Source organism: Tenacibaculum litopenaei (genome assembly GCF_964514025.1).
Taxonomy (GTDB): Bacteria; Bacteroidota; Bacteroidia; order Flavobacteriales; family Flavobacteriaceae; genus Polaribacter; species Polaribacter litopenaei.
Map to the genome: position 1 here is coordinate 343,571 of NZ_CAZEQT010000003.1, position 200,843 is coordinate 544,413.

The 200,843-nt window shown below is 39.1% G+C and carries 170 protein-coding genes (2 of these 170 running past the window's edge); 90 read left to right on the forward strand and 80 right to left on the reverse strand.

The features are described from left to right. Both ACKTS5_RS06065 and gyrB read right to left on the reverse strand, forming a co-directional pair. A protein-coding gene (locus ACKTS5_RS06065) for a DUF6588 family protein (RefSeq protein ID WP_408042954.1) crosses the window boundary here: on the reverse strand, positions 1-520 show its 5' portion. 518 nt of this gene lie to the left of the window's left edge; the window shows 520 of its 1,038 coding nt (coding positions 1-520); it begins with the start codon at positions 518-520; the stop codon falls past the left edge of the window. Between the two features lie 127 nt (positions 521-647). Then, positions 648-2,585 carry a DNA topoisomerase (ATP-hydrolyzing) subunit B gene (gene gyrB / locus ACKTS5_RS06070; RefSeq protein ID WP_408042955.1) on the reverse strand — a complete coding sequence of 646 codons (1,938 nt, stop codon included), beginning with the start codon at positions 2,583-2,585 and terminating at the stop codon, positions 648-650. A gap of 540 nt (positions 2,586-3,125) precedes the next feature. Between gyrB and ACKTS5_RS06075 the strand changes: the two genes are divergently transcribed. Both ACKTS5_RS06075 and ACKTS5_RS06080 read left to right on the forward strand, forming a co-directional pair. Further along, positions 3,126-4,298, forward strand: a complete 1,173-nt coding sequence (locus tag ACKTS5_RS06075; protein WP_408042956.1) for a DUF3103 family protein — start codon at positions 3,126-3,128, stop codon at positions 4,296-4,298. 96 nt (positions 4,299-4,394) lie between these two features. Continuing rightward, positions 4,395-5,186 carry a cation transporter gene (locus ACKTS5_RS06080; RefSeq protein ID WP_408042957.1) on the forward strand — a complete coding sequence of 264 codons (792 nt, stop codon included), beginning with the start codon at positions 4,395-4,397 and terminating at the stop codon, positions 5,184-5,186. A 67-nt stretch (positions 5,187-5,253) separates the two neighbouring features. On the opposite strand, the gene ACKTS5_RS06085 is transcribed toward ACKTS5_RS06080, so the two are convergent. Beyond that, a complete protein-coding gene (locus ACKTS5_RS06085; RefSeq protein ID WP_408042958.1) occupies positions 5,254-5,988 on the reverse strand; it encodes an LA_2272 family surface repeat-containing protein in 735 nt (244 codons plus the stop codon). Between the two features lie 105 nt (positions 5,989-6,093). Here ACKTS5_RS06085 and ACKTS5_RS06090 point away from each other — a divergent pair, with 105 nt between their 5' ends. After that, positions 6,094-7,056, forward strand: a complete 963-nt coding sequence (locus ACKTS5_RS06090; protein ID WP_408042959.1) for a hypothetical protein — start codon at positions 6,094-6,096, stop codon at positions 7,054-7,056. A gap of 56 nt (positions 7,057-7,112) precedes the next feature. On the opposite strand, the gene asnB is transcribed toward ACKTS5_RS06090, so the two are convergent. Further along, positions 7,113-8,774 (reverse strand): asparagine synthase B, encoded by a 1,662-nt coding sequence (asnB, locus tag ACKTS5_RS06095; protein ID WP_408042960.1) that lies wholly within the window; start codon positions 8,772-8,774, stop codon positions 7,113-7,115. 416 nt (positions 8,775-9,190) lie between these two features. On the opposite strand from asnB, the gene ACKTS5_RS06100 reads away from it, so the two are divergent. From ACKTS5_RS06100 to ACKTS5_RS06150, 11 genes are all read left to right on the forward strand, one after another. Beyond that, positions 9,191-10,582 carry an anthranilate synthase component I family protein gene (locus ACKTS5_RS06100; RefSeq protein ID WP_408042961.1) on the forward strand — a complete coding sequence of 464 codons (1,392 nt, stop codon included), beginning with the start codon at positions 9,191-9,193 and terminating at the stop codon, positions 10,580-10,582. Positions 10,583-10,595: 13 nt separating this feature from the next. Next, positions 10,596-11,192, forward strand: a complete 597-nt coding sequence (locus ACKTS5_RS06105) for an anthranilate synthase component II (RefSeq protein ID WP_408042962.1) — start codon at positions 10,596-10,598, stop codon at positions 11,190-11,192. A gap of 2 nt (positions 11,193-11,194) precedes the next feature. After that, on the forward strand, positions 11,195-12,184 hold the full coding sequence (gene trpD / locus ACKTS5_RS06110) for an anthranilate phosphoribosyltransferase (RefSeq protein WP_408042963.1): 990 nt from the start codon (positions 11,195-11,197) through the stop codon (positions 12,182-12,184). Between the two features lie 19 nt (positions 12,185-12,203). Next, positions 12,204-12,992 (forward strand): indole-3-glycerol phosphate synthase TrpC, encoded by a 789-nt coding sequence (gene trpC, locus ACKTS5_RS06115; protein WP_408042964.1) that lies wholly within the window; start codon positions 12,204-12,206, stop codon positions 12,990-12,992. A gap of 4 nt (positions 12,993-12,996) precedes the next feature. Further along, a complete protein-coding gene (locus tag ACKTS5_RS06120; protein WP_408042965.1) occupies positions 12,997-13,623 on the forward strand; it encodes a phosphoribosylanthranilate isomerase in 627 nt (208 codons plus the stop codon). Positions 13,624-13,657: 34 nt separating this feature from the next. After that, on the forward strand, positions 13,658-14,848 hold the full coding sequence (trpB, locus tag ACKTS5_RS06125) for a tryptophan synthase subunit beta (protein ID WP_408042966.1): 1,191 nt from the start codon (positions 13,658-13,660) through the stop codon (positions 14,846-14,848). Positions 14,849-14,866: 18 nt separating this feature from the next. Continuing rightward, positions 14,867-15,634 (forward strand): tryptophan synthase subunit alpha, encoded by a 768-nt coding sequence (gene trpA, locus ACKTS5_RS06130; protein WP_408042967.1) that lies wholly within the window; start codon positions 14,867-14,869, stop codon positions 15,632-15,634. 167 nt (positions 15,635-15,801) lie between these two features. Next, positions 15,802-18,975 carry a S41 family peptidase gene (locus ACKTS5_RS06135; protein WP_408042968.1) on the forward strand — a complete coding sequence of 1,058 codons (3,174 nt, stop codon included), beginning with the start codon at positions 15,802-15,804 and terminating at the stop codon, positions 18,973-18,975. A gap of 75 nt (positions 18,976-19,050) precedes the next feature. After that, the gene (gene recQ, locus ACKTS5_RS06140; protein WP_408042969.1) at positions 19,051-21,147 is read left to right on the forward strand and encodes a DNA helicase RecQ; all 2,097 of its coding nucleotides are present in this window, start codon (positions 19,051-19,053) and stop codon (positions 21,145-21,147) included. 64 nt (positions 21,148-21,211) lie between these two features. Next, positions 21,212-21,718, forward strand: a complete 507-nt coding sequence (locus tag ACKTS5_RS06145) for a GbsR/MarR family transcriptional regulator (protein ID WP_408042970.1) — start codon at positions 21,212-21,214, stop codon at positions 21,716-21,718. A gap of 48 nt (positions 21,719-21,766) precedes the next feature. After that, a complete protein-coding gene (locus ACKTS5_RS06150) occupies positions 21,767-22,663 on the forward strand; it encodes a fatty acid desaturase (protein ID WP_408042971.1) in 897 nt (298 codons plus the stop codon). A gap of 119 nt (positions 22,664-22,782) precedes the next feature. Here the strand turns inward: ACKTS5_RS06150 and ACKTS5_RS06155 are convergent, their stop codons facing one another. Together ACKTS5_RS06155 and ACKTS5_RS06160 are read right to left on the reverse strand one after the other, a co-directional pair. Further along, positions 22,783-23,406 (reverse strand): TonB-dependent receptor plug domain-containing protein, encoded by a 624-nt coding sequence (locus ACKTS5_RS06155; RefSeq protein ID WP_408042972.1) that lies wholly within the window; start codon positions 23,404-23,406, stop codon positions 22,783-22,785. Between the two features lie 89 nt (positions 23,407-23,495). Next, positions 23,496-24,653, reverse strand: coding sequence for an FAD-dependent monooxygenase (locus tag ACKTS5_RS06160; protein ID WP_408042973.1), 1,158 nt, complete (start codon positions 24,651-24,653; stop codon positions 23,496-23,498). 74 nt (positions 24,654-24,727) lie between these two features. On the opposite strand from ACKTS5_RS06160, the gene ACKTS5_RS06165 reads away from it, so the two are divergent. Continuing rightward, positions 24,728-25,345 carry a TetR/AcrR family transcriptional regulator gene (locus tag ACKTS5_RS06165; protein WP_408042974.1) on the forward strand — a complete coding sequence of 206 codons (618 nt, stop codon included), beginning with the start codon at positions 24,728-24,730 and terminating at the stop codon, positions 25,343-25,345. Between the two features lie 57 nt (positions 25,346-25,402). Here ACKTS5_RS06165 and ACKTS5_RS06170 read toward each other — a convergent pair whose 3' ends face one another. Then, the gene (locus ACKTS5_RS06170) at positions 25,403-28,828 is read right to left on the reverse strand and encodes a methylmalonyl-CoA mutase family protein (RefSeq protein ID WP_408042975.1); all 3,426 of its coding nucleotides are present in this window, start codon (positions 28,826-28,828) and stop codon (positions 25,403-25,405) included. Positions 28,829-29,072: 244 nt separating this feature from the next. On the opposite strand from ACKTS5_RS06170, the gene ACKTS5_RS06175 reads away from it, so the two are divergent. The 5 genes from ACKTS5_RS06175 (at position 29,073) to ACKTS5_RS06195 (ending at position 34,830) form a co-directional block, all read left to right on the forward strand. Beyond that, the gene (locus tag ACKTS5_RS06175) at positions 29,073-30,212 is read left to right on the forward strand and encodes a helix-turn-helix domain-containing protein (RefSeq protein WP_408042976.1); all 1,140 of its coding nucleotides are present in this window, start codon (positions 29,073-29,075) and stop codon (positions 30,210-30,212) included. 115 nt (positions 30,213-30,327) lie between these two features. After that, on the forward strand, positions 30,328-30,702 hold the full coding sequence (locus tag ACKTS5_RS06180) for a hypothetical protein (RefSeq protein ID WP_408042977.1): 375 nt from the start codon (positions 30,328-30,330) through the stop codon (positions 30,700-30,702). Positions 30,703-30,834: 132 nt separating this feature from the next. Next, on the forward strand, positions 30,835-31,686 hold the full coding sequence (locus ACKTS5_RS06185) for a sterol desaturase family protein (protein WP_408042978.1): 852 nt from the start codon (positions 30,835-30,837) through the stop codon (positions 31,684-31,686). Between the two features lie 10 nt (positions 31,687-31,696). Further along, entirely contained in the window at positions 31,697-34,204 is a 2,508-nt protein-coding gene (locus tag ACKTS5_RS06190) for a DUF5686 and carboxypeptidase-like regulatory domain-containing protein (RefSeq protein WP_408042979.1), read from the forward strand. A gap of 2 nt (positions 34,205-34,206) precedes the next feature. Then, positions 34,207-34,830, forward strand: a complete 624-nt coding sequence (locus ACKTS5_RS06195) for a DUF6134 family protein (RefSeq protein WP_408042980.1) — start codon at positions 34,207-34,209, stop codon at positions 34,828-34,830. Here ACKTS5_RS06195 and ACKTS5_RS06200 read toward each other — a convergent pair. Continuing rightward, on the reverse strand, positions 34,814-35,137 hold the full coding sequence (locus tag ACKTS5_RS06200) for a hypothetical protein (RefSeq protein WP_408042981.1): 324 nt from the start codon (positions 35,135-35,137) through the stop codon (positions 34,814-34,816). The two genes, ACKTS5_RS06195 and ACKTS5_RS06200, sit on opposite strands and share 17 nt — an antisense overlap. A 216-nt stretch (positions 35,138-35,353) precedes the next feature. Between ACKTS5_RS06200 and ACKTS5_RS06205 the strand changes: the two genes are divergently transcribed. From ACKTS5_RS06205 to ACKTS5_RS06225, 5 genes are all read left to right on the forward strand, one after another. Beyond that, positions 35,354-37,741, forward strand: coding sequence for a fibronectin type III domain-containing protein (locus ACKTS5_RS06205; RefSeq protein ID WP_408042982.1), 2,388 nt, complete (start codon positions 35,354-35,356; stop codon positions 37,739-37,741). An 11-nt stretch (positions 37,742-37,752) separates the two neighbouring features. Next, the gene (locus tag ACKTS5_RS06210) at positions 37,753-39,921 is read left to right on the forward strand and encodes an alkaline phosphatase D family protein (protein ID WP_408042983.1); all 2,169 of its coding nucleotides are present in this window, start codon (positions 37,753-37,755) and stop codon (positions 39,919-39,921) included. 247 nt (positions 39,922-40,168) lie between these two features. Then, positions 40,169-40,702 carry a DUF4136 domain-containing protein gene (locus ACKTS5_RS06215; protein ID WP_408042984.1) on the forward strand — a complete coding sequence of 178 codons (534 nt, stop codon included), beginning with the start codon at positions 40,169-40,171 and terminating at the stop codon, positions 40,700-40,702. Positions 40,703-41,670: 968 nt separating this feature from the next. After that, positions 41,671-42,558 carry an ABC transporter ATP-binding protein gene (locus tag ACKTS5_RS06220; protein ID WP_408042985.1) on the forward strand — a complete coding sequence of 296 codons (888 nt, stop codon included), beginning with the start codon at positions 41,671-41,673 and terminating at the stop codon, positions 42,556-42,558. 23 nt (positions 42,559-42,581) lie between these two features. Further along, positions 42,582-46,238: an ABC transporter permease/M1 family aminopeptidase gene (locus ACKTS5_RS06225; RefSeq protein ID WP_408042986.1), complete on the forward strand. Its 3,657-nt coding sequence runs from the start codon at positions 42,582-42,584 to the stop codon at positions 46,236-46,238. A gap of 72 nt (positions 46,239-46,310) precedes the next feature. On the opposite strand, the gene ACKTS5_RS06230 is transcribed toward ACKTS5_RS06225, so the two are convergent. The 10 genes from ACKTS5_RS06230 to trkA all read right to left on the reverse strand — a co-directional run bounded on the left by ACKTS5_RS06230 (position 46,311) and on the right by trkA (position 57,500). Then, entirely contained in the window at positions 46,311-46,529 is a 219-nt protein-coding gene (locus tag ACKTS5_RS06230; protein ID WP_408042987.1) for a hypothetical protein, read from the reverse strand. Between the two features lie 204 nt (positions 46,530-46,733). Further along, positions 46,734-46,901: a hypothetical protein gene (locus ACKTS5_RS06235; protein ID WP_408042988.1), complete on the reverse strand. Its 168-nt coding sequence runs from the start codon at positions 46,899-46,901 to the stop codon at positions 46,734-46,736. Between the two features lie 15 nt (positions 46,902-46,916). Continuing rightward, a complete protein-coding gene (locus ACKTS5_RS06240) occupies positions 46,917-49,913 on the reverse strand; it encodes a lamin tail domain-containing protein (RefSeq protein WP_408042989.1) in 2,997 nt (998 codons plus the stop codon). A gap of 135 nt (positions 49,914-50,048) precedes the next feature. Further along, positions 50,049-50,219, reverse strand: a complete 171-nt coding sequence (locus tag ACKTS5_RS06245; RefSeq protein ID WP_408042990.1) for a hypothetical protein — start codon at positions 50,217-50,219, stop codon at positions 50,049-50,051. 16 nt (positions 50,220-50,235) lie between these two features. Then, positions 50,236-52,452, reverse strand: coding sequence for a T9SS type A sorting domain-containing protein (locus tag ACKTS5_RS06250; RefSeq protein WP_408042991.1), 2,217 nt, complete (start codon positions 52,450-52,452; stop codon positions 50,236-50,238). Positions 52,453-52,538: 86 nt separating this feature from the next. Then, entirely contained in the window at positions 52,539-53,192 is a 654-nt protein-coding gene (locus tag ACKTS5_RS06255) for a phage tail protein (RefSeq protein WP_408042992.1), read from the reverse strand. 29 nt (positions 53,193-53,221) lie between these two features. After that, entirely contained in the window at positions 53,222-53,809 is a 588-nt protein-coding gene (locus ACKTS5_RS06260) for a phage tail protein (RefSeq protein WP_408042993.1), read from the reverse strand. 21 nt (positions 53,810-53,830) lie between these two features. Beyond that, entirely contained in the window at positions 53,831-54,427 is a 597-nt protein-coding gene (locus tag ACKTS5_RS06265) for a phage tail protein (protein ID WP_408042994.1), read from the reverse strand. A gap of 227 nt (positions 54,428-54,654) precedes the next feature. Next, positions 54,655-56,154 carry a TrkH family potassium uptake protein gene (locus ACKTS5_RS06270; protein WP_408042995.1) on the reverse strand — a complete coding sequence of 500 codons (1,500 nt, stop codon included), beginning with the start codon at positions 56,152-56,154 and terminating at the stop codon, positions 54,655-54,657. Further along, positions 56,154-57,500 (reverse strand): Trk system potassium transporter TrkA, encoded by a 1,347-nt coding sequence (trkA, locus tag ACKTS5_RS06275; RefSeq protein WP_408042996.1) that lies wholly within the window; start codon positions 57,498-57,500, stop codon positions 56,154-56,156. The genes ACKTS5_RS06270 and trkA overlap by 1 nt, the downstream gene beginning before the upstream one ends. Positions 57,501-57,595: 95 nt before the next feature. Here trkA and radC point away from each other — a divergent pair, with 95 nt between their 5' ends. From radC to ACKTS5_RS06290, 3 genes are read left to right on the forward strand one after another with little or no spacing between them, the layout of a single operon-like run. Continuing rightward, positions 57,596-58,282: a RadC family protein gene (gene radC / locus ACKTS5_RS06280; RefSeq protein ID WP_408042997.1), complete on the forward strand. Its 687-nt coding sequence runs from the start codon at positions 57,596-57,598 to the stop codon at positions 58,280-58,282. 24 nt (positions 58,283-58,306) lie between these two features. Continuing rightward, the gene (locus tag ACKTS5_RS06285; RefSeq protein WP_408042998.1) at positions 58,307-59,614 is read left to right on the forward strand and encodes a polysaccharide deacetylase family protein; all 1,308 of its coding nucleotides are present in this window, start codon (positions 58,307-58,309) and stop codon (positions 59,612-59,614) included. Beyond that, positions 59,611-60,516: a GNAT family N-acetyltransferase gene (locus ACKTS5_RS06290; RefSeq protein WP_408042999.1), complete on the forward strand. Its 906-nt coding sequence runs from the start codon at positions 59,611-59,613 to the stop codon at positions 60,514-60,516. The genes ACKTS5_RS06285 and ACKTS5_RS06290 overlap by 4 nt, the downstream gene beginning before the upstream one ends. Here the strand turns inward: ACKTS5_RS06290 and ACKTS5_RS06295 are convergent. The 5 genes from ACKTS5_RS06295 to ACKTS5_RS06315 all read right to left on the reverse strand — a co-directional run bounded on the left by ACKTS5_RS06295 (position 60,488) and on the right by ACKTS5_RS06315 (position 65,363). Beyond that, positions 60,488-61,753: an MATE family efflux transporter gene (locus ACKTS5_RS06295; RefSeq protein ID WP_408043000.1), complete on the reverse strand. Its 1,266-nt coding sequence runs from the start codon at positions 61,751-61,753 to the stop codon at positions 60,488-60,490. The two genes, ACKTS5_RS06290 and ACKTS5_RS06295, sit on opposite strands and share 29 nt — an antisense overlap. Then, positions 61,731-62,879 (reverse strand): glycosyltransferase, encoded by a 1,149-nt coding sequence (locus ACKTS5_RS06300; protein WP_408043001.1) that lies wholly within the window; start codon positions 62,877-62,879, stop codon positions 61,731-61,733. The genes ACKTS5_RS06295 and ACKTS5_RS06300 overlap by 23 nt, the downstream gene beginning before the upstream one ends. Before the next feature lie 105 nt (positions 62,880-62,984). Then, positions 62,985-63,752: a hypothetical protein gene (locus ACKTS5_RS06305; protein WP_408043002.1), complete on the reverse strand. Its 768-nt coding sequence runs from the start codon at positions 63,750-63,752 to the stop codon at positions 62,985-62,987. After that, positions 63,694-64,281, reverse strand: coding sequence for a hypothetical protein (locus ACKTS5_RS06310; RefSeq protein WP_408043003.1), 588 nt, complete (start codon positions 64,279-64,281; stop codon positions 63,694-63,696). The genes ACKTS5_RS06305 and ACKTS5_RS06310 overlap by 59 nt, the downstream gene beginning before the upstream one ends. A 62-nt stretch (positions 64,282-64,343) precedes the next feature. Continuing rightward, the gene (locus tag ACKTS5_RS06315; protein ID WP_408043004.1) at positions 64,344-65,363 is read right to left on the reverse strand and encodes a helix-turn-helix domain-containing protein; all 1,020 of its coding nucleotides are present in this window, start codon (positions 65,361-65,363) and stop codon (positions 64,344-64,346) included. A gap of 223 nt (positions 65,364-65,586) precedes the next feature. Here ACKTS5_RS06315 and ACKTS5_RS06320 point away from each other — a divergent pair, with 223 nt between their 5' ends. Genes ACKTS5_RS06320 through ACKTS5_RS06335 form a run of 4 tightly spaced genes read left to right on the forward strand, consistent with a single transcriptional unit; the run spans position 65,587 to position 68,985 of the window. Further along, positions 65,587-66,264 (forward strand): YjjG family noncanonical pyrimidine nucleotidase, encoded by a 678-nt coding sequence (locus ACKTS5_RS06320; protein ID WP_408043005.1) that lies wholly within the window; start codon positions 65,587-65,589, stop codon positions 66,262-66,264. 37 nt (positions 66,265-66,301) lie between these two features. Beyond that, positions 66,302-66,853 (forward strand): hypothetical protein, encoded by a 552-nt coding sequence (locus ACKTS5_RS06325; RefSeq protein WP_408043006.1) that lies wholly within the window; start codon positions 66,302-66,304, stop codon positions 66,851-66,853. Beyond that, entirely contained in the window at positions 66,853-68,229 is a 1,377-nt protein-coding gene (locus ACKTS5_RS06330) for a DUF5723 family protein (RefSeq protein WP_408043007.1), read from the forward strand. The genes ACKTS5_RS06325 and ACKTS5_RS06330 overlap by 1 nt, the downstream gene beginning before the upstream one ends. 3 nt (positions 68,230-68,232) lie before the next feature. After that, on the forward strand, positions 68,233-68,985 hold the full coding sequence (locus tag ACKTS5_RS06335; RefSeq protein WP_408043008.1) for a hypothetical protein: 753 nt from the start codon (positions 68,233-68,235) through the stop codon (positions 68,983-68,985). Between the two features lie 36 nt (positions 68,986-69,021). On the opposite strand, the gene ACKTS5_RS06340 is transcribed toward ACKTS5_RS06335, so the two are convergent. Beyond that, entirely contained in the window at positions 69,022-70,293 is a 1,272-nt protein-coding gene (locus tag ACKTS5_RS06340; protein ID WP_408043009.1) for a replication-associated recombination protein A, read from the reverse strand. Positions 70,294-70,413: 120 nt separating this feature from the next. On the opposite strand from ACKTS5_RS06340, the gene ACKTS5_RS06345 reads away from it, so the two are divergent. Then, on the forward strand, positions 70,414-71,193 hold the full coding sequence (locus ACKTS5_RS06345; RefSeq protein ID WP_408043010.1) for a rhomboid family intramembrane serine protease: 780 nt from the start codon (positions 70,414-70,416) through the stop codon (positions 71,191-71,193). Between the two features lie 20 nt (positions 71,194-71,213). On the opposite strand, the gene rlmB is transcribed toward ACKTS5_RS06345, so the two are convergent. From rlmB to ACKTS5_RS06370, 5 genes are all read right to left on the reverse strand, one after another. Continuing rightward, the gene (gene rlmB / locus ACKTS5_RS06350; RefSeq protein ID WP_408043011.1) at positions 71,214-71,951 is read right to left on the reverse strand and encodes a 23S rRNA (guanosine(2251)-2'-O)-methyltransferase RlmB; all 738 of its coding nucleotides are present in this window, start codon (positions 71,949-71,951) and stop codon (positions 71,214-71,216) included. A 77-nt stretch (positions 71,952-72,028) separates the two neighbouring features. Continuing rightward, on the reverse strand, positions 72,029-73,510 hold the full coding sequence (locus ACKTS5_RS06355; RefSeq protein ID WP_408043012.1) for a RagB/SusD family nutrient uptake outer membrane protein: 1,482 nt from the start codon (positions 73,508-73,510) through the stop codon (positions 72,029-72,031). A 16-nt stretch (positions 73,511-73,526) separates the two neighbouring features. Next, on the reverse strand, positions 73,527-76,736 hold the full coding sequence (locus tag ACKTS5_RS06360; RefSeq protein WP_408043013.1) for a SusC/RagA family TonB-linked outer membrane protein: 3,210 nt from the start codon (positions 76,734-76,736) through the stop codon (positions 73,527-73,529). A gap of 257 nt (positions 76,737-76,993) precedes the next feature. After that, positions 76,994-78,490, reverse strand: a complete 1,497-nt coding sequence (locus ACKTS5_RS06365) for a hypothetical protein (RefSeq protein ID WP_408043014.1) — start codon at positions 78,488-78,490, stop codon at positions 76,994-76,996. 57 nt (positions 78,491-78,547) lie between these two features. Beyond that, positions 78,548-79,591, reverse strand: coding sequence for a glutaminyl-peptide cyclotransferase (locus ACKTS5_RS06370; protein ID WP_408043015.1), 1,044 nt, complete (start codon positions 79,589-79,591; stop codon positions 78,548-78,550). A 187-nt stretch (positions 79,592-79,778) separates the two neighbouring features. On the opposite strand from ACKTS5_RS06370, the gene ACKTS5_RS06375 reads away from it, so the two are divergent. The 4 genes from ACKTS5_RS06375 to ACKTS5_RS06390 all read left to right on the forward strand — a co-directional run bounded on the left by ACKTS5_RS06375 (position 79,779) and on the right by ACKTS5_RS06390 (position 84,525). Continuing rightward, positions 79,779-80,030, forward strand: a complete 252-nt coding sequence (locus tag ACKTS5_RS06375; protein ID WP_100925256.1) for a type B 50S ribosomal protein L31 — start codon at positions 79,779-79,781, stop codon at positions 80,028-80,030. Positions 80,031-80,126: 96 nt separating this feature from the next. Beyond that, a complete protein-coding gene (locus ACKTS5_RS06380) occupies positions 80,127-81,638 on the forward strand; it encodes an FMN-binding glutamate synthase family protein (protein ID WP_408043016.1) in 1,512 nt (503 codons plus the stop codon). 11 nt (positions 81,639-81,649) lie between these two features. Then, complete coding sequence (locus tag ACKTS5_RS06385; RefSeq protein ID WP_408043017.1) at positions 81,650-83,422, forward strand: O-antigen ligase family protein; 1,773 nt, start codon at positions 81,650-81,652, stop codon at positions 83,420-83,422. A 5-nt stretch (positions 83,423-83,427) separates the two neighbouring features. Continuing rightward, positions 83,428-84,525, forward strand: coding sequence for a methyltransferase (locus ACKTS5_RS06390; protein ID WP_408043018.1), 1,098 nt, complete (start codon positions 83,428-83,430; stop codon positions 84,523-84,525). A gap of 52 nt (positions 84,526-84,577) precedes the next feature. On the opposite strand, the gene ACKTS5_RS06395 is transcribed toward ACKTS5_RS06390, so the two are convergent. The 5 genes from ACKTS5_RS06395 to gcvP all read right to left on the reverse strand — a co-directional run bounded on the left by ACKTS5_RS06395 (position 84,578) and on the right by gcvP (position 91,018). Then, positions 84,578-85,204 carry an outer membrane beta-barrel protein gene (locus ACKTS5_RS06395; RefSeq protein WP_408043019.1) on the reverse strand — a complete coding sequence of 209 codons (627 nt, stop codon included), beginning with the start codon at positions 85,202-85,204 and terminating at the stop codon, positions 84,578-84,580. Positions 85,205-85,392: 188 nt separating this feature from the next. Further along, entirely contained in the window at positions 85,393-86,022 is a 630-nt protein-coding gene (locus ACKTS5_RS06400; RefSeq protein ID WP_408043020.1) for an outer membrane beta-barrel protein, read from the reverse strand. A 102-nt stretch (positions 86,023-86,124) separates the two neighbouring features. Further along, positions 86,125-87,054 carry a sterol desaturase family protein gene (locus tag ACKTS5_RS06405; RefSeq protein ID WP_408043021.1) on the reverse strand — a complete coding sequence of 310 codons (930 nt, stop codon included), beginning with the start codon at positions 87,052-87,054 and terminating at the stop codon, positions 86,125-86,127. A 20-nt stretch (positions 87,055-87,074) separates the two neighbouring features. Beyond that, positions 87,075-87,989: a sterol desaturase family protein gene (locus ACKTS5_RS06410; RefSeq protein ID WP_408043022.1), complete on the reverse strand. Its 915-nt coding sequence runs from the start codon at positions 87,987-87,989 to the stop codon at positions 87,075-87,077. Positions 87,990-88,162: 173 nt separating this feature from the next. After that, entirely contained in the window at positions 88,163-91,018 is a 2,856-nt protein-coding gene (gene gcvP / locus ACKTS5_RS06415) for an aminomethyl-transferring glycine dehydrogenase (protein ID WP_408043023.1), read from the reverse strand. A 128-nt stretch (positions 91,019-91,146) separates the two neighbouring features. On the opposite strand from gcvP, the gene ACKTS5_RS06420 reads away from it, so the two are divergent. Together ACKTS5_RS06420 and serA are read left to right on the forward strand one after the other, a co-directional pair. Next, positions 91,147-91,971, forward strand: coding sequence for a UbiA prenyltransferase family protein (locus tag ACKTS5_RS06420; RefSeq protein WP_408043024.1), 825 nt, complete (start codon positions 91,147-91,149; stop codon positions 91,969-91,971). A 113-nt stretch (positions 91,972-92,084) separates the two neighbouring features. Beyond that, complete coding sequence (gene serA / locus ACKTS5_RS06425) at positions 92,085-93,986, forward strand: phosphoglycerate dehydrogenase (protein ID WP_408043025.1); 1,902 nt, start codon at positions 92,085-92,087, stop codon at positions 93,984-93,986. 41 nt (positions 93,987-94,027) lie between these two features. Here serA and ACKTS5_RS06430 read toward each other — a convergent pair whose 3' ends face one another. The 3 genes from ACKTS5_RS06430 to ACKTS5_RS06440 all read right to left on the reverse strand — a co-directional run bounded on the left by ACKTS5_RS06430 (position 94,028) and on the right by ACKTS5_RS06440 (position 97,457). Then, positions 94,028-95,029 (reverse strand): hypothetical protein, encoded by a 1,002-nt coding sequence (locus tag ACKTS5_RS06430; protein WP_408043026.1) that lies wholly within the window; start codon positions 95,027-95,029, stop codon positions 94,028-94,030. Between the two features lie 46 nt (positions 95,030-95,075). Further along, complete coding sequence (locus ACKTS5_RS06435; protein WP_408043027.1) at positions 95,076-96,512, reverse strand: hypothetical protein; 1,437 nt, start codon at positions 96,510-96,512, stop codon at positions 95,076-95,078. A 165-nt stretch (positions 96,513-96,677) separates the two neighbouring features. Then, positions 96,678-97,457, reverse strand: a complete 780-nt coding sequence (locus ACKTS5_RS06440; RefSeq protein WP_408043028.1) for an IclR family transcriptional regulator — start codon at positions 97,455-97,457, stop codon at positions 96,678-96,680. A 147-nt stretch (positions 97,458-97,604) separates the two neighbouring features. On the opposite strand from ACKTS5_RS06440, the gene kynU reads away from it, so the two are divergent. From kynU to ACKTS5_RS06505, 13 genes are all read left to right on the forward strand, one after another. After that, entirely contained in the window at positions 97,605-98,864 is a 1,260-nt protein-coding gene (kynU, locus tag ACKTS5_RS06445) for a kynureninase (protein WP_408043029.1), read from the forward strand. Positions 98,865-98,885: 21 nt separating this feature from the next. After that, positions 98,886-100,310: an FAD-dependent oxidoreductase gene (locus tag ACKTS5_RS06450; RefSeq protein WP_408043030.1), complete on the forward strand. Its 1,425-nt coding sequence runs from the start codon at positions 98,886-98,888 to the stop codon at positions 100,308-100,310. Next, on the forward strand, positions 100,310-100,837 hold the full coding sequence (locus ACKTS5_RS06455; RefSeq protein WP_408043031.1) for a DUF1697 domain-containing protein: 528 nt from the start codon (positions 100,310-100,312) through the stop codon (positions 100,835-100,837). The genes ACKTS5_RS06450 and ACKTS5_RS06455 overlap by 1 nt, the downstream gene beginning before the upstream one ends. A gap of 3 nt (positions 100,838-100,840) precedes the next feature. After that, a complete protein-coding gene (locus tag ACKTS5_RS06460; protein WP_408043032.1) occupies positions 100,841-101,251 on the forward strand; it encodes a RidA family protein in 411 nt (136 codons plus the stop codon). Positions 101,252-101,253: 2 nt separating this feature from the next. Then, positions 101,254-101,946: a phytanoyl-CoA dioxygenase family protein gene (locus ACKTS5_RS06465; protein WP_408043033.1), complete on the forward strand. Its 693-nt coding sequence runs from the start codon at positions 101,254-101,256 to the stop codon at positions 101,944-101,946. A gap of 21 nt (positions 101,947-101,967) precedes the next feature. Next, complete coding sequence (locus tag ACKTS5_RS06470) at positions 101,968-103,416, forward strand: aldehyde dehydrogenase (protein WP_408043034.1); 1,449 nt, start codon at positions 101,968-101,970, stop codon at positions 103,414-103,416. A gap of 25 nt (positions 103,417-103,441) precedes the next feature. Beyond that, entirely contained in the window at positions 103,442-104,218 is a 777-nt protein-coding gene (locus ACKTS5_RS06475; protein WP_408043035.1) for an SDR family oxidoreductase, read from the forward strand. Between the two features lie 29 nt (positions 104,219-104,247). Continuing rightward, on the forward strand, positions 104,248-104,775 hold the full coding sequence (locus tag ACKTS5_RS06480) for a 3-hydroxyanthranilate 3,4-dioxygenase (RefSeq protein ID WP_408043036.1): 528 nt from the start codon (positions 104,248-104,250) through the stop codon (positions 104,773-104,775). A gap of 7 nt (positions 104,776-104,782) precedes the next feature. Further along, on the forward strand, positions 104,783-105,184 hold the full coding sequence (locus ACKTS5_RS06485) for a PaaI family thioesterase (protein WP_408043037.1): 402 nt from the start codon (positions 104,783-104,785) through the stop codon (positions 105,182-105,184). A 34-nt stretch (positions 105,185-105,218) separates the two neighbouring features. Then, a complete protein-coding gene (locus ACKTS5_RS06490) occupies positions 105,219-106,307 on the forward strand; it encodes an amidohydrolase family protein (RefSeq protein WP_408043038.1) in 1,089 nt (362 codons plus the stop codon). A gap of 86 nt (positions 106,308-106,393) precedes the next feature. After that, positions 106,394-107,503 (forward strand): hypothetical protein, encoded by a 1,110-nt coding sequence (locus ACKTS5_RS06495; protein WP_408043039.1) that lies wholly within the window; start codon positions 106,394-106,396, stop codon positions 107,501-107,503. Positions 107,504-107,633: 130 nt separating this feature from the next. Beyond that, complete coding sequence (locus ACKTS5_RS06500; RefSeq protein ID WP_408043040.1) at positions 107,634-109,181, forward strand: peptide MFS transporter; 1,548 nt, start codon at positions 107,634-107,636, stop codon at positions 109,179-109,181. A gap of 65 nt (positions 109,182-109,246) precedes the next feature. Then, positions 109,247-110,053, forward strand: a complete 807-nt coding sequence (locus ACKTS5_RS06505; RefSeq protein WP_408043041.1) for a class I SAM-dependent methyltransferase — start codon at positions 109,247-109,249, stop codon at positions 110,051-110,053. 33 nt (positions 110,054-110,086) lie between these two features. Here ACKTS5_RS06505 and ACKTS5_RS06510 read toward each other — a convergent pair whose 3' ends face one another. From ACKTS5_RS06510 to rsfS, 6 genes are all read right to left on the reverse strand, one after another. Next, a complete protein-coding gene (locus tag ACKTS5_RS06510; protein ID WP_408043042.1) occupies positions 110,087-110,710 on the reverse strand; it encodes a YceI family protein in 624 nt (207 codons plus the stop codon). 98 nt (positions 110,711-110,808) lie between these two features. Next, positions 110,809-111,078: an acyl-CoA-binding protein gene (locus tag ACKTS5_RS06515; RefSeq protein ID WP_408043043.1), complete on the reverse strand. Its 270-nt coding sequence runs from the start codon at positions 111,076-111,078 to the stop codon at positions 110,809-110,811. A gap of 27 nt (positions 111,079-111,105) precedes the next feature. After that, the gene (locus ACKTS5_RS06520; RefSeq protein WP_408043044.1) at positions 111,106-111,900 is read right to left on the reverse strand and encodes a phosphatidate cytidylyltransferase; all 795 of its coding nucleotides are present in this window, start codon (positions 111,898-111,900) and stop codon (positions 111,106-111,108) included. A gap of 3 nt (positions 111,901-111,903) precedes the next feature. Next, positions 111,904-112,491: a hypothetical protein gene (locus tag ACKTS5_RS06525; RefSeq protein WP_408043045.1), complete on the reverse strand. Its 588-nt coding sequence runs from the start codon at positions 112,489-112,491 to the stop codon at positions 111,904-111,906. Between the two features lie 17 nt (positions 112,492-112,508). Continuing rightward, the gene (ftsH, locus tag ACKTS5_RS06530) at positions 112,509-114,443 is read right to left on the reverse strand and encodes an ATP-dependent zinc metalloprotease FtsH (RefSeq protein ID WP_408043046.1); all 1,935 of its coding nucleotides are present in this window, start codon (positions 114,441-114,443) and stop codon (positions 112,509-112,511) included. Between the two features lie 25 nt (positions 114,444-114,468). Next, entirely contained in the window at positions 114,469-114,837 is a 369-nt protein-coding gene (rsfS, locus tag ACKTS5_RS06535; protein WP_408043047.1) for a ribosome silencing factor, read from the reverse strand. 86 nt (positions 114,838-114,923) lie between these two features. Here rsfS and ACKTS5_RS06540 point away from each other — a divergent pair, with 86 nt between their 5' ends. Then, positions 114,924-115,655, forward strand: a complete 732-nt coding sequence (locus ACKTS5_RS06540) for a biotin--[acetyl-CoA-carboxylase] ligase (protein WP_408043048.1) — start codon at positions 114,924-114,926, stop codon at positions 115,653-115,655. Positions 115,656-115,665: 10 nt separating this feature from the next. Here ACKTS5_RS06540 and ACKTS5_RS06545 read toward each other — a convergent pair whose 3' ends face one another. Next, positions 115,666-116,055 carry an SRPBCC family protein gene (locus ACKTS5_RS06545; protein WP_408043049.1) on the reverse strand — a complete coding sequence of 130 codons (390 nt, stop codon included), beginning with the start codon at positions 116,053-116,055 and terminating at the stop codon, positions 115,666-115,668. A gap of 18 nt (positions 116,056-116,073) precedes the next feature. After that, positions 116,074-116,721 carry an orotate phosphoribosyltransferase gene (gene pyrE, locus ACKTS5_RS06550; RefSeq protein WP_408043050.1) on the reverse strand — a complete coding sequence of 216 codons (648 nt, stop codon included), beginning with the start codon at positions 116,719-116,721 and terminating at the stop codon, positions 116,074-116,076. Positions 116,722-116,728: 7 nt separating this feature from the next. Between pyrE and ACKTS5_RS06555 the strand changes: the two genes are divergently transcribed. From ACKTS5_RS06555 to ACKTS5_RS06585, 7 genes are all read left to right on the forward strand, one after another. Beyond that, the gene (locus ACKTS5_RS06555) at positions 116,729-117,337 is read left to right on the forward strand and encodes an NUDIX hydrolase (RefSeq protein ID WP_408043051.1); all 609 of its coding nucleotides are present in this window, start codon (positions 116,729-116,731) and stop codon (positions 117,335-117,337) included. A 129-nt stretch (positions 117,338-117,466) separates the two neighbouring features. Beyond that, entirely contained in the window at positions 117,467-119,371 is a 1,905-nt protein-coding gene (gene dnaK, locus ACKTS5_RS06560) for a molecular chaperone DnaK (RefSeq protein ID WP_408043052.1), read from the forward strand. 95 nt (positions 119,372-119,466) lie between these two features. Continuing rightward, positions 119,467-120,024 carry a hypothetical protein gene (locus tag ACKTS5_RS06565; RefSeq protein WP_408043053.1) on the forward strand — a complete coding sequence of 186 codons (558 nt, stop codon included), beginning with the start codon at positions 119,467-119,469 and terminating at the stop codon, positions 120,022-120,024. A gap of 99 nt (positions 120,025-120,123) precedes the next feature. Next, positions 120,124-123,042 carry a sensor histidine kinase gene (locus ACKTS5_RS06570; RefSeq protein ID WP_408043054.1) on the forward strand — a complete coding sequence of 973 codons (2,919 nt, stop codon included), beginning with the start codon at positions 120,124-120,126 and terminating at the stop codon, positions 123,040-123,042. Next, on the forward strand, positions 123,043-123,792 hold the full coding sequence (locus ACKTS5_RS06575) for a LytR/AlgR family response regulator transcription factor (RefSeq protein ID WP_408043055.1): 750 nt from the start codon (positions 123,043-123,045) through the stop codon (positions 123,790-123,792). Between the two features lie 266 nt (positions 123,793-124,058). Then, positions 124,059-125,435 carry a hypothetical protein gene (locus tag ACKTS5_RS06580; RefSeq protein ID WP_408043056.1) on the forward strand — a complete coding sequence of 459 codons (1,377 nt, stop codon included), beginning with the start codon at positions 124,059-124,061 and terminating at the stop codon, positions 125,433-125,435. Positions 125,436-125,451: 16 nt separating this feature from the next. Then, entirely contained in the window at positions 125,452-126,654 is a 1,203-nt protein-coding gene (locus ACKTS5_RS06585) for a hypothetical protein (RefSeq protein WP_408043057.1), read from the forward strand. Positions 126,655-126,710: 56 nt separating this feature from the next. Here the strand turns inward: ACKTS5_RS06585 and ACKTS5_RS06590 are convergent, their stop codons facing one another. The 3 genes from ACKTS5_RS06590 to ACKTS5_RS06600 form a co-directional block, all read right to left on the reverse strand. Further along, on the reverse strand, positions 126,711-128,024 hold the full coding sequence (locus ACKTS5_RS06590; protein ID WP_408043058.1) for an amidohydrolase family protein: 1,314 nt from the start codon (positions 128,022-128,024) through the stop codon (positions 126,711-126,713). Positions 128,025-128,028: 4 nt separating this feature from the next. Continuing rightward, a complete protein-coding gene (locus ACKTS5_RS06595; protein WP_408043059.1) occupies positions 128,029-130,974 on the reverse strand; it encodes an amidohydrolase family protein in 2,946 nt (981 codons plus the stop codon). Positions 130,975-131,104: 130 nt separating this feature from the next. Next, positions 131,105-132,151 carry a WD40/YVTN/BNR-like repeat-containing protein gene (locus tag ACKTS5_RS06600; protein ID WP_408043060.1) on the reverse strand — a complete coding sequence of 349 codons (1,047 nt, stop codon included), beginning with the start codon at positions 132,149-132,151 and terminating at the stop codon, positions 131,105-131,107. Between the two features lie 38 nt (positions 132,152-132,189). Between ACKTS5_RS06600 and ACKTS5_RS06605 the strand changes: the two genes are divergently transcribed. Both ACKTS5_RS06605 and ACKTS5_RS06610 read left to right on the forward strand, forming a co-directional pair. Further along, a complete protein-coding gene (locus ACKTS5_RS06605; protein WP_408043061.1) occupies positions 132,190-133,113 on the forward strand; it encodes a patatin-like phospholipase family protein in 924 nt (307 codons plus the stop codon). Further along, complete coding sequence (locus tag ACKTS5_RS06610) at positions 133,113-134,009, forward strand: DUF72 domain-containing protein (RefSeq protein WP_408043062.1); 897 nt, start codon at positions 133,113-133,115, stop codon at positions 134,007-134,009. The genes ACKTS5_RS06605 and ACKTS5_RS06610 overlap by 1 nt, the downstream gene beginning before the upstream one ends. A gap of 50 nt (positions 134,010-134,059) precedes the next feature. Here ACKTS5_RS06610 and ACKTS5_RS06615 read toward each other — a convergent pair whose 3' ends face one another. Beyond that, complete coding sequence (locus tag ACKTS5_RS06615) at positions 134,060-135,469, reverse strand: S41 family peptidase (protein ID WP_408043063.1); 1,410 nt, start codon at positions 135,467-135,469, stop codon at positions 134,060-134,062. 153 nt (positions 135,470-135,622) lie between these two features. Between ACKTS5_RS06615 and ACKTS5_RS06620 the strand changes: the two genes are divergently transcribed. The 6 genes from ACKTS5_RS06620 to ACKTS5_RS06645 all read left to right on the forward strand — a co-directional run bounded on the left by ACKTS5_RS06620 (position 135,623) and on the right by ACKTS5_RS06645 (position 141,661). Next, positions 135,623-136,132 carry an RNA polymerase sigma factor gene (locus tag ACKTS5_RS06620; protein WP_408043064.1) on the forward strand — a complete coding sequence of 170 codons (510 nt, stop codon included), beginning with the start codon at positions 135,623-135,625 and terminating at the stop codon, positions 136,130-136,132. Continuing rightward, complete coding sequence (locus ACKTS5_RS06625; protein ID WP_408043065.1) at positions 136,119-136,598, forward strand: hypothetical protein; 480 nt, start codon at positions 136,119-136,121, stop codon at positions 136,596-136,598. Before ACKTS5_RS06620 ends, ACKTS5_RS06625 begins: the two co-directional genes overlap by 14 nt. 51 nt (positions 136,599-136,649) lie before the next feature. After that, positions 136,650-137,144 carry a DUF4252 domain-containing protein gene (locus ACKTS5_RS06630; RefSeq protein WP_408043066.1) on the forward strand — a complete coding sequence of 165 codons (495 nt, stop codon included), beginning with the start codon at positions 136,650-136,652 and terminating at the stop codon, positions 137,142-137,144. Between the two features lie 50 nt (positions 137,145-137,194). Then, a complete protein-coding gene (locus tag ACKTS5_RS06635) occupies positions 137,195-137,731 on the forward strand; it encodes a DUF4252 domain-containing protein (protein WP_408043067.1) in 537 nt (178 codons plus the stop codon). A gap of 83 nt (positions 137,732-137,814) precedes the next feature. Continuing rightward, a complete protein-coding gene (locus tag ACKTS5_RS06640) occupies positions 137,815-138,237 on the forward strand; it encodes a secondary thiamine-phosphate synthase enzyme YjbQ (protein ID WP_408043068.1) in 423 nt (140 codons plus the stop codon). A 175-nt stretch (positions 138,238-138,412) separates the two neighbouring features. Next, on the forward strand, positions 138,413-141,661 hold the full coding sequence (locus ACKTS5_RS06645; protein ID WP_408043069.1) for a M36 family metallopeptidase: 3,249 nt from the start codon (positions 138,413-138,415) through the stop codon (positions 141,659-141,661). A gap of 35 nt (positions 141,662-141,696) precedes the next feature. On the opposite strand, the gene ACKTS5_RS06650 is transcribed toward ACKTS5_RS06645, so the two are convergent. The 8 genes from ACKTS5_RS06650 to ACKTS5_RS06685 form a co-directional block, all read right to left on the reverse strand. Beyond that, positions 141,697-142,653 carry an MBL fold metallo-hydrolase gene (locus ACKTS5_RS06650; RefSeq protein WP_408043070.1) on the reverse strand — a complete coding sequence of 319 codons (957 nt, stop codon included), beginning with the start codon at positions 142,651-142,653 and terminating at the stop codon, positions 141,697-141,699. After that, on the reverse strand, positions 142,650-143,162 hold the full coding sequence (locus tag ACKTS5_RS06655; RefSeq protein WP_408043071.1) for an endonuclease V: 513 nt from the start codon (positions 143,160-143,162) through the stop codon (positions 142,650-142,652). Before ACKTS5_RS06655 ends, ACKTS5_RS06650 begins: the two co-directional genes overlap by 4 nt. Before the next feature lie 40 nt (positions 143,163-143,202). Then, the gene (locus tag ACKTS5_RS06660) at positions 143,203-143,724 is read right to left on the reverse strand and encodes a TPM domain-containing protein (protein ID WP_408043072.1); all 522 of its coding nucleotides are present in this window, start codon (positions 143,722-143,724) and stop codon (positions 143,203-143,205) included. Beyond that, positions 143,721-148,577, reverse strand: a complete 4,857-nt coding sequence (locus ACKTS5_RS06665; protein ID WP_408043073.1) for a DNA repair ATPase — start codon at positions 148,575-148,577, stop codon at positions 143,721-143,723. Before ACKTS5_RS06665 ends, ACKTS5_RS06660 begins: the two co-directional genes overlap by 4 nt. Positions 148,578-148,706: 129 nt before the next feature. Continuing rightward, on the reverse strand, positions 148,707-150,845 hold the full coding sequence (locus ACKTS5_RS06670; RefSeq protein ID WP_408043126.1) for a flotillin family protein: 2,139 nt from the start codon (positions 150,843-150,845) through the stop codon (positions 148,707-148,709). Between the two features lie 28 nt (positions 150,846-150,873). Then, positions 150,874-151,596 (reverse strand): hypothetical protein, encoded by a 723-nt coding sequence (locus ACKTS5_RS06675; protein WP_408043074.1) that lies wholly within the window; start codon positions 151,594-151,596, stop codon positions 150,874-150,876. Between the two features lie 11 nt (positions 151,597-151,607). Next, positions 151,608-152,318, reverse strand: coding sequence for a PspA/IM30 family protein (locus tag ACKTS5_RS06680; protein ID WP_408043075.1), 711 nt, complete (start codon positions 152,316-152,318; stop codon positions 151,608-151,610). Between the two features lie 10 nt (positions 152,319-152,328). Then, entirely contained in the window at positions 152,329-152,724 is a 396-nt protein-coding gene (locus ACKTS5_RS06685; protein WP_408043076.1) for a type III secretion system chaperone family protein, read from the reverse strand. 227 nt (positions 152,725-152,951) lie between these two features. Here ACKTS5_RS06685 and ACKTS5_RS06690 point away from each other — a divergent pair, with 227 nt between their 5' ends. The 5 genes from ACKTS5_RS06690 to ACKTS5_RS06710 are packed head-to-tail and all read left to right on the forward strand — an operon-like array spanning position 152,952 to position 156,631. Further along, positions 152,952-153,713, forward strand: a complete 762-nt coding sequence (locus tag ACKTS5_RS06690) for a helix-turn-helix domain-containing protein (protein ID WP_408043077.1) — start codon at positions 152,952-152,954, stop codon at positions 153,711-153,713. 40 nt (positions 153,714-153,753) lie between these two features. After that, positions 153,754-155,058, forward strand: coding sequence for an NAD(P)/FAD-dependent oxidoreductase (locus ACKTS5_RS06695; RefSeq protein WP_408043078.1), 1,305 nt, complete (start codon positions 153,754-153,756; stop codon positions 155,056-155,058). Next, positions 155,051-155,362 carry a hypothetical protein gene (locus tag ACKTS5_RS06700; RefSeq protein ID WP_408043079.1) on the forward strand — a complete coding sequence of 104 codons (312 nt, stop codon included), beginning with the start codon at positions 155,051-155,053 and terminating at the stop codon, positions 155,360-155,362. The genes ACKTS5_RS06695 and ACKTS5_RS06700 overlap by 8 nt, the downstream gene beginning before the upstream one ends. A gap of 5 nt (positions 155,363-155,367) precedes the next feature. Continuing rightward, the gene (locus ACKTS5_RS06705) at positions 155,368-155,760 is read left to right on the forward strand and encodes a hypothetical protein (protein WP_408043080.1); all 393 of its coding nucleotides are present in this window, start codon (positions 155,368-155,370) and stop codon (positions 155,758-155,760) included. Beyond that, positions 155,720-156,631 carry an AraC family transcriptional regulator gene (locus ACKTS5_RS06710; protein WP_408043081.1) on the forward strand — a complete coding sequence of 304 codons (912 nt, stop codon included), beginning with the start codon at positions 155,720-155,722 and terminating at the stop codon, positions 156,629-156,631. The genes ACKTS5_RS06705 and ACKTS5_RS06710 overlap by 41 nt, the downstream gene beginning before the upstream one ends. 39 nt (positions 156,632-156,670) lie before the next feature. Here ACKTS5_RS06710 and ACKTS5_RS06715 read toward each other — a convergent pair whose 3' ends face one another. The 4 genes from ACKTS5_RS06715 to ACKTS5_RS06730 all read right to left on the reverse strand — a co-directional run bounded on the left by ACKTS5_RS06715 (position 156,671) and on the right by ACKTS5_RS06730 (position 158,895). Beyond that, complete coding sequence (locus tag ACKTS5_RS06715; RefSeq protein WP_408043082.1) at positions 156,671-157,138, reverse strand: DUF6428 family protein; 468 nt, start codon at positions 157,136-157,138, stop codon at positions 156,671-156,673. 3 nt (positions 157,139-157,141) lie between these two features. Beyond that, on the reverse strand, positions 157,142-157,744 hold the full coding sequence (locus ACKTS5_RS06720; protein ID WP_408043083.1) for a low molecular weight phosphatase family protein: 603 nt from the start codon (positions 157,742-157,744) through the stop codon (positions 157,142-157,144). Positions 157,745-157,793: 49 nt separating this feature from the next. Further along, positions 157,794-158,123 (reverse strand): ArsR/SmtB family transcription factor, encoded by a 330-nt coding sequence (locus ACKTS5_RS06725; protein WP_408043084.1) that lies wholly within the window; start codon positions 158,121-158,123, stop codon positions 157,794-157,796. A 262-nt stretch (positions 158,124-158,385) separates the two neighbouring features. Beyond that, positions 158,386-158,895: a flavodoxin family protein gene (locus ACKTS5_RS06730; RefSeq protein WP_408043085.1), complete on the reverse strand. Its 510-nt coding sequence runs from the start codon at positions 158,893-158,895 to the stop codon at positions 158,386-158,388. A gap of 146 nt (positions 158,896-159,041) precedes the next feature. Between ACKTS5_RS06730 and ACKTS5_RS06735 the strand changes: the two genes are divergently transcribed. From ACKTS5_RS06735 to ACKTS5_RS06750, 4 genes are read left to right on the forward strand one after another with little or no spacing between them, the layout of a single operon-like run. Continuing rightward, positions 159,042-159,896 (forward strand): PPK2 family polyphosphate kinase, encoded by an 855-nt coding sequence (locus ACKTS5_RS06735; RefSeq protein WP_408043086.1) that lies wholly within the window; start codon positions 159,042-159,044, stop codon positions 159,894-159,896. Between the two features lie 41 nt (positions 159,897-159,937). Continuing rightward, on the forward strand, positions 159,938-160,765 hold the full coding sequence (locus ACKTS5_RS06740) for an exonuclease domain-containing protein (RefSeq protein WP_408043087.1): 828 nt from the start codon (positions 159,938-159,940) through the stop codon (positions 160,763-160,765). A gap of 20 nt (positions 160,766-160,785) precedes the next feature. Continuing rightward, a complete protein-coding gene (locus tag ACKTS5_RS06745; protein WP_408043088.1) occupies positions 160,786-161,271 on the forward strand; it encodes an ABC transporter ATPase in 486 nt (161 codons plus the stop codon). Positions 161,272-161,290: 19 nt separating this feature from the next. Then, positions 161,291-164,233, forward strand: a complete 2,943-nt coding sequence (locus ACKTS5_RS06750) for a glycoside hydrolase family 3 N-terminal domain-containing protein (RefSeq protein WP_408043089.1) — start codon at positions 161,291-161,293, stop codon at positions 164,231-164,233. On the opposite strand, the gene ACKTS5_RS06755 is transcribed toward ACKTS5_RS06750, so the two are convergent. The 7 genes from ACKTS5_RS06755 to ACKTS5_RS06785 form a co-directional block, all read right to left on the reverse strand. Next, positions 164,202-165,245 carry a lysophospholipid acyltransferase family protein gene (locus tag ACKTS5_RS06755; protein WP_408043090.1) on the reverse strand — a complete coding sequence of 348 codons (1,044 nt, stop codon included), beginning with the start codon at positions 165,243-165,245 and terminating at the stop codon, positions 164,202-164,204. The two genes, ACKTS5_RS06750 and ACKTS5_RS06755, sit on opposite strands and share 32 nt — an antisense overlap. Positions 165,246-165,248: 3 nt before the next feature. Further along, complete coding sequence (locus ACKTS5_RS06760; RefSeq protein WP_408043091.1) at positions 165,249-166,151, reverse strand: bile acid:sodium symporter family protein; 903 nt, start codon at positions 166,149-166,151, stop codon at positions 165,249-165,251. Then, positions 166,135-166,776 (reverse strand): DUF4159 domain-containing protein, encoded by a 642-nt coding sequence (locus ACKTS5_RS06765; protein ID WP_408043092.1) that lies wholly within the window; start codon positions 166,774-166,776, stop codon positions 166,135-166,137. The genes ACKTS5_RS06760 and ACKTS5_RS06765 overlap by 17 nt, the downstream gene beginning before the upstream one ends. A gap of 483 nt (positions 166,777-167,259) precedes the next feature. After that, entirely contained in the window at positions 167,260-168,450 is a 1,191-nt protein-coding gene (locus ACKTS5_RS06770; protein WP_408043093.1) for a helix-turn-helix domain-containing protein, read from the reverse strand. Positions 168,451-168,493: 43 nt separating this feature from the next. Beyond that, complete coding sequence (locus tag ACKTS5_RS06775; protein WP_408043094.1) at positions 168,494-169,204, reverse strand: 16S rRNA (uracil(1498)-N(3))-methyltransferase; 711 nt, start codon at positions 169,202-169,204, stop codon at positions 168,494-168,496. After that, positions 169,204-170,322 (reverse strand): GTP cyclohydrolase, encoded by a 1,119-nt coding sequence (locus ACKTS5_RS06780; protein WP_408043095.1) that lies wholly within the window; start codon positions 170,320-170,322, stop codon positions 169,204-169,206. The genes ACKTS5_RS06775 and ACKTS5_RS06780 overlap by 1 nt, the downstream gene beginning before the upstream one ends. A 25-nt stretch (positions 170,323-170,347) precedes the next feature. Then, positions 170,348-171,736 carry a transporter gene (locus ACKTS5_RS06785; RefSeq protein ID WP_408043096.1) on the reverse strand — a complete coding sequence of 463 codons (1,389 nt, stop codon included), beginning with the start codon at positions 171,734-171,736 and terminating at the stop codon, positions 170,348-170,350. Positions 171,737-171,873: 137 nt separating this feature from the next. On the opposite strand from ACKTS5_RS06785, the gene ACKTS5_RS06790 reads away from it, so the two are divergent. After that, positions 171,874-172,155 carry a DUF4834 family protein gene (locus ACKTS5_RS06790; protein WP_408043097.1) on the forward strand — a complete coding sequence of 94 codons (282 nt, stop codon included), beginning with the start codon at positions 171,874-171,876 and terminating at the stop codon, positions 172,153-172,155. Positions 172,156-172,157: 2 nt separating this feature from the next. Next, positions 172,158-174,566 (forward strand): YfhO family protein, encoded by a 2,409-nt coding sequence (locus ACKTS5_RS06795; RefSeq protein WP_408043098.1) that lies wholly within the window; start codon positions 172,158-172,160, stop codon positions 174,564-174,566. A 293-nt stretch (positions 174,567-174,859) separates the two neighbouring features. Here the strand turns inward: ACKTS5_RS06795 and ACKTS5_RS06800 are convergent, their stop codons facing one another. Both ACKTS5_RS06800 and ACKTS5_RS06805 read right to left on the reverse strand, forming a co-directional pair. Beyond that, on the reverse strand, positions 174,860-176,596 hold the full coding sequence (locus ACKTS5_RS06800) for a helix-turn-helix domain-containing protein (RefSeq protein ID WP_408043099.1): 1,737 nt from the start codon (positions 176,594-176,596) through the stop codon (positions 174,860-174,862). 13 nt (positions 176,597-176,609) lie between these two features. Beyond that, positions 176,610-178,253 (reverse strand): helix-turn-helix domain-containing protein, encoded by a 1,644-nt coding sequence (locus ACKTS5_RS06805; protein WP_408043100.1) that lies wholly within the window; start codon positions 178,251-178,253, stop codon positions 176,610-176,612. 78 nt (positions 178,254-178,331) lie between these two features. On the opposite strand from ACKTS5_RS06805, the gene ACKTS5_RS06810 reads away from it, so the two are divergent. Genes ACKTS5_RS06810 through ACKTS5_RS06825 form a run of 4 tightly spaced genes read left to right on the forward strand, consistent with a single transcriptional unit; the run spans position 178,332 to position 182,822 of the window. Further along, the gene (locus ACKTS5_RS06810) at positions 178,332-178,853 is read left to right on the forward strand and encodes a class I SAM-dependent methyltransferase (protein ID WP_408043101.1); all 522 of its coding nucleotides are present in this window, start codon (positions 178,332-178,334) and stop codon (positions 178,851-178,853) included. Between the two features lie 3 nt (positions 178,854-178,856). Beyond that, the gene (locus ACKTS5_RS06815) at positions 178,857-180,038 is read left to right on the forward strand and encodes a glycosyltransferase family 4 protein (protein WP_408043102.1); all 1,182 of its coding nucleotides are present in this window, start codon (positions 178,857-178,859) and stop codon (positions 180,036-180,038) included. After that, on the forward strand, positions 180,035-181,321 hold the full coding sequence (locus ACKTS5_RS06820) for a glycosyltransferase family 4 protein (RefSeq protein ID WP_408043103.1): 1,287 nt from the start codon (positions 180,035-180,037) through the stop codon (positions 181,319-181,321). The genes ACKTS5_RS06815 and ACKTS5_RS06820 overlap by 4 nt, the downstream gene beginning before the upstream one ends. Before the next feature lie 10 nt (positions 181,322-181,331). Then, on the forward strand, positions 181,332-182,822 hold the full coding sequence (locus ACKTS5_RS06825; protein WP_408043104.1) for a lipopolysaccharide biosynthesis protein: 1,491 nt from the start codon (positions 181,332-181,334) through the stop codon (positions 182,820-182,822). 145 nt (positions 182,823-182,967) lie between these two features. Here the strand turns inward: ACKTS5_RS06825 and ACKTS5_RS06830 are convergent, their stop codons facing one another. The 7 genes from ACKTS5_RS06830 to ACKTS5_RS06860 all read right to left on the reverse strand — a co-directional run bounded on the left by ACKTS5_RS06830 (position 182,968) and on the right by ACKTS5_RS06860 (position 188,849). Further along, on the reverse strand, positions 182,968-183,549 hold the full coding sequence (locus ACKTS5_RS06830; RefSeq protein WP_408043105.1) for a Crp/Fnr family transcriptional regulator: 582 nt from the start codon (positions 183,547-183,549) through the stop codon (positions 182,968-182,970). Between the two features lie 105 nt (positions 183,550-183,654). Beyond that, positions 183,655-184,278: a WbqC family protein gene (locus tag ACKTS5_RS06835; protein WP_408043106.1), complete on the reverse strand. Its 624-nt coding sequence runs from the start codon at positions 184,276-184,278 to the stop codon at positions 183,655-183,657. 2 nt (positions 184,279-184,280) lie between these two features. Next, positions 184,281-185,849: a signal peptidase I gene (gene lepB / locus ACKTS5_RS06840; protein ID WP_408043107.1), complete on the reverse strand. Its 1,569-nt coding sequence runs from the start codon at positions 185,847-185,849 to the stop codon at positions 184,281-184,283. Between the two features lie 64 nt (positions 185,850-185,913). After that, positions 185,914-186,615, reverse strand: coding sequence for a 4-hydroxy-tetrahydrodipicolinate reductase (gene dapB / locus ACKTS5_RS06845; protein WP_408043108.1), 702 nt, complete (start codon positions 186,613-186,615; stop codon positions 185,914-185,916). Position 186,616: 1 nt separating this feature from the next. Further along, positions 186,617-187,189 carry a DUF5683 domain-containing protein gene (locus ACKTS5_RS06850; RefSeq protein ID WP_408043109.1) on the reverse strand — a complete coding sequence of 191 codons (573 nt, stop codon included), beginning with the start codon at positions 187,187-187,189 and terminating at the stop codon, positions 186,617-186,619. Continuing rightward, on the reverse strand, positions 187,190-188,077 hold the full coding sequence (locus ACKTS5_RS06855) for a ParB/RepB/Spo0J family partition protein (protein WP_408043110.1): 888 nt from the start codon (positions 188,075-188,077) through the stop codon (positions 187,190-187,192). It abuts the gene before it with no gap. Between the two features lie 7 nt (positions 188,078-188,084). After that, positions 188,085-188,849: a ParA family protein gene (locus ACKTS5_RS06860; RefSeq protein ID WP_408043111.1), complete on the reverse strand. Its 765-nt coding sequence runs from the start codon at positions 188,847-188,849 to the stop codon at positions 188,085-188,087. 363 nt (positions 188,850-189,212) lie between these two features. Between ACKTS5_RS06860 and ACKTS5_RS06865 the strand changes: the two genes are divergently transcribed. After that, positions 189,213-189,923 (forward strand): hypothetical protein, encoded by a 711-nt coding sequence (locus ACKTS5_RS06865; protein ID WP_408043112.1) that lies wholly within the window; start codon positions 189,213-189,215, stop codon positions 189,921-189,923. A gap of 7 nt (positions 189,924-189,930) precedes the next feature. Then, complete coding sequence (locus tag ACKTS5_RS06870; RefSeq protein WP_408043113.1) at positions 189,931-191,301, forward strand: S8 family serine peptidase; 1,371 nt, start codon at positions 189,931-189,933, stop codon at positions 191,299-191,301. A gap of 49 nt (positions 191,302-191,350) precedes the next feature. On the opposite strand, the gene dnaN is transcribed toward ACKTS5_RS06870, so the two are convergent. Both dnaN and ACKTS5_RS06880 read right to left on the reverse strand, forming a co-directional pair. Further along, complete coding sequence (gene dnaN, locus ACKTS5_RS06875) at positions 191,351-192,469, reverse strand: DNA polymerase III subunit beta (RefSeq protein WP_408043114.1); 1,119 nt, start codon at positions 192,467-192,469, stop codon at positions 191,351-191,353. Between the two features lie 69 nt (positions 192,470-192,538). Then, the gene (locus ACKTS5_RS06880) at positions 192,539-193,486 is read right to left on the reverse strand and encodes a lipid A deacylase LpxR family protein (protein ID WP_408043115.1); all 948 of its coding nucleotides are present in this window, start codon (positions 193,484-193,486) and stop codon (positions 192,539-192,541) included. Positions 193,487-193,552: 66 nt separating this feature from the next. Here ACKTS5_RS06880 and ppk2 (ACKTS5_RS06885) point away from each other — a divergent pair, with 66 nt between their 5' ends. Further along, positions 193,553-194,410 (forward strand): polyphosphate kinase 2, encoded by an 858-nt coding sequence (gene ppk2, locus ACKTS5_RS06885; RefSeq protein ID WP_408043116.1) that lies wholly within the window; start codon positions 193,553-193,555, stop codon positions 194,408-194,410. Between the two features lie 2 nt (positions 194,411-194,412). Then, positions 194,413-195,195: a polyphosphate kinase 2 gene (gene ppk2 / locus ACKTS5_RS06890; protein WP_408043117.1), complete on the forward strand. Its 783-nt coding sequence runs from the start codon at positions 194,413-194,415 to the stop codon at positions 195,193-195,195. On the opposite strand, the gene ACKTS5_RS06895 is transcribed toward ppk2 (ACKTS5_RS06890), so the two are convergent. Further along, on the reverse strand, positions 195,192-195,845 hold the full coding sequence (locus tag ACKTS5_RS06895; RefSeq protein ID WP_408043118.1) for a low molecular weight phosphatase family protein: 654 nt from the start codon (positions 195,843-195,845) through the stop codon (positions 195,192-195,194). The two genes, ppk2 (ACKTS5_RS06890) and ACKTS5_RS06895, sit on opposite strands and share 4 nt — an antisense overlap. 82 nt (positions 195,846-195,927) lie before the next feature. Between ACKTS5_RS06895 and ACKTS5_RS06900 the strand changes: the two genes are divergently transcribed. From ACKTS5_RS06900 to ACKTS5_RS06910, 3 genes are all read left to right on the forward strand, one after another. Continuing rightward, positions 195,928-196,473 carry a Smr/MutS family protein gene (locus ACKTS5_RS06900; protein WP_408043119.1) on the forward strand — a complete coding sequence of 182 codons (546 nt, stop codon included), beginning with the start codon at positions 195,928-195,930 and terminating at the stop codon, positions 196,471-196,473. A 14-nt stretch (positions 196,474-196,487) separates the two neighbouring features. Continuing rightward, positions 196,488-197,615, forward strand: a complete 1,128-nt coding sequence (locus tag ACKTS5_RS06905; protein WP_408043120.1) for a cysteine desulfurase family protein — start codon at positions 196,488-196,490, stop codon at positions 197,613-197,615. Positions 197,616-198,110: 495 nt separating this feature from the next. After that, positions 198,111-200,843 carry the 5' portion of a proprotein convertase P-domain-containing protein gene (locus ACKTS5_RS06910; protein WP_408043121.1) on the forward strand. Its footprint extends 108 nt past the window's final position, so only the first 2,733 of its 2,841 coding nucleotides appear in the window; the start codon lies at positions 198,111-198,113; the stop codon falls past the right edge of the window.

Consider the following 200,843-nt stretch of genomic DNA (forward strand, 5'->3'; position numbering starts at 1 on the left):
GCAGGTAGCGGACCATTACTTCGAACTTTGCAGGAAGGCCTAAACCTACTTGTATGGCAGGGGCAGGAACTGAGTTTAAAGGGAAGTCATCACGCGCTCCATTGGGTAAGGTAAAATCGGCTTGTACCGTTTGTCCTTGTACAGTTGAGGTATAGCGAACCTGAGCTGGAGTCACAGAATTATTGGCAATAATGGTAGGTGAGTTCGCTTGCCCGTTCAGTACCGAAGTGTTGCTCGACAAATTCAAGGCGGGAATATTAAACAACTCATCTTTACTCGGTACAAAAGCGGCATTTAAACCAATAGTAATATCAAAACCTAAAGTTTTGTGAACTTTGGCTGTGTGATACCAACCTACATTCGAAGTATAAATCAGCCCTTTGGTGACAGGACTCAAATAGGCCGAAGAAATTTTCGAGGCGTCAGCTCTTGCTAAAAGAATGGTTTCAAAATTTTGGGCTTGGCTATTGAGGACAGTCAATACCAAAGCTACTAAAAGTAGGGTAGATTTTATTTTCATATCTGGATAGTTATCAGTACTAGGGTACTACTCGTTAATAGATTAAAGATATGATTTTTTTAATAGATGCGTTGTGATGCGCTTATTCATAAAAAAAACCTTAACGATTTCGTTAAGGTTTTTGAAGTTATGCATCGATATTTGCGTATTTAGCATTTTTCTCGATAAAGTCTCTACGTGGCGGAACGTCGTCACCCATAAGCATGGAGAACACACGGTCGGCCTCTGTTAAGTTTTCGATAGTTACTTGGCGTAAGGTTCTGAATTCAGGATTCATGGTAGTGTCCCAAAGTTGTTCAGCGTTCATCTCTCCAAGACCCTTATAACGTTGGATAGTTGCTCCTCCACCCATTTTTTGAACAATCAAATCGCGTTGGTTATCATCCCAAGCGTATTCTCTTTTTTGTCCTTTCTTTACTAAGTATAAAGGTGGTGTAGCGATATAGATATATCCTTGTTCTACCATCTCACGCATATAACGGAAGAAGAAGGTAAGGATTAAGGTAGCAATGTGCGAACCATCGACATCGGCATCACACATGATCACTACTTTGTGATATCTCAATTTTGACAAGTTTAAGGCTCTTGGGTCTTCTTCAGTACCAACGGTGATCCCTAGTGCAGTAAACATGTTTTTGATTTCTTCGTTTTCAAACACTTTGTGCTGCATCGCTTTTTCCACGTTCAAAATCTTACCACGTAAAGGTAAAATAGCTTGGAAATTACGATCGCGTCCTTGTTTTGCAGTTCCACCTGCCGAATCTCCCTCGACTAAGAATATTTCACAAGCTGCCGGATCGGTTTCAGAACAGTCAGATAATTTTCCAGGTAAGCCACCGATGCTCATTACCGTTTTACGCTGTACCATTTCACGAGCCTTTCGAGCTGCATGTCTTGCCTGCGCTGCTAAAATTACCTTCTGAACGATAGATTTGGCATCGTTTGGATTTTCCTCTAAGTAATCACTTAACATTTCAGCCACTGCTTGTGATACAGCTGAAGTTACTTCACGGTTTCCTAACTTTGTTTTTGTCTGTCCTTCGAACTGAGGTTCTGCTACCTTAACAGAAACAATAGCAGTTAATCCTTCGCGGAAGTCATCTCCTGAGATTTCGAACTTTACGTTTTTTAACAGGCCTGATTCATCGGCGTATTTCTTTAAGGTATGCGTTAACCCTCTACGGAAACCAGAGAGGTGTGTTCCCCCTTCGTGCGTGTTAATATTATTTACGTAGGAGTGTAAGTTTTCAGCATAAGAGGTGTTGTAAACCATGGCTACCTCTACAGGAATTCCATTTTTTTCACCTTCCATTGAAATCACACCTGCAGTCAATTGCTCACGTGTACTGTCTAAGTACTTTACAAATTCAGAAAGCCCTTCTGTACTGTGGAATTTTTCACTGATAAAATTACCTTCGTCGTCTTTTTCTCTGAGGTCGGTTAAGGTAATGGTGATACCTTTGTTTAAGTATGCGAGCTCACGCATTCTCGTCGCCAAGGTATCGTAGTTGTATACCACTGTTTGTTGAAAGATACTCGTATCGGGTAAGAAGGTTACTTCTGTTCCCGTTTTATCAGTTTCTCCAATGGTTTTAACAGGGTATAAGGTTTTTCCGCGCTCGTATTCTTGTTGCCAAACTTTACCATCGCGGTGTACAGTTGCAATTAAATGATCTGATAGCGCATTTACACAGGATACACCAACCCCGTGAAGTCCTCCCGAAACCTTATAGGAATCCTTGTCGAATTTTCCTCCGGCTCCAATTTTAGTCATAACAACCTCTAGGGCTGAAACGCCTTCTTTCTTGTGCAGCCCAACAGGAATACCACGTCCGTTATCACGAACTGTGATCGAGTTGTTCTCATTAATTACAACGGTTATATCATCACAATGTCCCGCTAAAGCTTCATCAATAGAGTTGTCTACTACCTCGTATACTAAGTGGTGCAGACCTCTAACGCCTACATCTCCAATATACATCGATGGACGCATACGTACGTGCTCCATTCCTTCAAGTGCCTGAATACTATCGGCGGAATAATTGTGCTTTTTTTCTTCGCTCATAAATTTGAGTTTAGTTTCACTTTTATTTTACTACAGAGGGTATAAAAAAATATTTTTGGTCTTATTACTCAAAAGACGGTAAGATTTCACACCCCAAAAAAAGAATCGCTCAAGGCGATTCTAATTGTTCAAATTTACAATTTTTTAACTTTTAAATAAAGTTTTTAAAGGGGTTTGTTTCTGAAAACTGCAAAAAAAAGGCAACGGGAAAAAGTTGCTTAAATCGGCTAAAAACAAGGTTAAATCAAATTTAACAATTCTTATTAATTGAGTGAACGGTGCTATGTTGTAAACGTCGCTTAAAACGCTTCTCAGTACTTTGAGTTGTACGGCCGTTTCTATAAAAATCACCAAAATTCTTCTTGAATAGCTAGATTTCTGTTAATTTAATATTTGTTGTGTTTGTGTTAAAAAACGAAGAATAAATCTTCAAAAAATCGTTTTTAGATATTTTAATTTAAGTTTTTAACTTTTTTAACAAAAAATTATGATTTTTTTGTATGTTTGCCGTCAGTATTAATAATTTAAAACCTTTCACAAATGAGAATCCCCCAATTTCTATTGAAATCGCTTGCGGTTTCTTTAATTATGGTAGGATGCAACAACACAGATGAATTACAAACATCAGGAGTTGCACAGGACGCGTCAACCAACCAAGTAAACAAGAGCGAAGTAGCTCTGAAGTTGATTGACTTAATGAAGAACAACGAGTTTAAAAACTCTACGTTTCGTTTACTAGAAAAGCAAGCACCAAGTGTTAGTATGACTAAAATTTTGGATGCTGCTCCAACGAGTTTGGAACAAACTGCAAATTTTAAAGCGCTCGAAGCTCAGGCTACTGATTTAGAGCAAAAAGCAAATTTGGAAGAAGCTCCGGACAAAATTGAAATTTTAGAGGTTTGGATGCACAATCCTAAAGGAAACCAAGACTTTTCAAATTTATTATTCTCGTTTGCTCCAGAAGGAGATGAGAATAAGTGGTCGGCTGTTAAGGCGTACAACATGAAAAAAGAAGTGGTGTACTTAGACCCTAAAAAAGCACCGAGCCAACCGGTAATCGTTATCGAAACTAATGGTTTCGAAACCTTAAAAAAAGAGGTAGAGCACATGAACAAGTACTTGCGTGAAGAAGGAGTACAAAACATGCGTTTTGCGAACGGAAAGCCTAATTTAGATGCAAGAGCTGCAGAAAATGCTGGTTTAGAAACTACTAAGTTGGATAAGATTAGACTTAACAACGACGAAGAGCCATGGATTAGTGGTGCAGCTGAGGTATACGCAATTACTTCGGGAATTAAGGATGCTGGTAACAAGCCTGAAATTAAGGTAATTCCAATGTATTATTTAGATTACGATGGTACTGATTACTATCCAAATCAAATTTTATTGTTCTGGAATGATTATAAGTATCAAGCTGCCAACATTCAATTGTTTGAAAAAGATGATAACGTGAATTACAAAAGCTTAGTATCAACTATTGTAAGCGGTGTTTTCCAAATTATCGGAACTGTATCTACTCAACCTTGGGTAAATGTATTAGGTCAAGTAGCAGGAGCGATCATTCAGGCAATGCCAGACCAATGGTATACTAATAATGATGATTATGTGGATTCTTTTTATACTATCGAAAAGAACAAGCGCTACACAAATCATTACGGAGCTAGAGGGAATGCTAAAGTTAATTTATCGCCTTTCTTCGTAGCTGCAAATTAATAGTAATAGTTAGTTAAAATAAAAACCTCTCCTCGTGAGAGGTTTTTTTGTTGGTGAAAAGTATTGCCGTATCTTTAAGAGACTAAATGAGTAACGGTGATAAAATCAACTTTTTCTATTCCTTTGATGGATTGTCCTTCCGAGGAAAGTATGATTCGATTGAAATTACAAGGTAATCGACAAATTAACAGTCTCCAATTTGAACTTGCCGAAAGAAAGCTAGTCGTATTTCATACCGGAGAGGTGGCTCTGATAGAAGAGGAATTAAGGGGGCTAAAACTGGGAGCAACCCTCATCAATTCAGTAGAATCCGACGCACCAAAGAATACTGCATTTGATCAAAGGGGCTTGCTTTGGACCGTGTTAATTATCAATGCGCTCTTTTTTTTAGTGGAGTTTTGTTATGGTATACTCGCTAATTCAATGGGCTTAGTAGCGGATAGTTTTGACATGTTGGCGGATAGTTTCGTTTACGGGTTAAGCTTGTTGGCTGTTTCGAAATCGGAGCTACGACAAAAGGTAGTAGCGAAGTTGGCAGGGTATTTCCAAGTAGCGATTGCTGTATTGGGGTTTGCGGAAGTGCTGAGGAGGTTCTTTTTTTTATCGAGTATTCCCGAGTTCAAAACGATGATTGTAATTTCCATAATTGCCTTGCTAGCAAATGTTAGCTGTTTGCTGTTGTTACAACGATCTAAAGGGAAAGAACAAGCACATATGCGAGCGAGTATGATTTTTACTTCCAATGACATTCTCATTAATACAGGAGTAATCTTTTCAGGAATACTCGTGTATTTTACGAACTCAAAACTTCCTGATTTACTCATAGGTACACTCGTTTTTATACTTGTCCTCATCGGAGCTCGAAGAATTTTATTGTTAAGTCGCTAGAGATTTCTGTTCGGAGCATGACGGTTTTAGGTTGAACCATATCGAAATACAGATAGTCACTACAGGGTTAAAAATTCCAATTGATAAATGGTAACGAACGCTTGTTGTTTTTATTCCACAAGCCAATTTGAATGCCTTTCAAGTTGGCTGTTTTGTTAAGCAGGCCTAATTGAAGTCCTTGTAGGTGCGTAGCGTTAATTTTGAAATTGTTTAGAACGCCAACCTGCACTCCGTGCATATGCACAGATCCGTTAATGATTCCTACTTGTAAACCGTTGGCAACGGTGCTAAAATTGCCCAAAGCAGCAATTTGCATTCCGTTACAAACAAAACTCTCATTCCCTAAAATACTCATGGAAATGCCGTTTGTTTTTTCTGAAAGCGTTGCGAAGGTGGAGCAACTTAACCCGTGAGTTTTGAGATTGTATTGACCTATAATGGCGAGATTGAGTCCGTAAACTTCCACATTACCTACCGCTCCTGTGGAGAGGTTGAGCCCGTAAATGAACTCCGAAGGAGTAGCTCGAATTTTTTTGGAGTATGAATCCACCGTTTCGGAAACCATAGATTTAGGAACCAATGGGAGTAAAACGCCGAGCCCTGGCGCCTCTAAGCGCAGGCCAAAGGTTCGTGTAAGAGTGCTGTCTTTAAAAATCTCTTTGGGCAGTATTCCTACAGATATCCCTAAGATATCGGTGTTTTTGGAATGAAAGGACCATAGTGGTCCTCTCAAAATTCGTTGTTGTCCATAGCTAATGTTCCCAATTGCGATACTAATAATTAATAAACTTAGATGTTTCATGTTTTTTTGATAAAATTATTGTGTTTAATGCGATTTGAATGGTGGTTTTAACGAAGTTGTCGTTTGATTTTTGCGATTTTCACAAAAAAGAACTAAGTTTAACGGATGTATCAACAGGCGCTTTTGATCAAATTATCAGAGAAATTTCCTAGAGCTTCGCTTAATGAATTGTTAGCAGAAGCTTTGGAGATTAGCTATGATGCTGCGCACAGGCGAACGAGTTTAAAAAGTAAAATGAGTTTTGATGAAGCAGTCGCTGTAGCAGTGTATTACAAACTGTCGCTTGATGAACTGATCGGGAATGTTGCCGGTAATTTTGTGGCAGTGGAGAAGACCTCGGCAATAGTCAATGAAGCGGGGCTGTGCCAATACTTACAAACGTCCTATCAAATGCTCAGGCAGGTAGTCAAATCCAAAGAGTACAGTCTCTGGTATTCAGCCAAGGACATCCCTTTGTTTTACCTACTCCACAACAATTTACTGGGGCGGTTTAAGTTGTTTGTTTGGTTAAAGCTATTGGATACGAAGTATGCCCCCATCACCTTTTCAAAGTTCAGTCCGTTCTTGTCTACAGTTCAGGCAGGATTGCAATTGGCGGATTTTTACAGAGGCGTCCGAAGTTGTGAAATATGGAATACCACCACCATCAACAGTACTTTAAAACAGATTCACTTTTATTACGAGGCAGGCGATATCACAACGGAAACAGCTTTAGAACTCTGCGAAGAGCTGTCGAAATTTTTGAAGAAAATTGCCAGGCAAGTGCATCCAGAGAGTGAATTTACCTTGTACTACAACGAATTGTTGTTGATGAATAACAACGTATTAATATCAGACGGTCAGCAACAGTCACTGTTTGTACCCAAAAGTATGTTGTCGTATTTTAAAACCACTGATCGAGCAACCTGTAAGGAAGCAGTTGACTATTTTGCAAAACAGGTAAATCATTCCAAGTTGTTAAATACGGCAGGAGCTAAAGAGCGGCATAAGTTTTTTGCAAAAATGGAGCAGAAAGTAAATGCTTTGCGAGCGATGATCAATGCAGCTGATTTGTTAGATTTTGAATAAAGAACCCCGCTTTATAGCGGGGTTTACACAACTAAATATATAAGTAGAATGCCTTGTTAATAGGCGTCTGCATGTACAGCTTTGATAGCGCGTCCGCTAGGCTCGTTGACGTTTTGAAAACTCGCATCCCAAGCTAGTGCTGTAGGTGAACTACAGGCAATAGACGGTACTGACGGAACGGTTAATGCAGCAGTATCACTTGAAAAGTGTTCTTCGAAAATACTGCGATAGTAATATTCTTCTTTTGCTCTAGGGGTTTGTATAGGGAATCTGTGTTGAGCATTCGCCATCATTTCGTCTGTTACGGCTTGTTCAACTACTTCTTTTAGTGTGTCAATCCAGTTGTAGCCAACACCGTCAGAAAATTGTTCCTTTTGACGCCAAGCAACACTTTCAGGTAAATAGCTCTCAAAAGCTTTACGAAGTACCCATTTTTCCATGCGTTCCCCGTTAATCATCTTGTCTTCAGGGTTGATGCGCATAGCAACATCCATAAATTCCTTGTCGAGGAAAGGGACACGCCCTTCAATTCCCCATGCCATTAAACTCTTATTGGCTCTCAAACAGTCGTACTGGTATAGTTTGTCGAGTTTTCGTACGGTTTCTTTGTGGAACTCCTCAGCGGTAGGTGCTTTGTGGAAGTATAAATACCCTCCAAATATTTCATCAGCTCCTTCTCCCGAAAGGACCATTTTTATCCCCATAGATTTGATAACTCTTGCCATGAGGTACATCGGAGTAGAGGCTCTGATGGTGGTAATGTCGTAAGTTTCTAAGTTGTAGATTACGTCTTTAATAGCATCCAATCCTTCTTGAATAGTAAAGGTAATTTCGTGATGGATGGTCCCGATGTGTTCAGAAACCTTTTTGGCGGCTACCAAATCAGGAGATCCTTCCAGTCCTATAGAAAAAGAGTGTAACTGAGGGTACCAAGCTTCGTCTTTGTCATTTGATTCGATGCGCTTTGAAGCGTATTTTTTCGCTATTGCCGAGGTGATAGACGAATCCAATCCACCTGATAATAAGACACCGTAAGGTACGTCGCTCATCAGCTGTCTGTGTACGGCAGCTTCTAGTGCATCTCGAACTTCATCGATGCTCGTTTGGTTGTCACGTACGGCTTCGTATTCCATCCAATCGCGGTTGTACCAGCGTTGCAGACCGCCTTCTCGAGTGTAGTAATGTCCTGGAGGAAATACTTCAATTTTATTGCAGTATCCTTCTAGTGCCTTGAGTTCAGAAGCGACGTAAAAAGTTCCTTTTTTATCCCAGCCCATATACAACGGGATGATTCCCATATGATCTCTGGCTACTAGGTACTCGTCCGTTGCAGTATCGTAGACCGCAAATCCAAAAATACCGTTGAGGTCATCTAAAAAGTGCTCTCCTTTTTCTTTGTATAAAGCCAAGATAACTTCACAATCGGATTGCGTCAAGAACTCGTGTTCTTCTTTGAGCTCCTTGCGTATTTCTTTGTGGTTGTATATTTCTCCATTTGCTGCAAGTACAAACCTACGGTCTTTACTAAACAGGGGTTGTTGCCCTGAGGTTGGATCGACTATGGCGAGGCGTTCATGGGCTAGAATGGCTTTGTTATCGCTGTAAATTCCGCTCCAGTCCGGACCTCTGTGTCTTACTTTTTTTGCCATCTCTAATAGTTGAGGGCGCAGTTTTTCTGTTTTTTCTTTTAAATCAAAGGCACATACAATTCCACACATATCTTTATTATTTAAGTCTTTTATGCTATTTTAGTTGGTATTACTAAGTAAAAACCTAGTGTTTTGTTTTAAATACATTGCAAACAACCGAATAATGTTTTGATTATTAAATGTTATTAGTGTTTTTAGTTTTAATTTGTTTGTTATTTTGTGTTTTTTGTTTATTTGTGAAAGTGTTTGGTGGTTAGGATCCCGTTTTTGCTAACTATTCGAAGGCTTAGAAAAAAATAGTTCGTGAACAGTTTGATTTATAAAAAATGTGTTATACATTTGTGAACTCATGACAATGCAAAACAACATATGGTGGTGGAACTCTCTTAACTCAAATTAAGTGAGCAGATCCTCTATATATAACATATAAACGAAAAAAGGCTTATCTCACGATAAGCCTTTTTTGTTTTTAAGCCAGAATCAAAATGAAAACATTTACGTTTAAAACCAAATTTAAAAAGCGCCTCGCAGACACGGTAACACCGGTAGGTTTGTATTTGAGATTTAGAGATGTATATCCCAATACCTTATTGTTGGAAAGTTCTGATTATCACAGTAAAGAGGAAAGCTACTCTTTTGTTTGTGTACAACCCTTAGTGAGCATGATTGCTGATAAGGATCGCTTTGTGACCTTAGAGAATGGCAAGGAGTTAGCATCAGTACCCATTGGACGAAATTTTAATGAACTCTTTACGCAATTTACAGAGGCAATCAACTTGGATTGCGATCCAGCCATCAAGGCGTACAACGGTTTGTACGGATATACAACCTATGACAGTGTTCAGTATTTTGAGACTGTAAAACTCGAGGTTCCCGATGCGCCATCAGCTATTCCGATGATGCAGTATAGCTTTTATAAGTACATTATCGCAATTAATCATTTTAATGATGAAATGACGCTTATCGAAAATATTGCTGCTGGTGAAGACGGTGACTTGAGTGCTATAGAAGCCATTATAGATGCGCAGGTTTTTAACACTCAAGAATTTAGTTTGGTAGGCGACGAGCGTTCTAATTGTACCGATGAAGACTTTGTTAATTATGTGAAAAAAGCCAAGGAACACTGTAAGCGTGGTGACGTTTTTCAGTTGGTATTGTCAAGGCAGTTTCAGCAAAAGTTTTCTGGGGATGAGTTTAATGTATACCGTGCCTTACGCTCAATCAATCCGTCTCCTTATTTGTTTTATTTTGATTATGGTAGCTTTAAATTAATGGGGTCGTCACCGGAAGCTCAAATAAAAATTCAAGAGGGGAAAGCAATTATTAATCCGATTGCCGGAACCTTCAGAAGAACGGGAGATATGGCTCAGGATATCAAGTTGGGAAAACAACTTTCAGAAGATAAAAAAGAAACCGCAGAGCATGTAATGTTGGTTGATTTGGCCAGAAACGATTTGAGTAAACACGCTGAAGATGTAAAAGTAGAGGTGTTCAAGGAGGTGCAGTACTTTAGTCACGTAATCCACCTGGTTTCAACGGTGCAAGGAGAGATTAAAGATCAGTCTATAAAAATTGTGGGGGATACCTTTCCGGCAGGAACGCTAAGTGGAGCACCAAAGTACAAAGCGATGCAGTTGATTGATAGGTATGAAAATCAATCGAGAGGTTTTTACGGAGGAGCCGTGGGAATTATAGGATTGGATGGTTCCGTGAATTTGGCCATTGCAATTCGATCGTTTGTGAGTAAACAAAATGTATTGTATTACCAGGCTGGAGCAGGTATTGTTATCCATTCTGATGAAGCCAGTGAATTACAAGAAGTAAATAACAAATTAGCTGCCCTCAAAAAAGCATTATTGTTGGCAGATTCCATTTAAACCATAACTGATTATGAAGATATTAATTTTAGATAACTACGATTCATTTACCTATAATTTGGTGCATATGGTTGAGAAAATAACTGATGAGTATCCAGATGTATATCGCAATGATGAAATAAGTATAGAAGCCGTCGGGGAATACGATGTGTTAATTTTATCACCGGGTCCTGGGATTCCGGATGAGGCAGGCATCTTAAAAGAAGTAATTCGTACCTATGCCGGCAAACTTCCGATTTTTGGAGTCTGTTTAGGTTTACAGGCCATAACAGAAGTTTTTGGGGGTACCATAGAGAATATGAATGAAGTGTTTCACGGTGTTGCTACCGAGATGAGCGTTACAGTAAAGGATGCTGTTATCTTTAAGGACGTACCTCCTGTTTTTGAAGCAGCTCGCTACCACTCGTGGATAGCGTCAAAGGAGCATTTTCCGGCAGCATTAGAAATCACAGCGATTGATGAAACTGGAGGTATCATGGCATTGCGTCACAGAGAGCACTTTATCAGTGCCGTACAATTTCATCCAGAGAGCATTTTGACAGTCGTTGGAGAGCAATTGGTTCGTAACTTCTTGGAGCAGGCAGCGCAAACAGTAACCCAAAAATTATAAGGATGAGAGTTATTTTAGAAAAATTATTTCAACAATACCGCTTGTCTAAAGAGGAAGCAAAATCATTGTTATTAGACATTGCAAAAGATGCTTATAACGAAGCGCATTTAGCTTCTTTTTTAACGGTGTTTCGCATGCGACCTATTACGGTTGCCGAGTTGGCAGGATTTAGAGAAGCCTTGTTGGAGTTGGCGGTCAGAGTAGATTTATCAGGGTACAATGCCATTGATATTGTCGGAACCGGAGGAGATGGAAAAGATACGTTTAACATCTCAACCTTGACCTCGTTTGTCGTTGCAGGAACAGGACAAAAAGTGACCAAACACGGTAATTATTCAGTTTCTTCGAAGTCGGGGTCGTCAGACATGCTAGAGCGTATGGGCTACGAATTTACCAATGATGAAGGTATACTTCGCCGTCAGCTGGAGAAGGCTAATATTTGTTTTCTTCACGCTCCTAAATTTCACCCAGCAATGAAAGCTGTTGGGCCTGTTCGAAAAGCGCTGAAATTGAAGACCTTTTTCAATATGTTGGGGCCTTTGGTGAATCCGTCGAGTCCGAAAAACCAGTTATTGGGGACCTATAACTTGGAAGTAGCCCGTTTGTACTATTACATCTTACAAGAAGAAGGAAGTAATTTTGGGATCGTACACGCGCTCGATGGTTACGATGAAATTTCATTGACGGGAAGTTTTAAGTTGTTTACCAAACGAGGAGAACAGCTGATCAGTCCAGAACAATTACAGCAAGAACGCGTTGCCAAAGAGGATATTTTTGGTGGTAATTCTGTGGAAGAAGCCGCTCGAGTATTTAAAAGCATCCTGAATGGAGAAGGAACAAAAGCACAAAACAGCGTAGTGCTGACCAACGCAGCAATAGCATTAAAGATTGTAGATGAGCAGTTGGACTTTGAAACTGCCTATGACAAAGCAAAAGATTCCTTGTTTGGACTACAAGCAAAAAAATGTTTAAGTACTTTAGTGAATAGTTAGCATAAAGAATAATAGTAAGATGACCATATTAGAGAAGATAATAGCCTTTAAAAAGAAGGAAGTAGCAAAATTTAAGTCGGAAATTCCGGTAAAGAAATTGGTGGAGAGCCCTAGTTTTAAAAAGTCGTGCTTTTCGTTGAAAGAATCGTTAACGGCACCCTATTCAACAGGAATCATTGCCGAGTTTAAAAGGCAATCTCCATCAAAGGGAATTATCAACGACAAAGCGACCATTGAGGATGTTACCACTGGCTATTTGGATGCAAATGTAGCGGCGCAGTCTATCCTGACAGACACTTCTTTTTTCGGAGGTTCGTTGGCAGATTTGATGGAGGCTAGAACGATTAACCAACAAAAGCCAATTTTGAGAAAGGATTTTGTAGTTGACGGATTTCAAATTGTGGAGGCAAAGGCTATTGGAGCGGATGTTATTTTGTTGATCGCTGCGTGTTTGACAGCTCAAGAATTAAAGAATTACGGGCAGTTGGCAACCGATCTCGGTATGGAGGTACTGTACGAAGTGCATACTCAAGAAGACCTGGATAAAATCAATGATTTGGACAACAAAATTATTGGAGTTAACAACCGTAACCTTAAAACGTTTGAAGTTGATTTGGAGCATTCTATCGCCCTCGCAAATCAAATACCGTCATCTGCCGTCAAAGTTTCGGAAAGTGGAATTTCTGATCCTCGTATCATTACAGGATTAAAAGAGTACGGATTTCAAGGCTTTTTAATCGGTGAGAATTTTATGAAAGAAGCACATCCGGGACAAGCTTGTAAAGATTTTATCGGACAAATAAAGTAAGGCGATGATCGAATTGAAAGTTTGCGGCATGAAACAGGTGCCAAATATCAAAGAGGTGGCGGCGTTGCAACCTGATTACCTCGGGTTTATATTCTACGATAAATCTGAGCGAAATTTTGAGGGGATTATTCCTGAACTACCTAAAAAGATTAAAAAAGTCGGTGTTTTTGTAGATGAATACCTCGAAATCGTGGTGTCATTAGCAGAGGAATACAAGCTACAATACCTACAATTACACGGAAAGGAAAGTCCGGAATACTTAAAGCAGTTAAAAGAACACCTTCCGAAGGTACAATTGGTAAAAGCATTTTCAGTAGGTGCTAGCTTTGATTTTGACCTATTGAAGGCGTATGAACAGGTAGCAGATATGTTTTTGTTTGATACCAAAGGGAAGCACCCAGGAGGAAATGGAGTACAATTTGATTGGACCCTACTAGAAGGATATCCGAGTGAAAAGCCGTTTTTCTTAAGTGGCGGTATCGGTGTCAAAGACCTTGCTGCATTGAAAGAATTCTTAAAGAGTCCGGCAGCGCGTTACTGTCGGGCTTTGGATGTGAACAGCAAGTTTGAAAAAGAACCCGGTCTGAAACGAGTACCGGAATTACAAAAGTTTATAAAATTATTAAAATAACAGCGCGTTCACGACGTGCAGAACCATCACAACTATGAGCAAATTTCAACCCGATCAGCACGGATATTACGGTCAGTTTGGAGGAGCCTTTATTCCCGAATTATTGTATCCGAATGTAAAAGAATTGGAAGATAATTACGTGACGATTATTCAATCGGAAGCATTTCAGCAAGAGTATAAAAACTTGCTTCAACACTATGTAGGTCGTCCGAGTCCCTTGTATTTAGCCGAGCGGCTGTCAGAAAAATACGGGGCTACTATTTATTTAAAACGAGAGGATTTAAATCATACAGGAGCACATAAGGTAAACAATACTATTGGGCAAATATTAATAGCAAAACACCTAGGAAAAACTAAAATATTAGCCGAAACGGGAGCAGGGCAACACGGAGTGGCGACCGCTACGGTTTGTGCCTTGATGGGCTTAGAGTGTATTGTTTTTATGGGAGAGACGGACATTGAACGTCAAGCACCCAACGTAGCACGAATGAAGATGTTAGGAGCTAAGGTAGTTCCGGCGACCAGTGGAAGTAAAACCCTAAAAGACGCGACTAACGAGGCTATTCGTTACTGGATTCAGCATCCAGAAACCTATTATCTTATCGGTTCGGTGGTAGGGCCACACCCTTATCCGGATATGGTAGCACGATTGCAAGCGGTGATTTCTGAGGAAATGAAAATTCAGTTAAAAGAGCAAACAGGTAGTGAAAATCCCGATGCTATTATCGCCTGTGTTGGCGGAGGAAGTAATGCTGCTGGAGCTTTTTACCATTATATGGAGGATGAAGACGTAGCATTGATCGCGGTGGAAGCTGCTGGATTGGGAGTGCATTCCGGCGAGAGTGCTGCAACATCTCAATTGGGTGAGGTTGGAGTGATCCACGGCAGTAAAACCATCCTAATGCAAGATGACTACGGGCAGATTGTAGAGCCGTATTCGATATCTGCTGGATTGGATTATCCAGGGGTAGGACCGTTACACGCTTTTTTGTTTGATAGTAAAAGAGCAGCATTTATGAATGCTACTGATGAGGAAGCGCTGGAAGCTGCTTTTGAACTTACGAGGTTAGAAGGAATCATACCTGCCTTGGAAACAGCCCATGCTTTGGCTGTACTACCCAAGTTAAAAGGATATGAAGGGAAAACTTTGGTAATCAATTTGTCGGGGAGAGGAGATAAAGACTTGGCTACCTACAGCAAGCACATGAATAAAATTATAGAGTAATCACCTGAAAAGAAAAGTATGCAAACGTTAAAACAAGTATTTGAAAAAAAACAACGCGATGTTTTGTCGATATTTTTTACGGCAGGATTTCCTCAATTGACTAGTACGGCGGCTATCATTGACGAGTTGGCAAAAAGCGATGTCGATTTTATTGAGGTTGGACTTCCGTACTCTGACCCTCTAGCTGACGGACCTACGATACAACACAGCAGTGCGGTAGCCCTTAAGAATGGAATGAATTTGGACGTTGTTTTTGAACAGTTAAAAGACGTCCAAGCAACGAATACAGTCCCTTTAGTATTGATGGGCTACTTAAATCAAATTATCAAATACGGGGAACACGAATTTTGCAAGCAGGTAAAAGCTTGTGGTATTAGCACCATCATAATTCCCGATTTGCCAATGGTTGAATACGAAACTCATTACAGAGCCTTGTTCGCCAAGTATGGAATTCAAAATGTCTTTCTGATTACTCCTCATACTTCCGACGAGCGCATTCGTAAAATTGATGCCATGAGTGAAGATTTTATCTATGTAGTTGCTTCGGCGTCTATCACAGGAGCAAAAGGGGAAGTTACGGCAGGACAGATGGCTTATTTCGAGCGTATTAAAAATATGCAATTGAAAAATAAGTTGATTGTTGGATTCGGAATTTCGGATGCCAAAACCTTTAACAGTGCTTGTAATTATGCCAACGGAGCTATAATAGGTTCGGCTTTTATCAAGGCACTTGAAGCAAATGGTACCGAAGGTATTGCCGATTTTATTGCCGGAGTTAAGAGCTAAAGGTAAAACCGACTGGCCAGTCAAAGATTTCGAACTTGCTATTCTTTTAATAAAATGATAAAAAACACTACAGTTTTTGTGTAGATGTTAAGATTTGTTAAGAGAATGCTAAATTTTATTAAATATTTGACCTAAAGATATACCTTAGTATTATAAAATAACAATTCATGCTAACTAGAAAATTACTTGCAGTGGCCATGCTGTTTTGCTCAGGCCTCCTAACTGCACAAACAACTTTTATACGAAAGCCTAGTTTAAGCCCAGATGGTTCGAAACTAGCGTTTAGCTACCACGGTGATATTTGGGTATATACCTTGGCTACAAAAGACGCGAGAAGATTAACTATCCACGAAGCTTATGAGTCTGATCCTGTGTGGAATGACGATGGTTCAGAAATAGCTTTCTCTTCTAATAGAACAGGGAATACCAATGTGTTTACAGTAGCTGTAAACGGAGGTCGTCCTAAGCAATTAACATATTACCCAACTTCAAACGTGCCTTCTGATTGGTATAAAGACGAAGTGGTATTTACGACCAACAGAGTGTTGAAAGGGCCTGAATGGGATGCACAAATGTATCAAGTTGAGGAAAAAGGAGGAACTCCAACTCGCTTGTTAACAGCCTTAGGTTCGCAAGCAACCATATCGCCCGATGGGAAATTCATCGCTTATGTGAAAGGAGCATGTCGAATTGCACGTGAAGATTATACCGGGTCAGCGCAGCGCGATATTTGGATTTTTAATACCCAAACCAAGCAGTACCACCAAATTACTACAAGCGTAAAGAACGATCATACGCCGCGTTGGGATGCAGCTGGAAATTTGTATTATATCGGAGCGGAAAGTGGACGTTACAACATTTATAAACAAGCAATTTCTAGTCAAGGTACCAAAAGTGGTGTTGCGAAGCAGTTAACGAAGCAACGCGTAGACGGTGTTCGTACTTTTGGTATAGCCAATGATGGTAAAATTGTATACGCATCTGGAGCAACAACCTATTTGTTCACTCAAGGTTCTTCAAAGAAATTGCAGTTAAGCCTAGGGTCTGATGCACATTTTGACGAAGAAGATGCTCGTGTTACTTCAGGAGGAATTCGCAATTACAGCATCTCACCAGACGCTAAATTAGTAGCGATGGAGATCGAGGGAGATGTATTTGTAAAGCTGAACAATAAAGAAAAGAAGCGTTCCAATCCAATAGGCCAAGGACCTTCAAGAGATAAAAATCCTCAGTGGATTTCGAACAAAAAATTATTCTTTATTTCAGATAGAGATGGGCAGTTCGAAATTTACAGTGCAACGTCAAGTGACTCTTTGGTAGGGTTAAACCGCAGTTTGAAAGTTGCGATAGCGAAAGAAACAAAAAGCAAACAAGATGTAGAGCGCATGTATGTTTCTCCTGACCAAAAGAAGATTGCCTACCAGGTAGGAAGAGGAACTTTGTACATCGCAGATATCAAAGACGGCGCGATTAAGAACCCTAAAATTTATTCAGATACTTGGGCGGCACCAGAAGATCTTAGCTGGAGTCCGGATAGCAAGTATATCGCATATTCTCAGGAGGATTTAAACTTCGATAGTGAAATTTTTATCCAATCAGTAGCCGATCCTAAAGTAAAGATGAATGTGAGTATGCACCCTCGTAGTGATTCGTCACCAGTATGGAGTGCAGACGGAAAAAAATTAGCCTTCTTATCAAACCGCAGCGGGATCAATTACGATGTTTGGATGTTGTGGTTGCAGAAGGAAGATTGGGAGAAATCGAGAATTGACCACGAAGAAGGAGACTATTACGCTTCGAAAGAAGCGACGAGTAAGAAGTCAAAAAAAGCTAAGAAAGGAAAGAAAGGGAAGAAGAAAAAGACAGTGAAAGTAAAAATCGATGCAGATAAAATCTACGATCGTTTGGTACAAGTAACGCGTTTGCAAGACAATGAATACAGTGTGTTATTCAGTCCAGATAGCAAGTATATCTACTTTTCTGCTACGAATCCGGCAACGCAAAAAAGAAACCTCTACAAGGTAAAATGGGATGGAAGCAAGCCTAAGGCAGTTCGCGGTTCATCTCGTGTAGGAAACTTCTCGGTAGCTAAAGGTAAAATCTACCTCACAGCTTCAGGTAGGTTAAAGCAAATGAATCCGAAATCAGATAAATTAACCTCATTGCCACACAGTGCTCGCATTGTAAGAGATTTGAATGGAATGAGAGCGCAGGTATTTGACGAAGGTATTCGCGCACTTACTGACGGTTTCTACGACCCTGAATTCCATGGATATAACTGGAAGTCATTGGTGAAGAAATACCGACCTTGGGTATTGTCAACAAGTACACAACAAGATTTCTCATACGTGTTTAACTTGTTATTAGGACAGTTAAATGCGAGTCACATGGGCTACGCTTCAAGAAATCCAGAGAAGGTTGCGAGCAGCAATATCGGATTGATCGGATTAGAAGTAGTACCTGTAAAAGACGGAGTAAAAGTAACCTATGTATTGCCTAATTCTGCTGCTGATAAAACAAAGAGCAAATTAAAAGCTGGTGATGTTATTGTAGCAGTAAATGGTAAACCTATCAAGAAGCATAGTAATTTTTACAGCTACTTAAAAAACACGCGTAACAGCGAAGTATTGTTACAGCTAAAAGGCGGAAAAGACGTGGTATTGAGAACGTTGAGGTCTTTGAGAGGATTACAGTACGATGCTTGGGTAGAATCTCGTAAAGAGCTCGTAGCTAAGTATTCAAACGGACAATTAGGATACATTCATATTCAAGGAATGAACATGCCGAGTTTTGAACGTTTTGAAAGAGAGTTAAAAGCTAGTGGGTACGGTAAAAAAGGAATAGTTATCGACGTTCGTTACAACGGAGGAGGTTGGACTACTGATCGTTTGATGGCTGTATTAAACGTACAACAACACGCCTATACAATTCCACGAGGTGCTACAAAGAGCTTAAAAAATCACAAGAGTTTTACTAAAAACTATCCGTTTAACGAACGTGCAATTTTATCGGTGAATACCAAACCTGTGGTTGCACTTTGTAACGAAAACAGTTATTCGAATGCGGAAATCTTTTCGCATGCCTTTAAAAATTTAGGTTTGGGTAAACTGGTAGGACAACCTACTTTTGGAGCCGTGATTTCGACAGGAGGAAGATCTTTACAAAATGGATTTATCCGCATGCCATTCCGTGCATGGTACGTGAAGAAGTCTGGTAAAAACATGGAGAATGAAGCGCCAGCAACACCTGATTACCTAGTAAAGAACGCTCCAGGATCTAAAGATCGAGGAGAGGATGCACAATTGAAAAAGGCCGTTGAGGTACTATTACAAGAATTGTAGTCGCTTACTAAAAATATAAAGAAGATTGAAGCGAAGACCTCAGGTCTTCGCTTTTTTTATGTTTATTTTTGCCAGATGGAACAGATTTTGGAAGCGGATATACTCAAGAAATTAAAGGCGAATTTTGGTTATGAAAGTTTTCGCCTGCAACAAGGGCAGATTATTGAAAACGTATTGGCAAAGAAAGATACCTTGGTTATCATGCCAACGGGTGGAGGTAAGTCTATTTGTTACCAACTACCGGCCTTGTTTTTTAATGGCATTACCTTGGTAATTTCTCCGTTGATTGCGCTAATGAAAGATCAGGTAGATAGTTTGAAGGCCAATGGTATCAAAGCTACTTATATCAATAGTAGTCAAAGCGCTGAAGAACAGGCGAAGGTATTCGAAGACGTGGCTACCAAAGCCATTACATTGTTGTACGTAGCTCCTGAAAGTTTACCCATGTTGCAAAATGTGTTGAATCAAAGTTACATCAGTTGTGTAGCTATTGATGAGGCGCACTGTATTTCTGCTTGGGGACACGATTTTAGACCCTCGTACAAACAATTGTCTTTCTTAAAAAAATCACTTCCTGAAGTTCCAATCATCGCATTGACTGCAACGGCTGATAAAGCCACGCAAGAAGACATTGTAACCCAGCTAGCCATTCCTCACGCAGATCGTTTTATCAGTTCGTTTAACCGAGAAAACATCGCACTGGAGGTGCGACCTGCTAACGAACGAGTACAACAGATTATTGAGTTTGTGACCAAACGTCCTAATGAGGCCGGAATTGTGTATTGTTTGAGTCGAAAGGCAACGGAACAGCTTGCCTCAAAATTACAGCAGAAAGGGATCGATGCCTTGGCGTACCATGCCGGTATGAGTTTTGACGAACGATCAGCTACCCAAGAAGCCTTTATTAAAGACGATTGTACAGTGGTTTGTGCCACTATTGCTTTTGGTATGGGAATTGATAAATCGAATGTTCGTTGGGTAATTCACTATAATTTGCCCAAAAATATTGAAGGTTACTATCAGGAAATTGGGCGTGCAGGTCGTGATGGTCTGCCTTCGGATGCACTACTTTTTCACAGTTATGCCGATGTTATTCAACTCCGTCAGTTTATTGAAAATACAGGCAATAAAGAAGTACAGGAAGCGAAACTCGACAGGATGAAGCAGTTTGCGGAAGCTACCGTATGTCGACGTAGAATTCTGTTGAGCTATTTTGGTGAGTTCATCGAAGAGAACTGTGGAAATTGTGATGTGTGTAACAATCCACCAACCTTTTTTGACGGTACGATTATTGCCCAGAAAGCGCTTTCAGCTATTTATAGACTTCAAGGAAAAGAAGCTATGGGGATGGTGATTGACGTTTTAAGAGGAGCCCAAAATGCCGCTGTGTTGGACAAGCAGTACCAGCAACTAAAAACCTATGGAGCAGGGAAGGATATTGCTTGGCGCGATTGGCAGCACTACCTGATACAATTGGTGAATCAAGGATTTTGTCAAATAGCCTTTCACCAGCGTAATGCCTTACAACTTTCTAACCTAGCAAAGAAAGTGCTCTTCGAGGGAGAACGTGTAGAATTGACCAAGCCACAGGTTGTTGAAGAGACAAAAGTAACGAAGAAAGCAAAGAAAAAAACGGCAAATACCACGTTGTTTGACCGTTTGCGAGCCCTGCGTTATCGCATTGCTAAGGAAGAAGATATTGCGGCCTACTTGGTTTTTAACGACGCCACACTCCGCGAAATTGAACGGGAACGACCACAATCAGCTACTGAGTTTTTAGCAATTAGCGGTGTTGGACAACGAAAACTAGCGGTGTATGGTGATGAGTTTATGGAAGAAATTAAGTCCTTTCTAAATGAAAAGCGCAAAACGAAAAAAGATACCACCTTAGAAACGTTTAAGCTGTATCAACAAGGTCATTCTGTTCAGGAAATCGGTGAATTACGAGGCCTGAAGACAACGACTATTTTTTCGCACCTGTCGAAGTTGTATTTGGAAGGTAAGGATGTTAGCTTGGATGAATTTGTGACGCCCGCTATTTTGAAACGCGTGGCAAATGCCAAGAAGGAATTGAAAAATGAAACAGCCTTAAAACCGTATTTTGAGTTTCTCGGTGAAAAAGTACCCTACGAACAAATTAGGGTGGCGCTGACGATTCTGCAAAAGAAATAAACTCTGATTGAAATTTATTTTCAGAAATTTTTGAAAGTTTTAAAACTAATCCTATATTTGTCACATGCAATTAGAAGAAGCCAAATTAAAATACATACAAACCTGGGGAAGTTTAGCCACACATTGGGGGATAAATAAAACCATGGCTCAGGTACATGCGTTGTTATTGGTTTCAGTAAAACCTTTGTCGTCCGATGAAATTATGGAAATTCTTAAGATTTCGAGAGGCAATGTGAACATGAATGTACGCGCGCTTATCGACTGGGGAATTGTAACCAAAGTATTGGTACCCGGGGAGCGCAAAGAGTATTTTGAATCTGGGAAAGATATTTGGGAACTGTTTAAGCAAGTGACAAAAGAGCGCAAAAAGCGTGAAATAGAACCTGTAATAAAAGTGCTAAAGGAGTTAAAAGGCGAAGTAGCCGAGGATTCAGAAGAAGCAGAAAGTTTTCGTGTTTTGATGGGCGATTTGGTCCACGTAACAGAAACGGTAAATGGGTTGCTAGACAAAGCCATTAGAGCAGATGAGCACTGGCTTTTGTCTAATGTTACCAAACTCTTGAAAAAGTAAAAAAATTTATCAATAAAGTTTCAATAATTTCTGAAAATAAAATAAGTTATGAAAGAAAATGATCAAATTCGCTATGGAAAAATTGTGCTAGCCCCACTTAAAATTCTTACCCTTTACCTCTTTATCTTGGGAAGTTTGACTATTGACTTTGCTGAATTGAGTAGCGAAGTACTGGGGTTAAATGGAGTATTGGTACTTCTTACTGTTTGTTTGGGGCATTCTGTAGGATTGCACCGCGGAATTATTCATAAGTCGTATCAGACTTCGAGGTGGTTTAGAAATTTATTGGCCTATGCCTTTGTGTTTACCGGACTGGGAGGACCATTAAATTGGTTAAAGTTTCATTATTACAGAGATTATTGGCAAAACCAATCGGAATGCTTGCCTTATTTTGGATACAAACACAGTTTACTAAAAGATTATTGGTGGAATTTGCACTTGAGTTTTCGTCCTACAAATGTCGACCGATACAATATTCCTAAGGACGATTTAGAAGATACCTGGCTGCGCTTTTTAAATGGTACGTGGCTCGCTCATATACTCGGAATGGCGCTACTTTTCTATCTGCTTTACGGTTGGAATGCCATGCTGTTTCTGGTTGCATTTCGCGCCGCTGTAACAATCTTAGCCCATTGGTTTATAGGCTATGCATCACATACCCATGGTTATGTTCGTTACGAGGTATCCGGTGCTAGTGAAAGTGGTTATAACGATGTACTCTTAGGAGTGTGTTCTTTTGGAGAGGGTTTTCACAACAACCATCATGCCTATCCAAAATCTGCAAAGTTTTCAAAAAGCTGGTTTGAACTAGACCTGGGTTGGTGTGCCATTGTTATTTTAAAGTACATTGGCTTGATTTGGGAGGTACAAACCCATCGTGATGCTGAAGCGCGAGCTAAGGCATTGAAGGTATATCCGATAACTACTACAGATATACTGCAATAGGGAGAATTGCTATCATCCCGTGAAAAAGAGAAAAAACCTCAAAGTACTAGGATACTTATGAGGTTTTTGAGTGTTTCTATATAAGGAACAAGAGTTTACATAATTTGTAGTTGTGCAGTTTAAAAAGTGTCCACAACAATAACACCATTGGCTCCGCGTGATCCGTAAATGGCAGAATCCGTACCTTTTAATACTTTAATAGCTTTGATGGTATTAGGTTCTATCCTCGCAAACAAAGCTTCACTGATGGCGTTACCGTTCAAGATAAACAACGGTGTCGTACTTCCGTTAACAGTGTTGTAACCCCTAATCGTAATGCGATTTGATGAATCGATGTTTACGCCTGGAATGCGTCCGCGCATATAGTCGTAAATATTCCAAAATTGTGCGGTACTGGCCACTTTGTTGTTAGCATCATTGACAGTATAACTATCGTTTCTTTTTTCGATAATTATCACAATAGATTTTTTACCGTTGTACTTGACTTTTTGGATACCTACTTTAGGTGAAAATGCAGCAATAATCTTGGGTACTTTCTGTAGTTTTGTTTTGAAAATACCTTTAGAATTTGTCCATCTTTTTTGACGTACATCGTCAAAGAGTATAATAGCTCCAGGAACAGGCCTCTTTTTTTCATCTTTTACTTGAATGGATAGATAGTTATCCTTGTCTTGAGCCGTGGCTTTAAACCCCATTGTTACAACGAACAAAAAGAGTAAGATTTTGAAGTAGTTATTTTTCATCCTTTCAGTATTTAAGTAGGACAATATACTAAATATTCTTTAGAGTTTTGGGTGGAATTCAATGGTTTTGCTGTTTAAAGTGTTAAAATTTAGTGTTTTGTGTTATTTTTGGGTGCTTTTACTAGCGAAAATAGTGCTATGGAGTTATTTTCTTGTAATCGCTTAGGCATCCATTCTAAACCTTTATTCCTGAGGTGTTTTAAGACTGGGGATTTCCAATGTGCCACCGTTCCTATGCGATAACTCTGCTGAATAACACGTCGTACCTTATCGGTTCTCAATTTTTGAAAGGTGTTGAATACCGAGGCATGTGGTTGTTCAGAAATTAAAGTAGAGAGCAAGTAGGCGTCTTCAATGGCTTGACATGCTCCCTGTCCCATATTGGGTGTCGTGGCATGCGCGGCATCACCAATACAACATACTCGGCCTTGGTACCACGGAGTGCCTTGTGGTAAATCGGTTATAGCAGCCCCATGAATTTTCGATTTTGGAGTATGTGTGATAAGTTCAGTGACTAACGGATGAAAGTTAGCATACGCAGTGAGCAAACTCGTTGGATGTAGCGTATTTTGTACACGCTGAGCCTCTGAGGTAACTGCAAACCAATACACCTGATTTTTATCGATGGGAACGAACCCGAAACGATAGGTGCCTCCCCAGCATTCATGAAGTTTATGTACGTAGTTCGAAGGGATATCGAAATTTGCAATACCTCGCCAGCAATACTGTGATGTCGTACGTATGGTGGCGTTGGGAGCTATGAGTGATCGAGTGATTGAACGTATGCCATCAGCCGCGATAACCATTGATGTCGACACTTCGAATCCATTGTCGAAACTAAGGTGAACCTGTTCACTGTTTTGGTGGAGCTTTTGAAGCTGATATCCGAGATGTATCGACGTTTTTTCAAGGCTGTTTAGTAAGGTGTTTTGAAGACGAGCGCGAGCGATGGCTACGGTTGAGGTCTGAAAGAGTTCATCGTAACGCTGTGTTTGTATCGATTGAATGGTATCGAGCTTTTCCGTGGCTATAGTGAACTGTTCAATCAGATGCCCTTCTTTTTTTAGTTGATGGGCAATCCCTAGGTTTTCAAATATTTGCATTGCGTTGTGAGCGAGGGTTATACCTGCTCCCACGGCTTCTAGTTTTGTCGCCCGTTCGTAAATGTTGACAGTGTATCCCTGTCGTTCTAAAAAAAGTGCCGTTGTTAAACCGGCAATTCCTGCTCCTATAATTGAAATCTCCATAGTATTGGTTTTAGGTCAAAGTTACTAAAAATATTTTTATTTAGGTCGTATGTACTAATTTGTATATTTGTGCTATGAATACGACAAAAAAAAGGATACGTGATAAGGCACTGGCATTGTTTAACAGTCAGGGATTGTCACAAGTAACGCTCCGAACGATTGCAAAGGAATTAGGAATGAGCCAGGGGAATTTAAATTACCACTACAAAAAGCGAGCAGACATCATCGAGGTTCTGTACGAAGACTTGGTAACAGCCTTATCCGCTGAGTTTATAAAATTTGAGACTGCCGAGCTTTCTATGAATTTGCTTTTTGAGGTGAATACGGCGGTTATGAAAGTATTTTTTAATTATCGTTTTATGATGCTCGACTTTGTTCAAGTAATGAGAACACATCCCAAAATTAGTGCACATTACCAAACCTTGACAGTTCATCGGAAAGAGCAGTTCATGAGTTTGGTACAGCGATTAATAGCTGCGGGCTACCTAAGGCAGGCAGATTTTAAAGGAGAATATGAAGAGGTGTGGGAGCGCGTTCAAATGCTCGGTGATTTCTGGTTATCATCGGCCTACATCAATTCCAAGTTAGAAGAAAGTCAAGTAGCGCATTATGCCAGGTTGATGGGAGGAGTTTGGTATCCGTATTTTACCCCGAAGGCAAAAAAGAGCTATCTACAGTATCAAAAATCATAAAAAAAACTCCCCGTTACCAAGGTAGCGGGGAGTTTAAAGTAATTTGCAATGAGTAGGTTACATATTACGACGGTACTGACCACCTACTTCGAAAAGAGCGGCAGTAATTTGTCCTAGTGTACACACTTTACTCGCTTCCATTAGTTTTTCAAAAATATTTTCGTTTTGAACAGCAGCATTCTGAATAATATCGAGTTCTTCACTCGCTTTGGCAGCATGTGCTTGGTTCAAGTTTTCTTTTGTTTTAATTTGGAATAACTTTTCTTCCTCCGTTGCACGGATGACTTCTTGAGGAGTCACTGTTGGTGAACCTTTAGAACTCAAAAAGGTATTCACTCCAATAATAGGAAACTCACCAGTGTGTTTTAAAGTTTCATAGTACAAGCTCTCTTCTTGAATTTTAGAACGTTGGTACATGGTTTCCATGGCTCCCAATACACCTCCGCGTTCTGTAATTCTGTCAAATTCAGTCAATACAGCTTCTTCCACCAAATCGGTCAGTTCCTCAATAATGAACGATCCTTGAATTGGGTTTTCATTCTTTGCGAGTCCTAATTCTTTATTGATAATCAACTGAATGGCCATAGCTCTACGTACACTTTCTTCTGTAGGTGTCGTAATGGCTTCGTCATAGGCATTCGTGTGTAATGAATTACAGTTGTCGTAAATTGCATACAGGGCCTGTAGAGTAGTTCTAATATCGTTAAAATCAATCTCTTGAGCGTGTAAAGAACGTCCCGAAGTTTGAATGTGATACTTGAGCATCTGAGCTCGTGGATTGGCTCCGTATTTAAATTTGAGTGCTTTGGCCCAAATTTTACGTGCCACTCTACCGATAACAGCGTATTCCGGATCAATTCCATTTGAAAAGAAGAACGATAAGTTCGGTCCAAACTTGTTGATGTCCATACCTCTTGATAAGTAGTATTCTACGTAGGTAAATCCGTTGGCTAAGGTAAGTGCTAATTGCGTAATAGGATTGGCTCCTGCTTCGGCAATGTGATATCCAGAAATGGATACCGAATAAAAATTACGAACGTTTTTCTCGATAAAGTACTCTTGGACATCTCCCATTAAGCGCAGGGCAAATTCCGTTGAGAAAATACAGGTATTTTGCGCTTGATCTTCTTTTAAAATATCGGCTTGCACAGTACCGCGAACTTGCGAAAGTGTAGCCGTTTTAATTTCAGCGTATACTTCTGCGGGTAAAATTTGATCACCGGTAACCCCTAAGAGCATTAATCCCAATCCGTCGTTTCCTTCAGGAAGATCACCGTTGTATCTCGGTCTTTCCAATCCTTTCGCGTCGTAAAGAGACGCTAATTTTTCTTCAACGAGGTGTTCAAGTTGCTGTTCTTTGATGTATTTTTCACAGTTTTGATCAATAGCGGCATTCATAAAGAAACCTAACAACATAGGAGCAGGCCCGTTGATTGTCATAGAAACTGAAGTCATGGCATGACTTAAATCGAAGCCTGAATACAATTTCTTAGCGTCGTCAAGACAACAAATAGAAACTCCGGCATTACCAATTTTTCCGTAGATATCTGGACGGTGACCAGGGTCATTTCCGTAGAGCGTTACCGAGTCAAATGCCGTCGATAAACGTTTTGCTGGCATTCCTAAACTAACGTAGTGGAAACGTCTGTTGGTTCTTTCCGGTCCTCCTTCACCTGCAAACATTCGAGTAGGGTCTTCTCCAGTTCTCTTAAATGGATACAGTCCTGAAGCATAAGGGAACTCTCCAGGTACGTTCTCTTGCAGGTTCCAACGGAGCAGATCACCCCAAGCTTGGTACTTTGGTAAGGCTACTTTCGGAATCTGAGAATGTGATAAGGATTCTGTATGCGTTTGAATATTGATTTCCTTATCGCGTACTTTAAACGTGTACACTGGAGCTTTGTATTTGGCCACTTTGTCTTGCCAATTCATAATGATTTCCCAGTTATAAGGATCGAGATTCATTTTAACGCGATCAAATTCTGCTAATAACAGCTTTACAAAATCGCGTTGCTCCTCGTTGATGGTTAGTTGTTCCGCATCAATTCCTGCCTTGTCAAGTACAACCTTTGAATCCGTAACACTTTCTATGGTTTGACTAATTCCGTATAGCTTTTGAGCCACAACCTCCTGCTGTGAAACCTTTTTATCGTAAGCGCGATTAGATTCGGCGATTTCTGACAAATAACGCGTGCGTGCCGGTGGAATGACAAAAATCTTTTCTGACATTTCTTTAGTGATTTCAAAGGTAGAAGCTAAATCAGCTCCTGTTTTTTCCACTAATTTATCCATGATGGCCTTGTACAACGAATTCATTCCTGGATCGTTGAATTGCGAGGCTATAGTTCCGTATACCGGAAGGTCTTCTTGAGGAATGTCCCAGAGGTTGTTGTTGCGCATATACTGCTTTTTAACATCTCTCAGGGCATCTAAGGCTCCTCGCTTGTCAAACTTATTGATAGCAACTAAATCGGCAAAATCTAACATATCAATTTTTTCCAATTGAGTAGCGGCACCAAATTCTGGAGTCATTACGTACAATGAGGTATCCGAATGTTCAATAATTTCTGTATCTGACTGTCCAATTCCCGAAGTTTCTAGGATAATTAAATCAAAGGCTGCGGCTTTGAGTACCTCAACAGCTTCGTTGACGTATTTAGACAGCGCTAGGTTAGATTGACGCGTAGCAAGTGAACGCATGTATACGCGTTCGTTATTGATAGCGTTCATGCGGATACGGTCACCTAATAAAGCACCTCCTGTTTTTCTTTTCGATGGATCGACAGAAATGAGTCCGATGGTCTTTTCTGGAAAGTCGATTAAAAAACGGCGAACCAGCTCGTCAACCAAACTCGATTTTCCAGCCCCACCAGTACCTGTAATTCCGAGTACAGGAGTACTTGCATTTTTATTTTTTTCGTGAATTTTTGCTAAGGTATCCTTAGCCACTTCTGGGAAGTTTTCTGCCGATGATATAATACGGGCAATACTTCCGATCTCTTTTTCTTCTAATTTGTTGATTTCTCCATTCAACTGATCACCAATAGCAAAATCAGCGCGTTGAACCAAATCGTTAATCATACCTTGTAGGCCTAATTCACGACCGTCATCCGGCGAGTAGATTCTCGTGATACCGTAATCCATGAGTTCCTTGATTTCTTCAGGAAGGATTACTCCACCACCACCTCCGAAAATCTTAATATGCCCGGCTCCTTTTTCCTGGAGTAAATCGTACATGTATTTAAAATACTCATTGTGTCCCCCCTGATAAGAGGTCATTGCAATGGCATTCGCATCTTCTTGAATAGCACAATTCACCACTTCTTCAACACTTCTATCGTGTCCGAGGTGAATAACTTCAACACCTGTTGATTGGATGATTCTACGCATGATGTTGATGGCAGCATCGTGTCCGTCAAATAGGGAAGCCGCTGTTACGATTCTTACTTTATATTTAGGTTTATAAGGAGTTGTTTGTTCCATTCGTAAATTATCTTGTATTTATCGCATGCAATTTACGGAAATATTAAAAAATAGAAGACTTTATTGAAAGGGTAAAAATCCCATTTGCAATTTTTTTATGTTTGCGACGTTGAGCATTGGGCAAAAAAGAATTCTAAATTCTAGGAAATTAGGAATTTTATAAAAATATTAAGAATGTATACAGTAGGGAAGTGTTGTAACGTTCTTGTTTAAATAACAACTAATACACACAAACTAGAAGACTATGTACACGTATACCTTTGAAAAAATATCCGCGATATTTTATCTTCTCACAGCTTTTTCCGCAGCCATGCTGGGGTTTCTGTTTTTGACTCACAGGCTAAAGGCGCATAAAGCAAACGTGTTTTTAGTAGTTTTTATTTGGAGTTTGGCCTACAGCCTTCTAAATGAGTTTTTGGCAGACGAAGAAGTTGTTGAGCTCATAGGAGAAAAGTTTTTTTCGTTTAATTCCTTTTTATTCATTGTGCCCTCCTTGTTTTTGTACATCGTGTCTCACAGTAATAAGAACGAAATTAAGTATTGGATCTGGTTGTATGCTCCAGGGGTATTGGTCAATATCATACCATTTCAAGATCCTGAGTTGGCGGAGGTCTTTAACGGGTTGCTCTACATGCTCATCAGTTTTCCTTTGATGGTGTTGAGCATGCGCTACATAAAAAAATACCGCAAAGACTTACAGAGTTTCTATTCAACAATTGATAATAGAACCTTGCATTGGATACGAGTTTTGATGCTTATGGTCATAAGCCTACACGTATTTATGTTTGTCGTCGAACTGATTATTGACGAAAACTCAGCACTGGATGCTATTATGGATTTTATAGAAAGTTTGGTAACGTTTAGCATCGTGTATTGGGTAGGAGTCAAAGGATTTCAGCAGTACGAATTGGATACACCGAATACAAACGCTGTAGAACCCCCAATTATCGAAGTAGAAAAAAAGTGTGTGGAGGAAAATTGTTCGTTGGAGGTTGAAGAAGATAATCTGGATACAGAATTACACAACAAGTTCGAATGTTTGTGTACGCTAATCGAAGAACATAAAATTTATACCAATCCGAATTTAACCATCAAGAGCTTATCCGAACAATTGACAGTTCGTGAACGCGAACTTTCTAACTTGATCAATAACTGTACAAAAAAGAATTTTCACCAGTTTATCAATCAATTTAGAGTGTTGGAGTTCAAAAGGCTCATCGCTTCTGATAAAGCAGTACAATATTCTATATTAGGACTCGCTCGAGATGCTGGATTCTCTTCTAAATCAACATTTTACAAGGTTTTTAAAGAGCTCGAAGGACTCACGCCAAGTGAGTACAAAAACCGGATAAATAGTCCGAATACGCGTTCTGGGACTCCTTAATCTGCATTTTTTTTCGAGTTTGACGTTTCTTTGTCGAGTGCCATTCACAAGCGGTAGTACTCCGTTTGTGAACAGTGCGTATTAGGTTAGTTTAAAATAGAAAATTAGTATAGAGATGAAGAAAGCAATTGTTATTTTAATGATGGTGGGAGTCGGACATTTTTCTGCCCAAGGACAAGATATCGCCAAAGAAATTTTTGGGAAATGGAAACTTGATGTCGTTGAAATGATGGGACAGAAAGGAACACCTCAAGAAGTGTTTGGGGTAGCAGAAGCGTATCAGGAATACAGTAAACCCAATAAATTTAAAGGATTTCTCGGTGAGGAAGTACACGGTGATTTTACGATTGACAGTGCAACTAGTAAAATCGTAGTTACTGTTGGAAACGATAGTACAGAATTTAAGGTCATTTCATTTACGAAAACCGGAATGATTTTGTCTATTCAAACCGATGAAGGCGCACTACAACTTCATTATAAAAAGAGTTAATTCAACGGCTTTTTCAAGTTAACCGTTTAGTTTTTTAGTAATCCTCCATACACATCCTCACAAGGGGTGTGCAGGGGATGACTGTACTTATACTAACCAAACCGTAAGTAATAGTCATCAAAACAAAGTTATATGTCATATTTATTAGAGAATCCTCTTATTTTACAATTAATAGTCTTTGCTTCCATCATTATCTTTTTTTGGAGTTTAGAATTGGTCATCTTTTCTCAAGATATCAAGTCAAAGGCCTCGCATTCCTTGTTAAATGCCAAGTTTATCAGTTTGGTACTACCCGTGCAAATGCTGCTGTCAACAGTGGTGTTTATGGTCGCAAATTGGACGGTCGACCAAAGTTGGGGACTGCTGCATTTACTTCCGATTACCGAAAATAAAGTAGTGTATTTTATTACGGCGTTTATCGCCATTGATTTTTTTGATTACTGGTATCACGTGATGATGCACAGGGTGCCTTGGTTTTGGCGTTTTCATCAAATTCACCACAGTGATATGGAAGTTGATATCTCTACTACAGTCAGAGAACACCCAGGAGAAACCGCAATTCGAGTAAGTTATTTGGCCTTAATAGTGTTTGTTTTAGGTGTCCCTGCCTCATTTTTATTGCTCAAACAGTTTATTCAGAGCTTTATCAATTTAACATCACATTCTAAAGTGAAATTGAATCCAAAAGTTGATAGAATTGTCTCTTGGGTGTTTGTAACACCGAGTACGCATCACATTCACCATCACTATGTGTTACCGTATACAGATAGTAATTACGGAGACATACTCGGAATTTGGGATCGCTTGTTTGGTACCTATACCAGTATGGAACAAAGTAGCATAGTGCACGGTATCGATACCAATATGGATGCTGAGGAAAATAGTGACTTTAAAAATTTGGTCACCCGACCCTTTGACGGAGAACGCATTCATTCAACCAATCCAGTTTACGCTAACAAAACGAGCTTAAAGTCAGTAAAATAGGGACGAGTTTATGAGGGGAGTTTTGTTTGGACTCTTGATCTTATTGGTGAGTAATGCAATAGGTCAAGTAAAGGTTAGTGGAGTGGTTGTAGATGAACAAGGAATGCCAATACCATTTGTTAATGTGGTATTTGTAGGTACGACTATCGGTACAACAACCAATGATCAGGGAGAATTTCAGTTGAAAAAAAATGGAGGGAAAGCAGATGTTTCCCTGAGTTTAATGGGGTTTGAAGAAAGGATTATTCCATACGCTAAATTGAAAGGTATACGCTTAGAGATTGTACTCAAAGAAAATGCGACCAGTTTAGATGAGGTGGTTATCGTAAGGAAGCCCAAGAAGAGGTTAAAGAAAAAAGAGAATCCGGCATATAGAATTTTAAAGGAAATATGGAAGCGCAAAAAGAAAAACGGTGTAGCGCTTGTTAAAAGCTACCAATTTCAACGATTCTCTTCGAGAGAGTTGGGATTTGGAAATATGGATAGCGCTTTTGTTCGTAAAGTATTGCGAAAAAAATACGGAGAACTCAAAGAGCATCTCCGACAGAATTACGATAATGACAGTTACTACATGCCAGTTGAGTTTATTGAAAAGGTAGAAAATGTATACGGAAGTAACGAACTGAACTTGGAACGAGTTGATGTTGAAGCACTGCGCGAGACGGGAATTCATCAGTTGGGGAAATACGTTGCCAGAGCTACCAATGTATTTAAAGAAATTAATGTATACGAAGACGGCATCCCTATTTTAGACAAGACTTTTGTCAGCCCAATTGCGACTTCTGGTTTTGGTAGTTATGATTACGTATTGTCTGACAGTACAGAAGTAGCAGGTGCTAAAGAGTATACGATTCATTTTTTCCCGAGACAAAATGGTGATTTGGTGTTTAAAGGCCATTTTAAAGTGAGTGCGAAAAGTTATGCCTTAAGTGCCATTGAAATGGAAATCTTAAAGGAGGTAAATTTAAATTTTGTAAGAGATTTGAGCATCCATAAGACCTTTGAGCTTAAAAATGACAGTATTTATTTACCCAAGTCAAATGAGTACAAAGGAGAGTTTACTTTTTTGACGAAAAACAAGACTGAAAAGAGTATTTACTTAGTAAAACGTGAACGCTACTCGAAGTATTTGTTCAACCGTGCAAAATCGCGCGCTTTCTATGAAAATCCTTTGGTGCAGTCGAGTAAGAATCAATTTAAAAAAGAAGCTGCCTATTGGGATGATCAGTTAGTTGAGGAAGAAAAGGGAACCTTGAAATTAGTAGCTAAAGCTAAGACAAGTACCAAAGTAAAGAGAGCAACAGGAACCATTTTTACCCTATCGGATGGATATTTTACCCCCATTACTGGGTTGCAGTTGGGGAATTTGTTTACGACAACGGCGAGAAATGACATTGAAGGGGTACGACTGCGATTAGGGTTTCGTACGTTTAAATCGAACGATGACCGTTTTCGTCTTTTAGGTTTTGGTGCTTTTGGTTTTAAAGACAACAAGTTTAAATACGGTTTGGAAGCGAGGTACTTGCTCAGTACAAAGCCCCGAATTACTATCGGAGCAGCGTATTTAAACGACATAGAACAGATGGGGTTCACTCGGTTTAACGAGCGTGATTTAAATCCACAACCCGATAAAGGTCCGAAGGCAGTTTTTGTACGAGGACAAAACTTTTTCTTATCACGTGTTCGTAAATCGATGTTTCGCTTTGATGTGGAAGTATTTAAAAATTTTAATGTCGGAGTAAAATTGGCGAAAGAACGCATAGTTTCGGCAGATCCTAAGAGATTTTCTTTGGCGTTTTTAAATGAGAGAACAGGGCAAGTACAACACAGAACAACGGATGTATACAGTGATATTTACTTGAGTTACCAACCGGGTAGACAGGTAGAAGGTTTTGGCGTCGATAGGGTAATAGGACCTAAGTTACACCCAAAAGTATTGTTGAATTTCAAAAGAGCCTATCGCGGCGTGCTTGGAGGGAATGTAGAGTACAGTAAGCTCGCTTTGTTGTATAATCACCCTATTCCTTTCGGTAAGTTTGGAGTGTTAGACGCCACTTTGATTGCGAGCAAAACCTTTGGTAAAACACCGCTGTCCGTTATTACTGCAGTACCGTCTAATCAAACGTATTTTTTAACACCGAATACTTTTGCGTTGTTAGATTACTACGATTTCGTAGCCGACAGTTCTGTCGAAACTCACTTTGAACATCATTTTAATGGGCTACTCATGAATAGAGTACCCTTGGTGAAACAGTTAGGCCTTCGAAGCTTGTTAACTTTTAGAGCTGTTTACGGAACAATCTCAGAGAAAAATAAACGCATTAACAGATCGACAATTCGCTATGTGGCTCCTGACAAAAAGCCCTATTTCGAATACGGTGTAGGAATAGAAAACATAGGATACGGAAATTTACGTCCACTGCGGGTCGATTTTATTTGGAGAAGTGACTTTACCAATGTAAACGGACCAGTGAGTCCGAAGTTTGGAGTGCGAGTTGGATTTAAAACATCATTTTAGGTATGCAAAGATTAATTATCAAAATATTTTTATGGGGGCTGCTGATACTCGCTGCCAATGTACAGGCACAGAGTTATCAGTATGATGTTATAGTTTTCGGGAAGAAAATCGGAACTGTAACTACGAAAAAGGAGCGAAAGCTAGAAGGGGTTATTTACACTTCTGATTCCAAATCAGAAGTGTCCTTTTTCGGAAAGAAACGCATTGTGACCACTATGAAAACAGTGTATAAAAACGATACGTTAATGACGAGTTTCTACGAGGTCAGAAAGAACGGAAAGGTGCGCGAGTTGTCGGAGGTAACTCCTCTTAATAACGGAGGCTATCAAATTGTGACTGATGGCGAGAAAACAACGCACAGCAGGCCGGTGACCATGAGTACCATATTGTTGACCTATAGAAAACCGAAAGACGGTGAAAAAATCTTTGAAGAAGTGGGAGGCTATTATAAAACTATGAAGAAAGTGTCGGAATTTCAGTTTGATTTAATCAACCCAAAAAGCAGGCACAAAGACAGTTATTTTTATAACGAAGCCGGGGTGTTGACGAAGTGTATCGTTCGGAAAACACTCTTTAATTTTCAAATGATTTTAAAACCTCAGGAAAAGCTTACAAGTAAGCTATAAAAGCCCATGGTTTTCTGGTTTCGAGGTAGTAGAGGTCGTGTTCATGGGCATAGGCCTCTCGCTCGAAACTTAAGTTCTTATAAGCTAGTGAAGTACTGCGATACCAGCATACTTTTACCATCCATTCAGCGATATAGAGTAAATAAAACAGTACGAGTAAGAGCTCTAATTGTTGCCTGAGATGAATTTTCTCGTGATTGATAAGCACGACATCTGTTTTTAATTCCTTTCGTTTTAAAACGATAAATGGAAAAAATGCCAAGCCGACAAAACCTTTCGGTATGATGTATTTGAGGATGAGTATCACAGTTCAAAAATAGTCAAAAATAACTACAATCCCCTTTTTCTCTAGGTATAATACCTATTCCTTACAGCTTTTATTGTTCAGATTTGTTAATTATTAGTTAGTTTTTTTTTAATAAAAAAAAAGATAAATGTTAATTTTTTTAACATTTAGTTAAGTGTTATGCATGCATAATATCACGTTGTTAAAAACGCTAGTTTCGGCAAAATTTTTAACACCATGACCCTTCAAAGACTACTTTTAATTTCATTAGTACTGGTAGGATTCAAGGCGATGGCAGGCAATGATCGCTATCGTCTTATTCTTACCGATGACCCCGCAACCACCGTAATGATCGGTTGGAATCAAACTTCAGGAGACGACCCTGTTGTCTATTATGGAACCACCGATTTTGGAAAGGCCTGGGAGCAGTATCCCAACCAGCAAACCGTAACCCGTAAAGTGTATTACAAGTTTATGAGTAATCACTTTGTAAAGCTCAGCAATTTGCAACCCAATACGGCGTATTATTTTGTGATTCGCGATTCGAAAGACGTGAGCCGTAGATTTTGGTTTAAAACAGCACCGAATACCAAAGAACGCTTGTCTTTTATCGCAGGAGGTGATTCTCGAAATAACAGAGATGTCCGACAATTCGCTAATCGAATGGTAGCTAAGTTAAAGCCTCATGCCGTATTTTTTGGTGGCGATATGACAAATTTAGATACGCTATTCGAGTGGAGAAATTGGTTTAGTGATTGGCAATTGACCATTGCTGAGGACGGCCGTATGTTTCCTATAGTTCCCGCGAGAGGGAATCACGAGCAATCGAACAAGGTAATTTACAACTTGTTTAATACCCCTTCTACAGCTGTTTATTACGCCCTTACTTTTGGCGATCAACTGATTCGTAGCTATACGTTAAATTCTGAAATTACCGCAGGTGGAAATCAACGAAATTGGTTAGAACAAGATTTAAAAGCACATCCAGCAATTGATTGGAAAATGGCGCAATACCACAAGCCAATGCGTCCTCATGTAGCTTCAAAGTCAGAAGGTAATGACGAGTATACCAATTGGTCGTCATTGTTTTATAATTACGGAGTACGCTTAGTTTGCGAAAGTGATTCTCACAGTGTGAAATCGACTTGGCCTATTAAGCCTTGCGCAGGAAACAGCAATTGTAAGGAAGGTTTTGAACGCGATGATAAGAGAGGAACGGTATATGTAGGAGAAGGATGTTGGGGAGCGCCTTTGCGTACCAGTGATGATTCTAAGCCGTGGACCAGAGATACTGGCTCTTTCAATCAGTTTAAGTTAGTATTCGTTGATCAATTTAAAATAGAAGTGCGTACAGTGATAGTAAAAGATCCGTCAGCAATGAAGGCCGTTTCTAATCATAATCCATTTGAATTGCCAGCTGATCTTAGCTTATGGAAACCCAAAAATGGAGAAAAGGTGGTTATTCACAATGAGAAATACGCTGCACAGCGCCCAGAAATAGCCTTTAAAAATCTCGTTAATGATCAGGCTGTGAGTGCTACGAGTCCGACTGAGATTCAAGTTGCCGTAAAAAATCCGGGTATTGGGATTGCCGCCGTCGAATTTAAGGTTGACGGACAAGCCATCGGAGTGGATACTTCTGAACCTTTTGAAACTAGTTACCAGCTGAGCAATGGGCGACATAAAATTGAGGCTACTGCCTACAATAGTGATTATTCAGCCTACGACCGTAAGGAAGTATTTGTAAATGCAGGAAGTTTTGTCCGAACGGTACGTAGCCAAATAGCAACGAGTAAAGACGATGTAGAGGAAGGGATCGATGCCCGTGGTAAATTGTATTATAACAGTTCAGATTTGGAAATGGGATTCGATTACGGATGGACTTTTTTCGGTACTAATCAATACATCGGATTGCGTTTTCAATATGTAGCATTGCCCAAAGGAGCAGTTATCACGCATGCGCACATTCAATTTGTGGCCGAAGATTCACAAAGCAATGGTGTGCATTTAAAAATTGCGGCACACGATGTGTCAAATGCGACGGAATTTAGTGCCCCATATGCGGTATCTGGCCGACCAAGGCTGCCTAAAACAGTCTCTTGGCGCCCCAGCGGTTGGTCTAAAGGAGCGCTTAGTGCTGCTACAAGAACGCCGGAACTTAGCGCTTTGTTGCAGGCACTGGTAAATAAAAAGGACTGGAAGTATGGTAACAGTATGAGTTTTGTGCTTTGGGATGCCGATAATTCTAGAAATCGAAGAAAAGCCTTTAGCTATGACAAAGATCCTTCAAAGGCAGCACAGTTAGTGGTAACCTATAAAATAGGATCAACAGAACGCAGCTTGAAAGCAAAGTTACAGGTTGAACTTGAAAATAATTCATGGGATGCCTTAGTATATCCAAACCCATTTAAAGAAGAGTTACAAGTGCGTTTACAGTCGTCCTTAAATACTCGTTTTTATCTGCAGCTTTTTAATGTGTTGGGAGCAGTGCAGTGGCAGGGCTATGCAGAGAGCCATGCTGGAGTTGTAAAGATTCCTACACAGACACTGGCAAGCGGGTCCTATATCCTCTATATCAAAGAAGAAAAATCTGGAAAAATAATCACTAAAAAAATAACTAAATAACCCTTTTTATCATGTCAAAATTTTTTCAACATGTACTATGTTGTGTATTGCTATGCCTTTTAGCGAACGTGACTAGTGCTCAGGAGCGCACAGTAATTACAAAAATAGGTCGTGGACAGGCACGGAGCATAGAAAACTACTTCGATGCTTCTCTGGCGCCATTTTATCACGGTGTAGCCTCAGGAGATCCCTTGCAGGACGCCGTTATTATTTGGACGAGAGTTACGGCAAATCAGAAAGCCGTTCCAGTAAAATGGTCGGTCTCTTTACAGCCTAATATGAGTCAGGTGATAAGTAGTGGAACAACGATTACGAATGAAGAAGCGGATTATACCGTTAAAATTGATGTTCGTAATTTAGCTGCTAACCAAACTTATTACTATCAGTTTGAAGCCTTGGGTAGAAAATCAATAATCGGAAAGACCAGGACTGCGCCTGCTGGAAATGTGTCGAACGTACGTTTTGGAGTTGTATCTTGTTCAAACTATCAAAATGGGTATTTTAACGCCTATAATGAACTGGCTAAAAGAACCGATATCGATGCCGTGATTCACCTAGGAGATTATATTTATGAATATGAGAGTGGTGGATATGGCTACAGTAAGAGTTTGGGAAGAGGGCATGTGCCAGCCAATGAAATTGTTACGTTAAACGATTATCGAATTCGCTATTCTTATTATCGTTTAGATCCTATGTTGCGTAACTTGCATCAACAGCATCCTTTTATTCTTGTTTGGGATGATCACGAATTTGCCAACGATGCAAACAAGTACGGAGCGGAAAATCACTCACCTTCTAAGGAGGGGAGTTGGGAAGCTCGTAAGAGAAATGCTCACAAGGCCTACTTTGAATGGTTGCCTGTACGTGCCAATTCTATTGAAGAGTACCGATTGTACAGAGATTTTTCATATGGGAATTTAGCTGATTTATTAATGTTAGATACGCGTATTGAGGGGCGTGGAGAGAGTGTTGCCTCGGGAGAACGTTTTCAGTCTATTTCTGAAAAAGACCTAAAGGCAAAGGTAAAAGCCTATATAGAAACACATCCCTTAAATACGAAAGCTGAAATCAAAACAGCCTTGGAGTTTGTAATGCCTTATTTTATTGAAAAATCGATGCTTTCTAAGGAAGAGGAAGAGTTTTTACTAACTAGTTTTACAGAGGTAGCCTTTAATTTTAAGAACGAGGGGGTGCGCAGGCCAGCCAGTGATATCGACACTCAAAAATTAGAAGCACTATTGCAAAAATCAGTGAAAACAAACTTTTTAGCCAAGCGAGTAAATAATAAAGGTACCTATACTTCAATTCTCGGTAAGCCACAATTCGATTGGCTTTTGAATAAATTGTCTCAGTCAAAAGCTACCTGGAAATTATTGGGAAATCAGGTAATGATGATGTATTATAGAGGAGTCCCTACCAAGGATGCTTGGGATGGATATAAAGAAGAAAGAGCGAAAATCCACGAGTTTGTTTTAAACAATAACATCGATAATGTAGTGGTATTGACCGGGGATATTCACAGTACATTTGCAGGAAATATAGAGCATAACGGAAAATGTGTTGCTTCGGAATTTGTTGTACCGAGTGTTACTTCACAAAATGTAGATGTCGTTGGTAGCTGGGCAGCGAAAATTGCGGAGTGGTATACCAAATCGTTGAATCGTCATATGAAAGAAGTCGATTTAGATCCTCATGGATATTATGTGTTAGACGTAAAGGAACAACGCGTACAAGCAGATTGGTACTATATAAATGATATTAAACGCCCTAATTCTGGACAGTATTTCCATAAAGGATTCTATGTAAATAAAGGACGTTGTGGAATCCATCAGGCCAGCACCCCTGCCAGAGCTACGAGTGCATCTAATTACGGAGCAGCACCGGTGGAGGTTACACAAATAAAAGAAGCGCTATCGCAGAATTTTGTGTTTTTAGGCTTGTATCCAAATCCAATGGAATGGGAGGGGAACTTACATTACATAATCCAAAAGCCAACCGATATGAGTGCGGCATTGTACGACTTACATGGTAAAAAGGTTAAATCATTAGTATTGGATAAACATCACGAAGCCGGAATATACAACATTAGTTTCGAGGTAACAGGGCTATCTAAAGGTCATTATCTTATGAAGATTACTGTGGGAACACAGGTAGTAACAAGGCAGATGGTAGTGCGCTAAAGAAATAAATAGCTGAAAAAAAGGTACTTAGTGTTTAGGTATTAGGTGCCTTTTTTTGTGGCTATATCTTTTATTTTTTGGCACGTTTATTGATGTTTTAAGAATAACGGTTTTTTAAATAAAATCGGGAATGAAAAACGTGAAATCAATCATTAAGAAAAGATTTCTTAGTGGGGCATTGAAAGTATAATCTAGCTGTCTGACACATTGCAATTTGCGATGGGTTGGCACTTAAAATTTTAAGAATATGATGAGAGTATCAAAATTGTTTTTAATACCGGTTTGGATGTTATTAATGGTTTCATGTAGCAGTGTGCGAGTAACGACGGATTACGACACTCAGGTAGATTTTGCAAAGTATAGAACCTTTGCTTTTTACAAAACAGGAATTGACAAAGCACCAATTTCAGATTTGGACAAAAAAAGAATCATGAGAGCCGTTGAATCTGAACTGCTAGCCAAAGGAATGCGTAAATCGAGTAACCCAGATGTTTTGGTGAGTTTATTTACCAAATCTAGAGAACGTATCAATGTCAACGACAACCGTTTTGGAGGATTTTGGTACCCTTGGTACTACGGACCGAATCAAATGAATGTCTCGCAATATACAGAAGGAACTTTGTTTATTGATTTGTTGGATGCGAAGAAGAAAGAGCTTGTTTGGCAAGGTGTTGGAACTGGAGCGTTGCGCATGACTGATGTTCGACGCAAGGAGCGAAGAATCAAAGAATTTGTTAAAGAAATAATGGCAAAGTACCCTCCGGGGAGCCGAAACAAATAATGTGTTTTTTATATAAGGGGATGAAAGAGGAGTTTTGAGCAATCAAACTCCTCTTTCTGTGTTAAATAAATCAATAATTTTGAAAAGGAGTAGCCAACCTCCATTCACTAACTCTCGAACACTATCGCCTACCTTATGAAATATAGAAAAATAGTATCGCTATCTTTATGACGCATTACTAAAAGAAACAAAAGTCCAACAGAAGTTTCAGAAAAATAAAGCATCTATAGAGAATATTCTTTAAAGAAATTTTCTCAATGGATAGAATTCCTCAAAGGAAAGGCGTCCAAAAAGGAAGCAGACAAATCAACACACGCAATTGCTCTTGATTCCTCAAATAATCTGTATATACCCCCTATAGATATACCATAGATTAGTTGGCGCTAGATGTTGTTCTGCAGTTTTGTGATACCAAGGAAATCATCCCAATGTTTCCAGTATCCTTCAATCATTTAGGTAGTAATGAATTTTTTTAAACTGTTGCAGATGAAGTTCTCGTTGTTAACGAATCCAATTCCTACTAATTTTTCAAAAAGACAAGTTTCGTACCTATGCTAAGTATCGCAAAGTAAAAGCTAGCTTTTACCCAATTGAAACACGCAAAACCTACATTAAACGACATCGTTTAACAAGAGTATCACGGTAATAACCCTTTTAAAAGACGATGTTTTTGATATGATCACTATTGCGAAAAGTTAGTCTACAAGTAACCTGCAATGGAATATACTATCAAAGACATCCCTACCCAATTTTTCAATGAACCATGTTGTTAAGTCTGAAATTTAGCTCTTGGAGTATTGGCAACCCACAAGCAAAATGTGTAATAAAAGTAGAAAAAGAGGACCTTGAGGGCAAAACCAATTGTTTGAATGCTTGTTATGATGGTATAAGTGGAATAAATATTGAAAAAATTGTAACAAATCGCATAGATGGTCTTCTAATCATAAAACTAGTAAAATCAAACAATTATGAGATTAGTAATTAAGAACTTAACCAAAACCTATAAAAATGGTGTAAAAGCTATTGATAACCTCAGTTTAGAGATAGGGACCGGTATGTTTGGACTTTTAGGGCCTAATGGGGCAGGAAAATCATCTTTAATGAGAACCATTGCAACCCTTCAGTCTCCTGACACAGGAAGCATATCATTTGACGGAATTAACATCCTTGAAAATCAAATAGAGTTCCGTAAAGTTCTTGGGTATTTACCGCAATCATTTGGTGTTTATCCCAAAATGTCTGCTGAAGATTTACTAGATTATTTTGCAACCTTAAAAGGGATTAGCAAGGCTTCAGAACGCGCAGCAATAGTGAAAGAAGTTCTTGAAATTACCAACCTCTATGAGGTGAGAAAGAAATATGTCGCAGGCTATTCAGGAGGAATGAAACAACGTTTTGGAATTGCACAGCTCTTACTAAATAATCCAAAGTTAATAATTGTCGATGAACCGACGGCGGGATTAGATCCGGCGGAACGTCATCGTTTTTTGAACGTTTTACGCGAAGTCGGAACCAACGCAACGGTTATTTTTTCTACTCATATCGTAGAAGATGTAAAAGAACTGTGTAATGAAATGGCCATCTTAAACGGAGGGCGAATTTTACAGCATACGACCCCTGAAAAAGCTCGAGAGGCCCTACGAGGAAAAGTATGGACCAAGCAGATTGAAAGGGAAGCGCTGGAAAGCCATCAAGCGACATTTGATGTACTTTCTTCAAATTATAATCCAGATAATTCATTAAACATACGTGTATATAGCGATTCGGAACCAGATGCGAGTTTTACCAGAGCCGAAGCACAATTAGATGATGTGTATTTCAGAGTGTTGAAATCTGAAGAGCCTATCACTATTTAATTCATCCTTCTAAAAAATCACTTATGTTTAGTACTATTTTAAAATTTGAGTTAAAATATTGGTTGCGAAAACCTGCAACCTACGTTTTTGCGAGCATCTTTTTTCTTTTTGGGCTTTTTATAGCTGCTAGTTCCGCAGGTATATTTGATAGCTTTTCAGTGAGCACAGGAAGTTCAAAATTAGCGAATTCTCCCATAGCCATCAATGGTATGTTTAATACACTGGCTATCTTTTTGTTTTTCTTGTTCCCATCCATAATAGGACTGAGTGTTTACAGGGATTACAAGAGTAATATGCATTCCATTTTTTATTCGTACCCCTTTACAAAACTCAATTATTTATCGGCAAAATTAATCAGTTCCATGCTCGTGGTATTAGGAATTGTCCTGCTCACCGGAATAGGAATGTTTTTAGGGTTTAGATTGCCGGGGACTAACCCGGAGTTAGTCGGAGCTTTTCAGTGGCAGGCCTATGCGCATGCGTATTTCGTGTATATTATACCCAATGTATTGTTGTTCGGTGCCATCGTTTTCGGAGTCGTCACCTTTACCAGAAATATTGCTGCTGGATTTATAACCATCGTTTTGTTAATATTTATTCAATCGGTTGCTGAGAGTTTTTTAAGCAATCCGGACAATCGTTTTTGGACCGCCTTGTTTGATCCATTTGGAGGTGGGGCAGCCAACTATTACACGCGTTATTGGACTTTGGCAGAGCAGAATGAGTTAATGCCTCCAGTAAAAGGCGTGGTGATTTATAACAGATTACTTTGGTTGGGAATCGCAAGTGCGTTCTTAGTCTTGATATATAAGCTATTTTCATTCAGTCAAAATGCTTTTAGTTTCCGATTCGGAAACAAAGAAGGAAAACGTATCATAAAACATAATTTTGGTAATATTACGAGAATTACACTTCCGAAGGTATCCTATGATTTTTCATTTGGGAATGCGTTAAAGATTACGTGGAAACTAGCTAAAATTGATTTGAAATACATTTTAAAGAGTTGGCCATTTATTGCAATTCTTCTTGTGGGACTTATTTCGTTATTGTTGTTTGCCCTTAGTGCTGGGGAACTTTTCGGAACTAAAACCTACCCAACAACCTGGCAAATGCTATTGTTACCAGGATCGGCTTTTACGTTCTTTATAAATTTATTGACTTTTTTATATGCCGGAATGTTGATCAGAAGAGGGGAAATCGCAAAAATGAATCACCTCGTTGATGTAACTCCAGTAAAAGATTGGACCTTGCTACTTTCAAAGTTTTTGGCCTTGGTAAAAATGCAGTTATTACTACTGACAATTATTATCGTAGGTGGGGTGTTGTTCCAAACGTATAAAGGATATTACAATTATGAATTAGGACACTACTTCTACGAAGTATATGTGTTGATGTCAATACATTTTATTATTTGGGCCCTGTTGGCCATGCTGATACAAACGTTAATCAAGAATCAGTACCTAGGCTTATTTGTACTCTTAGTCATTATGATTGGATTACCATTTTTATCCTTGGCAGGTATTGAACAAAGTATTTTTAAATACAATCAGAGTCCTAATTACCAATATTCTGATATGAATGGCTATGGAGCCTCTCTCTCAAAGTACTTTATGTATAAATTGTATTGGGGCCTCGGAGGAATCGTACTGCTTATTAGTGCAAAGTTACTTTGGATGAGAGGCATAACCTTTTCTTTTGGAGAACGCTTGCGTTTGGCTATCAAGCGATTTAAAGGAGGTTGGGCCATTGCGATGATTGGATTTGTCCTATTGTTTTTAGGACTAGGAACTCGTATTTATTACGAGAATAATATCCTGAACAAACGCTATTCTTCAAAAGAATACGAGGAGCTACGAGTGGCGTCTGAGAAGAAGTATAAAAAGTACGAAGGTAGAAAGCAACCACGTATCCAGGCAGTATCGGTGAAGTTAAACCTATTCCCAAAACAACGCGATTTCACTGCAGAAGGTACCTACACCATGGTCAATAAAAGTGATGAGGTTATCGATAGTTTGTTTTTAAACTACAATTCATATCCAAGTACCTTTCATTTTGATAAGGAGGTCGCTTTAGTGTCAAAAGATTCGGTGCATAACTTTGATATCTATCAATTGCAATCCGGTCTAAAACCGGGTGACTCTTTGACGTTGAATTTTACGGTTAAAAATAAGCCTAATACGATATTGAGAAACAATTCACCTGTACGATTTAATGGTACTTTTGTGAATAATTTTCAGTTGTTTCCATCGTTTGGTTACAGTGCTAACGGCGAGTTGACAGACGATAAAACTCGTAAGAAGTTTGGTTTGCCTAAAAACGATTTACGTCCCCATCCATCAGATTCTACCGCGTTGGGAGATACTTATATTTCGAAGGATGCAGATTGGATTGATTTTGAAGCTGTCGTATCCACGTCCGCCGATCAAATAGCCATCGCACCAGGGTACCTTCAAAAAGAATGGGAAGAAAATGGTAGAAAGTATTTCCATTATAAAATGGATAGTAAAATTTTAAATTTTTATGCCTTTAATTCAGCCAAGTACGAAATTGCAAAAGATACTTGGAACGATGTTGCCTTAGAAATTTATTATCAAAAGGGACATGAGTATAACTTAGACAGAATGTTTAAGGGAATAAAAGCTTCGCTGGCGTACAATACTAAATATTTTAGCCCGTACCAACATCGACAAGTACGCATTGTAGAGTTTCCGAGAACTGGAGGGAGTTTTGCCCAATCATTTCCGAATACCATACCGTATTCTGAACAAGTTGGATTCATAGCGGATGTAGATGATTCTGATGAGGGAGGAGTCGATTATCCGTTTGCAATTACAGTGCATGAGTTAGCGCACCAGTGGTGGGCGCATCAGGTAATTGGAGCCGATGTTTTAGGAGCGACCATGTTGTCTGAAAGTTTGTCTGAATACGTTTCATTGAAGGTGCTAGAGCACACTTATGGTAAAAAGAAAATGCGAAAGTTTTTGAAGAAGTCATTAGACGGGTATTTACAGCAACGAACTTTTGAGCGCAAAAGAGAAAAACCATTGATGTATAACGATGGACAGGGATACATACGTTATCAAAAAGGATCTTTAGTGTTTTATGCATTGAGTGATTATATTGGTGAGGACGTTTTAAACAACGCTTTGAAAGCTTATGTTGAGAAGGTGAAGTTCCAAGAAGCACCATATACAACTTCTATAGAAATGGTAGATTATATTAAGAAGGTAGTTCCCGATAGTTTGCAATACACGATCAAAGATATGTTCGAGACCATCACTTTGTATCGTAATAGAGTTACTGACGTTACATCTAAGAAATTAGAAAATGGCAAATATCAAGTCGATATAACGTTTAATGTCAGTAAATATCGCAACAGTGATTTAGGGAAAATTGTGTACGGAGAACAACAGGGTGATACGCTGCGCTATCAATCGGAAAGTATGAAAAAACCAATTTTATCGGTTCCATTGAACGATTATATAGATATTGGAATTTTTGGAGAAAAAGAGGTAGACGGGAAAAAGCAAGAAGTGGCCTTGTATTTGAAGAAACATAAAATAACTAAAATACATAATACACTTCAAATTGTTGTTGATGAAAAACCAATTGAGGTTGGTGTAGATCCTTACAATAAGCTCATCGATACACAATCTGATGACAATAGGAGGAAGTTGTAACCAAGGAGATTTTAAAAAAAAAGAGGTGACTTTACATATGTAAGGTCACCTTTTATTTTGCTATTTGGGTGCTTATAATTGTATCCATTCTTTAAGTTCGTGTAAGTTTTCAAATACGAGATTTACGCTGAAATCCATTGAGTCTATTTCTACTTTTGAGTACTTGTCAGGCATGGTTGCCGTAAATTTTCCTTTGGTAGGGTGTGTAAAGTTGTAGTGGATTGCACTTATTAAATTGTCATATCCCGCGTATTGGAAGGCTAGTTTTTGTAGGGTTAAATCAGTAATCATATCTAAGTCTTTTTTAAGTTGGTAATTTTTTTTGATTCAAAACTCGTACCAAAGTTTGGCAACCGTTGAATTACATTAACAAAGATAGAATACAAGAGCTGTTAAGTTCTGGGGTTTTCGGTGTAACTAATTGATGTGTAGTTGTTTGGTTGGTTTTAGTCGTTGAATGGTATAAAAAAAGCGTACACTAGGTACGCTCTTTTTTTAAAATCCATCCCCGGGGTCTTCAGGGCTTTGTGCTTGCGCTTTTTTTGGATGGAGTAACAGGTAGGTTCCCAAAGCAGTTAATGCTGTGTATTTACCGTAATCTCCTATCTTTTTTAGCGCTTCTTTTCTTGATATATCTGTAGTTGAATGCTTAGAATTCTTCATATGCCGTCCTTTAAATTATTGAATAACTATTTTTCGTTGAACTGTTCCTTCTGCTGTTTCCAGTACTACCATATAAATGGCACTACTCAGCGTAGGTATTGATAATTCACGAACCCCATTTGAAGAAAATGAAGTAGTATTCACTTTTTTACCTAACATGTTGTACATCGTCATCGTAGCCTGATTACTTTGTAATCCAGTGATGGTCAAACTGTTTTTAGAAGACTGATAAATACTAATTTGATGAAGGTCTTTAGTAATCGGTGCTGTAGACAGTGTTTTAGAACTTAGGTGTATATAAAATTGCCCAATTCCTTCATGATCTTTAGTCAATTTGATTTGGGTGGCATTTTCTGATAGTTCAACAAATTCCTTCGTTTCCCTGTTTTCTAGATAGACTTTGGTTCCCTGTGGAAGGTTGGTGCTGCTTATGGATAGGTCAATGAGTTCTCCATTTTTGGCTCTTAATGACACAGGTACAACTTGACGGTTTAGGTTGTCAAGTGGTAATGATTGGATAGCGTAGTCTTTACCAATGTTGTTAGTAACGAGTTGTGTTGCAATCTGAAAGGTGCTTTTTAAACCACCAAAAACAGACCCGTCATAACCGTTGTCAAAACCAGTTGTTACACCGTCTATAAAGAATAGTTGAGTACTGCTCTTTCCTTTAGTTCCCGTGGCAACAAGTGTAAGTTCAGGTCTAGCGTTACGTTGAAAACTATCGGATTGATGACTTTGATTTGCCGTTGTAAAGCTAATATTGGTCGATGCAGCGCCGGCACTTACAAAGAAGGCTTGAGCTGGAGCGATTTCAAATGCAGCGTGAGTACCTGACATTTTCGTTTCATAGCTATTGGTTGCTTGGTTCCACATCCAGATGGTTTGCTCTGAGAGCTGCCCCGCATTATTTCCAGCGAAAAAGGTTCCCAAATTGATAAAAGCAGCAAAGGGATTTCCTACTAGATTGAAATTGTTAGTCGCTTGCGTAATAGGATAGGTAACATTAGTAGACTGTAAACTACCTGAAAAACTCAGCGTCCCTGAAGAAGCTAGTTTAACAGACAATCCTTGACCAGAAGTAATGGTACCAGTAGTACTATTTGTTTTATAATCCCAGGCGGTTCCGTCATTTTTGTAGGGAGCAATACCAATATTGCTTCCTGTACCAGTAGCAAAAGTATTGCGTTGAATTACTGCTTGAAAAGTATCACCACTAACTGGAGGACTCACAAGGTACCAATTGCTGGTGCTTAAACTGCGATTATAGGTGAAATTTCCTGTTACTGTAGCATTCGCTATAACGGTCGCTCCTGATGCAATAACTCCTGCATTGATGGTCGTATTTGCTGAAATCACTGGATAGTTCGTGAGTCCACTAGGTATAGAAACATCAGAAGTGGCTACAGGTACTCCTACGGTCCAGTTACTTGCTGTGGTCCAAGAGTTACTCGTAGCTCCTGTCCATGTAGAACCACTGATTCTTCCGGGTGAACCACCGTTGATTACACTCGCTTGCCAATTGGAGCTCGTTGAGGCGTTGTCCGTTGCCGTGGCTACAATTTCATAGGTTGTACCATTACCGTCTGTTGAACTGACGTGTCCATCGTCATAGGTGACTACGTCTACGGTTACACCACTGCTGTTTTTCAAGGTAATAGTTCCTGAAGTGTTTCCTAATTTATTGGTGCTATTCGTGTCTTTTACCGCTGAGTTCGCAACAGAAAGATTATTAAAATCTGGCGTAAAACTATTGTCGTTATTATAGGTTCCATCACCGTTACTTCCTACGGCAATGGTAAAATAGCTTCCGTTACTGAAGTTGGTGGTCGCAGGAAATGTAAAAGTGTTACCGTTGTATTCTAAAGTCCAATTCGAGATATCGAGCGTACCACCGCTTTCGTTGAATATTTCAATCCATTCATCATCAGTACTCGGACTATTGTACATGAATTCTGAGATGCGTACCTCTGGGAGGTCGTCATCTTCTATCGTTATGGTATGTGTAGAAATGCCGAGATCAGCAGTTCCAGAGGTCACAGCGATGTCGAGGACTACGGTTTCGTTGTCCATGTCTGCATCGTCATTGATATCGATAGAGATGTTTTGGGTACCGTTGGACGTAAAATTAAGTGAGTTGGTATTGAGCGTATAGTCTCCTCCCTCTGCTGTACTCGAACCGTTAACTGTAACACTTACGGTTACATTGGCCGCAAAATTACTTAAGGTTACGGGGATGGTGGTATTGAAATTACTGTCTGTTTCGGTTTCGTTGCTCGTAGCACTATCGAACGTTACCGCAGGATTAGGGGAAGGAGCAGCACCTTGAACTAAAATATCGTCGAGCCAAAGAAACCCTGCTCTAGTAGAGGTATATTTGAAATATACACCGAAAAAATCTTTAAAAGTATAATCGGTGTTGTTTGCTGTTCCTTGACTTACTAAATTGTCAAATCCACCGTCTGCGTCAGCGAAAATTTCCCAATTCCCAGCAGTGCTTCTCGTTACACGAATTCCTCGTAGTTGACTGCTGTTCCAATTGATGGAAGTAGTGATAAGGGCAGTTTCTGCCGCTCCATTGGTGACTTTCCACAAGGTTAGTGCATCAGTTGAACCGCTCAAATTAACACCGATGGCATATCCATCAACTGTTGCTGAGCCTAAATCACTTTCATTGGCAGTTAAATACACCCAAAATTTGTTGGCACTGGAAGGATCCCAGGCTCCATTTTTAATATTAAATTGCCAGGTAACGTCTTGAGCTGCTAAATCAAGGCCAGAGATACTTTGGCTGATGTAACTGTTGCCAGTCGTACTGCTGACATTGTGTTTGAGTGAATTACTTCCGGTGATAGGGGAGTCGGTTGAGCTTATCCAGTGACCTACCGTTCCTTCTGTCCATCCAGTAATATTGCCGTCCTCAAAGGTATCATTGATCTCTTGAGAGTAGGAACACAAACTAGTGAACAAGCCGATAGCCAAAAGATAAATCTTAGTAGCGTAAGTGTGTCTCATATATAATTAATTTAAGTAGATTTCTAAAATAAGGAAAAGATTTGTTTTAGTGGTTTGCAATTCAATACTTTACTTTAAAATAACGTTGGGGGAGAATTTCAAAGAAAAACCCCAAGAAAACTTGGGGCGTATGGGTTAAAATCCATCTCCTGGATCTTCAGGGCTCTGCGCTTGTGCTTTTTTAGGGTTTAAAAGTAAATAGGTTCCTAAGGCAGTTAATGCTGTGTATTTACCGTAATTTCCAATCTTTTTTAAGGCTTCTTTACGGGTAATTTCTTCAGGGGTGTTTTTATCTTTAGTATTCATATAAGTCACAATTTAATTAGTTGATGATAACTTTTCTGGTAGTACTTCCAAGTGCTGTTTGCACTTTCACTAGGTATACTCCTGTGTTTAATGTAGGGAGTGAAACTACTGACTGCCCTTTGGCTTCAAAAGGAATTTGAGCTAGTCGTTTTCCGAGTAATGAGAAAATAGTAGCCTCGGCCTTGCCACTTTTCAATCCTGTAATCATTAAGGAATTCGTATCGGTTTGATAAACACTGATGGCAGCTAGGTCGTTTTGAATGTTATCAAGGTTTAAAACGCCTCTTTTAGCGTGTAAATAGTAGGTTCCGGCACCGTTTAAGTCAGCAGAGAGAACAGTGTTGAAGTCCTTCTCACTAAGGTTGTGATAGTCTCCAGTTTCTCGGTTTTCAAGGTAAACGTTGAGGCCAGTAGGGACGTTCTTGGTGTCGATTGCAAAACTGATTTTTTGGCCGTTTTTAGCCTTTAAGCTAATTGGTACCGCAGTCGTTTCCATACCTGTTACAGGTAACGATTGGATGGCGTAATCTTTTCCATTATCACCTTGAACAAGGCGTGTTGCAAGTTCAAAAGTACTGCTGTTTCCTCCAAAGACAGTTCCGTCGTAACCGTTGTCAAATCCGTTAGTAGTACCTGGGATATAGAATATTTTTGTCGTTTTACTCTTTGAGTCACTGGTAGCCATTAAGTGAATTTCAGGACGAGCAGCGCGTTGAAAGCTCTCCGTTGATTGATGACTTTGGTTACTCGTATTGAATGTTACGTTGGTAGAAGCAGCACCTGCTTTTACGAAAAATCCTTGCCCTGGAGCCACTTGAAAACCAGCGTGAGTTCCCGACATACGAACATCGTAACTGCTTGTAGCTTGGTTCCACATCCAAACAGATTGTTCTGCTAATTGTCCGCCGTTATTGGTGGTAAAAAAGCTTCCTAAGTTCACGAATGAGGTAAATGGATTTCCTACCAAATTTAAATTGTTCGTACTCTGAGTTATTGTTCTTGAAACATTACTCGTAGTAGCGTTCCCTGAGAAACTGATGGTTCCTGCAGAACTTAGTTTAATCGAATACCCTTGTCCGTTGGTCCAATTTCCTGAAGCAGCGTTTGTCAAGTAATTCCAGGCCGTACCGTTGTTGTTATAAGGAGCAAGACCGAGATTACTTCCCGTTCCAGAAGCCAAACTATGCGCACCGATGAAAGTAGCGATATTAACATTTGATAGCGGAGCAGAAATTAAGTACCAATTGTTTGTCCCAAGGCTTCTACTATAGGTGATTGATCCTGTAACTGTTCCCTGAGCAATGAATGTAGCACCACTGGCAATGGTCATTGTATTAAAGGTGATATTAGAGGCCGCAGTAGGATAATTGGTTAATCCGTTAGGTATAGTGATGTTTGCTGTAGCATGAGGTACACTTGACGTATTCCAGTTCGAAGCCGTAGCCCAATCATTATTGGTAGCTCCTGTCCAGGTAAAATCGTTGGTGGTTACGTTAAACGCTGTTCCAGAAGGCGCAAAAGGTGTAGTATTATCAAAATCCCAGTTGGCTGCGTCTGTGATTGCCGCTAATAAATCAGCTTTAGTTCCGTTGTGCAGGGCTGAAGTTTTATAACGGGCATTGTCAACTTCACTGCGAACACCATTGGTATACAAGCCAACGGCATTGGTCGCATTTACTAAACTCGATGGAAGAAAAGTACTTGACGTAGTTGCAGACAGTTGCCATGAGTTATCAGGACTTCCTATGCTACCTGTATTGGCACTGATACCTGTGATTATTTGGTTTACCGTAGGATTTCGAGAGTTTCCTTGATGAATAAATAAATTATCACCTCCCGATCCTAGCCAGTTATTACCGATAGGATTGGTTCCGCCTGAGTGGGTTAAGGTACCGAGGGTACTACCACCAGAGAAACTCAGGGTGTTGGTCGACGCATTGAAAGAGATTTCTTCTCCTGCAGGAATTGCTGAAGTTGCAGTAAACAAAAATTCAGATTCATTGGTGTTGAGAGCAGTTCCATTCCAGGCCTCATCGGTAATATAAAAAGTGGTGTTGATTTCTAGAGGAACGAGACAAACAAAGGAAAAGGAATCATCGTCCATTTGAATACGAGTGAAAGCTAAGTCTCCCGTAGTCAGAGTTGTTTGGGCGAAGGTAAAGGTGATACTTAACAAGGTTAGTAAGTTGAGCCCCCCTTTCTTCAATAATTGTATAGGGTAAAAATGTTTCATAGAGGTTAATTTTTATATGATTGGTGTTTTTAAGTTATGTCTTAAATTCTGGAAAACAATGAGTTGTTTGTTTTTGTTAACATAGGTTAATTTCTTGAAGGAAAAACACCTTGTATACAGATGATAAAATGAATTCCGGTATATGGGTTCCTATTGTCAAAAGCTTGAGAGCCTCCGTTCAAACCTACGGCTACGTTTCCTGTGACAGTAGCAGTTCCGTTGGCTAATTGAGCGTCTGGCGATGCATTGCTATATACTTTGTTTGTTCCAATTATATTTGGAATCGCTAGATAGTTCCCTGTAGGGTCATCTAGGTTAGCATCGTCAGCTACCGCAAACATTGTAGCGATTCCGGCTGTTTGTGTAAAACGAGCTAAGTGGTTGTGAGAGGGTAGGTTTAGTATTGATAAGGTGATGAGTTCTCTTCCTTGCATTTGTCCCCTAGTGACGGTTGCTAATCCTGGAAAAGTCCCGACCCCTTTTGGAAGCCTACTTCTAAAGTCAGGAAGTCCAAAAGTGACACGCCCATCTCCACCATAAGCAGTGCCTAAAATGGAAAACAATGCTTGATTTTGGGATATGGCCATCAGTTGACCGTTGCAAAAGGCCCAACCTCGTGGAGGGAAATTTCCGGCGAACATTTTAACTTCACCAAGAAATCCTTCTTGTTGTGCCTGAGTCGTTTTCATGGAAAGGATAAAAAATCCTGTAAGTAGTAAAAAACTGAATTTTCTTAACATTTTCAAAAGTTTTTATAGTGTTTGGGTTATTAGCTTCTCGATGGGAATAGTCCTACCAGTGCAATAATGTAGTTCGTTGCTAAAAAGGGCTGCATATTGTTTAAGGGTTGACTACCACCAGTATTGAATACAGTAACATTTCCGCCAACTTGAACTTCACCACTGTCGGGTCCTAACTGTGTGTCAGGTGCCGCAGTGCTATAAATTTGATTACCACCGCCAATATTGGGGATTGCCAAAGCATTGTTTGTGGGTTCATCTGAATTAGCATCGTCGTCCACGGCGGGTATAGCTATTGGAAAACTGTAGGGTTTAAAGGTGGCGGTATGCGTATGTGAGGGCAGGTTTAAAACGCTTAATACGTTGTATTCCGTTCCCGTTCGTTGTCCCAATCTTCGTGTCGACAATCCAGGTCCTGTTCCGGGATGTACGGCTACTCGCCCTCGTAAATCTGGAAGGGCAAAAGTAGTTCTTCCGTCACCTCCATACGTGGTTCCTAAAATTGAAAAGAGCGCTGTATTTGAAGCAATGCTGAGTAGTTGGCCATCGCAAAACGCCCAACCTCTAGGGGCGAAATTGCCTCCAAACATCATGATTTGTCCGATAAATGGTTCCATAATAAAATGTAGTTTTTGTGGTTATGAGCGCGAAGGATATTCTCCTTCCAACGCGATGATATAGTTAATGCATAAAATTGGTTGCATATTATTGAATGCTCTACCGCTTCCCGTATTTTCAAGTGTTATAGTATCACTAGGAGCCGTTGCCTCCGGTATGACAGGAGCAAAGGTCTTCATAGCAGATTCAGCTGGGTTAGAACTGTAAATTTGGTTGGTTCCTTCGATGTTAGGAATGGCGAGATAATGGTCAGTAGGCTCATCAGAATTGGCATCATCTTCAACGGCGTTGACTTGTACTTTTCCGTGGAGTAGTTGTGTTGTCATGTGAAAATGGTTAGGCATCGTAAGAGTGTTAAGAGCACTGGTCTCGGTTCCTGATCGATTTCCAGGTCTTCTTGTTGTAAGGCCAGGGCCGGTACCGGAATGTATAGGGGCTCTTCCTCGTAAATCTGGTAAGGCAAAGGTGGTTCTGCCATCTCCACCGTAGGTCGTTCCCAAGAGTGAAAACAAGGCGTCATTTTGAGAAATGGCTAACAGTTGTCCATTGCAATAAGCCCAGCCTCTGGGGGCAAAATTACCCGCGAACAACAGTATTTGTCCTAAGTATTGATCCATAATGTGGTAGGTTTAGTTAGTAGTTACATTTGAAATTTGACTTTCGTGATTAACAAAATTCAATTTCAAATCAAATGTACTTTGAATAGACTACCGTATAGGATTTAGATACCTGAGTGTATAATAATAAGGTGTGACTGTGATGATAAAAGGAATGTATGTAAAAGAAAAAGTCACCTTCGTAGGAAAAGGTGACTTAAGTGTTGTATGTATATCGTTGACGAGTACTAATTTTTTCTCCAGAAGAAAGGAGTGAGTAATATCAGTACTGTAAATAATTCCAGTCGTCCTATAAGCATGAGAAAAGAACAAAACCATTTTGCACTATTTGACAAATGGGCAAAATTATCTACCGGACTCACACTACCGATAGCAGGACCTATGTTTCCTAATGAGGAAGCACAAGCACCCAGAGCCGATTGAATATCTAAGCCCATAAAAGCTAAGGTTACTGTTCCTAAAATGAAGATCAACATATACAAAATAAAAAATGACAATATGTTGAAAACAATCGTTTGAGAAACGGCCTTACCGTCATAACGCACAGGTATGATTGCATTGGGATGCAACGACTTTTTGAATTCTAAAAAGCTGTTTTTTAGCATGATTATATGACGTACAATTTTCACTCCTCCCGAAGTAGACCCTGCCGATCCACCTAAAAAGAACAATGCGAAGAAAACACCAGTGATAAAAAAGTTCCACATGGTAAAGTCTGCGGTGACAAATCCGGTGGTGGTCATAACCGAAATTACAGAAAATAGACTGTGACGAAACGCACTTTCCGTCGCTCCTAAAACTTTAGGATGGGCAATAGACGTTTGTAAGTGAGGGTCTTGGAAAAAGAGAATTCCCAAGGCGACAATCACACTGATTCCGATCACACTAAACAAATAGTATTTAAACTCTTCATTCTGAAAAACGCGCTGAATCTTACCTTTTAAAGCAAAGTAGGTCAATACAAAATTGGTCCCTGCAATAAACATAAAGGCAATAATGATATATTGGATCGCCGGCATGTGATTCCAGTGGGCTACACTCGCATTTTTAGTAGAGAATCCTCCTGTACTCACTGTAGCCATGGCATGGTTAATAGCGTCAAACCAAGTCATCCCTGCAATTTTCAACAAAAAGAACTCTACAAAGGTCAAGAGCACGTATATTAACCACAAACGCTTGGCGGTATCCGTGATCCTCGGGTGTAATTTATCTGCCGATGGTCCTGGAGCTTCTGCCATAAATAACTGCATTCCTCCAATACCCAGTAAAGGGAGTATGGCGATGGTCAGGACTATAATTCCCATTCCACCAATCCAGTGCGTGGCACTACGCCAGAATAAAATTCCTTTCGGCATCGATTCAATATCGGCCAAAATTGAAGAACCTGTGGTCGAATATCCACTGATGGTTTCGAAAAAGGCATCGGCAACACTCGGTATAGAACCCGTGAGTAAATAGGGGAGCATACCTGTGATTGTAAGCATTAACCACCCGAAAGTTACAATGACATAACCTTCTTTCTTTTGAATGTTTTTTGAGATTGGCTTGTTAAAAAAATACAGCAACAAACCAATTGAAATGGTAATAATTCCCGCATTTAAAATACCGAATACTGCGCTGTCATCAAAATACCAACTAAATGGGACGGCAGTCCACATAAACAAACCGTTTAGGACGGCAGTGACCCCTAAAAATCGGTAGATGAGCTTAAAATTTAAGTTTTCCATTAGTTAAACAAATCTTCTACAGTTGAAATTGCTTCGGGTAAGCAAAATACGATGGCTTTGTCTCCGCTTTGTAGTTGGAAATCACCGAAAGACATTAAGGCTTTCTCATCTCTGATAACCCCACCAATAACGGCTTCGCGAGGGAAACGCAATTCTTTAATTACTTTTTTGGTTACTTTAGCACCAGGCTGTACCTCAAATTCGAATACCTCAGCATCAATGTTGTGCAAATTGGCAAGTGCTAAAATTTCCCCCTTACGTATATGTCGGAAAATGTTACTGGCGGCTATTAGTTTCTTATTGACCAATGTATCAATACCTATGGTTTGAGAAATATTGATATAGTCCATATTCTCTACCAAAGCAATGGTTTTCTTTACTCCTTTTGATTTGGCTACAAGACAAGACATGATGTTTGTTTCTGAATCTCCGGTTACGGCAACAAAAGCATCCATTTCGCGGATGTTTTCTTCTTCGAGGAGTTCCAATTCACGACCGTCACCAAATATAACTAAGGTGTCTCTCAAGTCTTCAGCCAATTGAAGTGCTTTGGTTTTGTTTCGCTCAATTAATTTTACTTTGAAATCGTCTCTACAGAGGTTGCGTGCGGTTTTCTTCCCAATACTACTTCCTCCTAAGATCATGACATTTTTAATGTCTATATGTTCTTTACCGATAATGGGGTAGAGTTTGTTAATACTGTATTTGGGAACTGAAAAGTATACCTGGTCATTGAGCTTGTACACCGTATCTCCTCGAGGAATAATGGTTTGACTAACGCCCTCACGCTTGATGGCAATGGTAATAAAGTCGACCAAACAAAACTTGTCTTTGGCTTCCTTAACGGTTAAATCCAGAATTGGAGATTTGTAGCCTAAAGTGGTTCCCATGATATTGAAAACACCATTTTCAAAAGCAACAGTGTCGTTGAACGAAGATTGATACAACAGTTGTTTTATTTCTTCCGCAGCGAGTTCTTCGGGCGAAATCATAAAATCAACACCGTAATCTTTAAAATTGATCACATCGTTCTTTAAAAATTCAGGATTGTTAATACGCGCAATCGTCTTCTTGACTCCTAAGGCCTTCCCAACTACCGATATGGTAAAATTGGTGTTCTGGCTTTCCGTTACTGCCAGCAATAAGTCGGCACTTTCTATCCCAATTTCTTTGAGTAGTTGGATAGAGGTTGCATCTCCTTTTTTGGTTATTACATCTAAATGGTTATTGATGTAATTTAATTTTTCCCCGTTAAAATCGATAACGTAGGTGTCTTGCGATTCGTATGATAGCAATTTAGCCAAATGGAAGCCAACGTCTCCGGCTCCGGCTATGATAATCTTCATAAGTAAAAATAAAAAAGATAGGGTACAAAGATACTGTGCTCGTTTGGGTTGTGCAAAAATTGAAGTATATTTATGAGACTTATAAGTATTTGGCTATGGAAAAATTATCGATTAAAGATTGGTATGAAGACGATCGTCCTCGTGAGAAATTGTTGTTGAAAGGAAAAGAACACTTGTCTAACGCTGAATTGTTAGCCATAGTACTGCGGATTGGAGGAAAGAATGAAAGTGCCTTGGAATTGGCCAAGCGATTGCTGGCTACCGTAGATAACGATCTACAAAAGTTGGCACAGCGCACAGTTGTGGAACTCATGCAGCTCAAAGGAATTGGAGAAGCCAAAGCCATTAGCTTAATTAGTGCTTTGGAATTGGGTAAACGACGAATTCACGAAGAAGTAGGCTTGCCGATGTACATCAAAAGCGCCAGTGACGTGATGCGTGTAATGGCCCCTAAGATAAGTGATTTGAACGTTGAAGAATTTTGGGTGCTCTACGTAAATAATTCAAATAAAATCCTGATGGAATACCTCGTAAGTAGAGGTGGATTAACAGCTACCTTGGTGGATATCCGTTTAATTATCAAGCATGCAGTGGCTTTGAATGCTATCGGAATTGTGTTGTGTCATAACCATCCCTCCGGAAGAGTCTCTCCCAGTACAGCAGACAAACAATTCACCACCAAAGTTAAAGAGGCTTGCAAATTGTTAGATTTAAGATTACTGGACCACGTTATAGTTGCGGAAAAACTGTATTTTAGCTTTGCCGATGAAGGTTTGTTATAGCCTTGTTATTTTAATTGAAATGGAATGCTGCTAGTTTATTCGCACACGATTACTCCGAGAGTTCGTTATATTTTTAAACACTTACTGACACGTATACTTCAAATTCCGATTGACTTTACCAGTAGAGTAGAGGACTTTGTGGCACACAATGGTCCGAAGTTTTCCTATACGAAAGTTGCGCTGGGAAAAGAATTTTTCGTGAAAAGTCATGATTTATTGTTTCAACAAGGTGTACGCGATGTAGAGATTCATGTACAACGTTGGGATCGAGTGCCCTGTTTCTTTTTACAAGGGGCGAAATCGGACATTCCTTTTGATATTTTTGCAGCGAGCTTTTATTTGATTTCTCGGTACGAAGAATATTTACCTCATATCAAAGACCACTATGGCCGTTTTGAGGCAGCAGAGAGCATTGCGTTTAAAGAGGGGTTTTTAGAAAAACCAGTGGTAGATATTTGGGCTTTCAAGTTCTTAGCGGAGTTGCAAAAACGATTTCCAGACTACCAGTATACAAAACGTCAATATCAGTTTATTTCTACGATTGATGTAGACAATGCCTTTGCGTATAAGCACAAAAGTTTTATCCGTACTCTTGGTGGATTTCTAAAGGATACATACGAATTGAAAATATTTAATTTGTGGGATCGCTTTGCAGTTCGATTTAATATAAAAAAGGATCCTTTTGATACCTTTGATCGCATAATTCGCCTAAAAGCTGAGCACGACGTTCGAACGGTTTTTTTCTTTTTGATTGGCGATTATACTACGTACGACACCAATGTATCGGCTTCGAAAACAAAGTTTAAGTTATTGATTAAAGATATGGTTGATTATGCTAGGGTTGGATTACACCCTTCTTTTTATACCATGCACGATCTCGATTTACTTAAGATGGAAAAGGAACGTTTAGAGCAAATTACAAATTTGCCAATTAAACGATCAAGACAGCATTACCTGCGTTTTTCACTACCCGATACCTATCAAAAACTCATTGATTTGGAAATTACTGAAGACTATTCAATGGGGTATGCCAGTCATGCTGGATTTCGAGCGAGTACTTGTACACCTTTCTATTTTTACGATTTGGATTTTGAAATACAAACGCCATTGAAAGTATTTCCTTTTGCCGTGATGGATACTACTTTGAATGATTATATGAAGCTTACACCTAAGCAGGCCCTCGGTAAAATACGAGATTTAAAAAACGAAGTAAAGCAAGTACAAGGTGTTTTTATAACCTTATTTCACAATGAGAGTTTGAGTGGTTACCTGCGCTGGCGAGGTTGGTCAAGGTTATACGGTTCTATGTTAAAAATAGCGAAAAGAGGATGATTCGAAAAGTACAAAGAGCAGCGTTGGATGAGGCAAAATACAATGCCTGTGTAGAAGAGGCCATGCAATCATCAATTTTTGGCTTTTCTTGGTATTTAGACCAGGTAGTGGAGCAGTGGGAAGTATTGGTACTTGATGATTATGAGGCAGTGATGCCCATTCCGAAACGCCGTAAGTGGTTTATTTCTTACGTGTATCCGCCCTTGTGGTTAATTCAATTAGGAATCTTTAGTAAAGTTGCTGTTGATGAGAACGAGTTTTTGATTGCTTTGTTCGACGATTATCGCTTTGTGGAGCTCCGATTAAATGCAGGGAATCATCCCAGTTTTTTTAAAGAGTACCAAAAAGACAAGACGTTGCAAATATTGTCGTTGTCTCCTTCTTATGAAGCGTTGTTGGCCAAATACAATAGAAATCGAAAGCGAGAACTACAAAAAGCAGTAAAACACGATCTGACCGAAAAGTGGTCCGATTCTCCACATGCCTTAATACAACTTTTTGAAAAAAACGTCGGTAAAAGAGTTCGCCACATAAAAGCGGAAGATTATCAGCGATTATTGAGGTTGATGCAGCATTGTTTGGCAGAGAAGAAAGGTGAATTGTTAACCGTGTACGACAAGGATAATGAGTTGGTTGCAGGAGCGTTTTTCCTTAAACACAAAAAGCGCGTTACTGAACTCGTCTGTTCTTCTGATTTTTCAAATAGAAAAAACGGAGCGAACACCTTTATGAATGATCGCGCTATTTTTAAGTATCAAAAGCATTTTGATGTTTTTGACTTTGGAGGTTCTTCAATGCCAGGTATTGCTAAGTACTACAAGAGCTTTGGTGCTAAAGATGAGCATTATTATCAATTGCACTACAACGAACTTCCTAAGCTTTTGAAGTTAGTGAAGTCCTAATTTGCTTGTTGTAATTATAGTAAAAAAGCCAAGCACTGGCAATTCCAGTAAACCACATAATGCTCGCGGTGGTAATAGCGGCACCTAGTATATGATAGCGAGGAATTAAATAGTAGTTAGAAAGAAGATTGAGACTAATAGCGATAAGCGTAAGGTAGTAATTGGTTCGTGCCAGTCCAATCGATGACAGCAAATTACCAAAAAGACCTCTCAAAAGCAATATTCCGCAAATTCCAAACATTAGAATTGTAAAGCTCGTTGCGTATTGATGGAATTGAGGATCGAACAACCTCAAAAGGGGAATTCTGAATAGATAGGTTCCAAAGAAAAGCACTGTACTTATGATAGTAAAGAGTTTTAGGTAAGAGTAAATGTAGTTTTTAGTTGCTTTATGATTGTAAATGTTCTCGGTAATACTCACAAAATCGGTGGTCATGAATACCCTAGGTAAAAACAATAAACTAAAGGGGATTAACGAGAGGTATCTGTACAGTGTTACCATTTCTGGATCGTGTAGTAATTCTCCTAAGAGTAACATGTCTATAGAAAAGAGAAGCATGGTGGCAACGTTGGAGAGTGCTGCGTATATTCCGAACGACCAAAAGCCTTTGGTAGGTACGTATTGAGGAGTTTTGAATACATTGTTAAAGTCACGCGTATAGAAGCCTAGGGTAAGGCTGGGGGCTATAACAAATGCTAATAGGTATCCTTGAATCGACCAAAATACACTGAACACAGCAATGCACAGCAGTAGTAACAATTGATACGTTCCTTCAATAAAGGCAACGCGTTTATTGTCGTGCGCTAGTCGTGCTTTAATTTTAAGTATTTCTATAAGGAATAGCAAAGGCAAACTCAATAAAAAAAAGAGCAAGTGCTTTGCAACAGAATCCAATGAAAACGGGATAAAAAAAGCGATTAAGCCCACGAAAAAAGCCAAAATAACAGATGCTTGTACTCCCTTTTTAACGACGTAGTGCAGCAGTGCTGAACGTTGCGAAGCATCGCTTTCTAAGGCGCCATAGCGTATGTATCCTTGGTGTAGCCCGAGACCAATTAAGGGCGTAATAAAACTGAAAATGGTCCAGGAAAACAAGACGGTTCCCAAAGCTTTGTTGGGTAAGAGTTGTAGCGCCAACCAAGAGCCCACAAACGAAAAAATCCTAGCGAGTACAGTAATCCCAAAGATATAGGCTCCTGCTCTTTGAAGAAAGTTAGTCAGATAGGTTCGCAGCATGAGACAAAGATGAATAATAGAGTTCGGTAAACTGATTCGCAATACTTTGATAACTAAAAAGGCGTTGGGCATAAGCGTGCATGGCACGCTGCTGTTGCGAACTGACAGGTTTGAAATGACGTAAGAAATCTAACAGCGCAGTTTCGTCATTTACTGGAATCAACTGACCGAAGTTTTCCGGGAAAAATTCAGAGATACCGCCCACATCAGTGCTGATTACTGGAGTACCACAAGAAAAACTTTCCAAGATAACACAAGGAAGGTTTTCGTAGTTGCTAAACAAAACGAATACATCTGACGATTGTAGAAATTCTATAACGCGCTCGTGTGTTACGTGATCGTGAAACTCTATATAAGGAGTCAACTGTAAGGAGGCGGCTAAGGATTGGTAACGAGTGGAATTTTCTCCTACCAAAAGGAGTTTGAAATCAGTCCTGTAAGAGCTGAGTTTATCAAGTGTTCGCAGTATTCCTGATACGTTTTTGTGTGCATCTAGCATGCTTGAAATATGCACGAGTGTCAATTTGGAATTCTCTGATTGCTTTGGAATAAAACGATCGGTATCAACCACATTGGGGACCGGACAATAACGTCCTTGTAAGCCCAATGCGCGCATACTATTTTCCAAATCCTTGGAAACTGGACAAAGGTAGCTGGCCTTTTTTGCGATGTGTTTTGAGAGTAGTAGTTCTGGTAACTTCAAAGCTTTTGAAAGGGGGGCATGGTAGCCTGTCCAATGCTCTGAGATGATAAATGGAATTTTATATTTAAACTTAAGATACAGGGCTAATAGGCCAAAAGGGTATAGTTTATTGACGTGAACTAGGTCAAAACTTCCTATTGTAGTCAATAATTGTTTAAATGCTTTAAAAAATAACCGTCCTTTTTGAATGCGAGAAGGTGTTTTTTTTAGATATGCGATATAGCTGGTTACATTATTGCTAACATTTCGTTCAATGCTAATGTCTTTCTTCGCATCGGGGTCGGTAATAATGTGGAGCACACTAACGCGATGGCGCAAACTAACAGCCTGTGCGTGACGTTCTATAAAATCACCGTTGTTGGGTAGGACCTTTGACGGATACCAACCACATAAAAATAAGATATGTAATCGTTCAGGATGCACGCAGTTATTTTTAAAGGAGCTAAGATAGTAGAATATATTAAGAATAGTAGCGATTTTCAATTTGGAACAAGTCCTACTATAAGGCTATGAGGTGATCGTGAATAATTAAAAACGATATCCAATAGCCAAGCCCCCTCGTTGTATTAAATCTGGGGAGTTGGTGTTGTAGACCAGCGGTCTGCCAACACCTAATGAGATGGTCACTGTGTATTTGTTAAAGGGATTCCACTTGTAGCCCAACCCCAAACCTAAACCGACATCAAAATAGTCAGAGGTATTTTCTCTGATTTTAGATGTATCATAAAATGTTCCCGAAACGGCTTTAATAAAGAGCTCTGTATAGAACCCGTAGCCTTTGAAGCGCGGTGGATTCAATAGGTATAGCCTCAAGAAAGGCGTCCAAGCAAATACTTGATGATAGTCGACCGTTGTATAAAAATTTACCAATACAGAACAGCCGTAACCAATGTTCTTAGGACTTATTCGCTCGTAAGAGAGTTCAATGGCGCTGTACAGAGCCAAGTCAAAGGCGTCGATGTTAAATTCGTTGTATTTTGTGGATTGCGAAGAAAATTCATCTGTGAGTTTTTGTGGGGTAGTACCCTTTAAAGCCTCTTGAGCCAGTAAGCTGCTCACCTGAAAATAAAGTAAAATATGTAAGAGTCTGAATACCGAGTTCATGATAAAAATAGTGTAATAATTTGATTGAAAATGTTTAGAAGCGTGGAGGAGTTGTTTCCTAGAAATTGCCTGTAAGTAAAAAGAAGGGAAGAGAAGTAATGCAGGTGAGTCTCCTCCCTTCCGATAGTGTTCGTTAAAAGCGATAACCCATTGAAATTCCTCCTCGATACAGTTGTTGAGGTGAGTTTTCACTAAAACCGAGGCTTCTACCGCCTCCTAAGGAGAGTTCTACAGTAAACCCGTTGTCATGTACCCATTTATGCCCGACAACAATACCTAGCCCTGCTTCAAAGTAGTGCTGTTTAAAATCGGTAGTGTCGAAGAGAAAATTGAATTCACGTTGCGTTCCTGCAGCAAACTTTCCGAACAATTCAGCAAAGAATCCTTTAGCACCATAACTTTCATCTGAAAAAAAGTACATCCTAAAAAAAGGAGTAAAGGCAAAGTCTTCGTTGTAAGCTATGGTATTGTCAAAATTCACGAGTACTGAAAATCCATAACTAAATTCATTCCTGGTGATTCGTTCGTACGACAAATCCAAGGCACTGAGAAAAGACAAATCGAAAGCGTCTATTTTAAGTTCGTTTTTTCGCTGCTTAATAGGTTTGCGTTGTTGTTTTTCGGGCGCTTCACTTTTGGTGAGTTTTGCTTCTTGTGATTGAACAGTGATTACCGAGATTAGTAATAGGACTGACAGTGCAATTTTGAATAGTGTTTTCATGAGTATTGTTTTGAGGCAATGTTACTCGTGAAAATTGAGTTCCTTGTCTGAAATATGTCGGTTTAGAGATTTCCGGATAGGTTTGCTGGATTTGGGACTTCCGTATTTTTGACGTGTTCCCTGTATTCTGTGGGGGTTTGCCCGGAATGTTTTTTAAATGCAGTATAGAAGGTAGATTTGGAATTAAAGCCGGATTCTAAGGCAATAGAGGTAATGGTATAAGCACTGTAAGTTGGATCTAAAAGTAATTTTTGAGCGTAGGCAACTCGGTAACTATTGATTAGGTAATTGAAATTTGACGGACTGTGCTCATTAATCAACTTAGACAAAGAACTCGTACTCATCACTAAATCATTTGCGAGGTTTTCGAGGGTCAACTGGGTATCTAAATACCTTTTGTTATCCAGTATGAAGTGTTCTACCTGTTGAAATTTATCCGATTTTTGATCTTTTGAACTCCCTAAAGTGACGGTAGAATTCCTCAAATGCTTGCGTTCTTCGGTCTGACGGATAACGAAGAGCGCTTGGTAACCGAGCCAATAGATGAGTAAAGTAGTCATCAATCGTAAAGGAAAGTGAAACTCGAGTACTTGCTTAAAATTGAATACGTATTCAAAAGAGAGGGCAACAGCCCATAAAATATAGGAAACTCCAGCGATTAGAATAAAGGTTTTTAGCCAGTTGAGGTTGTCGTAGGAGAGGACCTGTTTTTTGAGAATTTCTTTGGTATATATGAGTTTGCTAGCATAGCCAAAAATACTAATGGATACTAAAAAACTAACCGTTTCTTCGATGGTTGTGTATCGTTCGTAGTGAAAAGCGTAGTTTGCAATTCCCAGTTCGCGAATTTGGAATAAGTAAATCCCCTGAAATATTACTGATATGATAAAAGCGACAAGAGAAGTTTTAAGGATGAGTAACCTGTTATTGAGTTCTAAGTAAATACAAAGAAAACTGATAAATAAAGGAGCAATCAAAAAATGCCATGGAAATTGAAAGTACTCTAAATAGCTAATTTGTAGGCTGTCTTGTTTGGCAAGTAACCACGATTGTAAGTTGTTAAGAGACAAACAGACAATCATTAAGTTTAAAAAAAGTAAACTTTTACTCGTAGTTTTTTTCTTCTGATAAAACAAAAAACTACTGAATATGAAGCCATGAATGGCACTAACAATCAAAAATAAGTTAAAAAGGGTATCCACAATTGTTAATCATTTTCAGCACACAAGATACTATTCGTATGTAAAATGTGAAAATATTAGTTAAAATAGTTTTTTTACGCTAAAAACCCTTTAAATTTGGAACATGATGATTAAACACCTTTTTTTTGATTTAGATCATACGCTATGGGATTTTGAAAAGAACTCTGAACTGACGTTTAAACAAATATTTAAAGAACGTGACTTTCCATTGGACTTCAACTTGTTTATGGACACTTATCGTCCTATTAATTTGGAGTATTGGAGGCTGTTTAGAGATGATAAGATTTCTAAAGAGGCGTTGAGATACAGGCGCTTGAAGGATAGTTTTGACCGTTTGAACTATGAGGTTTCAGATGAGGATATCCAACAAATTGCTATTGATTATATAGATTATTTACCAAACTATAATCACCTTTTTGATGCTGCTATTGAAGTATTAGAATACTTGAAAAAGTCCTATGAATTGCACATCATTACCAACGGATTTGATGAAGTTCAGAAGCGGAAATTGGAGTCTTCTGGAATTGCTGAGTTTTTCACCGTAGTGGTGACTTCTGAGAGTGTGGGGGTGAAAAAACCCAATCCGAAGGTTTTCGAATTTGCCTTGGAACAAGCAAATTGTGAGCCGTCAGAAGCGATTATGATTGGAGATAGTTATGAAGCCGATGTGTTAGGAGCCCTGAATGTGGGCATCAAAGCCATTCATTTTTCAGATGAAGAACCGGCAGATACCTCGGTGATTGCGGTGAACTCCTTACCGCAATTAAAGCAATATCTTTAAAGTTAAATCGTTCTCTATATAACCCTATTACAGAATTATGACAAAACCATTTTTACGAGTTCTAGTGCTGATTATTATGGCTATAAGTACAGTTTCTTGTGTACAAGAACTCGATTTTGATCAGGCGGATAGCATCGTGTTGAAGCCAACTTTTACAGCCTCTTTGGCGTTTACCAAGTTAGACCAAACTTCCTTTGTCAATGCGGCAGGAGTAGAGGTGAGAACTATTACAGATAAAACCAGATTCGAATTGTTCGAAAATTCTGCTGCCGATGAAATGGAAAAAATCGATATCGATTTTGAAATTACCAATCCATTTAATCGACGTTTTACCTTGGATTTTCGATTTTTAGATGATGCTGATAATGAAACGTACCGATTAAATCAGTTAGCAATAGCCGAAAATGTAAAGGATTTTAAGCATAGAGAAGAAATTTTACTCACTCCAGGTGCTAGTATTTTCGGGTCTCGAAAAATTGAGGTGACACTTACTTTAATCCCGAGTACAGACGGATCAATCATAAATATTAACGAACGTAAAATATTTACGTTTAAATCAGCAGGAACTTTTTATTTCAACATTGACTAATGAAAAATAAATTAATAGCTCTTTTTTTTGGTGCTATGGGGCTTGTTAGTGCCTATGGACAAAATAAACAAGTACTCTACGGATTTGATGAGTTACCACAAACATTATTGTTGAATCCAGGAGCAAACGTAAGTTACAAGTATCACGTGGGAATACCGTTACTATCGGGGATTTCGTTGCAAACAGGGATGACGGGGATTACGCTTTCTGATTTGTTTTTGAAAGACGGAGTAGATTTTAATGTCAAGTACCGCAATGCTTTGAATAACATTACTACGAACGATTATATTCAAATGAATGTTCAAACAGAAATCCTCTCAGGAGGATATCGTTTGGATGATAGGCATTATTTAACAGCCGGTTTTTATACTGAGTTGGATGTTTTTGCGAACATTCCTAAGGATATACTTACATTGATAAATGAAGGGAATGCTTCGAATTTAAATAAGAGTTTTTTACTTTCTCAAGCCAATGTGAAAGCAGAAGCCTTAAGTGTTTTGCATTTCGGAATTAGCAGAAAAATTAACCGCAAACTTACTGCAGGAGCTCGATTAAAGATTTATTCGGGAATTATGAATGCTATGAGTACGAACAATTCAGGATCTTTTTCAACGCGTCGAGGACAAAATAATATTTACACCCACTATCTCAACAACGTGGATATCCGAGCGTATAGTTCTGGATTGTATAACGAGAATGATGAAGGAGTTGGTGCTAGTGCCGTTTTAGGAAGGTTGTTTTTCGGAGGGAATTTAGGACTGGGACTTGATTTAGGGATCACCTATAAATTGGATGCCCAAACCGAATTTTCTGCAAGCATACTCGATTTAGGGTTTGTTAATTACAGCAAAGATGTTAGGAATGGTCAAATAAAAGGAAGTTATTCCTTTTCAGGAGTTGAGTTTCAATACGATTCTTCGTCAACAGATTACTGGGAGAACCTAAACAACGATTTTAAAGCGAAGGTTCCAAGTGAAGAAAATAGAGAGTCGTATACGGTAGCTCGTCCTGTAAAGTTTAACGGATCAGTTAAGCACAGTTGGGGGAGGACGCGACGTGAGGAAACTTGTTATGATATGAGCTATGAAGACTATTTTGACAATGCGATAGGAGGACAGGTATTTGTCGTAACACGACCTACTGGGCCTAAATTTGCCTTGACTGGATTTTACGAGAAGCGCTTGTTGAAAGGACTCGCGGGGAAAGTAACCTACACCGTAGATGATTTTTCGTATTCTAATGTAGGACTAGGAGTTTCTGCAAAAATAGGAAAAGTGAACATGTATACGGCCATTGATAATATTTTCCAATTACCTAATTTGGCATCGGCAAACAACGTGGCTTTTCAGTTAGGATTTAACTTACTATTTAATTAATTAATGAGAATAAAATTTATACCTGTACTTATGGGACTTCTGTGTTCCCTAAGTACGTTGGCTCAAGAAGAAGTGACGAGTTATAAGTATGTTATAGTACCCAAGCAACTCGATTTTGTTAAAAAACCAGATCAGTATCAAACGAGCTCCCTCACAAAATTTTTCTTTGAAAAATTGGGGTATACCGTTTTTTTTGATACCGATAAATTGCCAGAAGAAATTTCTAATAACCGATGTAAATCGCTCGTAGCGAATATCAAGGATAATTCTGGTTTGTTTAAAACCAGAAGTGTTGTCGAGCTTCGTGATTGTCAAAATAGAGTACTTTACAAGTCCGCAGAAGGAATGAGTAGGCACAAGGATTATAAAATGGCCTATAATGAAGCGATACGCAAAGCGTTTCGCAGTATGAAGGAAGTGAAATACAATCCGAATTCAACAGTAGCACTTGCTAAGCCTGCTGAATCCGTAACCGTAGCTGTTGCCAAAGAGGTGATGCCGGAGACTAAGGAGAAGGAGCAACTAAATAAAGCGAAACCCGCAAATAGTTATGAGCTAAATCAAACCGATTTTGGCTATGTGGTAAAGGATCCACAAGGAAACGTAGTATACCGCTTACTAAAAACGAGTCGTGCAGATTTGTTTTTGTTGAACTCAAAAAAGGGAATGGTGTATAAAGAAGGAGTTTTATGGTTTGTCGAGTACTACGACAGTACTGGTAAGCTAAAGAAAAGTCATCTTCCGATAAAACTATAAAAAAAAGCAGTGAGCGTCCGTTCACTGCTTTTTTTCTTAATAATTGTATTTCGTTTTCCAGCGATCTTTCAGTTGGTTTCTAAACTGTTGCTCTCTGCTGTTCTGTCCAGGTTCGTAGAGTTTGGTGTTGCTCAGTTCATCAGGCATAAATTCTTGAACTACAAAATTGTTAGGGTAATTGTGAGAGTATTTGTATTCCTTACCGTAATTTAAGTCTTTCATAAGCTTGGTAGGAGCATTGCGGAGGTGTAGTGGAACCGGAAGGTCTCCGGTGGCTTTAACTAAGCGCTGTGCCTCTCCTATAGCCATGTACGAAGCATTGCTTTTAGGTGAATTGGCTAGGTATATTGCACATTGACTCAAAATGATACGAGATTCAGGATAACCGATGACAGCAACCGATTGAAAAGTGTTATTTGCGAGTATCAAAGCCGTCGGATTGGCATTCCCGATATCTTCTGAAGCTAAAATAAGCATGCGACGAGCGATAAATTTTACATCTTCACCCCCTTCGATCATACGGGCTAACCAATACACGGCTGCGTTGGGGTCACTACCTCGTATTGATTTGATAAACGCGGAAACGATATCGTAGTGTTGTTCTCCTGTTTTATCGTATTTAACCGTGTTTTTTTGAATTTTTTTAAGCACCAACTCATTGGTGATGACAGTTTCGTCTTCCGGGGCAACGAGTAAGTCAAATATGTTCAAAAGTTTTCGGGCATCCCCTCCAGATACTTGGAGTAGGGCGTCTGTTTCTTGTAAGGTAATTTTTTTGGCAGCCAGTATTTCATCTTTTTCCATAGCTCTATGGATGAGTGCAATCATGTCATCTTTGTCAAAAGAGTTGAGTATGTACACCTGACAGCGTGAAAGTAGGGCTGGAATCACTTCAAAACTCGGGTTTTCTGTCGTAGCACCTACCAAGGTTACCCATCCTTTTTCAACAGCCCCTAAAAGAGAATCCTGTTGTGATTTGCTAAACCTGTGAATTTCATCGATAAAGAGAATCGGGTTTTTGGCTGTAAACAAGCCATTGTGTTTTTTTGCCTTGTCAATAACTTCCCTTACGTCTTTAACCCCTGAAGAAATCGCACTGAGCGTATAGAACGGACGCGCTGATTCTTTAGCTATAATATTGGCCAAGGTCGTTTTTCCAATGCCAGGAGGTCCCCATAAAATGAGGGATGGTATAATTCCGTGTTTGATGTGATTGGTAAGGATACCATCTTTCCCAACAAGGTGTTGTTGGCTAATATAATCGTCTAAAGATTGAGGTCGAATTCTTTCGGCTAATGGTTGTGACATGATGTGTAACGTTGGTAGTTCAAAATTACTAAAATCTCGTCGTACCTGAAATGTTCGACTGCAGATTCTGCCATTTTTGCGCTTCTTGTGTTTTGGACTTGTTTTTGTATATTACTAATTATGGAAAAGCATAAGACAGAAACTATTGCAAAACGAGTATATACTATCCCGTTAATACTAGTACTGATTATCTGGTTTATTTACTGGGTTGAAATTCGTTTTGGACTAAATTTTAATAAGTACGGAGTACTTCCAAGGACATTTAAAGGTTTAAGAGGCGTTGTGTTTAGTCCTTTTATTCACAGTGGTCCTAGTCACTTATTTAACAATTCTGTGCCCTTATTTGTACTCTCGTCCATAGTCTTGTTGTTTTATAGATCTCTGGCGATGAAAGTATTTCTTTTAGGAGGGTTGTTTACAGGATTGCTCACTTGGATCATTGCAAGTGAAGCCTATCACATAGGGGCCAGTGCTTTGGTATACTTACTATTTAGCTTTAGTTTTTTTAGCGGTTTGATACGCCAACACTTCCGATTGATGGCGGTTTCATTTGTGATAATATTCCTGTACGGAAGTATGGTGTGGTATGTATTTCCCATCAAAGAGGGCATGTCGTGGGAAGGACATTTATCCGGCTTTATCGTGGGTGCTGTGTTCGCTATGCTGTATCGTAAAAAGGGAATGGTACGTGAAAAATTTGAATTTTCAAGAAATGAATTTGACGACATGTTTGATGAAGAAGGCAATTTTGTACCTCCACCGATACCGACTAACGAGGAACCAGAAGCTAACTTAGAAGCTGAAGAATCACCTACAGAAGAAAAGAAGGTATCAAATACAACGAACGACATTGCGTATCGTTATGTCTATAAAGAAAATAAAAAGCCAAAGGATTTGTAATTCTTTGGCTTTTTTCAAGGTTATAATCGTTGTCTTACTGCTTCGTATAAAAAGGCTCCACAAGCTACGGACACATTTAAAGAAGAAATATCTCCCTGTAGCGGTAATTTGGCCTTATGGTCAACCATTTTTAATACTGAATTACTGACTCCTTTGTGTTCAGATCCCATAATAATAGCTGAACCTTTGGTGAAATCGACATCGTAAACAGAGGCTTCTGTCTTTTCTGTTGCTGCTACCAGTTGTATTCCGGCTGCTTGAAACTGGAACATGGCGTCTTTAATGTGATCTACCTTACAAATGGGTACTCGAAAAGCCGCTCCGGCTGATGTCTTAATAGTCTCTGCATTTACGGGAGCGCTACCGCTTTTTTGGATCACGATACCACTAACTCCGGTACATTCAGCAGTACGAATGATGGCTCCAAAATTTCGCACATCAGAAACTTGATCCAGTAACAAGAAAATAGGTGTATCCGTTTTCTCGAGCGTAGTTTCAAGTAGACTGTCTAATTCGTGAAATGCTACTGGAGAAATTTTGGCAACTGCGCCTTGATGGTTGTTGTGTTTCGAAAGTCGATCTAACTTTTCAGTGGGCACCATACTCACGGAAATTTTGTGTTTTTTCAAAAGTTTTTCTAATTGAAAAAACAATTCCCCTCTCAATCCTTTTTGAAGGTATACTTTACTGATGGCCGAACCACTTTCAATAGCCTCAATGATGGCTCTAATCCCAAATATTACTGTATTTTCTTGCATGGGACAAAGGTAGCACTTTTCTCATAAAAAAAGCCACTCCAAATAGGAGTGGCTCTAATTTATACACTAAGTAATTCTTAGTTGATGAATGGGTTGTTTTGGATTTCCGATAAAGGAATTACCCAAGTTAATCTATCATCGTTATAAGGAATCGGAGTACCAACATGAGTTAAGTGGTTCGACCCTCTAGTAACCGTAGCTTTGAAACGCTTCATTGCTAAGTAACTCTTACCTTCACCAAATAACTCGATTCTAGTTTGTAAGTAGATCTCGTCTAATAAAGCTTGTCCTGATAATGCATCGATATAAGTAGCACTTGGTACACGTTGGCTAACAACTGCCTTTAAGCTAGTTTTAGCAGTAGCTTCATCTCCAGTTTTTGCAGAGAATTCAGCATTTAACAAGTACATTTCAGCAACTCTCATGAATACGTAATCAGTTACAACGTTACGTTGTCCTCCAATAGTTCTTGCTGGTGCATAGAACTTTCTCCAAGGAATTAAGTGATATCCAGAAGCTGAGTTGTTGAAGAACTGTGCTTTTCTTGCATCATTCGCAGGAATTGCGTTGAACAAGTTAGCATCGATAGCTTTTCTATCTCCAGCCCATTGGTAACTATAAGTAAATACGTCCATTTGACCCCACCAAGAGATTAAGTCAAATCCCATATCAGTAGTTAAGTCAAATCCCCACATCCAACCTGGAGTGTTGATATCGTTAAATCCACCTACTACTTCAGCTCCACTCATTAAAGTGTAAGAACCTCCTGCGATGATTTCGCTAGTTAAGGTTTTAGCTTTAGCATTTGAATCAGCAGTATTCATAGATCCGTATACATAAGCTAATAAAGCTTTAGCAACATCTTGGTTGATTTGGTTTTTAGATGCTCTGTTGAATCCATTTAAGTATCCGATAGCCTCTGTTAAATCCTTGATCATTAAGTTATACACTTCTTGAGTAGTACTTTGAGGTACAGCCGACTGAGTAGCTTCTGTTAATAAAGGTAATACTTTAGAAGTAGGAGTGTACTCATTGATATAGAACTGCGTTAAGTAAAAATATGCATAGGCTCTAATCGCTTTCGCTTGTCCCATACCGTATTTACCTTCTGCAGATGCAGGAACTGCATCGTTACCACCTAAACTAGAGATAAATGCGTTACATCCTCTAATTAAACGGTAGTAGTATCTCCAAGGAATATAGTTTTCGTTTCTTGTATTATCAACGGTTGTTTGATAATCTGTAAAACGTCTGTACCATCCGTAAGTACTTACTGATAATGCCATATCACTAGATAAGAAATCACTAAAGATATCGTATCCTTTTTGACCAAAATCATCGTGACCAGTAGTTCCACCTGTACCAGTGTTAATCATGGTAGAGTATAAACCTGTAAGTGTCGCGTCTAATAATTTTGGGTTTTTAATAGCAGATTGTCCGTACTGCTCAAAGTCAATTGTTTGAGTAGCGTGTGTATCTAAAAAGTCTGACGAACAACCATAACCTAGAGCTAATAATCCTCCTAGGGCTATTGCTTTTAACTTGATGTTTAATTTCATTTCTTTAATTTTTTAATTAAAATTTAACTCTTACCCCCATAGATATGGTTGTTAAAGGTGTGTATCTATAAGTGTTAGAAGATCCTGTTTCTGATGTAGCAGGGTTGAATCCGTCTCTTGCACTTAATAAGAATAAGTTGTCACCTGATAACCATAAGTTTACATTAGATACTCCAGAGTTCTCTAAGAATCTAGAAGGTATGCTATAACCAATTCTCAAGTTATTCAAAGCTAAAAAGTCAGTAGATGTTAAGAATCTTGTAGAAGCACTGTTTACGTTAGTTTGTTGGTTACTAAACAATCTTGGTACGTCTGTTACATCTCCTGGGTTGCGCCATCTATTTCTGATGTCAGTACTGTAGTTATTACCACCAACTTGGGTGTTTGACATTAATCCGGCATATACACCGTCATATGCATATCCACCTAAGCTATAAGCGAATTGTGTACTGATATCAAAATTATGGATTTTTGCAGAAATTCTGAAGGCACCTCTTACGGTTGGAATTGCAGATTTACCTACGTATCTCTGTGTTGCATTTTGGTAAGTTTTGGTAGTAGTTTGGCTAATAGCATTGTTAGGATTAGCGTTTGTGTACTCTGTTAAGTTACCAATTGCTTCTCCAGCATCCATAGTACCATTACCGTTAGCATCGTGGTAGTTTACATACCACATACCTAATCCGTCTGCAGGGTCAACTCCAGCCCACTCTCTCATGTAGTAGTCGAAAATTGAGTATCCAACAGATCTACCAAAATTTCCAGCTTGATCTAATACCTTTTGTTGTCCAGTTGCAGGATCGATAGGCATTGCAATCATTTCGTTATCTAACATTTCACCGTTTACAGTGAAATCTAACTTATAGTTTTCTTTGTTAACAATGTGAGTTGTTAAATCAAATTCAAAACCTTTGTTTCTTAATAAACCGTCATTTACAGTGATTAAAGCATCACCTGATGATGGTGGTAATCTTCTTTGGAAGATTTGATCGTCAGTGTTCTTGATATAGTAATCTAAACTACCTTCAAAAATGTTGTTGAACATAGAGAATTCAAGACCTGCTTGGAACATTTTCGAAGTTTCCCAAGTTAAATCAACATTTTGAATAGGTCTTAATGATAAAGAAGGCTCATCATTTAATACCCCAATAGTATATCCACCACGTCCAGAGTAGAAGTTTACTCCTTCTTTATCTCCGATTAAACCGTAACTTACTTTTGCTTTTAAGTTGTTAAGGAATCCAACATTACGCATGAAGTTTTCTTTAGTAACAATCCAAGCTAAACCAACAGATCCGAAAGTACCCCATTTGTTCTTAGCAAATCTAGATGATCCATCACGTCTAAGTGACCCAGAGAAATAGTACTTTTCTAAGTAGTTGTAGTTCACTTGAGCAAAGTAAGATTCTAAGTTTTCCTCTTCTGTGTATCCAGCAGGTAAACCTCCTGATTTAACATAGTTTCCTGGATCGTCTAATCCACCTTGTAAGTTAACTACTTTGTTAACGCTTAATGTACTTCTTTGTCTTCTGTATTTGTTAGCTTCCGTTGCTAATAATACTTTTAAGTTGTGATCTCCAAAAGACTTAGTATACGTTAACATATTTAAAATGTTTTGTGTAACTAAGTTTCTGTTTTGCTTAAATAAGCTTCCTCCTTGTGCTTGTGCCGATCCGTAGAAAGGGTTGTTAATGTTATCATTAACTAAGCTGTATAATTGAGCTCCATATCTCGTTTGGAAGTTCAAGTTATCAGTAAAGTCTAATTTGAATGAGAAGTTACCGTTAAAAGAGTGTCTTCTTGATCTACTTAAATCGTAATGAGCATCAGCGATAGAGTTTGTTAAAGCTCCAAATCCACGACCTACACCATAATCGTATACATTACCTCCGAAGATAGCATCAGGAATAAGGTTTCCGTTAGCATCTCTTTCGAATAATGGATAGATTGATGGAATGTTATCAACGAACCAGAAGATACTTCCTGAATCCGAAGTTTGTCCGTTGTTGATCGTTTGACCGTAAGAGTATCCTAAGTTAGCCGTTGCAGTTAACCAATCTTTAGGCTTGTGCTCTAAGTTTAAACGCGTAGCATAACGCTTATAGTTCGAGTTGATGATGTATCCTTTATCATCTAAGTAACCGAATGAAGAGAAGTAACGAGTTTTATCGTTTCCACCCATCATCTTTAAGTTAGCCTCCGTTCTGATCGAAGTTTGGAATCCGAAGTCTTCCCAGTTTTCTGGATCGTACTTTCTAGTAACTCCTGAGTTTACTCTTCCCGTTGCTGGGTTGATTAAAGTAGCAGCAGTGGCATTCCACAAGTTGTATTTTGCGTTGATACCTGCTCCTGAGAATAAGTTTGCGTTTGCAGCAGCGATAGCAGCAGCATTGTTAGCTCCACCAGCAGCAGCGTTGTTGTATAATGCTTCCCATGATAACTCGATGTACTCTTCTGGTGAGCTAATCTTGTTATAACGAGGTAAAGCACTAAAGTTAACCCCTGTTTTGATATCTACTTCGATAGAAGAAGTACCACTCTTACCTGCTTTAGTTGTAATTAATACAACCCCGTTCGCACCACGTGATCCATAAATTGCAGTTGCAGTTGCATCTTTAAGGATAGTAGTCGATTCGATGTCAGATGGGTTAATAGAGTTAATACTACCCGCAAAAGGTACACCGTCAATTACGTATAAAGGATCTCTGTTTCCGTTTACAGATCCAAAACCACGAATACGAATAGTCGCAGCAGTACCTGGCTGACCAGAAACATTGATTACGTTAACCCCGGCAACCTCACCAGCTAAAGCCTGAGAAATGTTGGCTACTGACTTCGCTTCTAATTGCTCAGCTTTTACCACTTTCGCAGTACCCGTATAGGCTTGCTTGGTAGACGTTCCATATCCAACAACAATTACCTCTTCAAGTAAGTTGTCGTTTTCTAGAAGAACATTGATTTGATTTGAAGCACCAACTGTTCTCTCAACAGATTTCATACCCACAAAACTAAATACAAGAACATCTCCTGTACTCGCTTTTACTGAGTAGTTTCCGTCAAAGTCGGTCTCAGTACCTTGGGTGGTACCTTTTTTCAAAACTGTAACCCCAGGTAATGGACCTGATTCATCAGAAACAGTACCTGAAATCGTTCTGTCTTGTGCAAACGAGACGTGCACAACCAACGCTAACAAAAGCGTTAAAATTCCATTAAACTTTGTTCTCATTATATAATTATTTGAATTAATTAGTTGCTAAAATCTTAAATAAATCTTAAAGAAACAATTTTTTAACAAAAAAAATCTCTTTAAAGTCCTTTATTGATAAAGGATTTAAAGAAACATTTAGAAAAAAATAAAAGAAAAAAAACAATTTTAATAAACTGCTTTTTTTCTTTTATCTGGTTGTTTTTTAATTAATTAGCATTTTGTTTGAATGCTGTATTAAATAAATGTTAACTATTCGTTAAAAGGAATATAAAAAATTAAAAGTCGGAATGTTGATAGGCACCCAAATCTATGGTCGGTGTTCTCGGTTTTTCCAAAATATCTGTAGTAACACTTGTGGGAATACCTTTGTTAATCGCAGCACTATTTTTACCAATAGTAAAGTCACTTTTTGACGGATCTTTAAATTGAGCGTCTTTATTGAGTACGATATTGCTGTAGTGAACCGTATTGTTGAAATTGAGTTCGTTGTTGTTTTTAAAGGTACCGTTGAGGTCGTTGAATTGGATGAGATTGCTGTTTATTTGGTAATTAAACTGCGTTCCAGCAAGACGATCCAAGATGAATTCAATATTGTTGTTCCCCGTCATAATACAATTGCTAAACGAAGCTTTTATCAAATCCCTAGTTTCAGTGATTTCTTTGCCGCTGTTGTCTTTATATGTGATGTGATTGTTTACAATTACAGCAGGGAGTTGTCGTAAGCTGTTGTTCCAAAAGTTGGCAAATGTGGCGTGGGTAAATTCGTAACGCCCACCAAAGGTACACGCTAATGAGGACTGCCCAGTATTTCCAATTACCAGGTTTTCCCCTTGGATACTGGTATGTCTACCCAGAATACCATAACTGGAGTTATTGTATATTTCTGCATTTTTGATTTGTAAAGATGTCTTCGTAGCATCTAAACCATCGACTAAAAGGCCTACAATACCATTCTTGATTACGATATGCTCAAATTCGTTGGCTGTACTTCCTTCACGTAACCAAATAGTTCCCCATTGTCCAGGTACGCGATCGAATCGATGTTCCAACCGATCGCCTACAAATTGAATTTTTTTGTCTTTAGTTCCCTTGGCCACTATGCTCCCTTGCTTGTCGGCAATGAGTCCTGAGTTTCTGTGGAAATGTAGAGTCGCGCCTGGAGCAATGTTTAATGTCTTATTGGCTGGCACAGCAGCATATCCGTAGATGACATAGGGCTTGTCTGCGGTAAAATTAAGTTCACTATCTTTTAAAAAGCGTCCTTGAATGGCTGTTTTTTTTCCGTCAATAGTAAGTGTTTCAATACCGGCAGCGGTTTTTGATGGGAAAATAAAATGGGCATCCTTTACCAAGGTGACGAGGTCTACATCTTGCTGGTTGTTACCGTTGTCAAAGAGTAATTTATCGGTGTATAGGGGATCGGTAACACTGCTAAAATCGATGGTGGTTTCAATGAAAACATATATGCTATCATTAGGTAAAATAACAACGTTTTTAAATTCTTTATCTGGAACTCCGTCTACATTGAGTCGGTAGTTAGAACTGTTACCGTTTTGAAGTTTGATTTCTGGGATGGTAATGGCCGATTTCCCCCGATTATAGACTTTTAAATTGTAAGTCGCCGAACCGATATTACTAAAAATGGTATCCAAAAATACAGTGTCTTTAGAGAACTCTAAAGAACCGTAACTAGGAATGGTATCGAAGTCTTTTCGACAGGCACTGTTGATAAAAACGCTTATCAGAAGTAAAAGGACTAAAACATATCGCATAGAAGGGTGCTGGTATTAGTTGAACTATATGTATAATATAACCTGACTAGGGTCGGATTATTGTTCGTTAATTTTAATTTCGAACAATTTCCCCCAGTGTTTTCCAGTCACGTACAGATGATTGTTTTCAGGGTTGTAGGCAATTCCGTTAAGTACTTCATCTTCATCTACGAGACGTTGCTCTGCCTGTACCAGTTTGCTCAATTCACTGAGATCTAGTATTCCTTCAACAATTCCAGTAGCAGGATCGATAATCACTATAGAATTCTGTTTCCATTTATTGGCGAATAATTTACCGTTGATGAGCTCCAATTCGTTGAGTTCATTAACAGGTGATTTGTGTGTATACGCCTGGATGCTCTTTTTTTCTTTTAAGTTGTTGGGATCTAAAAACCATATTTTGTTAGATCCATCAGATTTGAGAATTTCATTATTATTATGAGTAAGTCCCCAACCTTCATTACTCTTGTCGTAATCGAATTTTCCGAGCTTCTCAAAGCTTTCTAGATCGTAAATAAATCCTTTTCTCGCTTGCCAAGTCAACCAATAGATTTTATTATTGTGGATGGTTAACCCCTCTCCGAAGTAACGCTTATCAAGGTCAAGTTTTTGTAACACTTTTCCGGTGGGAATCTCAACTTTGCGCAAGGTCGATTTTCCTCGTTTCCCCGTAGTTTCATAAAGAAAACCATTGTGGTATTCTAAGCCTTGAGTATAGGCCTTTTTATCGTGCGGGTAGGTGTTAACTAAAGTGTAGGTATAGATTTTCGGTGCTTTAGGAGCCGTAATCTCAACTGTGCGGTATAATTTCTTACTTTTGTTTGGGTAAAAGGCAATAGCTGTGACCACGTGTTTTCCTACACCGTATTCGTCTGTGTTAAATTCCATACTAGTCTCTGACGTATTGATACGTTTACCATCGACGTACAAGAGCACCGAATCAATTGCTTCTCCTTTGAGTTGTTCAAATTTAACTGCGGCTTTTTTACCTAAGGTAGTTTTTGCTGTGGCTTGAAGCTTAAATTTGTAGTTGCTTTCACTACAGGAAGTTAAGATTAAAAAAGTTAAAGCCCCTAGAGATAGTATATTTTTTAAGCGCATGATGTTTAGTTTGAATTCAATTTTAATTTGTGTACTACAAATTAAAGCAATTTATTTATTGGAATTTAAAAAAAAGGGTTAAATTTGCACCCTCAAATAGCCATTGCAGGTTTTTGATTTTTACTGAAGGCGTTTAAAACTTTACCAATTTTAAATAAATTCAACTAAAATATAAAGTTATTACAAGATGAAAAAAGGTATACACCCAGAAAATTATAGAATGGTTGCATTTAAAGATATGTCTAACGGAGATGTATTTTTAACTCGTTCAACTGCAAATACTAAAGAAACTTTAGAAGTGGAAGGAGTAGAGTATCCATTAGTGAAGTTGGAAATTTCTAGAACTTCTCACCCTTTCTATACAGGTAAGTCTAAGTTAGTAGATACTGCTGGACGTATTGACAAGTTCAAAAACAAATACGCTAAATTCAAAAAGTAATTTAGTTAGTACAGTATATACGAAAGCTCTGATTTTAATCAGAGCTTTTTTTATGCCGTAAATCTTGTATTTTAGCTAGGCGTAAAAAAAATAACAATGAGAGATACTATTTTATTTGTGGTCACTGCAGTGACTGTTCTTTGTGGTGTATTGGTATATTTTATTCCTGATACCGGTACCTATTTAATGTTGTGTTTGGCATCCCTGACTACGCTGCTTGCTTATTACGATGCATTTTTTCAAAAGAAACATTCGTTGATGCGTGCCTTTCCTGTGGTTGCAAGGCTTCGTTGGGTGTTTGAGGAGGAGCGAGAGAAAATTCAACAGTATTTTATAGAAGACGACTTAAATGGTACTCCCATTAACCGCGAAAAACGCAGTATTGTTTATCAGCGATCAAAAAGAGAATTAGAAACGATTCCTTTTGGAACGCAGCACAATGTATACAGTAAAGGATATGAGTTTTTAAAGCATTCATTGTTTCCTACGGATCATCATGATATTCAGGGAGAACGCGTTTTAATTGGTTCCGATAAATGTAAACAACCGTATTCGGCATCACTTATCAATATTTCAGCAATGTCTTTTGGCTCCCTGAGTAAGAATGCCATAAAGGCATTAAATCAAGGTGCTAAAATGGCAAATTTCGCACACAATACTGGAGAGGGAGGTATTTCACCTTATCATCTCCAAGGAGGAGATTTGATATTCCAAATAGGAACGGGTTATTTTGGTGCAGGAAAAACGGTAGAAGGAAAACGTGTATTTGATAGAGAAATTTTTCAGGAGAATGCGCTACGCCCTGAAGTAAAAATGATAGAAATTAAATTTTCGCAAGGGGCAAAGCCAGGACATGGAGGTATTTTACCTGCTAAGAAAAACACAGAAGAGATTGCGGCAATTCGTTCGGTAGCACCCTTTACACGCGTAGATTCTCCTCCAAAGCACGCTGCTTTTAGTAATTTCAAAGAAATGCTGGGGTTTATCCAACAAGTTCGAGAATTGTCAGGAGGGAAACCTGTGGGAATAAAATTCTGCGTAGGAGATCAGCAAGAACTTGAAGAGATGATACAATATTTTGCTTCAGAGAACAATTATCCTGATTTCATTGCCGTCGATGGAGGTGAAGGAGGTACTGGTTCAGCACCTTTAGAATTTACCAATTACATAGGGAGTCCTTTAATTGAAGGATTGATTTTTACAGATAAAACACTAAAAAAATACGGTATTCGATCTCAAGTAAGAATTATTGCCAGTGGTAAAGCTGTGGATGCCTTTGATGTTGTTAAATATTTAGCGCTAGGGGCCGACGCTATCGGTATGGCTAGAAGTTTTATGCTGAGCTTGGGATGCATTCAGGCTAGGGAATGTAATTTGGATTCTTGTCCTGTTGGAGTTGCTACTCAAAATGAAGACTTGGTGGCGGCTTTAGTCGTTGAAGACAAGAATGTCCGTGTTAGAAACTACCATCAAAAAACGATTGCTGCGGTAAAGGAAGTGGTGGCAGCAATGGGGAAAAATAATGTCGGTGAGCTCTCAGCAAATCACGTGTATCGTCGTATGGAAGACAATACTATCAAGAGTTTGCAAGAGTACTATAATTTGTAATGCCATCAACTATGCAAACTGCAACCACAAAACTTACTGCTTTTTTTCAAAAGAGAGCTAATTGGAATTTTTTATTGCTCGCTCTAGTGGTAGGAGGACTCCCATTTGTTTTAAGACTTCACATCGAGAAAAGACCGCCTGAATCTTGGGAATTTAAAGCCTTTCCGTATCCAAAAGGTAACTTTGATATATTTCATTATTACAAAGGAATTGTCCTAATAATTTTAAGTTTTTTTATGGTTGTTTTGTTACCTAAAAAGAAACTTCGTTTAGTATTGAAGTACCGGGTATTGTTAGTTGCTTTTGCCTTTTTAATACTAATTTCTTCGATTTTTTCACCTTTTAGAGGGTATAGTCTTCTCGGTGGGGCGGAATCATATCAAGGAATGTTAGTGTGGTTAAGCTATGTTATACTTGTTACTAGTGCTGCAATGTTGTATTCGGTAAAAGCAATGATCCGGTTATTCTATGTAGTTTTTATGGCCGCAATAATTATGAGTGTTATCGGAGTACTTCAGTATTTTGATTTGGATATACGACCTTACTTTGAAAAAGTGATTTTTCATTCAGGTTTGAAAATGATCATTGAGAAACTTGAAACCGGAACTGTATATGCATTGGCATACAATACAAATTATTACGGTGTTTTTATGTTGTGTAATAGTCTTGTGGCGTATTTTTTGTTTTTACTTAATTCAAAAAAGCAATTAGGCTATCTGTTGTTTCTAGGATATTCATTGGTGTATTTCAATCTAGTGGCTTCTGGTTCGAGAGCAGCAAATGTGACCTATTGTATGATTTTGTTAATTGTGATTAGCATATTAGGAATCAGAAATAGAGAGTTAGTAAAAAAGAGTCTAAGAATTCTAGTAGTTTCAATTTTTTTATACTTTTTTTTAGGAAGTATGAATTCGGAAGATAATAGTCTGAATAATATGGCTATAAAATCAATTGCTGTTTCAAATTTAAAGAAGTTAGAAGTTGAATATAATGTACTTAAAGTAGTGTCGTATGATAGACCTGAATTACATATAAAGATAAATGATTCAAATAAATTAAGCTTTTTAAATAAATTTGGGGAATCTCAAAAAGTTCATAAAATAGGAAATGATACTCTTGGTTTTACTAATAAAGAGTTTTCCTTTTTGAAATTTTCTTTTTTTCAAAAGGAAAAGAAGAAAATTTTAAACTTGATTTATGACAATTGGGCAAACTTACCATTAGTAATTGATAAACAAGGAATTTATATATATGATAAAGGAAGATTGTTACCGATTAAAAATGCACCTAAGATAGACTATTTGAATAGAAGAAATTCGTTGATTTCAGGAAGGGGGATGTTGTGGGGACAGAGCTTACCCCTATTCAAGGATGTGCTTACGTTTGGGTATGGAGCCGATTGTTTTCCATTGGCCTATCCTAATGATGATTATGTTAGTAGAATTAAGACTTTTGGAATGATTAGTAACTCTTTTTGTACTAGCGCACACTCTTTGTATATCCAAATTGGAGTTGAGTTTGGAGTGTTGGCCCTGGTCTTGTTTATCCTACTATTGTCATGGTATTTATTTGATAGTTTAAAGTTGCTTTTTAAGTTGTCATTGATGCGACCGGTGGAGTTGATTTGCCTTTGCTGTTTCGTCGTTGTGCTCGGTTATGCTGTAACGGGAATAACGAATGCTGCGATGCTTTCTTCAATCATTAATTTTTGGGTATTTTTGGGGATTGGAATTGGTGTGAATGCAAAGATCAAACACCAGAGCATTAATCAGAAAACGAATTAGACCCATTGAATATTCAACCTATAGAACAAGTTCAGTTAGAACGCTACCCGAAAACTAACGATAGATCCTTACAGGCGTGGAGTAACGCAGAACTATTGGCATTGTCGTATATAGAAAATCGCGAAGCGAATCACATTCACCTTTTTAATGACCGTTTTGGAGTATGGAATTGTTGCATACGCAACAGTGAGCTAACAACCATTTGGACCTATGCCAGTCAGCAAAGAGCTATCCGCGAGAATTTGAAGAACAATGGAATCAGTCCGGATATCGTATTAAAAACCCCATTGGACATGCTTGAAAATGTTGATTTGGCTTTGATAAAAGTACCAAAATCATTAGAGTTGTTCGAATTTTTTTTAGCACAAATTCACCGAGGTTCAACAGCGAATACGGAAGCAGTTTGCTGTTTTATGACAAAGTATTTTTCAAAGTCGATGCTCCGCATAGCTGAGAAGTACTTTAGCGATGTGAGCCAATCGAAAGCTTGGAAAAAAGCGCGTTTGTTAGTCTTAAAATCTCCTAAAGTAGCCAGCGATAAACAAATTACAGCGTTCGTGAAACCTGTAAGTGATATATTGGGAGGTTTACAGCAGTATTACGGGGTATTTTCGTCAGGAGGTGTTGATATAGGTACTCAATTTTTAATGGATGAATTTTCGTTAAATACTTCTGAAATAGACCAACCGTTGAGAGCGCTAGATTTAGCCTGTGGTAATGGAATTTTAGGGAAATTTTTACGAGAGAAATCTGATAGTATCGCTGTTACCTATGTCGATGACTTCAACTTGGCAACTGCTTCAGCGGCACTTAATGATAGCGGAGAATCATCCGAATTTATCTGCGCAAATACCCTAGAAGAGCTTCCGGATAATCAATTCGATTTGGTGATTTCAAATCCTCCTTTTCACTTTGAACACGAAAATAATATAGAAGTGAGCATTTCCTTATTTAGGGGAGTTGAACGCTGCCTGAAACCGACAGGAAGATTCGTTTTAGTGGCAAATAAACACCTGAATTATCAAACGCATTTGACCACAATATTTAGTAAGGTCCGAAATATAGCTCAGAATCACAAGTTTGAAATTTACGAGTGTTCGTAGATAGCGGTAATAAAATCCACTTAACATTCAGGATGCTAAATGGATTTTATGCCTACCAGTAATAGGTGATTCCCCAGTAGAAATTTGACATATTGAGGTTAAAAACAAAATTGTCACGAGACCCTTTTGCATTGGATGCTGTGTAGGTATTACTTGTATGGCTATATGCAATAGATCCAAATTCGGCTTGTAAAGCTAAGTTATCATTGATAAAGTAGTTGATACCGGGGGTAATGCGAAGCTGAATTGTATGTGCTTTAATGTTGGTGTTGGACGGAGTTATTCGTTCATCTCCATAGCTGTAGACAAAGCTACCTTGTGCACTGAATGCAAATTTGGGTAAAATAAATAAGTATTTTTTTAGGTAGGTATTGATCGTATATGACGATTTTTTTCTTCCTTGTGCATTGAGCCCTGTGTATTCAGAATTTTGATAATTATAGCCAACTCCCAATCCGACCTCTGTGTTTTTTGAAACAAAATATCCTGTACTGAGTTGAGCACCATAATGATTGTTTTTTGAGGTCAGTGCTGGTTGTTTGTCAGTGTCCGAAAAGATATTGATAGCTAATGAGGTATTCCAGACCCCAGCATTAATGAACTTTCCACTTTGATCAGATTGTTGGGTGAATGCCTGTAATGTTAAAAGGAACAGGACGATGCTTGTAAATTTTTTCATAGTTTAAAGTATTAGAATGAACTTAAAACTACAATTTGTAGAAGTAACTGTTCTCGAAACTTTCCCAAACGACCATTTTAGTTGCTTAATCCATGTTTTAAGTATGAGTGTCGGATGAGCTGTGTTCGTCCCATAAAAAATCCCTGCGCTCATACGAGGCAGGGAATGATGTTGTTTCACGGAGCATGCTACCAATAATAAGCGATGCCTAAAGTGATGTTTGACATGTTTAGATTGACACCGAAATCATCTCTTTTTACAGGTTCTGGAATGTTTTGAAATTCTGTCTTGGTATGTCTGTAAGAGATGTTACCAATTTGCGCAGTAATGGCTAAATGTTCAGTAGCGAAATAGCTAAGCCCAGGTACCAATTGAATGGCATAGGTAGTTAGGTCGTCTTGGGTCGTGTCGTTGTTGTACTCCATAACACCACCGCCGTAACTGATCGTTCCTTGTGCTGTTAATGCGAGATTGGGAATGATGAAAACATACTTCTTGATATAGGCGTTAATTGTAAAGTCTCGACGTGTGATTTCATTGGTATTGGTAAGGAGTTTGTTTTCTGTGGTGTTGGTATTGTAACCTGCTCCTAATCCAATTTCAAGGTTTTTGGAAACTGCGTATCCAAACGTGGCGTTTAAACCAAAATTACTGTTGCTTACTTCTGCTTGATTATTTTCTTGATTGGAAGAAAAGAAGTTCAGGTTAGCTTGTGTGTTCCAAGTACCCGATTGGATAGCGGTTGTAGTGGATGATTTTTCTTGAGCTTTTGCACCAATGGCAAAAATAGTCATGGCTATGATAGCTAATTTTTTCATAACAAGATGTTTAACAATTTTTGACTAATTTACGGGTAAAAGCTAAGATAAACCGGTAAAATTTTGTTAAAATTCGACCGGTTTATGAATAGAAGGGCACATCTAATCATTTATTGTTGTGGGGTTTAAACTCCGAGAGTTCCAAGCTTCTGACCTGTATACTTCCGCTAGTTTACCGCCATCTATATGATTCCATCCAGGAGGTTGGATGAGGTAGTTAATTTTATCCTTAAACGTGGGAGCATTTTTGACATCCGTCCAAAGTTCTTTCCAAAGTAAAAATTGAACGTCCCAAATACTCGTGCTATCTAATTGATCATGCATAATTCCGTAATCGATTTTTACATCGGGCAATTGGGTCTGAAAGGTTTTAAAAATTCGGTCCCAAATGCTAAAGGTTTCACCGTAGTTTCTATCGAGGTAAATAGGATTTTTGGCATGATGTACTCTGTGCACCGAAGGAGTGATGAATAGCTTTTCTAGCCATTTATGTTTACCTACAAAACGTTCACTTAAGTGCGAATAGGTGGCGTATAAACGGGCTACGGGTTCAATACAGAATATCATTAGAGGGTGAAAGCCTAATATGGGGAGCCAGGTAAAGTTATGAGGAGTGAAAAAGAAATCGAATATTGAGCCTCTTGCGACTACGGTCAGGTTCATTTCTTCAGCGGTGTGATGTACACCGTGAATGCACCATAAGAAGCGAACGCGGTGTCCCATATAGTGAATAAAAAAGACCATAAAATCATACACCAGATAGGCGATAATCCAAATATACCAGGCAAAACTGAGATCGAAGATACGGTGACTGTAAAGCCAATACATGGTGCCTACGATCATGAGCTTTGAAAGTAAAAAATACGGAATACTCTGTATGAGATAAGATGCAATACTGACCATACCTTCTTTTTTCTCTTCTACTACATTGATGGCAATAAGTACTATCCATTCCACGATCATAAGTACCAATACCAGTACGCTAGTGTGTTGAGCACTTTCAGCAAAGAACTCTACGGAAGTTAAATTCATGATTAGTTTAAATTAAGGGTTTATTGATTGTTTGATGTTTTTAATTTTTCGAGAGCTTCAGCTCTGAATTCCTCCGCGAATTTACCGCCATCTACATGGTTCCATCCGGGAGGTTTGATAAGGTAATTGAGTTTGTCTTTGAAGCTAGGAGCGGTTTTTACATCATGCCATAGCTCTTTCCACAATATGGTTTGTACCTGCCATAGATTTGTACCGTCAATTTTGTCGTCCATCATACCATAGGTTGGGGTTTCTTGTTCCAGCTCTTTTTGGAAAGTACCAAACAAATGATCCCAAAAGGAAAAGGTTTCTCCGTAATTGCGGTCCAGATACACGTGGTTTTTAGAATGGTGCACACGATGCGCTGAGGGAGTGATAAATAATTTTTCAATCCATCCACCTTTGGCACTGATAAAATGTTCGTTAACGTGCTCAAACAGTCCGTATATTTTCGCAATGCCGTCTACAATTAATACCATAAAAGGATCAAAGCCAAGTAGGGGCAGCCATAAGGTGTTGTGGGGAGTTAATAAAAATCCAAAGAAAGAGCCTCGTACAGCAACGGTTAATTTCATTTCTTCTGCGGTGTGATGCACCCCGTGAATACACCAAAAAAAGCGAACGCGATGTCCTAAGTAATGTATGATGTAGAACAACAAGTCGTATAAGAGGTAACAAAGTATCCAGATGTACCAAGCATTGCCTAAATCAAACAGGCGGTAATGGTAAAACCAGACCATCAGACCAAAAAAGAAAACATCCAATACAAAGTACGGAAGTAATTCAACAAAATAGGAGAGGAGGTTAACGAGGCCTCCTTTATTGCTGTTTATTTTGTGATTTATGACAAGGACTAGCCACTCGATGACGACAGAAAAAAGGAAGATGAATGCAAATTTTCCTTGCATTTCTTCAAATAGTAGGGTTAAGTTCATTTTTATTCAGTCTAAATAAATACAAATATAGATTTATTTGATTACCGAGCTGCGAAATTGTAAGGGATAAACTGTTAAAATTTCTCTGATTATACTAAAGAATTGAAAACGAGAAGCATAAAAAAGCCCCGTTACTAACGGGGCTTCATTGTATTAGTGTTCAACTGTAAACCTTAGGCTTCAGCTTCGATATAATCTTCAATAGGATTACATGAACAAACGAGGTTTCGATCACCAAAGGCATCGTCTACACGGCGCACAGATGGCCAAAACTTGTTGTCAGCAATGTAGTCAAGAGGGAAAGCAGCTTCTTTTCTTGAATACGGTAAATCCCATTCATCTGCAGTTAGCATTTCCTGCGTATGAGGAGCATTTTTCAACATATTGTTAGCGTCGTCTTTGCTTGCGTTATCAATTTCTTTACGAATAGAAATTAAGGCATCACAAAAACGATCAAGCTCGGCTAAGTTTTCACTTTCCGTTGGTTCTATCATAATAGTTCCTGCTACTGGGAAGGAAACTGTAGGAGCGTGGAATCCGTAATCCATGAGTCGCTTAGCGATATCAACTACCTCAATTCCGTTTTGTTTAAAGGCTCTACAATCTACGATCATTTCGTGGGCAGCACGTCCCATTTCTCCGGTATATAGGGTGTCGAAATGTCCTTGTAAACGCTCTTTCATATAATTGGCGTTCAAAATGGCATTTTTGGTAGCATTGGTAAGTCCGTCTGCTCCTAACATAGTAATATATCCATACGAAATTAAGCAGGCTAAGGCAGATCCCCAAGGGGCCGCACTAATAGCTGTGATAGCTTGCTCTCCACCGGTAGTAATTACAGGATTCGTAGGTAAATAAGGTACGAGTTGAGGAGCTACACAGATAGGTCCAACACCAGGTCCACCACCTCCGTGAGGAATCGCAAAAGTTTTGTGTAAGTTCAAGTGACAAACATCTGCTCCAATGGTTGCTGGATTCGTTAGGCCAACCTGAGCATTCATATTGGCACCGTCCATATATACTTGTCCTCCGTTGTCGTGAATAATTTGAGTAATTTCTCTAATCGCCTTTTCGTAAACACCGTGAGTTGATGGGTAGGTTACCATTAAGGCAGCGAGGTTGTCTTTGTGTTGTTCAGCTTTCTGACGAAGATCGGCAACATCGATGTTTCCTTTGTCATCTGTTTTGGTTACAACCACTTTCATTCCGGCCATAACAGCAGAGGCAGGGTTGGTTCCGTGAGCAGATGCAGGGATGATACAGATGTTTCTGTGGTGATCGCCATTAGCTTGATGATAAGCTCTGATAACCATCAATCCAGCAAACTCTCCTTGAGCTCCCGAGTTGGGTTGTAGTGAAGTACCGGCAAAACCAGTAACCACGTTCAGTTGCTCTTCTAAATTTTTGAGCATTTCTTGATATCCTGCCGCTTGATCAATTGGAGCAAACGGATGGATATTTCCCCATTGTGGGTTGCTCAATGGCAACATCTCTGATGCAGCATTTAATTTCATAGTACATGATCCTAACGAGATCATTGAATGATTTAATGCGAGATCTTTGCGCTCTAATTTTTTAATATAACGCATCATTTCTGTTTCAGAATGATACGTGTTGAAAACCTCGTGGTTTAAGAAATCAGTGGTTCTAGCCAATTGACTATCTATTGCGGTAGTGGCCACTAATTCTGTGATTTCGATATCTTGAACGTTAAATGCTTGTTCAAAACAATCTACGATAGCATTTAATTCTTTGAGGCTTACCGTTTCGTTTAATGAAATTGAAACGTGGTTCGCATCGATATAGTTAAAGTTGATGTGCTTACTTTCTGCAACCGTGCGCAATTGCTGTGCTTCTACTTCGATAAGTAAGGTGTCGAAGTAATTTGAGTTTAGCTGTTTAAATCCTAATTTATTTAATGCAGCAGCTAGGGTTACAGCGTGTTGGTGAACGCGGTTAGCGATATAGGTTAATCCGTCTTTACCGTGGTACACGGCATACATTCCTGCCATTACAGCTAATAATACCTGAGCTGTACAGATATTAGAGGTTGCACGTTCTCTTTTAATGTGCTGCTCACGAGTTTGCAAAGCCATTCTAAGAGCTCTTCCACCATCTCTGTCTTTAGTAACCCCGATAATACGACCTGGAATGCTTCGTTTATATGCCTCTTTGGTAGCAAAGTACCCTGCGTGAGGACCTCCGTATCCTAATGGAATACCAAAACGTTGGGTAGTACCTACAACCACATCAACACCGAATTCTCCTGGTGCTTGAAGTGCTACTAACGATAAAATATCCGCGGCAACAGCCACTTTTATTTGCTGTTCGTTTGCTTTACTTACAAAGTCAGCGTAGTCGTGTACTTCTCCGTGCTTTCCTGGGTATTGTAAAATTGCTCCGTAAAAGTCTTCGGCAAAGTCAAAATCCTTGTGGTTTCCAATAACGAGTTCAACGCCAATTGGAATAGCTCGTGTTTTAAGTACCGAAAGGGTTTGTGGTAAAATCTCTTCCGAAACAAAAAACTTATTGGCTTTTGCCTTTTTCTTAGCACGTTCTCTTACATCTAAAAGCAATGCCATTGCCTCTGCAGCAGCAGTCCCTTCATCGAGTAAAGAAGCATTAGCCAATTCCATTCCAGTAAGATCGCAAACCATAGTTTGGTAGTTGAGTAAGGCCTCGAGTCTACCTTGAGCGATTTCTGCCTGGTAAGGTGTGTAAGCAGTATACCATCCTGGGTTTTCCAAGATGTTGCGTTGAATTACACTAGGAAGTATCGCTTCGTGATAACCAAGTCCAATGTAACTTTTAAAAACTTTGTTCTTCGCAGCTAACTCGTTGATATGATTGAGGTATTCGTACTCACTCATGGCTGGAGCTAAATCGAGCTCTTGGTTCAATCGAATATCGTCTGGAATTGTTTCGTAAATTAATTGGTCTAATGTTGTTACCCCCACAGTTTTCAACATCGTTTCGCGGTCTTTTTGATTAGGACCTATATGTCTTAATTGAAATGAATTTGTGTTCATTTGTGCTGTTTGTTTTAAGTGGCTCAAAAATAATCAAAATTGCTGATTTTAAACCTATCTTTTTTACCGTAAATTGTTAATTTATTAACTTAAGTGTGTGGAAAGGATTCTTGTCTTACCTTTGCCTTATGAAGCTTTTATTATGGTTGTTTAATTTTTATATCAATGCGAGTATACACGTTGCATTAGCCGTGTACGCCTTGGTAAGAATTACAGAGAAATACCTCGGGTTACCCTATAATGAACCCGTTGCTTATACCGCTTTTTACGGAACGATTACGGCGTATAACTTTGTGAAATACGCGAGTTTAGCAAAATTCAAACACGCGAGTTTGACCGTGAATCTTCGATATATACAGGTTTTTTCATTGCTGTGTTTTGGCTGTTGGGTGTATTACGTAGGGCAATTGCCAGCGCGTATATTGTGGTGTTTAGTGCCTTTTGGCCTTTTGACTTTGTTGTACACGATCCCTTTTTATAAAGGCTTCAAAAAAAATCTCAGAAGTGAAGGAGTGGTAAAAGTGTTGATTGTCGCTTCCGTTTGGGTGGGGGTAACCGTTATGCTTCCGGTATTGCAGTGCGAACAGTATTCGTATACGAATGTCCTAATGCTAGGAGCGCAGCGATTTTTGTTAGTGGTGGTTTGGGTACTACCCTTTGACATTAGAGATATGAATCGTGACGAACTGAGTTTGCGCACCCTTCCCAAACGGTTGGGCGTGGCTCAAACGAAAAAATTAGGAATCTTATTACTGGCAATTTGTCTGATTCTTGAATTTAACATCATGGCACCAGCGTTGTATCACCGTGTGTTTTTAGCGCTTTTTGGACTGACAGCCATTTTACTAATGCGAGCTACTCCGCAACAATATCGTTATTATAGTTCTTTCTGGGTCGAAGCACTACCGATATTTTGGTTGATTTTACTAATAGTTTTTGTAAATTTCTTATAAATATGTTTGCAATTTAAACTAAATGGCTTCGGATTTGAAAATGTTATCGTTTTGTGATACTTTTTTAGCAGAAGCTTTGTACTTTGCGACCAACAATACAACAACACAATACAATGAACACAGTTGGTACACAAAAAAGAAATTTTATTTTCGACTTTGACAGTACGCTTACTAAAGTTGAAGCGCTAGACGTACTCGCAGAAATTACGCTGGCAAACAATCCCGATAAAAAAGAAATTATCGAAGGCATTGTTAATATTACGAATTTGGGAATTGATGGAGAAATATCCTTTCCTGAATCATTAGGGAGAAGAATCAAAATGTTACAAGCTAACAAAGCTGATTTGGATGTTTTGATAAAAGAACTAAGACAAAAAGTCTCCCGTTCTATAGAACGTAACAAGGAGTTTTTTGAGAACTTTTCAGAGGACATTTATGTGATATCGGCCGGTTTCAAGGAATTTATTGATCCTATAGTTGCTGATTATAACATCCCTTCAGAACGCGTATTTGCCAATACGTTTGTCTTTGATGAAAATGATGTTATTGTCGGGTTTGACGATCAAAATGTTTTGGCCTCTCACAATGGAAAAATTGCCTGTTTAAAGGCGTTGGACTTGGAGGGAGAAATCCAAGTAATAGGAGATGGTTACAGTGATTACGTGACCAGAGAAGCAGGAGTAGCGGATAAGTTTTTTGCGTATACAGAAAATGTGTCACGCGCAAAAACAGTAGAAAACGCGGATTATATCACTCCGAATTTAGATGAATTTTTATACGTAAACGATTTGCCGAGAAATATATCATACCCAAAGCACAGAATTAAAATACTACTTTTAGAGAACATCCACCCAGATGCTGAAAAAAAATTGTCTGAAGACGGTTTTACAGTCGAAACTGTAAGTAGAAGTTTGTCGGAAGAGGAACTTATTGAGAAGTTAAAAGATGTACATGTCCTCGGAATTCGATCGAAAACTCAGGTGACGAAGAAAGTAGTCGAGGCGGCAGACAAGCTCATGGTAGTGGCAGCCTTTTGTATCGGAACCAAACAAATTGATTTGGATACTTGTAAGGTGCATGGTGTAACCGTATTTAATGCGCCATATAGCAATACGAGATCCGTTGTAGAATTGGCTATCGGTGAAATTATTATGTTGATGCGAAGCGTATTTCAACGAAGTAGTGAATTGCACAATGGTCAATGGAATAAAACAGCTCAAGGATCTCGCGAAGTCCGTGGAAAAAAACTGGGAATTGTCGGATATGGAAATATTGGAAAGCAGTTGTCAGTATTGGCAGAAGCATTGGGAATGGATGTCTATTACTACGATGTAGAAGATAAGTTGGCACTCGGAAATGCTACCAAAGTAACCACACTAAAGGAACTACTTGGAATTTCAGATGTCATTACTTTACACATTGATGATAATGCTGCCAACAAGAATTTTATCGGAGAAGAAGAAATTAAACAAATGAAAGACGGTGCTTATCTGGTAAATCTTTCACGAGGATTTGTGGTAGATATACAAGCCTTGGTAGCCGGATTAAAGTCTGGTAAAATAGCGGGAGCAGCTGTTGATGTTTATCCGGAAGAGCCTAGAAAGAACGGTGACTTTATCACGGAGTTAAAAGGATTGGATAACGTAATTCTTACCCCGCACGTTGGAGGAAGTACAGAAGAAGCTCAACGAGATATTGCTGATTTTGTGCCCGGTAAAATTATGGATTACATCAATTCAGGAAATACTGTTGACGCAGTGAACTTCCCGAATATTCGATTACCAAAACACCGAAATGCACACCGTTTTTTACATATACATCAAAATGTACCAGGTGTTATGGCTCAAATCAATAAGGTCTTAGCAGAGTTTGAGTTAAATATTACAGGGCAATACTTATCTACAGATGACAAAGTAGGTTACGTAATTACAGATGTTGATAAAGTATACAACCAAGAAGTGATTGCGGCCCTCAAGAAAATTGAAGGAACCACGAAATTTAGAGTGCTGTACTAACAGTTATAGAGCGTGTTGTATACGTATACAGCACGCTTTTTTTAAGAGCTTTGCATACGCGGAGCTAAAGGGATCAATTGGCTCACGTATCCCATTAGGTAAACAGCATTGGCATTGAGTTGTTGTTTATCACCGTTAATCATTAAATTTTCTACAGGGAATTGAGCCACACTAACTTCTTTGTTGGCCTGTAATTGTGAGTGAATGAAATTCGTGTCATTCGCTTTTAAACTTCCAGTAATTTCTATTTGAGTTCCTAGTAAGACACCAGTAATCATCAGCGGAAAAACGCCGTCATTGTTGGTCGTTGAACCTGAACTGTAATAGCCAATAGGTTGCCCGGATAGGTACCAATCATTCATAGTAAATAGTTCAGTATTGAGCCATGATCGCTCAACCTGTACCATGAGGTAACGGAATGAAATAGTTTCGAGGCTACTGTCGGTACTTAATGAAATGTGCTTGCCATCTTGTTGACCGGGAGTTCTGGACTGAAGTTTAACAGCGTTTTTGGAAGGGAGTAAGGTTTGATATTGATCGTCAAAAAGTGTTGGCAGTTTTTGTAAATCGAGGTATATCTTAGGTAAACTTTTTGGGGCGGTAAGTAGGTCTGTCCAATTGTATGGTATGGCATTGGCCAATTGCCAGGAGGTAGGGCTTTGAGAAAGTCCTGACATTTTGGACACTGAGAATTTCTGTTGTGCCTCGTAAAAAGCCTGCGATACAAATTTAGAATCTTCTACAATACTGGCGCCTTGAATGAGATTTTGATAAGATTGCTCCACGGTATTCGCACTTGTAGTGAAGAATTTTGTCAAATCGGGAATTGCGTTCACCAAATCGCGAAAGCGAAAGGCGTGCAGGTAATTCCCTTCGGGGTTAGCAGGGCTGTAGGCATTATTGTATGCGTCTAAGGCTATTGGAAAAGGAAATTCATTAAGTTGAAAAACAGGTTTTTCAACGGTTGCTTGACTACGGGCCTTGGGGTGGTTTTCTTCAAGGGCATGTGCAACTATTTTTTCGAAGTCTAAAAGTAAGCTCATAATAAAATATGGGGTTTCCCGTTTTGAAAAACCCCGTTATTTAGAATTAATTGGTAGCGAGTCCTGCCTTTTTTGTAGCGTTTTCCGTCACCTCAGGAGCGCTTAATGGCGCAGATGGAGGTGTGATTTCGCTGGCAAAGGCTATGATTTGGATACCCGGTACTTTTATGGTACTACCGTCGAAGGTAGAATGAAATGTGTCTTTTGAGCTACTGTGGGTGTAGGATCCAGAAAGTTTAAAGGGGCCCCAACCTACAGAGGTAGTTCCGGAAATAGATTTTTCAATGTGCGATTTATCTTCAGTACTGAAATCACCCGAAATTTCGATGTCTCTAGCAACGATAAATGATGTCGGAATTAGCGGTAGAAGATTGTCTTGGTTCCCTGCTAGTTTACCATTCGAGATTCCGTGTTTAGGACGTCCATCAATAAACCAATTATCCATTCTGAATAGGAATTCATGCATCCAAGGTCTAAATACTCTGACAACGCCTATTTTGGCAGAAAGACTAAAGTTTTGAGCCTGCATGTGGTAGTTTGTCTCTTCGGTATGTCCGCTGGTACCACCTCCAATACTCCAAAGGCCGAGGTTCCATGATGCACCACCTTTCCATTCATTGAATGTACTGTTCGTTTCTTTGTCTAAGTATTTGCTCGTTAAACTAAGTTCAGAAAAGTTAATCGCTGCCTCTTTTTGCATCCAATTTGAAGGCATCGCATAGCTCAATAACCAGTTTTGTCCACCTGGTAAGTTTGAGGCCATTTGATGTTGAGCAGAAACGGCTTCTCTCGCTGCTGCTATGGCATTTTGTACCGATGAGTTGATACTCGAAGCTAAGGCTGCCAATGCTTGTTCTACTTGGTCAGCACCTTGAGCTCTCCAGGTGTCGTACGAAGCGGTAACAGCATTCATTAATAAAGGTTGTCTAGCTTGCCATTCACGCTGGTCGTGAACGTCGTCCATGTTGTAACCCAGGTAGGCTGTTCTGTATCCGCTAACAGCGGCAATGTACGCTTGTTGGTTTTGTAAATAGGTTTGGTAAATCGGTGACTTGTTGGTTTGAGTCGTTTCTTTACCCGTAAAATCTTTGATAGTGGTTTCTACATTTAAGTAGTTGTAAGCTTCCTCGTAGATTTTTTTCTGAGCAGGATCCACAACCGAATGTGTATTCGCACCGTTGACAATGGTTTTGTAAACTTCCGATACTTGATTTGCTGTCGCTTGAAAATCAGCGGCAATGGCAGGTATAGGATCAACAAATAAAGAGAAGGTCTCCGCTGAATTTAGGTTACCCGTTGGATTTGCAGGTGATGCCGCATTTTCAAAATCCGATGGGTTAATGGCCATATTCTTGGCAAGTTGGATAAAAGTTGTTTGCGGATTAAATGGTGCCTGAGCACCGCTCTCTGGCGTTACTGTAATTGCTTCGAATAATCGGGTGTACAAAGTACTGAGTACATTCTGTTCCGTTTTTTGGTCCATGATTTTTTAAGTTTTAAGTTATGTTTAGTAGTACGTAGCAAGCTTAGTTGTTATAACTAGCTACTTAAAATTAAAAAGTCAAGGTTACTTTATTAGGCGCTGTGTGTTAAGTGTTTGTAAATCAGTTGTGAGAGTGGGTAAGGGGAGTATGTGTGTAGCTGTGTGCTAAAGTTGTTCAAAATGCAATAAATTACGCTCAATATTTGAAACTCCTTTTTTGAGTATGTTGAGGTAATTCGAAACATTTTCCATTTTGAAACGACTGAGAGGGCCGGAGGCACCCAGAGCAGCAATGGTTTTATGTTCTTTATTTTTAACCGGAATGGCTATACATACCAGTCCTGGTTCAAATTCTTCGATGTCCAAAGCGAATCCTTTTTCTTGAATTTCTGAAAATTGCTTCGTTAAACCAGCAGCGGTAGTAATCGTATGCTTGGTGTAGGGTTCGAGCGTAGCTTGATTTAAAAAATGCTGCTGTTCTGCTACAGAGCTGTAGGCCAATAGCAGTTTTCCTGACGCTGTAGCATGCAGAGGTTGATAAGAGCCGATACTCGTATTGATTTTTAAGCCATGCATACTGTCAGCTTTGTTAATGTGAAAGAGTTGGTCTTCTTTAAGTATGCTTAGTAATACGGTTTCCTGAATTTCTAAAGCAACCATTTTGATGGCGTTGTTGGTTAGGTTTTTCAGCGTTTTGTATATCGAAACGCGATTGCCTAGTTCGAACAATTTGCTTCCCAAGCTGTATTTGTCGTTTTGATTTTGCTGCACCAAATTCATAGAACTCAAGGTGTACAGTAATCGGTACACTGTGCTTTTGTTATAACCCGTTTTTACGGCGAGCTCTCGAACTCCCCAAACAGGGTGGTCGGTGGTGAAGGCCTCTAATAGTGTAAAGGCTTTGATGATGGACTGATTTATTTTTTTATCGTCTAAAAGGGACATAAAGAAGTGTTCTTTTTAAGCTTGTTATTGCTAATATACATAAAAATGTTTAACTTTATAAAACACCGTTTTGAATAGTGAAACGGAACGAAATGAAATAACCAAAAAACGGCAACGAGTAATGCCGTAAAAATAAAAGGAGCTTTTATGTATTCATCATCATTAGCGTACGCGATTCAGCAAGATAAAGAAGACGCGCTGGCACCTCTGCGTGAAGCGTTTCATATTCCAAAAACTAAGGAAGGAAAAGAGTGGTTGTATTTTACGGGGAATTCTCTGGGATTACAACCTAAGTTGACAGAAAAATACATCCAACAAGAACTCAATGATTGGGCAAACTACGGAGTAGAGGGCCACTTTGAGGGCGATACCCCTTGGTTACCTTACCACGAATTTTTAACCGAAAAGATGGCAGCTATCGTCGGAGCAAAGCCTTTAGAGGTAGTGGTAATGAATACATTGACAACCAATTTACACCTGTTGATGGTGTCGTTTTATCAACCGACAAAGAAGAAGTTTAAAATAGTCATAGAGAGTGATGCGTTCCCTTCCGATAGGTATGCGGTGGAATCACAGTTAAGATTCCACGGTTTTGATCCTGAAGAAGGATTGGTGGAATGGCGCCCGCGAGCAGGAGAAGAATTACTGAGAATAGAAGACTTAGAAAGTATTATGCAAGAACAAGGCGATGAAATTGCGTTGTTGTTGATCGGCGGAGTAAACTACTATACCGGACAGTATTTGAACCTAAAAGCAATTGCAGATATAGGACACCAACACGGTTGTATGGTAGGAATAGATTTGGCGCATGGAGCTGGGAATATCAGTCCCGAGTTGCATGAGAGTGGAGTCGATTTTGCTGCTTGGTGTACTTATAAGTATTTGAACTCAGGCCCAGGAAGTTTAGCGGGGTTGTTTGTGCATGAACGACATGCTCACAACCGTGACTTACCGCGCTTTTCAGGGTGGTGGAATCACAACAAAGCTACTCGATTTAATATGCGACAACCTTTTGATGTTATGCCTGGAGCAGAAGGTTGGCAACTGAGTAATCCTCCTATTTTGTCCATGGCGGCTATTAGAGCTTCATTGGAAGTTTTTGATCAAGTAGGAATGGCTGCATTGCGAGAAAAATCAGAGAAACTTACAGGGTATTTTGAGTATTTGATTAACCAAATAGATACCGACAGAATAAAGATTATTACACCGAGTGATCCCCGACAAAGAGGATGTCAATTGTCAATACAAGTAAAAGATGCAGATAAGAGTTTGCACAATGCCTTAATGGAACATCACGTGATAACCGATTGGAGAGAGCCCGATGTAATTCGCTGTGCTCCGGTACCGTTGTACAACAGTTTTCAAGATGTGTACCATATGGTTGAAATTTTAAGAAAATTACTCTAAGATCTAGAAATACTAAAGAATATGAAGAGTGCTCAAGTACATAAAAAAGAAGTAGTTATTATCGGTGCAGGACTGTGTGGAAGTTTGCTAGCACTGCGATTGGCTCAAAGAGGCTATAAAGTAGACGTCTATGAAAGCCGACCTGACTTAAGGAAAGTGGATATTTCTGCAGGACGTTCTATCAACTTGGCCTTGTCAGACAGAGGGTTTAAGGCCTTGGAAATGGCAGGAGTGGCAACCAAAGCACGTGAAATTTGTATACCGATGTACGGTAGACTTGTACATGATAAACAAGGAAATACCTTCGCGTCAAATTATTCAGGGAGATCCGGAGAGTACATTAATTCGATTTCTCGAGGAGATCTCAATGCTATCTTGTTAGACGAAGCTGAGGCAGCTCCAAATGTAAACTTACATTTTAATGTGAAGTGTACACGTGTCGATATTGAGGCCAAACGAGCATATTTTAGCTCCTATGAAAATGACGACAGTTTTGAAGTGGAAGGAGCCGTGATTTTCGGAGCGGATGGTGCTGGTTCAGTTTTACGTAAGAGTTATTATTTGGAAAAGAAATTTTTGTTCAGTTACAGCCAAGAGTATTTGACACACGGCTATAAAGAACTTGAAATTCCGGCAGATGCCCTTGGGAACCATCAAATCAGTAAAGACCATTTGCATATTTGGCCTAGAGGTGCCTATATGCTAATCGCACTTCCTAATATGGATGGAAGTTTTACTGTAACACTATTTTTGGGGCATGAAGAAGGAGCATATCATTTTAAAGGACTCGATTCTGAAGCGGCAATTACAGCGTTTTTTAAGGAAGAGTTTCCCGATGCTTTGGCCTTGATTCCAAACATCCTTGAAGAGTTTGAAAATAATCCGACGGGTGCCTTGGGAACCGTGAAGTGCGCACCTTGGTATTACAAAGGGAATACGCTGCTGATTGGTGATGCCGCTCATGCAATTGTGCCGTTCTACGGACAAGGGATGAATGCTTCTTTTGAAGATGTCTTGGTGTTAGATGAGGTATTGGATACCTGTGAGGGCGATTGGGAACTCGTATTTAAAACCTATCAAAAACGCCGTAAAAAGGATGCAGATGCCATTGGTGATTTGGCAGTTGAGAATTACTACGAAATGAGAGATCACGTAGCCAATCCACTCTTTAAAGAAAAGAGAAGATTGGAAATGCTATTAGAAAAAGAATATCCAGAAGCCTACTTTTCTAAGTATTCTATGGTGACCTTTAATGAGGATATCGGATATCATGAAGCAATGATAAAAGGACGCGCTCAAGATAAAGCCCTGTTAAACATGATTGCTGATGGTACCGTAGCTACAAATTTACCTGACGAAGACTTAGACCTTGCGGCCATTTTTAAGAAAGTTCAGGAGGAAACACAGGAGGTGATGGACGAAGATAAAATAGCAGGACTCAAGTAATGAATACGCATATAATTATTCTTCGAGGGGTCAATGTTTCCGGAAAGAACAAGCTTCCTATGAAGCCCTTTCAGTCCGAACTCTTGAATAGGGGGTTGCAGAATGTACAAACCTATATACAGAGCGGAAACATCGTTTTACAATCAGAGAAAACGACCTCTGAAATCCAGGAGGTGATCGAGAAGGTGCTCCGTGACAATTTTGAAATAGATGTTCCGGTGCAGGTATGGAGTGTACAAGCTTGGAAAGAGGTAATTTTTGCAAACCCGTATGCTGAGATGCCCGAAAAACAACAGTATTTTACCTTTCTAAACAGTGAAAGTGAGGTGAAAACTATTGATGTGGATGCCAAAGAAGACGGTTTCGAATTGACTGCGCATTGCGTATATGTAAATGCTGTGGGAGGGTATGGTAAGACTAAATTGACGAATAATTTTTTTGAAAAGAAGTTAAAAGTGCAGGCGACGACAAGAAACTTAAAAACAACAATCACGTTATTGTCGTTAGCTGAAAATCTAACAAAATAATTTATGGATAGTAAAGTAATCAAAGGAAAGGCAACGCCTAGAGGGAAGTTTCCTCATGTAAAACAGGTAGGAGATTTTATTTATGTTTCTGGTACTAGTTCGAGAAGACCAGATAATAGCTTTGAAGGTGTGGAAGTGGATGAGTTTGGTACCACTAACTTAGATATCAGAAAACAAACCCGCGCGGTTATCGAGAATATTCGAGACATTCTTCAGGAAGTAGGAGCTGATTTAAGTGATGTGGTAGACGTGACTTCGTTTTTGGTTAATATGAACGATTTTGGAGGTTATAACGAAGAGTATGCTAAATTCTTTGACTATAATGGACCGACGAGAACGACGGTAGCAGTGCATCAATTACCACATCCACATTTATTGATAGAAATTAAGGTCGTGGCTTATAAAAAACAGTAATCATGCAGTTGACAAAGGATCAAATAAGACAGTTCGAAAAACAGGGGTTTTTAATAATTCCTGAGGTGTTTACCTTGTCTGAAGTTATAGAGTTAAAGCAAGTTTTGGGTGTGAATTCCGATGTACATGCCGTGCGACAACTCTTTAAAAAGTGTCCTGATGTATGGGTGCGACTGTGCCAGCACAATGTATTTAACGAGTTGTTACAACCCCTGATGAAAGACCGATTTGCTGCAAAGAGTATTTATTTTAACAAACCTAAACAAGCGAACTGGTTTGTGTCGTATCACCAAGATGTAAGTATTGGTGTGGAACAGAAAATAGAAGCCGATGGTTTTGCGCAATGGACTTCCAAACAGGGACAATTGGGAGTTGTACCTCCCAAAGAAATTTTGGAAGAATTGATTACGTGCAGAATTCACTTGGATGATACCGATGAAAATAACGGAGCTTTACGCGTAATTCCGGGTTCACATCAGCACGGAATACTGCGTTTGAACGAGGCATCCACCACAGTGGATTGGTCGAGTGAAGTTTGCTGTACGGTGCCGAAGGGAGGTATCATGTTGATGAAACCTTTGCTCCTTCACGCCTCGAATAAATCCGTTTCATCAGAGGAGAGAGCTGTGGTTCATATAGAATTCGCCGCAAGTGAGATTCCAATGGGGTGGTTAGAAAAGTATAAAATGAATTAAAATAGTGTAAAAAGCTGGGAAATGAGAATACAAAATTACATAGCTGGTGAATTTACAGATCCAATATCAGCGCAATGGCTGGATAACTACAATCCATCAGAGGGAGTAGTGTACGGGCAAATACCGAACTCAAACCAAGCCGATGTCGAAGCAGCGTACAAGGCTGCAGAGCGTGCTTTTCCTGGCTGGTCTAGAAGCGCTTTAGAAGAGAGGAGTCGTATTTTATCGGAAATTTCGCGAGGAATTCAAGAGCGATTAGACGCGTTGGCAACTGCCGAAGCAAAAGATAACGGGAAGCCTTTGACCTTGGCAAAACAAATTGACATTCCTAGGGCTGCGGCTAATTTTCAATTTTTTGCGAATGCAGCCACACAGTTTTCATCAGAGTCACACGAAACGGTAGGACGAAATGCCGTTAATTTTACCTTGAGAAAACCAATAGGGGTAGTGGGCTGTATTTCACCTTGGAACTTACCGTTATACTTGTTTACATGGAAGATTGCTCCGGCTTTGGCGGCTGGAAATTGCGTAGTTGCTAAGCCTAGTGAAGTAACCCCGATGACTGCTTATTTATTAGGAGAAATTTGTAATGAAGCAGGATTGCCTAAAGGAGTATTAAATATCGTTCACGGACTCGGAAGCACCGCAGGACAGGCGATCATTAGTCACCCCAATATTAAGGCTATTTCCTTTACAGGAGGAACTGCCACTGGTGCTCATATTGCCAGAACGGCGGCACCGATGTTTAAAAAATTGTCGTTGGAGTTGGGGGGCAAAAACCCGAATATCATTTTTGCTGATGCGGATTACGACAAAATGTTAGCAACAACACTGAGGTCTTCCTTTGCGAATCAGGGACAAATTTGTTTATGTGGTAGTCGAATTTTTGTGGAAGCGAGTATTTACGAACGTTTCAAAACTGATTTTATCGCGAAAGTAAAAGAACTCAAAGTAGGAGATCCTTTTAGCGATACTTCAAACTTGGGGGCCTTGGTAAGTGAGGAACACCGTAACAAGGTACTCTCTTATGTAGCTTTAGCTGGGCAAGAGTCAGGGATGAAGCTGTTAACCGGAGGAAATAAAGTAGTCGTTAAAGGAAAAGAAGGAGGCTATTACATGGAGCCTACTGTAATTGAGGTTACATCTAACAAATGTACCTTGAATCAAGAAGAAATTTTTGGACCGGTAGTTACTTTGATGCCATTCACCTCTGAAGAGGAAGTGTTGGAAATGGCAAACGATGTACCCTATGGCTTGTCAGCGACTTTGTGGACGAGTAATCTTTCAAGAACTATGCGCATGAGTCAGTACTTACAAGCCGGAATAATTTGGGTAAACACTTGGTTACTTCGGGACTTGCGTACCCCTTTTGGCGGAATGAAAGCTAGTGGTGTGGGACGTGAAGGAGGTTTGGAAGCGCTTCGTTTTTTTACGGAACCAAAAAATGTATGCATACAATACGATGAATAGTGAATTAAAAAAATAAACAGAGATCATGAATTTAGGATTGATAAATAAAAATGCCTTGGTATGTGGTAGTACGCAAGGAATAGGTAAAGCAACTGCGATGCTACTCGCATCAGAAGGAGCTGCTGTGACTTTGGTGGCTAGAAATGAAGAAAAATTAAAAGCAGTACTTGAGGAGTTACCTAATGAAGGTCAAAAGCACAGCTATATAGTTGCGGATTTTTCAAATCCAGCACAGTTAAAAGAGCAATTGGAAGCGAGTCCTTTAACATATCACATTTTGGTAAATAATACAGGAGGACCTGCGGGAGGACCTGTGTTTACAGCGGAAATAGCTGCATTTGAAAAAGCGTTTACCCAACACCTAAAATGCAATCACGTGTTAGCACAAGCTGTAGTTCCGTTTATGAAAGAGGAGGGCTATGGTAGAATTATTAATATCATATCGACTTCAGTAAAGCAACCACTCGACGGATTGGGAGTTTCCAATACGATTCGAGGAGCCGTAGCGAATTGGTCAAAAACACTAGCAAATGAGTTAGGAGCACATAAAATTACGGTAAATAATGTATTGCCTGGGGCCACAGCTACAGAGCGCTTGACTGAAATTATTAAAAACAAAGCAGCCAAAACAGGAAAGTCACTTGAAGAGGTTGCAGAGATAATGAAAAACGCGTCGCCAGCGAAAAGGTTTGCCGCTCCTGAAGAGGTAGCCAATGCCGTTGTGTTTTTAGCAAGTGAAAAAGCGAGTTTTATCAATGGTATCAACGTACCGGTAGACGGTGGACGTACCAAGAGTTTATAAGTAAACAGCAACCCATAACACACAAAAATATGAGCAAGTTAGTACAACCTTTGAATTTTAAGAAGTGGATTGATGAACATCGTCATTTACTCAAACCACCCGTAGGAAATAAGCAGGTATGGAAAGATGGAGAGTATATCGTAATGGTAGTGGGAGGCCCAAATAACCGTAAGGATTACCACTATAATGAAACTCCTGAGTTCTTTTATCAAGTAGAGGGAGATATGGTATTGAAAATCATTGATGATTCCGGAAAAATGATCGATGTAGAAATCAAGGAAGGGGATATTTATCTCTTGCCAGGAAAAGTACCACATTCACCACAGAGGAAAGCGGATACCGTAGGTTTGGTAATTGAGTATCCACGTGCCGAGGGAATGATGGATGCCCTGGAGTGGTATTGTGAAAATTGCGGGCATCAATTGTACCGAGAGGAGTTTGCTTTGGATAATATAGAAACGGATATGCCGATCATTTTTGATAGGTATTATTCGGATAAGCAAAAGTGTACTTGTGATAATTGTGGTACCGTGATGGAAGCACCGAACAAAGCCTAGGTTAGGTATGGAAGAGCGCGTAAAAAGTAGCTTTGAGCAACAACAGTTTATGACCACGCTCGGCGCAAAATTGGCTTTAGTAACGGAGGGACAGGTAGTAATAACCTGTCAAAAGCGACCTGAGTTAACACAACAAAACGGTTTTGTCCACGCTGGGGTCCTAACTAGTTTGATGGATGTAGCCTGTGGATATGCTGCATTGACCGTTATGCCAGCGGATGCCGACGTACTTTCGGTGGAGTTTAAAACTAATTTATTGCGCCCCGCGGTAGCTAGCGAGCTAAAGGCGATAGGAACCGTGGTAAAAGCTGGAAAAACGCTCGTTTTTTGTGAAGCTAAACTCATAGGGAATGACGATACGTTGATTGCGACCATGCAAGCGACCATGTTTTGTGTCAAGAATGAATAAACAAATTAATCAGAAATAGTTATTGATAACTCTTATGGAAAAAAGGAAACTTCGAATTAATGGACATTCGCATTTACTGCCTTATCCAGAAGAAATCCCGAGCTTTATGAAAGACAAAGGGATTTTCTGGGTAGATAAGGACAAAAAGTTTATGCTGCAAAAGAACTGGAAGCGTCCTGTGACGGATTCGAGCTTCTTTTTAAATGAAAAGCTCGCGTGGATGGAGCATTTTAAAATCGATCACGCAGTGGTATTAAATTTGTCGCAGTTGTACGGGAATGGTTTGCGTTTGGAAGAAATGAAACAGGCCTTGCGATTTCAAAATGACTTCAATGCAAAAGTACAACAGGACCACCCCGATAAGTTTACCTGTGGCTTTGTTGTGCATCCCGGTTTTGTGAGAGGCGCCTGCTGGGAAATTGAGCGCTGTGTAGAGCAGTTGGGAATGCGCTTGTTGTGTTTGCCTACCCACTACATGGATACTATAGGAACTTGGAGGTGTATTTTTGACGAAGAAAATGAACCTATTTTTGAACTGGCGAACAAGTATAATTTAGCGGTAGAAATACATCCCTATGACGGAGAAAAATTTATCAAATTAGAAAATACTAGTTGGCGTTTTCACCTTATTTGGATGCTGGCCCAATGTGCCGATGCCTATCATTTTTTGAGTTTAAACGGCTATTATGATAAATATCCTAACATGCGTATCTGTTTTGCTCACGGTGGACAGTTGGCACAGATGAATTTAGGAAGGCGTATACAGGGCTTTGATGGAAGACCCGATTTGTTTGAAGGGAAACAACATCCGCGTAAAGCCGTAGGGCATAAAAATATCTTTTTTGATACCCTGGTTCACGATACGGGGTCGCTTGATTTATTGATAAAGAATCAAGGAGCCCAACAAGTGCTTATTGGATTAGATGACCCTTATCCGCTCGGTGAGATGGAAAGCGATAAGCAATCTTCTTATCCTGGGAAAATTCTGGACTTAGCGATCGATCGCGAAATTATTACCGAAACCCAACGCGATGACATGTGGGAAAACAATGTGTTGCAATGGTTGTATGGCGATGATCAGCAAGCCAAGGATGACTTGGTAAAACGTATTCTACAAAATTAAAAAACCGTATTAAATTGGATTTGCAGAGAATAACCTAGGGATTATCCTTATTTTTAAACCGAAAAAATTGTAAATCCAAGGTTTTTATGTCAGAAGTAACACAGTTCCATAATTTATCTCATATTTTTATTTCATTGATTGGGGCAGTGTTGCTTTTGGCAATTTACTACAATATTAGAAAGCGCTTTCGAGTTGTACTCGAAGAAGGGAACTCGTTTAAACGCGTTGATAGAGGCTTACTTTTTTTCAGTTGTGGTATGCTCGTTTGGGTACTTTCCGGACTTTGGGCATTTACCGCCTATACTTTCGGATTTGAGCGTGGCTTAGGCTATCAATTTGGTGTAAACCTGCTCTCGACACTTAATAATCTATTTTGGTTGCTCGCACTGTACTACGTATATGATGCCCCACAGTTTATTTATCGAAATGAAAAGAATGTCCGAATTATAAGTTTGATTATTGTCGCTGTAGCTTCGTTGACAGGAATACTTTCCATTTTCTTAGGCAATACGGTCTATGCGGGAGTCAAACTCATGGCCATTCCCGATTTTCTGTTAACCAGTTTTTTGTGTTATTTAATGGGCGTTTCTTTTTTTAACACCTTTATGCATCGCGATTTGAAGTTGGTGGCAGGTATTTCCGTGCTGGTGGTCGTTCTTCTGTTTGTTTCACAGTGGTCCGATGTGTTTGTTTGGATGCACAATGATTTTGTGAATCACCTAATTCGAATAGTGACCAAAACCTCTTTAGTAGCGGTGTTTTTAGTCTTGGCGACCAGTTGGGTTATTCAGTTGGCCAATACGCCTAAGCCCGATGAAATGAAAATTCGTTTTCTCGATTGGTCTTTAATCGAATTGACTATCCCTTCCAAAGGAATTGTAGGAAGAAAGGTAGATTTTGGAGCCAAAACTACCCAGTACAAAAACCTGTTGCTTTTCGGTATTAGGAGGTTGAAGTCGGCTCCAGAAGAACAATGTATCGAAGTCCGATATGGAGGCGAGATCAACAGTCAAACCTATGTTACGCGAATTATTGATAATATCAATGCAATATTACAGCTGTCGGGGGAAGATAAATTGGAAAGAAAGGACCTTATTACTTTTATAGGAGAAAGTAAATATAGACTGCGAATTTTACCAGAAAATATTTTTATTGACAAGGCATTGAAATTGGAATTCTCTGAGGAGAGGTCTTAATTTGTTTTTAGGGTTAACTGTATGATTAATAGGGTTACAAATAAATACAGAGACTTATTTTTACTCACAATTAGCTACAACATTTTTGCTTAGATGAGGTGAAAGATACTTTCGTGAAAACTAATTTTTTATGAAGAATTTCACATCGACAACGGATGTTATGGGACATCCTCAAGGATTATTGTACTTATTTTTTGCAGAATTGTGGGAGCGCTTTTCTTTTTATGGAATGCGTGCCTTACTGGTACTTTACATGACCAAGCACTTGCTGTACAGCGACCGTATGGCCTTTGGGGTTTATGCGGCATACATGTCTTTGGTTTACGTTACTCCTATGATTGGCGGGGTACTTGCTGATCGAATCTTGGGATTTAGAAAAGCAATCATACTAGGAGGTGTTTTAATGGCATTAGGACACTTTTTCTTAACTTTTGAATACGATGTGTTCTTTTATGGCTCTTTAGCCTTAATCATCGTTGGAAATGGTTTTTTTAAGCCAAATATATCTTCTTTGGTCGGATCTTTATACGAATCAGGGGATTCTCGTCGTGATTCTGGCTTTACCATTTTTTATATGGGAATTAATATCGGAGGTGCTGTCGCGCCACTACTCTGTGCTTGGTTGGCTGAACACTACGGATGGCATGTGGGCTTTGTGTTAGCAGGAATTGGGATGCTCATAGGCTTGATCGTATTTCGAGGCGGTTTGGTACGCAACGTGTTTGACGATAGAGGGAAAGTTCCGAATGTTTCACGTTATAACGAGAAATTTCTGGGCATAGCCAATGGTAACTGGGTAGTAATTACAGCGTTTTTATCAGTGCCTATTTTTGCAGCAATCGTATACTTTTATGAGTTTGAGCACTATTTAGTTTGGTTGGTGTCTGCGTGTTTATTGGTCTTTATAATGTCGGTATTGCAAAAAATAGACAAGCCCGCTCGAAAAAAACTCTTAGTAGCGGTTTATTTTACGGTTTTGTATACACTGTTTTCGGCCATTTTTGAGCAGGCAGGCAGTTCGTTGACCTTGTTTGCTGATAGAAATGTGAACTTGATAGCTATGAATGCGGCGCAGACCAACAGTATTAATTCGGGCTTTATCATACTATTAGCAATTCCTTTTTCTGTGCTGTGGACCTATCTGCACAGGTTGAAAATGAATCCGAATTCTGTGGTGAAATTTGGTTTGGGGTTGTTTTTCCTAGGCTTGGGATTTGTCATTTTTGGGATGTCTGCCAGAGCGGTTAATGAATGGGCACAAACTCCGATGAGCTATTTACTTATTGGGTATTTGGTGTTGACCATGGGGGAGTTGTTTTTATCACCTATTGGCTTGTCTAAAATTACAGAGTTGTCTCCTGTGAAATACACCGCTTTTATTATGGGAGTATGGTTCTCAGCTAATTTTTTTGGACATTATTTCGCGGGGAAAATAGCTGAGCTTACAACGGTAGCAACCGGTGATTTGGGGGTGTTTTCAAAAGGTGTTTTGGGGTCACTAACTGAGCTCATAACAGGAATGTCAGTTTCAGAGACCTTAGCAAGTGCTGAGAATTTGCAACAGTTGTATTCCTACGTGAGCGTATATGCTTGTTTTGGTGTACTGGCCATGAGTATTGGAGTATTGGTCATTGTCAGTTTTAGGTTCGTAAAAAAGGCGATGGGAGCGGTTCACTAACGGAGAGCCCAGAGGTGGTTTACTTTGGTATAAATGTAGTATCTTGTTCAAAAGAAAATCGTGATATGGAAACTAATGAACACTATTTTAAGGTCAATAAAGAAACCTGGAATAAAAAAGTAGCTGTACATGCAGGGAGTGATATGTATGCTATGGAAGCCTTTAAAGCAGGAGCTTGCTCACTACAGCACTACGAAGTGGAAGCTCTTGGAGATGTAACAGGAAAATCCTTACTGCATTTGCAATGTCATTTCGGACAAGATACATTGAGTTGGAGTAGAAGAGGAGCGAAGTGTACGGGTATTGATTTATCAGATGAGGGAATTGCCTTAGCGCAAACGCTGAATGCAGAATTGAATTTAGATGCAGCATTTGTATGCTGTAATGTTTATGATGTACCCAAGGAGGTATCAGAAACATTTGATATCGTGTTCACGAGTTATGGAACCATCGGTTGGTTGCCTGATTTAGATCGTTGGGCAGCAGTCATAGCCGCCAAATTAAAGTGCGGTGGTGTATTTTACATGGCGGAGTTTCACCCGATAGTTTGGATGTTTGATTATCAAAAACAACCGGCGAGTATGGTGTATGGCTACAATCAATCAGAAGTTATTTACGAAGAGTACAGCGGTACCTATGCTGATGAATCTGATGCGATTGTAAGTAAAGAATACGGTTGGAATCACGGTTTAGGAGCAGTGGTTACGGCCTTAACTAAGCAAGGACTGCACATAGAGTATTTGGAGGAACACGACGAATCACCGTATAATGTGTTTCCCGACTTGATAGCTACTGGTGAGGGGACTTACGTAACCAAAGACCGACTCTATCCATTGATTTTTACCCTAAAAGCAACAAAGCCTGAGTACTAGTACTCAGGCTATGATTTTGTATTTGTGTAGCGATTAAAATTGTGTATTAATTTCAATGGCAACTTCATCCCATGTTTTTGAAACTCCGTCTGCACCTTTGTGCAAATCGTGACACACTTTGTTTAAAGAATCGAGTGCTGATTCTGCTTTCCACGCTGCTAACTTCATCGTTCCTTTTAATTGGAAATTTTTGTCGTTTAACGTATAAGTAAAAGGAAGTTTTTTAGTAACTCCATTCATGGTAATATCACTGTATCCTGTAGAATCGGTTTCAATAACAAGCTTACCTGAAAGTAAGTTCGTATTATCCATGACACCGAAAAAGAACTTCTTAATTTTGAAATCTCTTCCAGAATCTGCGGTAAAAATACTTGAAACAGGAATGGCAAAGGCAGCATTATTGATAGCTTCCTTAGCAGTGTTTCCCTCTCCACCAGCAGTGATATTTACTTTTTTAAATTGTCCTTTTACAGGTACTTTGTCAGTGGTCTTATAAGCAACCCACTTAATTTCATTTTTTGCGTTTTGAAGCGAGAAAGGGGCTTGTTTTTTAACTTCCTCAGTTGGGGTAGTGGTTTCCTTTTTTACTTCTTTCTTGCAAGCTGTCATACTAATAAGAGCTAAGCAGAGTACTAAGGAGTAGCGTAGTTTTTTCATAAGAGTATATTTACGTCTGTTAAAGATTTTACGAGTGATGTAGATCACAGTGTAAAGGTACACAGCGAAAATCAATTTTCAAATGGAAAATGATTGTTTTAATCTATTAGGCTATGTACGAGTTTTATGTATTCGGTTTTGGCGACATCAGCAGTCATCCCTCTTAATTGTAACCAAGCATTGAGTTTAAAGGCACTGCGAAGCCCTTTGGCTTGCGGATATGCATTGATGGCAAACTGATCTCCTTTGACTGCCTGTTTGTAATAGGCATAAAGCTTTAGCATGGTATCTGGAGGGAGTTTCTTCTCCATTTTCGAAGCTAATTCAAAGGCCTCCTGAAACCGTATGTCGAGGTCACGCATAGTCATGGTGGTAAGAATAAGTTAAGCGAAGGCTTACATCACAAAATGTATGTACAAATATACGAAAGGAGCGAGAAAAAATAAACTGTCTAATCTGTCTAATAAACCTCCGTGTCCAGGCATAATGGTACCGCTGTCTTTTACATTGGCTTGGCGTTTAAATTTAGACTCCACTAAGTCTCCTACCGTTCCGAAAATACCTACGATGACAGCAATAATTAACCAGTGTACCAACGAAAATAAATTGCTGAAATACGAAATGGTAACCGCGGCAATACAAGCAAATACGACCCCTCCTACAAATCCTTCAATGGTTTTCTTGGGAGAGACGCTCTCAAAGAGTTTGTTTTTTCCTAGGTTTTTACCTACGATATAGGCAAAACTATCATTGGTCCATATTAGAATTACGATATAGAGTAAAATCCATGGATGGTAACTGTTATTGATGACAGGTAAGAGCATCAAAAAACAGAAAGGAAATATGATATAGCGTAAATTCAGGTCTAATTTATCGGTAAAAGAATTCGGATAAGCACTTCCTTTGGCATACAAGTGAAAAATTAATCGCACTGAGCACAGTAAGGTAATTACCAAGGCGAACAACGATACGTTGTAGGTAATAAAGTGTTTTGAATAATATACGGCTACAGGAAGTATGAGAAAGGGTATATAACTATCGAACTTGATAATTTTATTAAATTCCCATAAACACACTGCGGCAAAAACAGCCATTAAAACAGTATAGCTAGCTTCTGAATACAGGGTAGCCGAAATAAATAGTACTGCGTAGATGAGGGCTGAAATGCTCCTTTTAAGTAAGTTTTGCATAGCTTAAAGATCTTCGAAGAGTAACAAATATAAATTTTTAGAATTACAGTTTCCGTAATTCAGAAAATCATCGCTGTTTCTCTCAGTGGTGTAATTGGTGACTGAACTTATGTTAGTCGGTATATTACCGCTAAAATGCGTCTTGATACCTGTAAGTCCTTCACTGGTGTTTTTTACCAATTGACTGGTTGTTGCATAGACGATAAAAAAATCGGGGAGAGCCGCTATTTTTTGGCTGCCCAATTGGTTGGATGAAAACAAGATGTCTCCTTTATCGGCTATCAAGTGCTCACAAGTTGTAAAAAACGGTATGTTTTTATCAAACACTTGTTGTGAGGTCAACGGTAGTTGTTGTGTAATTTTAAGCAGGTTAAAGTCGGTACAGGTCAGTGTTGACCACTTGTTCTCTTTGATAATATTTTCGAGGTTAATAATGACCTCGTTGATACTCGTACAATATAAAAACTTACCGCCTTTATTGATAAAATTGTGTACAAACAAATCATCTAAAGATAAGTCAACCGGTTGGCGATTGATCTCCTCTTTAGATGATTCAGTATTTGAGTTAAATAATTTTTTAAAAAAATTCATTCAAATTAAAACTAAACTTATTCTTCTATTATTGTATTGTTTTCGTTGTTAGTTTCTTTTTTGTCAAATGGTCTTTCGCCAAAGATTTTAATCAGATCGTCTTTGAAGATTACTTCTTTTTCCAACAAACGATCGGCTAACATACTCAATTTATCTTTGTGTAAATTGAGGATTTCTATAGCTCTTTGGTATTGTCCTTCTATAATTTTAGAAATTTCTTCATCTATGGTTTTCGCTGTAGAATCACTGTAAGGTTTAACGAAAGCGTCATTTCCTGTTGAATCGTAATAAGTAACGTTTCCTACTTTGTCATTCAAACCATACACGGTAACCATAGCACGTGCTTGTTTCGTAACTTTTTCCAAGTCGCTTAACGCTCCGGTAGAAATTTTATCAAAAATGAGCTTTTCTGCAGCACGTCCACCCATAGTAGCACACATTTCGTCAAGCATTTGTTCTGTTTGTACGATTTTGCGTTCTTCTGGTAGGTACCAAGCAGCTCCTAACGATTGTCCACGTGGAACGATAGTTACTTTAACGAGTGGCGCCGCGTACTTTAACATCCAGCTTACGGTAGCGTGTCCGGCCTCGTGGAAAGCGATTACTTCTTTCTCTTTTGGAGTGATTACCTTATTCTTTTTCTCTAAACCTCCAACGATACGATCAACGGCATCTAGGAAATCTTGATGGTGAATGGCGTTTTTACTGTTTCTTGCAGCGATTAATGCAGCTTCATTACACAAGTTAGCAATATCTGCTCCAGAGAATCCTGGTGTTTGCTGTGCTAAAAACTCTAAGTTCACATCTTCTGCTAAACGAAGCGGTTTGATATGTACCTCAAAAATTTCTCTACGCTCGTGTAAATCAGGAAGGTCAACGTAAATCTGACGATCAAAACGACCAGCACGCATCAATGCTTTATCCAAAACATCGGCACGGTTGGTAGCCGCCAATACAATTACATTGGTATCTGTACCAAAACCATCCATTTCTGTCAATAATTGGTTCAGGGTATTTTCGCGTTCATCGTTACCACCTGTCATACTGTTTTTACCACGAGCTCTACCGATGGCATCAATCTCATCGATAAAAATAATCGAAGGTGACTTTTGTTGTGCTTGCTTAAACAAATCGCGAACACGAGAAGCACCTACTCCTACAAACATCTCCACAAAATCAGAACCTGATAAAGAGAAAAACGGCACGCCAGCTTCTCCAGCAACAGCTTTCGCTAACAAGGTTTTTCCGGTTCCTGGAGGACCAACTAAAAGGGCTCCTTTAGGAATTTTACCTCCGAGTTTCGTGTATTTTTCAGGGCTCTTTAAGAAGTCTACAATTTCTTGAACTTCTTCCTTAGCACCTTCTAAACCAGCCACGTTTTTAAAGGTCGTTTTAACTTTGGTATCTTGATCAAATAACTTCGCTTTTGATTTACCGATATTAAAGATTTGTCCTCCACTACCAGCGCCACCTCCGGCTCCTGACATTCTTCTCATGAAGAACAACCAAATAACAATCAATAAAATAAAAGGTAAAAAGTTAAAAATACCATCTAAAATACTAGTGCGAGGTTCGTTTCTGGTATCAAAATCAAGTTGATATTTAGTTTTAGCCTCGCGAATGGTCTCTTCAAAATTTTGAAGATCCCCAAAGTTATAGGTGTACAATGGAGCGCCTTGTCTGTAAAAAGGTGAAGAAGTTAACTTCTTGTGTGGGTCTTTTTCAGTAGCGCTTTTTTTCAAAAAAATCTCAGCATATGATTTGTTGAGGATGAGTATTTTCGCAATATCATTCTCTCTTAAAATTTGGCTGAATTCATTTTCTGATAATTTTTTTTGCCCCATACTCCCGCCGTTGAATAAACTAACACCTATAATCACTGCGATTATAGGAATGTAAATCCACATGGAGTTAAAACTCAGTTTGGGCGTGTTTTTTTTCTTATCACTCATGATTTTGTCTCAAGTTGTTTGTTTGTTACACGGGATTGATTTGGGTGATTTTAGCATCTCCCCACAGACCTTCAATATCGTAAAAGTCTCTTACTTGTTTTTGAAAAATATGTACAACAACGTTCACGTAGTCCATTAAAACCCATTCAGCATTACCCTGTCCTTCAATATGCCAAGGTTTGTCTCTAAGTTCTTTACTTACGACCTTCTGAATAGATCCTGAAATAGCGTTTACTTGCGTATTTGAGTTACCCGAGCAAATTACGAAATAATCGCATACGGTGTTGTCAATTTCTCTTAAATCAAGTAGTTGGATGTTTTCACCTTTAACGTCATCAATCCCTTTTATAATTACAGCTAATAAATCGTCTGTACTTGCTTGCTTTTTTGTCATCAAAAAAAATTAAATTTTAGCAAAGTTATTATTTTTTTGCGAGTAAATTACGTATTATTAATACTAGTTTACTTACCTAAAGTTACATGAAATTAATCAAACTTAGTGCCATTGACTCGACGAATCTTTTTTTGAAGAATTTGGCAGAGAACACCTTGCTAGAAAATTCAACGGTGGTGATGGCTGAAAATCAAACTGCTGGACGAGGACAAATGCACACGGTTTGGAAGTCGGAGCCTGGTAAGAACCTTACATTCAGTGTTTTTGAGCGTCTTGATCAATTGTCGGTTGCGGAACAGCGCTATTTGAATTACGCTGCAGCATTGAGTGTTTGGGAATGCTTAGAAGAGCTCGGAGTGGCAAATGTTCAGATAAAATGGCCTAACGACATTATGGCAGGGCATGCCAAAATATGTGGTTTGTTAGTCGAAAATACTTTGAAGGGAACGGACGTGGTTGCAACAGTGATAGGAATCGGGCTAAATGTCAACCAAAGTTTTAAGGAAATTACCTCCTTTAAAGCAACCTCGCTTGTGGATGTTTTGGAACAAGAGTTTCCGCTTGAAATGGTTTTGCGAACTTGGTATACGAGTTTTGAAAAGTATATGGCGTATTTAAATAATCGCGATTACGATTTGTTGGAATCTAGATACCTAAAGGTCTTGTACAAAAAAAACGTTCCCAGCATGTTTAAAACTGCTGAGAACGAATTATTTTTAGGTAAAATTGTCGGTGTTTCCACGGCCGGCAAACTTCGCGTAGAACTTGCAGACGAAACACATCGAGATTTTGGAATTAAGGAAATATCCTTTGCCTAAAATACTCGAATTACAATTTTGCTATATTTTCAGTTAAGGTGTCAATAAACTTGGTCAAAGGTTTTTTAACCATCATTGCCATCATAGGATTAAAATCTCCAGCGAATTTTAGGCTTACTTCACATTGGTCAGCAGCGATTTCTTTAATATCAGAAGCAAGGGTAAATGGAAGTTTACTACTCGCTGCACCAAGGGTTACATTCGTGAATTCTGTTTTGTCTTTTAACACTAAACGAATTTCAGGCATTCCTTTTAATCCAAAAATAAAGCTCTCACCATCAACTTCAAACTTTTCCGTGTTTTCTGGCATGAGTTGTTGGTAGTTTTCTAATTTGGTGAAAAAATCAAAAACTTCGTTCGCTGCTTTGTTTACAGTAACTGTATTTCCTTCGATATTCATAAGGTTCTTTTTTACGTATTATTTATTTGGGTTCCAGGTGCTCGGTGACAGGCGCCAGTCTTCTAGTAAGCGCAATTCTTCATTGGTGATATAAGAACTGTCTAAAGCCTGTTCTAACAAGCACTCATAGTTGCTTAGGGTAGTGAGTTCAACGTGATCTTGGGCAAAGTTTTCGGTAGCGATTTCGAATCCATAAGAAAAAATAGCCACCATTCCTTTTACAGTAGCATTGGCTTCTTTCAGGGCTTTTACCGCGTTTAAACTACTCTTACCTGTACTGATTAAGTCTTCGATAACAACTACGTTTTGTCCGCTTTCTAAGTGTCCTTCAATTTGGTTTTTTCGACCGTGTTTTTTAGGCTCAGGACGTACGTATACAAAAGGGACTCCTAATTCTTGTGCAACGAGTACACCAATGGCAATTGCTCCTGTAGCAACTCCAGCAATAACGTCTGGTTTTCCGTGCTTATCTTCAACGATTTTGGCGATTTTTTCTTTTAAAAAATTTCTAACCGATGGGTATGACAATGTGATGCGGTTATCACAATAGATAGGAGAGTTCCAGCCAGAAGCCCATTTGAATGGGTCTTGCGGGCTCAATTTGATTGCTTTTATTTGTAATAGCAGTTCGGCAGTTTTTTTTGCCGTATCTTTGTTAAAATCCATGTCACAAATGTATAAAGTTTTTGTTAATGATAAACCAATAATATTAACAACTTCTAATTCAAAAGAAGAAAATTATCCCGTGTATATCTTCAAAAATATTGTTTTCGAAGAGCTAATTTATAAGTTAAAGAACGATATTTTATCAGGAGTTTACCTGTTTTCAACCGATTTAGAGGCCGATTGGGAAGCCATTCGAACCATGTACAGACCTATGGTAGCAGGAGGAGGCTTGGTGACCAACCCAGCAGGAGAGTACTTATTTATCTATCGAGGGAACAAATGGGATTTGCCCAAAGGAAGAATTGAAGAAGGTGAGTCAATAAAAGAAACTGCTATCCGAGAGGTTGAAGAGGAATGTGGCATTACAGGACTTGAACTCGGTCCGTTTTTATTAAATACGTATCATTTATTTGTACAAGACGGTGAGAAATGCTTAAAAGAAACGTATTGGTATGCCATGACTACCGAATATGACGGTCCCTTGAAGCCTCAACTTGAAGAAGGCATTACCGAAGTGGGGTTTAAGTCGAAAGCGGAAGTGTCAGTAGCACTCCAAAATACCTACGCTAATATCATCTTAGTGTACGATACCTATCAAAAAATGTCAAAAAAATGACACTCTGTCACAATAAACAGCCTCATTTTTATGCAAAACTGCCAAAACTAGGGTAAAAATCCTCTGGCATACAGTTTGACTATTGTTCTGACGTAAGATTGAATTAAAATTTAAACTGTAAATAAAATTATGAGTAAAATTATAGGTATAGATTTAGGTACTACCAATTCGTGTGTATCTGTAATGGAAGGAAACGAACCCGTAGTAATTCCTAATGCAGAAGGAAAAAGAACCACGCCATCAGTTGTTGCATTTGTTGAAGGAGGTGAGCGTAAAGTTGGGGATCCAGCAAAACGTCAAGCGGTGACGAACCCAACAAAAACAGTTTATTCTATTAAGCGTTTTATGGGGAATAAATTTTCTGAGTCTAGAAAAGAAGCAGAGAGAGTTCCTTATGAAGTGGTAAGTGGAGATAACGATACTCCTCGTGTAAAAATTGATGACCGTTTGTATACACCGCAAGAAATTTCTGCGATGGTATTACAAAAAATGAAGAAAACTGCTGAAGACTACTTAGGTCAAGGTGTTTCTGAAGCTGTAATTACGGTACCAGCATACTTTAACGATGCACAACGTCAAGCGACTAAAGAAGCAGGTGAGATTGCTGGATTGAAAGTTCGTCGTATTATCAACGAACCTACAGCAGCGGCTTTAGCTTATGGTTTAGACAAAGCAAATGACGATAAGAAAATTGTAGTATTTGACTTCGGTGGAGGTACGCATGATGTTTCTATCCTCGAATTAGGAGATGGAGTATTTGAAGTATTAGCTACTGATGGAGATACGCACTTAGGAGGAGATGACGTAGATGAAAAAATCATCAATTGGTTAGCAGAAGAGTTTAAAGCTGAGGAAAATATGGACTTACGTCAAGATCCTATGGCTTTACAACGTTTGAAAGAAGCAGCTGAAAAAGCAAAAATCGAGTTGTCGAGTACGACTTCTACAGAAATTAACTTACCGTATATCACGGCGACAGCTTCAGGACCTAAGCACTTGGTAAGAAACTTAACCAGAGCTAAGTTTGAGCAGTTAATCGACGATTTAGTAAAGCGTACTATCGCTCCATGTCAAACAGCACTTAAGAACGCTGACTTATCTACATCTGAAATTGATGAGATTATCTTGGTAGGAGGATCTACTCGTATTCCTGCAATTCAAGAGGCTGTAGAGAAGTTCTTCGGTAAAGCACCAAGTAAAGGAGTAAACCCAGATGAGGTTGTATCATTAGGAGCAGCAATTCAAGGAGGAGTATTGACAGGAGATGTAAAAGACGTATTGTTATTAGACGTAACTCCATTGTCATTAGGTATTGAAACTATGGGGAATGTATTCACCAAGTTAATCGATGCAAATACGACCATTCCAACAAAAAAATCACAGGTATTCTCAACGGCTGTTGACAATCAACCTTCTGTAGATATTCACGTATTACAAGGAGAGCGTGCAATGGCAGCGGATAACAAGACAATCGGTAGATTCCAATTGACCGATATTCCACCAGCACCAAGAGGAGTTCCTCAAATTGAAGTAACTTTCGATATTGATGCGAATGGTATTATCAATGTATCTGCAGCAGATAAAGCTACAGGAAAATCTCAGAATATTCGTATCGAAGCTTCTTCAGGATTGACTGACGAAGAAATCCAAAAGATGAAAGCTGATGCAGAGGCAAATGCTGAAGCAGATAAGCAAGCAAAAGAAACTGCTGAAAAAATCAATGGTGCAGATGCCATGATTTTCCAAACTGAGAAGCAATTATCTGAATTTGGAGACAAGTTGTCTGCTGATAAAAAGCAACCAATTGAAGCAGCATTAGAAGAATTGAAAAAAGCACACGAGTCAAAAGACTTAGCGCAAATCGATGCTGCTATGGAGAAAATCAACGAAGCGTGGAAAGCGGCTTCTGAAGAAATGTACGCTGCACAGCAACAAGCTGGAGGAGCAGATGCAGGGGCTCAGCAAGCACAACCTAACGGAAACGACGCACAAGGCGATAATGTTGAAGACGTTGATTTCGAAGAAGTAAAATAAACGTGTAAAACACCTTTTTTTAGAAAACCCGATGAGTATTCATCGGGTTTTTTTGTTTTTGTGCTATCTTTAAGTAGCACAATACTCGCCAAACCATGAAACTAACCACCAATGCCATAGGATATAGCTGCTTTTTTCTCGGACAGCTTTTGTTTGGAATCACCGGAGCCATGGGGCAAGCACATACTCAGGAGTTAAGCTCGACTTCACCGGATACTTTGCGGTTTTTAAAAACGGTTTTTGTCGATGATGTTTCGTACCCTAGATCAGATGTCTATACATTTATTGAAGGATTGCGCAAACTCGAATTCGTGTTTGATGACCCTATCGATAGTACCACTTCGTCATATCTTTATCGCTACCGCCTTATTGATAAAGAGAAAAATATAGAATGGACAGCGGTTCCCGTAGCACACAAACGGGTTGTTTTTCACAGTCTGTCCGCAGGAAAGTACGTTTTTCAATTCCAAAAACAACCGCGATTTCTTCCAAAACCCGGGGCATTTTACGAATGTGAAATCAGTATTCGACTTCCTTGGCATCAGAAAATAATGATCGTTAGTATTACTGTATTGTCACTGTTATTGGGGATAGTGTTGTACAGAAAGAGAAGGCGCATCTACGGCTTTTTAAAAACTCAGTTGGGCGATTGATAGTGCAGAGTGTCTTTTAAGAAAGCAATACTGTAATTTCAGAAGCTTTGTATTGATTTCGTTGGAGATAATTTTATATTTGAAGTTAAACCCCATTTTTTGAAAACACTACTTTTATATTCGGCGTTTTTTTTATGGACCTTTCAATTGTTCGCACAGCACCCTGTAGCCATTCAATTGACTGACAAGGACGGGCTACCTGATATTGAATTTTACGATATTTTGGAAGACCGACAAGGAATTATTTGGTTGGCCGCAGACAAAGGCTTATACAGTTACGACGGTAAGGAGTTTAAGCATTTTACACATAAGAATAAACGAGGCTTGTCTGTATTCGGACTGAGTATGGATGCCGCAGGAAGAGTTTGGTGTAACAATATTACAGGACAGTATTTTTATATAGAAAACAATAAACTCCAGCTGTTTGTAGACATGAAAGCCTACACTAGGGGGCAATTGGCAGAGTATTCATTTTACGACGGAGAATTATTAGTAAATTGTGGAGGTCGCTCTTTTAGAGTAGACCTACAGTCCAAGAAAGTGAGGAGTGCTCTTGAAGATCACGGTGGACATGTATCGAGTTTTATCCGTAATGATACGCTTTTTTACGTTCAGGGAAACGCTTTTCGATATCGTGTTAACGGGGATCCGAAGCCTAAGCTAATCAGTAGTTTTGAGATTCCTAAGAAATTGCGTCATGTAGTAGTGAGAACGAAACCCTTCTACAATACGGTATTGCTTACGGTACAGGATAATACGATTTTTAAAAGAAAGCTGTACCTCTTGAAAGGAAAGCAGTTTGTTCCGATTTCTAAAGAAATTTTAGATTTAGAGGAGCCCATTATTAATTTATATCTTATAAATGATACTGTTTGGATAGCTACTCCGAAAGGTTTGCGCATTTATACCTATAAGGACGGACAATTTACTTTAAAGCATCATTATTTCCAAGGAAAGTTTATCACTGCCGTAGTCAAAGATAAAAATGAAAACTACTGGATTGGAACCCTGCGTGAAGGCGTGTATATCATTCCGAATATCGAAATAGAAAAAGTAGAACTTAAAGAAGGAGCGGAATTTGTAAATGAATTGTGTAAGCTTGATGATACCAGATTATTGATTGGGGATATAGAGGGAAATGTGAACGTACTTAACCGGGCACTTAATACACAAGAGCTCATCTATCGAAATCCAGGAATAAAGGTGAGTAAATTAGGCTGTGATATTTCGTCGAAAATCTATCTCAGTTTCGGGAATTCGGGAGTTGCTTTGGACAAGCACAGTTATCAAGTATTAGACTATCCTATGCTACGAGGTAAAGGTAATGCCAAAGGAATCTCTTCCATTAACGATTACAGTTTTGTGTACGGAGCCTTTGGGTATGCGGAAATCGTTGATTTGAAACACAAAACGACTAAAAGGATCGGAGATCGACGCACCTATGCTACCCATTATAACGGTTTGACCAACGAGATTTTTGTGGCTTATGTGGATGGACTGCAGTATTACCAAGCCGATTTACAACCGAGGAAAATCACCTTTAACGAAGCACCGATATTTGTAGTAGATATAGCGAATACGCAAGATGGCACTGTTTGGGTTTCGACTTTTAAAGACGGAATTCTTGGAATCAGAAATGGTAAAGTAACCTGTAATTATACAGCGGCAAATGGCCTGTTGTCGAATAGGGCTTCAGGTATTTTTGCGGATGGAAATTTTTTATGGGTGGTTTCTGATAAAGGAATCCAATGTTTGGATAATATTACTGGCAATATTCGAAATTTAACCGTGAAGGAAGGTCTAGGATCCTTCAATATAGCAGATATCGTTGTGCTAGGAGAACAGGTGTATTTTGCTACGAATAAAGGCCTGTTTCGCTTTGATAAAGAACGTGTATTTAAAAAATTCGGAGCTCCTGAATTTTATATTAGAAACGTACTGGTTGATGCCATTGAAAAACCAGTGAAAACAGCATATGACCTGGAAAGTGATGTCAAAAAAATTGTCATAGGTTTTCATGCAAATGGTCATTTATCGGAAGAGAACACCGATTATTATTACCGCTTGTTAGGAGCTAGTGATACGTGGACTACCGTATCCAAAGGAGCCAGTGAATTGGTGTTTGACGGGTTGTCGCCAGGAGCCTATACTGTTGAACTTAAAGCGGTAGAACGATTTGGACTAATGGAGTCAAAAATTAGTAAGATATCGGTAAATATTGCTTGGCCTTGGTATCAAAAGTGGTGGTTTATAGCCTTGATGCTGCTGTTATTGACCTGTGTAGTTACGTATTACTTTAAGCAGCGATTACGCACTCAAAAGGCAGAGCAACTACGTCAGTTGAATCAGTTAGAACGCGAAAAGGAAATGGTATTTCTAAAACTGGAAAACTTGAGGTCACAGATGAATCCTCATTTTATTTTTAACGCCTTGAACTCTATTCAAGATTATATCTTGCTAAATCAAAAGAATTTGGCGGGAGATTACTTAGGGAAATTCGCCGACCTTATCCGAATGTATTTGAATCACAGTGCCAAGGGGTACATTAGCTTGGAAGAAGAGATCGAAGCTATTGATCGGTATTTGGAATTGGAAAAACTCCGATTCGAAGATGCCTTGGATTATGAAATAAGTTGCAACAGTGCTATTGATCCAAGTAGTATAGCTATTCCTACCATGTTGATACAACCGTATGTAGAAAACTCATTGAAACACGGATTACTCCACAAAAAAGATCAAGGAATATTGAAGATATTGTTTGAATTTGATGGAACTTCTGGGTATCTTCAGTGTACAGTAGAAGATAATGGAATTGGTAGGGCACGTGCGCAGTTACTCAATGAAAAAAAGAACAGAAGGCATAAATCGTTCGCTACCAAAGCCACTCAAGATAGATTGGAGTTACTGAATTTTGGAAGAACCGACAAGATTGGCGTAAGCATCAATGATTTGATAACACCGGATGGTAAGGCCTCAGGAACACAAGTGATAATTCGCATACCATATAAGCAAGTATAAATGAAAGCAATAGTAATTGACGATGAACCAAAAGCGAGGAATGTCTTGCAAATTTTAATTCAAGAGAACTGTCCCAAAATCACTGAGATTTTTGAAGCGGAAGATTTGATTTCAGGAGTTGAATTGATCAAGAAAGAACAGCCTAAAATAGTTTTTTTGGATATTGAAATGCCCGAGTATTCCGGTCTTGAAATTGTCGACTTTTTAGACAAGGACACCCATAATTTTGAAATAATCTTCGTGACAGCTTATAGCGAATACGCAATTCAAGCCCTTCAGTTATCGGCCATTGACTATTTATTAAAGCCCGCCCGCCCAACCCAGGTAAAAGAAGCCGTAGACAAAGCCTTGGAGCGCATTGGTAAAGGTATATTGAGCGAGCAGTTGGTCGAGTTAAAGAACAGCTTTCAGAACTTGCAGTTTAAAAAAATAGCACTGCCGTTTTCCGACGGTATTAAGTTTGTCAATTTTGACGAGATAGTTTTGTTGGAGGCCGACGGTATGTATACCAAAATTTATATGAAAACTGCAGAAGAAATCTTGGTGAGTAAACCATTAAAGCATTTCGTAGAACTGTTACATAAACAAATGATGTTTTATAAACCCCATCGTTCTTTTCTAATTAATATCTTGTTTATCAAAGAATACATCAAGAAAGATGGCGGGTATATTATCATGGATAACGACAAAGTTGTATCCATTTCCAAAGATAAAAAGCAAGAATTTTTAAATATCGTAAACTGCATATAACACCTTTAGCAACTCATATTCTGATTTCAGCAATTGGTTGATTTTTAACTGGTTGGTTTTTGTGATTTTTGTATGGGATGAAACAAAAGGGGATTTTTATACACTGTTTTGAAGCCTGGGACGCTACACTAGCATTCCTGAATAACTGCGAGTCGAACTCGTATAAGGCGGCTATAAACAAGTGCAATACAGCGAGAAGTCTGTAGAGAAATTCGTGTCTCTACAGACTTTTTTGTCGTTTAAAATCACCGAGTAGTTGTCATCACATGAACCAATTAACTAAAGATATGAGAGCCATTGCACTAATTTTTTCATTATTGATAACTGTTGTACTCAAAGCTCAACAGCATCAAAATCAAATTTTACAAAATGTTGAGTCAGGAAACTACAAGGTATTTAAGGTAAAGCAAAAGTCACATCGAAAGTACCAGTGGGTCCCCGTAAAAAAATCTTGGCCGTTGCAAATTACCAAAAATGCAGCCGGAGCAATTTCTGAAGTAATGGTAAAACGCGCTGGTATATTGAACGAGAAATTTGTTCCAGACGTTCCTGGCTACCCAGCGTACTTTTCGTTTGCCGCTTATCGATTGAGCTATTTGGATGGTTTGTGGGTGTATTACTCATGGAACGGTAAAGAAGAGGCCACGGCAAAATACGTGTTTACCAAAAAAAGCGATATCGGTTTAGGGGTGCAAGCACTGAATTCAAAAGTCGCGGCTTATGCAAAAGCGGTGTTTAAAAAACAGACGCAGGCAAGGGCACTAGTCAAAGAAGAAAAGATGCGTGCGGCTGAGGAAGAACGAAAATTACATTCTATAGAAAATAGAAAAGTAAAAGCACTACGCATCAAATTTATCGGAAATGTGGGGAAGGTTGCTCATTATGCGGAAGCCATAGCTTATGGTGTTGAGGCCGAATTAGCAGACGGAACAGTCCTGTCCACAGCGAATCTAGGTGGGAGCTTGCCTTGGAGTGATTTCGAACTTCATCATCAAGGAGTTAGTAATACTACCGAGGAAGTGCGTGTTGACGAAGATGCCACTTCCTTAAAAAATGATCAAATAGTAGTTGAGTTGCGATCGAAATTTCATGCTGATCTCAAAGCAAGGAGAAGTTTACCGACGACGAACGACATTCCGATTCGAGTAACCCAAAATGGTTTTTGGGGCTATAACCGGCATAAGCACATGGCTGTAATTCAGGGAAAAGATGGTCAGCACGCCGGTAGAGGAGATCATTTAACGGTTAAAATTAAAACTGTTAAACACCGTCAAACGGGGAGGCTACTCAATAAAATTGAAATCTTCAATACTACTAAAAATAAGCTGGTGGCACGCTACAAATTGCTCCCTACTACCAAGCTGAGTATCCATGCGAATGGCGGTGGGGGTATGAATGGCTTTGAAGGCAGTGATCGCAGTCCCAACGGTGGTAACGGAGGATATGGAGGTGCTGGGGGTGTTATCACACTGATCAAAGATCCGTCGGTAAAACAGGCTACTTTGGAATTTCAAGTGAATGGAGGGAAAGGAGGTAGAGGAGGGGCTCCTAAGTACGCGAGTGCGAGTAGAGGCCAGCGAGGAAGAGCAGGTGACCCCGGTAAAATAATTAGAAAAACACAAAAAGTAACATTCAAATTTTAACTAAAATACACATAGCATGCAAACGAGAATCATTACTGTAGTAGCGTTGTGGATGGCCCTGTTTTTGGGAACAACGCAAGAATCTAACGCACAGTTCAATCGCTTATTGAAAAAAGTAACCAAAAAGAAAACTACCAAATCTGGGGGAGGTTCCGGAGCTTTTACTCACCTAAACTCAGAGAATGACGAGTTCGGACTCAGCGGACAATATTACAGTTTGCAAGATGGCAAGGTAGTGGGTTTTCAATTTGTAAAAGAAGATGGTGGAAAAGTGGTAAATGAATTGCGATATTGGGAAAAGAAGGGGGGAGATCCACAAATTAAACTGCAACTAAAAGAAAGCTTTTTAAGAAAGAAGAACATCAAAATGTTTTTTGTTTGGATGTCGAGTTATGCCAAATCATATATAGAAGTTTTTGAAGTTGCTCCTGGGGTCTTAGCACAAACGCAGCAAACCGAGCGTTCTATCAATAGCTATGACGAGTCGGTGCCACTCGATACAAAAAGATCGGTGGTTGAAGTAATGGCGAAAAATAAAGGGGATTTGGATACTTGGGATCTTGAAACAGCGCAGGCCAAAGTAGATATGATGGTTGCCGAGTTAAAAGCAGCGCAAAACAGCAAGGTGAAGAGAAAACTCATGCGCTTCGAAACCTACAAGAAATACCACGGAAAAATTGCTTTTGCAAAAAGCACAAATGCCTTGCGTAGTTCCAAGAGCAATCAGCCAGTAGAGAAATCGGCTAATTTTATAACCAAGCAAGTGCTTGGTGAAACGGTGGCCTTCAAGCCCTATTTTGATCAGCCATTATCAGTAGCACATCCGGGAACTTGGTTTAACATTACTTACGAGATGGCAGGAATCACGACTGACAGAGAAAAGTTGAGAAAATCGAGTACCAAGTTTTCTAAGAATATACCTCAATTGGATAAATACAAAAACGACTTTTATTTTTTCTATCCTAAAGTAACCAACAATCGCTCTAACAATGTTGCGGATTACGCTTTTTTAGAATTATTACGCCAGGCACAAGACAAACTAAAAAAAGGAGATGTATACGATTTAAAAGTTACCGTTTGGGCCTTTAAAGACGGTGAAAACATTGCCCCAATGGCAACAGGAACCATACAATTATCATACAATGAAAATACTGAAAATTTATTATTCGATCCAGTAAAAGGTTGGATTACGGTATTGGAAGATTACCTTGATGAATAAGCCTAGTGCTTGTGTTAAAAAAGAAAGCTCCTTCATTGAAGGAGCTTTTTTGGTTTTTATTGATTTTTGTATTTGTTGGAATAGCGTTTCCACAGTTTCGTTTGGTGAGTGTCTAAGCTCAACGCTCGTCCTTGAATATAAGCTTTCGTTAGGATGTTGGTACGCATGTCTAATGCGTCTCCTTCTGATATAAACAAGGTAGCATCTTTACCTACCTCTAAGGTTCCCATCTGTTTATCGATTCCTAGAATCTTGGCATTGTTGCCTGTAATCAGTTGAACAGCCTTTTCTTTACCGAGTCCGTAAGCTCCATAGGTTCCTGCGTAGAACGGTAGGTTACGCGTACTCATACGCTCCATATCTCCACTCATTCCAACACCTACTAAAATACCGGCATCTGTTAAAATTTTGGCTGAACGAAAGGGTAAATCGTAATCTTCATCCTCTTTCGTCGGTAATCTATGTGCGCGCTTTAAAACTACCGGAATGTTGTTGGTACTCAATAAACTTGCCACCTGTTCTGCCTCGTGTCCACCAACAATGACTACAGAGTTGATACCTAGTTTTTTAAAGAAATGTATGGCATCACTGATGCTCTTCTTACCGTTGACATGAACAAAAACTTTTTTGCGCCCTTTGAATACTTGCTCCAAGGCTTCATAAGGCAGGTTAACAGCGGTTCTATCACCTTGCAAATACAGTTTCGCACGTTGAAAAAAGTCTTTGAGTTGGTTTACAGCCACAGGGTATTGCTTGTTTGGTTTTAAGTCACTAACTTCTCCTAACCACCAACGACCTCTAGTAAAAATTGAAGGCCAGTTGATATGGATGGCATCGTCTAATTTTACTGAAGCATCTTCCCAGTTCCAAGCATCTAACTGTACTACAGACGAGGTTCCGGAAATTCGTCCTCCTCTCGGAGTTACCTGAGCGATGAACACTCCATTCGGACGCATAGTTTCAACAACTCTACTTTCTGTATTGTAGGCGATAATACTGCGTATATGCGGAAGCATGGTTCCCACTTCGTCGAAATCTCTTGTTGCTCTTACGGCATCGATTTCTGCTAGTCCTAAAGAAGTATTGGCGGCAATAAATCCAGGATATACGTGTTTCCCAGTTGCTTTGATGATTTCTCCTTGACGGGCAATTCTGGCATTGGCACTTCCGACGAAGGTAATCTTTCCTTTGTCAAACATGATCAAAGAGTTTTCGATCACTTGCCCATTTCCGAGGTGAGCCGTGGCTCCCTCGATACTAATGGCTCGAGTTTGTTTTGGAGCAGGAGTCTGCTGAGCAACAGCGTCTGTCAACAAAAGTCCGGTTGCCAATAGGGATCCTACGATAGTTTTTATAAATTTTTTCGTCATGATGTTATTCGGTATCACAGTGGAATAATTTTTTAGTCTTTTTTACCGGAGCTTGAGTTTTTGCTCCTTTAATTTTGGCAGAAAGCATCATCGTGATGAGCTTGTTGCGCTCTTGCTTAATGGCGTTTCGCTTGGCCAAATCATCTTGTATATCAAAGTATACAGCACCGTCTATAATGGTGTTTTCTGCCTTGGTGTACACGGATAGTGGATTGCCACTCCAAACGACGATATCCGCGTCTTTCCCTACTTTTATACTTCCTGTGCGGTTGTCTAAATGCAGTAATTTGGCAGGGTTAATCGTAACCGTACTCCACGCTTCTTGCTCTGTTAAATTACCGTATTTCATGGTTTTTGCAGCTTCTTGATTAAGGCGTCTCGACATTTCAGCATCGTCTGAATTAATGGCTACGGTAATCCCTTGACGATGCATAATGGCAGCGTTGTAAGGAATAGCATCGTTCACCTCGTATTTATAGGCCCACCAATCAGAGAAGGTAGAACCACCAACACCGTGCTTTTTCATTTTATCGGCTACTTTGTAACCTTCCAGAATATGGGTGAAAGTGTTGATGTTGAAATTGAACTGTTCAGCAACTTTCATCAGCATATTGATTTCTGACTGTACATAAGAGTGACAAGAAATAAAGCGTTTTTTATTGATGATTTCGGCTAAGGTTTCAAGTTCGATATCCTTGCGATATGGTTTTCCACTCTTTTTAAGAGCAGCGTATTCTTTGGCGCGTTGAAAATAATCGATATAGACTTGTTCAACTCCCATTCGCGTTTGAGGGAATCGAATGGTATTTTGATCTCCCCAGTTCGACTGTTTGACATTTTCACCCAAGGCGAACTTGATAAACTTCGGACTGTTTGTGTATATTAAGTCCTCAGCATTTTCACCCCATTTTAGTTTGATGATAGCTGATTGTCCACCGATTGGATTTGCAGACCCGTGTAAAATTTGTATCGAAGTGACTCCACCGGCAATATTTCTGTAAATATTCACATCATTGGGGTTTACCACATCTTCTATGGTTACCTCCGCCGAAGAGTTTTGTCCGGCCTCATTGACCGCCGAAGTTGCAATATGCGAATGCTCATCGATGATTCCAGCAGTGACATATTTTCCGGTAGCATCGATAACTCGTGCATTTTTAGCTTTTAAGTTTTTACCAATTTTTGCGATTTTTCCTTTTTTAATTAAAAGGTCCGTATTCGTTAAGACAGCTTGGTTTTCAGAAGTCCAGATTGTCGCATTTTTGATTAAAATGGTTTCTTGGCGCACTTTCTGACGATGCCCTAGTCCAATATTTGGATAACTCACCGGTAAAATTTCGGGAGCTTTAGTTACGGCAGGTGTTTTTACCGCAGTTTTTTCGCTTGTAGCTTCCTTTGTAGCCGTCCAAGAAATTGCGGTACCGTTGGCATTGGTTCCATTTCCTGATATCGTACCAGTACCGTCTGTATAGGCTTCAAGGCGAGTGATTTTACCAGCATCATTAAAGCTTAATTGTATCCAGTTATTCGTAAAACTAAATTTGCTAGTAACTTTTTTACCCTCTTTTTTTAGGCTTGCTTTTTGTTTTCCTGGAGTGCCTTTGATACTGAGTTCATAGGTAGTTCCATTCGCAGTTAGCTTGTAATTTCCGGCGAGGTCAGTGATATTTCTATCGTTTAAAATAGTTTGTTCACCCTGTATCCAATGTTCGTAATAGGTAGTTTTAGCATCGAAGGCATCACCTGAGGTGATTAAAAAGTTAGCAAAACTTCCCGGAGCTAAATTTCCGATACGCGAATTCTTTAAAATGCTAGCCGGAACCGTTGTAAGTGCTTGTAGTGCCGTTGTTTTATCTAGTCCGTAGGTGATGGCTTTGCGCAAATTCGGCAAAAATTCTTTGGTAGATTTAAGTTGATAAGTAGTCAAAGCGAAAGGGACTTTATGAGTAGCCAAGACCATTGGATTACTAGGCTCTTGGTTCCAACGGCGCATATCGTGTAAGGATATGTGCTTGGTAAGCTCCATATTGCTTACATCGTAAGGTTTACGGAAATTGATGGGAATGATAAATTTCGCATTGGTTTGTTTGATAGCTTCAATGCGTTCGTATTCGTCACCACCACCTACCAATGTATATTGTATGTTAAATTCATCACCTAATTTATCGGCGCGCAAATCGTTCAAAGCATCGCCTGCACGGAAAATTTGTGGTAAATCGCGTTGTTTGTTAATTGCGGCTAACGACAGATCGGTATTTTTCGCGTGCCCCTCTTTATACCAAGCAGCATCGAGATAGGCCTGTCGTATTAAAGCCATAGCTCCCATTCTCGACGTAGGATAGGATTGGCGTGACAATTTACTTTTAGAAAAGGATAAAAAATTACCCGATTTATTGTCTAATATGCGATAGGCATCTGTCGATTTTGGGTTGAGCGCAACGAGTATTCCCGTTCCTTGCATAATACCGTCGTTACTATGGCTATTGACTACTCCAAATCCTGATGCTAATAGTTCTTTAGCCTTTTTAGTATCGAAGTGAAAGCTTTTAAAACTTTGCGTTTCAGGTCGGATATGGTCGTTCCAATAATATCCTTTTCTAGATGCGTCGTACTGAGGACGTCTGCTGCCTCCCGATTTTCTTTTAGGAGTTTTTATTCCAAAAGTACTGTAGGCATCAATAAAAGAAGGGTAGATACTGGTGTTGGTAGCATCGACAATTTTGGCCTGCTTCGGAATGTTTACTGATTTGCCAACGGCAACTACTTTGCCGTCTTTAATGAGTAGCGTTCCTCGATCAATTATTTGGGTTGGGTTTACGTAGATTTTTGCATTTTTAAATGCAATGAGTGTGTGTTTTGTAGTTTTTACCCCTGTGTTTGTAGGAAAGTATTCTTGCGCAGAAAGCTGAGAATAACACAAAAAGAGTAGCACTATGAATAGTCTCTTCATTATGATATAGTTGAATTAGAATTTAAAAATATCGAATTCTTAAAATTTGAGTCTTTTGTTTAACAAAAAATTAAGAATATTTTAAGAGCATATTCTAGTGCTAAGCAGTGCTTTACAAGCCTTGTATAGGTTAAAAGCTCAATTGTATGCGTGCTATTCGGTTGGCTCCGGCTACCCAAGCAGTAGTTTTCGAAACAAATTGAAGTGTATAAAACGCTTCGTTGCTGATTGACTTCCAATGAGCACCCCCGTCATTTGAATAGGAGATTCCTGTTTTACCGATAGCGATTAATTCCAATCCATCACTTCCTGGAAGGTACTGTACGCAACTTTTATAATTGGGATTTTGCTTATCTGCGACGAGTTTCCAGGTTTGTCCGCCATCATCAGTTATGGCCTTATTTGCAGTATTCGCGTCAGGCTTGCTGTAATCTCCCCCGATAATGCAACCGTGGAGAGCATCGTAAAAATCGATGCTATAAATACCTTGCGGTCCGTTACCTTGAATAATAGGAGTGGTCATTATTGACCATGTGTTACCGCGATCTATCGATCGTAATACGCGCGCTTTTTTTCCTCCTGAAGCAATCCAAACGGTATCGCCTACAATCTTAATATTTGTATTGCTAGCCGCGAAAAAAGCTTCACCTTCTTCAAAGGTAGGCAATGCTTCGCATGGGGTTTTCGACCATGTTACTCCTCCGTCGTGGGTTATTAGTAATGAAGGGCAGGTAGTTGTAGGGTCTCCTACCGCGATACCGTCTTTACCATTACTAAAAAACTTCATAGCATCGTAAAACACCTTGGGGTGTTCTTCCTTGTAAACCAGTTGTACACTGTCATTTTCTACTTTGTAAAGCAACGCAGGGTTAGCAACGGAGAGTGCGAAAACTTTATGATCGACAACAGCGATACTTCGAAAGTGAGGATTGATACTATCGTTGTATCGGATTTGTTGGCGTTGCCATGTTTTACCACCATCTGTCGTCTTCCCGATGTAGCCCTTAGAGTCTGCGTAATACACTGTTTTACTATCCACGGCGTGAATGGCGCGTATACTAGATTGCGTGCTGTCGGCCTGTTCAATAATCACCGTAGGAACCTTAGAAGATTTCTTGTTTTTTTGACAGGATACTAGGAAAATAACGACTAAAAAAATAGCTAGGAATCGATTCATTTTTTGATATTTTTACGAAACTAAAATAGTTAAATTCAATGAAAAAAGCATTGGTAATTTCAGGAGGAGGAAGCAAAGGAGCATTTGCGGGTGGTGTTGCCGAGTATCTGATGAAAGAAAAAGGGAAATCTTACGATATGTTCTTAGGGACTTCTACGGGAAGTCTAATGGTTTCTCATTTGGCGCTCGGACGCGTGGAAGCGCTGAAGCAGTTGTATACCAATGTTACACAACAGTCAATTTTTAGCAACAGCCCGTTTAAAATAAAAACGGTACACGGAGAAAAAGTTGTTTCCATACGACATAGAAACACGCTTTGGAACTTCTTAAACGGACGCAAAACTTTTGGAGAGAGTAAAAACTTGCGAAAGTTGATTAAAAAGAACATCACGGAAGCTATGTACCATGAGATTCGCGAAGAAGCGAAAGAGGTAGTGGTAACGGTATCCAATTTGACCAGAAATAAAATAGAGTACAAATCAATTTTAGATTGCAGTTATGACGATTTCTGTGATTGGATCTGGGGTTCTTGTAATTACGTTCCCTTTATGAGTTTATTGGAAAAAGATTATTGTCAGTATGCTGATGGAGGTTTTGGCTGTTTGGTACCGATACGTGAAGCTATTCTTCGTGGGGCTAAGGAAATTGATGCCATTATTTTAGAAACAGAAGTCACACAAATTAACAGATTGCCGGCTAAAAACCCATTTTCGTTAATGCTCGATGTTTTTGGTTTTATGCTGGAGCACGTAGAAAAGCACAATGTGACCATCGGGAAATTGTCGGCGAAACACAACGATGTGCAACTCAACCTATACTATACGCCTACAGTGTTAACTACCAATTCATTGGTTTTTGACAAAGTAAAAATGAAAAGCTGGTGGAAGCATGGCTTTGAACACGCTCGCTTTAAGGACGATGCGACGATGAATGATTACAGAACAGAATTGGTAGATAAATAATGAAGTTTGGAAAGGTAGCAAGACCAGATTTAGTCGATTTTAGTTTGCCCGAAACGGCAAAGGGCACTGCACAAAGTTTAGGCATGATATCGCCTCGGCAACAAGAGCTGCGCGTAGCTGTTGGCTGTGCTCAGTGGAATAGGAACGAGTTAAAAGGGTTTTATCCGAGAGGAACGAAAGACGAGTTGCGATACTATAGCAAGCGGTTTAATTCAGTGGAATTGAACGCGACATTTTACAAACAGTATCCCAGAGAGCAATTTGAAATTTGGAGGGAAAAAACACCAGAAGGGTTTCTTTTTTTTCCAAAGTTAACACAAGAAATAAGTCATTGGAAACAATTGAGTAAGGTTTCGGATGAGGTGAATGTTTTCCTAGATGCCATTGGAGGGTTAGGAGATAGATTAGGGACTGTATTTTTGCAATTACACCCTAGTTTTTCACCAGATGATTACGTTCATCTAGCGCAATTTATTACGGGATGGCCTCAGGGTATCCCCTTAGCAGTAGAACTTAGAAATGAACGGTGGTATACAGACGAAGGAGAAAAAACGGGGTATCGGTCACACTTCCGTAATTTTGGAATAGGAAATATTTTGGTAGATACGGCAGGTAGAAGAGATATGTTACACATGGAATTGACGAATAAAGAGGCTTTTATTCGCTTTGTAGGCGCTAACCATCCATCTGACTATGATCGTTTAGATGCCTGGGTACAGCGAATCCTAGCATGGAGTGATGCTGGGCTTGAGAAGTTAGATTTTTTTATACATCAAAATGTGGAGGAGGAAGTGCCGATGTTGGCAAATCACTTTATAGAAAAGCTCAACCAAGTGCTACACCTACAATTGACGATTCCTAAAGAAACTGAGCAACAGCAATTAAGTTTGTTTTAGCAATATGAACTATATAAAAAAAGCCAGCATCTCGGTGCTGGCTTTTTTTATTATTCTGTATCTACGTACATATTGTTAAATGTCGGACTGTTTGCTTTTGAATTGCTGATGGGGTGTACGCTAAATGCGCTGCGAGGTCTGTTGCTCTTTCTCCCGGTGGTAATTAACTCGATGGTTCGTTTTAGCAGCGGTTCATTAGGGTCTCCTAACACTCCTAAATTACCAAAATCTTCATCAAGGTCTACGGTAGGGTCTATACCGTCTTTGTCATTTTTTCCTTCTTTATTCACTATTTCAAGAACTATGGGTTGCATAGCCCAGTTGTGATTGGGATTGATACCCGATTTTGACGTGAATGTTGGAGAGTCGTACATGGTGATGGAACCTGCGTATTTTCCGTGCGTTCGGTTTCCTACTGATCGCACTGTAATATAGGGCGCTAAACTGTTCATCACGAGTTCAGATGCCGAAGCAGAGTCACCAGTAGTGATAAAATAAACACGTGTAAGGTTTAAGCTATTAATTGCCGTTCCGTTACTAAGTGTATTCACAAATCTATTCACTAACGATTCTGTAGTGGTCGCGCTCATAATTTTTGAATTCCACATTTGTTGCGCAAATATTTCTCCGTTAAATTGCCCGGTTATCATACTTCCTAAACGAGTTGCAGTACTTACAGCACCACCGCCATTGTAACGTAAATCTACAATTAAGTCGGTAACGTTATCTGCTTTAAACTGACCGAAGGCAGTATTCAGTTGTGCATCGAAATTAGAAGTGAAGCCATTGTACATCAGGTAGCCAATTTTTCTACCAGAAACATCGAGGGTTTTCGCTACGTGTACTGGGTTTTCAGTGGTATTTCCTTTGTTGAGGCTCAAAGAATTTGCATTTCTCACCGGATTTCCTGTATTGTAATCGGCGAGCCCTATGGTATAACTCGTTGCATCGGAAAACAATAAGTTTCTGTAATTTTGTCGTGTTAATTGCGTTCCATTAACTTCTGTAAAAAGCATTCCTCTTGTTACTCCTTTGGTCGCTGCATCTGTACCGGGAACCACGTAACGCACATAGCCGTAAACATTATTGGGTTGGCTTCTGTAAGGAGCGATACCAAATTCCATACCGGTAGTTTGTGAAGTTCCTTGAAGCGCTTGTTCTAAAGCGATATAATCATCAACAATCCACGACCATTTGTCTACAGTACCACGCTGGTACAATAGGCTTTCAAATAAATTTTTAGGATCACTATAGCCGTTGAGGTAGTTGTACAATTGCTGTTCCGACGAAAATCGTCTGTCTGATAGATCAGAAATATTCCCCTGCCACAAATAATAGGCATTCAGGCCTTTCCAAACGAAATTTTGGACTTGAATATTTTCAGGAGTCTCGTCTTTTTTACTGCAGGCCGTAAAAACAAAGGCGATTATAAAGAATAATAATACTTTTGTGGTTCTCATACTGTAACTATTAGCTATATAATTCAACGCAATTTAGCGAATATTATTATTTTTTTTTAGAATTCGTGTAACAAAGCATTTTATGAGTCGTCGTAGAGATGTAAACCTGACAAATTAAAAGCAAATCAGGGATACCTAATCAATTAACTAACAATGAAACAGTCGGATTTTTTAAAAGTTGTTTTACCCTTTAAAGACAAGGTCTTTCGTTTAGCAAAAAGACTGCTCGTTTCAACAGAAGAAGCGGAGGATGCTACACAAGAGTTGTTTTTAAAGTTGTGGAAGAACAAAGGGAAACTGACGGAGTATAAAAATGTGGAAGCCTTTGCGATGACCATGACAAAAAATTACTGTTTTGATCGATTGAAATCGAAACAAGCAGGAAACTTGACCTTGGTACACAGCAATTACAAAGAAAAAGATACCTCGTTAGAGAAAAAAGTAGAAAATAATGATGCGATAAGTCACGTTCACAAACTCATCGAACGATTACCAGAACAACAACGTGTAATCATTCAATTAAGAGATATCGAGCAATACGACTTTGATGAAATATGTAAGGTGGTGGATATGAAACCGACCGCCGTAAGAGTAGCGCTATCGAGAGCGCGTAAAACAATAAGACAAGAATTAATAAAACAACATAACTATGGAGTTAGCTAACATAGAACGCTTATTAGAGAAATACCTCGATGCTGAGACGACCTTACAGGAAGAGCAAGTACTTCAAGATTACTTTTGCTCGGATGACGTAGCACCTCATTTACAGGAGTACAGCGCGATGTTTACCTTTTTTAAGCAAAGTAAAGACGAGACCTACACTAAAACCATACAGTTAACACCTGAGCAATCATCCAAGAAGAACTGGAATTGGTTATCAGTGGCAGCGTCGGCAGTCTTGTTGTTAAGTACTTCTTATATAGGCTATCAAACCTATCAGCAGCAATTACGAGCGAAACAATTTGCCCAAGTAAAAGAGGCTTTAAAATTAGTTTCATCTAATCTAAACAAAGGAAACGAGGCGTTGTATGCCGTTTCAACAAATTTAAACAAAGGGAAAGCTGCTTTAAGTCATTTGAATACCTATAAGGAAACCGTTAACAAAGCAATTAAAACCGTAAACTATTAGTTAAAATCAATCAAAACCAAGTAAAACCAAGTAGATTAAAATTAGATTACCATGAAAAAAATAGTATTTGTACTCGCACTTATATTGTCAGCCACCGCAAGTTTTGCACAATCGACATTTGATAAATTAGAATCCTTAGACGAAGTTTCTTCTGTAGTGATTACCAAGGACGCCTTTGAGTTGATCAGACAGTTTCCGGACGCCAAATCAGAGGATATGGAAATTTTTAATACCGCTAAAGGCCTCAATGAATTGAAGGTTTTTTCAACTGAAGATGCCAAGATCGCAGCCAAAATGGAGGCTATGGTGAACACAGCCATCAAAAATGCGAAGTTGACGCAGTTAATGCGTGTTAAAGACAAAGATTCAAAAGTGAGAATCTACGTTAAAACAACCAAAAACAAAGATTTAGTAAGCGAAGTATTGATGTTTGTAAGAAACAAGAATAAAGGCGATAAGTCAGAGTCAATTATTGTGACCCTAACAGGAGAAATTGACGTGAATAAACTGTCGAAAATAGCAGAGAAGTATTCAGATAAAGAATAACGAGATTCCTGACCCCTCAATCTTATTAGTAACCGATAAAATCAATTCCAATGAAAAAAATATATTTCTTAGCAGCCCTTTGTATATCCTTAATCAGTGTTTCTTGTAACGACGATTCTTTACAGTCATACCTCGTAAAGAGTCAGGATAAACAAGGATTTATAACGCTAGATATTCCGGCAAGCGTGGTCGAATTAAACACGGCAAATGCCACTGATGAAGAAAAGGCCGCCTATGAGAGTATTCGTAAAATTAACATTACTGGTTTGCCGTATGCCAATACCGACGAAGCTACCTACGAAGCAGAGAAAGCTCAACTGTTAAAAATCTTAAAGAAGTCGAAGTACAAAAGACTGATGAATATGAAAAAAGACGGTGTAAGTGCAAGTATTTATTACACAGGTGAGGCAAAGGCTATTAATGAAATTATTGCCTTTGGTTACGGAAAAGAATTTGGAGTTGGAGTTGCTAGAATTCTAGGGAAGAACATGAATCCAGCAAAAATTATGGACATGATGAAAAAGGCAAAAGTAGATGTAGATGGCGTAGATTTTAAACAACTACAGGCTGTTTTAAATAATAAATAGTCCATTTATAATAGATCAGTTTTTATGAGGTTCCTCCGGGAACCTCTTTTTTTGTATCACCAAATTTTAGCTACTTTTGGGGTATGCATATACACCAAAAAGAGATGACCGTTGGGCCTTTTAAAAGAGGCTATCATTTGATTACTCATGACATCCTTTCAAACTTTGAAGAACTAAAGACGATTAAGCAAGGAATACTTCAAGTGTTTATCAAACATACCTCCGCAAGTTTGACCATTAACGAAAATGCCGATCCTACAGTGCGTGAAGATTTTGAATCCCATATCAATAAAATGGTTCCAGAGGAGCAACCGTATTATAAACACACGTATGAAGGTCCTGATGACATGCCTGCACATATTAAAAGCTCGCTCATGGGGAGTCAAGTGCAAATACCCGTAACTCAAGGGCGGCTAAATTTAGGTACTTGGCAAGGAATTTACTTGGGTGAGCATCGAAATTTTGGTGGAAAAAGAAAACTTGTCTTGACAGTTTTTGGTATATAAAATACTGAAAATAAATAAGTTGTAAAAGATGATTTTTGTTTTTAATTAATCTAAATTGTGTTTTTTTTATGGTATTTGACTGGATTAGTTAAAAACTTAACATTTTGCAATATGTTGGTTTTGAGCGAATGATTTTTAGTAATTTAGATTCACTAAACCCTTCAAAATCAATAAAATGAAAAAACATTATTTGTTTTTCATAGTAGTTTTACTATGGCAAACACCTTTTGCGCAAACCCAAAATCCTAATGACTTAGGTAGTATCCAACAACATTTTAACACACTACAAAAAAAAGGCAAAAATGCCTCTTTGGATTATGCAGAGTGGAAGATTACCAGTACGGCTTCTTCTTTGCGGAAAGGATTGGTACATTATTATTTAGGACAGTATTACAAAGGAATCCCCATTGTCAATGCTACGTATAATATGTCAATTTTAAATGGAAAAGTAAATTACGCGAAAAATCAATTTTTTGACAATCTCGAAGACAAAGCACGTGATGTAAATAGGGCCACTATTAACGAGGAAGCCGCGGTAAGAGCTTTGGTTCGCGAACATCAATTAGCTACTCCAACCCGATTACAGCGGTCAACAGCTCAAAAAGGAGGGGATCCTATTATCGTATTTGAGAATTCTGGTATAACACAAGATAACGAACCAATTACCGTTAAAAAAGTGTATTTGGTACGAGAGGGAAAATTGCGTTTGTGTTGGAATGTGAACTTATACGAACAAGGTGGAGAAAATTGGTGGAATAGCTATGTAGACGCCACCAGTGGAGCCGTACTTGAAGAAGACAATTGGGTGATTAAATGTAATTTTGGTGACACCCCTCACAGTCATACGGCTGCTGATACCCAGCACAAGCACAACAGCCTGGGAGTGGCTAGTGCTACTCCTTATGCTAAAACGAATAGTTTTTTGGCACCAGACTCATACAACGTTTACGCTATGCCATTAATTAATCCAGATGATGGCGGAAGAAGTGTGGTTAGCAATCCGGCCAATACGACAGCCTCTCCTTATGGTTGGCACGATACGAATGGTGCTGCTGGGGCCGAATTTACCATTACAAGAGGAAATAACGTTTGGGCTCAGGAAGATGCAAATGGAAATAACGGTACCGGTGACTCACCAGATGCAGGAAGTAGTTTGGATTTCAACTATCCTGTTAACTTGAGTCAGGCACCTAGTACCTACAGAGATGCCTCTACAACCAATTTATTTTATTGGAATAACATCATGCACGACGTGTATTATCAGTACGGATTTGATGAAGCTTCGGGTAACTTTCAAGAGAATAATTACGGAAAAGGAGGTACCGGAGGTGATTCAGTAAATGCTGATTCGCAAGATGGTAGAGGAACGAATAACGCCAATTTTGCAACTCCAACAGACGGTGGAAACCCGAGAATGCAAATGTATTTATGGAACAGAACAAGCCCTGGTAGAGACGGTTCTTTTGATAATATGATTATTGCGCATGAATATGGACACGGAATCTCTATTCGTTTGGTGGGAGGAAGAAATGCCAACGTATTGGGTGGTTACGAGCAAATGGGAGAAGGTTGGTCTGACTGGTTTGGGCTAATGCTTACCATGAAAGCGGGTGACAAAGGAACGGATAAAAGAGGAGTAGGAACCTATGTGTTAGGTCAAGGATTAAACGGAGTAGGTATTCGTCCTACGGTGTACTCTACGGACAAGTCAATTAACGGAACAGACTACGCCGATATTAGTGGATTGGCAGTGCCCCATGGTGTTGGGTATAGCTTTGCGAGTATACTTTGGGATATGACGTGGTTGATTATTGACCAAGAAGGATTCGATCCTAATTTCTACACAGGTACCGGAGGAAATAATATTGCGATGGCCCTTGTGATTGAAGGTTTGAAAAATACAGCGAGTAATCCAGGTTTTGTTTCTGGTAGAGACGGAATTTTGCAAGCCGATCAAGATTTGTACAACGGTAAGTACAAGTGTTTAATTTGGAAGGCTTTTGCTGGTAGAGGTGTAGGTCAGGGTGCCGTAGAGAATAATAACGGAGGTACCAACTCGAACAATGATCAAACAGTTTCTTATGTCAATCCTTGTGATGGTGGAAATCCAACGCCAGGAAATTGTAGTGGTGATGTCGCTTCATTTCCCTACAGTGAAAGTTTTGAAACCAACTTAGGACTTTGGAAAGATGCAACTACAGGTGATGATCTTAACTTTACTCGTCAATCAGGAGGTACTCCTTCTAATGCTACAGGGCCTTCAGCGGCAGCTGATGGATCGTATTACCTCTATGTAGAAGCCTCAGGAAACGGAACTGGATATCCTAACAAGCGCGCAATTTTAAATTCTCCTTGTTTGAATTTTAGCTCTTTGACCAAACCGTCACTGGCATTTAAATATCACATGTACGGAAGTGCTATTGCTTCGTTAACCGTAGAAGCTCGCAAGGACAATACAGGAACTTGGACGTCGGTATTTTCAAAATCTGGTGATCAAGGGAATAGTTGGCAAACAGCTACGGTCGATTTAACTTCGTTCGCTGGTCAGGCAAGCGTACAGCTCCGATTTAATGTACTTACCGGATCGGGGAATAGCGGTTGGCAAAGTGATATTGCCATCGATGCGGTAGGAATATCAAACGGCGACGGAGGAGGTACTCCTGGTGGATGTACGGCTTTAAACTTCAACGATTATACGATTTCTCCATTTTCCAATCAAGATGCTAGTGGAAACTTTAGTATTGGTAGCGGAGGCGCTTCCTTGGTTTTGACAAATAACACCTGGAAGTATATAACCATGAATTACAACGTAACAGCAAATACCGTTATAGAGTTTGAGTTTAGCAGTACTTCGGAAGGTGAAATTCACGCTGTCGGGTTTGAAAATGACAACTCGTTGACGTCAACCCGTTATTTTAAAGTTCACGGGACACAAAATTATGGAATTACCAATTATGACAATTATGCAGGAGGTACTAAAAAATACGTTATTCCGGTAGGTAGTTCGTACACAGGAGCAATGGATCGCTTAGTATTCATCAATGATAATGATGCTGGCTCAGGGAATAACTCAACCTTTAGTAATGTGAAAATTTACGAAGGAAGTTGTGCCGTATCAGGTGTGGTGCTGAGTGATTTGGGAACTCGTAACGACATACTCGGAGATGAAGATGAAGGTGCGTTTACGAGCATAGCGATTGCACCAAACCCTGTAAGGAAAGGGAATGTAATTCGCTTGCAAGGACCTGCTCGCAGTTTGGAAAATGCCACGTATAGCATTAGCAATTTACTCGGGCAAGTACTAGAATCAGGGAAATTGTCTGGACGACAAATACAAACGAATTCGTTAGAAGTTGGCGTGTACATTTTAAGTATTTCCAACGAGAAAACGAAAACGAATAAACGCTTTGTGATTGAAAAATAAATGTATAATTTATTTAAACGGAACCCCTTGAGTTATCAAGGGGTTTTTTGTTGTAAATACTGTTGAAATTCGTTTTTTAGAGCGGTTATTTCAGTAGCGTTGTACTTTCTTGAAAAGTGAACGGGAATTGCAGTATGTATACCACAAGTATTCATAATACTGGCAGAGGCCTTGGTGTAACTGTGGTAATTTTTTTCTGCCAAATCGCGATCTTGTTCGAGGTAAAAAGATTCGATATAGACTTTGGTAGTTCCAGTAAAAATTTCTGCTATTTTACGGTGATTCGCTGCACTGGAAGCATGGTCCATAATAACCCCTAAGCTCATACCTTCCTTAATGGTTAATAAGTTGTACAGTTCAAAGGCTTTATAGCTGCGACCGTTGACTTGAATTGGAGTGTTAGGAAGATTGGCAACAAAGGCTTCTTTAAGCGTTTTTATCCAAGGGCCACCGCGAAATTCAGATTTCTCTAAGTGTATTTGTACACTGTCTTTTTCTTTGAATTTATAGGCCATGGATGGAGTTTTATGATCTAATAAAACGGCAGCAACCTCAAATTTATCCGTTTCGTAGAGTGGCGTCCCTATTTCTTCGGAAAGTGCTTCCAGTTCCCAAAAAGGAGGGAGGAGTCGGTATCTTTTAATCCGATGGTTTTCGTGAACTTCCCGTACTTCGTAATGGATGGCATCAGCGCTGACCAAATTCCAAGTATAGGCTTTTAATTTGGCCTGTACTTGTTTGGCGAGTTCAGGAGGTCCGGCTATAACGACGTGGTTTTGCGTTCCTATTTGATGTCGTAGTACGGAGTCAAAGTTGATAAAATGATCGATATGTGTATGGCTGATAAAGATGGCCTTACACTGTTGGATTTCCTTAACGCTCAGTTTACTTGCCTGGCCACATTCGCAAAGATACTGATACGGATGGTTATCAAAGGATACCAAAATAGCAATGTCTTCGTCTACTAAATTTTTAATTTCACTGTAAATCATAACGTCGTAGTTTTTCTTCCAAGTGCATCGACGAGCTTTAGTAAGGTTGGAAAACGAAAGTTTCCGTGCATTTCCCGGATATGATTGGCAGCACGAGCCAAGTCAATTCCCATACTTGTTATATGAAGGGCTTTGTTACTGCTGCCTCTGAAAACTGCTTCTTGCAAGGTTTGAATACCAGAAAATTTGTTTTTAGCAACACCGATAACGGGTATTTTACCATTGAGAGCGTCGTAGAGGTGTGCGCCCAATCCTTTGCTACCAGTATCGTCGAGTTGTACATAACCATCGACAATGATAGCTTCACAATTAGCGTAATCAATTTGTTGAAGTAGGCTTAGTATGCAAGGAAGTTCTCTTTTGTAAAATTGTCCCGGAATGTACTCGTCTACACCATTTAAGGTTTCTTCATATACATTCAGGGGTGTTTCGGCTTGCCAATGGTCAAAAGCGATTGCAACTGTAGTTGCTGTATGTTCTTTGTAAAAAGTATCAAATGCTAAAATCATAGCGAAAATTTTTGCGATGTCAACGCAGTAAGGCGCGTTTTTACTCCCAAACCTTCACGAGGGCATCTATGGCATTGTTAAGTCCTTTAGCGTAGTGTCCATATTTAAAATGAGGGAGCATTTTGGTGCTTATAATTTGTTGTGCTATACTATCCGTAATGCTTTTTTGGGTTTCCTTTCCAGTAGCAATGACGGTTGTATCTAAGTTTTTCGAAAGGAACAGGCAAAGGCTGTTATTTTGTATTTTATTTCCAACACCCCAGTGGGTTGTCAGTGCCAGGGTATAGGATTTCGGGGTGGTATATGGATCGATATTCGCAATCGAAACCACGGCAATAGCTCTGGATGTTTTTTGATAGTAGCGATCAATTTTATCACTGAGTACAGCACGTTCCATTGGAGTGAGTAGTCTTTCGTAATCGTTGACCCAACCTTGTGGACTTGGAAAAGTTACGGAGATTTTGGCCTCGGGGTGGTCACTTTTATTCGTGTTATTAATGAGATTCTGACAGCTCAGCGTTCCCATTAATAACACTATACATATTAAGAGTTTATTTTTCATTTATCTTGTAATCCTTGTTGTAAAACAGCTTTAATACCCTCTAAGTTATCCGCAAACGTCATCATCTGTTGAAGTATTTGCGCCATTTCATTCTTAGAACCCAAACCTTTTAGTTTATTGTTCTTAGTGAATATTTGCTTAATGTTTGTCCATCGTTCTTGATCCTCTTCCGATAACTGTTTGCGAAGTTCCTTGTACTTCAGTAAGTTGGCTTCCGCAGCAGAGGTCAAGGTTTGCGATTCACTTTCGTAATGAGAAAGTAACAACCTGTCCAGTTCTTGCGAATTCATAATGGGAACGATTTTAGCCACCAATTTATTCATATCACGATAAGAACCTTGTAGTTTGAATGAAGGCTCTGTACGGTAATCGTCTTCCATAGCTGCTGATTGTATATACGCTTGATTTACTTGCATAATGGCAGTTCGTACGGCGATGACCTTTTCGAGTACTGAGGTGTAATCTTGAATTTCCTGTTTGGTATGATTTCCTTTGAGAGTTACTTCCTTTTGGTTGTTTTCAACTTTATCGATAAGGGCGTAAACATCCTCAAAATACTTGCTGCTCAACTGGTGTAATACGGGGTTAGAAGTCAGTGAGTTTTCTATCAAACTCAATTTGAACAAATGTTCCGTATCACCAATAATATCCCCTAGATTGTATATGTCAGCACGGTTGGCTAACATGTCGGGGATTTGAAATTTATCACCGCTTTCAGTATATGGGTTTCCAGCCATAATGACACAGAATTTTTTACCTCTGAGGTCATAGGTTTTTGATTTGCCATTGTGAACACCTTCAATTTTTCTGGTTCCGTCAGAAAGTGAAATGAACTTTTGCAGAAACTCAGGGTTACAGTGTTGTATATCGTCTAAGTAAAGCATTACATTGTCACCCATTTCAAAGGCTAAATTTAGCTTTTTAAGCTCTTCTCGAGCCGCTGAATTGTTTGCTGACATGGGATCAACAGAGGTTACTTCATGACCGATGGCTGGTCCGTTAATTTTCATAAATATGAGCCCAAGACGGTTAGCTACGTATTCCATGAGGGTTGTTTTACCGTATCCAGGAGGGGAGATGAGTAACAACATTCCCATACGGTCTGTTCGCTTGCTGTCGCCTACGGTACCTAATTGTTTGGCTAGGTTGTCACCGATAAGTGGAAAATACACCTGATCGATGAGTTTATTTCTAACAAATGAAGACAATACCCTTGGCTTGAATTCTGTTAATTTAAGCTCCTCTTTACGATCTTCAATCAGTTGGTGTTTTTCCGATCGATATTGTTGGAATCTAGGAACTTCGACTCGTTGGAACTGTTCCATGACTTCTACAAACTGATGGTAGTTAAAATGCCATGTTCCGTCTTTAATACTGGCATGTGTACCTTTGAGGTTCCCAACTTCGCTATACGGGTGTACTGCGAGTACATCCGAATTAGAGGCTTGCTGAAATACTATTAAACACACAATTTCGTGCAAGTAATCGAGAGACACATCCATGTTTTCAAGATACGATTGTACCCATTGGATGGCGAGTTGAAGCTTAGCAACGTACTGTTCTGTTTTTTCCAAGCCCGATTTTAAGTGATGCTCAGCCTGTTGGCTTTTCAAGGTTTTGACAAAACTTTCTTTCAAATGAACTGCATCGGAACTTATTTTAAAGGTATTGTTGTCTTTGAGTTCTTGAAACAAATACAACGCGATGTCTCTACTTAGCTCAGGATCAAAAAGGCGACTGCTCTCAGCGAAGGCAAGTACGTTTTTTGTCAATTGTTGGATGCTGAAATCGAAGCTAGTGCTCTTAGGAAAAACTTTTAGTACATCCCCGGCATTTTTAATACCAGCGTTGAGCTCTTCTTGTAATTCAGGTGCCAGTCCATGCCAAAAGTATTGGGCATATGCTCGGATGGCAGGTTGATACTTAAGTAGTCCTAATTCGTGGTGTTTGTGGACCAATACATACAATATCGTTGCGGCATCTCGATCGTGAACACCTTTTACATAGCCTTCTGAATAGAGGTTGGCGCTCTTTTTCTGAACCACAGCGAGAAGGTTTTCTTCATTGCTGTTAAGAAGTGCGTCAGCATCAGTGGATTTGAAAATTTGATAGGCCAAATAGGCGGCGCGGTACACGGTGTCATTTTCTGAAACCAATTCTTGATTCCAGTATTTCTGTGAGGTGTACATCGTTTCGTTTTCGATTTCCTCAAAGTAATCCGTACCGATGAGGTGGTAGTATAGTTGCTCGTTTTTATAAACGATGGTAAGGTCTAGTGCCTGTCGGTTAACCCCGAATTTATGCTGACCGAGTTTGATGATATTCTCACCATCTTCGTAGAGTTCTTGTTTGTCTTTTAATTTTCTTAAGGCGTCTTCTTTCGCAACTTTCAGTTGTGTTTCTATGGCTTCGGCTTTCCCGATATCGTCGAGTTCTTTGAGCTGTTCAACGATATCACGTACTTTATTGATCATTAAATCAGCGGCAAAGTACCCGTTGATGTCTTGAATAGAATCAAAACTCAATGATTTTTTTCGAACACCTTTTAAAATACGCTCCGTAGCTGTTTGCAGTGCTACCGTTTTTTTGTTGCGTTTCTCTAAGAGATTGCTCTTTCTGCTGTCAAAAGCGTTGTGAATTTCCTCGCGCTTTTCAATAACCAACGTAATGAATTCTTCGAAATCAGCAAATTTTCCCTCTAACTCCTCTAATTGAATGGCCGTTTTGGTTAAAAACTCATCGCATTTTTCAGGGGTATCCGCCATGTCGATATAGTTGATAATACTCTGATCGATCAGTTTTAACTGAGCTGTAAAATCGGCCTGTGCTTCCGTACTACCTAGGGAGCTAATTTTATTCTTTATAGCCGCTTTTAGCTGGTTTAAATTGGCAAATATCAATGAGATATTGTCGATTATCTTGGTCGATTGCGATGTGTCTTCAATAGCTAAATTCGAAACGATCTCTATCAGGAGTTCTAAATCAGCGGTAATTTGATTGACTTCAAGTTCCAAAGCCTTGGCGTCTATTGCTTTCTTGATGGCTTCTAAGTCAGCTTCTTTGGCACTCACGCGTTCGTGATAGGGACTCAGCGCTTTGTCGTCTAATAAAAACTGAACGCAGCGCTTAGAGATAAGAAGGTTTTGCTCATTGACCTTGGTTTCTAGCGCAGCCAAATGGTTTTTATCGATGTAACGGATGTCTGCTAAACTGATTACTTCCCCGCGAAGCGTGCGCAGTTGACTTAACAAAACGACAAAATCGTCAATGCTCTTAAACGAGGTACTCTTGATTTTTCCGAAGAGTGCTTCTGAGTTTTCGTCAATAGCAGTGGTGGCAGCAGCGGCTTGTTTTTTTAAGGCGACTACCTTTTCAAATTCCTCGATGGCTGCATTGGCGGCCTCGTTGATCTGTTGTATGGGAAGGTTGAGTTCGAAAGTGTCTTTTTCCGGTAACCAATAATAGGTATCGTTGATGTCTTTTGACATTTTCACCAAATCGTCGTACAAGCCGTTATAGTTGTCTTCCTTGTTAAGTAAGGTAATCAAGGCGTGGCATTCGGCCATGGCTTTCACGATGTCTTTGTTACCAATTTTATACAGTAAGCTATCCTCGTGCTGCGAAGGCATAAAATCGCCTTTTAGATAAGGCGTTTGCCAAATTTGCACTACGTGGTGTTTGGTTTGCTCATTTTCCGTTTTAAAATAGCAGAGTTCTCCATTTTCCAGCACGGTAAATCCGTTACATATAATGGGAGTTTTAACAGCTTGTTCAATAATGTTATACGACATTAAAATGTACAAACCGCGAATGCTGGCATAAAAGACATACAAGTAGTCTTCACCATTAGGAGATATAATTTTTTCTTGGAACTTAACCTCTTTGGCATCGTTTTCAAAAAGTTTGTATTCTCCTGTTTGTAAATAGTAACCGTTTGGAAATATGAGTCCGTGGTCGTCTGGAAGTTGAACAGCGGTATCCTTTATGCTGTCAATTTTTTGTACTTCACGCAATTTGTGATTGTACACAAAGTAACGAGCTTCTTCCTGGAATGGTTTTACTTCAAGTGGGATGAGATTCCCGAGATCTGCGAAGCGAAATTGACCGTCGTCCAAGGTTTGGTCTACGTGGAGAACGGGCTCGGAAAGTATCCCTTGCCCTTCATCAGTATTGTCTTCAATTTTAATGGTTAGGTCGCCACCGATAGTTTCGACAAAAACCTTATCTAAGATCGATATATGTGAATGTTCCCCGTAACGGTGCATGTCTCTGTTCACTTCCTGCCACTTAAACTCGTGCTGGGTAGGAAATTTGTATTCATGTTCGCTTCGGTTGTCTACATACAAGAGTGTATCGTCTTTGATCAACCATTTAAAAGCTTTGATGTCTGTTTTGTTTTCGCTCAGTTGGAAAATCATGTATAGGTAGTTTCCAAGGATAGCGAATTTTGAAAATATTGTATTTCTGTAGTACTTGTACAGATTGGTAAAGTCGTCTAAAAAAATAGGATCTTGTAACAGCGATAAGTCTTGCAATTGAAAGCGCTGTTCTTTGAACTCATACACACTAAATACATCCGATAAGGTGATGTCGGTACGGAGTCCAAAATGCACATTGTATCCAAAAATAGAAGTATTCCCGATTGAAACGATATCTCTGGCAATACAATTGTTTTCGGTGTTGATTCTATCGTTAGCAATTAATTTTGTTTCTATGGTTCCAAAAACGTGTTTACGAGCATCGTTTAATTGCTGTAAACGATCTTGTAAGTCTAGTTTTTGTTTTTGTAGTCTACCTTGAATAATCTCATAGGTACCTCCATCGAGTTGTTGAGAATTTTCTTGATTTTCCATATAATTTAACAAGTGAGGTAGTTTGTATCAACAGCAGTTCGTAGCTTAGTACTGCGTGGCTGGTTGATATGAATTGTGTTCTCAGAAAGAAAACAAGAGTCTGTTTAGAGACTCTTGTTTATGGTTTTTTTAGGATAGCTTTTTGTCAGCTAAGCCCATACCTTTAGCGAGGTTAAACAAATTGCTAAAGAGGTTTTTATCATCTGTTGAGGTCGCTTTGCCTTGCAAGTCTGTCAATAAGCTTGCTACGCTAAGGTTTTTGATGTCTTCGCTAGAAATTCCGTATTTGGTTGCAAAATCTTTGATTCTGTCTAATAGGTTTCCTTGTACGTCATCACTGCCTAAAATAGCATCTTTTACATCTTGAATGTTATCACTGTGCTTCACCAATCGGTCAACACCTTTAGCTTTGGTAATTTGTCCGATAATTTGATCGAAGAACATAGTTTCACCACCCACGATGTCAATATTAGCAGCGCGTAATGCATCACCAATAACTTGGGCTTGAGCATCAGCAATATCTTTTTGGATGTTGATATGTGCCAAGTCAACTTTCAATTCTTTTTCTAAGCGTAACTTGAATTCTTCGTGCTCTTTTCCAACACCGTCAAGCTTCTTCATCGCTTCAGCTTTTTCTTCGATACCTACTGCTTCTGCTAAAGCAATTTCTTTGTCACCTGCAGCTTTTGCTAAGGCTTTTTCTTTGATAACTTCTGCTTCTGCAATTCCTTCTTCTTTCAAGGCTTCTGCCTTGGCTAGGATACCAGCAGCTTCTGCTTTGGCTTTTTTCTCGATAATGGTTGCCTCCACTAAGCCTTGACGTTCGTTAGCATCCGCTTTTGCGTGCATTACTTGTGCTTCAGATAATCCTACAGTAGCTTCTTCTTTGGCAGTAGCTTCGGCGATGGTTTTACGAGCCTCAGCTTCTTTTTCACTCGCTTCTTTTTGTGCTTGAGCTTCGATATTGATTTCTTCTGCTTTTTGCTTAGCCGCTTCTTTTTGCGCCTCTGCATTTTTTACGGTACGAATCAGTTGCTCTTCAGCAAAGGCTTCCGCTACGGTAATTTTTACCTGCTTTTCACGATCCGCAGTTTTGAAGGCCTCGATATCTTTCATGTTTTCTTGCTCTTCAACTACGCCTTTTTCTAACATTACTCGGTCTCGAATAACGTCTTGGATATTCTTCTTTTCTACCTCTACAACCTTTTCTTTTTCAATTTGAGCTAAGGTTACGATGCGTTCTCTTTCCGTTACTTCAAGCATGCGATCTTTTTCTACGCGTTCTGCTTCAACGGCATCAGTACGGAGTTTATTTTTCTCAGCTACGATTACTTGGCGTTGTTTGTTCTCCTCAGCTACTTGAACTTTCTCTTCTGTAGCGATACGAGCTGTTTCTGATTTTAAACGCTCTTCCTCGGCAACTTTTAAGGTTTCCGCTTCTTCACGTGCTTTGATGTTGGCAATTTCTCTTTTTTGTTGTTCTTCTTTTTCTGCCAATTGCTTGTCTAACTCCAAAATAGCCTCGCGAGCTTCTACATCTTGTTTGCGAATAACTTTTTCTTCATCGCGTTTAATCAAGTTTGATTTGATGTTTTGAGCAGCTGTTAATTCTGTAATTTTCTTGATACCCTCAGCATCTAAGATATTATCAGCTTTTAAAAAGCTTACAGGAGTTTGCTCTAAATAGTCAATAGCACAATCTTCCAAAGTATATCCGTTCAAATCGCGTCCGATTTCATTGATGATTTCATCTCTAAATTCACTTCGCGATTCGTACAACTGTACAAAATCGAACTTTTTACCCACAGTTTTAAGTGCTTCCGAAAACTTAGCTTCGAAGAGCTCTTCCAAGGTAGCTATGTGAGATGCGCGCTCACAACCAATGGTTTGGGCAACTTCGATAATAGCATCTTTTGACTTGTTTACTCGAACGAAAAATGCTACTTTGATGTCCGCTCTCATATTGTCTTTACAAATTAAGCCATCAGTACCCAAACGATCGATTTCAATTTTCTTTACCGAGATGTCCATAATTTCCAGACGGTGTACTACGGGAATTACGTACATTCCTCTGTCAAAAGCAACTGCGGTACCTCCAAAACCTGTTTTTATCAAGGCCTGTCCCTGAGGTATTTTTTTGTAAAATAGTGCGATAATAATGATGGAAATGAGAATTACTCCCACGAAGCCACCGATTACTATGCTAGTGATTCCGCCCGCAATTGATTCTTCGCTAGTTGTGACATAATCTTGCAGTGCAACGAGCATTAATAATGAATTCATAGTTTAATTTTAGTTATTGATATGATTGAATGTAATAGTATTTTTTATCTGTTGACTCTTTGATGATTAAAATTTCAGTTCCAAAGGCAATTTTTTCTCCGTTGAGTGCTTTGGCATATACGTTAATCGGGTCGCTTTCAACAAAGAGTTTGATACTTCCTAATTTGTCACCTTGAAGATTTGATAGCAAGGTGCCTCTTCTTCCTATGAGGTCTAATGATTCCACTCCTTTTCGATCGAGCTTTTTGAAAAAAGCTTTGAAAGGCATCGTGAAAACTTTATTCACGAGTAGGGAGGGGATGATAGCACCAAAGAAAAAAACGAGTCCGAATACACTATTGTGACTGTTGGTGTAATAGGTTCCTAAAACGGTAAACATCCACCAAAAAAAGGTCCATGAGGTAAAGGTAAACAGAAAAGGCAATTCAACAAAGTTGAAATATAACAATAGTACTTGCCACCATTTTAAAGGTTTAGGTCGTTTACCTGCTACAGTTTCCTTTTTTATTTCTATGTTGGAAATATCTTCAAGGTCTAATCCAGTTGAATCAAATCCAGGGCCTCCGTCAATATCGAAATCTGTATCCACGTCGACGTCCACATCGATGTCGATATCCATGTCAAAATCCAAATCCAACCCAAACAGTAAGGTGACTAATCGATAGGCTGCCAATACGATTAATAAAATCGTCAACGGTGCATTTATTTCTGAAAAGATTAGATCGGTTAATGTCATAGTAAATAGGTTTATGCGTTATCGTTAAATCCCAACTGTTTTTTTAGCTGAGCTAAATCGTCCTCCGCTGTAGTTTCTCGGGTATCGATTGCTTTATTGAGTTCTTCGTCAATGGTTTTTGATGAATTGGCCAAGTCGCCATAAGCTTCAGCGAGTGCTTCTTCTTGGTTCACCTTATCTTTCATGCGTTCTAGCATAGCAACGGTGCTGCTACTGTCCATCTCAGCCATTTGCTTATTGAGGTTTTTGGTCGCTTTGGAAACTTTTACACGTGCTTTTAGTGTTTTTAATTCACTTTCCCACTTGTTGATATTGCTTTTAATTTCCTGTACACTGTTTTCGAGTTGGGCAACTGAAGTATCGAATTTTTCGGCTTCGGCTTTAGTTCTCGAAATGTCCTGTATGGCTTCTTCTTTTTTGATTAGGGCTTGTTTAGCCAAACGATCGGCTTCTTGAACCTCTAGGTCACCCTTTTGTGCTTTTTGTAAAATAAGCATGGCTTTCTGTTGATAGTCTTCGGCCTTGTGGGTAAATTGTTCTATATCGTTCTTAGCTCTAATAGCCAGTGCTTTGATTTGAGCTAAGGATTCTAAACTAGTCTCTAAATCTGAACGCAGATCTCTAATTCCTTGTTCAGTCATTTTGATAGGGTCTTCCATTTTTTCAATCGCAGAATTGGCTTCTGCTTGACCTATCTTGAATAAACGTCTAAATATGTTCATGATAATTTTTTTAATATTTTGAAAATGCAATGATTTGATCAGAATACTCACTGAGCAACAGGCTCAAGGAGTTTAAACTTGCTTCTAGCTCGTTTAGGTCAAGGTTTTCCAACTGCAAGGTATCTCTAAAGATTACGCGTTCACCGCTGTCGTCGAGTACGAACGCGCCGTGGACAATGTCTCTGTTTTTCTTGAGAAGTTCTTTGAATATGGTTTCGTTAGATTGGTTTATTTTAAAAATAAACTGTTCCAAGATAACGATAGGTGAGGCGACCCCCACGATTAAATTTTTTATTCCAAAACTTTCTTTTTCAATAACAAAAATCCCATCATTTTCGTCTTCTTTAACGATGTTTACCTTCAGTTCTTGTAAAAAATTCTTCGTTTTTAAATAGTGATTGTTCATTAGCAATTAAATGGTTGATTGTATAGTTTTTCTTTAGCGGCGTAAACTTACAAAAAAGTTCCTAAAACAGCGCTCGTTAAACATAAGGTTGCGAGTATCATAGTTGATTAATTTTAAATGGTTGTTAATTTATACTAATTTTCTTAGCAGTTTTCAATTTTATTAGCTAATATTGTTAGTGTAAAGATAGGTAAAAAAATCTATTTTGCAAATAAAATTAGCATAAAATGTCATTTATTGGTAAAAATATAAAAAAGATACGAGGTGTAAAAGGATTAAGTCAGCAGGCTTTTGCAGAGCTATTTGATTTAAAAAGAGCAACCTTAGGAGCTTATGAGGAGGGTAGAAGTGAGCCTAGGATAGATACGATAATTAAGATTGCTAATTATTTTAGCATCCCTATAGACGATTTGCTAACGGCAGAGCTCACAGTAAATGCCTTGTTACAGTTTAGGGCAGACCTCACTTTGGAGATTGAAGTCATGGAAAAAGAGCAGTTTCCTCATATTCCGATCATTACCCCAAAAAATACGATAGATTATATTAAGTTTCACGACAAAGAAAAGTTTATTAAAGATTTGCCAGTACTGCAATTGCCCATTGCTGTGGAAGGAAAATTGCGAGCGTATACAGTACAAAATTTGGAGATGACGCAGTACGAGAAGGGCTTGTATCCCGGTGATGTTGTTATTGGAAGACAAAGGCTTTTGACAGAGCTTACGGCTGCTGGTACTAATGACGGCGTTTTGGTCTTGGCATTGATAGGTAATGAACTCGTGTTGCGAAGAATGTACGAAGTTGGAGAGCAGCTGGTGTTTAAGGCAGATCACAAAAATATAGCCGATAAGACCTTTCCGAAAACAAGTTTAAAGGAACTGTGGGAAATTTCTAGTGTCTATTTTAATAGGTTACCTGAGCTAGGGAACCCCTTAGAAGATAAAATGGAATTTTTAGAAAGAGAATTTAGGAAGTTGAAAGACAAAATGTAAGAAGTTTTGTAAATTTGTATACCTAAATAAAGTAAACAAAATGAATATACCTCAAACCAGTTTCCCACGGGTGGTTATCGTGGGTGGGGGATTTGCAGGATTGGCTGTTGCTAAGGGATTAGAAAACCAAAAACTACAAGTTGTCTTAATCGATAAACACAATTACCACACGTTTCAACCATTGCTATATCAAGTTGCCACAGGTGGCCTTGAACCAGACAGTATTGCCTTTCCACTGCGCAAACGCTTTAACGACGTCGAAAATTTTTTCTTTCGTTTGGCAGAAGTACAAGGAATAGATGCAGATAAAAATACCATTGAAACTTCAATCGGTTGCTTAGAATACGATAAGCTCATTATTGCTACGGGCTCTACAACCAATTTCTTTGGGAGTGAGAGCATCAAGGCAAATGCGATGGAGATGAAATCAGTTCCGCAAGCACTCAATATCCGAAGTCTCGTTTTAGAGAATTTTGAAGAGGCTTTGTTAGAAAGTAATCTCGAAAAAAGGTTGGCCTTGATGAACTTCGTCATTGTAGGAGGCGGGCCTACAGGAGTTGAGTTGGCGGGCGCTTTAGCCGAAATGAAGAAAGGGATTTTACCCAAAGATTATCCGGATTTAGACATACGTCAAATGAAAATTCACCTTATCCAAGGATCGGATCGATTGTTGCAAGGGATGAGTGAAAAAGCTTCCAAAAAATCTGAAGATTTCTTACGAGAACTCGGTGTAGATATCTGGAAAAACCTGCGAGTACTGAATTACGATGGTACTACCGTAACTACGAGTGGTGAAGAAGCCTTTGAAGCGCAAACAGTTATTTGGGCTGCCGGAGTTCAGGGAGATGCTGTACCCGGTTTAGCAGAGGAGAGTTTGGTGGAGCGAGCAAATCGATTTAAGGTAAATGAGTTTAGCAAAATAGAAGGCTATGAACATGTTTATGCTATTGGAGATGTTGCTTGTATGAAAACCAAAGGTTATGATCACGGACATCCGATGATGGCACAACCCGCTATCCAGCAAGGGAAGTTGTTAGCTAAAAACATCATAGCGGAGCTCAAAGGAAAAAAGAGGAAAGCTTTTGTTTACAACGACAAAGGCTCGATGGCAACCATAGGAAGAAATAAGGCAGTCGTAGATTTGCCAAAGTGGAAGTTTCAAGGAGTGTTTGCCTGGTTTGTATGGATGTTTGTACATCTGTTTTCACTTATAGGTTTTAGAAATAAGGTCATCGTGTTTATGAATTGGGTCTATAACTACGTGCGTTTTGATAGAGAAACACGCTTAATTATACGTCCTTACAAGAAGAAGAACAAGTATTCATTTGACAAGGAGCATGCATAAAACCAGTTCAAATATTCGTTGTTCGGATTGTGGGGTATTTACTGAAAATAGTGATTATTGTAAACAGTGTGGTGCTGTCATATCTTTCCGAAAAAAACGAGAATTAAAAATAGCACAGGTGCAACAAGAAGAAGTGCACGCTTACGAAGACGCTTTGGCAAATCCGAATTTGCCAAAGCGTCTTATGCGTCATAAAAACGCGTTGATGCGAATGTTCGGATACTTGTTGCAATCGGTGTACTTTGTAGGGAGTTTAATTGGAGCCTTATTGGCTTGGTTTGTGGCCATGGTAGCCGCAGGATAATGTTTATGAATTACCTACTATCCTATGTTTTGGGGGTATTGTTGTGCCTAGGAAGCGTGGTGTATGGTTTTCAGCACATGGGGTGGTGGCTACCGAGATGGGTGGCTTGGTATCTCAATGATTTCTTAATTGTTCCCATTAATTTATTGCTGATACTGATCGTAATGCGATACCTAAAGCAGCAACCAGGGTATTTGTTGTCACCTCTATTTATCACCTGTATTTGTATTGGCTACGCTTGGTTTTTTGAATACTATTTACCGCCTATTTCAAATAGGTATACTGCAGATATATGGGATGTTTGTTTGTATTGTGTAGGGGGATTTGTATTTTTCTTGCTTCAAAAACTATCCATACGTGAACACTATAAACAAAGACATCGTCAGCCGAATAAATAAAGCGCTACTCTATATCGACGCACATATTCATGAAAAATTGAAACTCGAAGATATTGCGGTACAAGCGCATTTTTCTGCTTATCATTTTCATCGGTTGTTTTCAGCCGTAGTAGGAGAAACTTTAGCGAATTTTATTAATAGGACGCGTTTGGAAAAAGCGGTCGATCGAATTTTACACCATCCTGAAATGGGGATGACAGAAATTGCTGAATCGCTCGGATTTTCTAGTGTTTCTTCCTTTTCTAGGAGTTTTAAAAAGTATTACGGGGAAAGCCCCAGTGCAGTGAAGGGAAAGGTAGTAAGTAAATTTAGCAAGATTTGTATAAGAGATAGCAAAGAAGGACAAAAGGAGGTCGTTTTAGAGGAGTACATTAGCAATGTGAACAAGTATCTAAAATTTATTGAGATGAAAGCAAGTATTGAAGTTCGAGAGCTCGAGCCTATCCAAGTGGGTTATTTGACGCATATCGGAAATCCTGAAGGTGTTGGAGGAGTTTTTGAAGAATTGATTCGATGGGCATTTCCTAGGGGGTTGATGAATGAAACGACTCGAATGATGACCGTATACCACAACAGTCCTAAAATTACTCCAGAAGATAAGTTGAGAATGAGTGCGTGTATTGTGTTAGATAGGCCTGTGGCCATGTCAAATGGTGTTGGTTTGCGCACAGTACCGGGAGGGAAACACGTGGTGGCCCAGTACGAAATTGGGTTGGAAGATTTTCAACAAGCTTGGGAGGCTAACTTTGTATGGCTGTCTGAAAAAGGGTTTAAGGTACGCGGCCAAGAGCCTTTTGAAATTTATTACAACGACTACCGCGAACATCCTGAGAAAAAATGTAGGGTCGATATGTGTATCCCAGTAGAATAAAAAAACAAAAACCGAACGTACAGCGTTCGGTTTTTTAAATTAACAGCATCCAGATGTCGGGTCACAGCTCGAAGAGTTGATTTCCGACAGTCGAATTTTTTGTTTTTGTGGAGGGGTAATTCCACATTGATCTTCGGCCAAACACGCTGTTGCTTTGTTGGTCAGAAGGAAATGAGTTCCGTTAAAATCTAATCCGTATTTACCGATGGTGTCCCCTTGATATTCCACTTCGATAGGTAAATCTTCCAGAGCTAGTGTCTTTTCTGAAAGAGCAATGATGTGCAGTAACTTCTCGGGGTGCAAACGGTGATCGTAGTCATCCTTGTTCCACAATTGAAAATTAATGACCTGTTCTCTGCGGACGGTACCTCCACAGTCAATAAAGTGTTTTTGAACCAGTCCGACTTCTGTAACGTGAAAATGGGCGGGTACCAAACTGCCGTCAGGTAGTTTAAATCCAATGGTGTTCAGCGTATTGAGATGGTGTTTTATTTCTGATAATTTCATGAGTTATAGGTGGGTTAGTACATAATTGAGTTCTGTAGCAATTTGAAGGCTGCGTTCTGCATAGGTAGCTGCTTCCTCCTGACTGCCGTCTGAATGCTTTGGATCCTGATAGGTTAGGGGGATCCTGTGTGTTGCACCCGCTATAAAAGGACAGCCTTCATCCGCTTCTGAGCAGGTCATGATGGCAATAAAGTTGCCTGAAGGATTCATGGGGTGATCGTAGGTTTTAGATAAAGCAATTACAGGGGCTGAGTCCTTTTGGTATTTGATGCTGTATACTGGATTGCTGCCCTCTGACAACGCATGGATATCGAAACCTTGTGCACTAAGTGTTTTGATAATTTGCGGCGCTACAGCAGTCGCTTCGGTACCTCCCGAATACGCCGTAAATTGTTGCTTTTTATGAACCTGCGCGAGGGTTTGTAGCCAAACCTGCCCGAGGTGACTCCTTCTAGAATTATGTGTGCAAATAAAATTAAGGCGTACGCTCTCGTGTACCGAGGCTGCTCGTATTGCAGTGATGAGCTCTTGCAAGTGTATTTTTCTGTCCTCCGGGATAGGTCTTGACGCTATTTGTGTAAGCGTGCTTTGTAAACGTGGATTCATAGGTAATTACGTTGTTTGTTGTGCTGTGTAAGGTGAATAGAACTGAATATTAACAGCATTGGTCTTTTGGGGTTAGTTGGCCAAACAGCGCATTAAAACGTTGTTGGATATAGCTCCATTTTTCTGGATTGATACAATAGCAAATACTTGTACCTTCAATGCTTCCTTGTATGATGCCAATTTTTTTCAATTCTTTGAGGTGTTGTGAAATAGTGGGTTGGGCCAATCCGATTTCGTTCACCAAATCACCACAAATACAGCTTTGGCTTTCTAATAAATATTCAAGGATGGCGATGCGTGCAGGGTGACCTAGCACCTTGGCAATGGTTGCTAGTTCATTTTGAGCGTCGTTAAACATTTCAGATTTGGTAATTCCCATAGTTGTATTATTATATTGCAATATTACGATGAAGTTGGTGTTTGTGCAAGAAAAGTGTAAATTATTTTGAGATTGTTGGCGTTAAGAAGGAGGGGATGAGTTGGTGAGGAAGCGCAGAACGATACGTAGCAGGGTATCGTATCTGAATGGTGTTGGGGGCTAACTACTTATTTAAAGACGGAACTTAATGGTTTTTATAATCTTAGCTCCGAGAATGATCTTACTAGAAAAACACCCTCATTTGAGGGTGAGAAGGAGCCTACTAAAGGCTTTGTTTAAAAGTTTGCAGCTGTTCATTTGCGGCGGTGGCAATGGTTTGTCCGTCTTGGTCAAACCAAACATGTACATCTCCCAAATAATGCATGCCCAGGTAAGCGGCACTCGCTTCAAAAGGCATCGTAAAACCGGGTCTTCGGTCATTATCGCCCGAATTACTGAGGACGGCGAGTGATTTACCGCGTAACTGTCGTCCTAAATCTTTGCGATAATGCAACAAATCGGAAAGTCTGTCCATAAATACTTTAAGTATACCGCTCATGGTATACCAGTATATTGGTGTGGCGAGTACGATGCTGTCGTATTGCGAAAGTAGGTTTTCCATGAGAGGGATAAAGTCGTCTTCTGCATTTTTCATATCGTAGTCAAAATGCCCTATATTTTTGGTGCTGAGGTCGATAATGTCAAAGCTATTATCTTCGTTGAGTACTTCGAGTATGTGATGGGTGTTTCCCATACTTTTTGAACTCGCTTGTAGGATTACAGTTTTTTTCATGAATTGATTTTTTTTCAAGGATAAAATTGACCAATAAAACTAGAAATCGCTGCGAATTTGTATTGAAATAATTGATAAATACCCAGAAAAAATCAATCGCTTTCCGTTTTAAATTTCTTACTTTTATAGTACTATTACGGATTTTTATGAAGGTATCGGATTACAAGGTCACAGGAAAGGTGGAATTGGCGAAAAGCAATACATCTGTAGTGCGAAAAGACGCTAAAAAAGAATTAAAAAAACTTAGAAAAGAACTCAGTGAGTTGCAAGATGCCATGTATGCAGAAGGCAAGTACAACGTGTTGGTTTGCTTGCAAGGAATGGACACGGCGGGTAAGGACAGTTTAATTCGTGAGGTGTTCAAGGATGTCAATGCACGAGGAGTGGTAGTTCACAGTTTTAAGGTACCGACTTCAAAAGAGTTAAAACACGATTTTTTATGGCGCCACTATATCGCCTTGCCAGAGCGCGGTAAAATTGGAGTTTTCAATCGAACGCATTATGAAAATGTTCTGGTAACCAGAGTCCATCCGGAATATGTTTTGGGGGAACAGTTACCCCATATCAAAAGCCTCGATCAGGTAAATGATGCATTTTTTTACGACCGCATGGAACGAATCAACAATTTTGAGAGAAATTTAACGGCGAGTGGAACCATAATTTTGAAGTTTTTTTTAAACTTGTCTAAAGAGGAGCAAAAACATCGGTTGTTACGACGCTTAAATTTACCTGAGAAGAACTGGAAATTTTCAAAAGCGGATTTGGAAGAACGCAAACTTTGGGACAGCTATCAAAAGTGTTACGAAGACCTGCTGAACAGAACGTCGACACCAGAGGCACCTTGGTATATGATTCCGGCAGATGACAAACCTACAGCTCGGACTGTAGTGGCAGCAATTATTGTCGACGAATTGCAAAAATACCAATTTAAAAAACCGACATTGCCAGCAGCACTACTCGAGCAGTTGGAAAATTTTAAGAATCAATTAAATAATGAATAAACTGAGATTTTAATTAGTAATAAAATCTCTTTACGTAACAAATGGAATTAAATTTAAAGAAACCAATCGTATTTTTCGATTTAGAAACAACGGGAATTAGTATTGCATCAGATAGAATTGTGGAGATTTCCATATTGAAGGTATTTCCTAATGGAAATAAAGAGAGCAAAACATGGCTCGTAAACCCTGAAATTGAAATTCCTGCGGAATCTACGGCGGTCCACGGTATTACGAATGAGAAAGTAGTGAACGAACCTACTTTTAAAGAGTTGGCTCCACAAGTAAGCGCGTTGATTGCAGATGCTGATTTGGCTGGGTTTAATTCAAATCGATTTGATATCCCACTATTGGCTGAAGAGCTATTACGTGCTGGAATCGATTTTGATATGAATGACAAAAAGGCGATTGACGTACAAGTAATTTTCCACAAGAAAGAGCAACGTACGTTGAGTGCAGGATATAAGTTTTACTGCGATAAAGATCTAGATAATGCTCACTCGGCGGAGGCTGATACAATGGCAACGTATGAAATTTTGAAAGCGCAATTAGATCGATATGAGGATATAGAGAACTCTGTAGAGGCCTTAAGTGAGTATTCATCGCATAGCCAACGTGCCGATTTTGCTGGATTTATTTTGTTCAATGAAGAAGGACAAGAGACCTTTTCCTTTGGGAAGTACAAAGGACGATTGGTAGAAGATGTGCTCAAGGAAAATCCGGGGTATAATTCATGGATGCAAAACGCCGATTTCCCGCTTTATACCAAAAAGGTGTTGCGTCAGATCAAAGAACGTATGACAGCGCCAAAAAAAGTGTTATCAGACGATGAAAAGCTAAAAGCTTTACAAGACAAGTTTAATGCGAGATAATTAGAAAAACAAGGTGAACCATGTATACAGAATATAAGAATTTACCCGACAGCGCTCGTGTGTGGATTTATCAAGCAGATAGAGAGTTTACGCGAGAAGAGCAGGAGAAAATTAGCGAAAAAGCAATTGCTTTTATTGAAAATTGGACCCGTCATGGATCGGATTTAAAAGGGAGTTTTACCATTAAGTACGGGCAATTTATCACGCTAGGAGTCGATGAGAACTTCAACGGAGTTTCAGGTTGTTCTATCGATGCTTCAGTCCGTTTTATCAAGGAAGTAGAGGCTGAGTTTGGAGTGGATTTAATGGATAAAATGAACGTGTCATTCAAAGATGGCGAACGAATTAATATCGTGAAGCTACCAGAATTTAGAGCTTTTGCCAGTCAGCAAAAAATTACTGAAGAAACGGTAGTGTTTAATAATATGGTAGCTACCAAAGGTGATTTTGAGACGAACTGGGAGGTTCCTGCTGGCGAAAGTTGGCACAAGAGATTTTTGGTATAACTATTGACAGTGTAAGTATATGATACAAAGGAAAGAGATATTTTTTATAGCACTCGTAATGTGTGTTTCTTGGGTAACAGGGCAACAAAAAGACCCCTTGAAAGCCAAAAACGCCGCACAGCAAGAGCAATGGGTTGATAGCGTTATGGTGTCCATGACGTTAGAAGAAAAGTTAGGACAGCTGTTTATGGTGCAAGCCTACTCTAATAGAGATGCAAAACACGTTCGCTTCATTTCTGATTTGATAGCGGATTACCATATCGGTAATTTGATTTTTATGCAAGGAACTCCTGAAAAACAGGTGAAACTTACCAATTTGTATCAAAGTCAAAGTCGCATTCCTTTAATGATTGGTTTTGACGGGGAGTGGGGCTTGGATATGCGATTAAAAAATACCTATAAGTTTCCTTGGAATATGAGCTTAGGAGCTGTTACTGATACCACCTTACTCACAGATTTAGGGCAACAAATAGGAGCTCATTGTAAACGAGTTGGTATTCATATGAACTTCGCACCTGTGGTCGATATCAATACCAACCCAGACAATCCCATTATTGGAAATCGTTCGTATGGAGAGCTCAAGGAAAATGTTGCAGCCAAAGCAGTGGCCTTTACCTTGGGGATGCAGGGGCAAGGTGTGCTAGCCAGTGCAAAGCACTTTCCAGGACATGGAGATACAGCTACAGATTCGCACAAAACACTTCCGACTGTTGATTTTTCAGAACAGAGACTCGATTCGATAGAGTTGTATCCGTATCGAAAAATGTTTGAAGCAGGAGTAGCGAGTGTTATGGTAGCGCATTTGAGTTTACCGCAGGTAGAGTCAAATCCAGAACTGCCTTCGTCACTGTCTAAAGCGGTTGTGACCGGATTGTTAAAAGAGAAAATGGGCTATGAAGGATTGGTGATTACCGACGGATTGAATATGAAAGGTGCGGCGAATTACAGCAGTGCTGCTGAAATTAATTTGGCCTGTTTGTTAGCTGGGAATGATTTGTTACTCATACCACAAGAAATACCGCAAACGGTAGCGCTCTTTAAGAAAGCCTTGCAGGATGGTCGTTTAACGGAAGACCGTATCGATACCTCGGTAAGAAAAATTTTGAAAGCGAAGTACCTTGTCGGTTTGCACCGCTATCAACCTCTTGATGAAACTGGGATTCAAAAAGATTTGCATACCGTAGCCAATGATGTACTGTACCGCAAACTGATGAAAAATGCGCTTACTTTGGTGAAAAATCAAGATTCCATTGTACCTATAGCCCAACTTGAAAAAGAAAAGATTGCCTACGTAGCTTTAGGAGATGGTAGCTCTAGTTCTTTTTTAGGGATGCTTAAAAACTATGCGAAGATCGATAAGGTGAGTGCAAAACACTTGAGTACCTTACAGAAAAGACTCAAAAAATACAGTACGGTGATAGTAGGTTTTCACAAATCGAACAGGCATCCTTGGAAAAGCTATAAGTTTAGTAACAAAGAGCTCGTTTGGCTTCAAGAAATTGCTCGAAATCACAAAGTAATATTGGCGGTGTTTACCAGCCCTTACAGTTTGAATCAGTTAAAGTCATTTACTAATATTGAGGGAGTTGTCGTCGGATATCAAAACAGCAAGGTAGCACAAGAATTAACTGCTCAGGCCTTGTTTGGAGCCAATGCTATCCACGGAAAGTTACCCGTTAGTATTGGAGAGGAATTTCCGGCAGGAACGGGACTCACTACCAAAGAGCTATCAGTGTTGTCGTATACCATACCTGAAATGGTGGGGGTATCTTCGGATAGCTTGAAAATTATAGATCGTCGTATAGATACTATTTTACAACAGCGCATGGCTCCTGGAGGTCAGGTGTTGATTGCGCGACATGGGAAGGTGTTTTACAATAAAACCTTTGGGTATCACACGACTGCAAAACGCAGGAAAGTAAAAGCTTCCGATGTATACGATTTGGCCTCGTTGACGAAAATTTTAGCTTCCTTACCGGTGTTAATGAAAGCCGAAGAGGAGCGTAAGGTGAGTTTATTTTCGAGTTTAGGAGATGTGTTGCCTCGATATCACGAATCGAACAAAGATACGTTGATGCTCAAAGAAATATTGTCACACTACGCCCGACTGCGATCGTGGATTCCGTTTTATAAAGATACGCAAGATGAGGATACAGGAAAAAATTCGACAGCGTATTACCGAAATAAGTGGTCGAAGAAATACAGTATTAAAGTAGCGAACAAATTGTACTTGGCTAAGAGTTATAAAGACAGTATTTACAAACATATCGTGGATTCGGAACTCCGTGAACGACCAGGGTATAAATACAGTGATTTGGGCTATTATATGATCAAGGAAATAGTAGAGAAAAAATATAAGTTGCCTTTGAATAAACTAGCCGATCAATTGTTTTATAAAAGCTTAGGAGCCTATAGAACTTCGTATTTACCATTGCAAAAATTCCGTAAAAGTGAAATCGTGCCTACTGAGAGAGATTCTTATTTTAGAAACCAATTGGTACACGGTTATGTGCACGATATGGGAGCTGCCATGTTAGGGGGAGTAGGAGGTCATGCTGGTTTGTTTGCCAATGCAAATGACGTGGCAAAAATTATGCAAATGTTCCTTCAAAAGGGCTATTACGGTGGAAAACAATACTTGTCAGCAGAAACTATAGCGAAATTTAACAAGCGTTATTATGCAGATAAAAAGGTACGCCGTGGTTTAGGTTTTGATAAGCCTCAAATTCGACCACAAGAAAAGCCTACCTGTGGATGTGTTTCCGAACACAGTTTTGGTCACAGTGGTTTTACCGGCACCTATGCATGGGCAGATCCTGACTCAGGTATCGTATACGTGTTTTTATCAAATAGGGTGTATCCTACGATGAGAAATAGAGGTTTAGTGCGAAGTAACATGCGCACTAAGATACAAAGCGATATACAAAATGCTATTGTGGAAGAGTTCTCGCACAGCGAGTAAATAGCGCAATGCTTCCGCAGCTCAAACAAAAATACAACACTCCCAATAGGGGAGTAAAGAAGTAGCCTATAAGGGTACTTTGAATACTGTAAAACAAAGGAAATAAGAGGAGGTTGATACTAAATCGAAAGGTGTCGACAAACTCTATTTCCTTTATTTTTTTGTATACTTTTCTCCAGAGTAGGTACGGTAAAATACTGTTGATAACAATCAGGTACCACAACGGAGTTTCCCAAGCAAAACGCTTTTTGGCTACTGCGGGGAATTTTCGTGTTGCAATGATTTTGTTTACGTCAGTAACCGCCGTAAAGTCAGTTTGAGCGGCTACCAGAGATGCAACCGCGCTGTCGTAATGCTCATCATTCGGAATATGTACGCTCAAGGTTTTTAATTGTTCTGAAACTTCTCGTTTTAGCGCTTGAATGTTTGCGTTGGAAATCTCGGCATTGTAGTAGGTGTTGGCTACTATGGGAGTGCCGAAATGTACCGCTGATTTGGAAGGGAACGCAGCCGATTGTTGATAGGTAATTCCTACCGGAACTACATAGATTTTTTTAGTTGGATTTTTTTCTAATGCTCGAAACAAAATTCGGGTAAATCCCTTGCTCAAAGTTCGCACTGTTCTATTGCGGTGATGACTGCCTTCAGGAAAGATTAAAATGGCTCCACGATTAGCCAAAATTTCTTCGCATTGTTCAAATATCGCTTCGTTTTTTGCCAAAGACTTTAACCCATCTCGTATTCGGAAAATAGGCATCATTCCCAAATAACTCAAGTATCGGGCAATCCGAGGGTTTTTAAACACGCCTGCTTGTACTAAAAAATGTAGCGGCATGGGTACCCGAGTAGCAATGAGCAACGGGTCTAACAGGCCATTTGGATGGTTTGCTGTAAACAAAATAGCACCGTCTTTCGGTAAGGGCGCTTTGAAATGAACGGTGATTTTTTTACTGTAGAAAAAAAGCCCCGTTTTAACTATTGATTTTACGATGGTGTAAAGCTTCGTTTTCATGGCTTATCTTTTTCGTCCCCATAGTGTGGCTAGGCTCATTCCTGAAAAGATGTCCCATACTCCCCAAAATGCCGCAAGTAGGGCCATTCCTCCTAGGCCGTCAAAAAAGCTAAAGATGAGCAAGAGGCCTAAGCCTCCGTTCTGAATGCCCGTTTCTATGGTAATGGTTTTGGTATCGGTGTCATTGAGTTTAGCGATTTTTGCAGTGCTATAGCCAATGAGGTAGGCAAGGATATTGTGGAATACAACTAAGAATAAAACGTGATGTATGTGGTTTTTAAAAATTGCGGCATTGTCGTAGAGCGCAATTACAATTAAAATAATAAAGAAAATCACCGAAAAAGGACGTAATACGGTGTTAATTTTCGCTGCCATTTCTGGATGGTAGTGTTTTATAAACATACCAAAAAGCAGCGGTAGGCCTAAAATAAGGACCACTAATTTTACCAATTCATAAGGGTTCAGTGCTACGGTCTGTAATATTTTTTCTGTGGGAGGATACAAGCTAGCCCACAACTGTAAATTAAAGGGGGTTAATACGATACAAACTACCGTTGCAAAGGCTGTTAAACTGATAGATAATGCACTGTTTCCTCCTGCCATTTTACTAAAAAAGTTTGAAACATTGCCTCCCGGACAAGCTGCGATGAGTATCATACCCAAGGCAAAACTGGGGTGTGGTTGTATGATGTACACCGCTAAAAAAGTGAGTGCAGGTAGGATGATGAACTGGGCAGCTACCCCCGTTAGTAAGATTTTCGGATGTTGCAAAAGTCGTTTAAAGTCACTTATAGTAATATCCAGGGAGACACCAAACATAATAATCGCAAGCGCTATGTTTAACATCCACAGCGCATCGGTATCAAAATTTATACGTATTTGGTCAATATTAGTGTTTAAAAGCATATTCAATGATGTTAGCACCCATTTTTAGCGCTTTCATACGTACTTCTTCAGGATCGTTGTGTACTGCAGGGTCTTCCCAACCATCACTTAAATCACATTCAAAATCGTATAGTATTACTAAGCGCCCTTCATAAAAAACACCGAGGGCTTCGGGCCTCTTTTTATCGTGTTCATGAATTTTGGGTAATCCTTGTGGGAAGTTAAAAGTCTGGTGAAAAATAGGGTGGTCGTTAGGCAATTCAGTCAGTGGTTGGTTCGGAAACAATTCAGCGATTAGCGGACGAATATAGCGGTCCATTCCGTAATTGTCTGAAATATGAAGAAAGCCTCCGGACTTTAAATAGGTTTTTAATTTGGTTATTTCATCGTCGGTAAAACTCACATGTCCATGTCCTGTCATAAACAAAACTGGGTAATTGAAAATAGCCTGATCTGTAGGTGAAACTACTTGTACGTCGGTATCGAGTGCCGTTTTGATATGGGCGTTGGTAAATTTTACTAAGTTGGGTACTGCAGTCGGGTTGGCGTACCAATCGCCTCCTCCAGAATATTTGAGTATAGCAACTTGTTGCGCGAATGCATGACAAGTAAGGAAACACAAAATTATTTTAACGATTGCTTTCACGAAGATTGAATTTACGGACAATATACTAAACTTCATAAAAAAAACACCAACTATGAGTTGGTGTTTCCTTTTTTCCCCTTATAGAATTAATAGATTGAAAAAATCTTATACTTTACGTAAGTCAGATTGTTTGTACTAATTCCATTACAATTCTACGAGATTTTTTCAGTTATTGAGTTCGAAAACGTCCAAAAGACGTGAATTCGAACCAGTTGCTAAGATTATTATTCATGCATTTTATAAAAAAAACATCAACTAGCGAGTTGATGTCTTTTAGAAATAGCCTTTCCTTTTTCATTATTGTTTTTGTAGGTAAAACAACAAGTTATGTTAACTATAAAGTATACTTAAATTAAAAACCCCTTCACAAATTTTTAATTTGAATACAAATTCAAATTGTTAGTCAAATATATAGGATACGTAGGATACAAGGGTTTTAATTCGTCCATTTTGGACGTTTTCGGACTGATCTATTGTCAAAAATTAATTCGCTAAAACTTGATTTCTATAATTAACAGGGGTGAGTCCGGTGTGTTTTTTAAAAACGGTGTAAAAAGTAGATTTTGAGTTAAACCCCGATTCTAAACCAATAGAGGTAATAGTGTAGTTTTCGTAATCACTATCCGTTAACAATGTTTTGGCTTGGTCGACACGCATTTCATTAAGGTAGTCAATAAAGCTTTTTCGAGCGATGGTATTGATGATTACGGAAAGCGTACTCGAGCTGTACTCACAATCCATTGCCAAATTTTGCAGCGTATATTTAGTGAGCAAATATTTTTTTTCTTTGCGAATGAACTGATCTAATTCTTTAAAATACTCTTGGTACTTTTCCAATTGTTCTTTGGAGTGTATGGCTGTCGAATTTTCTTCTTTTGGTTTTAGGTTTTCTTCGGGCTTTGTCGGTTTATCTGTTCGCTCAGCCGTTTCGTTGAGGTTTTTTCTCAGTGTTTGGCGTTCTTTTAATATGCGAACCTGTCGTAACCCTTGGTATCCCAGCCAATATATAAGTATGGTTGTGTAAATGCGCAGGGGATAATACGAAAACAAAAAGCCTTGAAAGTTTAAACTAAATTTGATGATTAAGGCAGCAATCCACAAGAGGTACCCTAAAGAAGAGAGAATAAAAAAGTTATGAATCCACCTTAGGTTGTCATAGGTCAGTAGTTGGGAAAAGAATTTTTCTTTTTTGTACAACAAATAATACGAATACAAAAACAAACTGATGGAAATAGCAAAGCTAACAGACTCTTCAATAGATGTATATCGCTCAAATGCTAGGTCTTGAATGCTCCTGTCAGACGTAGGGTCATAATTGTATACAAAACTCACTTGAGCAATGACGGCTACTAGAAATAACGGTATCGCCACCTTGAGTAAATTGTAGGTTTTTGAGGTGATATCTAGGTAGTGAATCAAAAACATATACAAGAATGGCATGGCCAAAAAGTGCCATGGAATTTGCAGGTATTGGAGCGCAAATTTGTGTTGAAACAATCCCATTGCCAAAGCCCATGACTGTATATTGTTTAAAGATATCGAGAGTATGAGTAAATTCAGATACCGCATGCTTTTTTCACCTCCATTCTTGGAAGCAAAAAGCAAGGCACTAAAGCCGAAGCCATGCAGTGCACTTACGAGCAAAAACAAGTTAAAAATATCCGCGGTGTTCAAAGGACTCTCAATTTATCAGAGAGTTAAATATACAAAAAATGAATTATTCGTGAATAAAATTGATTCTTTGTACAGCATTTAATCCTGCGGTCTCTGTTCGGAGTCGAGTATTTCCTAAACTGATGGGTTGATATCCTTGGGTGATTGCAGCGTGAATCTCATCCGTAGAAAAGTCTCCTTCTGGTCCAATCAGTACGGTATACGATTGCTCGGGCTGCACAAGTTGTCTCAGTAATTGCTTTGGTTTATCGTCTTCGCAATGTGCTATAAATAGCTGGTCGTTGTTATGGGTAGCAATAAAATCAGCCAGTTTGGTTGCTTCGTTTAAAATGGGGAGTTTGTATTGCAGGGATTGTTTCATAGCACCTTGAATAATTTTATTCATGCGTTCTATTTTTACAATCTTGCGTTCAGAGTTCTTACAAATAATTGGAGTTATGCTGTCGATTCCAATTTCTGTTGCTTTCTCCAAAAACCACTCAAAGCGGTCATTGTTTTTGGTGGGGGCAATGGCTACGTGTAAGGAATAGGAGCGTTTTGCTGGCATTGCTTGGCCTTCGATAACGGTTGCCGTACATTTTTTATCACTCGCTATGATAATAGCGACTTTGAACAAGAAGTTCTTTCCATTGGTGATGAGAAGCTGATCGCCTTCTTTTTTCCTTAAAACACGTACAATATGTCTCGATTCTTCCTTGTCAAATACGAGTTGTTCAGTGTTTTCGTCAATGGTTGGATTGTAAAATAGCTGCATTAAATATCCTTTCTATAAGTTCTACGTCTTTTGTGCGTTTGCGGGTCAAAATCTTTCCATATGTTTTTAATCGCAATGTTATCCTCTAACTCTGGAGTACGAATACAATTTTCGATTCCCTTGGCTTTAAAACTCTTTACGTACTCTCTAAAAATAACCGCTGTGGCTCCTTTGTTTTGGTAATCGGGGTGCACACCTATCAAATAAAATATAACATCCTTAGCATTTTTACGCGCGTTTAGCATATGAAAGAGACCGAACGGGAACAGTTTTCCTCGAGCCTTTTGCAATGCTTTAGAAAACGAAGGCATTACGATGGCAAAGGCGATGAGTTTGTCATCTTTATCAAATACAAATTTGATGTATTCTGGATTGATAAAGCTGATGTATTTTTCCTTAAAGTATGTGATTTGTGAGTCAGAAATAGGAACGTAGGTCGATAACTTTGAATACGATTTGCTAAACAAATCAAACATTTCCTCTACATAAGGCATGATTTCTTTAGAATTGGTAAAATTTCTAGCTTTCAGTTGAAAGCGTTTTTCGATGAGGTTTCCTGCTTTAGTGTATTTGGCTTCGCTCACATTTTTAAACAGAAACTTGTTCTCTAAGTATTCTTTTTCTTTGACGAAACCGAGTGTTTCCAGGTGTTTTTGCTGATGGGGAAGGTGATACCAAGTAATCATAGTTCCGATGTGGTCAAACCCATCAATAAGAACCCCCGTCTTGTCCAGATTATTAAAACCTACCGGACCTTCCATGTAGGATAAGCCTTTTTCTTGTCCGAGTTCTTGGACTTTGTTTAATAGGGCTTCACTCACGGCTATATCATCGATAACATCGTACCAACCGAAGCGCATTTTCTTCAATTGTTGTTGTTCAATTTCATAGCTATTGGTGATTGCTGCAATTCGTCCTACGGGCGTACTCCCTTTATAGGCGATGAAATAGCGCGCCTGCGCGTGTTCAAATACCGGGTTTTTTTCAGGGTTAAAGGTTTCGAGTTCATCCTTGATAATAGGAGGCACCCAATAGGGATTGTCTTTATAAAGTGAAAAAGGAAATTTAACAAATTGTTTCATTTCCTTTTTAGTTATGGCTTCTTTAATATGGATCATAGTAATTGTATAATACTACAAGTAATTAATTATCTTCTTCGTTTTCTTTTTCTTTCTCCTTTTTTTTCTTCTCTTTTTCCTCTTCTTTCTTAATTTCTTCTTCTAGTTCTTTAATCTCTTTTTCTATTTTGAGACGAGCTTTTTCTTTTTCCTTAGCAGCCTTTTCTTTTTCTTTCGCTTCTCTCTCCTTTTCTTTTTCAAGTCTTTTGCGCTCTTTCTCTTTTTCTTTTTCTGCACGGCGCTTTTCTTTGGCTGCTTGTTTTGCAGCTTTTTTCTCTGCTTTTTTAGCAGCTTTCGCCGTTTTTTTCTTTTGTTTAGCGTCTTCTTTTGAAATGATGTCAATGAGCGATTCTTCGCGCTGTCTTCGAGGCTTTTCTACTCGTAAAGGAGCACTGTCATCTGCAGGACTCATATCGAGGTTCACTTTTTGTTCCCTTTTGTCTTTCTTTTTAAACAGACGTCCAATTTTACTGAATAAGCGACCGAAGAAACTTCTATTCTCGTCGTATTTTATAGGTTTGTCTTCTTCGATTTTATTTCCGAATTCATCGATTTCTACAAAGCTATCGACATGTCGATCCAAACGGTACGATACTCCAATTGCCGCAGTCATTCCTACCGTGTTTCGTTCAAAATTGGCTCTTACAGATGCGTTAAACTGCATGTTTTCACTCCATAAATAGGCAGCACCCCCACCGATACTAGAGGTTTGTTCATATTTTGCAAAAATACCCTGCATTTCTGCAAACCCCGACCAGTAGTCATTGAAATTATAGGTTCCGGTTACTACGTATGAATATTCTCTGAAATCACTACCTATATTGTTGTAGTATAGGTTTGTTACTACATTGAGCTTGTCTGAGAATTCATTTTGGAGTAAAACGCCCACCTTTGGGGTAATTCCGCCCTGGTTGTGGTAGTCGTTTAAAAAGCTTCCGAAGTTCAGGCCTGCATAAACTCCAACATGAGGAATCCATCGCTTCCAATCAAAGGAATGCCTGGCTTTCCAGCTTCGAATTTCTTTTGATTTATCGGTATAAGTAGGTGCGTACACTAAGTACTTTGCGCCTAAGGTAAATTTACTCAACCCAGTGTTGTAATACGAAGAGGTAAAGATGTTTTTAAACGCGATTTGGTTATTAGAAAGTGCCGTGTTTAAATTAAATTCAAGTTTTTCATGCAAAAAACTCGTTCTAAAAAGTAAATCCAAACCAATGGATTGTGGATTGCTAAAAGTTTCACTAATCGGAACTTTTCTGAAAAATAACGACGATTCTAATTGGTATACTCCCGATCCAACACTGTAAGGTGATTCTGATAGTCCTGGTCTGTTTGAGTTTATAACACTAGTGTATTGTGCTTGAGCACAAAGACTTGTGAATAATAAAGTAAACGCTAAGAGTTTTCTTACCATGTTATAATACCAATTTAAAGGAGTGATACAAACATACAGTAAAAATATGAAATACCGTACATTTGAAGATTTGTAAAGTCTTAACGTAACCTTTTACTTCAAATTGTTATTTTTGATTAAATTTTTAAGTTTTTTTAATGAATATACAGGTAGCCGGCCCAATCGCCTTTTTAAAAACGCTCTTAATTTTGGCCTTAATATATTATGTGTTAAAGTTTTTAGCACGTACGTTTGGTCCTTACATTTTGAAAAAGGCTGTTGACAAAGCTCAAAAGCAAGCGGCACAGCAACGAGCACAGTACGAACAACGTGACACCACCGTGGATGTAGGTAAAACGGTAATAGATAGAAAGCCCAACAACACGAAACAAAGTAACGACTCCGTTGGGGAGTACGTTGATTTTGAAGAAATCGAATAACTATGAATTTAAAAAAGTTTATCCCTTATGCCATTGCAATTGCGAGTTTTGCAGTGGTTTCTCTTTTGTATTTTAATCCTGTACTTAGTGGCAAACAAATTAAACAAGGTGATATTGCCCAGTTTATTGGTATGTCTCGACAGGCCAAAGAGCACCGAGTAAGTACCGGTGAAGAATCGTATTGGTTAAATAATGCGTTTAGCGGAATGCCTACCTATCAGGTCGGCGCGTATTTTCCGAATGATTTTATTCGATATGTCGATAAAGCAATTCGCTTTTTACCCCGCCCAGCAGACTACTTATTTTTGTACTTTTTTAGCTTCTTTATATTACTTACCGCTCTAAAGGTAGATTGGAAATTAGCTATTTTAGGAAGTCTGTCCTTTGGTTTTTCTACGTACATGATTATCATTTTTGGGGCAGGACACAATGCCAAGGCGCATGCAATTGGATATATGCCTCTCGTATTGGCAGGGGTGGTTTACCTCTATCAAAACAAGCTGTTGTTAGGGTTTGCGCTGACCTCGTTGGCCATGGGATTGGAAATTAGTACCAATCACCCACAAATGACCTATTATTTAGGGTTTTGCTTGTTGATACTAGGGGTTACAGAACTAGTAGTTGCTTACAAAAAACAACGATTGGCGCTCTTTGCAAAGCAGAGTGGCTTGGTGATCCTCGCAGCCGTCTTAGGACTCACTGTAAACGCGACGCGATTGATGGCGACCAAAGAATACGCTGACTATAGTACCCGTGGAAAATCGAGTTTGACCATCACGCCAGAAGGAACCCCTAAAAAGGCGTCAACGGGATTAGATACTTCTTATATTACGGAGTACAGTTATGGAATTGCCGAAACTTTTAACCTGATGATTCCGAGATTTATGGGAGGAGGGACTATTGAAGCCCTTGGAAATGATTCCAGCTTTTATGAAACGATAAAATTGAACGCAGGACCGAGAGTGGCCGATGAGTATTCAAAACAAGTGTATACGTATTGGGGAGATCAACCTATTGTGGAAGCTCCTGCGTATATCGGCGCCGTAGTATTTCTGTTCTTTTTCCTAGGAGTATTTCTCGTTCGTGACAAATTAAAATACTGGTTAGTTGCCGCCACTATCTTTTCGATAATGATGAGTTGGGGGAAAAACTTTGCTGGATTGACGAATTTCTTTATTGATTATATACCGCTTTATAACAAATTCAGAGCAGTTTCTTCCATCCAAGTAATAGCGGAACTTTGTGTACCATTGTTAGGTGTTTTGGCACTAAGAGATTTCTTTAATGCAGAGATTTCGAAGGAAGAAAAATGGGATGCCCTGAAAAAATCCTTTATGGTCATGGGAGGAATTTCTTTAGTATTCCTGCTGTTTGGAGGGAGTTTGTTCCATTTTGAAGGATTGCGCGACGGAAGTTATCAGCAATTACCCGAATTACAAGGAGCATTGATACGTGATCGTAAGGATATGTTGTTTAATGACAGCTTGCGAACACTTATACTCGTAAGTATAACAGCAGGTGCGCTATGGGCATTTTTACAAGACAAACTTAAATTAGTACCGGTACTGTTGGTTTTAGGAGGACTCGTCGTCTTTGATTTGGTTAGTGTAGATATCAAGTACGTTAATAAGGAAGATTTTACAAGCAAGCGTAAAGTAATGAATCCTTTTAAAGCAAATCAGGCAGATAAAGAAATTCTAAAAGATGCATCGTATTACCGCGTGGCTAATTTTACAGGAAATGTGTTGAATGAAGCACGTACATCGTACTTTCACAATTCTATTGGAGGGTATCACGCGGCAAAAATGAAGCGATATCAAGAACTTTTTGAATATCAATTAGCAAAAAAGAATACTGAAATTCTCAATATGTTGAATACGAAGTATATGATTGTTGGAGAGAATAAGGTACAGGAGAATCCGGATGCCAATGGTCCGGCCTGGTTTGTGAATGAGTTGTTATTGGTAAGGTCAGCAAATGAAGAAATACAAGGTTTAGACAGCTTGAATACGAAGCGTACGGCATTGTTAAATGTTGAAGATTTTAAGGAATTTTCGGGAAGCCAGAAAAGCGTACTATTTCCTAAAGATAGCACGGCCAGGATTACTATGACCGCTTTTAAGCCTAATGCGATTACTTATACCACGAGTACCCAAGAAGAACAATATGCTGTCTTTTCGGAAATGTATTACGGCAAAGGATGGAATGCCTATGTCGATGATGTATTGACTCCACACCAACGCGTCGATTATGTTTTACGTGGAATGAAAGTTCCGGCCGGAAAGCATACAATAGTATTTAAGTTTGAGCCTTCTGTAATTCAGCGTGGATCCATGGTGTCATTGCTAGGGTATATATTCATGATTTTACTGCCAGCTGGAGGGTATTTTTACCAGCGAAAAAAATCTTAATTTATCAAGAGAAACGGATAGATTAACGTTTAAATAATTGACTCAAAAAGGGTGTTGTTACAGTTGTAATGGCATCCTTTTTTAGTTAAAGTGCTTTGGGGTTAAGCTGTTGTTTGTTAGGGTTTTGGGTGTTACATTTTATAAAATGATTCCACTAGTTTTAGGAAAATAGGTAGGGTCTCGGTATCTTTGTTAAGCAAACGAGAAGCATACAAAATATACATTAACGCATATTAAAAAAGGAGAAGTATTATTGCTTATTGCTATGAGAATTTTAAAAGAGAGTTTAGTTGCTATGAACTCTCTTTTTTTTGTTTTAATTCGGTTATGTAGGCAGATGGAGTTTGCCCTATTTGTTTTTTAAATGCCCTAGTAAAAGAGGAGGCATTTTTATAACCGGCCTCTTCCGCCAATGCTTGAACAGTAAACATTCTGAATGTAGGATTATCCTTCAATTGCGCTACGATATAGTTGATTTTTTGTTGTGCGTAGTAATTGGTGAAACTCATGTGTTTATGTTCGTTAAAAACATAGGAAATATAGGTCGTATTGGTTTCTAGAGCAGCTGCTAAATACTGAATGGAAAAATCTGGCTTTAAAAACTGTCGCTGTTTGTCTACCTCTTCTAAATAAGAAAGTATGTGTCGCTCGAGTTCTGGGTCGATATTATAGGTCTTTTTTTCGGAAACAGCACTTTTTTCTTTTCCTTTTTGGTCGACAACAGTTTCTCGGATTTCTTCAGGTGGCTGTGCGGCTCCAGTTCGTTTTCTCCATACTAACAAGAGTAATGCCAGTAGTACTGTTAGTAGTGCTAGCCCCCATAAAAAAATAGCTTTTTGTTGCTTGTTTGTTTTCTTTTCGATGGCCTGTTGTAAAGCCTCGGCTTTTGAACGATTGTGATCTAGAAAAAGGTGATAGGTATTGTATTTGTGCTTACCTGCCAGTTCAATTTGACTCAACGTGAGGTCCGAATACTTAGAGGCACTATCTGTTTGATTTAGTCTAAAGTAGCTCGTAGAGAGTACTTTGTAAATCTCGATGAGTTTACTGCTTGTTTTGTTTGGGTATTTAAGAAACTTTTCTGCGAAAAAGATAGCAGAGTCAGTTTGTTGTAAGTGGTAATAGCACAGGGCCTTCTGATAGCTTAACGGTTTTTTGTAAGGGTAGCCAGCACTGATGCTTTTATAGGTTTTGACCAAGCCTAAGGCTTGCTTGTAGTCTTCTTGCGCAATGAGTACTTTTACTTTGTTGAGCATGTGTATTATTGGCGTGTCTTTATGAGGAGGATCTAAAGCAAGTGCTTTAGCATAGCCCTTGTTGTATTGAACCAAAGCACTGTCGAGATACCTTTTGTCTCCAGTTAAAATACCGGATTGATAGTAGCTGTTTCCCAATACGTTTTGAAGGTTGGCTGTAGCCAACAAATACCCTTTATGTTGCTCGAGGTCATTCGGTAGATTTGTGGTCTCTTGAAGTGCTTTTTTAATTATTTCGATGGCTTCAAGGGGTAGGTTGAGTTTGTTTTTAATAACCGATTTATTAATAGTTAATCCGATGGTATTTATGTGATAACTATTGGTTTTGTCATAGTAAGAAAGAAATTTTTCGGCCTGAAGTAGGTGTTTAAAGGCTTCCTCATACAGTTCCAGGTTCTTGTAAGTCCAAAAATAGCGGTTGTGCATACCGAGTCCGGCTTCATAAGCAGCTGGGGAAATTTGTGCATCAGGAGTGTTTCGAAGGTAATTTGTTAGTTTGTGATTGCAGCTATCAAGGAGTTTTAACGTATGGTCAAACTCTCTTTTTCGATAGTATTGGTAAGCTGTATTTAAGTCGGCTTTTACACTGAATTCCAATATACCGAGTGCTTTTAGTTTGGCAACATAAAATTGAACGCTATCGGCATTACTATTTTTAAAATGCTTTAATTTTTTTTCGTAAGTATTGGCCAATTCGGATGGGGTCTGTGCATGAGTAGGCCGGACGAGTACTAAACTCCAAAAGAGTAAAAAAACAGCATGGAATAACTTCATAAGTAAAGGTCTTTTAATGGCTGTGACAGTTGTTTTTTTCTTGCAGTAAAGCCATGAACTGACTCGGACTTTGCCCCGTAGCTTTTTTAAAAGCTCTACTAAAAGCTGCAGCATTGCTATAGCCTGCCTTATGAGCTAGTTGACTCACAGTATAGGATGCTTTCGGATCAGCTTCTAACAAGGCAACAATATAGTTTATTTTCTGCAGTGTGAAATACGAAGTGAAGGATTGTTTTTTGTATTTGTTAAAAACAAAGGAAACATAAGTGGTATTGGTTTGAAGAGCTTCGGCGATAGCGCTAATATTGAAATTAGGAGCTAGAAAAGCGTGTTTTTCTTCAGCGTCATTAATTTTATCGATGATCTGACGTTCTAACACCGGTGATATTTTGTAGTTGGTTTTTTCTTCTTGCTGTGCTGAAGGCTCACCTTGCAACGGTTGCATGGATGTTTCCAAACTCGCTGTTATCGCTGAGGGAGCTGGCTTTTGCGTTTGGTATAGGAGGTAAATACCGACGGCTGTTATACCTAACAACAATCCCCATAAGAGACTGTGAATGGTTTGGTTAAAGAGACCGTTATTTTCAATTTTTTTAGTGAGTATTTCTTGTGATTCGCGATTTGTTTTGTGAAGGTACAGTAAGGCTTGTTCCTTGTTTTGAGCGATGTTTAGATACGCCTTTTTGGCGAGCTCCGAGTATTTGTACATGCTGTCATTACTCCCTTTTAGGCTGTATTGACGCGCCAGTATTTGGTAGGTGGTTAGTTTTCTGTGTACCTGCATGTGCTCTGGAGTGCCCTTTAAAAACTTATAAGCGTAGTACAGGGTAGAGTCCCTATGTTCTGCTGTTTCGAAGAAATTGGCTTTTTCGAAATAGTACCGTATTTTATTCGTTTTATTTTCGGTGTGTTGTACTTCGTTAAGAAGGTTTATCGAGGATTGACAGTCTTTAAAACGCAAATAGAATTTTGCAGTGTTAATTTTTAAATCTCCGTAGTTTTCAGCATTGGTAGTGCAGCATTTGGGTAATGATGCGGCCGCTTTTTTTAGGTAGAAGGCTACAGAATCAATACTGGAAGTATCGTTGTTTTTAATGTGGCGTAAATCATAACACTTTGCAAGGCTGCTGTAACTTCGGTATTGCAATGCCTGTAACTGGTGGATTAGAAGTTTGTTGGAGCTTGCTACACTCAGGTGTTTGCGTAAGTTTTTACAAAGGGATTGGTTGTGACGAATGGCTTTTGTTAAGAAATCAAGTTGCCTGTATAATAAAATTTCATCCAGCTGGAAATGCAAAATATAAAGTTGCTGTTCAACGGTTGCGTTTTTTATAGTTTTGAATAGCTTTTTTCGCTGGCTCAAGTTCACTAATGCCTCTTTGTACAATGCTTGATTGTAAAATAAACAAAACTGCTTTTTTAGGTTTTGAAGCGTCTTGTCAGTAGGGGGGAGCTGCGTAGTACGCTCCAAAGCTAACGACGGAGCGCCTTGTTGTAACCTCACTTCTGGGGTGATAGAACCAGATTTTTGGGTACTCTTATAGGCTTCATTCTCCAAAATAGTGACTGTTACAGAGGGAATTCCTTTGTTTTCGCAGGCTGGGGAAGAAGAATTACTTAGAAAAATACTCGCTATTAGAACAAATAGGTAGTTCATTATTACAAATTAAGTAATATTAATCCAAATAAGGAATATTTATTTTAGATTTGTCTACCTTATAAATTAGCGTCATTTATGTACGAAAAGTTACCAAAACGCAGGTATGAACAGACTTTAAAATTTCTTCAAAAAGAAGTTCCGCAACCAACAACGGTATTGGATTTAGGAGTTCGCAATCCGTTTACGGAAATTATGGAGGAACACGGATATACAGTGTTTAATACGCAGGGAGAGGATTTGGATGTAGTGCCGGAAATAGTAAAAGAATACGATATCGAAGTAGTTACCGCATTTGAGATTTTTGAACACCTCTTAGCGCCATTTAATGTTTTACGAGAAATTCAAGCGAAGAAACTAATCGCCACGGTTCCATTAAAACTTTGGTTTGCGAATGCTTATCGAAGTAAAACAGATATGTGGGACAGACATTACCACGAGTTTGAAGATTGGCAGTTTGACTGGCTTTTGGAAAAGTCGGGATGGGATATACAAGCAAGAGAAAAATGGGTGCACCCGGTAAACAAGCTTGGAATTCGCCCGATATTGCGAAATTTTACACCGAGGTATTATGCGGTGAGTGCTCAGAAAATTGACTAGCTCATGAAAATAGGAATGATCCTCGATAATGTGTATCCACCAGATCCCCGAGTCGAAAATGAAGCTTTGGAGTTATTGAAAGAAGGCCACGAGGTGTATTTGTTTTGTTTGGGATATGGAACATTTGTAGCAGAAGAAGTCCACAAAGGAATACAAGTGCGACGCTATTCTTCGAATGTTTTGGAATACAAATTATCGGCATTGGCTTATACGTTGCCTTTGTACACATGGCTATTAGCTCGAAAAATAAAAGTTTTTGTTAAAGAAACTGGAGTTTCTGCACTTCATATTCACGATATGAGAGTGGCAGAGGCGGCGTTTTTAGCAAATAAACGAACTGCCTTACCTACGGTTTTGGACCTGCATGAAAACCGTCCTGAAATCATGCGTTTTTACCCGCATTTACAAAAATGGTATGGGAAATTATTAATTTCGATCAATCGTTGGAAACGAAAAGAAGAGGAATTTGTGAGATTAGCAACGAATACCATTGTGGTTACAGAAGAGGCCAAAGAAGAACTTGTGAGTAGAACAGGAGTACCCGCTGAGCGTGTAAAGGTTGTGCCGAATACTGTGAGGAGGGCTTTTTTTGAAGATGAGCAACAAGTCGAAATTGCACATGTTAAAGGGACTGATGAATTCACTGTTTTATATTTGGGTGACACTGGTAAACGAAGAGGATTGTTAACGGTGGTCGAAGCATTGGCGAGGATCCAACGGACGCATCCTGATATACATTTGGTGATCGTTGGTAAAACCAGTGCGTATTTGGAAAAGCGCATCGCAGAATTGAAGCTTTCCAATTCAATTAGTTTGATGGGATGGCAGCTAGATACCTGTTTTCCTAGTTATATAAAAATGGCAGATGTATGTATTTCTCCACTACACAGAAATATCCATCACGACACCACCTATGCCAATAAGGTATTTCAATACATGAGCATGGGAAAACCCGTACTGGTGAGCGATGCCATTGCCCAGGAACGAATCGTAAAAATGGCTGGTGGCGGCTTGATACATAGGGCAGAAGATGTTGGCGATTTTACGGATAAATTGCTTACCTTGTATCGTGAAAAATCGCTTAGAAAAGAGTTGGGAAGTAGTGGTAAATCTTTTGTTAAAGAACAGTTTACCTGGGATAAAACTTCTGAAGAATTAAAAAATATATACAGAGAATTAGCTTGAAAGTACTTATAGTTACCTATTATTGGCCTCCAGCCGGCGGACCTGGCGTGCAAAGGTGGTTGAAATTTGTAAAATACCTTAGAGATTTTGGTATCGAACCCGTTGTGTTTACGGCAGAAAACCCGAGTTATCCTATTTTGGATGCCTCGTTGAGTGTAGATGTTCCGGAGGGAATAGAAGTACTTAAATGCCCCATTTTTGAACCTAACGGAATACTGTCCAAACTCAAAAAGGACAACGGTCAAAAGAGTATGGGGTTCTTAAATCCCAATCCAGGACCTGTCGATAAATTGCTCAGGTATATCCGTGCGAATTATTTTATTCCAGATGCCAGAAAATTTTGGATAAAGCCAGCTGTTAAAATGTTGAAGGAGTACCTCAAAGAGCATCCAGTCGATGTTTTGATAACTACAGGACCTCCCTACAGTGTCCATTTGATAGGACAACAGGTTAAGGAAGCGATCCATTGTAAATGGATAGCGGATTTTAGAGATCCTTGGACCAGTGTTGATTATTTTCACTTATTACCCCTTACTAAGGCTTCTTTGGCGAAACACGAAGCACTGGAGCAAGCGGTAGTGCGTTCGGCAGATGCCGTATTGATGGTGAGTGAGCACGCAAAGAAAAAATACGAAAAAGAAGCGAAGTTTATTGATTATATCACCAATGGCTTTGATGTAGATACTGTATTGGAGCACAGTGACGTGACTTTAGATACTAAGTTTACAATTACCCATATTGGCATGATGAATTCAGAGCGAAATCCATCAATTTTATGGGAAGTCCTCGCAGAGCTCTCTGACGAAATAGACGGTTTTAAAGAGGATATGATATTGAGGTTTGTCGGGAAAATCGATACGACGATAGAACGTGAAATTCAAGATCTTGGGATCCAAAACTTGGAGCAAATTAGTTATGTTCCCCACCATGAAGCAAAATTATATCAGCGTCAAACTCAGGTACTGCTCATCGTTGTCAACGACTATCCGAGCGCGAAAGAAATGATTCCTGGAAAGACTTTTGAATACCTACAGGCGAGGCGTCCAGTAATTGGTATGGCTCCCGAAGATGGTGATTTGGCGCGTGTGATTAAGTCGACCAATGCAGGGAAGGTATTTGATTATAGCAATAAAAAGGCATTAAAACGCTTTGTAGCCAGCTTGTATCAGCGGTTTAAAGAAGAAGGTATTCCAGCCTTGCAAAATGATATAAGTAAATACCACAGAAGGAATTTAACAGGCGATTTGAGTGCGTTCATTCAAAAAGTAATTCAAAAACAATAACAGCAGGAAAGTGGGAATCATATTTAGACAATCATTCCGAAATACTCTTATTATTTATTTAGGATTCTTGATAGGAGGAATTAATACGATATTTTTATATACTCGATTTTTAAAAGATGAATATTACGGTCTTGTGGCTTACGTATTGTCTTCGTCGAACTTAATAATGCCACTAACGGCATTTGGTATTCACTTTACGATAGTAAAGTTCTATTCATCGTATCAAGAGCGTGACCAACGGGATAAATTTTTGAGTTCAGTGATGGTCTTACCAATGGTTATAGCACTGGTCATCGGAACCTTTTGGAGCCATTTTCACGAATGGATCATGCATTTCGTATCAGAGGAGAATAGAATAGTTGAGAATTATACAATTTACATCTATATCGTTGCAGTGAGCTGTGCGTATTTTGAGGTCTTCTATTCATGGGCCAAGGTACAAATGCAATCTGTTTTCGGAAATATGCTGAAAGAGCTGTACAACCGAGCAGCTGTCATGGTATTGTTATTCGCCGTATTTTTTGAATGGATAGGAAAAGAAGATTTTATTCGTGTATTAGCCTACGCCTACGTGCTTAGAACGGTGTTGATGATGGGCTATGCCTTACGTTTATATCGACCTAAATTGTATTGGAATCTTCCGGATAATTATCGAGAAGTACTCAAGTATACCTTTTATATTATTTTGGCAGGGAGCGCAAGTGCTATTATTTTAGACATTGATAAGTTTATGATTGCTGGTAAAGATACCTTTAACAAAGCAGCATATTACAGTGTAGCGGTATTTATAGGGTCTTTTATAGAGGCTCCGAGTAGGGCAATGACTCAAATTTTACAGCCCTTAACATCAAAGTCACTGAATAATAATGAAGATGAAGAAGTTCGCAATTTATATGTAAAGAGTTCGATTAATCTCTTGTTGATAGGAGGGCTCTTTTTTATTTTGGTGAATTGCAATGTCACAGAACTCTTTAAAATAATGCCTGCTGGTTATGCCGGTGGGGAATGGGTGGTACTGATGATTTCCGGGGCTAAATTATTTAATATGTCGCTAGGGAATAATGGAGCCATTATTAATAATTCAAAGTTTTACAGAATTACCTTGTTTACAGGATCTGCCATGGCTTTACTCGTTTGGTATTTGAATAAGTATTTCTATTATACGCTCGACTTCGAAACGGAAGGCTTGGCACTTTCTACCTTGATGGCTTTTTTGATTTTCGGGGTCTTTAAAGTGTGGTATGTACGTCGCAAGTTGAATTTGTATCCCTATACCAAACAAACAATAGTGATGGTGTTGATCATAGCACCACTGTATTTTTTGTTTAACAGTTGGAATTTTGATCTCCCTGGAGTAAGCATTTACGGAGTGTCTATTGCTCCTGTGTTTAACATCGCGCTGAAATCCCTTATCATAGTACCGATCTATGTGTTGGTCGTTTTTAAATTAAAAGTGTCTGTACAGTTTAATGCTTTGATAAGCAGACTGTTGAAAGTATAAAATAAAAAAGGTTTGTGCATAGTGACAAACCTTTTTTAGTTAAGGGGAAACTAAATTTAAGGGATGGGGAATCCCAATTAAATATTTTAGACGAGACAAATATATGCTTATTAGTTATAGCCTATATTTACATATGTTAATAATTTTACGTGGAATATAATTTCTTTCGAATCCTACTTAATTGCACCGGAGTTATGTTTAAAAATGACGCAATATGGTATTGAGGGATGAGGTTGTTGATTTCAGGAATCTCTGTTTTTAATTTGAGATAACGTTCTGTGGCGCTCAATAGGGCAAGCTCATCTACTCTTTTTTCAGTTCTTATAAAAAGACTTTCCAATACCCTGTTGTAGAATAACGCGAGTTCGTGATTGGTCTTGGTCAATTCGATAAAGGCTTGAAAGTTCCCTACAAAAAACTCGCAAGGAGTTAAACAGTCATAAGTCGCATTAGAATCGTTTTTTTGAATTAAAGCAGAGAGTGATCCAAAAGTACTCAAAGTGGTGTAGAGGGTACGGATATGCTCTTTTTCCTCGTTGTTTTTAATAAAGCTTCTGGCAACACCACTTTTAAGGATATAAAAATTTTGTGGTTTTTGACCTTGTTTTAAAACGACCTTACCTTTGGCAAAGGATTTTAAACTTACAATTTCGTTGAATTGTTCAATGGATTCATCAGAGATATTCGGCATAAAATACCTCATGAATTGTTCTATAATGTTGTGCATAAGTTACTTATTAATGTACAGTTCACTTCTAAGAACAGTTGCTCTTGCACCAACCGTTTTCAGTGAGTAAACTTCAAAAAAATACATTGGGGGACAAATAAGTGTCTAGTCCAAAACTAGTGAAATTTTCTCTAAATAACTAATACTATTGGCACCTTCCATAAAAAGTAAATCGAGCATTGAAAGGTTGGGTATAAAGCCGTGTTTATCATCAAACATTTGCACGTAACTGTCCATAGTAATGGCCACGCCATTTTTAGCTATGGCAAGATTTCGGTAATCTGCTTGAGTGGGAGTGAGCTCGTACTCGGTCGTTTTCGCAAATTGTGAATCCAGTTCCAGTGCATCGGTAATAAACAGATGGGTGTCAATATTGACGTCCTGTAAAAACTTGTAAGGCTTCGAAAATATTTTCTGTAAATCTTCCTCGAAAAACTCAAAAAAAGGAGAGGAACGATAGGCAGATTGTAGTGATTTAAAGTGTTGTTGTTGCCACGGAAAATCGTTTTCTACAAGCGTGTCCTTTGTTTTCTTTCTTCCCGCAGAAGCTAGGTGCTTTACGGGAATACTCAATGCTAGTTTACCATTTGCACCGTAAATAGCACAGCGGTTTCTATAGGTCTGCTTCTGGAAGTTGTCTTCCATCTCAAAAGAAATTGCCTCCTTAGCTTGATACATTGCTGCATACTGAGCAATGGGAGCAAAATAGGTTGGAATGTATAGTGCCATGGTTATTTTTTCTTTTTATTATTGTAAACGGTGTAGGCGATATAGCCTCCTAATAATAAAACAACCAACCATAAATACGATACGGGTTTACCACTACCTCCTACGGTTGTAAACATGCGATCCCAACGAATTGATCCCGTTTGTTTGTCATAGCTAAACCAAATCATTACTGGTTTACCTACTACGTGATCGAAAGGCACATATCCCCAGTTTCTAGCATCTAATGAGTTTTGACGGTTATCCCCCATCATCCAGTAATAATCTTGCTTAAATGTATAACTAGTCGCTTTTTTACCGTTGATATAAATATCGTTTCCGAAAATGGTTAAATCATTATTCTCGTATCTTCTTATAATCTGCTCGTAAAATGGAATACTGTTCTCATCTAAAGCGACAGTAACTCCTTTTTTAGGAATGTAAATGGGGCCGTAGTTGTCTTGAGACCAAGCGTATTTCGGATTGTGAGGGAAAAAGCTCTTATTGTAATACCCTTTAGGTTGAATTTGCTTGGTTACCTTTTTTACTATAGGATTTTTAGCTATTCGAGCAGCTTCTTCGTCTGTTAAATTCAGTAAATACTTACCGTTTCGCGTTCCGAATTCACGGATATTGTAGCGCTTTGCTGCACCCGGACCAAAGTTCTGACCATCGGTGTCCACTTCAAAAATCCATTGTGGTTTTGCGCGATCTGGTAATTGATTTTTCTTTCCGTTGATGTATACATAGCCACCTCTAACTTCAAGACTATCACCAGGAACACCTACACAGCGCTTGACGTAATTGGTGCGTTTGTCAACAGGTTTAAAGGTTTGTTTACCTGAAGTATCTCCCCACATAGTTTTGGTGGTGTCTGCAGGCCAGTTGAATACGACAATATCATTGCGTTTAATAGATTGAACTCCAGGTAAGCGCAAATAGGGCAAGCTCAATTTGTTTTTCCAACTGTTGCTGTGCTCTGGATTGTCGTCTGATAAGAATGATTTTACTTTTAGTACCGGTACTGTATCGTGTGCCATAGGAGTAGAAATTGCAGTCATTGGCAATCGTGCTCCATAGTGGAATTTACTTACAAAAAGGTAATCACCTACGTAGAGAGATTTCTCCAATGAAGAGGTAGGGATGGTGTAAGGCTGCATAAAATACGTGTGTACTAGTGTCGCTGCAATAATGGCGAATGCAATAGAACTCAGCCACTCATCAACTCCTGATGGTGGTTTGATATCTCTGTTTTGGCGGTAGGTTAACTTTTCGAAATAATTGATGTAGTAAATGTAGAAACCTAAGGTGAAAATCGCCAGTAAGGTGTCTTTACCCTTATTAAATCCAAAACTTCTACAAGTTTCAACCCATATAATAGGGAACATTAATAAGTTAACAATCGGAACAAAAAATAAGAAAATCCACCAAACAGATTTTTTTCTGTTGATGATTTTCATCAAAACAACCGCATTGTAAATAGGCACTGCAGCTTCCCATGCTTGTCGTCCAGCAGCTTTGTAAAGTTTCCAAGTTCCTAAAAAGTGTATGACTTGGATGATCAGTATGAATATGAATAATTCAGAAAAATTCATGATTTATTTTTTTTGTAAAAGTCTTCGTTTGTTAGTGAGCTTCCGAGGGTAATTGTTACCTTTTTTAACCTAGGTTTAACACATCTTTCATTGAGTACACCCCTTCTTTATCAACCAACCATTCAGCGGCTACAACAGCTCCTAAAGCAAATCCTTGGCGGTTGTGTGCCGTGTGGTTAATAGCGATACTATCAATAGTGGAATCGTAATTTACGGTATGTGTTCCTGGTACATCAGGGGTTCTTATGGCCTTGATAGGAATGGAAGTATCACTAGGAGTTCCATCGAGTTCCCATTCTTGTTTAGAACTCTGGTCAATAATACCTTCTGCGAGCGTAATTGCCGTACCGCTTGGAGCATCGAGTTTTTTCGTATGGTGGATTTCTTCAATAGCCACATTGTACTCATTGAGTTGCTCCATCATTTTTGCCAATTGTTTGTTTAGCTCAAAAAATATATTAACCCCTAAACTGAAATTAGAAGCATAAATAAAGGCTCCTTTTTGGGCTTCACACAGGGCAACAATATCGTTATAACGCTCGAGCCAACCTGTGGTTCCAGAAACAATAGGGACTCCATTTTCTAGGCAATTAGCAATGTTGTCATAAGCTGCATTGGGCAAACTAAAGTCGATGGCAACGTCGGCATCATTGATGTTATAGGATTCTTTTCCCGCGTATTTAATCACGATTTCGTGACCGCGTTGTAAAGCAATTTTCTCTATTTCTTTACCCATTCTTCCGTATCCAAGTAAAGCTATTTTCATTTTAAAAAGAATATTTTAAGGTTAATCCAACCTTTGGTGCTTCGATGAGCATTGGATCCGTGGCCAAACTAGGTCTGACAGATAAATTATCACTGGTGTCAAATTGTAAGAGGTGTGCATTGACACTGGCCTCAACAATTTGAAGTACGTACAGTAGTACTCCTGTTAAGAGTGATAAATCACGATTTTTTCGCAATACTTTTTGAGCGTTTTCTAAACCTGCGGTTGAAATATTGGGATTTCCATTTAATCCGTTAAATTCGTCAGGCAATCCTTGTTGTCTGAGTCGAAAAGCGGTTCTAAACCTATCGTATTCATTACTGTTGTCTAAGTAGTAATAAACACTTGCACCGATAGCTGCCCATACTATGGGAGCTTTCCAGTACTTTTTGTTATAGATTTGTCCTCCTCCAGGAAAAATTGCTGAATAAAAAGCAGCTTTGGAGGGAGATAATGGGTTGTAAACGGGGGCGATTTGGCTTTGTTGAACTTTTACATCAACACCGTTTTGCCCTACTAGTTGTTGCAAAGACAGGCAACAACCAATGATAAATATGAATGATTTAAATGACAATTATTGTAAAAGGTTTTTAATACGATTAAAATCTTCTTCAGAGTTAAAAGCGATAGAAATCTTACCCTTACCTTTACTGTTAACCGTTACGTTTACTTTGCTTCCGATAACAGTCGTCATTTCTTTTGCTCCTTCTGAAATGTATTTAGGGAGCGCTTTTTTCTTAGCAGCTTTGGCGATAGTGCCAGCTTTTAAATTTTTCACTAACTCCTCAGTTTGACGCACAGACAACTTATCACGAAGTATTTTTTCGTAAATAGTAAGCTGATCTGTTGTACTATCCACATTGATGAGTGCTCTTCCGTGTCCCATAGAAATGAAACCGTCTCGCATACCTGTTTGGATAATAGGATCTAATTTAAGCAAACGGAGGTAATTGGTAACGGTTGAACGTTTTTTTCCTACACGCGTACTTAGTTCTTCTTGAGTTAGTTGAATTTCGTCAATTAAACGTTGATAAGACAATGCTACTTCAATTGGATCGAGGTTTTTACGCTGGATGTTTTCTACCAACGCCATCTCTAGCATTTCTTGGTCGTTTGCTAAACGAATATAAGCGGGAATGGTTTTATTTCCGATGAGTTTTGATGCGCGAAATCTGCGTTCACCAGAAACTAATTGGAATTTGTTTCCCGTTGTTTTTCTTACAGTAATGGGTTGGATAACACCGAGTTCTCGAATAGAGCTCGCTAATTCACGTAAGGCCTCTTCATCAAAATAAGTTCTCGGCTGGAATGGGTTAACATCAATTGAATTAATATCAATTTCAATAATATTTCCCACCAACTTATCGGCATTTTTGTCAGCTGCTGAGCTAACGTCAGCAGTTTCTTTTAAAAGTGCAGATAATCCTCTACCTAGAGCTTGTTTTTTTGTCGCTTTTGCCATTACTGTGTTATCCGTTTTTATTTAAGATTTCGTTCGCCAAATTTAAGTAATTTACCGCACCTTTACTCGTCGCATCGTAAGAAATTATACTTTCTCCATAACTGGGTGCTTCACTTAAGCGAATATTTCGGTGAACTACGGTTTCAAATACCATAGAACTGAAGTGTTTGCGCACTTCTTCAACTACTTGATTTGAGAGGCGTAATCGAGCGTCAAACATGGTGAGTAGTAGTCCTTCAATATCTAAACTAGGATTGTGAATTTGTTGTACACTTTTAATGGTGTTTAACAATTTTCCGAGCCCTTCCAAAGCAAAGTATTCACATTGGATAGGAATGATAACTGAATCAGCGGCAACCAAAGAGTTTAAGGTAATCAACCCTAGTGAAGGAGCACAGTCGATGAGTATGTAGTCGTAATCGTCTTTGATACTCGCCATGGCTTTGTTTAACATGTACTCGCGTTCTGCCTTGTCTACCAATTCTATTTCAATAGCGACAAGGTCAATATGTGCCGGAATAAGGTCAACATTGGGAGAATCGGTTTGTAGTACAGCGTCTTTTGGATTTACAGTATGTTCTAATACCTGATAAGTTCCCACTTCAATACTTTCTACATCTAAACCAAGTCCAGAAGTAGCATTCGCCTGGGGATCAGCATCTATTAATAATACTTTTTTTTCTAAAACTCCTAGAGCCGCAGCTAAGTTGACAGTAGTTGTTGTTTTACCAACTCCACCTTTCTGATTTGCAATTGCAATAATTCTACCCATGGTATTTCGTCTAGTTTAAGAGAGGTAAATTTACAATTATTTATGGTTTTTAAAAGCGAAAGATGTTAACATTAGTTAACTCTCTGTTTTATAGGTTGTTCTGTTGTTTTTTACTGGTGCTCTCCCCTTTACTTAAGAGGAATTTCCTATGTTTTTTTTCGAGTTATTTTCCTGATTTTATACCGTTTTATTCATGGGAATCCCCGCTGTTTCTCGGCCTAAATTTGCATCGACAGCTTTGATTACTAGTTGGTAAGTTGTTAGTGAAGCGATCTGATCAGTCGCGATGAATATTGTTAAAATTTAGTAAAAACGCGGATGCCGAAAAGCGTATGAGTAGGCGAATTTTAAATTAATCAAACCATGAATAATACAAATCTATTGAAAATGACTTTCCTCATCTTGTTAACTGTAATGACTCCATTGTTTACCTCGTGTAGCGATGAAAAATTAGAGACACCGAAAGAGGATCCTGTGAAGGAAGAACTCGGTAAATACACGAAGCAAATTTTAGTGTACGATGCAACTAAAAGTAATTCTATTGAGTTACTCGTTGGTTCTGATGATCCTTCAGTGTTAAAGTTGTGGAATAGTAGCAGTTTTAGTTTAGAGAAAAAGGAAAAAGGCCAGAAATTGACAACCATGAATTGGGAGCTATTGCAAAACCAATCGAAAACGAGTGATAGTGACGACGATGAGATGGTAGCTGCAGAAATAGCCTATACCGTAATTGCTAAACACTATGAAAATCCAACCGATGTATTTGTGCTTGTCGAAAATCCGCCGTACCAAGCTGCTTCGAGAGGGTGGTTGTATTCTACGTTTTACAGTCATGCCATAGAAGACCAAACGGTTACTGTGAATGTGTATGGAAGAAATTTTTGGAAAAAAGGATTTTACAGTGTGAGTTATAAAAAGAATAGTGGATCGTCTTGGAGTAGCATTGTTGGTGAGTGGACGCGCATTAAAAACAACGAAGAGAAAAATTACACCAGAACTCCTTGTTATGTGATGAAGGCAAGAAGAAAGTACAAAGGAACTAATAATTCGGTGGTGATCGAATTCGAATACTAAGAGTGACGTGTTGTTAAGGAAGTTGTACAAGCAGGCAAGGTATTATTGCCTGCTTTGTGTGGTATATGGATTTGTAATTACTGCCAATGGACAAAATTACGAACAGATTCAATGGAGGGAAGTTGTTGCTGTTTTAAAGAATGTTCGATTGGATACGGCAACTCCAGTTATTGCTGTGATAGATGAGGCCGTAAACTGGTCTGTAGTTCCTAAGCGTTTATTTTGGGAGAATTCCAGAGAAATTCCAGATAACGGTTTGGATGATGATGGGAATGGTTATGTCGATGATGTGCGAGGATGGGATTTTTATCACAATGATTCTGATATCACGAATGATGGATTAGGGAGTTGGCATGGAACACCGGTTTATAGTATGCTCACAGAAATGCTATATGATGAATTGCAGTTGGATTTTAAGTTTTTGGGAATTGAAGGCGGGCATTCGATAACCGAAATTAAACGTTCTTTAGAGTACGTGATTGCATTAAAACGCTTGTTTGTAACTAGCAAAGGAGCTGCTGGAGCTAACATTTTGGTGCTGAATTGTTCGTGGGGAAAAGAAGGTTTGTGGGCTGAAGATTTTCCGGAGTGGTGTGCGCTTTACAATACGTTGCAGGCTTTGGGGGTATTGGTGGTAGGAGCGGTGCCAAATGCTGAGGTCAATGTGAGTGAAGTAGGAGATATGCCTACGTTGTGCTCGGCTAAAAATTACCTTGCAGTAACAAATGAAAATGAAAACGGTTACTTGGAAACGGCGGCTTACAGTGTCCTAGATGTTGATATAGCAGCTCCAGGAGCTGGTTCTGTAACCCTGCTAAACAGTGGTAAAAGAGGGGTTTTTGATGGGACTTCTGCTGCGACACCCTATGTGAGTGCAGTTTGTTTTGCTATTTATGTTTACAGTCAGCAATTTTTAAGCAATGAAAGTGGTAGCATGCCTAGTTCAGAGTGGCCTCTTTTGGTAAGCGATTTTGTGGAAAGAGGAGCATTTCGAAAGTTGAGTTTACAAGATAAGGTTAAGGGAGGGAGAAGTTTAAACGCCTTGGGAGCTGTCCGATGCATGCTCGAATATTTCATGAAGTCAGAGTTGCTATCTGGTACCCGTAAAGAAGTGGAATTGAAATCATACTATCCGAACCCAGTACGAAAGGACTTGGTGTTTCGTTTAACTTCGGGAGAAGCTTGTCAAATAAGGGTAGTAGTTTATGGAATGTCTGGAGCAACTATTTATAGTGAAAATGAAAATGTTCGGTTAGGGGTAAATGATTTAAGTATAGACTTTGAGGAATTGGAAGTGGAGCGAGGGGTGTATTTGTTGGCTATAGAAGTTCCTGGAGGAAAGGTGCTTCGTGCCAAAATAGCTTATCTAGGGAAATAAAAAAACTCTAAGCCTAAGCTTAGAGTTTTGTATGATGTGTAAAAGGTTATTAGTTGTTGAGCATAACTGGCATTACCAGCATCGTCACTAATTCTCCTTCTTCTGTTCCGTCAATAGGGGTAAGGATTCCAGCTCTATTTGGTAAACTCATCTCGATAAGTACATCGTTTGAGTTTAAGTTGTTTAACATTTCACTTAAGAAACGAGAGTTAAATCCAATTTGCATATCATCACCTTGATAGTCACATGACAAGCGTTCATCAGCCTTGTTAGCGTAATCGATATCTTCAGCAGAAATGTTCAATTCAGTTCCAGCCATTTTCAATCGAATTTGGTGAGTAGTTTTACTAGAGAAAATAGAAACTCTTCGAACTGAGTTTAAGAAAGTAGCTCTGTCAACAGTAAGTTTATTTGGGTTTTCTTTTGGAATTACCGCTTCGTAGTTCGGGTATTTACCGTCAATTAAACGACAAATAAGTACGACGTTGTCAAAAGTAAATTTGGCATTGGTGTCGTTGTACTCTATAGTTACAGAGTCTTCTGATCCTCCTAAAATACCTTTTAATAAGTTTAAAGGTTTTTTAGGCATGATAAACTCAGCTGTTTTATCAGCGGTAACATCTGTTCTTGTATACTTTACTAATTTGTGAGCATCCGTAGCAACAAAAGTAAGTTCTTTTGAATTAAACTGGAAGAATACTCCACTCATTACTGGTCGTAAATCATCATTACCGGCAGCGAAAATCGTTTTGGTAATGGCAGTAGCTAAAATATGTGATGGGATTTCAGTACTGCTAGGTGATGGTAACTCCACAGCTTTAGGGAATTCGTCCCCGTTAAAATAAGCCATGTCGTACTTTCCTTGCTCAGAGATGATTTCAATCGTGCTATCTCCTTCAGTTTTAAAAGTTAAAGGTTGGTCAGGGAAAGTTTTTAATGTATCCAGTAACAATCGAGCATTAATAGCGATAGCACCTGTGTCAGTACTTTCAACCTCTACCACAGCACTCATGGTGGTTTCTAAATCTGAAGATGATATCTTTAATTCATTTTCAGCTAATTCAAATAAGAAGTTGTCCAGAATAGGCAGCGTATTGTTGCTGTTTATCACTCCTCCTAAAACTTGTAATTGTTTTAACAATTGAGAGCTAGATACGATAAATTTCATTGATTAAATTTCTAATGATTAGACCTACAAATATATTTTAATTTGATGATATTTAAAATTTATTTTTCATTAATTCCACAAGTATCGTAATGTGATGTTTCCGTAGAAGTTAGATTCCGGAACTCGGACACTTTGTAGTTTTTTACTGTGGTAAAAGATACTGTAACCAAAGTTGAAACGATTACTGGTGAACATAATTCCCAACTCAGCGTTGAAAACAAGTGGGTTTATTGGAAATGTAATAGGGTTGTCAGTTCTGAAAATACTACCTTCGATGGTGGCGTCGTGAAATACGTATTGGACGCTGGGTTTGAATACGAGGAAAAACTCAGATTTGTTTTGAGAAATCTCAGCATTGCCGTTAAGATTACTGCCAAATGCCAAACTGTTGGTGCTCGATTGAAGTGTGTAGAATCCCCATCGACTGAGAACCCCAGTAGAAATATCAGTAAAAACAGTTCCAAGGCTTCCTGAATTTAACCAGTGAATATCCAATTTGTTGTTGATGCTAGTCCAAAGCGGACGGGTGTATTGAGCTTTGATATTGATGGCGAAGGCATTTTTTATTTGATATTGCCATCCGGTCGCTTTTCTAAATCCGTAAATATCATGGATAAAGTCTTGTAGCTCTCTTCCCATAGCAGCAGGCCCAATGATACCCAATTCAGCGTCAACAGCGAGCGTTTCTCCCTGTTTAAAATAATGAGCAATACCGCCGCTCAAATACAAATAGCTGGCAAAAGGGCGGTCGTGAAGTTCCGGAGAACTCACGGTGGCCTTAAATGGTGTATACATTTTATGTCCGAGACGAAATTGGTATATTTTTTTTGCACTAATTTGAGTACTGTTGGCCAAATAACGATAACCAAAGGTCATCCCGTTGGTATAATACCTATCCTGACTTGTTGAAATATAGAGATCGTTGTCGTTTGAGAAACTGAACTCGTGGTCGTAGGCTCGTTGCGAATGAGCTATAGAAAAGCTAAGAAGTAATAAAAATGTTGTAATTCTTTTCATAGTCGCAAATATCCTCTTATTTTAGCAATACTACAGAAAGAATTTTAAAATTATTGCAACGCAGCTATGTCGGAACACAACAAATTGACCATTCAGGATTTTCAAAGTGTGACCTCTAAGGAGCAACTTCGCGATTTGATTCATGAAAAGGGGATCGATATCGATAAGGTTGAAGTGAAAATTAATTACGAACGGGAATTAAAAAAACTCCAAATTGAATTGGTGAAACTTCAGCAGTGGGTAGCTAAAAATAATAAGCGAGTAGCAGTCATTTTTGAAGGTAGAGATGCCGCGGGAAAAGGTGGAAGCATACGTCGTTTTATGGAGCATTTGAATCCGCGTTCCACACGGCTCGTAGCGCTGAACAAACCGACAGAAGTTGAAAAAGGGCAATGGTATTTTCAACGTTATATAAAAGAATTACCGAACCCCGGTGAAATTGTCTTTTTCGATAGGAGTTGGTATAACCGTGCAGTCGTAGAGCCAGTAATGGGGTTTTGCTCAGAAAATCAGTATAAAAAATTTCTGGTTCAGGTTCCCGAGTTTGAGCATATGCTGTACGAAGACGGTGTGATCATTATCAAATTTTGGTTATCCATTTCTAAAAGCGAACAATTGAGGCGTTTTAATTCGAGAAACAACAACCCCTTAAAGCGATGGAAGTTTAGTCCTGTAGACAAAAGAGGTCAGGAATTGTGGGATAAATACACCTACTATAAAGATGAGATGTTTAGTAAAACCCATACCACCTATAGCCCGTGGATTGTGGTAAAAACGAATAATAAAAAAGAAGCACGTGTAGAGTGTATTCGATATGTGTTGTCGCAGTTTGATTATGAGGGGAAAGAGCTAGCGCAAACGAAGCTAAATCCGGATCCCAATATAGTAATGCGTTATTACAGATCAGTAAGTCAATTAGATTAATTATGGAGAAGTTAACTCAGAAAGACGTAAATAAATTAAATTCTGCTAGAGGATTTAAGGCATTGTTATCAAGCGAACAATACAATCTTGAAAAGGCGTTGCGCTATGTCAATTACGAACGCAAATTGAAGAAACTTCAAGTCGAGCTAATACGATTGCAAACTTGGGCCATAGAGCAAGATGAACGCATCATTATTTTGTTTGAAGGTAGGGATGCTGCTGGTAAGGGGGGCGCTATTCGAAGAATTACAGAGCGTATTAACCCTCGTCATATGAGAATTGTGGCACTGCCAAAACCAAACGAAGATGAAAAAACGCAATGGTATTTTCAGCGCTATGTAGAACAGTTTCCGAAAGCTGGTGAAATGGTTTTTTTTGACAGAAGTTGGTATAACCGAGCTGTAGTGGAACCGGTAAACGGATTTTGTACACAGGAAGAGTACGAGGTCTTTATGAATCAGGTAAACGATTTTGAACGGATGATACTCGAATCTGGGATTCGTTTGGTGAAAATTTACATGTCGATTACTAAAAAAGAACAGGCAAAGCGTTTTATGGATATTAAAAATAATCCTCTGAAGCAGTGGAAAATGACTCCTGTAGATGAGCGAGCACAAGAATTGTGGGATGATTATACTAGTTATAAGCGAACCATGTTTTCTAAAACGAATACCCTTATTTCACCTTGGAAAGTGATTAGAGCAAACCGTAAAACAATGGCCAGAGTTAATGTAATCAATCACATACTAAAGAGTATTCCGTACGATAAGAATACGCCTGTTTAAGCTTCTTGACTTGCTTGAATAAGTTGCTTTTTAACTTCTTCGAATAGAATGTAGAGCTCTCCAGCTATTTGGTTGCAGCACGCTAAATATACTTCCTTTGTGTCATCGTTGTCATCCGAACGTTTGGGGTCTTCAAAGCCCAAGTGAAAGCGTTCGAGTGCATCGGGAATAAATGGACAGTTTTCATCGGCACTGTCACAGGTGGTGATCGCTATATACGGATAGGTATTATGAGGATCGTCAAATGTTTTTGAAAATCCAGTAAGCGGTTGCTCTGCGCCTTCAAAACTTATGAGGTATCTAGGATTTTGGTGTGAGAAATTTTCTACGTGAAATTCAAATCCTGACTGTTGTAACGCTCGAACCGTATTTCTGTGAAATGCGGTAGCTTCTGTGCCTCCCGAAAGTGATTGTATATTGGGGATATCAAAATAGTGAACAGCATAAAAAGCCCATACCTGAGCAAATTGACTTCTCCTAGAATTGTGTGTGCAGATAAAATTTAGATTTAATTTTTCTCTATCTAGATATTCGTCAGTAATAGCATCTGCGATTTCAAATAAAAGTTGTTCACGTGTTTCACTTAGTGTTAAGCTTCTCTTGGCTTCTTCGAAGAAAATTTTTGTACTCGTGTTTTTAGTGTTAATCATTTATTTGCTGTTCTTTTGTATTTTAAAATTATCTGCAAAAATAATTTGTTAAGCGAGTTAATAAATTAAATAATAGTTAAGTATGTGTTTTGAAATTGGTAATAAAGTAGCAGTTATTGATGATGTTATCAAAGGTGTTGTTATTGAGGTAGATGGGGCAGAAGTAGTCGTCAGAGATGAAGACGGGATGGTGTATCGATTTGATGCAAAAGAATTGGTGAGGTTACATGTTGAGCAGCGAGAGTTAAGCAGGTATAGTGATATCAATAATTCTATGTTACGACAAAAAACTTCAGAACCGGTGAGGAAAAAGAGTGGTTTTGTGAAAACGAAAAATGAAATAATTCTTGAAGTTGATCTGCATATAGAGAAATTGGTAAAATCGACAAAGGGAATGGATACTTATGATATCTTGAGTTATCAATTGGAGGTTGCTAGACGGAAAGTTGAATATTGTATTCAGAAAAAGATTTCTAAAATTGTCTTTATTCACGGAGTAGGTGAAGGGGTGTTGAAATCTGAATTAAATTATCTGTTAAATCGGTATCCAGTGAAGTATTATGATGCTTCCTATAAAAAATACGGATTGGGGGCAACTGAAGTTTATGTGTATCAAAATTCTAATTAGTTTATCTTTGTTCCATGAAAAGAATTTATCTGGATAATGCCGCTACGACACCTATGTTACCAGAGGTGGTAGAATGTATGGCGGAGTCGATGTTGCAAAATTTTGGAAACCCTTCCTCTACACATCAATTTGGGAGAACAGCGAAGTCTGCTGTTGAAACAACACGAAAACAAATAGCGAAGTATTTTAATGTACATTCTAGCGAAATAGTGTTTACTTCCGGAGGAACAGAAGGTGATAATATAGTGCTTCAAAATGCAGTCATAAACCTGGGGGTTACTAGAATTGTGACTACAAAACTGGAACATCATGCGGTATTGCATACCGTAGATTTTTTGGAAGAAAAATACGGAGTCGAAGTAGTTTATTTAGAGGTCGACCAAAAGGGATGTTATCAAATAGAGGCATTAGAAGAGGTTTTAAATGCCAGTGACAAAAAAACCTTGGTGACTTTAATGTGGGTGAATAATGAGCTCGGAAATATTGCACCGGTAAAAGAGATTGCTGAGGTTTGTCAGCGACATGCGGCGCTATTTCATTCAGATTCTGTGCAGGCAATAGGTCACGTTCCCATAGATTTACAGGAAGTTAAGGTTGATTTTATGGTAGCAAGTGCACATAAATTTCACGGTCCAAAAGGGGTTGGCTTTTTATATGTAAGAAAAGGGCATGTGGTAAAACCGATGTTGCATGGTGGTGATCAAGAACGAGGAGTTCGCTCAAGTACTGAAAATGTACACGGTATTATTGGTATGGGAAGAGCTCTTGAGGTTTCTCTAAATGTATTGAATGAAGAAATGGCTCGTTTGAATGAATTAAAAAGTTATTTTATTTCGAGCCTTAAAACTAAAGTTCCTGGAGTATTGTTTAACGGTGAGTCTGAGAATTTACGCAACAGTAGTCCTACCATTGTAAGTGTTCGTTTTCCTCTTGAAAATCCGATGATGTTGTTTAATTTAGATATTAAAGGCATAGCTGTTTCAGGAGGTAGTGCATGTCAAAGTGGAAGTTCCAAAGGATCTCACGTGTTACAAGCTTGTTTGCCAGATGTGGAAGCAGCCAAAACATCGATAAGGTTTTCGTTTAGTAAACTGACAACAAAAGACGATGTTGAAACGGCTTTAGAGGCTGTTGTAGGATAAAAAATACTTTTTTTTGATTTAATTGATGTTTAAGCCCTTTTTGAAGGGCTTTTCTTATGATGTGTTTAGAAGAAATAGAACTGTTGTAAAAAGGCTTTTTAAATGTTTATTTCTTATAGTTCTATGTTATGGTTTTTTATTTTCGTATTTATTTTTCTTATAATTAATAAAAGGGACTTCAAAACTGAGTAAAAAAAATGTAACTATAAGTATCAATTTAGAATAAAATTAATTTATATTTGCCACGTTTATTAGATGTCCCCCCAAATTATAATTATCGTTAGCACGGTTAATTAAAATTTTGGGGGGACATTTTTTTAAATCCCTCCCATATAATTTTTTGATAATCAGATAAATGCCCGATTTGTTTTGGGTGTAATGTACCTTTATAAATTATTCTATATGGTGAAGTATTACTCTTTTGTTTCAACAGAGTGGCTTAAGTCAAGGGAGATACTAAAAAACAACTTTTTCAGCTCATTGAGAATTTTGTTAATGTTAGTTGTTCTTATTTTTTCTACCCGTGGGGTGGCACAAACTACTTGTGTGTCCGAAACATGGAATGGAAATGCTTTTTTTAGTAATAGTACTGGGATTTCGAGGGTTGTAAATATTTCAGCTACACGCCCAATCACTGACGTTAACGTGACCGTGGATATAGACCATAATTATGTCGCGGATGTCGAAATTTCATTAATTAGTCCAAATGGTACAACAATAGATTTGTCTAGTAGTAATGGTGGGGCCGGTGATAATTATCAAAATACTGTTTTTGATGATGCTGCAGCTACAGCTATTACGTCAGGTTCAGCTCCGTTTATAGGTTCCTACCGACCAGAAGTCGCTTTAAGCGCTTTTAATGGAGAGAACCCTAATGGAAACTGGACATTGGTAGTGACAGATAATTATGCGATTGCTGATAATGGAAGATTGAGGAGTTTTACTGTACAAGTTTGTTATTTAGATCCTTGTGGCGCAGGTGCTACTGCAGGAGTAGTGACAGCTAATGATCCGGATGCAGATGGAATTAATAATGTTTGTGACGCAGATGATGATAATGATGGAATTTTAGATGTCGACGAAATGGGAACCTGCGCCAGTAATTCTACATTGAACTGGGATGCAAATTATATTGAAGGTGGAGCAGGGAGTGTAACACTAGGTCAAGACCCTGTGACAACCAACCCGAACTTAACTATCAATGGTACAGGAGTAACGTTGTCGAGAAGTTCAAATGTGGTAGGTACTCAAGAGTATAGAATTAATGACTATGGTACTACGGCATCTTCCTATACTTTGTACCAAAAGGCTGAAAATAATGGAGAATCAATCCATGTATTTGACTTCAACCAGCCAGTATATAATCTAGGTTTTACCATTTATGATGTCGATAGAGGAACAGGAGCTACATCGTTTAGAGATGAGGTAGAGTTGATTATCACAAGAACTGATGGGACCTTACATACACTAACTTCGGCTGAGTACGATGCAGATAATCAAGCTGTAGTAGGGAATGCTTTTAGAGGAACTAATGCCAGTACCGATAGGAATGTTGTTATTTTGGGGATTCAGGCGTGGATTAGTAAATTAGAAATTCGATATAAAAACTTAACGGGGTCACCATCATCGACACAGTTTCAGATGACGGCACTTGGGAATTTTACTTTCTGTAATACCCCTAGAGATACAGATGGAGATGGTACTCCTGATTATTTAGATACCGATTCTGATAATGATGGATGTTTTGATGCACTGGAAGCGGCAGGGAGTTATAATTACACCCAGCTTACTAATGGTGCGTTTTCAGGAGGAGTGACGAGTAACGGAGTGCCTTCAACTGTGGGATCGGGAGGTCAGGCCATCACTGCGGCAGTGACAGATGCTTCTGATAGTACCGTTTGTTGTTCTGTAGCGGTATCTGGATTTCCAGATAATGATTCTGATAATATCGCAGATACTTGTGATTTGGATGATGATAATGATGGAATTTTGGATACTGTTGAAAATAACTGTCCTGGTTTTGTGTCATATGAGTTTTTTGATGCAGTACCATCTGGATTTACGGTAGATAATATACCTACTACAGGAGCAACGGCAACAGGAAGGGTTACGAGCTTTTCAACGGGAGCTTTAATGTCGAGTGTTTCAGGTACTCCAGAAACTTTTAGCGTTCGTTATAAAAGTTTAATAACAATTGCTACACCAGGGACTTATACCTTTTTTACTTATTCTGATGATGGTTCTAAATTATTAATTGATGGGGTTGAGGTGGTTAATAATGACGGATTGCATCCTGGACGCGAAAGAAGTGGGACGATTTCTTTAAGTGCAGGAACGCATTATCTGGAAGTAACATTTTTTGAGAATACAGGATTTGAAAGTTTAAATGTTCAGTACCAAGGACCTTCAATAGCCAAGCAAGATGTTCCTTTTTCAATTTTGTCATGTTTGGTAGATACGGATAAAGATGGTACGCCTGATTATTGGGATACAGATTCAGATAATGATAATTGTACTGATGCTAACGAATCAGGAGGTGTAGATAGTGATAATAATGGTACTTTAGATGGTACTGGAGTTGGTCCTACAGGGCTAGTATTAGGAGGGTCAGGAGGATATAATGGATTAACAGGAGCAGAAAAGGCTAGTGATGTCATAAACTCTGTAGTCATTAGCCCCAAACCGGTGAATACCTGTGTAGGAGAAAATGTCGTGTTAACGGCTACGGCTGCTGGGATTCGTGTTACTGACTTCGGAAATACTGGAGCTACTTCTGATGATACCACAATAGCTATTCCTACAGGAGATTATGTTTATCGCTGGTATCTCGGAACGAGTACAACTCCATTAACAAATACAGGGCCTTATTCAGGAGCCACCACAGCATCTTTGACGATTACAAATGTTCCTATTGGGTTTAACGGAAATACGTATAGAGTAGAGGTAACTACCAATAATAATTCCTGTCCCGAACAAGATTCGGTATCCATTGCAGTTGGTGTTGCACCAAATGCAGGAACTAACGGAACACTAACGATCTGTGCAGGAAGCACGGTAACATCGGCGCAGTTATTTGCAGCCTTAGGTGGAAGTCCAGCTACCGGCGGAACTTGGTCACCAGCATTAGCAGGGGCTAATACCTATACATATACAGTAGCAGCAACCGCACCATGTACCACAGCCGCAACAGCTCAGGTAGTGGTAAACGAGCAGGCTTTACCAAATGCT

Coding starts and splice junctions, on each gene's coding strand:
- gyrB (WP_408042955.1), bottom strand. CDS start 2,585: ATGAGCGAAGAAAAAAAGCACAATTATTCCGCCGATAGTATTCAGGCA.
- ACKTS5_RS06075 (WP_408042956.1), top strand. CDS start 3,126: ATGAGAATCCCCCAATTTCTATTGAAATCGCTTGCGGTTTCTTTAATT.
- ACKTS5_RS06085 (WP_408042958.1), bottom strand. CDS start 5,988: ATGAAACATCTAAGTTTATTAATTATTAGTATCGCAATTGGGAACATT.
- ACKTS5_RS06090 (WP_408042959.1), top strand. CDS start 6,094: ATGTATCAACAGGCGCTTTTGATCAAATTATCAGAGAAATTTCCTAGA.
- asnB (WP_408042960.1), bottom strand. CDS start 8,774: ATGTGTGGAATTGTATGTGCCTTTGATTTAAAAGAAAAAACAGAAAAA.
- ACKTS5_RS06100 (WP_408042961.1), top strand. CDS start 9,191: ATGAAAACATTTACGTTTAAAACCAAATTTAAAAAGCGCCTCGCAGAC.
- ACKTS5_RS06105 (WP_408042962.1), top strand. CDS start 10,596: ATGAAGATATTAATTTTAGATAACTACGATTCATTTACCTATAATTTG.
- trpD (WP_408042963.1), top strand. CDS start 11,195: ATGAGAGTTATTTTAGAAAAATTATTTCAACAATACCGCTTGTCTAAA.
- trpC (WP_408042964.1), top strand. CDS start 12,204: ATGACCATATTAGAGAAGATAATAGCCTTTAAAAAGAAGGAAGTAGCA.
- ACKTS5_RS06120 (WP_408042965.1), top strand. CDS start 12,997: ATGATCGAATTGAAAGTTTGCGGCATGAAACAGGTGCCAAATATCAAA.
- trpB (WP_408042966.1), top strand. CDS start 13,658: ATGAGCAAATTTCAACCCGATCAGCACGGATATTACGGTCAGTTTGGA.
- trpA (WP_408042967.1), top strand. CDS start 14,867: ATGCAAACGTTAAAACAAGTATTTGAAAAAAAACAACGCGATGTTTTG.
- ACKTS5_RS06135 (WP_408042968.1), top strand. CDS start 15,802: ATGCTAACTAGAAAATTACTTGCAGTGGCCATGCTGTTTTGCTCAGGC.
- recQ (WP_408042969.1), top strand. CDS start 19,051: ATGGAACAGATTTTGGAAGCGGATATACTCAAGAAATTAAAGGCGAAT.
- ACKTS5_RS06145 (WP_408042970.1), top strand. CDS start 21,212: ATGCAATTAGAAGAAGCCAAATTAAAATACATACAAACCTGGGGAAGT.
- ACKTS5_RS06150 (WP_408042971.1), top strand. CDS start 21,767: ATGAAAGAAAATGATCAAATTCGCTATGGAAAAATTGTGCTAGCCCCA.
- ACKTS5_RS06155 (WP_408042972.1), bottom strand. CDS start 23,406: ATGAAAAATAACTACTTCAAAATCTTACTCTTTTTGTTCGTTGTAACA.
- ACKTS5_RS06160 (WP_408042973.1), bottom strand. CDS start 24,653: ATGGAGATTTCAATTATAGGAGCAGGAATTGCCGGTTTAACAACGGCA.
- ACKTS5_RS06165 (WP_408042974.1), top strand. CDS start 24,728: ATGAATACGACAAAAAAAAGGATACGTGATAAGGCACTGGCATTGTTT.
- ACKTS5_RS06170 (WP_408042975.1), bottom strand. CDS start 28,828: ATGGAACAAACAACTCCTTATAAACCTAAATATAAAGTAAGAATCGTA.
- ACKTS5_RS06175 (WP_408042976.1), top strand. CDS start 29,073: ATGTACACGTATACCTTTGAAAAAATATCCGCGATATTTTATCTTCTC.
- ACKTS5_RS06180 (WP_408042977.1), top strand. CDS start 30,328: ATGAAGAAAGCAATTGTTATTTTAATGATGGTGGGAGTCGGACATTTT.
- ACKTS5_RS06185 (WP_408042978.1), top strand. CDS start 30,835: ATGTCATATTTATTAGAGAATCCTCTTATTTTACAATTAATAGTCTTT.
- ACKTS5_RS06190 (WP_408042979.1), top strand. CDS start 31,697: ATGAGGGGAGTTTTGTTTGGACTCTTGATCTTATTGGTGAGTAATGCA.
- ACKTS5_RS06195 (WP_408042980.1), top strand. CDS start 34,207: ATGCAAAGATTAATTATCAAAATATTTTTATGGGGGCTGCTGATACTC.
- ACKTS5_RS06205 (WP_408042982.1), top strand. CDS start 35,354: ATGACCCTTCAAAGACTACTTTTAATTTCATTAGTACTGGTAGGATTC.
- ACKTS5_RS06210 (WP_408042983.1), top strand. CDS start 37,753: ATGTCAAAATTTTTTCAACATGTACTATGTTGTGTATTGCTATGCCTT.
- ACKTS5_RS06215 (WP_408042984.1), top strand. CDS start 40,169: ATGATGAGAGTATCAAAATTGTTTTTAATACCGGTTTGGATGTTATTA.
- ACKTS5_RS06220 (WP_408042985.1), top strand. CDS start 41,671: ATGAGATTAGTAATTAAGAACTTAACCAAAACCTATAAAAATGGTGTA.
- ACKTS5_RS06225 (WP_408042986.1), top strand. CDS start 42,582: ATGTTTAGTACTATTTTAAAATTTGAGTTAAAATATTGGTTGCGAAAA.
- ACKTS5_RS06230 (WP_408042987.1), bottom strand. CDS start 46,529: ATGATTACTGATTTAACCCTACAAAAACTAGCCTTCCAATACGCGGGA.
- ACKTS5_RS06235 (WP_408042988.1), bottom strand. CDS start 46,901: ATGAAGAATTCTAAGCATTCAACTACAGATATATCAAGAAAAGAAGCG.
- ACKTS5_RS06240 (WP_408042989.1), bottom strand. CDS start 49,913: ATGAGACACACTTACGCTACTAAGATTTATCTTTTGGCTATCGGCTTG.
- ACKTS5_RS06245 (WP_408042990.1), bottom strand. CDS start 50,219: ATGAATACTAAAGATAAAAACACCCCTGAAGAAATTACCCGTAAAGAA.
- ACKTS5_RS06250 (WP_408042991.1), bottom strand. CDS start 52,452: ATGAAACATTTTTACCCTATACAATTATTGAAGAAAGGGGGGCTCAAC.
- ACKTS5_RS06255 (WP_408042992.1), bottom strand. CDS start 53,192: ATGTTAAGAAAATTCAGTTTTTTACTACTTACAGGATTTTTTATCCTT.
- ACKTS5_RS06260 (WP_408042993.1), bottom strand. CDS start 53,809: ATGGAACCATTTATCGGACAAATCATGATGTTTGGAGGCAATTTCGCC.
- ACKTS5_RS06265 (WP_408042994.1), bottom strand. CDS start 54,427: ATGGATCAATACTTAGGACAAATACTGTTGTTCGCGGGTAATTTTGCC.
- ACKTS5_RS06270 (WP_408042995.1), bottom strand. CDS start 56,154: ATGGAAAACTTAAATTTTAAGCTCATCTACCGATTTTTAGGGGTCACT.
- trkA (WP_408042996.1), bottom strand. CDS start 57,500: ATGAAGATTATCATAGCCGGAGCCGGAGACGTTGGCTTCCATTTGGCT.
- radC (WP_408042997.1), top strand. CDS start 57,596: ATGGAAAAATTATCGATTAAAGATTGGTATGAAGACGATCGTCCTCGT.
- ACKTS5_RS06285 (WP_408042998.1), top strand. CDS start 58,307: ATGCTGCTAGTTTATTCGCACACGATTACTCCGAGAGTTCGTTATATT.
- ACKTS5_RS06290 (WP_408042999.1), top strand. CDS start 59,611: ATGATTCGAAAAGTACAAAGAGCAGCGTTGGATGAGGCAAAATACAAT.
- ACKTS5_RS06295 (WP_408043000.1), bottom strand. CDS start 61,753: ATGCTGCGAACCTATCTGACTAACTTTCTTCAAAGAGCAGGAGCCTAT.
- ACKTS5_RS06310 (WP_408043003.1), bottom strand. CDS start 64,281: ATGAAAACACTATTCAAAATTGCACTGTCAGTCCTATTACTAATCTCG.
- ACKTS5_RS06315 (WP_408043004.1), bottom strand. CDS start 65,363: ATGATTGTCTGTTTGTCTCTTAACAACTTACAATCGTGGTTACTTGCC.
- ACKTS5_RS06320 (WP_408043005.1), top strand. CDS start 65,587: ATGATGATTAAACACCTTTTTTTTGATTTAGATCATACGCTATGGGAT.
- ACKTS5_RS06325 (WP_408043006.1), top strand. CDS start 66,302: ATGACAAAACCATTTTTACGAGTTCTAGTGCTGATTATTATGGCTATA.
- ACKTS5_RS06330 (WP_408043007.1), top strand. CDS start 66,853: ATGAAAAATAAATTAATAGCTCTTTTTTTTGGTGCTATGGGGCTTGTT.
- ACKTS5_RS06335 (WP_408043008.1), top strand. CDS start 68,233: ATGAGAATAAAATTTATACCTGTACTTATGGGACTTCTGTGTTCCCTA.
- ACKTS5_RS06340 (WP_408043009.1), bottom strand. CDS start 70,293: ATGTCACAACCATTAGCCGAAAGAATTCGACCTCAATCTTTAGACGAT.
- ACKTS5_RS06345 (WP_408043010.1), top strand. CDS start 70,414: ATGGAAAAGCATAAGACAGAAACTATTGCAAAACGAGTATATACTATC.
- rlmB (WP_408043011.1), bottom strand. CDS start 71,951: ATGCAAGAAAATACAGTAATATTTGGGATTAGAGCCATCATTGAGGCT.
- ACKTS5_RS06355 (WP_408043012.1), bottom strand. CDS start 73,510: ATGAAATTAAACATCAAGTTAAAAGCAATAGCCCTAGGAGGATTATTA.
- ACKTS5_RS06360 (WP_408043013.1), bottom strand. CDS start 76,736: ATGAGAACAAAGTTTAATGGAATTTTAACGCTTTTGTTAGCGTTGGTT.
- ACKTS5_RS06365 (WP_408043014.1), bottom strand. CDS start 78,490: ATGCGATATGTTTTAGTCCTTTTACTTCTGATAAGCGTTTTTATCAAC.
- ACKTS5_RS06370 (WP_408043015.1), bottom strand. CDS start 79,591: ATGCGCTTAAAAAATATACTATCTCTAGGGGCTTTAACTTTTTTAATC.
- ACKTS5_RS06375 (WP_100925256.1), top strand. CDS start 79,779: ATGAAAAAAGGTATACACCCAGAAAATTATAGAATGGTTGCATTTAAA.
- ACKTS5_RS06380 (WP_408043016.1), top strand. CDS start 80,127: ATGAGAGATACTATTTTATTTGTGGTCACTGCAGTGACTGTTCTTTGT.
- ACKTS5_RS06385 (WP_408043017.1), top strand. CDS start 81,650: ATGCAAACTGCAACCACAAAACTTACTGCTTTTTTTCAAAAGAGAGCT.
- ACKTS5_RS06395 (WP_408043019.1), bottom strand. CDS start 85,204: ATGAAAAAATTTACAAGCATCGTCCTGTTCCTTTTAACATTACAGGCA.
- ACKTS5_RS06400 (WP_408043020.1), bottom strand. CDS start 86,022: ATGAAAAAATTAGCTATCATAGCCATGACTATTTTTGCCATTGGTGCA.
- ACKTS5_RS06405 (WP_408043021.1), bottom strand. CDS start 87,054: ATGAATTTAACTTCCGTAGAGTTCTTTGCTGAAAGTGCTCAACACACT.
- ACKTS5_RS06410 (WP_408043022.1), bottom strand. CDS start 87,989: ATGAACTTAACCCTACTATTTGAAGAAATGCAAGGAAAATTTGCATTC.
- gcvP (WP_408043023.1), bottom strand. CDS start 91,018: ATGAACACAAATTCATTTCAATTAAGACATATAGGTCCTAATCAAAAA.
- ACKTS5_RS06420 (WP_408043024.1), top strand. CDS start 91,147: ATGAAGCTTTTATTATGGTTGTTTAATTTTTATATCAATGCGAGTATA.
- serA (WP_408043025.1), top strand. CDS start 92,085: ATGAACACAGTTGGTACACAAAAAAGAAATTTTATTTTCGACTTTGAC.
- ACKTS5_RS06430 (WP_408043026.1), bottom strand. CDS start 95,029: ATGAGCTTACTTTTAGACTTCGAAAAAATAGTTGCACATGCCCTTGAA.
- ACKTS5_RS06435 (WP_408043027.1), bottom strand. CDS start 96,512: ATGGACCAAAAAACGGAACAGAATGTACTCAGTACTTTGTACACCCGA.
- ACKTS5_RS06440 (WP_408043028.1), bottom strand. CDS start 97,457: ATGTCCCTTTTAGACGATAAAAAAATAAATCAGTCCATCATCAAAGCC.
- kynU (WP_408043029.1), top strand. CDS start 97,605: ATGTATTCATCATCATTAGCGTACGCGATTCAGCAAGATAAAGAAGAC.
- ACKTS5_RS06450 (WP_408043030.1), top strand. CDS start 98,886: ATGAAGAGTGCTCAAGTACATAAAAAAGAAGTAGTTATTATCGGTGCA.
- ACKTS5_RS06455 (WP_408043031.1), top strand. CDS start 100,310: ATGAATACGCATATAATTATTCTTCGAGGGGTCAATGTTTCCGGAAAG.
- ACKTS5_RS06460 (WP_408043032.1), top strand. CDS start 100,841: ATGGATAGTAAAGTAATCAAAGGAAAGGCAACGCCTAGAGGGAAGTTT.
- ACKTS5_RS06465 (WP_408043033.1), top strand. CDS start 101,254: ATGCAGTTGACAAAGGATCAAATAAGACAGTTCGAAAAACAGGGGTTT.
- ACKTS5_RS06470 (WP_408043034.1), top strand. CDS start 101,968: ATGAGAATACAAAATTACATAGCTGGTGAATTTACAGATCCAATATCA.
- ACKTS5_RS06475 (WP_408043035.1), top strand. CDS start 103,442: ATGAATTTAGGATTGATAAATAAAAATGCCTTGGTATGTGGTAGTACG.
- ACKTS5_RS06480 (WP_408043036.1), top strand. CDS start 104,248: ATGAGCAAGTTAGTACAACCTTTGAATTTTAAGAAGTGGATTGATGAA.
- ACKTS5_RS06485 (WP_408043037.1), top strand. CDS start 104,783: ATGGAAGAGCGCGTAAAAAGTAGCTTTGAGCAACAACAGTTTATGACC.
- ACKTS5_RS06490 (WP_408043038.1), top strand. CDS start 105,219: ATGGAAAAAAGGAAACTTCGAATTAATGGACATTCGCATTTACTGCCT.
- ACKTS5_RS06495 (WP_408043039.1), top strand. CDS start 106,394: ATGTCAGAAGTAACACAGTTCCATAATTTATCTCATATTTTTATTTCA.
- ACKTS5_RS06500 (WP_408043040.1), top strand. CDS start 107,634: ATGAAGAATTTCACATCGACAACGGATGTTATGGGACATCCTCAAGGA.
- ACKTS5_RS06505 (WP_408043041.1), top strand. CDS start 109,247: ATGGAAACTAATGAACACTATTTTAAGGTCAATAAAGAAACCTGGAAT.
- ACKTS5_RS06510 (WP_408043042.1), bottom strand. CDS start 110,710: ATGAAAAAACTACGCTACTCCTTAGTACTCTGCTTAGCTCTTATTAGT.
- ACKTS5_RS06515 (WP_408043043.1), bottom strand. CDS start 111,078: ATGACTATGCGTGACCTCGACATACGGTTTCAGGAGGCCTTTGAATTA.
- ACKTS5_RS06520 (WP_408043044.1), bottom strand. CDS start 111,900: ATGCAAAACTTACTTAAAAGGAGCATTTCAGCCCTCATCTACGCAGTA.
- ACKTS5_RS06525 (WP_408043045.1), bottom strand. CDS start 112,491: ATGAATTTTTTTAAAAAATTATTTAACTCAAATACTGAATCATCTAAA.
- ftsH (WP_408043046.1), bottom strand. CDS start 114,443: ATGAGTGATAAGAAAAAAAACACGCCCAAACTGAGTTTTAACTCCATG.
- rsfS (WP_408043047.1), bottom strand. CDS start 114,837: ATGACAAAAAAGCAAGCAAGTACAGACGATTTATTAGCTGTAATTATA.
- ACKTS5_RS06540 (WP_408043048.1), top strand. CDS start 114,924: ATGAAATTAATCAAACTTAGTGCCATTGACTCGACGAATCTTTTTTTG.
- ACKTS5_RS06545 (WP_408043049.1), bottom strand. CDS start 116,055: ATGAATATCGAAGGAAATACAGTTACTGTAAACAAAGCAGCGAACGAA.
- pyrE (WP_408043050.1), bottom strand. CDS start 116,721: ATGGATTTTAACAAAGATACGGCAAAAAAAACTGCCGAACTGCTATTA.
- ACKTS5_RS06555 (WP_408043051.1), top strand. CDS start 116,729: ATGTATAAAGTTTTTGTTAATGATAAACCAATAATATTAACAACTTCT.
- dnaK (WP_408043052.1), top strand. CDS start 117,467: ATGAGTAAAATTATAGGTATAGATTTAGGTACTACCAATTCGTGTGTA.
- ACKTS5_RS06565 (WP_408043053.1), top strand. CDS start 119,467: ATGAAACTAACCACCAATGCCATAGGATATAGCTGCTTTTTTCTCGGA.
- ACKTS5_RS06575 (WP_408043055.1), top strand. CDS start 123,043: ATGAAAGCAATAGTAATTGACGATGAACCAAAAGCGAGGAATGTCTTG.
- ACKTS5_RS06580 (WP_408043056.1), top strand. CDS start 124,059: ATGAACCAATTAACTAAAGATATGAGAGCCATTGCACTAATTTTTTCA.
- ACKTS5_RS06585 (WP_408043057.1), top strand. CDS start 125,452: ATGCAAACGAGAATCATTACTGTAGTAGCGTTGTGGATGGCCCTGTTT.
- ACKTS5_RS06590 (WP_408043058.1), bottom strand. CDS start 128,024: ATGACGAAAAAATTTATAAAAACTATCGTAGGATCCCTATTGGCAACC.
- ACKTS5_RS06595 (WP_408043059.1), bottom strand. CDS start 130,974: ATGAAGAGACTATTCATAGTGCTACTCTTTTTGTGTTATTCTCAGCTT.
- ACKTS5_RS06600 (WP_408043060.1), bottom strand. CDS start 132,151: ATGAATCGATTCCTAGCTATTTTTTTAGTCGTTATTTTCCTAGTATCC.
- ACKTS5_RS06605 (WP_408043061.1), top strand. CDS start 132,190: ATGAAAAAAGCATTGGTAATTTCAGGAGGAGGAAGCAAAGGAGCATTT.
- ACKTS5_RS06610 (WP_408043062.1), top strand. CDS start 133,113: ATGAAGTTTGGAAAGGTAGCAAGACCAGATTTAGTCGATTTTAGTTTG.
- ACKTS5_RS06615 (WP_408043063.1), bottom strand. CDS start 135,469: ATGAGAACCACAAAAGTATTATTATTCTTTATAATCGCCTTTGTTTTT.
- ACKTS5_RS06620 (WP_408043064.1), top strand. CDS start 135,623: ATGAAACAGTCGGATTTTTTAAAAGTTGTTTTACCCTTTAAAGACAAG.
- ACKTS5_RS06625 (WP_408043065.1), top strand. CDS start 136,119: ATGGAGTTAGCTAACATAGAACGCTTATTAGAGAAATACCTCGATGCT.
- ACKTS5_RS06630 (WP_408043066.1), top strand. CDS start 136,650: ATGAAAAAAATAGTATTTGTACTCGCACTTATATTGTCAGCCACCGCA.
- ACKTS5_RS06635 (WP_408043067.1), top strand. CDS start 137,195: ATGAAAAAAATATATTTCTTAGCAGCCCTTTGTATATCCTTAATCAGT.
- ACKTS5_RS06640 (WP_408043068.1), top strand. CDS start 137,815: ATGCATATACACCAAAAAGAGATGACCGTTGGGCCTTTTAAAAGAGGC.
- ACKTS5_RS06645 (WP_408043069.1), top strand. CDS start 138,413: ATGAAAAAACATTATTTGTTTTTCATAGTAGTTTTACTATGGCAAACA.
- ACKTS5_RS06650 (WP_408043070.1), bottom strand. CDS start 142,653: ATGATTTACAGTGAAATTAAAAATTTAGTAGACGAAGACATTGCTATT.
- ACKTS5_RS06655 (WP_408043071.1), bottom strand. CDS start 143,162: ATGATTTTAGCATTTGATACTTTTTACAAAGAACATACAGCAACTACA.
- ACKTS5_RS06660 (WP_408043072.1), bottom strand. CDS start 143,724: ATGAAAAATAAACTCTTAATATGTATAGTGTTATTAATGGGAACGCTG.
- ACKTS5_RS06665 (WP_408043073.1), bottom strand. CDS start 148,577: ATGGAAAATCAAGAAAATTCTCAACAACTCGATGGAGGTACCTATGAG.
- ACKTS5_RS06670 (WP_408043126.1), bottom strand. CDS start 150,845: ATGCTCGTTGCACTGCAAGATTATGTCACAACTAGCGAAGAATCAATT.
- ACKTS5_RS06675 (WP_408043074.1), bottom strand. CDS start 151,596: ATGACATTAACCGATCTAATCTTTTCAGAAATAAATGCACCGTTGACG.
- ACKTS5_RS06680 (WP_408043075.1), bottom strand. CDS start 152,318: ATGAACATATTTAGACGTTTATTCAAGATAGGTCAAGCAGAAGCCAAT.
- ACKTS5_RS06685 (WP_408043076.1), bottom strand. CDS start 152,724: ATGAACAATCACTATTTAAAAACGAAGAATTTTTTACAAGAACTGAAG.
- ACKTS5_RS06690 (WP_408043077.1), top strand. CDS start 152,952: ATGTCATTTATTGGTAAAAATATAAAAAAGATACGAGGTGTAAAAGGA.
- ACKTS5_RS06695 (WP_408043078.1), top strand. CDS start 153,754: ATGAATATACCTCAAACCAGTTTCCCACGGGTGGTTATCGTGGGTGGG.
- ACKTS5_RS06700 (WP_408043079.1), top strand. CDS start 155,051: ATGCATAAAACCAGTTCAAATATTCGTTGTTCGGATTGTGGGGTATTT.
- ACKTS5_RS06705 (WP_408043080.1), top strand. CDS start 155,368: ATGAATTACCTACTATCCTATGTTTTGGGGGTATTGTTGTGCCTAGGA.
- ACKTS5_RS06715 (WP_408043082.1), bottom strand. CDS start 157,138: ATGAAATTATCAGAAATAAAACACCATCTCAATACGCTGAACACCATT.
- ACKTS5_RS06720 (WP_408043083.1), bottom strand. CDS start 157,744: ATGAATCCACGTTTACAAAGCACGCTTACACAAATAGCGTCAAGACCT.
- ACKTS5_RS06725 (WP_408043084.1), bottom strand. CDS start 158,123: ATGGGAATTACCAAATCTGAAATGTTTAACGACGCTCAAAATGAACTA.
- ACKTS5_RS06730 (WP_408043085.1), bottom strand. CDS start 158,895: ATGAAAAAAACTGTAATCCTACAAGCGAGTTCAAAAAGTATGGGAAAC.
- ACKTS5_RS06735 (WP_408043086.1), top strand. CDS start 159,042: ATGAAGGTATCGGATTACAAGGTCACAGGAAAGGTGGAATTGGCGAAA.
- ACKTS5_RS06740 (WP_408043087.1), top strand. CDS start 159,938: ATGGAATTAAATTTAAAGAAACCAATCGTATTTTTCGATTTAGAAACA.
- ACKTS5_RS06745 (WP_408043088.1), top strand. CDS start 160,786: ATGTATACAGAATATAAGAATTTACCCGACAGCGCTCGTGTGTGGATT.
- ACKTS5_RS06750 (WP_408043089.1), top strand. CDS start 161,291: ATGATACAAAGGAAAGAGATATTTTTTATAGCACTCGTAATGTGTGTT.
- ACKTS5_RS06755 (WP_408043090.1), bottom strand. CDS start 165,245: ATGAAAACGAAGCTTTACACCATCGTAAAATCAATAGTTAAAACGGGG.
- ACKTS5_RS06760 (WP_408043091.1), bottom strand. CDS start 166,151: ATGCTTTTAAACACTAATATTGACCAAATACGTATAAATTTTGATACC.
- ACKTS5_RS06775 (WP_408043094.1), bottom strand. CDS start 169,204: ATGCAGCTATTTTACAATCCAACCATTGACGAAAACACTGAACAACTC.
- ACKTS5_RS06780 (WP_408043095.1), bottom strand. CDS start 170,322: ATGATCCATATTAAAGAAGCCATAACTAAAAAGGAAATGAAACAATTT.
- ACKTS5_RS06785 (WP_408043096.1), bottom strand. CDS start 171,736: ATGGTAAGAAAACTCTTAGCGTTTACTTTATTATTCACAAGTCTTTGT.
- ACKTS5_RS06790 (WP_408043097.1), top strand. CDS start 171,874: ATGAATATACAGGTAGCCGGCCCAATCGCCTTTTTAAAAACGCTCTTA.
- ACKTS5_RS06795 (WP_408043098.1), top strand. CDS start 172,158: ATGAATTTAAAAAAGTTTATCCCTTATGCCATTGCAATTGCGAGTTTT.
- ACKTS5_RS06800 (WP_408043099.1), bottom strand. CDS start 176,596: ATGAAGTTATTCCATGCTGTTTTTTTACTCTTTTGGAGTTTAGTACTC.
- ACKTS5_RS06805 (WP_408043100.1), bottom strand. CDS start 178,253: ATGAACTACCTATTTGTTCTAATAGCGAGTATTTTTCTAAGTAATTCT.
- ACKTS5_RS06810 (WP_408043101.1), top strand. CDS start 178,332: ATGTACGAAAAGTTACCAAAACGCAGGTATGAACAGACTTTAAAATTT.
- ACKTS5_RS06815 (WP_408043102.1), top strand. CDS start 178,857: ATGAAAATAGGAATGATCCTCGATAATGTGTATCCACCAGATCCCCGA.
- ACKTS5_RS06830 (WP_408043105.1), bottom strand. CDS start 183,549: ATGCACAACATTATAGAACAATTCATGAGGTATTTTATGCCGAATATC.
- ACKTS5_RS06835 (WP_408043106.1), bottom strand. CDS start 184,278: ATGGCACTATACATTCCAACCTATTTTGCTCCCATTGCTCAGTATGCA.
- lepB (WP_408043107.1), bottom strand. CDS start 185,849: ATGAATTTTTCTGAATTATTCATATTCATACTGATCATCCAAGTCATA.
- dapB (WP_408043108.1), bottom strand. CDS start 186,615: ATGAAAATAGCTTTACTTGGATACGGAAGAATGGGTAAAGAAATAGAG.
- ACKTS5_RS06855 (WP_408043110.1), bottom strand. CDS start 188,077: ATGGCAAAAGCGACAAAAAAACAAGCTCTAGGTAGAGGATTATCTGCA.
- ACKTS5_RS06860 (WP_408043111.1), bottom strand. CDS start 188,849: ATGGGTAGAATTATTGCAATTGCAAATCAGAAAGGTGGAGTTGGTAAA.
- ACKTS5_RS06865 (WP_408043112.1), top strand. CDS start 189,213: ATGAATAATACAAATCTATTGAAAATGACTTTCCTCATCTTGTTAACT.
- dnaN (WP_408043114.1), bottom strand. CDS start 192,469: ATGAAATTTATCGTATCTAGCTCTCAATTGTTAAAACAATTACAAGTT.
- ACKTS5_RS06880 (WP_408043115.1), bottom strand. CDS start 193,486: ATGAAAAGAATTACAACATTTTTATTACTTCTTAGCTTTTCTATAGCT.
- ppk2 (WP_408043116.1), top strand. CDS start 193,553: ATGTCGGAACACAACAAATTGACCATTCAGGATTTTCAAAGTGTGACC.
- ppk2 (WP_408043117.1), top strand. CDS start 194,413: ATGGAGAAGTTAACTCAGAAAGACGTAAATAAATTAAATTCTGCTAGA.
- ACKTS5_RS06895 (WP_408043118.1), bottom strand. CDS start 195,845: ATGATTAACACTAAAAACACGAGTACAAAAATTTTCTTCGAAGAAGCC.
- ACKTS5_RS06900 (WP_408043119.1), top strand. CDS start 195,928: ATGTGTTTTGAAATTGGTAATAAAGTAGCAGTTATTGATGATGTTATC.
- ACKTS5_RS06905 (WP_408043120.1), top strand. CDS start 196,488: ATGAAAAGAATTTATCTGGATAATGCCGCTACGACACCTATGTTACCA.